This window comes from Sinorhizobium sp. CB7 (genome assembly GCF_041357635.1).
Lineage (GTDB): Bacteria > Pseudomonadota > Alphaproteobacteria > Rhizobiales > Rhizobiaceae > Rhizobium.
Genome location: NZ_JAULLL010000009.1, coordinates 171709 through 339507 on the forward strand (window position 1 = coordinate 171709; position 167799 = coordinate 339507).

Annotated in this window: 154 protein-coding genes and 2 tRNA genes (1 of these 156 only partly in view); 87 read left to right on the plus strand and 69 right to left on the minus strand. The window is 59.6% G+C overall.

Annotation, left to right across the window (positions count from 1 at the left end; all coding sequences use genetic code 11):
• Positions 1-567, minus strand: partial view of a transcriptional regulator GcvA gene (gene gcvA / locus AAE029_RS18365; protein WP_371074306.1) — the 5' portion only. The gene continues 336 nt to the left of window position 1, outside the view; the window shows 567 of its 903 coding nt (coding positions 1-567); the start codon lies at positions 565-567; the stop codon falls past the left edge of the window.
• 140 nt (positions 568-707) lie between these two features.
• Between gcvA and AAE029_RS18370 the strand changes: the two genes are divergently transcribed.
• The 3 genes from AAE029_RS18370 (at position 708) to AAE029_RS18380 (ending at position 2431) form a co-directional block, all read left to right on the plus strand.
• Positions 708-1034: a hypothetical protein gene (locus AAE029_RS18370; RefSeq protein ID WP_371074307.1), complete on the plus strand. Its 327-nt coding sequence runs from the start codon at positions 708-710 to the stop codon at positions 1032-1034.
• A gap of 148 nt (positions 1035-1182) precedes the next feature.
• Positions 1183-1638 carry a VOC family protein gene (locus tag AAE029_RS18375; RefSeq protein WP_371074308.1) on the plus strand — a complete coding sequence of 152 codons (456 nt, stop codon included), beginning with the start codon at positions 1183-1185 and terminating at the stop codon, positions 1636-1638.
• A 61-nt stretch (positions 1639-1699) separates the two neighbouring features.
• Positions 1700-2431 carry an SDR family oxidoreductase gene (locus tag AAE029_RS18380; RefSeq protein WP_371074309.1) on the plus strand — a complete coding sequence of 244 codons (732 nt, stop codon included), beginning with the start codon at positions 1700-1702 and terminating at the stop codon, positions 2429-2431.
• 128 nt (positions 2432-2559) lie between these two features.
• Here AAE029_RS18380 and AAE029_RS18385 read toward each other — a convergent pair whose 3' ends face one another.
• The gene (locus AAE029_RS18385; RefSeq protein WP_371074310.1) at positions 2560-3018 is read right to left on the minus strand and encodes a nucleoside deaminase; all 459 of its coding nucleotides are present in this window, start codon (positions 3016-3018) and stop codon (positions 2560-2562) included.
• A 68-nt stretch (positions 3019-3086) separates the two neighbouring features.
• Here AAE029_RS18385 and AAE029_RS18390 point away from each other — a divergent pair, with 68 nt between their 5' ends.
• From AAE029_RS18390 to AAE029_RS18400, 3 genes are read left to right on the plus strand one after another with little or no spacing between them, the layout of a single operon-like run.
• On the plus strand, positions 3087-4916 hold the full coding sequence (locus AAE029_RS18390; RefSeq protein ID WP_371074311.1) for a pseudouridine synthase: 1830 nt from the start codon (positions 3087-3089) through the stop codon (positions 4914-4916).
• A complete protein-coding gene (gene rsmD / locus AAE029_RS18395) occupies positions 4897-5460 on the plus strand; it encodes a 16S rRNA (guanine(966)-N(2))-methyltransferase RsmD (RefSeq protein WP_371074312.1) in 564 nt (187 codons plus the stop codon). Before AAE029_RS18390 ends, rsmD begins: the two co-directional genes overlap by 20 nt.
• A gap of 23 nt (positions 5461-5483) precedes the next feature.
• A complete protein-coding gene (locus AAE029_RS18400; protein WP_371074313.1) occupies positions 5484-6362 on the plus strand; it encodes a patatin-like phospholipase family protein in 879 nt (292 codons plus the stop codon).
• Between the two features lie 3 nt (positions 6363-6365).
• On the opposite strand, the gene AAE029_RS18405 is transcribed toward AAE029_RS18400, so the two are convergent.
• On the minus strand, positions 6366-8180 hold the full coding sequence (locus AAE029_RS18405; RefSeq protein ID WP_371074314.1) for a monovalent cation:proton antiporter-2 (CPA2) family protein: 1815 nt from the start codon (positions 8178-8180) through the stop codon (positions 6366-6368).
• A 120-nt stretch (positions 8181-8300) separates the two neighbouring features.
• Here AAE029_RS18405 and AAE029_RS18410 point away from each other — a divergent pair, with 120 nt between their 5' ends.
• The 6 genes from AAE029_RS18410 (at position 8301) to lpxK (ending at position 14197) form a co-directional block, all read left to right on the plus strand.
• Positions 8301-9647, plus strand: a complete 1347-nt coding sequence (locus tag AAE029_RS18410) for a TldD/PmbA family protein (protein ID WP_371074315.1) — start codon at positions 8301-8303, stop codon at positions 9645-9647.
• A 20-nt stretch (positions 9648-9667) separates the two neighbouring features.
• Positions 9668-10477, plus strand: coding sequence for a 3'(2'),5'-bisphosphate nucleotidase CysQ (locus AAE029_RS18415; RefSeq protein WP_371074316.1), 810 nt, complete (start codon positions 9668-9670; stop codon positions 10475-10477).
• A gap of 60 nt (positions 10478-10537) precedes the next feature.
• Complete coding sequence (locus AAE029_RS18420) at positions 10538-10789, plus strand: DUF4170 domain-containing protein (RefSeq protein ID WP_371074458.1); 252 nt, start codon at positions 10538-10540, stop codon at positions 10787-10789.
• 174 nt (positions 10790-10963) lie between these two features.
• Positions 10964-12283, plus strand: a complete 1320-nt coding sequence (gene waaA / locus AAE029_RS18425) for a lipid IV(A) 3-deoxy-D-manno-octulosonic acid transferase (RefSeq protein WP_371074317.1) — start codon at positions 10964-10966, stop codon at positions 12281-12283.
• A gap of 10 nt (positions 12284-12293) precedes the next feature.
• Complete coding sequence (locus AAE029_RS18430; RefSeq protein ID WP_371074318.1) at positions 12294-13022, plus strand: HAD family hydrolase; 729 nt, start codon at positions 12294-12296, stop codon at positions 13020-13022.
• 125 nt (positions 13023-13147) lie between these two features.
• Positions 13148-14197, plus strand: coding sequence for a tetraacyldisaccharide 4'-kinase (lpxK, locus tag AAE029_RS18435; protein WP_371074319.1), 1050 nt, complete (start codon positions 13148-13150; stop codon positions 14195-14197).
• A 6-nt stretch (positions 14198-14203) separates the two neighbouring features.
• Here the strand turns inward: lpxK and AAE029_RS18440 are convergent, their stop codons facing one another.
• Both AAE029_RS18440 and mutL read right to left on the minus strand, forming a co-directional pair.
• Entirely contained in the window at positions 14204-14440 is a 237-nt protein-coding gene (locus AAE029_RS18440) for a DUF2093 domain-containing protein (RefSeq protein WP_371074320.1), read from the minus strand.
• Positions 14441-14507: 67 nt separating this feature from the next.
• Complete coding sequence (gene mutL, locus AAE029_RS18445) at positions 14508-16325, minus strand: DNA mismatch repair endonuclease MutL (protein ID WP_371074321.1); 1818 nt, start codon at positions 16323-16325, stop codon at positions 14508-14510.
• A 222-nt stretch (positions 16326-16547) separates the two neighbouring features.
• Between mutL and AAE029_RS18450 the strand changes: the two genes are divergently transcribed.
• The 3 genes from AAE029_RS18450 (at position 16548) to AAE029_RS18460 (ending at position 22069) form a co-directional block, all read left to right on the plus strand.
• Complete coding sequence (locus AAE029_RS18450) at positions 16548-18281, plus strand: response regulator (protein ID WP_371074322.1); 1734 nt, start codon at positions 16548-16550, stop codon at positions 18279-18281.
• Between the two features lie 129 nt (positions 18282-18410).
• Positions 18411-19772: a putative bifunctional diguanylate cyclase/phosphodiesterase gene (locus AAE029_RS18455; protein ID WP_371074323.1), complete on the plus strand. Its 1362-nt coding sequence runs from the start codon at positions 18411-18413 to the stop codon at positions 19770-19772.
• Positions 19773-20023: 251 nt separating this feature from the next.
• Positions 20024-22069: an FAD-dependent oxidoreductase gene (locus tag AAE029_RS18460; protein WP_371074324.1), complete on the plus strand. Its 2046-nt coding sequence runs from the start codon at positions 20024-20026 to the stop codon at positions 22067-22069.
• Between the two features lie 119 nt (positions 22070-22188).
• On the opposite strand, the gene AAE029_RS18465 is transcribed toward AAE029_RS18460, so the two are convergent.
• From AAE029_RS18465 to AAE029_RS18490, 6 genes are all read right to left on the minus strand, one after another.
• Complete coding sequence (locus tag AAE029_RS18465) at positions 22189-22788, minus strand: PRC-barrel domain-containing protein (protein ID WP_371074325.1); 600 nt, start codon at positions 22786-22788, stop codon at positions 22189-22191.
• A 468-nt stretch (positions 22789-23256) separates the two neighbouring features.
• The gene (locus AAE029_RS18470; RefSeq protein WP_371074326.1) at positions 23257-24222 is read right to left on the minus strand and encodes a squalene cyclase; all 966 of its coding nucleotides are present in this window, start codon (positions 24220-24222) and stop codon (positions 23257-23259) included.
• Positions 24223-24230: 8 nt separating this feature from the next.
• Positions 24231-25118 carry an SMP-30/gluconolactonase/LRE family protein gene (locus AAE029_RS18475; protein ID WP_371074327.1) on the minus strand — a complete coding sequence of 296 codons (888 nt, stop codon included), beginning with the start codon at positions 25116-25118 and terminating at the stop codon, positions 24231-24233.
• Positions 25119-25122: 4 nt separating this feature from the next.
• The gene (locus tag AAE029_RS18480) at positions 25123-25755 is read right to left on the minus strand and encodes a 2-dehydro-3-deoxy-6-phosphogalactonate aldolase (RefSeq protein ID WP_371074328.1); all 633 of its coding nucleotides are present in this window, start codon (positions 25753-25755) and stop codon (positions 25123-25125) included.
• Between the two features lie 13 nt (positions 25756-25768).
• A complete protein-coding gene (locus AAE029_RS18485) occupies positions 25769-26689 on the minus strand; it encodes a 2-dehydro-3-deoxygalactonokinase (RefSeq protein ID WP_371074329.1) in 921 nt (306 codons plus the stop codon).
• Complete coding sequence (locus tag AAE029_RS18490) at positions 26689-27456, minus strand: SDR family NAD(P)-dependent oxidoreductase (protein ID WP_371074330.1); 768 nt, start codon at positions 27454-27456, stop codon at positions 26689-26691. Before AAE029_RS18490 ends, AAE029_RS18485 begins: the two co-directional genes overlap by 1 nt.
• 185 nt (positions 27457-27641) lie before the next feature.
• Here AAE029_RS18490 and AAE029_RS18495 point away from each other — a divergent pair, with 185 nt between their 5' ends.
• From AAE029_RS18495 to AAE029_RS18545, 11 genes are all read left to right on the plus strand, one after another.
• A complete protein-coding gene (locus tag AAE029_RS18495; RefSeq protein WP_371074459.1) occupies positions 27642-28379 on the plus strand; it encodes an IclR family transcriptional regulator in 738 nt (245 codons plus the stop codon).
• A gap of 343 nt (positions 28380-28722) precedes the next feature.
• Positions 28723-29466, plus strand: a complete 744-nt coding sequence (locus AAE029_RS18500; RefSeq protein WP_371074331.1) for a LuxR family transcriptional regulator — start codon at positions 28723-28725, stop codon at positions 29464-29466.
• A 703-nt stretch (positions 29467-30169) separates the two neighbouring features.
• Complete coding sequence (locus AAE029_RS18505; RefSeq protein WP_371074332.1) at positions 30170-31312, plus strand: Mrp/NBP35 family ATP-binding protein; 1143 nt, start codon at positions 30170-30172, stop codon at positions 31310-31312.
• A 444-nt stretch (positions 31313-31756) separates the two neighbouring features.
• On the plus strand, positions 31757-32734 hold the full coding sequence (locus tag AAE029_RS18510; RefSeq protein ID WP_371074460.1) for a magnesium transporter CorA family protein: 978 nt from the start codon (positions 31757-31759) through the stop codon (positions 32732-32734).
• Positions 32735-32751: 17 nt separating this feature from the next.
• Positions 32752-34653, plus strand: coding sequence for a potassium transporter Kup (locus tag AAE029_RS18515; protein WP_371074333.1), 1902 nt, complete (start codon positions 32752-32754; stop codon positions 34651-34653).
• Between the two features lie 299 nt (positions 34654-34952).
• The gene (locus tag AAE029_RS18520; protein ID WP_371074334.1) at positions 34953-36134 is read left to right on the plus strand and encodes a cell wall hydrolase; all 1182 of its coding nucleotides are present in this window, start codon (positions 34953-34955) and stop codon (positions 36132-36134) included.
• A 318-nt stretch (positions 36135-36452) separates the two neighbouring features.
• Positions 36453-36797, plus strand: a complete 345-nt coding sequence (locus tag AAE029_RS18525; protein ID WP_371074335.1) for an AtpZ/AtpI family protein — start codon at positions 36453-36455, stop codon at positions 36795-36797.
• A gap of 81 nt (positions 36798-36878) precedes the next feature.
• Positions 36879-37631 carry a F0F1 ATP synthase subunit A gene (locus AAE029_RS18530; RefSeq protein WP_371074336.1) on the plus strand — a complete coding sequence of 251 codons (753 nt, stop codon included), beginning with the start codon at positions 36879-36881 and terminating at the stop codon, positions 37629-37631.
• Between the two features lie 64 nt (positions 37632-37695).
• The gene (locus AAE029_RS18535) at positions 37696-37923 is read left to right on the plus strand and encodes a F0F1 ATP synthase subunit C (RefSeq protein ID WP_371074337.1); all 228 of its coding nucleotides are present in this window, start codon (positions 37696-37698) and stop codon (positions 37921-37923) included.
• 78 nt (positions 37924-38001) lie between these two features.
• On the plus strand, positions 38002-38643 hold the full coding sequence (locus tag AAE029_RS18540; RefSeq protein WP_371074338.1) for a F0F1 ATP synthase subunit B: 642 nt from the start codon (positions 38002-38004) through the stop codon (positions 38641-38643).
• 3 nt (positions 38644-38646) lie between these two features.
• On the plus strand, positions 38647-39138 hold the full coding sequence (locus tag AAE029_RS18545; protein WP_371074339.1) for a F0F1 ATP synthase subunit B: 492 nt from the start codon (positions 38647-38649) through the stop codon (positions 39136-39138).
• Between the two features lie 230 nt (positions 39139-39368).
• On the opposite strand, the gene AAE029_RS18550 is transcribed toward AAE029_RS18545, so the two are convergent.
• Entirely contained in the window at positions 39369-40067 is a 699-nt protein-coding gene (locus tag AAE029_RS18550; protein ID WP_371074340.1) for a ribonuclease HII, read from the minus strand.
• A 226-nt stretch (positions 40068-40293) separates the two neighbouring features.
• Positions 40294-41451 carry a PA0069 family radical SAM protein gene (locus AAE029_RS18555; protein WP_371074341.1) on the minus strand — a complete coding sequence of 386 codons (1158 nt, stop codon included), beginning with the start codon at positions 41449-41451 and terminating at the stop codon, positions 40294-40296.
• Between the two features lie 139 nt (positions 41452-41590).
• Here AAE029_RS18555 and AAE029_RS18560 point away from each other — a divergent pair, with 139 nt between their 5' ends.
• Positions 41591-42109, plus strand: coding sequence for a glycosyl transferase (locus AAE029_RS18560; RefSeq protein WP_371074342.1), 519 nt, complete (start codon positions 41591-41593; stop codon positions 42107-42109).
• A 62-nt stretch (positions 42110-42171) separates the two neighbouring features.
• Here the strand turns inward: AAE029_RS18560 and moaB are convergent, their stop codons facing one another.
• The 4 genes from moaB to AAE029_RS18580 form a co-directional block, all read right to left on the minus strand.
• Positions 42172-42726, minus strand: coding sequence for a molybdenum cofactor biosynthesis protein B (gene moaB, locus AAE029_RS18565; RefSeq protein WP_371074461.1), 555 nt, complete (start codon positions 42724-42726; stop codon positions 42172-42174).
• Positions 42726-43628 carry a 4-(cytidine 5'-diphospho)-2-C-methyl-D-erythritol kinase gene (locus tag AAE029_RS18570; RefSeq protein ID WP_371074343.1) on the minus strand — a complete coding sequence of 301 codons (903 nt, stop codon included), beginning with the start codon at positions 43626-43628 and terminating at the stop codon, positions 42726-42728. The genes moaB and AAE029_RS18570 overlap by 1 nt, the downstream gene beginning before the upstream one ends.
• Before the next feature lie 6 nt (positions 43629-43634).
• Complete coding sequence (locus AAE029_RS18575) at positions 43635-45464, minus strand: tetratricopeptide repeat protein (protein WP_371074344.1); 1830 nt, start codon at positions 45462-45464, stop codon at positions 43635-43637.
• Between the two features lie 123 nt (positions 45465-45587).
• Positions 45588-46604, minus strand: coding sequence for a polyprenyl synthetase family protein (locus AAE029_RS18580; RefSeq protein WP_371074345.1), 1017 nt, complete (start codon positions 46602-46604; stop codon positions 45588-45590).
• Positions 46605-46713: 109 nt separating this feature from the next.
• On the opposite strand from AAE029_RS18580, the gene AAE029_RS18585 reads away from it, so the two are divergent.
• Positions 46714-46941 carry a DUF2007 domain-containing protein gene (locus AAE029_RS18585; RefSeq protein ID WP_371074346.1) on the plus strand — a complete coding sequence of 76 codons (228 nt, stop codon included), beginning with the start codon at positions 46714-46716 and terminating at the stop codon, positions 46939-46941.
• 8 nt (positions 46942-46949) lie between these two features.
• Positions 46950-47774, plus strand: coding sequence for a tRNA1(Val) (adenine(37)-N6)-methyltransferase (locus tag AAE029_RS18590; protein WP_371074347.1), 825 nt, complete (start codon positions 46950-46952; stop codon positions 47772-47774).
• Here AAE029_RS18590 and AAE029_RS18595 read toward each other — a convergent pair.
• On the minus strand, positions 47740-49083 hold the full coding sequence (locus AAE029_RS18595; protein ID WP_371074348.1) for an Nramp family divalent metal transporter: 1344 nt from the start codon (positions 49081-49083) through the stop codon (positions 47740-47742). The two genes, AAE029_RS18590 and AAE029_RS18595, sit on opposite strands and share 35 nt — an antisense overlap.
• Positions 49084-49256: 173 nt before the next feature.
• Between AAE029_RS18595 and AAE029_RS18600 the strand changes: the two genes are divergently transcribed.
• From AAE029_RS18600 to AAE029_RS18645, 10 genes are all read left to right on the plus strand, one after another.
• Positions 49257-50117: a S49 family peptidase gene (locus tag AAE029_RS18600; protein WP_371074349.1), complete on the plus strand. Its 861-nt coding sequence runs from the start codon at positions 49257-49259 to the stop codon at positions 50115-50117.
• Between the two features lie 16 nt (positions 50118-50133).
• The gene (locus tag AAE029_RS18605) at positions 50134-50325 is read left to right on the plus strand and encodes a hypothetical protein (RefSeq protein WP_371074350.1); all 192 of its coding nucleotides are present in this window, start codon (positions 50134-50136) and stop codon (positions 50323-50325) included.
• A 100-nt stretch (positions 50326-50425) separates the two neighbouring features.
• Positions 50426-51388: a glycine--tRNA ligase subunit alpha gene (locus tag AAE029_RS18610; protein ID WP_371074351.1), complete on the plus strand. Its 963-nt coding sequence runs from the start codon at positions 50426-50428 to the stop codon at positions 51386-51388.
• 119 nt (positions 51389-51507) lie between these two features.
• Entirely contained in the window at positions 51508-52059 is a 552-nt protein-coding gene (locus AAE029_RS18615; RefSeq protein WP_371074352.1) for a LemA family protein, read from the plus strand.
• A gap of 300 nt (positions 52060-52359) precedes the next feature.
• Complete coding sequence (locus AAE029_RS18620) at positions 52360-53619, plus strand: 3-phosphoshikimate 1-carboxyvinyltransferase (RefSeq protein ID WP_371074353.1); 1260 nt, start codon at positions 52360-52362, stop codon at positions 53617-53619.
• A gap of 39 nt (positions 53620-53658) precedes the next feature.
• Positions 53659-55590 carry a DUF2207 domain-containing protein gene (locus tag AAE029_RS18625; protein WP_371074354.1) on the plus strand — a complete coding sequence of 644 codons (1932 nt, stop codon included), beginning with the start codon at positions 53659-53661 and terminating at the stop codon, positions 55588-55590.
• 93 nt (positions 55591-55683) lie between these two features.
• Positions 55684-56955, plus strand: coding sequence for a phosphoribosylamine--glycine ligase (gene purD / locus AAE029_RS18630; RefSeq protein WP_371074355.1), 1272 nt, complete (start codon positions 55684-55686; stop codon positions 56953-56955).
• A 209-nt stretch (positions 56956-57164) separates the two neighbouring features.
• On the plus strand, positions 57165-57653 hold the full coding sequence (locus AAE029_RS18635; protein ID WP_371074356.1) for a plant virulence effector HPE1-like domain-containing protein: 489 nt from the start codon (positions 57165-57167) through the stop codon (positions 57651-57653).
• Positions 57654-58156: 503 nt separating this feature from the next.
• Positions 58157-59971 carry a methyl-accepting chemotaxis protein gene (locus AAE029_RS18640; RefSeq protein WP_371074357.1) on the plus strand — a complete coding sequence of 605 codons (1815 nt, stop codon included), beginning with the start codon at positions 58157-58159 and terminating at the stop codon, positions 59969-59971.
• Between the two features lie 267 nt (positions 59972-60238).
• Positions 60239-62053: a methyl-accepting chemotaxis protein gene (locus AAE029_RS18645; protein WP_371074358.1), complete on the plus strand. Its 1815-nt coding sequence runs from the start codon at positions 60239-60241 to the stop codon at positions 62051-62053.
• A 79-nt stretch (positions 62054-62132) separates the two neighbouring features.
• On the opposite strand, the gene AAE029_RS18650 is transcribed toward AAE029_RS18645, so the two are convergent.
• The gene (locus tag AAE029_RS18650; RefSeq protein WP_371074359.1) at positions 62133-62624 is read right to left on the minus strand and encodes a DUF523 domain-containing protein; all 492 of its coding nucleotides are present in this window, start codon (positions 62622-62624) and stop codon (positions 62133-62135) included.
• Positions 62625-62683: 59 nt separating this feature from the next.
• A complete protein-coding gene (gene glyS / locus AAE029_RS18655; RefSeq protein WP_371074360.1) occupies positions 62684-64792 on the minus strand; it encodes a glycine--tRNA ligase subunit beta in 2109 nt (702 codons plus the stop codon).
• 231 nt (positions 64793-65023) lie between these two features.
• Here glyS and AAE029_RS18660 point away from each other — a divergent pair, with 231 nt between their 5' ends.
• The 4 genes from AAE029_RS18660 (at position 65024) to ubiA (ending at position 70826) form a co-directional block, all read left to right on the plus strand.
• Entirely contained in the window at positions 65024-67333 is a 2310-nt protein-coding gene (locus tag AAE029_RS18660) for a Tex family protein (protein ID WP_371074361.1), read from the plus strand.
• A 141-nt stretch (positions 67334-67474) separates the two neighbouring features.
• Positions 67475-68734 (plus strand): class I SAM-dependent methyltransferase, encoded by a 1260-nt coding sequence (locus AAE029_RS18665; RefSeq protein ID WP_371074362.1) that lies wholly within the window; start codon positions 67475-67477, stop codon positions 68732-68734.
• 273 nt (positions 68735-69007) lie between these two features.
• Positions 69008-69823, plus strand: a complete 816-nt coding sequence (locus AAE029_RS18670; protein ID WP_371074363.1) for a MipA/OmpV family protein — start codon at positions 69008-69010, stop codon at positions 69821-69823.
• Between the two features lie 43 nt (positions 69824-69866).
• Positions 69867-70826, plus strand: a complete 960-nt coding sequence (ubiA, locus tag AAE029_RS18675) for a 4-hydroxybenzoate octaprenyltransferase (protein WP_371074364.1) — start codon at positions 69867-69869, stop codon at positions 70824-70826.
• A gap of 59 nt (positions 70827-70885) precedes the next feature.
• On the opposite strand, the gene AAE029_RS18680 is transcribed toward ubiA, so the two are convergent.
• Positions 70886-71452 carry a DUF6101 family protein gene (locus tag AAE029_RS18680; RefSeq protein ID WP_371074365.1) on the minus strand — a complete coding sequence of 189 codons (567 nt, stop codon included), beginning with the start codon at positions 71450-71452 and terminating at the stop codon, positions 70886-70888.
• A 309-nt stretch (positions 71453-71761) separates the two neighbouring features.
• On the opposite strand from AAE029_RS18680, the gene AAE029_RS18685 reads away from it, so the two are divergent.
• Positions 71762-73981: a DUF1217 domain-containing protein gene (locus tag AAE029_RS18685; protein WP_371074366.1), complete on the plus strand. Its 2220-nt coding sequence runs from the start codon at positions 71762-71764 to the stop codon at positions 73979-73981.
• Between the two features lie 74 nt (positions 73982-74055).
• The gene (locus AAE029_RS18690) at positions 74056-74604 is read left to right on the plus strand and encodes a hypothetical protein (RefSeq protein WP_371074462.1); all 549 of its coding nucleotides are present in this window, start codon (positions 74056-74058) and stop codon (positions 74602-74604) included.
• 14 nt (positions 74605-74618) lie between these two features.
• On the opposite strand, the gene AAE029_RS18695 is transcribed toward AAE029_RS18690, so the two are convergent.
• The 4 genes from AAE029_RS18695 to AAE029_RS18710 all read right to left on the minus strand — a co-directional run bounded on the left by AAE029_RS18695 (position 74619) and on the right by AAE029_RS18710 (position 78959).
• Entirely contained in the window at positions 74619-76049 is a 1431-nt protein-coding gene (locus tag AAE029_RS18695) for an FAD-binding oxidoreductase (protein ID WP_371074367.1), read from the minus strand.
• A 38-nt stretch (positions 76050-76087) separates the two neighbouring features.
• A complete protein-coding gene (locus AAE029_RS18700; RefSeq protein WP_371074368.1) occupies positions 76088-77062 on the minus strand; it encodes an L-threonylcarbamoyladenylate synthase in 975 nt (324 codons plus the stop codon).
• A 75-nt stretch (positions 77063-77137) separates the two neighbouring features.
• The gene (locus tag AAE029_RS18705; protein WP_371074369.1) at positions 77138-77752 is read right to left on the minus strand and encodes a DUF6656 family protein; all 615 of its coding nucleotides are present in this window, start codon (positions 77750-77752) and stop codon (positions 77138-77140) included.
• Positions 77753-78011: 259 nt separating this feature from the next.
• A complete protein-coding gene (locus AAE029_RS18710) occupies positions 78012-78959 on the minus strand; it encodes a glycoside hydrolase family 25 protein (RefSeq protein WP_371074463.1) in 948 nt (315 codons plus the stop codon).
• A gap of 198 nt (positions 78960-79157) precedes the next feature.
• Between AAE029_RS18710 and AAE029_RS18715 the strand changes: the two genes are divergently transcribed.
• Positions 79158-79703, plus strand: a complete 546-nt coding sequence (locus tag AAE029_RS18715) for a BA14K family protein (RefSeq protein WP_371074370.1) — start codon at positions 79158-79160, stop codon at positions 79701-79703.
• A gap of 56 nt (positions 79704-79759) precedes the next feature.
• On the opposite strand, the gene AAE029_RS18720 is transcribed toward AAE029_RS18715, so the two are convergent.
• The gene (locus AAE029_RS18720) at positions 79760-80755 is read right to left on the minus strand and encodes a transporter (protein WP_371074371.1); all 996 of its coding nucleotides are present in this window, start codon (positions 80753-80755) and stop codon (positions 79760-79762) included.
• A 247-nt stretch (positions 80756-81002) separates the two neighbouring features.
• Here AAE029_RS18720 and AAE029_RS18725 point away from each other — a divergent pair, with 247 nt between their 5' ends.
• The 5 genes from AAE029_RS18725 to AAE029_RS18745 all read left to right on the plus strand — a co-directional run bounded on the left by AAE029_RS18725 (position 81003) and on the right by AAE029_RS18745 (position 85027).
• Positions 81003-82781 (plus strand): acyl-CoA dehydrogenase, encoded by a 1779-nt coding sequence (locus AAE029_RS18725; RefSeq protein ID WP_371074372.1) that lies wholly within the window; start codon positions 81003-81005, stop codon positions 82779-82781.
• Positions 82782-82791: 10 nt separating this feature from the next.
• On the plus strand, positions 82792-83544 hold the full coding sequence (locus AAE029_RS18730; protein WP_371074373.1) for a crotonase/enoyl-CoA hydratase family protein: 753 nt from the start codon (positions 82792-82794) through the stop codon (positions 83542-83544).
• A 144-nt stretch (positions 83545-83688) separates the two neighbouring features.
• Complete coding sequence (locus AAE029_RS18735; RefSeq protein WP_371074374.1) at positions 83689-84054, plus strand: ArsR/SmtB family transcription factor; 366 nt, start codon at positions 83689-83691, stop codon at positions 84052-84054.
• Between the two features lie 4 nt (positions 84055-84058).
• Complete coding sequence (locus tag AAE029_RS18740; RefSeq protein ID WP_371074375.1) at positions 84059-84535, plus strand: SRPBCC family protein; 477 nt, start codon at positions 84059-84061, stop codon at positions 84533-84535.
• Between the two features lie 18 nt (positions 84536-84553).
• Positions 84554-85027 (plus strand): SRPBCC family protein, encoded by a 474-nt coding sequence (locus AAE029_RS18745; protein ID WP_371074376.1) that lies wholly within the window; start codon positions 84554-84556, stop codon positions 85025-85027.
• A 15-nt stretch (positions 85028-85042) separates the two neighbouring features.
• Here the strand turns inward: AAE029_RS18745 and AAE029_RS18750 are convergent, their stop codons facing one another.
• Both AAE029_RS18750 and AAE029_RS18755 read right to left on the minus strand, forming a co-directional pair.
• Positions 85043-86293, minus strand: a complete 1251-nt coding sequence (locus AAE029_RS18750) for a class I SAM-dependent RNA methyltransferase (protein WP_371074377.1) — start codon at positions 86291-86293, stop codon at positions 85043-85045.
• The gene (locus AAE029_RS18755; RefSeq protein ID WP_371074378.1) at positions 86290-87039 is read right to left on the minus strand and encodes a TlyA family RNA methyltransferase; all 750 of its coding nucleotides are present in this window, start codon (positions 87037-87039) and stop codon (positions 86290-86292) included. The genes AAE029_RS18750 and AAE029_RS18755 overlap by 4 nt, the downstream gene beginning before the upstream one ends.
• A gap of 314 nt (positions 87040-87353) precedes the next feature.
• Here AAE029_RS18755 and AAE029_RS18760 point away from each other — a divergent pair, with 314 nt between their 5' ends.
• Positions 87354-89297: a methyl-accepting chemotaxis protein gene (locus tag AAE029_RS18760; RefSeq protein ID WP_371074379.1), complete on the plus strand. Its 1944-nt coding sequence runs from the start codon at positions 87354-87356 to the stop codon at positions 89295-89297.
• Positions 89298-89507: 210 nt separating this feature from the next.
• Here the strand turns inward: AAE029_RS18760 and dxs are convergent, their stop codons facing one another.
• From dxs to AAE029_RS18780, 4 genes are all read right to left on the minus strand, one after another.
• On the minus strand, positions 89508-91424 hold the full coding sequence (gene dxs, locus AAE029_RS18765) for a 1-deoxy-D-xylulose-5-phosphate synthase (protein ID WP_371074380.1): 1917 nt from the start codon (positions 91422-91424) through the stop codon (positions 89508-89510).
• A gap of 113 nt (positions 91425-91537) precedes the next feature.
• Positions 91538-92461 (minus strand): pirin family protein, encoded by a 924-nt coding sequence (locus tag AAE029_RS18770; RefSeq protein WP_371074381.1) that lies wholly within the window; start codon positions 92459-92461, stop codon positions 91538-91540.
• 233 nt (positions 92462-92694) lie between these two features.
• Positions 92695-92946, minus strand: coding sequence for an exodeoxyribonuclease VII small subunit (locus tag AAE029_RS18775; RefSeq protein ID WP_371074382.1), 252 nt, complete (start codon positions 92944-92946; stop codon positions 92695-92697).
• A gap of 2 nt (positions 92947-92948) precedes the next feature.
• Positions 92949-93884 carry a histone deacetylase family protein gene (locus AAE029_RS18780; RefSeq protein ID WP_371074383.1) on the minus strand — a complete coding sequence of 312 codons (936 nt, stop codon included), beginning with the start codon at positions 93882-93884 and terminating at the stop codon, positions 92949-92951.
• A gap of 164 nt (positions 93885-94048) precedes the next feature.
• On the opposite strand from AAE029_RS18780, the gene AAE029_RS18785 reads away from it, so the two are divergent.
• Positions 94049-94450 carry an acyl-CoA thioesterase gene (locus AAE029_RS18785; RefSeq protein WP_371074384.1) on the plus strand — a complete coding sequence of 134 codons (402 nt, stop codon included), beginning with the start codon at positions 94049-94051 and terminating at the stop codon, positions 94448-94450.
• A gap of 171 nt (positions 94451-94621) precedes the next feature.
• Here AAE029_RS18785 and AAE029_RS18790 read toward each other — a convergent pair whose 3' ends face one another.
• Genes AAE029_RS18790 through AAE029_RS18800 form a run of 3 tightly spaced genes read right to left on the minus strand, consistent with a single transcriptional unit; the run spans position 94622 to position 96494 of the window.
• Complete coding sequence (locus AAE029_RS18790) at positions 94622-95185, minus strand: biotin transporter BioY (protein WP_371074385.1); 564 nt, start codon at positions 95183-95185, stop codon at positions 94622-94624.
• Positions 95182-95817 (minus strand): CbiQ family ECF transporter T component, encoded by a 636-nt coding sequence (locus AAE029_RS18795; protein WP_371074464.1) that lies wholly within the window; start codon positions 95815-95817, stop codon positions 95182-95184. The genes AAE029_RS18790 and AAE029_RS18795 overlap by 4 nt, the downstream gene beginning before the upstream one ends.
• A complete protein-coding gene (locus tag AAE029_RS18800) occupies positions 95817-96494 on the minus strand; it encodes an energy-coupling factor ABC transporter ATP-binding protein (RefSeq protein WP_371074386.1) in 678 nt (225 codons plus the stop codon). The genes AAE029_RS18795 and AAE029_RS18800 overlap by 1 nt, the downstream gene beginning before the upstream one ends.
• A 222-nt stretch (positions 96495-96716) precedes the next feature.
• Here AAE029_RS18800 and AAE029_RS18805 point away from each other — a divergent pair, with 222 nt between their 5' ends.
• Entirely contained in the window at positions 96717-97922 is a 1206-nt protein-coding gene (locus AAE029_RS18805; RefSeq protein WP_371074387.1) for a winged helix-turn-helix domain-containing protein, read from the plus strand.
• A gap of 136 nt (positions 97923-98058) precedes the next feature.
• Here the strand turns inward: AAE029_RS18805 and ribB are convergent, their stop codons facing one another.
• From ribB to AAE029_RS18820, 3 genes are all read right to left on the minus strand, one after another.
• Positions 98059-99162 (minus strand): 3,4-dihydroxy-2-butanone-4-phosphate synthase, encoded by a 1104-nt coding sequence (gene ribB, locus AAE029_RS18810; protein WP_371074388.1) that lies wholly within the window; start codon positions 99160-99162, stop codon positions 98059-98061.
• 10 nt (positions 99163-99172) lie between these two features.
• A complete protein-coding gene (gene aroC, locus AAE029_RS18815; protein ID WP_371074389.1) occupies positions 99173-100270 on the minus strand; it encodes a chorismate synthase in 1098 nt (365 codons plus the stop codon).
• Between the two features lie 154 nt (positions 100271-100424).
• Positions 100425-103505 (minus strand): EAL domain-containing protein, encoded by a 3081-nt coding sequence (locus tag AAE029_RS18820; RefSeq protein WP_371074465.1) that lies wholly within the window; start codon positions 103503-103505, stop codon positions 100425-100427.
• Positions 103506-103812: 307 nt separating this feature from the next.
• Between AAE029_RS18820 and AAE029_RS18825 the strand changes: the two genes are divergently transcribed.
• Positions 103813-104073, plus strand: a complete 261-nt coding sequence (locus AAE029_RS18825) for a DUF1344 domain-containing protein (RefSeq protein WP_371074390.1) — start codon at positions 103813-103815, stop codon at positions 104071-104073.
• Between the two features lie 114 nt (positions 104074-104187).
• Here the strand turns inward: AAE029_RS18825 and AAE029_RS18830 are convergent, their stop codons facing one another.
• The 4 genes from AAE029_RS18830 to AAE029_RS18845 form a co-directional block, all read right to left on the minus strand.
• Positions 104188-104781 carry a histidine phosphatase family protein gene (locus AAE029_RS18830; RefSeq protein ID WP_371074391.1) on the minus strand — a complete coding sequence of 198 codons (594 nt, stop codon included), beginning with the start codon at positions 104779-104781 and terminating at the stop codon, positions 104188-104190.
• A gap of 24 nt (positions 104782-104805) precedes the next feature.
• The gene (fabI, locus tag AAE029_RS18835; protein WP_371074392.1) at positions 104806-105624 is read right to left on the minus strand and encodes an enoyl-ACP reductase FabI; all 819 of its coding nucleotides are present in this window, start codon (positions 105622-105624) and stop codon (positions 104806-104808) included.
• A gap of 122 nt (positions 105625-105746) precedes the next feature.
• Complete coding sequence (locus AAE029_RS18840) at positions 105747-106889, minus strand: DnaJ C-terminal domain-containing protein (RefSeq protein WP_371074393.1); 1143 nt, start codon at positions 106887-106889, stop codon at positions 105747-105749.
• Between the two features lie 379 nt (positions 106890-107268).
• A complete protein-coding gene (locus AAE029_RS18845) occupies positions 107269-107724 on the minus strand; it encodes an RT0821/Lpp0805 family surface protein (protein WP_371074394.1) in 456 nt (151 codons plus the stop codon).
• 66 nt (positions 107725-107790) lie between these two features.
• Here AAE029_RS18845 and pdxH point away from each other — a divergent pair, with 66 nt between their 5' ends.
• Positions 107791-108411 carry a pyridoxamine 5'-phosphate oxidase gene (gene pdxH / locus AAE029_RS18850; RefSeq protein ID WP_371074395.1) on the plus strand — a complete coding sequence of 207 codons (621 nt, stop codon included), beginning with the start codon at positions 107791-107793 and terminating at the stop codon, positions 108409-108411.
• Between the two features lie 47 nt (positions 108412-108458).
• Here the strand turns inward: pdxH and AAE029_RS18855 are convergent, their stop codons facing one another.
• Positions 108459-109511, minus strand: a complete 1053-nt coding sequence (locus AAE029_RS18855; RefSeq protein ID WP_371074396.1) for a polysaccharide deacetylase family protein — start codon at positions 109509-109511, stop codon at positions 108459-108461.
• 242 nt (positions 109512-109753) lie between these two features.
• Between AAE029_RS18855 and AAE029_RS18860 the strand changes: the two genes are divergently transcribed.
• Together AAE029_RS18860 and AAE029_RS18865 are read left to right on the plus strand one after the other, a co-directional pair.
• Complete coding sequence (locus AAE029_RS18860) at positions 109754-111049, plus strand: serine hydrolase (protein ID WP_371074397.1); 1296 nt, start codon at positions 109754-109756, stop codon at positions 111047-111049.
• Positions 111050-111141: 92 nt separating this feature from the next.
• Entirely contained in the window at positions 111142-111447 is a 306-nt protein-coding gene (locus AAE029_RS18865) for a pyrophosphatase (protein WP_371074398.1), read from the plus strand.
• A gap of 238 nt (positions 111448-111685) precedes the next feature.
• On the opposite strand, the gene maiA is transcribed toward AAE029_RS18865, so the two are convergent.
• The 3 genes from maiA to AAE029_RS18880 all read right to left on the minus strand — a co-directional run bounded on the left by maiA (position 111686) and on the right by AAE029_RS18880 (position 114554).
• A complete protein-coding gene (maiA, locus tag AAE029_RS18870) occupies positions 111686-112330 on the minus strand; it encodes a maleylacetoacetate isomerase (RefSeq protein ID WP_371074399.1) in 645 nt (214 codons plus the stop codon).
• Positions 112331-112449: 119 nt separating this feature from the next.
• Complete coding sequence (gene tldD, locus AAE029_RS18875) at positions 112450-113865, minus strand: metalloprotease TldD (RefSeq protein ID WP_371074400.1); 1416 nt, start codon at positions 113863-113865, stop codon at positions 112450-112452.
• 62 nt (positions 113866-113927) lie between these two features.
• Positions 113928-114554: an invasion associated locus B family protein gene (locus tag AAE029_RS18880; RefSeq protein WP_371074401.1), complete on the minus strand. Its 627-nt coding sequence runs from the start codon at positions 114552-114554 to the stop codon at positions 113928-113930.
• A gap of 339 nt (positions 114555-114893) precedes the next feature.
• Between AAE029_RS18880 and coxB the strand changes: the two genes are divergently transcribed.
• From coxB to AAE029_RS18910, 6 genes are all read left to right on the plus strand, one after another.
• On the plus strand, positions 114894-115787 hold the full coding sequence (gene coxB, locus AAE029_RS18885; RefSeq protein WP_371074402.1) for a cytochrome c oxidase subunit II: 894 nt from the start codon (positions 114894-114896) through the stop codon (positions 115785-115787).
• Positions 115788-115804: 17 nt separating this feature from the next.
• Positions 115805-117502 carry a cytochrome c oxidase subunit I gene (ctaD, locus tag AAE029_RS18890; RefSeq protein ID WP_371074403.1) on the plus strand — a complete coding sequence of 566 codons (1698 nt, stop codon included), beginning with the start codon at positions 115805-115807 and terminating at the stop codon, positions 117500-117502.
• A gap of 66 nt (positions 117503-117568) precedes the next feature.
• Positions 117569-118525: a heme o synthase gene (locus AAE029_RS18895; protein WP_371074404.1), complete on the plus strand. Its 957-nt coding sequence runs from the start codon at positions 117569-117571 to the stop codon at positions 118523-118525.
• Positions 118525-118662, plus strand: coding sequence for a hypothetical protein (locus AAE029_RS18900; protein WP_371074405.1), 138 nt, complete (start codon positions 118525-118527; stop codon positions 118660-118662). Before AAE029_RS18895 ends, AAE029_RS18900 begins: the two co-directional genes overlap by 1 nt.
• Positions 118663-118679: 17 nt before the next feature.
• Entirely contained in the window at positions 118680-119282 is a 603-nt protein-coding gene (locus tag AAE029_RS18905) for a cytochrome c oxidase assembly protein (protein WP_371074406.1), read from the plus strand.
• Positions 119283-119344: 62 nt separating this feature from the next.
• Positions 119345-120223, plus strand: a complete 879-nt coding sequence (locus AAE029_RS18910) for a cytochrome c oxidase subunit 3 (RefSeq protein WP_371074407.1) — start codon at positions 119345-119347, stop codon at positions 120221-120223.
• A gap of 118 nt (positions 120224-120341) precedes the next feature.
• Here the strand turns inward: AAE029_RS18910 and AAE029_RS18915 are convergent, their stop codons facing one another.
• Entirely contained in the window at positions 120342-120983 is a 642-nt protein-coding gene (locus AAE029_RS18915) for a chloramphenicol phosphotransferase CPT family protein (protein ID WP_371074408.1), read from the minus strand.
• A 145-nt stretch (positions 120984-121128) separates the two neighbouring features.
• Here AAE029_RS18915 and AAE029_RS18920 point away from each other — a divergent pair, with 145 nt between their 5' ends.
• The 6 genes from AAE029_RS18920 to AAE029_RS18945 all read left to right on the plus strand — a co-directional run bounded on the left by AAE029_RS18920 (position 121129) and on the right by AAE029_RS18945 (position 125447).
• The gene (locus tag AAE029_RS18920) at positions 121129-121512 is read left to right on the plus strand and encodes a DUF983 domain-containing protein (protein ID WP_371074409.1); all 384 of its coding nucleotides are present in this window, start codon (positions 121129-121131) and stop codon (positions 121510-121512) included.
• Positions 121481-122254: an SURF1 family protein gene (locus AAE029_RS18925; protein WP_371074410.1), complete on the plus strand. Its 774-nt coding sequence runs from the start codon at positions 121481-121483 to the stop codon at positions 122252-122254. The genes AAE029_RS18920 and AAE029_RS18925 overlap by 32 nt, the downstream gene beginning before the upstream one ends.
• Positions 122255-122343: 89 nt before the next feature.
• The gene (gene ispH / locus AAE029_RS18930) at positions 122344-123351 is read left to right on the plus strand and encodes a 4-hydroxy-3-methylbut-2-enyl diphosphate reductase (RefSeq protein ID WP_371074411.1); all 1008 of its coding nucleotides are present in this window, start codon (positions 122344-122346) and stop codon (positions 123349-123351) included.
• Between the two features lie 219 nt (positions 123352-123570).
• A complete protein-coding gene (locus AAE029_RS18935) occupies positions 123571-124533 on the plus strand; it encodes a homoserine kinase (protein WP_371074412.1) in 963 nt (320 codons plus the stop codon).
• A gap of 2 nt (positions 124534-124535) precedes the next feature.
• A complete protein-coding gene (gene rnhA / locus AAE029_RS18940) occupies positions 124536-124976 on the plus strand; it encodes a ribonuclease HI (protein ID WP_371074413.1) in 441 nt (146 codons plus the stop codon).
• Positions 124977-125138: 162 nt separating this feature from the next.
• Complete coding sequence (locus AAE029_RS18945; protein ID WP_371074414.1) at positions 125139-125447, plus strand: Dabb family protein; 309 nt, start codon at positions 125139-125141, stop codon at positions 125445-125447.
• Positions 125448-125493: 46 nt separating this feature from the next.
• On the opposite strand, the gene AAE029_RS18950 is transcribed toward AAE029_RS18945, so the two are convergent.
• From AAE029_RS18950 to AAE029_RS18970, 5 genes are all read right to left on the minus strand, one after another.
• Complete coding sequence (locus AAE029_RS18950) at positions 125494-126393, minus strand: metal ABC transporter substrate-binding protein (protein ID WP_371074415.1); 900 nt, start codon at positions 126391-126393, stop codon at positions 125494-125496.
• Positions 126394-126407: 14 nt separating this feature from the next.
• Positions 126408-127280, minus strand: coding sequence for a metal ABC transporter permease (locus AAE029_RS18955; protein ID WP_371074416.1), 873 nt, complete (start codon positions 127278-127280; stop codon positions 126408-126410).
• A complete protein-coding gene (locus AAE029_RS18960) occupies positions 127277-128035 on the minus strand; it encodes a metal ABC transporter ATP-binding protein (RefSeq protein ID WP_371074417.1) in 759 nt (252 codons plus the stop codon). The genes AAE029_RS18955 and AAE029_RS18960 overlap by 4 nt, the downstream gene beginning before the upstream one ends.
• A gap of 288 nt (positions 128036-128323) precedes the next feature.
• Entirely contained in the window at positions 128324-128809 is a 486-nt protein-coding gene (locus AAE029_RS18965; protein WP_371074418.1) for a peroxiredoxin, read from the minus strand.
• 66 nt (positions 128810-128875) lie between these two features.
• On the minus strand, positions 128876-129712 hold the full coding sequence (locus AAE029_RS18970) for a protein-disulfide reductase DsbD domain-containing protein (RefSeq protein WP_371074419.1): 837 nt from the start codon (positions 129710-129712) through the stop codon (positions 128876-128878).
• A 164-nt stretch (positions 129713-129876) separates the two neighbouring features.
• Here AAE029_RS18970 and AAE029_RS18975 point away from each other — a divergent pair, with 164 nt between their 5' ends.
• On the plus strand, positions 129877-130482 hold the full coding sequence (locus AAE029_RS18975) for a YqgE/AlgH family protein (protein WP_371074420.1): 606 nt from the start codon (positions 129877-129879) through the stop codon (positions 130480-130482).
• Between the two features lie 162 nt (positions 130483-130644).
• Positions 130645-131703 (plus strand): putative zinc-binding metallopeptidase, encoded by a 1059-nt coding sequence (locus tag AAE029_RS18980; protein WP_371074421.1) that lies wholly within the window; start codon positions 130645-130647, stop codon positions 131701-131703.
• A gap of 24 nt (positions 131704-131727) precedes the next feature.
• On the opposite strand, the gene AAE029_RS18985 is transcribed toward AAE029_RS18980, so the two are convergent.
• Genes AAE029_RS18985 through thrC form a run of 4 tightly spaced genes read right to left on the minus strand, consistent with a single transcriptional unit; the run spans position 131728 to position 138016 of the window.
• Complete coding sequence (locus tag AAE029_RS18985; protein WP_371074422.1) at positions 131728-134640, minus strand: EAL domain-containing protein; 2913 nt, start codon at positions 134638-134640, stop codon at positions 131728-131730.
• Positions 134637-135251 carry a GNAT family N-acetyltransferase gene (locus AAE029_RS18990; RefSeq protein ID WP_371074423.1) on the minus strand — a complete coding sequence of 205 codons (615 nt, stop codon included), beginning with the start codon at positions 135249-135251 and terminating at the stop codon, positions 134637-134639. Before AAE029_RS18990 ends, AAE029_RS18985 begins: the two co-directional genes overlap by 4 nt.
• 49 nt (positions 135252-135300) lie before the next feature.
• Entirely contained in the window at positions 135301-136599 is a 1299-nt protein-coding gene (locus AAE029_RS18995; protein WP_371074424.1) for a M16 family metallopeptidase, read from the minus strand.
• Positions 136600-136615: 16 nt separating this feature from the next.
• Positions 136616-138016 carry a threonine synthase gene (thrC, locus tag AAE029_RS19000; RefSeq protein WP_371074425.1) on the minus strand — a complete coding sequence of 467 codons (1401 nt, stop codon included), beginning with the start codon at positions 138014-138016 and terminating at the stop codon, positions 136616-136618.
• 370 nt (positions 138017-138386) lie between these two features.
• Here thrC and AAE029_RS19005 point away from each other — a divergent pair, with 370 nt between their 5' ends.
• Positions 138387-138950 carry a hypothetical protein gene (locus AAE029_RS19005; protein WP_371074466.1) on the plus strand — a complete coding sequence of 188 codons (564 nt, stop codon included), beginning with the start codon at positions 138387-138389 and terminating at the stop codon, positions 138948-138950.
• Between the two features lie 164 nt (positions 138951-139114).
• Here AAE029_RS19005 and AAE029_RS19010 read toward each other — a convergent pair whose 3' ends face one another.
• Positions 139115-139804 (minus strand): HAD-IA family hydrolase, encoded by a 690-nt coding sequence (locus AAE029_RS19010; RefSeq protein ID WP_371074426.1) that lies wholly within the window; start codon positions 139802-139804, stop codon positions 139115-139117.
• Between the two features lie 244 nt (positions 139805-140048).
• Between AAE029_RS19010 and AAE029_RS19015 the strand changes: the two genes are divergently transcribed.
• The 3 genes from AAE029_RS19015 (at position 140049) to AAE029_RS19025 (ending at position 141940) form a co-directional block, all read left to right on the plus strand.
• Positions 140049-140702 carry a GntR family transcriptional regulator gene (locus AAE029_RS19015; RefSeq protein ID WP_371074427.1) on the plus strand — a complete coding sequence of 218 codons (654 nt, stop codon included), beginning with the start codon at positions 140049-140051 and terminating at the stop codon, positions 140700-140702.
• A 225-nt stretch (positions 140703-140927) separates the two neighbouring features.
• Entirely contained in the window at positions 140928-141518 is a 591-nt protein-coding gene (locus tag AAE029_RS19020) for a biotin transporter BioY (protein ID WP_371074428.1), read from the plus strand.
• Positions 141515-141940, plus strand: a complete 426-nt coding sequence (locus AAE029_RS19025) for a DUF1284 domain-containing protein (RefSeq protein ID WP_371074429.1) — start codon at positions 141515-141517, stop codon at positions 141938-141940. Before AAE029_RS19020 ends, AAE029_RS19025 begins: the two co-directional genes overlap by 4 nt.
• A gap of 35 nt (positions 141941-141975) precedes the next feature.
• Here AAE029_RS19025 and AAE029_RS19030 read toward each other — a convergent pair whose 3' ends face one another.
• Positions 141976-142662 carry an ArsR/SmtB family transcription factor gene (locus AAE029_RS19030; protein WP_371074430.1) on the minus strand — a complete coding sequence of 229 codons (687 nt, stop codon included), beginning with the start codon at positions 142660-142662 and terminating at the stop codon, positions 141976-141978.
• Between the two features lie 69 nt (positions 142663-142731).
• Between AAE029_RS19030 and AAE029_RS19035 the strand changes: the two genes are divergently transcribed.
• The 3 genes from AAE029_RS19035 to AAE029_RS19045 all read left to right on the plus strand — a co-directional run bounded on the left by AAE029_RS19035 (position 142732) and on the right by AAE029_RS19045 (position 144835).
• Positions 142732-143061 (plus strand): NIPSNAP family protein, encoded by a 330-nt coding sequence (locus AAE029_RS19035; protein ID WP_371074431.1) that lies wholly within the window; start codon positions 142732-142734, stop codon positions 143059-143061.
• Entirely contained in the window at positions 143058-143423 is a 366-nt protein-coding gene (locus AAE029_RS19040; RefSeq protein WP_371074432.1) for an antibiotic biosynthesis monooxygenase, read from the plus strand. Before AAE029_RS19035 ends, AAE029_RS19040 begins: the two co-directional genes overlap by 4 nt.
• A 281-nt stretch (positions 143424-143704) precedes the next feature.
• Entirely contained in the window at positions 143705-144835 is a 1131-nt protein-coding gene (locus AAE029_RS19045; protein ID WP_371074433.1) for a site-specific DNA-methyltransferase, read from the plus strand.
• A 107-nt stretch (positions 144836-144942) separates the two neighbouring features.
• On the opposite strand, the gene AAE029_RS19050 is transcribed toward AAE029_RS19045, so the two are convergent.
• Together AAE029_RS19050 and mutY are read right to left on the minus strand one after the other, a co-directional pair.
• Positions 144943-145557, minus strand: a complete 615-nt coding sequence (locus tag AAE029_RS19050) for an HAD family hydrolase (RefSeq protein WP_371074434.1) — start codon at positions 145555-145557, stop codon at positions 144943-144945.
• 3 nt (positions 145558-145560) lie between these two features.
• Positions 145561-146652: an A/G-specific adenine glycosylase gene (gene mutY / locus AAE029_RS19055; protein WP_371074435.1), complete on the minus strand. Its 1092-nt coding sequence runs from the start codon at positions 146650-146652 to the stop codon at positions 145561-145563.
• Between the two features lie 97 nt (positions 146653-146749).
• On the opposite strand from mutY, the gene AAE029_RS19060 reads away from it, so the two are divergent.
• From AAE029_RS19060 to ppdK, 4 genes are all read left to right on the plus strand, one after another.
• Positions 146750-147247, plus strand: a complete 498-nt coding sequence (locus tag AAE029_RS19060) for a DUF721 domain-containing protein (protein ID WP_371074436.1) — start codon at positions 146750-146752, stop codon at positions 147245-147247.
• Positions 147248-147414: 167 nt separating this feature from the next.
• A complete protein-coding gene (locus AAE029_RS19065) occupies positions 147415-148167 on the plus strand; it encodes a DsbA family protein (RefSeq protein ID WP_371074437.1) in 753 nt (250 codons plus the stop codon).
• 78 nt (positions 148168-148245) lie between these two features.
• Positions 148246-151707, plus strand: a complete 3462-nt coding sequence (locus AAE029_RS19070) for a chromosome segregation SMC family protein (protein ID WP_371074438.1) — start codon at positions 148246-148248, stop codon at positions 151705-151707.
• 611 nt (positions 151708-152318) lie between these two features.
• Positions 152319-155000: a pyruvate, phosphate dikinase gene (ppdK, locus tag AAE029_RS19075; RefSeq protein ID WP_371074439.1), complete on the plus strand. Its 2682-nt coding sequence runs from the start codon at positions 152319-152321 to the stop codon at positions 154998-155000.
• An 89-nt stretch (positions 155001-155089) separates the two neighbouring features.
• Here ppdK and AAE029_RS19080 read toward each other — a convergent pair whose 3' ends face one another.
• Together AAE029_RS19080 and AAE029_RS19085 are read right to left on the minus strand one after the other, a co-directional pair.
• The gene (locus AAE029_RS19080; RefSeq protein WP_371074440.1) at positions 155090-155362 is read right to left on the minus strand and encodes a hypothetical protein; all 273 of its coding nucleotides are present in this window, start codon (positions 155360-155362) and stop codon (positions 155090-155092) included.
• Between the two features lie 425 nt (positions 155363-155787).
• Positions 155788-156177 carry a hypothetical protein gene (locus AAE029_RS19085; protein WP_371074441.1) on the minus strand — a complete coding sequence of 130 codons (390 nt, stop codon included), beginning with the start codon at positions 156175-156177 and terminating at the stop codon, positions 155788-155790.
• A 231-nt stretch (positions 156178-156408) separates the two neighbouring features.
• Between AAE029_RS19085 and AAE029_RS19090 the strand changes: the two genes are divergently transcribed.
• Entirely contained in the window at positions 156409-157320 is a 912-nt protein-coding gene (locus tag AAE029_RS19090) for a DUF1499 domain-containing protein (protein ID WP_371074442.1), read from the plus strand.
• A 188-nt stretch (positions 157321-157508) separates the two neighbouring features.
• On the opposite strand, the gene AAE029_RS19095 is transcribed toward AAE029_RS19090, so the two are convergent.
• Entirely contained in the window at positions 157509-158414 is a 906-nt protein-coding gene (locus tag AAE029_RS19095) for a LysR substrate-binding domain-containing protein (protein WP_371074443.1), read from the minus strand.
• 346 nt (positions 158415-158760) lie between these two features.
• Positions 158761-159678: an MBL fold metallo-hydrolase gene (locus AAE029_RS19100; RefSeq protein ID WP_371074444.1), complete on the minus strand. Its 918-nt coding sequence runs from the start codon at positions 159676-159678 to the stop codon at positions 158761-158763.
• Positions 159679-159971: 293 nt separating this feature from the next.
• Here AAE029_RS19100 and AAE029_RS19105 point away from each other — a divergent pair.
• A tRNA-Gln gene (locus AAE029_RS19105) sits at positions 159972-160046 on the plus strand.
• Positions 160047-160104: 58 nt separating this feature from the next.
• Here AAE029_RS19105 and AAE029_RS19110 read toward each other — a convergent pair.
• The 4 genes from AAE029_RS19110 to AAE029_RS19125 form a co-directional block, all read right to left on the minus strand.
• Positions 160105-161187: a TfuA-like protein gene (locus tag AAE029_RS19110; protein ID WP_371074445.1), complete on the minus strand. Its 1083-nt coding sequence runs from the start codon at positions 161185-161187 to the stop codon at positions 160105-160107.
• Positions 161171-162400, minus strand: a complete 1230-nt coding sequence (locus tag AAE029_RS19115) for a YcaO-like family protein (RefSeq protein WP_371074446.1) — start codon at positions 162398-162400, stop codon at positions 161171-161173. Before AAE029_RS19115 ends, AAE029_RS19110 begins: the two co-directional genes overlap by 17 nt.
• Entirely contained in the window at positions 162397-162687 is a 291-nt protein-coding gene (locus AAE029_RS19120; protein ID WP_371074447.1) for a hypothetical protein, read from the minus strand. The genes AAE029_RS19115 and AAE029_RS19120 overlap by 4 nt, the downstream gene beginning before the upstream one ends.
• 107 nt (positions 162688-162794) lie before the next feature.
• The gene (locus AAE029_RS19125) at positions 162795-166022 is read right to left on the minus strand and encodes an AAA family ATPase (protein ID WP_371074448.1); all 3228 of its coding nucleotides are present in this window, start codon (positions 166020-166022) and stop codon (positions 162795-162797) included.
• A 152-nt stretch (positions 166023-166174) separates the two neighbouring features.
• Here AAE029_RS19125 and AAE029_RS19130 point away from each other — a divergent pair, with 152 nt between their 5' ends.
• Positions 166175-166834: an NADPH-dependent F420 reductase gene (locus AAE029_RS19130; RefSeq protein ID WP_371074449.1), complete on the plus strand. Its 660-nt coding sequence runs from the start codon at positions 166175-166177 to the stop codon at positions 166832-166834.
• A 152-nt stretch (positions 166835-166986) separates the two neighbouring features.
• Here the strand turns inward: AAE029_RS19130 and AAE029_RS19135 are convergent, their stop codons facing one another.
• A complete protein-coding gene (locus AAE029_RS19135) occupies positions 166987-167400 on the minus strand; it encodes a hypothetical protein (protein ID WP_371074467.1) in 414 nt (137 codons plus the stop codon).
• A gap of 314 nt (positions 167401-167714) precedes the next feature.
• Here AAE029_RS19135 and AAE029_RS19140 point away from each other — a divergent pair.
• Positions 167715-167791, plus strand: a tRNA-Pro gene (locus AAE029_RS19140).
• Positions 167792-167799 lie beyond the last annotated feature (8 nt).

A 167799-nucleotide genomic window follows, 5' to 3' on the forward strand; every position in this document is an offset into this window, starting at 1 on the left:
GTGATGTTTCAGGTCGCTCGGCTCCCGCAAGGAATGCTCTCCCTGTAGCAGTTCTGGACTGCAGACCGGAAAAACCTCTTCCTCTGAAAGAAACTCCGAAACCACTCCTTTATACTGTCCGCTGCCATATCGGATCGCGATGTCGATCCCGTCCCTGACGAAGTCTGCCAGACCCCCGGAGGTGGAAACGCGTACATCAATATCACGATTGGCCCGATGAAAGCGGTGAAGCCTCGGCACCAGCCATCGGCCGGCGAATCCGTCCGAAGTGCTGACGTTGAGGACACCAGCCGACCTCGGTGCCGTGGCAACGATCGTCGCGGCGCTTATCTGGTCGAGTGCGGCGGCGATCTCTGCCGCATAGGCGGCACCCGCGGGCGTTAGACGCACGGACCGTGTCCCTCTTTCGAAGAGCTGGATACCAAGTCGTTCTTCGATATTGCGGACAGCGCGGCTAATTGCACCATGCGTCAGGTTCAGCTCGGCCGCTGCATTCGTGAAGCTCAGGTGACGAGCCGCGGCATCAAAGGCCGGAAGGGCGGTTAGGGGCGGAAGTTTTCGGGCCATATCGATTTGTGATTTTTTCTCACTAATACTGCATCATAATTCGTTTGTCGTCCAGGCGTTAATTGCATCACACTTCAGTAATAAAAGGCGTTGCCTCAAGGCATAACCGATCACGATGAAGCATCAGAAAGGATGAAGCTGTGAGCAAAATTCATACTATGTTGAACACCCGCGACCGCATGGAACCACCGCTCGGCCGCTTCCTCTTGTCCGCAATCGAGACCGTTCGTGCCGCGGTGTATGGATTTTCCGCCGATCTGACCACCAAACTCGAAGATCGCCGGGCGATGCGGCGCATCGCCCGTTTTTCTGATCATCGACTCCAGGACATCGCCTTCGAGCGCGACTGGGACGGTTCGATTGTCCCCGTCATCCCCGACCCTCGGTATGCCCGCGCGGAAGCTAATGCATGTCGCGCAAAAGTGTGCAGCGGTTTTTGCGGCAACGACATGCATGAAAAACAATGAACTAAAGCCTGTTGCGTGAATCTCTTTTCACGCGACAGGCTTTAGTTAGCTCGCGTCAGATCAACTCTGATTTTTCAATTGCGCTCAATTCCGGGCGTTATCCCAAAAACCAAATAAAAACCAAATGAAGCGAAGAGGAGGCAGCACGATGCCTAAGATTTATCCCCATCTCTGGTTCGAATCCCAGGCGGAAGAAGCCATGGAATTTTATACCGCCGTGTTCAAGGACTCCAAGTTCCTCGCGCGCACGGAACTACCTGATCCCGAGCTTTCGGTGGTCCGTTTCGAGCTGGCTGGTCAGCCCATCGTCGCCCTGAATGCTCACTCGCACGCGCCTTACAACGAGGCGTTCTCCTTCCTGGTGGAGACCGAAAGTCAGGAAGAGACCGACTATTACTGGGAGGCGCTGACGGCGAATGGCGGCAAGGAACAGCCCTGTGGGTGGTTGACCGACAGGTTCGGCGTCTATTGGCAGGTCACCCCAACCACCCTGCTTCAAATGATCGCGGACCCGGACGGGGAGAAGGCCAGCCGTGTGATGCAGGCCATGTACAAGATGAGGAAGATAATCATTGCCGATCTCGAGCGCGCATATCACGGCTGAAGGGCCGAAGCGACGCTGAACCGGCAAATTCCAAACAACCAAATGGAAGATGGAGACATCCATGGCAACGCTTGTTGGCAAGAAAATCGTCGTCGTAGGAGGCAGTTCCGGCATCGGACTTGGTGTCTCGGCGGCTGCCCTGACCAAGGGGGCCGAAGTGGTTCTCGTCGGTCGGTCGCTCGAAAAGCTGAAGTCTGCAGAACGAACGCTCGGGGCGGACCGCGAAGTGATTACTCTCAGCGCCGATATGACAAAGGAAGACGAAGTAATCCGTCTGTTTAAGGAAGTAGGAGCTTTCGATCACCTTGTCTCGACGGCCGGATCGCCCCCAACGAACTATCCTATCGGCGATACCGACATGGATGCCGTGCGCGCATTCGTCGACAACAAGCTGGTAGGCGCCGTCATGCTTGCCAAGCATGCCGTCGGCGTGCTCAGAGTCGGAGGGTCCATGACTTTCACCTCCGGAATCAACAAGGATAGGCCGCCGGTGCCTGGCGGATCGGTTGTCTCGGCGATCGCCGGCTCTTTTGGTTATCTCGCCCGCGCCCTGTCGCTGGAACTAGCCCCGACGCGCGTGAATATCGTGTCACCCGGATGGGTCGACACGCCCATGTGGGACAAACTCGTCGGGGAAGCAAAGTCTGGCTTTTTCGCGGGCATGGCGGCTCGCCTACCGGCGGGAAGGATCCCAACGCCGCTGGATGTAGCGGCCGCCTACACCTTCCTAATGGAAAGCGACTTCACGACCGGAGAGACGATGCGCATCGATGGCGGGCAGAACCTCATCTAGATGCGCCGGCAGCTCGTGAGAACGTCATTCCGCCCAATCAGGCAGAAAAGTCCGCCGAACCTGGGCGAGAAAGGGTCGGAAATGCCCGGATTTCCGGCGATCCAGGGCGACTGACAGACTCGCTAGTTCTAGGGAAGGTCCCTTTTCTGGCTGAAGAAGCTCCGCAACAGGTCTGCTGCCTCCCGCTCACCAAAGCCTGAGTAGACCTCCGGTGCGTGATGGCAGGTCGGCTGCCGGTAGAAGCGAACACCATTGTCGACCGCACCGCCCTTTGGATCTTCGGCACCGTAATAGAGCCGGCGGATGCGGGCGAAGGAAATCGCGGCAGTGCACATGGTGCACGGTTCCAAGGTCACGTAGAGATCGGCGCCGACGAGCCGTTCCCGGCCGAGCTCCTCGCAGGCAAGACGGATGGCGGCGATCTCGGCATGGGCGGTCACGTCGTTCAGCTCGCGCGTCCGGTTTCCCGCGTTCGCGACGATGGCGCCGTCGAGCACGATGACTGCACCGATCGGAACCTCTCCGCGCTCTCCCGCCTGCCGCGCCTCGGCAAGCGCAAGCGCCATAAACTGATTTGTCTTCACCATCAAAAGATTTCCACTTAACCGCAGCGGCCCGACCTGATAGGACAGGCCAAAAGGCAGGCAAACAACAAATGACATTCAAAGACAAGCCCAAACGCCCGGGTTCCAAGCCGCCGGCTCGCGACAAGGGGTCGAATTCCGGCCCCAGGCGCGAAGGCGGAAAGTCCGCAAAGGCCGCAGCCGCCGAGATCGCGGCAGCCGAGACGGAAGGCCCGCAGAAGGCCGAACGCATCTCCAAAGTGATGGCGCGCGCCGGTGTAGCATCGCGCCGCGATATCGAGCGCATGATCATGGAAGGACGCGTGAAGCTGAACGGCGTCGTCCTCGACACGCCGGTCGTCAACGTCACGCTTTCCGACAAGATCGAGGTCGACGATGTTCCGATACGCGGCATCGAGCGCACGCGGCTCTGGCTCTATCACAAGCCTGCCGGACTGGTGACCACGAATTCCGACCCCGAAGGCCGTCCGACGGTGTTCGACAATTTGCCGGAGGACCTGCCGCGGGTCGTTTCGGTTGGCCGTCTCGACATCAACACCGAAGGCCTTCTGCTGCTGACCAATGACGGCGGCCTCGCCCGCGCACTCGAGCTGCCCGCGACCGGCTGGTTGCGCCGTTACCGCGTCCGTGCCCATGGCGAGATCGATCAGGCTGCCCTCGACCGGCTGAAGGACGGTATCGCCGTCGACGGTGTGCTTTACGGCTCGATCGAGGCGACGCTCGACCGTACCCAGGGCTCCAATGTCTGGATCACCATGGCGCTGCGCGAAGGCAAGAACCGCGAAATCAAGAATGTTCTCGGCGCCCTTGGTCTCGAGGTCAACCGGCTGATCCGCGTTTCCTATGGTCCGTTTCAGCTGGGCGAACTTCCCGAGGCCCATGCGATCGAAGTGCGCGGTCGCACGCTGCGCGACCAGCTCGGCCCGCGCTTGATCGAGGATGCCAAGGCGAATTTTGATGCGCCGATCTACAACGCACCTGCGATCAAGGCAGATGAGAGCGGCGACGCCGAAACCGTGCAGAACGAAAAAGACCAGCGCCCCCGTCGCGAGAAGCCTGCGGACAAGCGCGAGCGTGCATTGAGCCGTCTCGATACGCGACGCGACGAACGCAAGGACGGTGGTCGCAGCGATAAGGACCGGCCGAAGCGCACGCCGCTCGGGCAGCGCCGCAGTGCCAACGTCTGGATGGCGCCCGGCGCTCGGCCGCTCGGTGAAAAGGCCGCGAAGAAGGCTGCCAAGAATGTCAGGACTGCGGTCCGCCGCGGCGAGGAGGATCGGCCGCAGCGCGGCGGATTCGAGCGCCAGAGTTCGGTGCGCAGCGTCCAGGTCAATCGCGTCAGCGGGGATGACGGCGAATGGATCCGTTCGAGCGAGATCAGCCGCAAACCGAAGGATGAAGACGGCGATTTCGAGCGCAAGCGATCTTTCGGTGACCGCCCGGCCCGCGGCGACAGATCTTTTGGCAACAAGCCTTTTGGTGATAAGCCCCGGGGCGAACGCAAGCCGCGACGCGAAGGCGACGAGCGTCCGCGTTCATTCGGCGAGCGGCCGCCCCGTGGTGAGCGCGCCTTCGCAGACAAGACGCGCGAGGACAGGCCGTTTGCAGGCAAGCCTCGCGGCGAGCGTCGGCCACGCGCCGAAGGGGATGAGCGTCCGCGCGCCAAATCGTTTGAGGGGGAGGGCCGCTCGGAAAGACCTCGCGGCGACAAGCCGTTCGGGGCTAAGCCGGCCGGCAAGCCCTCCGGCGAAAGATCCGCCGGAGCGAAGAAATTTGGCGCGAAGAGCTTTTCGGGCAAACCGAAAGGCGACCGTCCGGAAGGCGGCAGGCCCGCGGGCGGGCCGTCGCGCGGTGGAGCGAAAGGCAAAGGAATGACACGCGGTGCGGATCGTCGGCGGTGAATTTCGCGGGCGGCCGCTCGCCGTGCCCAAATCGAATGAGATCCGGCCGACGGCCGATCGCACGCGTGAGAGCCTGTTCAATATTCTGAGCCATGCCTATCCGGACGCCATTGAGGGCACCCGGATTATCGATCTTTTTGCAGGTACCGGCGCGGTCGGCCTGGAGGCGGTATCGCGCGGCTGCCGTCATGCACTCTTCGTGGAAAACAGCGTCGAAGGACGCGGGCTCCTGTGGGAGAATATCGATGCCCTTGGTCTCCACGGCCGCACGCGTATTCTGCGGCGGGATGCCACTGATCTCGGCAGCGTCGCCAATCTGGAACCCTTTGACATTCTTTTCGCCGATCCGCCCTATGGCAAGGGTCTCGGCGAGAAGGCTTTCGCTGCTGCCGCTGCTGGCGGATGGCTCGTGCCTGGTGCACTTGCGATCCTCGAGGAGCGGGCGGATGTTCAGGTCGAAGTGCCTGCTCCTTTCGTGTTTCGGGAGAGCAGGACCTTCGGCGACAGCAGAATGCATTTCTTTAGTTATGAACCCGGAGCGTGAAACGCCGCGACCGGAGAAGCGTCATGCTGAAAGGCCTTGATACCGCCAGCGACAATGTACCGGCGGCAAAAACGAACCAACCCTCGGTTGCCGTCGCCTTCGGCTGCGGCGGCGCGCGGGGCCTCGCGCATATTCATGTCATAGAAGCCTTGGATGAACTTGGCATCCGGCCGGTCGCAATCGCCGGCTCGTCCATAGGTGCCATCATCGGCGCAGGAATGGCGGCCGGAATGACGGGCGCGGAAATTCGCGATCATGCGCTCGCAACCGTCGGCAACAAGGGTGCCGTCGCCAATAGGCTCTGGAGCCTTAGACCTGCCACCATGCGCGATGTCATGAGCGGCATTCGGATCGGTCAATTCAATCTGGAGCGTATCCTCAAGGCGTTCATGCCATTCGAAGTTCCAGAGGAATTTGCCGGCCTTCGCATTCCATTGAAGGTGATTGCGACCGATTATTATCACCAGTCGGAAGTCGTCCTGGAAACGGGCGATCTCTACCATGCGCTCGCCGCTTCGGCTGCCATGCCGGCCGTCTTCATGCCTGTCCGAGTGGACGACAATGTCATGATCGATGGCGGCATCATCAATCCGGTGCCCTATGAGCACCTCCTGGACGCTGCCGATATCGTCATAGCTGTCGATGCTGTCGGCGGCCCGGAGGGCGATGGTGTTCACATCCCGAACCGGATGGAGAGTATCTTTGGAGCGGGTCAGTTGCTGATGCAGGCGAGCATCTCGCTGAAGCTGCGGATCAGCGCGCCGCACATCTTCCTGCGCCCGACACTCGGGCGAACGGGCGTCATGGATTTCCTGAAGGCCAAGGAGATCCTCGCCATGTCGGAAGCCGTCAAGGATGACCTGAAGTATGCGCTCGATCGTGAATTGGAACTGAGGGGCTGAACTTCAGGCGTCGGCCGCAGCCTCCGAGGAGTTTGCCGCGGAAAGTTCGTCGTCGAAGCTCTCTGCCACCCTTTTCGGCTTGATGAGCGGCTCTGGCTTGACCGGTCGAGAATAGAGCATGTCGCTACCGGCCTGCGGCCCCTCGGCTACCTGCAGCACGAGCCGCTGTTCGTCACGCTTGCGGATGTCGTCGCCGATCGCATAGGCATCGGGCTCGCTGACGCCGAGGGCCTCCAGTGTTCGGCGTCCGAACAACAGACCGGACTCAAGCGTTTCGCGCAATTCGTAATCGACGCCGCGGTTTCTGAGAGCGATGGAGTGGATACGGTCGTAGGAGCGGGCAAAGATGCGGGCGTGCGGATATTCGGCCTGCACCAGATCGATGACCTTGTCCGTCGTCTCCCGCTTCTGCGTGCAGACGGCGACGATCTTGGCGCGTTCGATGCCTGCCGAACGCAGCACGTCCTTGCGCGTGCCATCGCCGAAATAGATCCGGAAGCCGAAGGACGACGCCTGGCGGATGCGGTCCGCGGAAAATTCGATGACGGTGACGTCGCGACCGCCCGCAAGCAGGATCTGCGCGGCGATCTGCCCGAAACGGGAGAAGCCGACCATCAGCACGTCCGCCCCCGCACCCTCGAAATCCTCATCGAGCTCTTCGTGCTGTTCACCGTCGAGGAGGCGCTTGGAAAGTGCCGTGCCGATCGGCGTCAGCGCCATCGACAGCGTTACGACGGCCACCAGCAGCGAAGCGGTGCTGTTCGACATCAGCCCCGTGGCGCCCGCGGTCGTAAAGAGCACGAAGCCGAATTCGCCGCCCTGAGGCAGCAGAAACGCGATGCGGACCGACTCATTGTGCGTCGATCCCGACACGCGGCAGAGGCAATAGATGATCAAGGCCTTCACCAGCATCACGACGGGCACGGCGAGGAGGATGAACAGAACGTTGTCGAGCAGGACCTGAAGCTCCAGCGAAAGTCCGACGGCCATGAAGAAAATGGCCAGAAGCACGCCGCGGAAAGGCTCGATATCGGCTTCCAACTCGTGCCGGTAGGAGGATTCCGCCAGCATGATGCCCGAAAGGAAGGCACCCATTGCCATCGACAGCCCCGCCATCTGCATCAATGTCGCCGATCCCAGCACCACGAAGAGCGCAGCCGCGATCATCGCCTCGCGAGCACCCGTTCGTGCGATGACCTGAAAAAGCGGCGTCAGCAGGTAGCGCCCGGCGAAGATCATGGCGGCGACAGCGCCCACGGCAATCGAAAAGCCGAGCAGCGGAGAGGAGTCCTCCGCGCCGCCGTCGAGGATCGTGACGAGCGCCAGCAATGGTACGATCGCCAGATCCTGGAAAAGCAGCATCGAGAAGGCGCGTTGCCCATAGCGCGTATTGACATCGCCTTCGTCGTCGAGGATTTGCATGGCGAAGGCGGTCGAGGAAAGCGCAAGCCCGAAACCGGCCACGATTGCACCGCGCCATCCGACGACGCCCGAAAGATAGGCGATGGCGCTCAGCGCCAGGCCGGTGATTACCACCTGCGCCGTGCCCAGGCCGAAGATGTCGCGGCGCATCTGCCACAGGCGCGTCGGCTTGAGTTCGAGTCCGATTATGAAAAGAAGGAAGACGACGCCGAGCTCGGCGACACCCAGGACCTGTTCACCGTCGGTAATGCCGTGCAGGATCGGGCCGATCACCATGCCGGCGGCCAGATAACCAAGTACGGTGGAAAGCCCGAGCTTCTTGAAGATCGGTGCTGCGACGACAGCGCCTCCAAGCAGCAGGAGCGTTTCCGAGAAAAGCGTATTTGGCACTGACATGACCGATGTTCTTTCCGTGGAGGGCGGCGTCGCGGAGGGCACTTGCACAAGAATCGGCAATGCCGCCCTTGATGCTTTCGGTAGTGCACAATAAATGGAACGCGAAGGAAAGGCCAAATCATGTCCTCTGAAATCGATTCCGCGACTCTTCTTTCCCGTGCCGGCCAACTGATCGACCTTGCCCGCCAGGCGGGCGCCGATGCCGCTGATGCGGTCGTAGTGCGCTCCCGCGCCCATTCCGTGAGCGTCCGCCTTGGCAAGGTAGAAGGCACCGAATCCGCCGAAAGCGATGATTTCTCGTTACGTGTCTTCATCGGCAAGCGCGTGGCGAGCATTTCGGCCAATCCGGGCTTCGACCTGAAGGTTCTCGCTGAACGAGCCGTCGCCATGGCGAAGGTCTCGCCGGAGGACCCCTTCGCCTGCCTCGCCGACGAGGCGGATCTCGCGCGGTCCTATCCCGATCTCGAGCTCTTCGATCCGACTGAGGTTTCCACCGATGCTTTGCGCGAGGCCGCTCTCGCCGCCGAAGCTGCTGCACTTGCCGTCCCCGGTGTGACGAATTCCTCCGGTGCCGGCGCCTCGGCTGGAATGGGCGGAATGGTGCTCGTGACGTCGCATGGTTTCGAGGGCAGCTACATGGGATCGCGCTTTGGCCGTTCGGTCAGCGTCATCGCCGGCGAAGGCACCGGGATGGAGCGCGACTATGATTTCGACAGCCGCCTTTATTTCGCCGATCTCGATGCGTCGGAGGACATTGGCAGGAGCGCTGGCGAGAGAGCGGTCAAGCGATTGGACCCACGGCAGGTGGGAACCGGCAAGGACATCACCGTCATCTTCGATCCGCGCGTCGCACGCGGTTTTGTCGGCCATATCGCAGGCGCCATCAACGGCGCCTCCGTCGCCCGCAAGACCAGTTTCCTGCGCGACAAGATGGGCCAGCAGGTCCTGAAGCCCGGACTTTCCGTCACCGATGATCCACTGATTGTGCGCGGCCCTTCGTCGCGGCCGTTCGATGGCGAGGGTGTTTCCGGCAAGCGCCTGGTGATGATCGAGGACGGCGTACTCAAGCATTGGTTTCTTTCCACCTCCACCGCCCGCGAAATCGGCCTGCAGACCAATGGTCGCGGCGTGCGCGGCGGCACGTCCGTGACACCCTCGTCGACGAACCTTGCGCTCGAGCCCGGGGACGTATCGCCCGAGGATCTGATCCGCAGCGTCGGCAACGGCTTTTACGTGACCGAGTTGATCGGCCAGGGCGTCAACATGATCACCGGCGAATACAGCCGCGGCGCCACCGGCTTCTGGATCGAGAATGGCGAACTGACTTTCCCTGTTTCGGAGGTCACGATTGCCTCCAACCTCAAGGACATGTTCATGCGCGTGACGCCGGCCAACGATATCGACCGCAAATATGGTACGGCTGCTCCGACGCTGGCCATCGAAGGCATGACGCTCGCCGGACGCTGACGCGAAATGGAAATTATTCGATGAGCGATCTGGAAAGTGCCGATTGGCAGGGCGATCTTGCGTTGATTGCCGATGCCGCGCGGCAGGCGGGCCGCCTCGCTCTCGGATATTTCTGCCAGTCGCCCGAGGTATGGTGGAAGAACGAAGGCCGCTCTCCTGTCAGCGCCGCGGATTTTGCCGCCAATGAAATGCTGGAAACCTTGCTGCGTCCGGCGCGGCCGGATTATGGCTGGCTGTCGGAGGAAACCGATGACGATGCCGACCGCCTGTCACGACGTACAGTTTTCGTCATCGATCCGATCGACGGGACGCGCGCCTTTCTGGCAGGGCAGGAAACCTGGTGCGTGAGTGTTGCCGTGGTCCATGGCGGCCGACCGGTCGCAGGCGTACTCTACGCTCCGGCGCTCGACGAACTCTTTGCCGCTGCGAAGGGCAGTGCCGCGCTGAAGAACAATAGCCGGATTTCGGTGTCGACCTATTCGGAGGGGGAGATTGCCCGTTTGGCCGCTCCCGAGGATATGCTGACGGGCTTTTCGCCGGCCTTTCGCAAGACGGTCGAGCGTGTCAAGCATGTGCCATCGCTCGCCTACAGGCTTGCCATGGTGGCCGATGGAAGGCTGGAGGCGACGCTGGTCAAACACAACTCCCATGATTGGGATTTGGCAGCAGCCGATCTCATTCTCGAACGCGCCGGCGGTCGTCTCACAGGCCTCGACGGCGAGAGCGTGACTTACAATCGGCCGGAGGTCAGTCATGGAGATCTCTGTGGCGCAGGCGCTCTCCGACTGCCCCACATCCTTGACCAGTTGAGGAGTGGCCGAGGCGGTTGACCTTTGGGTCAAAATCCCTCAGATGAGAGGAGGGGGAGAAAAAAAGAAGAAAGAAAGATCATGACGGAATCCGGCGGCAAAAAGCAGCTCTTGCATCTTGTGTTCGGTGGCGAACTGACAAGTCTTGATGACGTTCAGTTTCGGGATCTGAAAGACCTCGATATCGTCGGAATATTCCCCGACTATGCGACGGCGCTGACAGCCTGGAAAGGCAAGGCGCAACAGACCGTCGATAACGCGCACATGCGCTACTTCATCGTGCATATGCATCGTCTGCTCGATCCTCAGGATAAATCCGCGATCCAAAGCTGACCCGCAACCGGTTGTATCTTGTGGGAGCGCCGGTTTCGCCGGTCGATGCCGTGCATGGATGCCGCTCTTGACGGTATTTTTGACGCATTCCGAAAATAGATAATCGGTCGTTCCGGCCGCAGGATATTGGGAAAAGATTCAGATGATGATCAGGATCGACCGGAGGCGTTTCGTATGAGCGGCCGTATGGCGCGTGTCGCGCTATCGACCTATCGCCTCGCGGGCATGATGGCGACCCCGCTTGTGGGCGCCTATCTCACCTACCGGGCGGCCAAGGGCAAAGAAGACCGTGCGCGTCGTCTTGAACGCTTCGGCTATGCCAGCGCCAACCGGCCTCAGGGTCCGCTTGTGTGGCTTCATGCGGCGAGCGTCGGCGAGACGCTCGCCGTTGCGCCATTGATCAAGGAAATTCGCCGCCGCGACATCCATGTCATCCTGACGACGGGGACCATCACGTCGGCCAAGCTCGCCAGCGACCGTCTCGGCGACGAGGCGATCCATCAATATGTGCCGATCGACCTGAAACCGGCCGTGGGGCGCTTCCTCGATTATTGGCAGCCTGATTGCGCTATCATCGCCGAATCCGAAATCTGGCCCATGACGATCATGGAGCTTGGCCGCAGGCATATTCCGCAGATCCTAGTGAATGCACGCCTTTCCGACCGGTCCTTCGCGCGTTGGCAGCGCCGCCCGACGATTGCGGAGGCGCTCTTTGAAAATCTTGCCCTCGTTATCGCTCAGTCCGATCTTGATGCGGAACGCTTCCGCGATCTCGGTGCAATTCAAGTCATCACCTCGGGCAACCTCAAGGTGGATCGGGAAGCTCCCCCTTATGATGCGTCGGTCCTGGCGCGCTACATGAAACAGATCGGCAGCCGAAAGACGTGGGCGGCGATTTCCACATTCGAGGGTGAGGAGAGTGCCGCCGCCATCGTTCATCGCACCCTCCGGGAACGCAACGGACAACTGACAATCATCGTGCCTCGCCATCCGGAACGTGCGGATGAGATCGAGGAAATGCTGGTCAAGCAGGGTTTGAAGGTGGCTCGCCGCACGCGCGACGACGTCTTGGCTCCCGATGTCGATATTTTCCTCGGAGACACGATCGGTGAAATGGGCCTTTACCTGCGCATGACCGAGATCGCCTTCGTCGGACGCTCGCTTTTTGCCGAAGGCGGCCAGAATCCCATGGAACCGGCGATGCTCGGTTGCGCAATCCTGTCGGGGGGTCGCGTACAGAATTTCCGGGAGGCCTATCAGAAGCTTGCACGCAGCGGTAGCGCCCGCATGGTGCGCGATGTCGAAATGCTTGCCAAGGGCGTGCACTATCTCCTGACCAATGACTCGGCCCGGCGGTCGATGATCGATGCCGGGATCGCAACAGTCAACGAAATGCGCGGCGCATTGACGGCAACGCTCAAAGGCCTGGAGCCCTACATCAATCCATTGACAGTCAAAGCCCGATTGCTTCCAAAAACGGTCGCACGGGGCTGAGGGAAGGGCGATGACTTTCGGGCGGCGCGGGGCTATTGCGGGCATCCTGTTCGACAAGGACGGCACGCTTCTCGACTACGACGCGAGCTGGCTGCCGGTGAACCGCGAGCTTGCGCGCATCGCGGCCGGCGGAGACTGCGCGCTCGCCGACGGTCTGCTTCTGGCGTGCGGCATGAACCCCGAAACCGGTTATATTGTTCCGGACAGCCTGCTGGCGGCCGGCAACACCCGGCAGATATCGGAAGGTCTGGTTGCCGCCGGCTCTCGCATGGATGTCGATGAGCTGACGAGCCGACTGGATACGCTTTTTGCCGATGCCGCCCAGTTCTCCGTACCGGTGACCGATCTCGCATCGTATTTTCAGCGTCTTCATGCCAAAGGCTACAAGCTCGGTGTGGCCTCCAGTGACAACGAGCGTTCCATCCGCCAAACGGCAGAACGCTTCGGCTTTGCCGAATATGTGGACTATATCGCCGGCTATGACAGCGGACTGGGGACGAAGCCGGATCCCGGCATGGTTTTCGGCTTCTGTGCGGCAACCGGCCTGACACCGTCGCAGGTGGCTGTCGTCGGCGACAACAATCACGATCTCCATATGGGCAGGAATGCCGGCGCCGGACTGAAGATCGCGGTGCTGACGGGGACGGGATCGCGTGAATCTCTGGCGGGAGCTTCGGATTATTGCCTCAATTCGATTACGGAGCTTGAAGGGGTGTTGTCGGAGTTCCATCCTGTCTGACTTGCCCTGTCCGACTTACAAGACTTGCTTTTTTCGGTGATCTGCCTTTTGTTTCAGTCCAGTCGAATATTTGAAGGCTTTGACCTGTGTCATTGAGACGGCGCGGGCGGGGGCGGGAAAGCACGATGATATCTGAAGCACCGCCTTTCTGGTGGACGAAGCCCGATTGGCGCGCGTGGGTCCTGTCGCCCATTTCCTTTCTCTATGGCCGCGTCGCCGGCCACCGCATGGCACATGCGAAGCGGACTTCCGTCCCCGTGCCGGTCATCTGTGTCGGCAACTTTACCGTCGGCGGTGCCGGCAAGACGCCGACGGCACTGACGCTGGCCCGTGCTGCGCGCGCGAAAGGGCTGAAGCCGGGTTTTCTGAGCCGGGGTTACGGCGGATCGCTGGACACGACGACCGTTGTCGACCCGACACATCATCACGCCGCCGCCGTCGGTGACGAACCCCTCCTGCTTGCCCGTGAAGCCCTGACAGTAATCTCGCGCAAGCGGGCGGAAGGCGCCAAGCGGCTCGTGGCCGAAGGCGCCAATCTCATCATCATGGATGATGGTTTCCAGAGCGCCCGGCTCGCCATCGACTACGCGCTCGTGGTCATCGACACCATGCGTGGCGTTGGCAACGGCCATCTCGTGCCTGGAGGTCCAATACGCGCGCCTCTTCGTCAGCAGCTTCGCCATGCGTCCGGTCTGCTGAAGGTGGGCCACGGCAACGCGGCCGACCGGATCGTGCGCATGGCAGCCCGCGCCGGGATTCCCTTTTTCGCCGCTTCGCTCAAGCCTCAGGGCCAGGAGGATCTGGAGGGGAAGAATGTGCTCGCCTTTGCCGGCATCGCGGATCCGGACAAGTTCTTCCGCACTGTGGATTTTCTCGGGGCGAACATCATCGCGAGGCGGCCTTTCGGCGATCACCAGCATCTGACTGACGACGAGATCGAGGAAATCCTGACGGTGGCCGATCGGCATGGACTGGAGATCGTCACGACCGCGAAGGATTTCGTGCGGCTTTCAGGCCATCATGGCCGCGCGGCTGAGCTGGCAGCACGTTGCCGAGTCATAGAGGTTGAGATGACCTTCGATGATCGTCTTGCTACCGGGCTTATCATAGAACGGGCGATCAACGCCTGCCGGGAGAGACGGCTGAAAGAAAAGTCGGCTTCTATGAAAAGCTGAACCGCTTTATTCCCGGTCCTTTTGTATCGGCAGCACGCCGGCGCGTCTGTCGGCTTCCATCGAAGAGACGACATCGGCATAGGGTTCCTGGCGGGCGACGCTCCAATAGCGCAGTTCGTCGAGCGGAATGTGCTTGCCGGTCACGGCGCAAACAACATAGGAACCGGGCGTGAGGATCTGGAAATCGCCGTCGAGAAAGCGGATTTTCGCTTCGCGGTTTCCGTGTCCTTCGAAAAGATTCATGCCTTGACGCCCCCAGCGTTTGTCATGTGTTTGCAATACTCTCGCCAGCCACTGATTACCAGCATTTTCAGCTTCGTCCGAACAGCCGCTCGATATCTGCGAGCTTCAGCTCGATATAGGTTGGCCGCCCGTGATTGCACTGTCCCGAGCCGGGGGTCACCTCCATCTGCCGCAGCAGCCCGTTCATCTCTTCCGGCTTCAATCTGCGTCCTGATCTGACCGAACCGTGACAAGCCATTGTGGCGGCGACATGTTCCAGTTTCATTGAAAGTCCGGAAGCCGTGTCCCATTCGGCGATTTCGTCGGCGAGCTGACGGATGAGGCCCTGCGCGTCCACCTCTCCGAGCATGGCGGGCGTTTCCCTGACGGCAATCGCTCCAGGTCCGAAGCGTTCGATGACAAGGCCGAATTCGGAAAGTTCGGCCGCGTGCACGACCAGCCGGTCGCAATCCTCTTCCGGCAGATCGATGATTTCCGGAATGAGGAGAACCTGCGAGGGAAGGCGTTTGGAATGAAGCGCTTTGCGCATCGCTTCGAAAACAAGGCGTTCATGCGCCGCGTGTTGGTCGACGATGACGAGCCCGTCCTCGGTCTGCGCAACAATATAGTTTTCGTGCAGTTGCGCCCGCGCCGCTCCAAGCGGAAAGCGGGACGGGATAGCCGGCGTCGACGGATCTTCCGCGATTACGCCAACATCGGCACGAGCCGTCGGGACCGCAAGACCGTCGAAGGACGCCTGCGTTCGTTCTTGAAAGGAGCTTGCAGCCTGTTCTGTGCGATACGGCCGGTAGGGCGAGGTTTCCGCTGCCCAGCCACCGGATGCCTGTTGCCTGCCGTTCGGTTGGAACCCGGGTCGGAACGACCTCAGCATGCCGCTCGCGCCGGTCGTTGCCGCCCGATCACCCTCGCGGGCGAGCGCTTCACGGATAGCGCCGACGATCAATCCCCGGACGAGCCCGGGATCCCGGAAGCGCACATCGGACTTCGCCGGATGCACATTGACGTCGACAAGGGCAGGATCGAGCGTGATCGACAGAACGGCGACGGGATAGCGGCCAGCAGGGATAGTCTCGGCATAGGCGCCGCGAATCGCGGATAGGATGAGCTTGTCCTGGACCGGACGACCATTGACGAAGGCATATTGATGGGCGGAATTGCCGCGATTGAAGGTGGGAACGCCTGCAAAACCGGTGAGGCCGACATCCTCGCGCACCGCGTCGAGCACAATGGCGTTGTCGCGAAATTCCCTGCCGAGGACCTGCGCCATACGCGCCAGGTGATCATCACCGGTGGCGGGAAATTCGAGCTCCGAACGATCGGTGCCGGAAAGCACGAAACGTACACGCGGGAAGGCGATCGCCATGCGCTTGACGACCTCAGTGATCGCCGCCGCCTCGGCCTTCTCGCTTTTCAGGAACTTCAGCCGCGCCGGCGTCGCGAAAAACAGGTCCCGGACTTCGACGATGGTGCCGGGATTGGCGGCAGCGGGACGCAGGTGCACGATCCTGCCGCCGGCAACCGCAATTTCGGCGCCCTCCGTGCTTTCCATTCTGCGGCTCGCAATTGTCAGCCGCGCCACCGATCCGATCGACGGAAGCGCTTCGCCGCGGAAGCCGAGGGTACGGATATCGTCCAGCCGGTCGGAAATCTTTGAGGTGCAATGCCGGCGCACTGCCAATTCCAGATTGGCAACGTCCATACCGGAACCATTGTCGCTGACCCTCAACAGGCCCTTGCCGCCCCCGGCTGTCGCGATCTCGATTCGTGTTGCGCCCGCGTCGAGCGCGTTCTCGATCAGTTCCTTGGCGGCACTTGCCGGCCTCTCGATCACTTCGCCGGCGGCAATCTGATTGATCAGGGTTTCGGGGAGCTGTTTTATCGCCATGGAACCATTTTCGAGGATTCGCGAGCTCAAGGGAAGGGGAGATATGGTCATGTAGCAGTTCAAAGGTTACAGCGACCTTTGTGCGTCTTGTAAGACGCGCGGCGCTGTAGCATTCCCCAAAACGGGGGATCCGCATATTAATTCCGCCTTAATACTAAACTGGCAGTTTTGCCACTGTACCATTCGCACGTCGATATCGAAAAATATGTGGGATTCTTGCAGATGACTGCGGGCTCTGAAAAGGCGGCAGATTCATGGAATGACAGCGTGCCAGCCGACGCCGATCTTCAGACGGCGCTGTTCGACGCCGTGTGCGACGGTCTGACTACCGCTTTTCTCATCTACGACAAGAATGACCTTGTCATCTATGCCAGTCGGAATCTGCTGAATTTCTTTCCCATCCCGCAACAATTTCTGAAAACGGGCACGCGCCTGCGCGATTACCTCGGCGCCGTCTTCGACACCGGTATCCGTCAGCAATCCGCCAAATCGGAAGCATCGATCACGCGCGACGACTGGATCTCCCAGAAGATCGCCTCGCACTGGCGCGAACGCTATGAAGCGGTCGAGCGCCATGGCACAGAGCGCTGGGTTCGCTTGGTGAAGCGTCGTCTGCCGGCCGGTTACGGCGTCTCCATCATTTCCGATATTTCGGAAGCGAGGAAGCGCGAGGAGCAATGGCGTGCCGACCTCGAGCGCGTGCAACTGACCGAGGATATCCTCGACAATCTGCCGTTTCCGCTCTTCGTCAAGGACCGGAATCTGAACTATGTGGCGGTGAACAAGGCCTTTTGCGACAAGTTCCAGACGAGCGCCGACGAGGTGCTCGGGCGAAAGAGCGGTGATATCTTTTCGCGCGAAATGGCAACGCGCTTCGAGGAGAGCGATCGCCATGTGCTGGAAACCGGCGAAATGTCAATTTCGCAGCAGCGCCAGATTTCCCGCGACGGCATAGAGCGCGATACGATCAGCCGAAAGCATCGCATCGGCAAGCCCGGGCGCTATTTCCTGGTGACCACGATGCAGGAGTTGCCGCAAGACAGCGGCGACGTCGAGGAATTCGGCCTCGCCTCATCGGTGACGGTGTCAAGCCGTCAGTCCTACAGGCGCGCTTATGTTCCGGTGCATGCAACGGGCAGGGTGGCGCGTGGTCCGGCCGCTATGGAGGCCTTCGTGCCGGAAAATTTTTCCGGCCGGAAAATTCTGGTAGTTACCGCTGATCCGGTCGCAGAATCGTCCGCGCTGCGGACGCTCGGAAAATACGGCTTCGAAGCCTGCGCGGTTCGCGGCGAAAGCGAACAGGAGGCCTTCCTGGAGATCGCCTCCTCCGCAGGTCTGGAGCTCGATCTCATCATCATTGACAATCAGATGGGCATGCGGTGCCTCGAACTCGGCGAGCGCCAGGGCGTGCCGACGCTGGTTCTCGACAGTTTCCAGTTCAGCAATGAGCTGACTTTCCTCATCGCTCGCCACTTCAATCGCACCAGCCGCGAGGCCATAGTCGCCGGGGCCGGCTCAGCCGGCAGCGATTGGGAGATTACGACGGGAACCGAGACGGGCGGGCTGCAGGTACTCGTGGCCGAAGACAATGATATCAATCAGATCGTCTTTTCCCAGATCCTCGAAGGTCTGGGTTATCGGTACATGATCGCATCGAGCGGTGATGAGGCGGTAAGGCTCTGGAACGAATACCGGCCCCAGGTCGTACTGATGGATATTTCCCTGCCGGGCTTCAACGGTTTCGAGGCGGCCCGTCTCATCCGCCAGATGGAAGCAGGCGGCAGCGACGCTCCGACACCAATCATCGGTGTCCTCACGCAGGCTTTCGAAAGGGATCGCAGCGAGTGCGTGAAAGCGGGGATGGATGATGTGATCATGAAACCCGTTAGCCCCGATATCCTCCAGGCCGTTTTTCAAAAGCACATGCAGAATGGCCTGACGCAGGCGCGCATCTGAGGAGAAATGAGCGTCAACTCCCCAGATTTCGGGACGTAATGCCTGCTCTCCCGCTTGTTACTGCTATCGATTTATTAAGGATTGACGCCCATTCTTTGCCAAGGTGGAGGAAATTCTTGGGCATGAGTGATGAGATCGGCGGAAATACAGATCGCACCAGTCAGTCAGAATGAATTGCAGGCGATGGCCTATACCGATCCGCTCACCGGGTTGGGCAATCGTTATCGCATGCGTGACAAGGTGCGCCTTCTGTCGGCCGAGCGCGCCAATGATCCCGCGCCCTTTACCATCGGTATCGCCAATCTCGATTCATTCAAACCCATCAACGATCTTTTCGGCTCGGCAGCCGGTGATGAGATCCTCTGTCAGGTTGCTCATCGCCTGAAGGCCTGCATACCGGATGGCGCGATTGTTACCCGTCACGATGGTGACGAGTTCGCCTTCGTGCTGCCGCTTGTCTTCGAGCGGGCGGGAGCCGAAAAGTTCGGTCAGATGATCCGCGAAGTGCTGTCGGCGCCCTATGACCTCGGTGACCGTAACGTTCGCCTCTCAGCCTCCTTTGGTTTTGCGACCTACCCCTTTGCCGGTGACGAGTTCGAGGATCTGCTGAAGAGCGCGGAAACCGCACTCTACCGTTCGAAGCGCCGCGGCCGCGGCCAGATAACCGTCTATTCCCAGGAAATCGCTCAGGAGATGAGGCGCACGACGCAACTTGAACAGGCTCTGCGCAACGCCATCATCTCGGATGCGATCGACGTCCATTTTCAGCCGATCGTCTCGCTTGCCAACAATCTTGTGGTCGGTTTCGAAGCGCTGGCGCGGTGGAACGATCCGGATCTGGGGTTCGTCTCGCCGGCCGTCTTTGTCCCGCTTGCCGAAGAACGCGGCTTTATCGACGCGCTGTCCGAAACGCTCCTGAGAAAGGCAGCCGAGGCGGCACTTTCCTGGCCCCGGGAGCTGTTCCTCTCCTTCAATCTCTCGTCCGCCCAGCTCATGGATCCCGGCACAAGCAACAGCATTCTCTCCATCCTTGGCCGCGTCGGGCTCGATCCGCACCGCCTGGAGCTGGAAATCACCGAAACGGCCGTCATGAGTTCAGCCGACACGGCCCACCGCATCCTGACCGATCTGAGGCATGCGGGCGTGCGCATCTCGCTGGATGACTTCGGCACCGGTCAGTCGAGCCTTGGCCGTCTGCGCGACTTCATTTTCGACAAGGTCAAGATCGACCGGGCCTTCGTCTCCAGGATCAATTCGGACCGTGCCTCCGAACATATCATCAAGGCTATTCTGTCCATGTGCGATGGCCTCGATCTCGAAGTGGTTGCCGAAGGCATCGAGGATTATGCCGAAGCGGTGAAGCTCAGGGCGCTGGGTTGCGGCATGGGGCAGGGCTACTACTACGGCAAGCCCGCCGACAGCATTGCCACCTTGCGCTACTTGCACGAGAATTACTATGATTTCGGTCCGAGCGACCGCGCCAGCGCCTGATTTTCGACTTCGACGCACTCCGAAAAGACGCATGACGGCCAGTTCACGCCGCCTCTGGATATCGCAATCCGTCTGATAGCGAGCGATGATGTCAACGCATGTCGCGCAAAAGTGTGCAGCGGTTTTGCGGCAACGACATGCATGAAAACAATAGTCGAAAACCCGTCGCGTGAACCTCTCTTTACACGACGGGCTTTAGTGCGACGAAACAAGCGTTGCCGAGCCTGGCGGCGATAAGAGGCGAACAGTTCATGGCCACATCCAGAGATCCCCTGCTGCAGCCCTTTCAGCTGAAGCACCTGACGCTGAAGAACCGCATCATGTCGACGGCACACGAGCCCGCCTATTCCGAGGAGGGCATGCCGACCGATCGCTATCGGCTCTACCATCTCGAAAAGGCAAAGGGCGGCATCGCGCTCACCATGACTGCGGGGTCGGCGGTGGTTTCTCCCGATTCCCCGCCCGCCTTCGGCAATCTCCACGCCTACAGGGACGAGATCGTCCCGTGGATGAAGAGGCTCGTCGACGACTGTCATGAATACGGCACTGCCGTCATGATCCAGCTTACTCATCTCGGCCGCCGCACCGGCTGGAACAGGGGCGACTGGCTGCCGATCCTGGCGCCTTCGCCCATCCGCGAGCCCGCCCATCGCGCCTTTCCCAAGGAGGCTGAGGATTGGGATATCGAACGCGTTGTCGTCGATTATGCGAGCGCTGCCGAGCGTATGCAGGCGGCCGGTCTCGACGGCATCGAGTTGGAGGCATACGGCCATCTGATGGATGGTTTCTGGTCGCCTGCCACCAACCATCGCGACGATGCATTCGGAGGCTCGCTGGAGAACCGCATGCGCTTCTCGATGCTGGTCATAGAAGCGGTCCGCAAGACTGTCGGCCCTGATTTCATCGTCGGCATCCGCATGGTGGCGGACGAGGACTGGCAGAAGGGGCTTTCTCGCGAGGAGGGAATGGAGATTGCGCGACGTCTGGCGGCTTCGGGAAAAATAGACTTCCTGAACATCATCCGCGGCCATATCGACCACGATGCGGCTTTGAACAATGTCATCCCCATCCAGGGCATGGCCTCCGCACCGCATCTCGATTTTGCTGGCGAGGTCCGGGCCGCGACCAAATTTCCGGTTTTCCATGCGGCGCGCATCGCCGACGTGGCGACCGCGCGTCACGCCATTGCGGAAGGTAAGCTCGACATGGTCGGCATGACGCGCGCTCATATCGCCGATCCGCATATCGTCAGCAAGATCATGGCGGGGGAGGAATCCCGCATCCGTCCCTGCGTCGGCGCCACCTACTGTCTGGATCGGATATATGAGGGGGGCGAGGCGCTCTGTATTCACAATGCGGCGACCGGTCGGGAGACCGAGATGCCGCACAGGATCGCGAAGGCGGAAAGATCGCTGAAAGCGGTCGTGGTCGGCGCCGGACCGGCTGGATTGGAGGCTGCCCGCGTGCTCGCTGAACGCGGCCACACGGTCGACATTCTGGAGGCAACAAGCAAGGCGGGGGGCCAGATCAATCTTCTCGTCCGCAATCCGCGACGCAAGGAGATGATCGGCGTCGTCGACTGGCGACTGGCGGAACTCGAGCGCCTTGGCGTCTCCATCCACTACGATGTCTTTGCAGGCGGCGACGACGTCCTCGCCTTCGATCCTGATCTGGTCGTGGTGGCGACAGGTGGTATTGCGCAATTGCCGGAGCTCGAAGGTGGCGAGCATCTCGTGACCTCGAGCTGGGATATCCTTGCCGGCGCCGTAAGGCCCGACGGGCCGGTTCTGCTATTTGATGACAATGGCGGCCACCAGGGCATGTCGGCAGCGGAAGTCATCGCCGACGCCGGCGTCGATCTGGAGGTCGTATCGCCGGAACGCTTCTTCGCACCGGAGATGGGCGGCATGAACCACGTCCCTTATGCGAAAGCCTTCGCAGAGAAGAATGTACGGGTCACGATCAACACGCGGCTCAAATCCGTCCGGCGCGACGGTAACAGTCTCGTTGCCGTTCTCGGTTCGGATTTTGCTGACAGCGTGACTTGCGAACGGCGTGTGGCGCAGGTCGTGGCGGAACATGGCACGACTGCCAATGCCGATCTCTATTTCGAATTGAAGCCGCTCTCACGCAATCTTGGCGCCGTCGACTATGCCGCGCTCATTGCCCGCAACGATCCCCTCCCGTCAAGGAATCCTGAGGGGCGCTTCGATCTGATCCGCATAGGCGATGCGATCGCAAGCCGCAATGTGCACGCGGCGATTTACGATGCACTCAGATACTGTTCCTTGCTCTGAGCAATTCCGGGAAAAAGTGGGAAACGGCCTTACGCTTCTGTGAAAGCTGAAGCGAGCTTGAAAAAAGAGGGCGTTCCGAAGAACGCCATCCCTCATTACTCGTATTTTGCATTGCCAAGTTACTTGTTGGTCGTCGATCCTGTTGCGGTGGAGTCCGTTGGCGTTGTGCCGGCAGCCGGAGCCCGTTCAGACGCCTGCATTTGCAGCGTCTTGAATTCCGGCGCAGCCTTCAGGGATTCCGCCGTTTCGGAGGTCGTCAGCTTGACACTGCCATCCTGAGTGTTCTGGGCAACGGTTATTTTTTCGAATGGAACGGCGACATTCTTCTCACCGATACCAAGGAAACCACCGACGCCGACTATGGCAGCAACGATGCCGCCTTCCTTCTTCATGATCAGGTCGTTGATGCTACCGATGCTCTCGTTATTGGCGTTGTAAACCCCCTGGCCGATGAAGGTATTGGCGCTGATCTGATCCGGTGCCTGCTCGGTCAGATAGGTGCCACCCCCCTCTGCCGTCTCGGTGGACGGAGCAGGGGCCGGAGCCTGTGCGTTGGTGTCAGGCGCCATTGGAGCGGCCGGCGGCGTTGCGGGCGTCGACTGCGCCGGCTCATTGTTACCGGCGGGCGGCGGAGTTGCGGTCTGTGAAAACGCTGCGGGTGCCAGAGCGGTTGCAAACAGGGCGCCTGCGGCAACAGTGGTCAGAAACATGCGTGTCATTTCGAACCTACCTTTCATTCAGATTGGCTGATGTAGCTCGGATCGACGCCTATTCTCTGCGGCATCCATCACCGTGCCGGTTCGAAAGAGAAATGAAACAGGAAAGATTTGGTTCCGCTTGAAGTAAGGGAAAAGTTTCAGCTTCTGCGGAAATTTTTCCTGAAATCCGTCACTGAAAATCACCGAATACTTGCAAGTAAATCGTGTTCCCCGATCTGCCGTTCCTCATGAGAGTCGCAAAAATCCTTGCCGGACCCAAGAGCGGGATGCCGAAAAGTGTGTGCGGTTTTCAGGCGCCATCCCGCTACTGACTTTTTGATTGAGAGACGATTCATTCAGGGTCGATTCGACCTGAAATCGTCCGGCTCTAAGTGTTTCAGCTTTTTATTGGAAGCGCAGAACCGTCCCAACTTTTTGTTTTTACACAATTCCGGACGGAGACCGCATCGCACTTTTCCTGAAACCGCTCTAGCTCTCCCACCATCTGAGCACCCGCATCGCCCGGAGGGTCACCCACCGAGAGGGCTTGCCCAGCCCTGCGTCGACCTCGAACCACACCCGCCCTGTAGGGCTCCAGTCGAGAGGCCAGGTGCCGTCCTCCAAGCGTCTGGAACGGACGTGCTCGACCGCCTCGCCTAGTCGTGGATCGGGATCGGCGCCGGTAAGCATCGCGGAGAAACGGAAATAGTCGAGCGCGCGCAAAACGTCGTAGTGCCAACGGTTGGGATGCAGGAAGGACAGAAATCGCGCGTCGGCCGGCTCCCCCGAGCTAAAACGGCGAAAGAGGTTGCGCCTTAGAAGATACTCCTCGCCCGACTTGCGCGCCTCCTGGGATTCGGGCGTGCCGCCGGTGGCTCGCTCGTACTCCAGCAATCCTTCCAGCACGTTGATCGTGCTGGCGAATGACGAGCGGACCGAGCCGTTGACCCTCTCACAATTCCAGCCGCCGTCCTCGAGGCGCTGACTGACAAGCCTGTCGACAATGGGCGAGACGTCAACTCCGAAATAGGCGCCGTCGGCAACGGTCCGGCCGTTGATGCACTCCTCGACTTCGCCCTCCCAGTAAGGCTGGCTGCCCTCATCCCAACGGGAATTGGCGCCGATTAATTCGACAGTTCGCTTGGCCCGGTCCGACGCGGGATCGAGACCAAACTCCCGGAGCTGCGTCAACGAAAAGGTCGTGGCCGTCCACGGCTGACCACGTTCCGACCACTCGCGGGGATCGAAATTGCTTGGGAGAAAGGCGCCACCTGCCCATTGCCCGTCCTCGTCCTGGTAAGAGAGGAGTCTCGCTCCCCAGCCTTCGGTCTCCACTTTGGCCCGCTCCGCCATCCACTCCGGCTCCGGGACATCGAGCAGGTCGCGCATCACCTGCCACCGGATCGATGGGTCGGAGTCGAGAAGCCATTCGATCACCGAGCCAGGGTCAGTCATGGGCAAACCTAGAGCCTGAAAGGCGGATCGAAGATACCCTTGACGGTAACGCCAAGTTCCAGCAGCGCGCCTGCCTGAGGTTGCGTTGAACGAGCCTCCTCGTCGAGACCTTCCCAGGCGGTGGTCACCACCAGCCGGTCCGCATTGGCGCCGACGAAGGCCGGGCAGGAGGGCTGCATCGCCGGCACCTTGTGGCGGGCGATGCGCAGCCCATCGGGGTTGTAGCGGTCTACGAAGCCCGCGCCCCAGCGGGCATTCCAGATGTAGCCGTCAGCGTCGCAGACGGAACCGTCGATGCCGCCCGGATCTTCGGTGCTGTCTACGAGGACGATCGGTTCTCCCGCCGGAAGTCCGGTCTGGGGATCGACCATGACCCGCATGAGCCGGTTGACGCGCGTGTCCGTGAAATAACCGGTTGTGCCATCGGGCGAAAAGCAGATGGAATTTGGAATGGTGATGCCGCTGAAAATCTTGGTGACCTTGCCGTTTGCGACGTGATAGATCGCGCCCGCCTGCAATTCCGCACGCTTACTCATGGTGCTGATCCAGAGCGAGCCGGAGGGATGCGTGCGCCCGTCGTTGGAACGGTTCTCCGGTTTGTCGTTTTCCAGTGCGGCGTAGAAGGTGAGGTTGCCGCTTGCGATGTCGCGGACGAACAGCCCTTCCTCCGTTGCCAGCAATTGTCGGTCGGCGTCCACGTGAGCCAGCACGCTGGCCATCATCGGCAGCGTATGGGTCGTGTTTCGTCCTGTGGAAAGGTCGAGCTCGTGCAACTCCTTTCCCAGAATATTGAACCACCACACAGTGTCTGTCGCGGGATCATAGCTCGGACCTTCGCCAAGAACGGACTCGGTATCGCAAAGGATCTTGCCCTCGAATTCGTAAACTTCGGTCATTCCCTCACGCTCCTATCGCTGCATCATAGGCGTAAATGGTGGCCTTGGCGCGCCCGGCAACATCCTCTGCCGACATTCCTGGCTTATAGAGGCTGCTCCCCAATCCGAAGGCAAGAATTCCGGCCTTGGTGTAGTCGGCAAAGTTCGTGTCGGAAACGCCACCCACCGCGGCCACGATCAGGTCTGGCGGCAGGATGGCGCGTATGGCGGTAATGCCGGATGGACCGAGCACGCTTGCGGGGAAGAATTTGAGTCCTGTGGCGCCGGCACGTGCGGCGGTCAAAGCTTCAGTCGGCGTAAAGACGCCGGGCATCGTTACCATGCCCTTGTCGCGGGCGCGGACGATGACATCCGGCTCGACATTGGGCGTGACCAGTAGCCTGCCGCCGGCAGAGTCCAGGCGATCGACGTCCTCGACTGTCAGCACGGTGCCTGCTCCGATCAAGCAGTCGGCCGGTGCCATTTTCGCTGCAATTTCTATGGAGCGAAAGGGATCGGGCGAGTTCAGCGGGATTTCGATCGCCGTCAGGCCACCCTCGATCAGCACGCCGACCACGGCCTCTGTCTCTTCCGGCTTGATGCCACGGAGGATGGCGATAAGGGGACGCTTCATCGGCGGAAAGGGAACACGTGTCATGGGGGCTGCTTTCTCAGTTCAGCCAGATGGCTTTTGCCGCAGCCGCAAGGCCGCGACGCACAGCGGCATCGGCGTCGATCGTGGTGAAGGGAAGGGAAAGGGCGTAAAAGGCGGATTCGTAGAGGGTCTGAAGCCGACCGGATGCGACAAGCGTGATCGCCGCATCCTTGCCGGCGGCCGAAAGTGCGCCGGCGATCTCCAGTCCGATCAGTGTTCCCGATATTCGAGCCTGGGCACCGGCAGTCGAAAGGCCGTGCAGGAGTTGGCCGGACCTCGCCGTGAACAGCAGGTTCGACGCCATGGCTGGTCGCTCGAAGGCCACGGCGACCGCTTTTTCGAACGCGGTATCATCCGCCGGCACCTCGTTCGCGCCAGTGACCGCATGGGAGAGAATTGTGTGCCGTGTAATGACTTCGAAAAGCTCGCCGGTCATGAAGGTCGAAAATCCGGTCACCATTTCGTCAAGGACCCGCACCCATTTCGAATGCGTTCCCGGCATGCAGACGATCCGTTCGCCGGCCGTATGCCGTGGATCGAGTGCGCCGAGAAGCTGCGTTTCTTCGCCGCGGATGACGTCGGGCATATCCGGGTCGCGTTGCGCAAGGCCAGGAAGAATACGGGAATCGTGTGGCTGGCTCGGCACGGAAACGGCACCCGAGAGGATTGAGGAAAGCGGGGCGGGAACGTCGATATAGCCCGCCTCGACCCAGCCCTGCCGCGCACCGGCCATGCCGCAAACGATGATGGGAAGGCTGTCGGGTGCCTGAACTGCGTCGAGATGCGACTGCAGCACCTCGGCAAAGCCCGCCTTCGCCGCCGCCGTCATGCCCTCACCGCTGCGCCGTTCGGCAAGGACGTTGCCGTCCATACCGACGAGCCAGAGCCGGAAACTGCTCGTGCCCCAATCCACGGCGACATAAGCGGGTTTTTCCATCAGAGAACGCCTCCATCGATGATCATTGATTGTGCCGTCATCGCCGCAGCGCAATCGGATGCTAGGAATAGACAGGGACCGACCAGAGCTTCTGCGTGCAGGACATGCTTCAGGCACTGACGGTCGATCATCCGGGCGATAGTTTCGTCGGTAAGCCAGAACTTCAACTGCCGCTCGGTGACGATCATCCCGGGAAGGATGCAGTTGACCCTTATATTTTCCGGTCCAAGCCGTCCCGCCAGGCTCTTGGTCAGCCCGATAATGCCCGCCTTGGCCGCCGCATAAGCCGGAAGATCCGGCATGTTCAGCATGAACGCAATTGATGACATGTTGACGATGGCGCCGCCACCGGCCGCCCGCATCGAAGGAATAACGGCCTGCGTGACAAAGAATACATGTCTCAGATTGGTCGCCTGGTTGTTGTCCCAGTATTCCGCGCTGACCTCTGCCAGATCATGCCGGTCGTCCCAGCCTGCATTGTTGACCAGCACCTGGATCGACCCCAGCTCCTCCACAATCCCGGAGACAGCTGCGCGGATGGCGTCGACATCACGCAAGTCGGCGCGCCGGAAAAGAACGGGATAAGGTGTTTCAGCTGAAAGCCTTTTGACAAGGGCACGGCTCTCCGCCTCCGCAATATCGATGAATGCGACCTTCGCTCCTTGTCGCGCAAAACCCTCGACCAAGGCAGCTCCGATTCCGGAACCACCGCCGGTTACTAGAACGACTCGGTTCTCTAGGTCTGGAAAACGTGCAGTCGTCTGCATGGTTTTCATCCCTCCCGATGAACTTCAACGCGCTGTAGGAATTCCAATATATGGAACTTAATTCGACTAAATGGAATTATCATTTTACCTTCTGGTCATTGTCAAGCCGAAAGGAGCATCCGGTGACTTTACGGGAGGACACCCGACAGGAAGAGGGCAAAGACACCGGCACGCTCGGCAAACTGATGGCCGTGCTCGAATTGGTGGCGCAGGCCGATGGCCCTATGCGCTTTACCGATATTCTGGCGAGAACGGTTCAGCCTCGCGGGACGCTACACCGGCAGCTCGGCCATCTCGTCGAAGAGGGATTGCTGGAATTGGATAGCCAGGCGCGATACATGCCCGGCCTGCGGCTCCTCGCGCTTGCGTCGCGGACATGGGCGCGCAATGAATTGCGCAGCGTTGCCGAACCGCATCTCCGCCTCCTTCATGATTCGACCGGCGAGACTGTGCATCTCGCCGTTCTGCGCGGCACTGAAATCGTCTATCTCGACAAGGTCGAAGGGCGGCAATCGGTTCGAATGTATTCGGAGATCGGCAACGCCTCGCCGCTCTACTGCACCGGCGTCGGCAAGGCCGTTCTTTCCGCTCTCGACCACCAAAACCTCAGTTCCATTCTTGAAAGCCTTGAGTTGAAGATTTTCACTGCGAATACCCACAGGTCAGTTGAAACGCTATTGGCCGATCTCCATGAAATTCGGACACGGGGATACGCCTTCGATCTCGAGGAACATGAGGCTGGAATTCGCTGCGTTGCGGCTCCGGTGTCAGCCCCTGACCTGTCCTTCATCGCCGGAATTTCCGTCACGGGGCCGGCCTATCGAGTCTCGTTCGAAAAGCTTACCGAATGGGCCGATGCGGTGCGACACGCTGCGGAAAATATGGTGCATGATATGCGTGCGCGTCTCGGGCCGCGGCGCTGAACTTTGTTATCAAACGTTTCGCAGTTTCCTAAAAATAATCAACTATTGATTTTAATTTTCATTATTCCAGGCGCTGGACCAGATTTGATGAGCATGCTTATCATGATTATGTATATTCGAAAGATGAGGGTGGTTCATCTTTGACGAGCCATTTATGGCTCGTGGCCAGGAAATGTCGGGTCTGGCTGGTCGGTGCGGTCGCGGCGAGGTTCGAACTTGGCTGTTTGCGTCGGCGCGTCAGGGTGGTCACCGGTGATAAGATGAGCGGCACTCCCTCACCTCCGTTCTTATAGACCCTGAGCGGGGCATTTCGCCCTTTGCTCGGAAATAAAGAAGTAGAGCTATGGCATTATCAGAACAGCAATTGGCGAAAGCTGATCGGGTCGGCGAATACGTCGCGGAAATATCGAGCCTCAAGACGCAGTTCGATATCTTCCGATTCATGAAGCGTCTCACAGAGGCTTTCCGCTGCCGCGCTTTCATGGTCATGAATCTGCCTCCGATCACCTCTTTTGATCTGCAGAGCAATTCGATCATCACCAGTTGGCCGGCGGAACTTCTGGCAGCCTACGACCACGAGGGACTGCTGCTGAACAGCCCCGTCCTGCGCCGCCTGAGGAATTCCACTCTGCCGTTTTTTTACGATACGTCACAGAACCATGCTGAACGTGACGATGGCAAGACGCCGATCATCATTTCTCTCTTCGATCGATTCAGGATGCCGCGCTGTACCTTTTTCCCCGCCCATGATGCGGCCGGTACACGCGGCGCTGTTTCTCTGGCGGGCGACCGTGAGCGCTTCACGTCAGAGGAGATGAAGGAACTGGCCTATGTCGCCATTCATGTTTTCGATCGATTGGCGGAAATTCGCAATATGGACGTCCGCATCACCGATTCGCTGACAGACAGGGAAATCGATTGCCTGAACTGGACGGCCGCTGGCAAGACGAGCGCCGAAATCGCCGACATTCTCAGCCTCTCCGAACATACGGTCAATCACTACCTGAACCGCGCGACAAAGAAGCTTGACACCGTAAACCGCACTCAAGCCGTCGCCAAGGCGTTGCGGATCGGGCTGATAAAATAGCCACATCAGATATGGGCATTCTGTGCGAAAAATATGCGCACGCGGCTCGGTTGCTCAAGAGTTGAGCGATGGTCTTTCGGACAGAGGGCCAAAATATCTGATGCTTGCTGTAAATGATTGAAAATAAAAAATTTTTATCGATGAATAGATTTTGGCATGCTTTCTGCATCGTAAAGGCACAGAGGTCCAGAGGGGACTTTGACAAGCGCTGGAAAAAGCGCTGCGCATAGGCCGCCATCGATACTGTGCCGTGCTTCCCCGGCAGCCGATACCGATGGCGGCCATTGCATTTTCGCCACGTTGCGAAAATCCTCGCTGTCATAGCGGGCGGTTTTCGCCATTTTACTCTGTACGTTTTTTCATCCTGCTCTAAGTCGGCGAGGTCGGTGGGTTTCGAGGAGACCGTTGCGGCGGCCAGGGTGATAAACCCGGCGGACCTGGTGGCCGCAACGGAGCCCGGTAAACAGGCTTAGCTCACCGAATACTGTTTTCGATTGGCGAAGGCGTTTTCCTCCACTATCTAAGTTTCTGATGCATGTCGCGCAAAAGAGTGTCTGGCGGTTTTGCGGCGACGACACGCATGAAAGCAATGCAGTGCAATTCCGAAAATCGGCACCGATTTCGGAAGAATTTGGCGCGTATTCGAAATGTTACTGTGGCCTTCGCTCTCGATGGGAAGCAGTAGAGGCATAATGAGGCTGACATGACCGACATTACCAAGGAACGGGTTCTGGAAACGCTGAGGACGGTGCGCGGTCCCGATCTCGAACACAATATCGTCGAACTCGGCATGGTCTCGGATGTCTTCATTTCCGATGGCAAGGTCTATTTCTCGATCACCGTCCCGGCCGAGCGCGCCAAGGAGCTGGAGCCGCTGCGTCTCGCCGCCGAGCGCGTAATCAAGGAGATGCCGGGTGTGAAGGGTGCCCTGGTCGCGCTGACCGCCGACAAGAAGACGGCGACGGGCGCCGCACCGGCGTCCCGTCCTGCGGCGCCCGCGCATACCCACGCCCATGGACCGCAGCAGCCGACGCGACCGGGCAAAATCGGCGTTCCCGGCATTACGTCGATCATAGCGGTCGCTTCCGGCAAGGGGGGTGTGGGCAAATCCACGACGGCCGTCAATCTTGCCCTGGGCCTGCTTGCGAACGGCCTGCGGGTCGGCATTCTCGATGCCGATATCTATGGTCCGTCCATGCAGCGTCTCCTGAAGATTTCAGGCCGTCCGACGCAGGTGGAGAACCGCGTTATCAATCCCATGGAGAATTACGGGCTCAAGGTCATGTCCATGGGGTTCCTGGTGGACGAGGAAACCGCGATGATTTGGCGCGGGCCGATGGTCCAGTCGGCGCTTATGCAGATGCTGCGCGAAGTCGCCTGGGGCGAACTGGATATTCTGGTCGTCGACATGCCGCCTGGGACCGGCGATGCCCAGCTTACCATGGCGCAGCAGGTGCCCCTTGCAGGAGCGGTGATTGTTTCGACCCCACAGGATCTTGCCTTGATCGACGCCCGCAAGGGTCTCAACATGTTCCGCAAGGTGGAAGTGCCTGTTCTGGGGATTGTCGAGAATATGAGCTACTTCGTCGCTCCCGATACCGGAGCGCGCTATGATATCTTCGGCCACGGCGGCGCCCGACGGGAAGCCGAACGCATTGGAATTCCGTTCCTTGGCGAAGTGCCGTTGACAATGAATATTCGCGAAACCTCCGATGCGGGAACCCCGGTCGTGGTCTCCGACCCTGACGGAATGGCTGCCGGCATCTACAAAGACATCGCCGCCAAGGTCTGGGCTCAGTTGAGCGGCACGCCGCAGCGCGCAGCCCCCGCCATCGTCTTCGAATGAAGGCTGGCCGATCCGCCAAAAAAGAGGGAAAAATGCGATGAAAAGGCGCATTGGCCGTAAGCTCTCTTGATTATTTCACCGCTTTGCGTCATATGCCCCGCCGGCGCCATGATGGTGCCGATGCAGGATGATAACGGCTACCCGCCTTACGATCGATTGGCTTGCCCGGATATTTGCAGTTGTCTTGCCGGCGGAAGAACGATGACGTCGAAGCGGCAGAGCATGAGACGCGCATATTCGCCTGTTGGCAGGATGCGGCCGGAGTTGAATGGACCTTTTTTATCTGCAATCGTCGAGGTTGCAATCTCGCAGCATCGCCGCCGGGCTGACTGAGCCCGAAGTTCGCGCTATGGTCGTCCGCAAGATGGCCGCTGCATCATGGGAAAGGCTTACCATGAAAGACGGGTTCCGGGAGACGCGCATGGAGCGGTGGAGAGCGGCCAGGTGATCACCGCCTATCGCTCGAACTGCAAATCGATGGACGTGACCGATCTTCCTCCGACCGAGGGCATTCCGGGGGACGTGATCTGGATCGATATGGTCGAGCCCACGCGGGCGGAGGAGGCCTATGTCGAAAAGCTTCTGGGCGTGGAAGTGCCGACGCGCGAAGATCTGAAGGATATCGAACCTTCGAGCCGTCTCTATATAGAAAACAACACGGTTTTCATGACGGCATCGCTGGTATGGAAAGTGGAAACGGAAAGCCCGACATTGACGGATGTCGCCTTCATCCTGTCGGCAAACCGGCTCGTGACGATCCGTTACGCGCAACCGAAATCTTTTGCTCTTTTCATCGGGGCACTCCAAAGGCTTCCCGAGGAATGGCGCAGCGGCACGGCACTGCTCGTCAAGCTGCTGGAAACCATCGCGGACCGCACCGCCGAAATTCTTGAGCAAGCCGTCGCGCGCATCGATATCCTGTCGATGCATGTCTTTGGCGACAGGGCCAGGAAAGTCCGGCGCCCTTCCAACTATCTCGAAGAAAAGCTCAAGGACATTGCGGGGCACCATCGCCTGGTCAGCAAGGTACGTGACAGTCTCGGATCGCTTTCCAGGATGTTGACCTTTCTTTATACGATCCCCGCAGTGCAGCAGGATCGGGAAGCGAAAGAGTTGTGCCGCAGCGTCTCCCGCGACATCCAGTCGCTGTCCGAGCATGCCTCGTTCATCGCGGCCAACATCACCTTTCTCCTTGATGCGTCGCTCGGTCTCATCAATATCGAGCAGAACTCCATCATCAAGATCTTCTCGATCGCTTCCGTCGTGTTCCTGCCGCCGACTCTGGTTGCATCCATCTATGGCATGAATTTCGAATTCATGCCGGAATTGCACTGGGCTCCCGGCTATCCCCTATCGCTGGGACTGATGGTCGTGTCCGCCGTCGTCCCATTTTTATTTTTCCGCTGGAAAGGCTGGCTCTGAAAGCCTGTTGGTGCTTTATGGCAGAAGAAACTTATCATCTCAGAGAGCGCGACCTGAGCCCGCGCAAGCTCTTCTATCTGGCGCTCGGCTCGATCGGCGTCGTTTACGGTGATATCGGCACAAGCCCGCTCTACGCGTTCCGCGCGGCCCTGAAGCCGGTTGCCCATGACGGCCTGACGCGGTTCGAAGTCATCAGCCTCATTTCCCTGATGATCTGGGCGCTGACCATCATCGTTACCATCAAATATGTCCTGTTCCTGCTTCGCGCGGACAACGACGGCGAAGGCGGGACGCTCTCGCTTCTCGCCCTTTTGATGAAAACGGCGAACGGTCATACGGCGATCCTGATGCTTGCGGGGCTGTTGGGTGCGGCACTGTTTCTTGGCGATGCGATGATCACGCCGGCGCTCTCCGTGCTGTCGGCAGTCGAAGGCCTCAAGCTCGTGACGCCGACACTTTCGGACTATATCGTGCCGATTTCGGTGGCGATCCTCGCATTGCTTTTCGTGGTCCAGTCCCATGGCACCGGCGCCGTCGCGCGATTCTTCGGACCGATCACCGCGCTTTGGTTCATCGTCATGGCGGCTGCGGGCATCTCGCATATTTCCGATGATTTCGGCATCCTCGCAGCCTTCAATCCCTGGTACGCGATCACGTTCCTGCTCCACGAGGGTTTCTACGGCGTTGTGGTTTTGGGCGCTGTTTTTCTGACCGTCACCGGTGCCGAAGCGCTCTATGCCGATCTCGGTCATTTCGGTCGCCGTCCCATCCAGTGGGCGTGGTTCATGCTCGTCTTTCCGGCGCTTACGCTGAACTATCTGGGACAGGGCGCTCTCGTCCTCGGCAACCCCGCGGCAATGTCCGATCCCTTTTATCTGATGTATCCGCAGTGGGCGCTGTTGCCCGTCGTCATTCTCGCAACGGCCGCGACGATCATTGCCAGCCAGGCGGTCATCACCGGCGCATTCTCGCTGGTGCGCCAGGGCATCCATCTCGGCTTCCTGCCGCGCATGGAAATCCTGTTCACCTCCGAGACCAATACGGGTCAGATATTCCTGCCGTCGGTGAATGCGGTCCTATTCTTCGGCGTGATCTTCCTCGTGCTGGGCTTTAAATCTTCGGATGCGCTCGCGACCGCCTACGGCATATCGGTGACCGGCGCCATGGTGGTCACGTCGATCATGGCTTTCGAATTCGTCCGGGTGCGTTGGAACTGGTCGCTGCCGGTGGCGCTGATTGCGCTGCTGCCGCTGCTTGCCCTCGAATTCATCTTCCTCGGCGCCAATCTTCTGAAGATTCACGACGGCGGCTATATTCCGGTCATGATTGCCACGGTCTTCACCGTCATCATGTGGACCTGGCGCCGCGGCACGGCAATTCTGATGGAAAAGACGCGGCATACCGACATCCCGCTGACGTCCTTCGTCAGTTCCATCGAACGAAAGAGCGAACATTCGCCGGCGTCCGTTCCCGGCACGGCGATCTTTCTCACCAGTGATCCGGACTCTGCACCAGCAGCTCTGCTGCACAATCTGAAGCACAATCACGTTCTGCACGACAAGAACGTCATCCTGACGATCCGCACGATCAACAAGCCGCGTGTCGGGCATGAGGATCGCTATTCGGTCGGCAAGGTTTCCGAACGCTTTACCCGCGTCGAATTGCGCTTTGGCTTCATGGAGTCGCAGAACGTCTCGCAGGCCCTGGCAGCGTTGCGCAAATCGGGTCTGAAGTTCGACATCATGTCGACCTCCTTCTATCTCGGCCGCCGCAAGCTCGTTCCGGATGCCAAATCCGGCATGCCCTATTGGCAGGACAGGCTCTATATAGCGCTCGCAAATGCCGCGACCGATCCTTCCGATTATTTCCGTCTGCCCGCGAACCGCGTGGTTGAACTCGGCTCGCATGTGGTCATCTAGAGCAATTCCAGGAAAAGTGCGAAGCGGTTTTCCGTCCGGAATTGCGTAAAAGCAAAAAATTAGAGCGGTTCTGCGTTTCCATGAAAAGCTGAAACGCTCCAGATAACCCCGAAAATCGGCATCGATTTTCAGAAAGAGTATTGCAAGGCCCGGCCGATCCGTCGGGCCCTTCATTTCAGCGCAAGGCAAATTCTTCCCGGTCAATCATGGGACGCCCTGTTAACCAAGCATCAAGGTTAATGGGACATTGTTTCCGCTCATGTTCCGAGTGTTTCCGAGCGTCCCTGTGGAGTCCGGCGTTGCGTCGTAAGAGTCGTTTCAGTAGCAAGTTCAGTCTTCTGCCTCAAAACTGGATTTCTCCCGCCGTTTTCGGCGTCTGCGGCTGGCTTGCATTTCCCTCGATCGCTGCACATGCCGACCTTGCCGCTCTGCTTGCCGGGCTGGACCGCGGCGGCGAGAGCTGGCGCATGGTGCTGACGAATTCCCCGGCCGGATCGGTTCATCAGGCCGAGCTTACCTTTGCAGATCCGATGGCCACGGGCGCGATCGCCGATGGCGGCATGGTGTTGCCCGACGGCCGCAAGGTGGCATTCCTCGACAAGGACAAGGGGCGTGATGGGGCGCTTCCCGATGAGGACCGCGTCACGCGAAGCCTGAAGAAGGGCCGTGTCGTTGCCGTCGCTCCGGTGCAGCCGCCGAAGGATTTTTCTGCCGGATCGATTCTCAGACGCACCCAATTGCTGTTCAAGCCGGTCCTCGATCTCAAGGACAAATCGGCATTCGTGAAGCCGAAGATCCAGGGCAAGGAGATCGAAATTGCGACGGTCTTCTACAAGAAGCGTCCACCGAAGCCGGACAACAGCGTCCCGGCCATATTGGCCGGTCTCGTCACGAACCAGACGGCCGATGTGCTGGCGACCGCCTATGCGCCTCCCGCGCCGGACTATGCCCGGGTATCCCCCTTCGATTCGATCTTGAACAAGGACCAGGATAATGCCGGACGGTTCATTCCGCAGATCGGCCCGCAGGACCACGCTTGGGCGGCCACGGCACTACCGGCTGAAGTCTTTTCGCCGCAGGAGCAGCAATGTCTTGCCTCTGGCATCTATTTCGAAGCGCGCGGAGAATCGGTGAAAGGGCAGGCGGCCGTCGCACAGGTCATTCTCAATCGCGTGCGAAATCCTGCCTACCCGAAGACAATCTGCGGCGTCGTCTATCAGAACGAGGACTGGCGCAATCGCTGTCAGTTCTCCTTCGCCTGCGACAATATTCGTGACCGGGTCAATTCGCAGTATCACTGGAAGATCGCGCGCGAGGTTGCCATGGCCGTGACGGCGGGCAAGATCTGGCTGCCCGAGGTGGGATCTGCGACGCACTACCACGCCGGCTATGTCCGTCCGAGCTGGGCACGGACGATGGAAAAGGTCGGCCGGATCGGCTTGCATATCTTCTATCGCACCTATGGCGGCGGCTGGAGTTAAGCCTGTTTTCGACTGGCTTCCGGCCGACCCGTCCCTCTTGAGGAGCGGTCACGCACCAAATCAGCCGCAAGATCGGTCGCAGCCGGATGGATTCTTTTCAGCTATTTTGCCCGGCCTGTCGGATTTTGCCGTAAGTCCATGATTTGTTTCAGCTAAATTATGGCTGGACATCAACGGGCTACGCCTTGACTATACTTCCCCCGAAAACTATGTTGCGCGCGACTTCAAAACGGGCCGGAAGGTGTCAAAGCCTTGACGTTCGTTGCCACAAATCCGGGGGTAGCGGGATCGCGGGCAGCGAAAGGCGAGGAAAATGCCATGACGGATGACCGAGACGAAAGTCTGGATAAGCGCCGGGAGCGACTGGGGGCAGAGCTCGCAACCAAACGCATCGAGGCGGGAGAGGACGAGGCTAAGGAAGCCCATGCCGAGGAGAGCCGTAAAGGCTATGCCCAGGCAATGAAGCTTTCCAGCGAGTTCATTTCCGCGATCGTCGTCGGTGCAATCCTGGGCTATCTTTTCGACCGTTTTGTTGGCACGGCGCCGTGGGGCTTGGTTGTCCTTCTGCTTCTTGGGTTCTGTGCCGGTGTATTGAATGTGCTTCGTTCCGCGGGGATGGTGTCGACCCCACATCCGATGGATCGCAAGGACGAGAAGAAATGAACGGGAATCCGGCGTCTTGAAGGCCGCCCTTCCCAGGTAATGACCTCCGCTGCAGGGCGGCCAAACGAAAGAGAACAAGCGGTGTCTAACGATCCGACTCATCAGTTCCTGATCCAGAAGATTGTGCCGATCGAAGTCGGCGGGATTGATTTCTCGTTCACCAACGCCTCGCTCTTCATGGTCGCCTCGGCTGCCATTGCCTCCGGCTTCCTCTATTTCGCGACCTCGAACCGCGGTCTCATTCCGGGCCGCGGCCAGTCGGTCGCCGAGATGTCCTATGAATTCATCGCCTCGATGCTGAAGGAAGGGGCGGGAAGCAAAGGCATGAAGTTCTTCCCGCTGGTCTTCTCCCTGTTCATGTTCGTCCTGACGGCGAATCTTCTCGGGATGTTTCCCTATTTCTTTACGGTGACGAGCCAGATCATCGTAACGTTCGCGCTGGCCATTCTCGTCATCGGAACCGTGCTGATCTACGGCTTCTACAAGCACGGTTTCGGCTTCCTCAATCTGTTCGTGCCGCACGGCGTTCCGGGCTTGCTTCTGCCGCTGGTGGTGGCGATCGAAATCATCTCCTTCCTGTCCCGGCCGATTTCGCTCTCCGTCCGACTTTTCGCCAACATGCTCGCCGGTCACATCACGCTAAAAGTGTTCGCGGGCTTCGTCGCCTCGCTCGGAGCGCTTGGTGCGCTCGGTGTCGGAGGCGCGGTACTTCCTCTCATCATGACGGTCGCCCTGACCGGTCTCGAGTTCCTGGTCGCTTTCCTCCAGGCATACGTCTTTGCGGTTCTGACATGCATGTACCTCAACGACGCGATCCATCCCGGTGGCCACTAGGATACCGACATTGACGCGTTCGCGTCAGTCATTTGCCGCAACAACCATTTCAAAGGAGTTCAACATGGACGCGGAAGCAGCAAAGTTCATCGGTGCAGGTCTGGCTTGCCTTGGTATGGCCGGTACGGCTCTCGGCCTCGGCAACATCTTCGGCAGCTACCTGTCCGGCGCTCTGCGCAATCCGTCTGCCGCCGACGGCCAGTTCGGCCGCCTGGTATTCGGCTTCGCCGTTACGGAAGCTCTGGGCATCTTCTCGCTGCTCATCGCTCTCCTCCTCCTCTTCGCCGTCTAATTCTGGTGGCTTGAGGGATCACGGCTTGCGGACAGCGGGCCGTGATCTTTTGCGTTTGCAATACACCTGGAGGTGAGCATGTTGTTTGTGACCCCGGCCCACGCTGAAGAAGCCCCGGCGGGAACTGCGGAAACTGGCACGAGCAGCGGTACGGACGCCCACGGCGCGCCGGCAGCCGGTGAGGTGCATACGGAAACCGGCGTGCCCGAAGGGGGACATGCGACCGGCATTTTTCCGCCTTTCGACCAGACGACGTACGCATCACAGCTTCTCTGGCTGGCAATCACCTTCGGCGTTTTCTATATCGTTATGCAGAAGGTTATCGTGCCGCGTATCGGCGGCATTCTTGAGCATCGGCATGGCCGTATCGCTCATGATCTCAATGAAGCCGGCCGTCTGAAAGCGGAAGCCGATGCCGCCGTCGAGACCTATGAGAGCGAACTCGCCGAAGCGCGCTCCAAGGCCAATGCCATCGGCGCCGTCGCGCGTGAAAAGGCCAAGGTCAAGGCCGAGGCAGACCGCGCTGCAATCGAGGCGAGCCTTGCGGAAAAGCTGAAGGCTGCCGAAAGCCGCATCGCCGAAATAAAGACAAAGGCATTCGCCGATGTCGGTGCCATCGCCGAGGAAACGGCGTCCGCCGTCGTCGAGCAGCTGATCGGCGGCAGTGCCGCCCAGACCGAAGTCGCAGCTGCCGTTGCGGCGGTCAAGCAGGAGGTTTGATCGATGGAATTTGCATTTGACGCAACTTTCTTCGCGCTCGTCGGCCTCGTACTGTTCCTGGCCCTGATCGTCTATCTCAAGGTTCCGGGCATGATGGCGAAGTCGCTCGACGACCGCGCCGACCAGATCCGCAACGAACTGGCGGAAGCCAAGCGCCTGCGCGAAGAGGCCCAGCATCTCCTGGCCGAATACGAGCGCAAGCGCAAGGAAGCCGAGGCCGAGGCCGCCCAGATCGTGGCCGTGGCCGAGCGCGAGGCGGAGATGTTGACCGCCGAAGCGAAGAAGAAGACGGAAGAGTTCGTCGCCAACCGTACGGCGCTCTCCGAGCAGAAGATCAAGCAGGCTGAAAGCGATGCGATGAAGGCGGTACGTTCCGCTGCTGTTGATATGGCAATCGCCGCCGCCGAAAGCGTGATCGCCAAGAAGGCTGACGCAAAGGTGCAGTCGGAGCTGTTTAACAAAGCCGTCGGCGAAGTGAAGACGCGGTTGAACTGAGCCTAGAGCAACTCCAGGAAAAGTGCGAAGCGGTTTTCCTGGAATTGCGTCAGAAACAAAAGCTGAAGCAAGAAATCGAAAGGTCGGGCATGTCCCGGCCTTTTTCTTTTCAAAGTGGACTCTCGATTAATGTATGTCGCGAAAAAGTGTGTAGCAGTTTTGCGGCGACGACGTGCATGAAAGCAATAGTCTAAAGCCTGTCGCGTGGATCTCTCTTCACGCGACAGGCTTCAGTCGATGAGTCCGACGTCGGGCTCGATCTCCTGGTCGTCGTCCTCGCCTCTGCGCAACGGCTTGAAGCTCATTCTGTGCAGCGAGCAGGGGCCGTGGCGGTCGATGCCGGCGCGATGGACAGCCGTGCCGTAGCCGACATGGCTGGCGAAGCCATAGGAAGGAAAAACGCTGTCGGCGCGCACCATCATCCGGTCGCGTGTCACCTTGGCGACAATGGAAGCAGCGGCGATCGAAACCGAACGGGAATCGCCCTTCACGACCGCCTTGCCGGGACAGGTGAGTCCCGGAGGTACGTCGAGGCCATCGGTCAGCACGTAACTCGCCGGAACAGCGAGACTGCAGATCGCCCGCCGCATGGCATCGAGGCTCGCCTTGCGGATATCGGTCCCGTCGATACGGCTGGAACTGGAGGAGGCGATGGCAACCGTTGCGGTCGCAAGAATTTCGATGAACAACTCTTCGCGGCGCTGCGCGGAAAGCAGCTTGGAATCGTTGAGACCCTCAGGGATGCGGTCAGGGTCGAGAATGACGGCGGCGGCCACGACAGGGCCCGCGAGCGGTCCCCGCCCGGCCTCGTCAGCGCCTGCGACAGGCCAATGCCCGGCCTTTCTTGCCGCAAGCTCGAGGCGGAAATCCGGTACGGGTGGAGCCTCTTCGAAAAGCAGAGGAGAATCGGGTGGCGTGCGACGTTTCATGCGGCAGAAACTGACACGCCAACCCGATCTCCTGCAAGCCCCCGGTTTTAGGGCGGCAGCCGGGGACTTCTCGGCGGAGGGAGGACAGGGTGGCCGTCCGCCGGATATGAATTCTTAGAGCCGGATGATTTCAGGTCGAATCGACCTGAAATCTGAATCCGCCTTAACTCAAAAATTGGAGCGGGATGTCGGCCGAAAATCGCACACACTTTTCGGCATCCCTGCTCTAAAGCAGCGACAATTGCACACCGCTGCCGTCAGGCGGCACGAAGAGATCGTCGCGAAGCTGGATGCCGCGCCTCGTCATGCCGAGCCGCTTCACGGCAAGCTCGAACCGGCGGCTGATCTGCCAAGCATAGGGCCCGGCTCCCTTCATGCGTTTGCCGAACTCGGCATCGTAATCCTTGCCGCCGCGCATGGAGCGCACCAGCGACATCACGTGGCGATAGCGGTCAGGATAGTTTTGCAGAAGCCAGTCGCGAAACAGCGGGCTTACCTCCAGCGGCAGGCGCAGGATGACATAGCTCGCCTCGCTCGCCCCGGCTGCCTTCCCCGCATCGAGGACCCGTTCGATCTCGTGATCGTTGAGCGCAGGAATTACAGGCGCCACCATGATCGCCGTCGGTATTCCCGCCTCGGCGAGCACGCGAATTGCCTCGATCCGACGTGTAGGCGTCGATGCGCGCGGTTCCATCGTGCGGGCAAGCTTGCGGTCGAGCGTCGTCACCGATATGCCGACGCGCACGAGGTTCTTGCCCGCGAGTTCCGCCAGGATATCGAGGTCTCGAATGATCATGGCCGATTTCGTCACGATCGATACTGGATGGTTCGCCTTGTTCAGTACTTCGAGGATCTGGCGCATGATCCGCCATTCCTTCTCGATCGGCTGATAAGGATCGGTATTGGTGCCGATGGCAATCACCCGCGGCTTATAGCCGGGCTTTGCCAGTTCACGTTCGAGCAACTTTGCCGAATCCGGCTTGGCAAAGAGTTTGGATTCAAAGTCGAGGCCGGCCGAAAGTCCCATGTAAGCGTGCGTCGGACGGGCGAAGCAATAGATGCAGCCGTGTTCACAGCCGCGATAAGGATTGATCGAGCGATCGAAGGAAATGTCCGGCGACGTGTTGCGGGTGATCGCAGTCCGCGGTTTTTCCACCTGCACCTCGGTCTTGAACGGGGGCAGTTCCTCAAACGTCTGCCAGCCATCGTCGAAAACCTCGCGTCGCAAGGGTTCGAAACGGCCGCTAGGATTGAGGCCGGCCCCGCGCCCGCGGCGCCGATCCACTTCGATCCTGAGGCCCGAGGCCTTGATCATCGCATCGGCAATATCTGCCGTGTTGGCAGGCGCGAATGCGGCCTGCCCTGCAAGGGACTGCTCGTTCATCGGTAAAACTCCTGGGCGGAGGCTGTTGCGGCCGCCTCAGCCTTGATTAAATTCCTATCTCGAAAATGAGAACATTGCAAGAACAAAATATGGAATCTGGTTGCTGGCAATAGTTTGTGCGCCGCATTATAAATGGGCAATGTTGACAGTTATTCTCGAATGCCAGGATCAAGAATCCGAACTGGCGCAGACATTATCGGCGCTGGTCGCAGGGGCGGTCGAAGGCCTGGTAAGCGATGTTGTCGTGCTGGATCACGGCTCGCGCGACGGTAGCTCGCGTGTGGCGGATGCGGCCGGCTGCCGCTTTTATTCCCAATGGGACATCAAGGATATCGTGCGCGCTGCACGCGGCGAATGGCTGCTGCTGGTGGAGCCGGGTGCAAGACCGCAGAAGGGTTGGATCGACGAAATCGCCGAATACGTCGCGCTGAATAAGGTGCCCGCGCGCTTTTCCGCATCACGCAATTACCGACGTCCGTTTTTTAAGCGAATCGGTCGATCCTTGCCGCCGCTGGAGCTCGGACTCCTGGTCCCGAAGAGGCTGGCCGTCGCAACCGCCAAAACCGGTATGCCGCTCCACGAATTTGCCAAGGGGCAGAAGATCAGCCAGCTATCGAGCGAATTGATCCCTTCCTGGGTCGCCCGGGCGGCGAGATAGGTTTTAAAGTGATTCCAGGAAGAGTGCAGAGCGGTTCTGCGTCTCCATAAAGCTGACCCGCTCTATCGCGAGGTACCGCCCCGTTTCAGGTGCTCATTGAGACGCGGCATGATCTCCACGAAATTGCACGGCATGTGGCGGTAGTCGAGCTGTGCCTTCAGAATGCCGTCCCAGGCATCCTTGCAGGCGCCGGGGGAACCTGGCAGCACGAAGATGAAGGTCGCGTTTGCGACGCCGCCCGTGGCACGTGACTGTATGGTCGAGGTACCGATCTTGTCGTAGGAGATACGATGGAACACTTCGGAAAAGCCGTCCATGCGCTTTTCGAAAAGCGGCTCCAGAGCCTCGGGCGTCACGTCGCGTCCGGTAAAGCCGGTGCCGCCGGTAGTGATCACGACGTCGATATCCGCATCGAGTGTCCAGGTCCTCACCTGATCGCGGATCCTTTCCGCGTCATCGGGGACAATGGCGCGCGCGACCAGCCTGTGCCCCGCTTCGGTCAGCCGTGAGACAAGCGTATCACCGGATTTGTCATTATCGGCTGTGCGCGTATCGGATACCGTGAGGACGGCGATGCCGACCGGAATGAAGGGCCGTTGCTCGTCCAAGCCTGCCATCATGCGACTCCCGTAACGGTTTTGACTGCCTTGAAATACCAGTCTGGCCGCGCCCCGTGAAGCGCGGCTGCGGCTCGGGCCGCTTCTTGCATGTCGTAAAACAGCCCGAAACAGGTGGCACCTGATCCCGACATGCGCGCCAGCAGCGCGCCTTCGGCCATAAGCATATCGGAAAGCGTGCCGATGTCTTCGATAAGCATGCGCGCCGGCGCTTCCAGATCATTCCTGAGGGTCTTGATGATCGAGATCCAGGCTGCGATGTCCCTGGGACGCTCCAGGATCGCAAGCGGTGGATTGTTCTTGCGCTCCAGCCTGCGGAAAACCTCCGGCGTCGAGATTTCGATCAGCGGATTGCCCAGCACCAGGGCGAAGGAGGGCATCGCTGGAACCGGCAGGATCTCCTCGCCGATGCCGCGTGCGATCAGAGGCCGGCTTTCCAGGCACATAGGAACGTCGGCGCCGAGCCGGACGGCAAGCGAGGCCAGCGTCTGGTGAGGCAGTTCCGCTTTCCACACCTTTAGCAATCCGCGTAGGGTGGCTGCCGCGTCCGCCGATCCCCCGCCGATGCCGGATGCGATCGGCAGGTTCTTTTCGAGATGGATATGGACCGGCGCGGCCGTCTGCCCCGCAGCGACCACCGCGTCCCGCAAGAGATCACGCGCTTTGACCACAAGGTTTCCGTCACCGACGGACAGGCGTGAGGCAAAACGTCCCGACAGACTCAATCCATCGTCGCCAGACGCTGAAAAGCCGAGACGATCGCCGTGTTCGGCGAAGGTGACCAGCATATCCAGCAGATGATAACCATCAGCCCTCCGGCCCGTCACATGCAGGGCCAGATTAATCTTTGCGAAGGCGTTTTCGGTAACGGCGAAATCGCCCGGCATGCCGGATTGTGGCATGGCTCGTCAGGATTTCCTGTCCGCAGGAGGAGGGACAACAGGCGCCGGATCCGGCTGCTTCTTGTCCGCTGCCCTGGCGTCATTGTCGACCGCGGGCAGGCCGTTGGCGATCTTGTCCTTGAGCTTCGGGATTTCCGTTTCCTCTGGATTGGCGGCAAGGGCGCGATTCCATTGATAGGCCGCTTCCAGTTTGCGTCCAACCCGCCAGTAGGCATCTCCGAGGTGATCATTGATCGTCGCGTCGCCAGCCTTGAGCTGTGCCGCCTTTTCAAGCTCGTTGACCGCGTCGTCAAAACGGTTGAGCCGATAATAGGCCCAGCCGAGCGAATCCACGATGTAACCGTCGTCCGGCCGCAGGTCGACCGCCTTGCGGATCATATCCAGCCCCTCGTCGAGATTCCGGTTCATGTCGACCCAGGAATAGCCAAGATAGTTCAGTACCTGCGGCTGGTCTGGGTTGAGCTCCAGCGCCTTTCGGAAATTCGGCTCGGCCTGATCCCATTTCTTCAGCCGTTCATAGGCAATGCCGCGCTGGAAAAAGATGGACCAGTTTCCAGCAGTCGGAAGCGGTCCGATGATCTCGACGGCCTTATCGTAATTGGTGGCCATCGCCGCGTAATCCTTGGCGTCCGAGAGCACGCTGCCGTATGCGAGATAGCTGCGGATGTCGTTGGGATCGGATGCGATGAGTTCCTGCAGATGCTTCTTCGCATCGTCCACCTTACCGCTCTGGGCAAGGGCGAGGCCGAGCTGCAGCTCGGAGATGCGGCGCATCGGCGAGTCCTTCGGAACCTGCTGATAGAAGGAGATGGCGCGGTCCGTCTGTCCCTGCCGTTCGGCGATGCCGCCGAGCAGGACGAGCGTATCGGCGCTTTCCGGCGCAAGCGCATAGGCAGTCTGCAGATAGAGTGAGACGATGTCTTCCGCGCCGTCACGATTGAGCGCGCTGCCGATGGAGAACAGCACGGCGGCTGCGCCCTGGGCGGCATTCGTCACCTGTTGCGGCGGCTTCTCGCCACGCGAGATGCTGTCGCGCAATGCATTCAGCGGCGCATAATTGTTGATGAGGTTATCGCCGACGGAAATCGCGTCGAGCGCCTTCTGCTTGTTGCCCTGCTGTGCTTCGAGGCGGGCAAGTGCCATCACGGAGCGCATGAAGGTGTCGGGCGCCGTTGCCCCGCCTTCTTTGTCCAGCACCGCGTCGTTAAGGTGCTTGCGCGCGGCATTGACGTCGCCGTTCAGAATGGCGATCGCACCAGCGTGATAGTTCTGGAAGATGCGGAACCAGTCCGGTCCCTTCATCTTCTCGACCATGGTCAGGGCGTCCTTGCCCTTGCCGGAACCGGCTCGCGCCCAGGCAAGCAGAAGGTCATTCATCATCCGGTCGAGATCATTCGGCCCGGTATAGTTCAGGAGCGTGGCAGCACTCTTGTATTCATGCCGACGGATGGCATCCATGGCGCGCACGACCGTCGTGATGCGCTCGACGGAAGGGTCGCCCTTGAGATCATTGGCATACCTCACGCCTTCCTTGATATTGCCGCTGAGCAGCAGCGAGATCATCAGGCGCTGGCGAATTTCCGCATTTCCGGGTTCGATCAGCAAGGCCTTCTTGTAGAGCGCGATCGCAGTATCGTAATCGTGATCGACATCTGCTGTGCGCGCAGCCAGGAACGCACCCGCAAAGGTGGTAACGCTATCCGGATCGAACTTTTCCGCCTTGGGGGCATCGGCCGTTGCAGTTTCCGCAGCATATGATGTGCCGAGCGCGGATAAGGTAAGAACTGCCGCCAGAGCCGCGCTTGAAAGAAGACGGATGGCAAGTGTCTGCCGCATTAGAAAACCTTTCTTCGAAGGCCGCAGGGTCTCCCCTCGGCCGCAAAAGCAGTAGTGACGACTGATTCACAACAGAATGGCTTTTTTGAAGCGGCCCTGCAAGAAATTCGGGCCGCAAGCCATTCAGTTGACGCGCTCGATGCAGAAGTCGATGACTTCCATCAGCGCCGTTTTCCATGGCGTATCGGGCAGAGGCGCCAGCGCATCGCGGGCGATCGTGCCGTAATGGACGGCTCGGGCGATCGTATCGTTCAACGTGCCATATTTAGTGATCAGCCCGAGCGCCTTTTCAAGATTCGCGTCGCTGCTGTTGCCGCCTTCTATGGCATCGCGCCAGAAGGCGCGTTCTTCGGTCGTGCCGCGGCGAAAGGCGAGAATGACGGGTAGCGTGATCTTGCCTTCCCGAAAATCGTCACCGACATTCTTGCCGAGATCGGCTGCCTTGCCGCCGTAGTCGAGTGCATCGTCGACGAGCTGGAAGGCGAGCCCGAGGTTCATTCCGTAGGATTTCAGTGCGTTGCGCCCGGATTTACTCGCATCCGCCACGATCGGCCCTACCTCCGCCGCCGCGGCAAACAGAGCCGCCGTCTTGGCGCGGATGACCGAGAGATAATCGTCCTCCGTCGTCTCCATGTTCTTGGCGACGGAAAGTTGCAGAACCTCGCCTTCGGCGATAACGCAGGCGGCGGCGGACAGCACGTCGAGGGCATCAAGCGAACCGACTTCGACCATCATGCGGAACGCCTGGCCGAGCAGAAAGTCGCCGACGAGCACGCTTGCCTGGTTGCCCCAAATCGTTCGTGCGGTGGATTTGCCGCGTCTTAGATCGCTTTCGTCCACGACATCGTCGTGCAGAAGCGTGGCCGTGTGCATGAACTCGACGCTTGTGGCGAGCTTGACATGGTTCTCGCCGCGATAGCCGAACATCGAGGCGGCGGCAAGCGTCAGCATCGGCCGCAATCTCTTGCCCCCGGAGGAAATGAGATGGTTGGCGACCTCCGGTATCATCTGGACATCGGAGCCGGCCTTAGAGAGGATGAGCTGGTTTACCCGGTCCATATCGGACTTGGTCAGGTCGACGAGCAGCTTGACGGATGCCAATTTGTTTTTGCTTTCTTCAAGCGGTATTACGACGCCCAACGCTCCGGACTCCTGTTCAATTCCTGGAAGGGACAATAGAAAGGGGCGGGGAATGCGGCAAGAGGCGATTTGTCCCGGTCGCACAAATTTGACAGGGAATTCATTGTAAATGTACGAACTTATCCGCGCCAACGACCCCGTTCTGCTGTCCTTTGCCGAGAGCTTGATGAAGGATGCTGGAATTCATTGTCTGATTGCGGACCAGGCGATGAGCGTGCTCGAAGGGTCACTTGGAATGCTGCCGCGCCGCCTTCTGGTCGAAGAGGACAGGGCGGAAGAGGCCAGGCGCATCCTGATAGATGCCGGTCTTGGGGATGAACTTCGCAAGCCGACGTGAGCGCTGCAATGCGTGAAGATACCGCCCAATCGATCGATGCTTTTCACCGCGGCCAATTTCATGTCGTCCAGCCGAAGGGGCGCGGTCACCGCTCCGGCATGGATGCGATGGTGCTTGCCGCACTGGTTGCAGATGAGCGACCGGTCAGGGTCGCCGATCTCGGCGCGGGCGCCGGCGCTGCCGGCATGGCAGTCGCGTCGCGGCTGGAGAAGTCGGAAGTCGTCCTTTTCGAGCGTTCGCATGAAATGGCGGAATTTGCCAGAAGGAGCCTGGCCCTGCCGCAGAACGCTCATTTTTCAGGGCGGGTTTCCGTTGTTGAAGCCGATGTGACGCTGACGGGAAAAATGCGAAACGAGATCGGCTTGGCGGATGACAGCTTCCACCATGTCATCATGAACCCGCCCTTCAATGATGCCGGCGACAGGCGAACCCCCGATCAGCTGAAGGCCGAGGCCCATGCGATGATTGAAGGATTGTTCGAAAGCTGGATCCGGACTGCGGGCGCGATCATGATCCCCGGTGGCCAGCTTTCATTGATTGCGCGGCCGCAGTCGATCGCAGAGATTATCGCCGCCTGCGGCAGACGTTTCGGCGGCATTGAGATCACATCGATTCACCCTCGCAATGGAGAGGATGCCGTGCGGATTCTCGTCACGGCCATCAAGGGCTCGAGGGCAAGACTGTCGCTGCGGGCGCCGCTCGTCATGCATGACGAGGGGACGCACAAGTTTTCGGCTTTCGTTGACGATCTCAACAACGGCCGTGCAGCCTATGCCCGCAGGTTAACTGGGACGACCCTTACGTCCCGGAGAAGAAGTCCGCCAGCAGCTTGATGTTGAGAACGGCGATGACGACTGCGATCACATAGGCGATTGCGCTCAGCCAGCGCGGCGACACTAGTTCGCCCATCTTCGACTTGCTCGCGGTGAAGATGACCAGCGGGAAGACCGCAAAGGAGAGCTGCAGGCTGAGCACGACCTGTGTCAGGATCAGCAGTTCGGCCGTGCCCTGATCTCCGTACCAGATCGTCACGAAGGCCGCTGGCACGATGGCAATCGCGCGGGTGATCATGCGACGCACCCAGGGCTGCAGACGGATCTTGAGAAAGCCTTCCATGACGATCTGGCCGGCGAGCGTCGCCGTCACGGTCGAATTGATGCCGCAACATAAGAGAGCAATGCCGAAGAGCGTCGGCGCGATCGCAAGGCCGAGCAGCGGCGACAGCAGCGAATGCGCCTCGCCGAGTTCCACCACGTCGGTCCGACCGTTGGCATTGAAGGCGGCAGCTGCCAGTATGAGGATGGAAGCGTTGATCAGCAGAGCAAAACAGAGAGCGACGGTGGAGTCGATCGTGGCGAATTTCAGCGCCTCTCTCTTCTCTGAAACCGTATGGCCATAGGCCCGGGTCTGCACGATGCCGGAATGAAGATAGAGATTGTGCGGCATGACCGTCGCGCCGAGAATGCCGAGCGCGATATAGAGCATTTCCGGGTTGCGCACGATCTCCGTTGTCGGGAAGAACCCTTTGATCACGGCGCCCCATTGCGGATCAGCGAGAAAGATCTGGATACCGAAGCAGAGCGCGATGACGCCGAGTAGCGTGATGATCAGCGCCTCGACCCAGCGGAAACCGAGCTTTTGCAGGTAGAGGATCAGGAAGACGTCGAGCGCCGTGATGACGACGCCGATTTCAAGCGGCAGCCCGAAAAGCAAATTGAGGCCAATGGCGGTGCCGATGACCTCGGCGATGTCGGTTGCGATGATCGCTATTTCGGCAAAGGCCCAGAGTGGTACGGAGACGATTTTAGGGAAGGCATCGCGACAGGCCTGCGCCAGATCGCGGCCTGAAGCGATCGCCAGCCGCGCACAGAGCGATTGCAGCACGATCGCCATCAGGTTCGAGAGAAGCGCGACGGTCAGCAGCGCATAACCGAATTTGGAACCGCCCGCGAGCGAGGTCGCCCAATTGCCGGGATCCATATAGCCCACCGCGACCATATAGCCGGGACCGGCGAAAGCCATGACACGGCGCCAGGTTGGCCCGCCCCTTGCCGTACTGACCGTCCGGTGGACATCAGATAGCGATACTTCTTCGCGCTCGTGTCGCCAGCCGGTGCTCGTATTCGTCTTTAGGGCGTCCATGAAATTTCCGCTCGTTTTGTTCGCCGCTAGAAGTATGTTGTCTAGAATGATAATGCAAGTCATTCGCAACAAGATTTTCGGCGACCGATGATTTGAAAACAGAGCCATTGCGTTTATCGCTGCAGAGCATACATGCAGAGACGAACGACGATGCCGAAGCCGAAGGATGAGAAATGGCCGGATTTTTGAGAAAGCTGATGCCCAGGCGATTTCGCAAGGATGAGACGGTCATCCCGGTGGTTCGGCTGCACGGCGCCATCATGAGCGGCGGCAATCAGTTCCGCCCGATGCTCAATCTGGCGAATGTGGCACAGGTCCTGGAGAAGGCCTTCGCGAGGAAGGAGACACCGGCGGTCGCCATCTCGATCAATTCTCCGGGAGGCTCGCCCGTGCAGTCACGGTTGATCTTCAATCGGATCCGCACGCTGGCAGTCGAAAAGAAAAAGAAGGTCCTGGTTTTCGTGGAGGATGTCGCGGCTTCCGGCGGCTATATGATCGCGCTTGCCGGCGACGAAATCATTGCCGATCCGACGTCCATCGTCGGTTCGATCGGCGTCGTTTCGGGCGGATTCGGCTTTCCCGAGCTTCTGAGAAAGGTCGGCGTGGAGCGCCGGGTCTATACGGCCGGCGAGAACAAGGTGATCCTCGATCCTTTCCAGCCTGAAAAGGAAAAGGACATCGAATACCTGAAGGGCCTGCAGCAGGAGATCCACAAGGTCTTCATCGAGATGGTCAAGGAGCGGCGCGCCGGAAGGCTTGCGGAAGACGACACTGTTTTCTCGGGTCTTTTCTGGAGCGGCTCGCGAGGATTGGAGCTAGGTCTCGTCGACGGTCTCGGGGACATGCGCCAGGAACTGCGTAAACGTTACGGCGAAAAGACGAAGCTCGAGCTCGTCAGCGTCTCGCGGGGGCTGCTCGGCAGGCGGGTGCCGGGAGTGTCTTCGCTTGGCTTGGAAGGTGCCGTCTCCGGCCTAGCATCGGGACTTGTCGAAGCGATGGAAGAAAAGGCATTGTGGGGCAGATACGGACTTTGATGGGAGCGCGGAACCAATGCCGCAACTCATACTTCTAATCATCGTCGTCGGCGGCGTCTGGCTGCTCTATCGGCGCTTCATTCAGGATGCCCAGCGCCTGAGCGAGAGATCCCGCCGCGCCGAGCGCGAGCGCCAGACCGGCGCGATCGGCACGCTGGTCAAGGATCCGACGACCGGGGAATATCGGGTGAAGCGCGAGGACGAGTGATCGTAATTCTCGGCCGGACGTGCTCAAGCAAAAGTCTTGACCCTTCGTTCCTCCCATGGCACCTGTCCCGTACATTTTGTACGAATTCGGATGCCATCTCATGACTGCAGCGACGATCCCGGACCATATGAACCCGAAGCGTTCCTTTCAGGCTTTGATCCTGACGCTGCACAGCTATTGGGCGGACAAGGGCTGTGCGATCCTGCAGCCCTATGACATGGAGGTCGGTGCGGGCACATTTCATCCGGCGACCACACTGCGTGCGCTTGGACCGAAGCCCTGGAAAGCCGCCTATGTGCAACCCTCCCGTCGCCCTTCCGATGGACGCTACGGCGAAAACCCGAATCGGCTGCAGCATTATTACCAGTATCAGGTCATCCTGAAGCCCAATCCCGCCAATCTGCAGGAGCTCTATCTCGGCTCGCTCGCCGCGATCGGCCTGGATCCGCTGCTGCATGATATCCGCTTTGTCGAGGACGACTGGGAAAGCCCGACGCTCGGCGCCTGGGGGCTCGGCTGGGAATGCTGGTGTGACGGGATGGAGGTCTCGCAATTCACCTATTTCCAGCAGGTCTGCGGCATCGAATGCGCGCCCGTCTCCGGTGAGCTGACCTATGGCCTCGAGCGGCTTGCGATGTACGTCCAGGGCGTCGACAGCATTTACGACATCAATTTCAACGGCCGCGAGGGCGAAGAAAAGATCAGCTACGGCGATGTCTTCCTGCAGGCCGAGCAGGAATATTCGCGGCATAATTTCGAATATGCCAATACGGAAATGCTGCACCGGCATTTCATCGATGCTGAAAAGGAGTGCCGCGCGCTCCTGGCTGCCGGCGCACCGGGCGACAGCGCCAACCAGATCCTGCATAAATGCGTCTTTCCGGCCTATGACCAGTGCATCAAGGCAAGCCACGTCTTCAATCTGCTCGACGCGCGCGGCGTGATTTCCGTGACCGAGCGCCAGAGCTATATCCTGCGCGTGCGCACGCTGGCAAAGGCCTGCGGCGAGGCCTTTCTGTTGACCGAAGCGGGTGGCGTCAACTGGACCAATGAGGCGGCCTGATTGCCAGGCTGCTTCGCTCTATCATTTGAATCGGCGCGTGATCCCTCCGAGAATCGATTTTCGGTTTTGAGGGTTGTGCGCTAGTCTCCGCGCTGTTCAAGTATTTCGGGGATTCGCGGATGTATATTCTGCTTGCCGTGATCGTTCTGATCGCGCTTTACGCCGTCTTCATCTACAACGGTTTGGTTCGCGCGCGGCAGATGGCCGAAGAGGCCTGGTCGGGCATCGATGTGCAGCTGAAGCGCCGTGCCGACCTCATCCCCAACCTCATTGAGACGGTCAAAGGTTACGCGGCGCATGAAAAGAGCACGCTCGAGGAAGTTGTCGAGTTGCGCAACAGGGCTCAGGCTGTTCCGCAGGGCGATGTCGCCGGAAGAGCGCAGGTGGAAGGATTGCTCGGCCAGGCGCTCGGCCGCGTGCTGGCGTTGGCGGAAGCCTATCCCGATCTCAAAGCAAGCGAGAATTTCGCCGAGCTTCAGACTTCGCTCGAGACTTTGGAAAGCGAAATCCAGATGGCCCGCCGCTACTATAACGGCGCCGCTCGCGATCTGAATGTCAAGGTCGAGAGCTTTCCGTCCAATCTCATGGCCGGGCAGTTCGGCTTCGGAAAGCGCGAATATTTCGAGATCACCAATGAGGCGGATCGCGCCGTTCCATCGGTCAAATTCTGACAATCTGCAGCCTAGAGCTGGATGATTTCAGGTCGAATCGACCTGAAATCTGAATCCGTCTCTCAATAAAAGAGTTAGAGCGGGATGTTGCCCGAAAACCGCACACACTTTTCGGCATCCCGCTCTAAAGCGCCATGCGTCTTTTCAGGCGCACAAAGGTCGCTGCGGCACTTTGAATTACTGCATGGTTGCTCAAATCGATTCCGATTTGAGCAACCATGCAGTAGACCTTTCCTGAAGAAGGTATATGACGCGGCACAAATCATCCCCGCCACGGCGCAGTGACGAAGAGACAGCATCATGGGTAGAGAAAAACTGACAATCATCCCGCCGGCCGGGCCTTTGACGGGCCGCGCCATGCCGCCGGGGTCGAAATCCATCACCAATCGTGCACTGCTTCTGGCGGGGCTTGCAAAGGGAGCGAGCCGGCTGACAGGCGCGTTGAAGAGCGATGATACCCGCTATATGGCAGAAGCTCTGCGCGCCATGGGCGTTACGATCCACGAACCGGATGCAACCACTTTCATCGTGGAGAGCGACGGCCGCCTGCGCTCGCCTTCCGCCCCGCTCTTTCTTGGCAATGCGGGTACCGCCACCCGATTCCTGACTGCCGCTGCCGCTCTGGTCGACGGCAAGGTGGTGGTCGATGGAGACGCGCATATGCGCAAACGACCGATCGCGCCGCTCGTCGATGCTCTTCGTTCTCTCGGCATTGATGCAAGCGCCGAAACCGGCTGCCCGCCGGTAACGGTCATTGGAACGGGCCGCTTCGAGGCTGACCGCGTTCGCATCGACGGCGGATTGTCGAGCCAGTATGTCTCGGCTCTGCTGATGATGGCCGCGGGCGGCGACAAGCCGGTCCATGTGGAGCTTCTCGGCGAACATATCGGCGCGCTGGGTTACATCGATCTGACGGTGGCCGCGATGCGTGCTTTCGGTGCGCAAGTCGAACGGATCAGCGCCACCACATGGCGCATCGAGCCGACAGGCTATCGGGCGACCGACTTCATCGTTGAACCGGACGCCTCGGCGGCAACCTATCTCTGGGCTGCGGAAGTCCTGACCGGCGGCCGCATCGACCTCGGAACGCCGGCGGAAAATTTCTCGCAGCCCGACGCGCGAGCCTATGACATGATCGCGAAATTTCCGCATCTGCCACCCGTTATCGACGGCTCGCAGATGCAGGACGCCGTGCCGACGCTCGCCGTCCTTGCCGCTTTCAACAGGACGCCGGTTCGTTTCGTCGGCATCGCCAATCTGCGCGTCAAGGAATGCGATCGCGTCAGGGCACTTTCCACCGGTCTCTCGCGGATCACGCCTGGCCTCGCAACAGAGGATGGCGACGATCTGATCGTCGCTTCCGATCCCGCGCTCGCCGGCAAGACCTTACCGGCCGAGATCGACAGCTTTGCAGATCATCGCATCGCCATGAGCTTCGCGCTCGCGGGTCTGAAGATAAAGGGCATCACCATCCTCGATCCGGATTGCGTGGCGAAAACCTTCCCCGATTATTGGCAGGTTCTCGCCTCGCTTGGCGTCGAATATCAGGAAGGCAGCTGACGCACGTCCAGGGTCTCGCCCCGGAGAGGAGTGAACGCGGTGAAACGCATTCTCGCAAGCCTATGCCTCGCGCTGCTGATGCTGACGATCGTGCGCGTGGCCTTGGCGGCGGAAGTCATTAACTCCTTTCATTCGGTGATCGATCTCGACCCTGACGGTACGATGCACGTCACCGAAACCATCAACGTCAATGCCGAGGGCAGGGATATCCGCCACGGCATTTTTCGGGATTTCCCGCTGACCTTCATCGACAGTGCCGGGCGAAAGGCGACCGTCGGGTTCGAACTGGAATCCGTGCAGCGCGATGGGGAGGACGAGGCCTGGCGCCAGGAGAATATCAGTGGCGGCGTGCGAATCTATATCGGCTCCAACGATGTGTTTCTCCGGCCCGGTGCCCGTTCCTTCCAGATCACCTATCGCACCACCAGGCAGGTCCGGTTCTTTGACGATCACGACGAACTCTATTGGAACGTCACCGGCAACGGCTGGAAGTTTCCGATCGAAGCGGTAACGGCGACCGTTACGCTCCCGGAGGGTGTGCGACAGGAAGGCTTGACCTATTTCACCGGCGCTCTGGGTGTTCAGCGCAAGGATGCGCGCGCCATGCAGGAGGATCGCGACATCTTCTTCGCGACGACACGGCCACTCGGCGAAGGGGAAGGGCTGACGATCGCTGTGAAGCTGCCAAAGGGGGCGATTGCACCGCCGAGCGCGACTGAGGAACGCTTGTGGTTTCTCCAGGATCATCTCGACATCATCATCGCAGTCACGGGCCTGCTCGTCGTCTTGGCTTATTATCTGCGCAGTTGGTTTGCCGTCGGCCGGGATCCTCGGCGAGGCGTCATGGTGCCGCGCTGGGATCCCCCGGACGGTATCTCGCCCGCATTGGTGAACTATATCGACAACAAGGGCTTTTCCGGCGGGGGCTGGACTGCTCTTTCGGCAGCAGCGCTCAATCTTGCAGTCAAAGGGTTCGTCATCCTCGAAGACCTGGAAAAGAGGATCGTCATTCGCCGCACCGGAAAGTCACCGGCCGCAAAGCTTGGAAGCGGCGAGAAAGCATTGCTCGACAGCCTCGGCCCGGACGCTCCGCTGATCATCGACAAGGCGAATGGGGCGCAGGTCCAGAAGGTCGGCAGCAGGTTCCGCAGCGCCATCGAACGCGAGCATCGCGGAAAATACTACGAAGCCAATACGCTCTATGTCATCGGCGGCGTGTTGCTGTCTCTGCTCTTCCTGGCGGCCATCGTGATTTTTGGAAGGCTGCACGAAGATGCTTTGCCGCTGATCATCGTGCCGGCGTTTCTGTCGATCTTCGGTACCATATTTGCCGCGTCGCTCGGCAGGGCCTTCCGTCAGAGGGGCAGCCTTGCGGCACGGATCGTCTCGGTGATCGTCTTTGCCTTCATCGGCTTCATTGCGGTCTCCATTCTCGCAAGCGTCGTCGCGGCGATGGCGGATACTACGGAGACAAACGGCGAGCTGCCGCTCCTCGTTGCGATCGTCGGAATATTCGCCCTCAATTTCGTCTTCTTCTTCCTCATGGGCGCACCGACACCCTTGGGCACCCGCATGATGGACGGCATCGATGGCCTGCGGCAATATCTGACACTTGCCGAGAAGGACCGCATGAACATGCAGGGCGTGCCGACGATGTCGCCGCAGCATTTCGAAACACTCTTGCCCTATGCGGTTGCACTCGGTGTCGAAAAGCCCTGGTCGCGGGCCTTCGAGACGTGGCTCGCCGCTGCTGCGGGTGGTGCTGCCGCGGCCACCTATCAGCCCGGATGGTATGTCGGCAATTACCCCGCGGGAAGCTTCTCGGACCGCATTGGCGGGTTCTCCTCATCCATGGCATCGACCATTGCTTCGACGATACCTGCGCCGCAGTCGCGCTCGTCCTCTGGCTTTTCCGCGGGCGGAGGCTTTTCCGGCGGTGGTGGTGGCGGCGGGGGCGGCGGGGGCTGGTAATATGCCTGCCGAACACGAGACAGGACGGTTTCCTGCTTGACCTTTGACGCCGCTCCCCTTAACCGCCGAAATGCGAAAAAGAAGGGGCAGGCCATGAAAGTTCTGTTGATCGGATCGGGCGGACGCGAACACGGGCTGGCGTGGAAGCTGGCGCAGTCGCCGCTGATGACGGAATTCTACGCCGCTCCCGGCAATCCGGGCATCGGCGAACATGCGACACTCGCGGCGCTCGATCCCGAAGATCACGACGCTGTTGCAGCCTTCTGTAAGGAAAAGGCGATCGAGTTCGTGGTCGTCGGACCGGAAGCGCCATTGGTGGCCGGGCTTGCGGACCGGCTTCGCGCCGAAGGCATCGCAGTCTTCGGACCATCGGCCGCTGCCGCGCAGCTCGAAGGCTCCAAGGGCTTTACCAAGGATATTTGCGCGCGCTACGGCATTCCGACAGGCGCTTATCAACGCTTCAACAACGCGCCGAAGGCAAAGGCCTATATTCGTCAGCAAGGGGCACCGATCGTCGTCAAGGCCGACGGACTTGCCGCCGGTAAGGGTGTCACCGTGGCGATGACGCTGGACGAGGCGCTTGCCGCCGTTGACGACTGCTTCGAGGGTGCGTTCGGTAGCGCCGGTGCCGAAGTGGTGATTGAAGCCTATCTCGACGGCGAGGAGGCGAGCTTCTTCTGCCTCTGCGACGGCAAACATGCGCTGCCGCTCGCCACCGCCCAGGACCACAAGCGGGTAGGCGAGGGCGACACGGGACCGAACACCGGCGGCATGGGAGCCTATTCGCCGGCACCGGTCATGACCCCGGATATGATCGAGCGCACGATGAAGGAGATCATCGAGCCGACGATCCGCGGCATGGCGGAAAGCGGCCATCCGTTCTCGGGCGTCTTCTTCGCCGGTCTGATGATCACTGAGAAGGGACCGGAGCTCATCGAATACAATGTGCGCTTCGGCGATCCGGAATGCCAGGTGCTGATGATGCGGCTGAAGAGCGATCTGCTGCCGCTCCTGCTGGCCGCCGCCAACGGTACCTTGGATCAGGTCAGCGCCGAATGGAGCGAGGATGCGGCCCTGACCATTGTTATGGCATCGAAGGGCTATCCGGGCTCCTACGCCAAAAACACGCCGATTTCGGCGCTGCCGCAGGCGAGTGAGGGGGCGAAAGTGTTCCATGCCGGAACGGCCCTCAGGGACGGCGAACTGGTGGCAATCGGCGGCCGCGTGCTGAATGTGACGGCCGTTGGTCGGACGGTGAGCGAAGCAAAGGCCCGCGCTTACGCGCTCGCGGATGAGGTAAAATGGGAGAACGGATTTTGTCGCCGCGATATCGGCTGGCGCGCTATCGCACGCGAGAAACCGTAAGGTCTGCCCGATCACGCCAATCAGCGCTGTGTGTTGAAGTGCACGCGTAACGCTCTAAAAATGCTGCATAATTTTTAACCTTAAGACGATTCCAATTTAAGAAATTGTGCAAGCGGCGCCGATCTCGCTAAATTTTTAGCCTTTCTTCTGACCGGATCGAAATAAAGCCACGCTATGGTGCTCCCATAATGAGACGGGAGTGGTTGCGCATGCGTTATATTGTTCTGACGGCAGCCTTTGCGCTGATTGCCGGATCGGCGCTGGCTTCATCGATCGAGAAGATTGAGGCACAGCCGAAAGCCGACGGCGGCAGCATCATCGCTGAGTCCTGCAAGAATTGTCCGCCCCTGCAGGAGGCAACCGTCAAGAAGGACTACGTGGTTCCCGTCCTGAAGCCCGGCACGCAGCAAACCGTCGAGATTCGCGACATTAACGGTGAGAAGAAGCTCGTGCGCACGGAGGCGTGGATGGGTGGCTCGCCGGTCACGTTCGTCTCCAAGATTTCGCCGGAAGCCATGACCGCGGAAGCGCCAGTCGAGAATCCTCCTTCGGACGGTATCGATTTGACGTCAACGACAGCGGCAGTGATTTCCGTAAGCGCCAAGCCGGTCGTGGCCTCGCTCACCGGCACACGCGCAAATGGCACGAAACAAATTATACCTCTCGACATTTCTGATTTTAAGCTTAAGCTAAATTAGTAAATCAGTTCCCTGCCCCACCCGGTCAAAGTTTCGACCGCTCGGGGTTCCACCACTTGGTGGAGAGAATGCGCCCCTGAGAGAAGCAGGGGCGCATTCTTTTTTGGCTGGCTGCTACTATGGGATTTTCCTTTAGAGCGGGATGCCGAAAAGTGTGCGCGGTTTTCGGGCGACGTCCTGCTACTGACTTTTTGATTGAGAGGCGGCTTCAGATTTCAGGTCGATTTGACCCAAAATCATCCGGCTCCAATGCCGGGATAACGCTTGCCGGTAGATAGGTATTAATCCACAACTATAAGTAATACTTGGAAAGTATTGAAAGAGAAGTTCTAATCTCCGCAGAATGGTACTCGATAATTAAGTAATCCTTTAACTATTCACAATAATTTTACTGAGGGACCGGAGGAAGCATGATGGGCTTGCGGCGCTCATGGGTTGCCATGCGCGCAAAGACGGTGATCGACCGATCCGGGTTCGAAAAATTCCTTATTTTGCGAGGCATTATGAAAAAGCTCAAAATTGCCCATCAGCTCTTCGCCCTTGTCGGCGTGCTCATGGCCGCGTTCGCTGTCGCGACCTTCTTCCAGATCAAAACGTCGGAGCAGGCCATCTACGACGAGCGGTTCGATATGCTGCGCACACAGGTCGAGTCTGCGGTTTCAGTCCTCAACGCGTTTTATGAGCGCGAAAAGTCCGGGGAAATGACACATGAGGCGGCTCAGGCGGAGGCCTTCAAGGTTCTTTCTAAGGTGAAGTTCGAGCCCTCGGGCTATCTCTTCGGCTTCGACTACAATGTCGTGATGCTCTTCCACCCGAGCCCGGTCAACATTGGCAAGAACATGAGCATGCAGGTCGACAAGACCGGCAACTATTTCAGCCAGCAATTGGTCAAGAACGGCATCGCCGGTGGTGGCCGCACATTCTACTACTGGACCAAGCCTGGCCTTCCCGACGACCAGTTATTTCTGAAGGGTGGCTACTCGCTGGCCTTCGAACCGTGGAAGATCGTCGTGGGCACAGGTGTCTATCTCGATGACCTGCAGGCAAAGATCAATGCCACGCTCTGGAAGGCTCTTTCGGCCTGTGCCATCGTCGCCCTTGCCGGTATCGCCGCTGCCTTCTTTTTCATTCGTGGCATTTCGAAACCGCTCAATGATATCCATGGCGCGCTTAAGGCCGTCGCCGATGAAAATACCGCGGTCGAAATCCCCCACGCAACGATGACCAACGAAATCGGCCTGATGGCGAAGGCGACGCAGTCGCTCCAGGAAAAGATCCGCGAGCGCCATGCCATGGCGGAGCGGCAGGCTGCCCAGCAGGTCGAGCTCGACGAGGAGCGCGAAAGCAATCTGCGCCTTCAGCGTGAGGAAGCCTCGGTTCAGACCCGTGTCGTCTCGACCATCGGCGAGGCGCTGGAACGCATTGCCGGCGGCGACCTGACGGTTCGATGCGCCGATCTCGGCGCGAAATATGCGACCCTTCGCGACAACTTCAACGATGCGCTGTCGCATCTCGAAGCCGCCATGGCGAGGGTCAGCGCCAAGGGCAACGACATCGGCGTCGCCAAGGAAGAGATCCGCCGCGCCTCCAACGAACTGTCGCAGCGCACCGAACGCCAGGCCGCAAGCCTCGAGGAGACCTCGGCCGCACTCGACGAGTTGACTGTCGCCGTGCGCCAGACGGCCGAAGGCGCCCACGAGGCGGCCAAGCGTGTCCACTCCGTGAGCACCGAAGCCTCCCGCAGCGATGCGGTCGTGACCGAAGCCATCGAAGCCATGAGCGGCATCGAGAAGTCCTCCGAAGAGATCGGCAAGATCATCGGCGTGATCGACGAGATCGCCTTCCAGACGAACCTGCTGGCGCTGAACGCCGGCGTGGAGGCGGCCCGCGCCGGTGAATCCGGCAAGGGCTTTGCAGTCGTCGCCCAGGAGGTGCGTGAACTGGCCCAGCGCTCCGCGGCAGCCGCCAAGGAGATCAAGGATCAGATCGCCCGCTCTTCCGGCCAGGTGGATCACGGCGTCCGTCTCGTCGGCGAGGCGGGAGAGGCCCTGAAGCGCATCTCGGATCAGATCAAGGCCGCCAACGACATCGTTGCCAAGATCGCCCACAGCGCCTCCGAGCAGGATACGACGCTGCGTTCGATCTCGTCCTCGATGAACCAGCTCGACTCGGCCACTCAGCAGAACGCCGCCATGGCGGAGGAAACGACGGCTTCCGCCGAGACGCTGGCAAGCGATACCGAGGAACTGCTCGGCCTCATCCGCGGCTTCCGCGTCAATGACGCCAGCCAGCCGATGCAGCGCCGCCGCGCCGCCTGAACTATCCTCTGGTAGAATTCAGATCATCAACGACCGCCGGATGAAAATCCGGCGGTTTTGCTTTGGCGGTACCCCTAAAATTTTAGGGAAATCCGTCGTCGCGAGCAATTAAATTAAAGCTTTATTATACGATGAGCGTCAATTGTAGCTCACCGGTCGCAGCATGTCATTTAGCAGCAGCAGACGCGTCGTCTTCATCTGACGCACTCGCACAGGCGGTAGAAAACCGCACCGGAATGCAGCCATCCATTCCCGTTGCGAGGTGTTATGAAAAATTTGAAGATATCGAAGCAGCTCATATTGCTGGTTATTGGCCTGATGGTGGCGTTTGCGATCGCCACTTTCCTGCAGGTCCGCTCTTCCGTCGATGCGATCTATAAGGAACGCTACGACATGCTCCAAGCGGAGGTCCAATCGGCGGTCTCTGTTCTTAAGCTTTACCAGGCAAAGGTCGACTCCGGCGAAATGAAGCTGGAAGACGCCCAGAAGCAGGCCTACGCCACCGTCAATGCGATGAAATACGACCCCGATGGTTATTTCTTCGGATATAGCTATGACGTCCAGATGATGTTCCACTACGACGCCTCAAAAGTCGGGCAGATCTCGAAGGGTCAGCCGGACAGCAAAGGAAAGCTTTTTCGCGAAGAGCTGGTTAAGGTCGGGCAGCAGGGTGGCGGTCTCGTCGAGTACTATTCCACGTCCAAACCTGGCCAGCCGGCTGGAGACTTTCGCAAGACGGCCTATGCGCAGGCTTTCGCTCCCTGGAAGGTGGTCGTCATCACCGGCGTCTACCTGGACGATCTCGATGCTCAGGTGAACGGTAAGATCCTCGCGGCACTCTCGGGCAGCATCATTCTGTTCTTCCTCGCCATCGCGGCTGCCTATTTCGTCATCCGTGGTATTTCGAAGCCGCTCAACGATATCCATGGCGCGCTCAAGGCCGTTGCCGATGAGGATACGAAGCTCGTCGTACCGCACACCAGCATGCGCAACGAAATCGGCCTGATGGCGAAGGCGACGCAGTCGCTCCAGGAAAAGATCCGCGAGCGCCATGCCATGGCGGAGCGGCAGGCTGCCCAGCAGGTCGAGCTCGACGAGGAGCGCGAAAGCAATCTGCGCCTTCAGCGTGAGGAAGCCTCGGTTCAGACCCGTGTCGTCTCGACCATCGGCGAGGCGCTGGAACGCATTGCCGGCGGCGACCTGACGGTTCGATGCGCCGATCTCGGCGCGAAATATGCGACCCTTCGCGACAACTTCAACGATGCGCTGTCGCATCTCGAAGCCGCCATGGCGAGGGTCAGCGCCAAGGGCAACGACATCGGCGTCGCCAAGGAAGAGATCCGCCGCGCCTCCAACGAACTGTCGCAGCGCACCGAACGCCAGGCCGCAAGCCTCGAGGAGACCTCGGCCGCACTCGACGAGTTGACTGTCGCCGTGCGCCAGACGGCCGAAGGCGCCCACGAGGCGGCCAAGCGTGTCCACTCCGTGAGCACCGAAGCCTCCCGCAGCGATGCGGTCGTGACCGAAGCCATCGAAGCCATGAGCGGCATCGAGAAGTCCTCCGAAGAGATCGGCAAGATCATCGGCGTGATCGACGAGATCGCCTTCCAGACGAACCTGCTGGCGCTGAACGCCGGCGTGGAGGCGGCCCGCGCCGGTGAATCCGGCAAGGGCTTTGCAGTCGTCGCCCAGGAGGTGCGTGAACTGGCCCAGCGCTCCGCGGCAGCCGCCAAGGAGATCAAGGATCAGATCGCCCGCTCTTCCGGCCAGGTGGATCACGGCGTCCGTCTCGTCGGCGAGGCGGGAGAGGCCCTGAAGCGCATCTCGGATCAGATCAAGGCCGCCAACGACATCGTTGCCAAGATCGCCCACAGCGCCTCCGAGCAGGATACGACGCTGCGTTCGATCTCGTCCTCGATGAACCAGCTCGACTCGGCCACTCAGCAGAACGCCGCCATGGCGGAGGAAACGACGGCTTCCGCCGAGACGCTGGCAAGCGATACCGAGGAACTGCTCGGCCTCATCCGCGGCTTCCGCGTCAATGACGCCAGCCAGCCGATGCAGCGCCGCCGCGCCGCCTGAACTATCCTCTGGTAGAATTCAGATCATCAACGACCGCCGGATGAAAATCCGGCGGTTTTGCTTTGGCAGGAGAAAAAGATCAATCCGAGACTGCGAGACGTTCAACCAGGCGATCGATCTCACCGTCGGAGAAGACCTCGATGCCAGCCTGTCTGAGGAGCGCCGCGGTCACGCCGTTTCCCGGCTGTTTCCGATTGGAAAAGGACCCGTCGTAGATACGGCTGGAGCCGCATGAAGGGCTGCCGTCAATCAGCAGAGCATAGCGGCAGCCGCTCTCCCGGGCGAGCGACAGAGCATTTTCGGCCGCCTGCAGGAATTGGTCGGTCACATCGCCACCGGTCAATTCCCTGACCCGCGCCCGACCGGTCAGCACGTCCTCGCCGACAGCACCGCCTTCGATTTCCGCCGGCGACCGCGGCACCGGCATCCCCGCCGACATCTCCGGACAGAGCGTCACCAGCCTGCCTTCCTCCCGCCAGCGCTCAAGGGCCGGATGATGAAGCGGCTTCGACCGGCCGTCGTAACGGACGGCATGCCCCATAAGACAGGCGCTGACGAGGATCTTGCTCATGTCGCTCAAATAGCCTTGGCGACCGGGCAAATCCAGCCTGTTTCGCTGCCTGACGCAGTCTATCCCGCGATCTTCGAAAAGTCCGCAACCGTCCCGGTCGCATCGCGGATCAGCCGCAGCAGGGCGAGGCGGTTGGCGCGAATGGCATTGTCTTCGTCATTGACCAGGACCTCGTCGAAGAAGCGATCGACCGGCGCTCGAAGCTTGGAAAGGGCTTCCATTGCCGAGCGGAAGTCCTCCCTGGCAATTGCGGCGGAGGCATCTGTGGACGCCCTGGTGATGGCCGCATAAAGTTCCCTTTCGGCGTCGAGCCGGAACAGGTTTTCCGAAACGCCGTCAGCGATCACAGTGCCCTTCTTCTCTTCCGCGGCGAGGATCTGCGTGGCGCGTTTGGTGCCGACGAGCAGGTTCTTGCCGTCCTCGGAGGTGATGAAGGCCGTCAAAGCTTCGACGCGGCGGGCGACCATCAGGAGATCGTCCGCTGCCGGTGTCAGTACTGAGTCGATCAGGTCGTAGCGGGCGCCTTGATCGCGCAGATAAACCTTGAGGCGGTCGTGGAAAAAGAGGAGGAGATCGGCATCCTTCGTCGTCTCCAGCAGCGGCAGGCGGATGCTCCGTTCCAGCAAGATCCGCACCACGCCCAGTGCCGCACGGCGCAGCGCGAAGGGATCCTTGGAGCCGGTCGGCTTTTCGTCGATCGCCCAGAAGCTGACCAGCGTATCCAACTTGTCGGCGAGCGCGACGGTGATAGCGACTTTGTCATCCGGCACACGGTCGGAAGGTCCCTGCGGCTTGTAATGATCCTCGATGGCGATGGCGACCGAACCGTTCTCGCCTTGCAGCGCCGCGTATTTCCGGCCCATCACGCCCTGCAGTTCCGGGAACTCGCCGACGGCTTCGGTGCGCAGGTCCGCCTTGGCGAGAACAGCGGCGCGGTCGACGAGTTTCGCGTCGGCGCCGGTGATCTTTGCGAGTTCCGCGGCAAGCGCACGGATGCGGGAAACGCGTGCGCCCTGGGTGCCGAGTTTGGCATGGAACGTCACGTTCAGCGTGTCAAGTTTCGCCATGCGCTGGTCGAGCGGCTTTGCGAGATCGAGGTCGAATTTCTTGGCGGAAGCTTCCAGTGTCTCGAGATCCGGAAGGTCACCTTGGTCGCGCTTCCAGAAATGCAGCGCGTCTGAAAGGCGGGCGCGCACGACCTTGCCGTTGCCGTGGACGATTTCCTTGCCGCCATCCGTCGCCTGGATGTTGGAGACCAGGATGAACTTGTTGGACAGCGTCTCGCTGCCGCGCGTCACGAAGCATTTCTGGTTTGTCTTGATCGTCAGGCGGATGATCTCGGACGGGATCGAGAGATAATCCTCTTCGAAGGACCCCATCAGCACCTGCGGCCATTCGACCAGGCCGGAGACTTCTTCCAGCAAACCCTCGTCTTCGACCAGTTCCAGCCCGCTCGCGAAGGCAATGTCGCGCGCATCGTGCAGGATGATGTTCTTGCGGCGCTCCGCATCGATAATCACCTTCGCCCGTTCAAGGCTTGCGGCATAGTCGTCGAAGCGTTTGACGACGATCGCCTCCGGCGCGTGGAAACGGTGGCCGTAGGTGATATTGGAAGCGGTGATGCCATCGGCCTCGAAGGGAATGACGACCGTTTCTTCATGCTCCGTTCCAAAGAGACAGACGATCGATTGCAGCGGGCGAACCCAGCGTATGGAGCCGGGCTTCGCCGATGCCTTGCCCCAGCGCATGGACTTTGGCCAGGGGAAATCGCGGATGATGCCGGGCATGACATCGGCGATGATCTCCTCCGCCGCTCGGCCGGGCCTGGAAATGATGGCGACATAGAAATCGCCCTTCTTCGGATCGCTTTGTACCTGAGCCTCGGTGATCGACCTCAGGCCTGCGCTGCGCAGAAAGCCTTCGATTGCCTTCTCGTTGGCGTCGGTGCGTGGTCCCTTGCGCTCTTCGGAGACATCAGCGGAGCGGGCTGTAAGGCCACGAATGTCGAGCGTCAGGCGGCGCGGCGTCCAGTATTCGCGAGCGCCTTCGTAGGAGAGGCCCGCTTCCACCAATGCATCCGTGACCAGCTTCTTGAGATCGCCCGCAGCCTTGCGCTGCATGCTGGCCGGGATCTCTTCGGAGCGAAGTTCAAGCAGAAGGTCGGGCATATCAATCTTCCTCACCCTCCGCCTGCTCGGGGAGGGGACGGCGCAAGCGCCGGTTATGGGTCAAAACGGTCGGGTTCCTGCTAGCAAACATTGCCGCATCTGCACAACCGCAAAATCGCCATGAAAGCAGACTGCTTTCCTGTGGATCGGCCGGTTGCCGTCAACTGCGGGATTGCCATGCCATTTTTGCCGGCTATGGTCCCGCAACTTTCATTGAGATCAGGGAACCCCATGGCCGCAGACATCCGCTCGCTCGCCGCAATCATCTCCGCCGAAATCAACGCCAAGCCACAGCAGGCAGTGGCCGCGATCGAGCTTCTCGACGAAGGCGCCACCGTGCCCTTCATCGCGCGCTACCGCAAGGAGGTGACGGGGGGGCTGGATGACGGACAGTTGCGCACGCTTTCCGAACGGCTGGTCTACCTGCGCGAACTGGAAGCTCGCCGCGCCTCGATCATCGAATCGGTAACCGGCCAGGGGAAGATGACCGAAGAGCTGATGGGCAAGCTTTCGGCCGCCGTGACAAAAGCGGAGCTGGAAGACCTTTATCTGCCCTATAAGCCCAAGCGCCGCACCCGCGCCGAGATCGCCCGCGAGCGCGGCCTTGGACCCTTGGCGGAGGCAATCCTCGCCGACCGCGCAAAGGAGCCGACAGTTCTCGCCGAAAGCTACGTCACCGCAGACGTGCCGGACGTGAAGGCGGCGCTCGAAGGCGCCCGCGATATCGTCGCCGAAGGCATCGCCGAGAACGCCGATCTGCTCGGCAAACTGCGCGCCCATATGCGCCAGGGCGCGCTCCTGAAGGCGAAAGTCGTCGACGGCAAGCAGGCGACGGGCGAAAAATTCTCTGACTATTTCGATCACTCGGAACGTTGGGCGACGGCGCCCGGCCATCGTGCGCTCGCCATGCTGCGCGGCTGGAACGAGGAGGTGCTGACGCTGACGATCGAGGCCGACGCCGAGATCGCTTCGCCGAACAAGCCTGTCGAGCGGATGATCGCCGCGGCTTACGAGATCGGCAGCAGCAAGCCTGGCGACCGCTGGCTGATGGACGTGGCGAGTTGGACCTGGCGCGTGAAGCTTTCGATGTCGCTTTCGCTCGACCTGATGCGCGAACTGCGCGAGCGTGCGGAAGAGGAGGCGATCCATGTTTTCGCCCGCAATCTCAAGGACCTGCTGCTGGCGGCCCCCGCCGGCTCGCGGGGGACCATGGGTCTCGATCCGGGCATCCGCACTGGCGTGAAGGTCGCCGTCGTCGACGGCACCGGCAAGTTGCTCGATACGACGACAGTCTATCCTTTCCCGCCCAAGAACGATGTGCGCGGCACGCAGGCCGAACTTGCGGCACTGATCCGCAAGCACAACGTGGAGCTGATCGCCATAGGCAACGGCACCGGCAGTCGCGAGACGGAAAAGCTGGTGGCTGACATGCTCACCGATCTGCCCGCACCAAAGCCGACCAAGGTCATCGTTTCGGAAGCGGGCGCCTCCGTCTATTCCGCTTCGGAAACCGCTGCCGCGGAATTTCCGAAGCTCGACGTATCGCTGCGCGGAGCCGTCTCCATCGCCCGCCGCCTGCAGGATCCGCTGGCGGAACTGGTCAAAATCGAGCCGAAATCGATCGGCGTCGGCCAGTACCAGCACGACGTCGACCAGCAGAAGCTTTCCCGCTCTCTCGATGCCGTTGTCGAAGACGCGGTCAATGCCGTCGGTGTCGATCTCAATACGGCGTCTGCGCCGCTTCTTGCCCGTGTTTCCGGTCTCGGTCCCTCGATCGCGGATGCCATCGTCAAGCATCGCGATGACGAGGGCCGTTTTGAAACCCGCCGCGATCTTCTGAAGGTCGCGCGCCTGGGGCAGCGCACCTTCGAGCAGTGTGCCGGCTTTCTGCGCATCCCCAATGGCAAGGAGCCGCTCGACGCCTCGGCCGTGCATCCCGAGGCCTATGGCGTTGCCAAGAAGATCGTCGCTGCCTGCGGCCGCGATCTGAAGAGCCTGATGGGTGACAGCGCAAAGCTCAAGTCGCTCGATCCGCGCAGTTTCATAGACGAGAAATTCGGCCTGCCGACGGTCCGCGATATCATCACCGAGCTGGAAAAGCCCGGCCGGGACCCGCGTCCGAGCTTCAAGACCGCGACCTTCGCCGAAGGCATCCATGAGATTTCCGATCTGAAACCTGGGATGATGCTGGAGGGCACGGTGACCAATGTCGCAGCCTTCGGCGCCTTCGTCGACATCGGCGTTCACCAGGACGGGCTCGTGCACGTCTCGCAACTGGCCGACCGCTTCGTGAAAGATCCGCACGAGGTCGTCAAGGCCGGCGACGTCGTGAAGGTCAGGGTTGTAGAGGTCGACGCCAAGCGCAAGCGAATTGGTCTTTCCATGCGCAAGGATGACGGTTCCGCCGCCTCGCCGTCGTCACGTGAGTCGCGGCCGACAGGCTCTGTTCGCACTGGAAATGGTGCTTCGCAGGGGCGGGCGCGACCAGAAACGCAGGGCAGCCTCGGAGCCGCATTGGCAGAGGCCATGAAGCGAAAATAAGGACTTAGCGACCGTCAGTGCAAGAATGTCACACTTTGGCAGAGTTCGTGCCAGAGTGCCAATTCGCATGCTTGTGGTTCCTCAAAAATGGGCGTTAAGTGCGGACGTTGTTACATTGTCCAGAAAATCTGAGAGGCGTCCATGGCGTCGGCACTCTTATCGGTTGTCAAAAAAATCGTCCGAAAAGGCTCATTGAAACTCACCATTGCCTCCGGTGAAACACATACGGTTGGCGACGGTTCGGGAGAACTTGTCGCGGTTCGCATCGCCGACCAGGAGGCTGAGGATCTGATCGCCCGCGATCCGACCCTGAAGCTCGGCGAAATGTATATGGAAGGGCGCTTCATTCTGGAGCAGGGAAACATCTATGACTTCCTTGCCCTGGTCAAACAGAATACCACCAACGAGATCTTCGATTTTCGCATGGCGGTGACGCTGATTTGCCGCATGGCCTACCAGCAGCTCAAGAGCCGGATACCGGTGAACCGCAACAAGCATAATGTCGCGCATCACTACGATCTTTCGGCCAAGCTCTTCGATCTCTTCCTGGACGAGGACTGGCAGTATTCGTGCGCTTATTTCGAGCCGCATGGCATCAGCCTTGACGAGGCGCAGCTTGCAAAGAAACGCCATATCGCCGCCAAGCTCCTGCTGGAGCCCGGGCAGCGGGTTCTGGAAATCGGCTCCGGTTGGGGCGGCATGGGCATGTATCTCGCTGAAGCGGCTGCCGGTGTGGATTTTACCGGCATCACCTTGAGCGAAGAGCAGCTCAAAGTCTCGCGCGATCGCGCCGAGAAGCGCGGTCTTGCCGACCGCGTCCGTTTCGAGCTCCAGGACTATCGCACCATGAAAGGCAGAAAGTTCGACCGCATCGTCTCGGTCGGCATGTTCGAGCATGTCGGCATCGGCAATTACGGCAACTTCTTCCGCAAGGTTTCCGAGCTTCTCGATGACAACGGCGTCATGCTGCTGCACTCGATCAGCAGGCCGAAGCCGAGCTTCATGACCAATCCTTTCATCGAGAAGTATATCTTCCCGGGAGGCTACATTCCCTCCATCGGTGAAACGCTGCCGGCGCTGGAAAAGGCGGGACTTCTGGTCAAGGATGTCGAGGTCTTGCCGATGCACTATGCCTATACGCTGCGTCACTGGCGCGAGCGTTTTGTGGCGCGCAAGGCCGAGGCGGTGGCGCTTTACGACGAGAAGTTCTTCCGCATGTGGGAATTCTACCTGGCAGGCTCGGAAATGGGCTTCCGCTGGGATGAGCTCTTCATCATGCAGATCCAGATTTCGAAAAACCAGTTCGCCGTTCCCGACAACCGCAACTACATTGCGGAACGGGAGGCGAAATTGAAGGAATTCGAGGCAAGGCGCGCGCCGCTGGAGAAAATCACCTTTTGATTTCGCCAAATCCGGCGGCCATCGATCCGCGGCGGCCGCCGGACCGGATATCTTCGCAGCCTGTCTGAATATGGCGCGGCCTTAACGGTTTGTTGGTTGTTTTCCAACATTTTGGCCCCGCATAGACTTTTCATGGAAAACCGTTAGCAGGTGGTTACAGCTCGCTTTCGCGAGTTTTCGCGGCCACGCTGTCATCGTTGAAATCCGAGTTAGTTTAAGCGCGCTGCCGCAGTCCGCGGCCGTTGTTGTATTGCGTATTCTGGAGTGCGGATCTTGTTTTATCGATCTTTTGTATCGGTTTCCCTAGGTGTTTTTCTTATGTCAGTCGGTGCGGCGTCGGCCCAGGAAGGGCAGCACTGGTGGTCCGGCGATTGGTATCTCAGTGTCGGCGCGGCGGGTTTCAGTGCACCGAAATTCGAAGGTTCGTCCCACAGCGAGTTCAAGTTCTCACCGCTGATCTCGATTGGGAAGCAGGGGAACCGGCCGCGCTTTTCTTCCCGCAACGACAATCCGTCGCTCGGATTGATGGATGCCGGCAGCGGCACCTTCCGTGCAGGTGTCGTCGGCAAGTTCCTGACAGAACGCGACAGCGGCGATGGAGACGAACTGAGGGGACTGAAGAAGGTCAAGTGGGGTGCCGAGGTAGGCGGTTTCGCCGAGGTCTATCCAACCGACTGGCTGCGTGCCCGTGCCGAAGTGCGCCAGGGGATCAGAGCCCATGACGGCCTCGTTGCCGACGTGGCGCTCGACGGTTTCACGGATATTGCGCCCGACCTGCAGCTTTCCGGAGGTCCGCGTGCGACCTTCGCGACCGGCGGTTATTTCGATGCCTATTATGGCGTATCAGCCAAGGAGTCGGCGAAAAGCGGTCTGAGCCCCTACAATCCGGGCGGCGGCATTCAGTCTTATGGCGCCGGGGCAGCCCTGACTTGGCAGGCGACGGAAAATATTTCCACCAGTGCCTTTCTCGAATACAAGCGGTTGGCAGGTCCCGCCGCCGACAGCAGCCTGGTTCGGGAACGCGGCTCGAAGAACCAGTTGCTGATCGGGGTGTCGGCGAACTACAAGTTCAACTTCACCCTGAACTGATCAGGTTCTTGACCGGCGGTATTGACGACCGCTAGATGAATCCATGGAAAAGCTCGGCGGCTATCACGGACGCGTTTCGGACGCGCCCTCTGAAAACTGGGTATATCGGATGTTGCCTCCGGCGATCTGGCCCTATGCGCAGCTTGCGCGGTGGGATCGCCCGATCGGCTGGCAGCTTTTGCTCTGGCCCTGTATCTGGTCGGCAACGCTGGCGGCGAATGCGGCCGTGACCCTGGGGCGGTTTTCCGGCGGCGTGCTGCTCTATCATCTGTTTCTCTATTTCATCGGCGCCGTTGCCATGCGCGGCGCCGGCTGCACCTATAATGATCTGGTCGACCACGAGATCGACATGGAAGTCGCCCGCACGCGCTCCCGACCGCTTCCTTCGGGACGCGTCAGCCGCCGTCAGGCAAAGATGTTCATTGTGCTGCAGGCGCTGGCCGGTCTTCTGGTGCTGCTGCAGTTCAACTGGTTCGCCGTTTTTCTCGGCGTTGCATCGCTCGCCATCGTGGCGCTCTATCCCTTTGCCAAACGCTTCACCGATTGGCCGCAATTCTTTCTCGGGCTTGCATTTTCCTGGGGTGCCCTGATGGGCTGGGCCGGCATTTTCGGAAGCCTTTCGTTGGCCGCCCTGTTTCTTTACGCGGCGTCCATCGTCTGGACGATCGGCTACGACACGATCTATGCGCATCAGGACAAGGAGGACGACGAGCTGATTGGCGTCCGCTCCACGGCACGGCTGTTCGGGGAGAAGACCCGCCAGTGGCTCGTCGGCCTCTATGGCTTGACGATCGTCTTGATGTTCGTTGGTTTCGCGCTGGCCGGGGTCGGTGCTTTCGCCTATCTCGGCCTCATCGCTGCAGGCGGCATGTTTGCTTATCAGATCGTCACGCTTGACATCAACGATCCTGAGCAATGCCTGGCCCTGTTCAAGTCGAACAACCGGGTAGGGCTGATCATCTTTGCCGGGCTCTTCCTCTCGCTTCTTTTCGCGGTTCCCTGAACCAGGAAACCCGGCTGTAAAGCCGGGTTTCGAAATGAGACGGAAGATGTGATCGCCGCTTAATTGCGGGCGATGATTTCCTTGCCTTCGATTTTCAGCATGATCCCGAGATCGCCGGTCGAACGGCGGACGAGAAAGCGCGGACGACGGTTGGCAAAATAGGAGTGCCGGCGGCGCGGCCTCATTTCGTTTGTCCGGATGTCGCCGAGATGGTCTTCCAGCGGACGTGCAACGCCATCGGCCTCGACCATCAGCATCGGGATGCGGAAAGCCTCCGACCAGCTTCGCCAGTCGGCGGCGATGTCGCTGAGGTCATGGGCGACCAGAAGCGGTATGCAGAGATCGGGGTCGTCGTGATGCAGCTCGAGCGTCACGGTTACTTCGCCGTTGCCATGGTCGATAGCGCGGGCGGCGACACCCTTGAATGCGCGTTTCGGCAAGGCGATGGAAAGCGGCAAGCCGCTGGAGGGGAGGATCTTGCGCAGCACCGCGCCACGCTCATCGATCGTTATCGTGACGTCACCGGATGAATCACGGATTGCATAACTGACCTGCTGCGGGAAACGCGTCGGATCCAGTCGCAGTGTCGCTCCTGCCCATACGGGCTTCATGACGGTCTTGGTCATTGATTTCTACCCTTGTCTTACCTGAGAGCCGGTTTTCCGGTCTTCTTCCCGAGAGACTTTTCGTCCTCTATCCGCGGACAATAGGCAGGCGCTCTTCCAGACAGCTTAAAAATCGCGGTTAAGAAAACTTTGCGTCTTCAGATGGTTAGCAAATGCAAACGCCGCAGGGTTTCCGGGAGGTGAACGATGTGTCGCCATGGTTGTATCGGAACGGCTCACACCCATGTAAGTTTCGGGTAAGGTTTGTATGGGACAATATAACGAGAGATTTCTGCTGTTCTTTAAGGCTTTACTCGAAGGGGCGTATTTATGATATCGACCTATGTCGGTTACTCGATCCTCGCGCGGGACATGCAGACAAGCCTGAACAATGTCGCCAAGCAGGCCTCGGTAAAACGGGAAACCGATTACTATAATGAAAACATCGGCAAGGTGAAAACCGTCGATGATCTGATGGATAATTACCGCCTCTACAGCTATACAATGAAGGCCTATGGTCTGGAGGACATGGCCTATGCCAAGGCCTTCATCAAGAAAGTCCTCGAGAGCGATCTTAACGATCCGAACAGTTTCGCAAGCAAGCTCTCCGATCCGCGTTACCAGGATCTCGCCGCAGCGTTCAATTTCGGCACGAAAACCGAGGATGCGCAGACCAGTGCTCAGGAAGACGAACTGATCGGTCTCTATAAGCAGTTCTATACCGATGCAGAGCAGAACGCCAAAACGGAGACGACTTACTACAGCAACAATATCGACGACGTTAAGACCGTCTACGATTTCCTCAACAATGACCGCCTGCGCGATTATGCGATGGAGGCTTACGGTATCGACACGACCTATGTGTCGAACAACTTCCTGGCATCCGTTCTAACCAGTGACGTCAGCGATCCCAACAGCTTCGTGAACGTGAACGGCAATGCCAAGTACAAGGCGCTCGCGGCTCAGTTCAGCTTCAATCCTGATGGCACCGCAAAAGCGGGTGGCGCACAGACCACAGCCCAGATGAATGCTGTCATGGAACAGTACAATCTCAACGTTCCTGCTGCTCCCAGCCCCCAAGAGGCAGCATACGTCGATCTGCACGATATTATTGTCCCGTCGTTCACCACGCAAAAGGCCGCGGAATACAACAAGGCTTACTATGAAAGCCATATCGGCTCGGTAAAGTCGGTCGACGACATCACGAAGGACCCGCGGCTTTTCGCTTACGTCAAGACGGCCTACAGCATCGATCCCACGCTGAGCGCCGGTGAATTCAAGGTGGCGTTGACAAGCGATCTGAGCGATCCGGGCAGCTATGCCAATATCAGAGGCTATCAGGACGCCGTGAAAGCATTCAACTTCAGCTCAGATGGCAAGCTGAAGCCGGGTGCCACGGTCGCCCAGACGCCAGAAGCCGTGGCACAGACCTCCACTAACTATATGGTCCGCTACGATGACAATCAGGAGGAAGTCATCGACGATGCGGCGAAGAATTTCGCCGATAGAATGTCGAACGTCAAAACGTTGGACGACTTTTTCAAGTCCAACAAGGACGACGACGTCATCCTCAATAGTGATATGGTCGAACCCTATGTCGTCGCATTGCAGGCTTACGGCATCGACGTGGGCAAATATCCGATATCCACGCTCAAGAAGGCACTATCGAGCGATCCCTATGACCCTAAGAGCTATGTCAATTCGCTCAAGGACGATCAACTGACCAAGATGGTCAAGGCCTTCAATTTCGATAGCAAGGGCAATGCGACGACACCGCTGATGGCCCTCTCTGAAACCCAGATCAACCGATATGTTTCGGACTATAAATCCCGCGCGACAATGTCGCTGACAGGCACTGCCGAGAAGAACAAGGCGGCCAAGGATGCGAAGGACGCGGCGACCTATTTCCAGCAAAATATCGGCAAGGTCAAATCCGTCTCCGATTTTCTGGATGACGACAAGCTGGTCAGCTTTGTGCTTCAGGCAAACGGCATCGATCCCAAGGACCGGCATTTCAACGATGCCTTCCTGAAGAAGATCTTTGCCTCGGATCCCAATGATCCGAAGAGCTTCGCCAACACCCAGGACAATCCGCGCTGGAAGGACATCGTCGAGGCCTTCAACTTCGACAAGGACGGCAATCTGACCCGCGACAAGATCCGTGATGGGCAAGATACCAACGTGCAGCAGAAGACCACTGAGATGTATATGCAGCAAACGTTGGAACAGGAGCAGGGGCAGACCAATGAGGGCGTCCGTCTGGCGCTCTATTTTGCCCGCAAAGCTCCCGATGTTACCTCGCTTTACGATCTTCTGGGCGATCAGGCCCTTTATCAGGTCGTGTCGACCACCTTCAGTCTGCCGAGTTCGATGTCGAGCATGGATGTGGACCAACAGGTTGCGATGCTCGGCAAGTTCATCAAGCTCGACGATCTCCAGGATCCCGACAAATTGGACAAACTCATGAAGCGCTTCACGGCGATGTATGACATGAAGAACAGCGCCGGTACTTCGGCGGCACTTACGATTCTGACCGGCGGCGGCGCGTAAAGCATATTGCCGTCAGGATGCGACCATTCGGTGCCACCGGCAGGGGCTCAGGAAAGACGATGCGACCGACTTCGATGAAAATGGCCACTGCGATCGTCGTTATTGGGCTCGCCCTGTCATCGGCTTCGGCTCTCGGCGAAACCGAGTGGATGGGCGGTGCGAGGCAGTGGTCGGTCGGCTTCGTTGGCGACATCGATAAGCCCTACTGCCGCTTGTACTGGGATAGCGAGGTCGGAAAGACGATGGAGTTCCGCCAGAGTCTGACCGACATCGTCTGGCTCGTGGCGAAGAACACGTGGGACATTCCCGAGGGGACCAAGACCGAGGTTACGATCACCGATCGTACAAATGCAAAGAAGGTTCCGGCAGAATTTTTCGACAAGAACACACTTCGGCTTTGGACCGCACCGGACGGGACGGGAACCGCCGGCATCAAGGCGATCGTCAGACATTCCTTTTCAGGGACGCCGGACTTGCAGCTTGGCTTTGCCGGCGACGAAAGCGATTGGACCCTGCCGATATCCCGGGTGGAGCAGCTCTATTCCACATATATCAAGTGCTTGAATCGCCTTCCGGGGATCGGTCAGGCTAAAGCGGATTCCGAAAACAGCAGGCCATTCTAAAACATGAGGCGGCGTCAGACAGAGACAACCTTGCCTGGATTCATGATATTCGCCGGATCGAAGGCGCGTTTGATGCGCCGCATCAGGTCGATTTCGATCCCCGGCCGGATGGAAGCGAGTTCGTCCCGTTTCAACTGACCGATGCCGTGCTCAGCGGAAATCGAGCCTCCATGGGACAATACCAGCCCGTGCACGATCGCATTCATTTCCCGCCAGCGCGCAATGAAAGCAGCCTTGTCGGCCCCGACAGGCTGCGAGATATTGTAATGGATATTGCCGTCGCCCATGTGGCCGAAGGCGCAGATGCGTGCACCGGGCATGGCGGCAAGGACAGCCTTTTCCGCCTGGTGCATGAATTCTGGAATTTGCGAAACCGGCACCGATACATCGTGCTTGATCGAGCCGCCTTCCGGCTTCTGCGCGTCCGACATGCTCTCGCGCATGTGCCAGAGCGCCTTCTGCTGCGCGATCGAGGCAGCGATCACGGCATCCTGCACCAAACCGGCTCCGACACCCTGTTCTAGGAGCGTTGTCATCATGCGCTCGGCGGTGTCAGGCGAATCCGAGGTCGAGATATCGATGAGAACGTACCAGGGATGAACGGATTCCAGCGGATCCCGCACGCCCTCGATATGGCGGACCGTGAATTCGACGCCGATGCGCGGCATCAGTTCGAAACCCGTCAGTGCCGTTCCGCACAGGCTGGATGCCTGATTGAAGAGTGAAAGCGCATCCTCAACCGAATTGAGCCCGGCAAAGGCCACCTGATGGCCGAGCGGCTGCGGAAAGAGCTTCAGGACGGCGCAGGTGATGATGCCGAGCGTTCCCTCGGCACCTATGAAGAGGTCGCGCAGGTCATAGCCGGTATTGTCCTTCTTGAGCCGCCGCAGGCCATTCCAGATTTCGCCGGTCGGCAAGACGACCTCAAGGCCGAGGCAGAGCTGGCGCATATTGCCGAAAGCGAGAACCGCTGTGCCGCCGGCATTGGTCGAGAGATTGCCGCCGATGCGGCAGGAGCCTTCCGAACCGAGCGAGAGCGGAAACAGCCGGTTGACTCTCTCCGCTGCCGCCTGGACTTCAGCCAGGATCGCGCCACCTTCGGCAACAAGCAAGTTTGCGACCGCGTCCACCTCGCGTATGCGGTTCATGCGCTCGAGCGAAACGATGATGTCTGAGCGGCCTTCGCGCGGCGTCTGGCCGCCGACAAGGCCGGTATTGCCGGTCTGGGGCACGACAGGTGTGCCGGTTTGCGTGGCGAGTTTCAGGATTGCGGAAACCTCTTCCACAGAGCCGGGCTTGAGCAGGAGCGGAGAGGAACCGTGATAGAGCCCACGGTTCTCGACGAGGTGCGGCGCAAGATCGGCGGCCTCGCGCAAGACATGTGCTTCGCCGACGATGGCGACGAAGCGGTCGAGAAGGTCGGGAGAGATATCCTTGCTGTCCATCGGGCTGCCTGTCCTTCTGCCTGTTACTGACTTGCCTGTTATTTTCTGGGAGCCGCGGCGCGCCGGAGCCGGTCGTTGATCGCCTCTCCAAGCCCTTGGTCGGGTATGCTTGAAAAGGCGATCGTGGCCGCACCACTGGCATCGGCCCTCTTCATGAAATCGAAGAGATTGGCGGCTGCTTCCGCAAGATCGCCTGCCGGACTGAGATCGAGCACGATGCGGGCCTTTTCTTCCCCGGTTACGCTGAGGCCGCCAAAGCGGATCAACGCTTCGCCCGGCTCTACGCTTGCTGCACCGAGCCGGACGGATGCGCCCGGTGCATAGTGGGAGGCAAGCATGCCCGGCGCTTCGATGGCGGCGGAAGCGCCGTTCTTTCGCAGAAGCGGTTGTCCGGCGACGCGCTCGATGTCCTCGGCCGAAAGCCCGCCGGGACGCAGCAGCCGTATGGCGCCGTCCTCGACCTTGATAATCGTTGATTCCACCCCCACCGGCGAAGCCCCCGCATCGAGAATGAGAGGGACTTTTTCCCCGAGGTCGGCCGCGACATGGTCGGCGCTGGTTGAACTGATCTTGCCGGAGGTGTTTGCGCTCGGCGCGGCGAGCGGCTTGCCGAAGGCATGGATCAGTTTGCCGGCAAAACCCTTGGGTATCCGTATCCCAACCGTGTCCATCCCGGCCGTCGCAAGTGCATGGATCGAGCTTGCAGGCTTCAGTGCCACGATGAGTGTCAACGGGCCTGGCCAGAAGGCTTCAGCGAGCCTGCGCGAGACGGGATCGAAGTCCGCGTGGCATTCAGCCATCGCCAGATCGGCCATATGGCAGATCAGCGGATTGAAGCGGGGACGCCCCTTCGCCTCATAGATGCGGGCAATGGCTGTGGGATTGGTCGCATCGGCGGCAAGACCGTAGACGGTTTCGGTTGGGAGTGCGATCGGAAAGCCGTCCGAAAGCACGGCGCAGGCTTCGATCAGCGCGCCTTCTTCGTCCTTTGTGATGTCTATGCGTCGTACCATGGCCTGACCTGTTTCAGTTCAGGCTTTAGGACGTCCAGCGCCAGGGATCAATTGCCTTCTCGAGTCAGAATGCCGTTAAAGCTGGCGGATGATGTCTCTCAGCTGCTCGTTGCGAGCCCCTAGAAGCAGGACATTGCGGATGGCGACCTGTGGGTCGTGCGTACGGAACAGCAGCCCGTTGCCCCTTATTTTCCGATCGATTGCCATTTTTCTTTCGGCTTCCGGTTCCTCTTCGGGACGGATGGCGACGGCGAAATACATGCGGTTATATTTCAGATCGATCTGCTCGAAGAAATGGTCATTGTCGCCGATGTCGGAATAAAAGTTGGCGATATAGAAGGCCCAGCTCACCTCTTCATATTTGGCAAACCGTGTCCTGGACGCCGTGACATGGCAGTAACCGAGATGCGGGCTGTTCTGCAGCGTGCGGTGAAAGATCAGCTTGGGAAAGCGGATGGCGCGGTGAAAGCCGTTGATATGCTGGTGCGTCTTCTCTCCAGCGGCCTGTAGCTTGCGGCCCGTGCGCTCGGCGACTTCGTCATAGCTGAGATAGCGACGCTCTTCGGCAAGCCAGTGCGGCTTGTAGCGGCTGATCCTGCCCGTGCGGAGAAACTCCGAATGGGCCGCGATCCCTTGCGGTTCCGGCTGGTTCACTTCCCTGCTGGCGTCGTAATAACGAAGCTTGGCCATGGGCAACTCTCTTTATGTCTCTGCCCAACGATAATCTTGCATGCTTAATCCGAACTTAACGGGCGGCGACGGAGGCAAACCGCTTCGGCCTTGTCGCTGTCGCAAACGAGACATCGGAAAGAATCCATCGGTGCCGGCGAGGATCTGTAACGGCGACCAGTACTAAGGCCTCGCCATAAGCTATTGTAGAACAGCGAAAATTCGTGACGCCGCATCCGCAGTTCAAGCATGCTGCCGCTGTCGTCGATTTCGAACCTGATCAGAAATCCTGATAGTTCAGCTCGTTGATGCCGGATTTCTCGGAGGTGACAGAGGACGTAACAATCTCCGGCGCCGGCGCCGGCGCGGGCGGCTTGGCGAATTCGATCTTGGCGAGGATCAGCGGCGGATCTGGTTCGCGTGCCGGCAGAAGCTGGCCATGCGGCCAGATCTTCTTTAGCTCGGCTCGGTTCATCGGCACGACATTGACGTCGATATCATCGAGGGTCCCCGCCACACGGTAGGGGCACTGCTTTTTTGAACAGTTCGCGCCGGAGGAAAACTGCCACATCGCGTAATTTTCCCAATTGCCCATGGGAAAGGCGGTGGCCGCAACCGGTTTGTAGCGGGCGTACCAGAGCGGCAATCGGGCAAGGACTGGATAGTCGTTGCGGTATGCGGCTATGTATTTTGCGGTGTCGTGGTTGGTGTAGAGAATAGGATATCGCCCCGTTCTGGCTCTTATATGCCCGACAAAGATCTGCGCGTCTTCGAGTGACATATATTTCTCCGGATCGAGCCCCTCGATATCGAGCACCATTAATTCGTCGGGCTGGGGTGTGGCATAGTCGAGGAAGTGATTGGCCTGATCGATCGGATTGCCGGGACGTGCCAGATGATAGGCGCCCCAAAGCAAGCCGTTTTCCCGCGCGATCATGCGGCGCGTCTGATAGAGCTCCCGGCTGACCGCGTATTTGCGCCACATGGTTTTGCAGTGCGCGACGGTATCGCCGCCATGATCGCCGGTGCAGCTAAAGCTCTCCGGCAAGCCGTCCGAGGCCTTGGAAATGAAGCCGGCAATCCGGCCGTCCTTGAGCAGGGCATTCCAGTCGATCGTGTTCAGCTCGTAGGCATCGACGACAAGCGCGTTGTCGGGATTCTTCCAGGGCTCCGTATCGGCGCCGCTCGCGCCATCCGCCAGCCCCGTCAGGGCAAGAAGACCGAGCATGACCAAGAAGACGCGCCGATATCCTGTCATAGACAGAGGTTGGTGCCGCCCCGTTAATGCAAGGTTAAAAATCGCCCTGGTAAAAATCAGGTGTTATATTCCTTCCAGAAGTCCCCTCATTCATGCTTGCGTAGGGAACAAATCGGGCGATTCTGCGTTAACGGAAGGGCTAATTTTAACCATGACTTGGAGACCTATATGAGGAAGCTCACGATCAAGTTTGCGACGGGTCTGATCTCGGCTGTCGTCCTTCTGACGAGCTTCGCTCCATCCGGTGCAATACAGATGCCGCCATCACCGCGCGCCGCTCCCGAAGCTTCGGCATTGTCAGACGTGCAGACTGTCCAATATCGCCGATACTATGGTGGTCCCGGCTTCTATGGCCCTCGCTTTTACGGACCCCGTGTTTATGGCCCGCGCTATTACGGCCCACGTGTCTATGGCGGCTACTACGGGCGAGGCTGGTATGGCGGTTATCGTGGGTACCCGTACTATCGCCGAGGATATCGCTATTATGACGGCTACTGGTTCCCGCTCGCCGCATTTGGAGCCGGTGCAGTCATCGGCGGCGCAATAGCCGCACCGCGCTACTATGAGCCTGCGCCCACCTACGTCGCACCCCGTGGCGGCATCAATTCGAGCCATGTCGCATGGTGCGAAAGCCGCTATCGGTCCTACAGGGCCTATGACAATACCTTCCAGCCGTATCACGGCCCGCGGCAGCAGTGCTATTCGCCCTATTGAGGCTAGATAAGGCAAGGCCTTGAGATTGCGCCCGGCATCATGCCGGGCGTCTTGTGTCAGAGGATATTGACGCGCTTCAGCAGCCACCACGCGAGCAGCACGGAAGCAATGATCAGGCCGACCGCATATTCCGTGCCGCCGCTTTCGCCGGCAAACGGCAGATTGGTCGTATTCATCCCGAAGAAACCGGTAACGAGCGTCGGCGGGAGCAGGAATGCAGTCATCAGCGACAGGATATAGAGGTGTCTGTTGGTCTCCGCGGAGAGCTTCGAATCGATTTCTTCGTGCAGCAGCCGCGCCCGCTCCTGCAGCGCATAGACATCGTGATCGACGGCTTCGAGCCTGGATGTCAGCCGCCCGGCGATGTCCTCGAATCCGAAGGGCATTTCGTCGTCGTCTGAGGCCGCCGCACGTCGCATGAGTGTAAGAAGGTTCCGCAGATGGCGATGCAGGCGCACAATGGTCCGACGAACCGGCGCCAGCCGCCGTCGCTCGTCACGGGGCGCGGTGTCATAGACATAGTCCTCGATGACGTTCAGCTCTTCGGTCATTTCCAGGACGATGGCGATCAGCGTCCTTTGGAATTCGGCGACCAGAAGCTCGAAAATATCCACCGGGCGATTGAACTTCGCCGGGTTTTTTTCGATGACGGCGCGGGCTCGCTCGACGCTTCTGAGTGGCTGCAGGCGCGAGGTGATGATGAAACGGTCGGAAATGGCGTAATGCAGCCAACCGACATCGCTTGTCTCATGGTCAAAGTCGCGCTGGCAATCGACCAGGGTTCCGAAGAGCATCTGGTCATCGACCGTGACTGCCGCATGGGTGTCGTGGGTCGTCAGCGCAGAGCGTGCGGCTTCGTTCAACCCGGGCAGATCTTCGAGAAATGCCGGAAGGCGCGCATCCGCAAGATTGAGGTGCAGCCAATAGAAGCCGTCTTCCAGCGAAAGCGCGGAACGCGGCGCGTCAAGCGCCAGCCGTTCGGGCTTTCCGGTACCAGGCCGGAAACAATAGGCCCAGACAAGGGCTGGTATATTTGAAGAAAGCGTGTCCATGGTTCGGATCCGCCGCCTCGTTGGAGAGATCGATCTATTTTAGAGATTCTCCATGACGGGCGTTTGTGCAAGCCTGTAGGTCAGGGGGTGAAATTCAAGCAACATGGCCATGCCCGGATTGAAATCATCCGTCAAGCTCCAGCTCCGATCGAAATTGACGTTTACGTAAAAATAAATTAGCGATGAGTGGGGTTGACGGTACGGCGCGATTGCGCCGGAATCGTGAAAAGGCGGAAGGGAGGACAGCATGTACAAGGCGCCCGTCGAGGAAATCGCGTTTACGCTCAAGCATGTCATTGGAATGCGGCAGGCGATCAAAAATGGCCTGCTCGGTGATCTCGGCGAGGATGTCGCCGATGCCATTCTTTCCGAGGCCGGCCGGTTCGCAACCGACCAGATCGCCCCTCTCGCTGAAGTTGGCGATCGTCAGGGCGCTCATCTGGCGGACGGGAGCGTAACGCTGCCGGATGGCTGGCGCGACCTCTATCGCAATTGGACGGCCGGCGGCTGGAATGGGCTGACGGCGCCGGATGAGTTCGGCGGGCAGGGACTGCCGCATATGCTCAATGTCGCCACGCTGGAAATGTGGAACGCCGGTTCGATGGCCTTCGGGCTCGCGCCGATGCTGACCATGGCGGCGGTGGAGGCGCTGCATGCCCATGGTAGCGCCGACCTCAAGAACACCTACCTCGAAAAGCTTGTCTCCGGCGAATGGTCGGGCACCATGCAGATGACGGAGCCCCATGCGGGTTCGGATGTCGGCGCGCTCAGGACGCGGGCTGAACGCCGTCCGGACGGCAGCTACCGCATCTTCGGGCAGAAGATCTTCATTACCTGGGGCGAGCACGACGCAGCGGAGAACATTATTCATTTCGTTCTCGCCCGGTTGCCGGATGCACCGCCCGGCACACGGGGCATCTCGCTCTTTCTGATCCCGAAGTTCCTTGTCAATGCCGACGGCTCCCTTGGCGCGCGCAACGATCTCTTCTGCCATTCGCTGGAGCACAAGCTGGGCATCCGCGGCGCCCCGACCTGCACGATGATCTACGGCGACGGAAAATTCGGCGATGAGAATGGGGCTGTCGCCTGGCTGATCGGCGAGGAGAACAAGGGTATGGCCTGCATGTTCACGATGATGAACAATGCCCGCCTCGCCGTCGGCATCCAGGGGGTGGCGATTTGCGAGGCTGCCACGCAGAAAGCCCTGCAATATGCGCGCGAACGCACGCAGGGCCGGGCGCCGGGCTGGGATGGTCCGGGCATGAGCCCGATCGTCGAGCATCCGGATGTCGCCCGCATGCTGCTGACGATGAAGGCTCTGACGCAGGGATCCCGCGCGATCGCCTATGCCTGCGCTCACGCCATCGATATGGCTAACCGGGCAAAGGTCGACACGCAGTATTGGCGGGATCGCGCCGCTATGCTGACGCCCATTGCCAAATCCTTCTCCACCGATGCCGGCGTCGAAGTCGCCTCGCTCGGTATCCAGGTCCATGGCGGCATGGGCTTTATCGAGGAGACCGGGGCCGCCCGTTATCTTCGCGATGCCCGTATTGCCCCGATCTACGAGGGTACGAACGGCATCCAGGCGGCCGATCTCGTCACCCGCAAGCTGCCGCTCGCCGATGGCAACCATGTCCGCGGCCTGATCGCCGAACTGGGACAGGTCGCCGAGGGGGTGCGAAATTCGAACCTCGATGGCTTTGGCGAGACGGCCGCGCGACTGGAGGCGGCGATCGCCGATCTCGAAGGTGCGACGGAATGGCTCCTGGCGCGCCAGGCGGAGGGCAGGATCGCCGAGGCGCTGTCGGGCGCGACTCCATACCAGCGATTGTTCGGGCTGGCGCTGACGGGATGCTATCTTGCCAAAGGCGGGCTTGCGGCCGCCTCGGACAATGCGGGCGAAGGCCGCATTGCGCTCTGCCGCTTCGCTGCCGAAAATCTGCTCGCCGAGAGCGCAGCGCTGAAGGACCGTGTGATCAACGGGGCCGCCAGCCTCGCCGCCGCACGCTCCGTGCTCGCATAAAGGGATTCCCATGACGGAACATATTCTGATCGAACGACCGAGCTCTTTTGCGGGTGTCCAGGTCATCCGCTTCAACCGACCGGAAAAGAAGAACGCCATCACCCGCGCCATGTATGTCCGCATGACCGAGGCGCTGGTCGCAGCCAATGACGACCCCGCTATTCGCGTTACGGCCTTTCTTGGTACCGAAGGCTGCTTCTCCGCCGGCAACGATCTGACGGACTTTCTCGACGTAGCGCTGGGCGGCAGCATGGGGACGGAAATCCCGGATTTCCTTCATGCTCTCGCAAAGGCCGAAAAGCCTGTCGTTTCAGGCGTCGATGGCCTTGCGATCGGCATCGGCGCGACCCTCAACATGCACTGTGACATGACCATTGCCTCGAATCGGAGCCTTTTCAGGACGCCTTTCGTCGATCTGGGGCTGGTGCCGGAGGCGGCGTCCAGCCTGATTGCACCGCGCATCATGGGGCGCCAGCGCGCCTTTGCCCTGCTTGCCGCCGGCGAAGGCTTCTCGGCAGATGAGGCGAAGGATGCCGGGCTGATCTGGAAGGTGACAGCGCCGGAAAAGGTTGAAGCGGAGACGCTTGCGCTTGCCGCGAAGCTCTCCGCCAAGCCGCCGGAAGCATTGAGGATCGCCCGCGATCTCATTCGCGGCGACCAGGAGGAAATCCTGTCGCGCATAGACGAGGAGATTCGGCATTTCTCAGCCCGGCTGAAGAGAGCCGAGGCGCGCGCAGCTTTGGAGGCGTTCCTGCGCCGCTGATCAGTTGGCACAAGAAATCCTGCGGTCCTTCGTGGCCGGTGCCCACGCTTGTCGTGGGCATTGTCACTTTTGCTGCACAAAAAAACTTAGGCATTTCCTTAAGTATCGATTGACAGCAATAGCCGCGCGCTTATACTTAGGTATATGCTTAACTATTCGCATGAACTCGATCTGATGTTTCAGGCACTCGCGGATCCGGCGAGGCGCAGCATGGTGGACCGGCTCTGCCGAGGACCGGCTACGGTCAGTGAATTGGCCGGACCTCTCGCCATGTCGCTGCCCTCTGTCATGCAGCATCTGCAGATGCTGGAGACGAGCGGACTCGTACGCTCCGAAAAGGTAGGGCGGGTCAGAACCTGCCGTATCGAACCTGCAGCGCTGCGTTCGGCCGAGCACTGGATCAACGAGCGGCGCACCCGCTGGGAGCGCAGCCTGGACAGGTTGGGCGAATACCTCAAAGCCAATCCGGAAATGCCGGAGGCAACCGCAGAGCCAAAAGAAGAGGAGTAAGAACATGCCGGAAGAGCGCAGCACGGTCCATTCCACCTTTTCGATCGAGCGCACCTATAATGATGTTTCGCCTGCGCGTGTTTTCGCCGCCTGGTCGGATCCGAAGGCACGTCTGCAGTGGGAAGCGATCGGGGAGGGCTTTACCTCGACATTCACGGAGAACGATTTTTGCGTCGGCGGCCGCGATGTCAGCCGCTTTCGTTTTGAGGAAGGCAGCGAATATGTCGCCGACGCCCGCTACGAGGACATCGTTCCGGATTGCCGTATCGTCTATGTCTATACGATGTCGCACAACGAAAAGCGCATCTCGTCCTCGCTGACAACGGTCAGCATGATGCCGGTGGAGAAGGGTACTCACGTCGTCCTGACTGAGCAGATCACGATCCTGGACGGCGGCGACAAGGTGGAATACCGCCAGTCCGGCATATCCGCGCAACTCGATCAGCTCGGCGAATTCCTGGCCCGGCAGATGGTCAATTGAGCAGAGAAGGAAGAGACAATGTCAGAACGTTCAGCCACTCATGCGACCTTCACCATCGAGCGCAATTATGACGCTACCCCATCGCGCGTCTTTTCGGCATGGTCGCAGCCGGATGAAAAAAAGCAATGGTGCGCCTGCCACGGCGAATGGAACACGACCCTCCACGAAATGGATTTCCGCGTCGGCGGCCGCGAGCAAATCAATACGAGCGACACGGAGGGTGTCGTTCATGCTTTCGTCGGCCAATATCACGACATCGTTCCAAACGAGCGCATCGTCTACAGCTACGGCATGCATCTCGATGAGCGCCGCATTTCCGTGTCGCTCGTGACCATTGAGTTTCGGCCAGAAGGCGGAGGCACGCGTCTTGTTTTTACGGAACAGGGTGTCTTTCTCGATGGCTACGACGAGATCGTTGGCCGTGAGCGCGGCACCGAAGCCGGGTTGGACAATCTTGCGGCTTTTCTGGCACCGCAGCGCAAGGTCTCCTGAGATCTCGGGAGTGGCTTATCTCTCGAGCGTCGCTACCACCTCGACATGCGCGGTCCAGAGGAACTGGTCGATCGGCGTCACCGCCTTGATCTTGTAGCCGCCCTCGACCAGGATGGCGAGATCGCGCGCAAGCGTCAGTGGACTGCACGAGATCGCGGCGATCGTCTTCACGGCCGAGCGCGCCAGCTCCTTGCACTGGAACTCCGCACCCGCCCGCGGCGGATCGAATACCACGGCGTCATAGGCCTTCAGTTCCTGCGCCATCAACGGCCTGCGGAAGAGGTCACGCTTTTCGACCGTGACCGGCTTCAGGCCCTGTGTCTTCCGCGCAGCCTGATCGAGCGCGGCGAGCGCCTTATCATCGCCTTCCACGGCGTGGACACGGCCGATGCGGGCCAACCGCAGCGAGAAGGTGCCGGCACCGGCAAAGAGATCGGCGATGCGTTTGGCCTTGCCGACATGGGCAAGCACAAGGTCGGCCATCGCCTCTTCCGCCGGCTTCGTCGCCTGGACGAAGGCGCCGGGTGGCGGTGAAACCTGCACGCCACCGAAATCGATCAGCGGTTTGATCGGTTCGACGAGAATTTCGCCGTTGAGCGAGACACGGGCGATCCCACGGGCGCTGAGCACCGTTTCGATAGCGCCGCGTCGCTGCCGGTCGGAGAGCCCCTTGATGCCCTCGATCGCGAGGTCGAGACCGGAAGGTGTTTCAAGCACGGCAATACGGAAGGCCTCGGAGCTGACCGCCAGTGCGGCCGCTACCGCCCTGATTGCCGGCAGCTTCGAGACGATCGTCGCTGAGGCCATGGGACATTCCGCAATCGCGACGATATGATGACTTTCGGCCTGATTGAAGCCGATCAGCATTTCCTTTTCCGTCCGCCGCGCGGCGAAGACTACGCGCTGCCTTTCGCCCGGATGAGCGGTGACGAGGGCCGCAACCTCCGGTGTGAGGCCCTTGAATTTCAGCGCGTCGATGACAAGCTGCCGCTTGAAGTCGCGATAGGACGCATCGCTCAAGTGTTGAAGCGTACAGCCGCCGCAGGTGCCGTTTACTCCATCAGGACCGAAATGCCTGCAGGGCGGCTCCTGCCGGTCGGCCGAGGGGCTGGTGATCGACATCAACGTGCCATGGTTCTTCACCCGCGCGACGGCGACCGTTTCGCCTGGCAAGGTAAAGGGCACATAGAGTGGACCGTCTGCGCCATTGGCGATGCCGTCGCCCTGGGCGCCGAGCCTGGTAATCGTGACGGTTTCGGTACTCATGGTTTTTTCCCTGCGAGAAGAAATTCCTGGTTGCCATCGCCTCCCGCGATCGGCGAGGGGATAAGGCCGAGGCTCCGCCAGCCGACATCCTCGGTGAACCAACGCTCCAGCTCCGCCGCCACGGCGGGCGCCGAAAAAGGATCCTTCAGCAGGCCGGATTTCGCGATAGCCTCACGCCCCGCCTCGAATTGCGGCTTGACGAGCAGCACGCAGGAAGCGCCGGCCTCTGCGATAGCAAGGGCGGGCGCCAGCGCCAGTTTCAGCGAAATGAACGAGACGTCCGAAACGATGAAGCTAATCTTGTTCCCGATATCGTCGGCTGTCAGGTAGCGGGCATTCAGCCCTTCGATATTGGTAACACGGTGATCGGCGGCGATGCGCGGATGCATCTGTCCGTGGCCGACGTCGATTGCGGTGACATGCGCCGCGCCGCGTTGAAGCAGAACTTCCGTGAATCCGCCTGTCGACGCGCCGACGTCAAGACAGCGCTGCCCGGAAGGATCAAGGCCAAAATGATCGAGTGCGGTGGCCAGCTTGAGGGCGGCGCGGGAGACGTACTCCTGCGCAGGATCGTCGATTTTGATCGCCGCATTGCCGGAAAAAAGCGCCCCCGGTTTCGTGACGGTTCTGCCGTCCACGGCCACCGTGCCGCGCTCGATGGCATCGCGCGCTCGCGATCGGCTCGCAAAGAGGCCGCGCGCGACGAGAAGTTGATCGAGGCGTTGCTGTTCGATGGGTTGTGACATCGCCTGTCCATGACGGGCAAAGCGGAGCCTTGCAAGCTTTTTATTGAGAAGGCAGGAGAACCGGTTCGGGTCGAACAAGCATTTCGAGCGTTCCGCGATAGTTTTTTGCGGTGCACAATTTTAAGTGATTTTAAAAGATCTCTGCTTAATTTTGGATCGATTGCGGCTGTTCCTGATTCCCGGCCGTTTTTGCCATGGCGGCGTTCTCCCCCACCAATCATGCCTATTCCCTTTGAATGTGAACATGCTGGCCGGCGGGCGTCCCGTGTGTTTCATCCCTTTCTCTGGACAACGCTCAGGAGGCGTTTGCTTTTATGTCTTTTAAGAATATGTCGTTGAACGGCAAGCTTGCCGTGACTTTTGCGGCGCTCATCCTCATATTCCTTTTTGTATCGGTTTCGGTATTCTCCAGAGCACAGGTTGCGGCACAGGCTTCGTTCGATCAGAAACGCTCCGAACAGCTTGTCAACCAGATCGACGACGCGCTGCAGGCCATGTTGGAGCAGGCGGTCAATCTCCGGGGCTTCATACTTTTCCGCAGCGACAGCACCTATGGCGATCTCTTCGCCAATCGCGAACGTATGCTGAAGGCGATCGCAGGCGCCAAGGACACGGCAGCCGCCGATCCGGAACTCGTGCAGATGATCAATGGCATGCAGAAGGCGGCCGATCTCTACTTCCACGAACTCGCCGAGCCGCAGGCCAAGGCCCGCAAGGAAACGGATATGCCGATCGCAGATGTCATCAAGATCGGCGTGAACGAAACCAAGGGACAGCTTGACGGCTTCCGCGAGGCCTCCGCCAAGATCAAGGCCGCCGCTCGCGCCAAGGCCGAAACACAATTGCAGCTTCAGGGCCAGGCATTCTCCACCTTGCAGACCATGCTTGCTGTCGGCGGTATCCTTGCTACTCTTGCCGCTGCCATCTTCGCCTGGCTCCTCAGCCGCACCATCGTTCGTCCGATCGTTGGCATGACTTCGGCCATGGATCGCCTGGCTAACGGCGAAAACGATATCGAGGTTCCGGCGCTCAACCGGCAGGACGAGGTCGGCCGCATGGCTCAGGCCGTCGTCGTGTTCAAGGAAGCCGCCATCGAGAAATTGCGCCTCACCGGTGAAACCGAGCGCATGCGCTCCGACGCCGAGCGTCAGCGCCAGCTCAACGATACGCAGAAGGCCCGCGAGGAAGGCGAGCTCCGCCAGGCGATCGAGGTTCTGGCAGCAGGTCTCGCCGCTCTTGCCGACGGCGATGTCGCGTCCCGCATCCTTGAACCTTTCGCGCCGCAGTTCGATAGTCTCCGCAACGACTTCAACAATGCCGTTGCAAAGCTGCAATCCGCCCTGCAGACCGTCGGCCACAACGCCTCGGCAATCAATGCCGGCGCTGACGAAATCCGCTCCGCCGCCGACGATCTCGCACGCCGCACCGAACAGCAAGCCGCCGCCGTCGAGGAAACGGCTGCCGCTCTGGAAGAAGTCACCACGACAGTGCGCGATTCCGCCAAGCGTGCTGAAGATGTCGGCCATCTCGTCGAACGGGCGCGCGTCGGTGCCGAAAGGTCCGGCGAGGTCGTCCGCAAGGCGGTCTCGGCCATGCAGGAGATTGAGAAGTCTTCCGGCGAGATCAGCAACATCATCAGCGTTATCGACGATATTGCCTTCCAGACAAATCTTCTGGCCCTGAATGCCGGCGTCGAGGCCGCTCGTGCCGGCGATGCGGGCAAGGGCTTTGCCGTCGTCGCGCAGGAAGTTCGCGAACTCGCCCAGCGTTCAGCCAACGCTGCCAAGGAGATCAAGGCGCTCATCAACACCTCGAGCGACCAGGTCAACACCGGCGTCTCGCTGGTCGGCGAGACCGGCAAGGCGCTTGAGGCGATCGTCAGCGAAGTCCAGGAAATCAACCGCCATATCGGCGCGATCGTCACGGCGACCCGCGAACAGTCGACCGGTCTCCAGGAGATCAACACGGCCGTCAACAATATGGACCAGGGCACGCAGCAGAATGCCGCCATGGTGGAAGAACAAACCGCCGCAAGCCATGCGCTGGCACGTGAAGCGGGAGCCCTGAACGAACTCCTACGCCAGTTCAAGGTTGGTTCCGCACCGCGCAGCGAGCCTGCCAAGCCGGCGGCGGTCACTGCCCAATCACGTCCGGCCGCTTCGCCGGCCCGCGCGCTTGGCCGTACCGTCGCCAAGGCGTTTGCCGGGAAGGCAGCCGCCGCCGCAGCACCTGCTCAGGACGATTGGGAAGAGTTCTGACCTTGGGCTCAGGGGTTTGTGCCCCTCACCCCAGCCCTCTCCCCGCTCGCGGGGAGAGGGAGTAGATCGCGAATCCGTCAGCCCCTAGTTGGGCGAAGGCGAGGCAAACTCGAAACCAGTTCCCTCTCCCCGCCTGCGGGGAGAGGGTTAGGGTGAGGGGCAATCTCAGGGGTACAAACCGGGCTAATCCCCGACAGCAGCGCGCGACCGCTATCCCGCCGCCCCGATGATCTGCCTGCCGCCGAGCGTGTTGAAGACCGTCTGGACGATGCCGCTGCGGTCAAGGCCGGCCTTGATGTTCATCGCCTCGGGTTTAGCCTGTTCCATCCAGATATCCGGCATGAAGAGCGAACGGATTTTCAGTCCGTTATCGAGCAGGCCTTCCATGGCGAGAAACTGTACAACATGGCTGCCGAAACCGCCGACGGAGCCTTCCTCGACCGTGATCAGGACCTCATGGTGGCGGGCGAGCTGGCGGATCAGATCCTGATCGAGCGGCTTGGCGAAGCGGGCATCGGCGACCGTGGTCGAAAGCCCGGCGGCATCGAGGTCTTCAGCGGCGAGCAGACAGTCTGCAAGGCGTGTCCCGAAGGAGAGCAACGCCACCTTCGCACCCTGCTTCACGACACGACCCTTGCCGATCTGCAGGATCTCGCCGCGTGCCGGCATCTCGACACCGACGCCTTCGCCACGTGGATAGCGGAAGGAGATCGGCCCTTCATCATAGGCGGCTGCCGTGCGAACCATGTGCTTGAGTTCGGCCTCGTCTGCAGCGGCCATGACGACGAAGCCCGGTAGCGTGGCAAGGAAGGTCGTATCGAACGAACCGGCATGCGTCGGTCCATCGGCTCCGACGAAGCCGGCGCGGTCGATCGGGAAGCGGACCGGCAGGCCCTGGATCGCAACATCATGCACCACCTGGTCATAGGCGCGTTGCAGGAAGGTTGAATAAAGCGCTGCGAACGGCCTGTAACCCTCGGCCGCGAGCCCGGCGGCAAAGGTGACGGCATGTTGCTCCGCAATACCGACGTCGAAACAACGTTCGGGAAAAGCCTCAGCCAGCTTGTCGAGGCCCGTACCGTTCGGCATGGCGGCCGTGATGCCGACAATCCTGTCGTCCAGTCCCGCTTCCTGCACCAGAGCTTCGGCGAAGACGCTGGTATAGCTCGGCGCGTTCGGCTTCACCTTGGCCTGGGCGCCGGTGATGACATCGAACTTGTTGACACCATGATACTTGTCCGCCGCTGCCTCGGCCGGAGGATAGCCCTTGCCTTTCTGCGTCACCACATGGATCAGTACCGGGCCATTGGCATTGTCGCGGACATTGCGCAGCACAGGCAGCAAATGATCGAAGGAGTGCCCGTCGATCGGGCCGATATGATAGAAGCCCATCTCCTCGAACATCGTCCCGCCGGTGACATAGCCCCGCGCGTGTTCGACGGCGCGGGTTATCGCCCGGTCGACGTTCTTGCCGAGATAGGCCGTCAGTTTCTTGCCGAGATCGCGGAAACCCATATAGGTTCGCCCCGAGGCAAGACGCGCGAGATAGGCGCTCATTGCCCCGGTCGGCGGCGCGATCGACATGTCGTTGTCGTTGAGGATGACGATCAGCCGGGCGTCGAGCGCGCCGGCATTGTTGAGCGCCTCATAGGCCATGCCGGCCGACATTGCGCCGTCGCCGATGACGGCGATGACACGCCGGTCAGTCTCGTTGAGCTTGGCAGCAACCGCCATGCCGAGACCGGCAGAAATCGAGGTGGAGGAATGTGCCGCGCCGAAAGGGTCATACTCGCTTTCAGCCCGCCGCGTGAAGCCCGACAGTCCGTCTTCCTGGCGCAGTGTGCGAATGCGGTCGCGCCGGCCCGTCAGGATCTTGTGCGGATAGCACTGGTGCCCGACGTCGAAAATCAGCCGGTCATCCGGCGTGTCAAAGACCTTGTGAATGGCGATCGTAAGTTCCACGACACCAAGCCCTGCACCGAGATGACCGCCCGTACGTGATACGGCATCGATCATTTCTTTCCGAACCTCACTGGCAAGTTGAGGCAGGTCGCGATCCTCCAGCTTTCGCAGGTCGGCGGGAAGCTTGACCTGATCGAGCAAGGGCGTCTCTGGGAATGGTGTCACGGGCTGGCACTCTTTCTTACGGCTTTTGGGCGAAGGGCTCGCCATTACTCCACAACAGATTGCGGCAAAAGAAGTCGATTTCAAGAACCGCAAGATGTTTCTTGTAATGCAGATTAGCCTTCAGGCAAAGGCACGAATTCTTCTTCATCGCCGGGAACGATGTCGAATCTGCCTGTCCGCCACTCCTCCTTCGCCTTTTCGATGCGCTCCTTCGAGGAGGAGACGAAGTTCCACCAGATATAGCGTCTGGAGTTGAGTGCCGCTCCTCCGAAGAGCATCAGGTGACAGCCCTGTTCACCGGCGGTGAGCGCGATTGCGTCCCCCGGCCGGAAGACCAGAAGCTGGTCGGTTTGGAAATGGTCGCCCGCAACGACCAGGGAACCCGACAGCACGTAGACCGCCCGTTCCTCGTGCTGGGCGCCGAAGGGGAAGCTCGCATTGGGCTGAAGCGCAAGATCGGCGTAGAGCGTATCGGAAAAGACCTTTACCGGCGACGTCAGACCCTCGAAGCTGCCGATCACGATGCGGCCCTTGACGCCATCGGCGTCGATCAGCGGCATATCGTCCTTTTCCGTGTGAGCAAAAGCAGGGTCGATTTCCTCCTTCTGGTCGGGCAGTGCCAGCCAGGTCTGGAGGCCGGAAATGGAAAGCGGATGTCCGCGCAGATTGTCGGGAGTGCGCTCGGAATGGACAATACCGCGCCCTGCTGTCATGAGATTGATGTCGCCGGGACGAATGACTTTTTCCGTGCCGAGGCTATCGAGATGGCGAATTTCGCCGTCGAAGAGATAGGTAACCGTGGACAGACCGATATGCGGATGCGGCTTTACGTCCAGCGCCTCGCCGGCCTTGAGAATAGCAGGTCCCATGCGGTCGAAGAAGATGAATGGGCCGACAAGGCGTCGCTGCCGCGTCGGAAGCGCCCGGCGTACGGCGAAGCCGCCGATATCGCTGCTGCGCGGAATGATCAAGTTCTCGATCGCGTCGCAGGCGAAGGCATCGCCGGGGAGTGGATCTTTGCCGGGGAAAAAGGACATGGACGGTCTCCCTTCGATCGCGGCTAATTCACCGCATTAGAGCACCGTGCATTCAAACGAATGCACAAAGGACGCTCTAACTCTTTAATTTTAGAGCATCTTTCGGCGTCCAAATTCCACTTGAACGCACGATGCTCTAGGCACAACTGAATTGCGAAAGCAGCAGAACGAGAACCGTTGCTACTTTCGGCAGAACTTAAAGCGTCAACAGGCAATCGAAGTTGATGGGGATGTCACGCTCCGTCCAGCGGCTCCACGCCTTGCGGCTTGCCGGCGCGGTCGAGGCGGATCTTTTCGATGCGGTTCTCGGCGGCCGTCAGCAGCGCCTCGCAATGCTTCTTCAGGGCCTCGCCGCGCTCGTAGATTTCGATGGATTCGTCCAGCGCCACGTCACCGCGTTCGAGGCGCGCCACGATGCTCTCCAGCTCGGCAACTGCCTTTTCGAAGGAATAGCCGGTCACATCCGGTTTGGCACTGTCAGTCATACTCAACCCTTCATCATTCTCAGAATGTGCATGCCCGCCGATTCGGCGAGCCCTTCCAGATCATAGCCGCCTTCCAGCAGGCTGACGACCCGGTTCTTCGCGCTACGGTCGGCGACCTCCAGGAGCCGCCCCGTCGCCCAGTCGAAATCCTCGCCGACCAAGTTGATCTGCGCTAGTGGATCGCGGTGATGCGCATCGAAGCCGGCCGAAATGATGATGAGATCGGGACGGAAATCGTTCAGGGCCGGCAGGACCCGTGATTTGAACGCCTCACGGAAATGGTCGCTGCCGGTATTCGGTGAAAGCGGTGCGTTGACGATGGTGTCGTGTGCGCCCCTTTCGTCCTTTGCGCCCGTACCGGGATAAAGCGGCATCTGATGGGTCGAACAGAAGAGCACGGAGCGATCATCCCAGAAGATGTCCTGCGTACCGTTGCCGTGATGAACATCCCAGTCGACGATGGCGATGCGTTCGGCGCCATACGTTCTCTGGGCATGGCGGGCGGCGACTGCAACGTTATTAAAGAAACAGAAGCCCATTGCCGTCGATTTCTCGGCATGGTGTCCAGGCGGGCGGGCTGCGACGAAGACATTGTCCGCCCTTCCTGAAAAGACATCGTCGACAGCAGCCATTGCGGCGCCTATGCCGGTCAGCGCGGCCTGCAGGCTTTTCGGGCTTGCATAGGTGTCTGCCTCGATCTGGTTGATCTCACCGTCCTCTTCCGGAATGGAGCGCATGATCGCGATGAGATGCTCTTCCGGATGCGCCAGCAGCACTGCATCCTCGTTTGCCTGCGGCGCCTGCTTTCGCTCCAACTGGTCGAAATTCGGGTGCTGGAGCGCGATTGCAAGCGAGCGCAGCCGATCCGGCCGCTCCGGATGGCCGGGCGGGGTCAGGTGTTCCAGAAAGATCGGATGCTCGTAGAGGCGTGTGGTCATGGAGCCACCCTAGCGATGAGCCGTGTCATGATCCACAGCAGATGGGACGTGGCGCGATAATTTCAACAAGTGCGGTTGTCTTGTCTTCGTCATATCTGCCGTTTACTTCGGCGAACCCAATGCATAAGCTATTGAGAAGACGGTTCTTTGGGCAGGAAATAGTGATGAGCGGGGTCGACCGTCCCGATTTGAATGAAATCCGGGTTCCGTTCCGCGATGTGGACATGAACGGCCGGATGTTTCTCGCCGCTTATATTTCGCAGGCGGAAGCCGCGCTTTCGAATTTCTGGCGGACGCATCCCGAAATCGAAAACGAGCCTTCCTACACGGCTACTAAAGTCTCCTGCGTCATTCATCGGGATCTGCGCTATGACGAACGCGCGACCTTTCACGTCAGCGTGGACAAGATCGGGGTCAAGACCGTCGGTTTCGTCGTTGCAATTGAGGCGGACGGTGAAATCGCAGCCGAGGTCGAGATCCTCTGGCAGGCCCATTCGGAGGAAAGCGGCGAACCGGTCGCCTTGCCTGAAGATACGCGCGACTGGCTCTTTCAGTACCTCGAGTGAACGCGGCCGCTCTTCAATTCCAGAGCATCTTTTCGCGTCCAAGCGATTCCACCTGAATGCACTACAGCGCCGCGCGTCTTATCAGACGCGCAAAGGTCGCTGTAGCACTTTGAATTGCTGCATGTTTTTATCCTTAAATCGGCTCCGATTTAAGAAAACATGCGGTAAGCTTCAAGCGCGCACGGGCAAGAGCGGATACCCGACCATGACTGCCCGACCGACCATCGCCGCCACGACCGCCTTGATGACGTCACCGGGGATGAAGGCCATCGATCCAATGAAGGCCGTCGCAAAACCTGTCTTCGCCACGATCGCGAGATAGACGATACCGAAGGCATAAAGAACCAGGACGCCGCCGATGAAAGCGGCGAGAAAGAAGCCTACGGTCTGGACGAGAGCGGTCTGCTCGGGGCGAACCAGGCGCTCGGCGACGAAGCCGGTCGTAAAAGCAGCAAAAAGCCAGCCGATCAGGAAGCCGGTGGTGGGCGCGGCGAAGGCCGCCAGTCCGCCGCGACCGCCGGAAAGGACAGGCAGCCCGATCGCGACCAGCAGCAGGACGATCAAGACTGCGATTGCACCGCGCCGGGCGCCGAGAACGACGCCGGCCATCATGACGCCGAGGGACTGCGCCGTGATCGGCACAGGTATGAATCCGAGCGTGATCGGAGGCAGCAGGCCGAGCGCCACGATGATGGCGGCGAAGAGGGCGGAAAGAACGAGGTCGCGCGTGCTCATTGCGTAGGCTCCGATGATGGCATTCTATTCAAATGCCGCCGAATGCCGCGCGCGTCAATCGCGGCCGCGATGTTGTCCGCATCTCTGAGTGTGAGGATGATGAGCGGCACCAGCGAGGTCGTAAGCCTGATCTTGATGCCGCGTGCCCTGTGCGCTTCGCGGATCGCCTCATATCGGTTGAGAATTTCGGGAACGAACCGCACCACGAGACCGACGGCAAGCCCGATATCGTCGGCCTTCGCCACCCCTGCCTTTTCCAGCGGACGGGCAAGTGTGCTTATTTCATCGACGAACTGAGCGATCGTTGTCGTTGCCGTCACTGCAGCGGCAAACAGCATCAATGCGGTCAGGCGCAGGAGCGCTGTGAGTGCGTCGTGAAATGGGGTGACGACGAGACTGAAGACCGCAACGACGACGATGGTAAGAAAGACCGGCCGCAGCCGTGTGAGAGCTTCGCCGACCGGAAGCCCGAGGCGGAAATAGATCGTCGCCCCGGAGATTGCCACGAGCAAGAGCAAGCTGATACGATCCGTGAAAAACAGTGCCGCGCCGAGCGCCATGAGCGCCAATAGTTTCAGACGCGGCGACAACCGATGCAGCCAACTATCCGCCTCAATGTAGAGCGTCCGGATCAACGTGCGATCTCCCGGTAGCGGACGATCGCTTCCTCCGGCGAAGCATCCGCCATCAGCCGCCCTTCATGGAACAGCAGCACGCGCTCGAAGTCGCCAATGAAATCCAGATCATGTGTGATGACGATGACGTGCTCATGCAGGCCGGCGATGATCTGTTTCACGCGGATCCGGTTTTTGAGGTCGAGCTGGTTCGTCGGTTCGTCGAGGATGAGGATCTGCGGCTCCGTCACGAGCACGGAGCAGAGCGCTGCCATCTGCAATTCCCCGCCCGAAAGCTCGTGCGCTCGCCGGTCCGCGAGATGAGCGGCATCAAAGCGGGCAAGGATGGCGGCAACAGCTTTTTCGGTTTCCGCGCGCCCGAGCCCGCGGCTCTTGAGGCCGAATGCGATGTCATCGCGCACGATAGGCAGGATGATCTGGTTCTGCGGCGACTGGAAGATGAAACCGACATCGCTCAGCACTGCCTTCTGATCTGCCGCCGTGTCGCGTCCGTTGACGATGACGCGTCCGGTTGCGGGCTTGGCAAGGCCATTGATCAGCCGCGCAAATGTCGTCTTTCCGGATCCGTTTAGGCCGATGATGCCGATGCGTCTTTCGGTAAGCGTCAGGCTGAGGGAATGAAGCGCAGTATAAGCGCCGAAAGTCACCCCAGCCTCTTCGAAGCGGATCTCCAAATCAGGCTCCCGGTTCAATCCGATAATACAGGCCGATGATGCAGGTCGCGCAAAAATGCGCAGCGGTTTGCGACAACGACATGCATGAAAACAACAGCCTGAAACCTGTCGCGTGAAGCTCTTTTCCCGCGACAGGTTTCAGGCGCTCTATAGACCGGGTGCTTCGCGATGGAAAGAGAAGGCATGGTTTGAAAACTGGGAATAAAAGCCTATCATCAATCCATGACGAATCTCCTCCGCAATGCCGACGCCCGCCGGATCTTCCTCGCCAAGCAGGGGCTCGCCAATCCGCCAAACCGCGCCTTGACCAAGGCGGGGTTGCTGCAACTCATCCATGATATCGGATTTGTCCAGATTGACAGCATCTCGACCGTCGAGCGCGCCCATCACCAGATCCTCTTTTCTCGCAACCAAACCTATCGCCGCGAGCACCTGACCGAACTTCTGGAGAAGGACGGCTCGTTGTTCGAGAACTGGACGCATGACGCTTCCATCCTGCCGAGCGCCTTCTTCGTCTACTGGAAGCACAAGTTCCGCCGCGAGGAGAAGGCAATTATCGAGCGCTGGCGCAAATGGCGAGGGGACGGTTTCGAGGATGCCTTCGATGAAACATACGAACGAGTGCTGCGCGACGGCGCCATCATGGCGCGCGAAGTCAAGGCCGAGCACCATGTCTCCGGCGGCTGGTGGAATTGGCATCCCAACAAGACGGCGCTCGAATATTTCTGGCGCACCGGTAAATTCGCCATCGCCTCCCGCTCGAATTTCCAGAAAGTCTACGATCTGGTGGAGCGCGTCCTGCCGGATCATTTTCATAGGCCGGAAGTCGACCACGAGACCTTTGTCGACTGGGCCTGTCGCAGCGCGCTGCAGCGGCTGGGGTTCGCCACTCACGGCGAGATCGCGGCCTTTTGGGATCTTCTGACGCCGCAGGAGGCCAAGACCTGGGTCGATGCCCATCGCGACGAATTATGCGAAGTGCTGGTGGAACCCGCGCTCGGCGGCAAGCCGCGCCCCTCCTGGGCCTTGGCAGATTTTCCCTCTACGCTGGACGACTATGCCGAGCCGCCGGGGCGTATCCGTGTCCTCAGTCCGTTTGATCCGGTTCTGCGCGACCGCAACCGCACGGAACGCCTCTTCGGCTTCTTCTACCGCATCGAAGTCTTCGTGCCGGAGCCGAAGCGAGAATATGGCTATTACGTCTTCCCGCTGATTGAAGGTGATCGCCTGATTGGCCGCATAGACATGAAAGCCGATCGCAAGGCAGGTAACCTCGACGTCAAGCGCCTCTGGCTGGAGCCGGGTATTCGCGCCTCTACCGGGCGGACGGAGAAGCTGGAGGCGGAGCTGGACCGCATCGCCCGGTTCACAGGGGTGGAGCAGGTAAAATTTCTTGACGGTTGGCGAGGCGAAACGGCTGCATCATAGCCCTGCTGTATGTTTTCCTTAAATCGGAACCGATTTAAGGAAAACATACAGCAATTCAAAGTGCTACAGCGTCCTTTGTGCGTCTGAAAGACGCACGGCGCTGTAGGGAGCGCGCACACGAATGCGCAGCGCAGCTTCACCAGATTTCGGTCGCCGTGATCTTGATGCCGAAGCCTTCCAGACCGACATAGTGCCGCTCGCGACTGGTCAGCAGCCTGATCGAGCTTATGCCCAGATCCTTCAGGATCTGCGCGCCGAGACCGATTTCCAACCACTCGTTTTCGCGGTTCTGCGCTTCCGCATGGGCTTCACGGCCCTGTTGGCGCGCTTTGCGGCCATTATCATAATGCCCCACGCCGACTGAGCCTTCACGCAGATAGACGATGATGCCCCGGCCTTCCTCTGCGATCTTCTTCATGTAGTGATCGACCGGTCGGCGGTTGCCGAAGACATCTTCCGCGACGTTTTCCGGATGCAGGCGCACGGGAACATCGATGCCGTCACGAACATCTCCGAAGACGACTGCGAGATGCTGCATCGGGTCCCAGGGAAGCGAATAGGTGTGGGCGCGCGCCTTGCCGAAGGGTGTTTCGATATCGAAGCTCGCGCCGAGTTCGATCAGTGTTTCCTTGCGCTGCCGATAGGCGATGAGATCGGCGACCGAGACGAGCTTGAGACCATGTTTCTCGGCGAAGTCGACGACTTGCGGACCTCGTGTCACCGTGCCGTCGTCGTTGACAAGCTCGCTGATGACGCCAATCGGCGGCAGGCCGGCGAGCTTACACAGGTCGACGGCGGCCTCCGTGTGTCCGGAGCGCATCAGCACGCCGCCCTCGCGGGCAACCAGCGGAAAGATGTGGCCGGGACGGACGAAATCGGTCGCACCGACGTTCGGGTTGGCGAGATTGCGCACTGTCAACGTGCGGTCGTCGGCAGAAATGCCGGTCGTCGTGCCGTGCTTGAAATCCACGGAAACGGTGAAGGCAGTCGTGTGGGCGGAGTCGTTTTCGGCCACCATCGCATTCAGGTTCAGGCGCTTCGCCTCTTCGCGCGGCATTGGCGTGCAGACGATGCCGGAGGTGTGGCGCACGATGAAGGCCATCTTCTCGGGCGTGCAGTGAACGGCAGCGACGATGAGATCGCCTTCGTTCTCACGATCATTGTCGTCCATGACGACGACGATTTCCCCGGCCTCGAAGGCCCGGATGGCATCAACAACGCGCTTCTGATCATAGGACATGCGAGAATCCTTATTTCAGCCGGCCGGTCTGGCCGCGATGCCTGAGGTAGTGGTCGGCAATGGCACAGGCAACCATCGCCTCGCCGATCGGCACCGCGCGGATGCCGACACAGGGGTCGTGGCGACCTTTGGTGCGGACATCGATATTGTTGCCATCGGCATCGATCGAACGACGTTCGGTGAGGATGGAGGAAGTCGGCTTGATCGCAAAACGCGCGATCACCGGCTGTCCGGTTGAAATGCCACCCAGGATGCCGCCGGCATTGTTGGAGAGAAACAGTGGCTTGCCGTCGTTACCCATCCGCATCTCGTCGGCATTCTCCTCGCCGCTTGTCTCGGCGGCACCAAAGCCGTTGCCGATCTCGACGCCTTTGACGGCATTGATCGACATCAGCAAGCTAGCGATGTCTTGATCAAGCTTGCTGTAGATAGGTGCGCCGAGTCCAGCCGGCACTCCTTCCGCGACGACCTCGACGACCGCGCCAATGGAGGAGCCGCTCTTGCGGATCCCATCGAGATACTCCTCCCAAACCGGCACGATTTTCGCATCTGGGGCGAAGAATGGGTTCTGGTTGACCTGGTCCCAGTCCCAGTTCTCCCGGTTGATCTTATGCTTGCCGATCTGGATCAGCGCTGCGCGCACGGACATGCCGGGCACGACCATGCGGGCAAGCGCACCGGCGGCCACGCGCGCGGCGGTCTCACGCGCCGAGGAGCGTCCGCCGCCGCGATAGTCGCGGATGCCATATTTGACGTCATAGGTATAGTCGGCATGACCTGGCCGATAGCGGCGGGCGATTTCGCTGTAATCCTTGGAGCGCTGATCAGTATTCTCGATCAGCATGGAGATCGGCGTGCCGGTCGTGACCATCGTCTCCCCGTCCTCGTCCGGCATCACGCCGGAGAGAACCTTCACGAGATCATCCTCCTTGCGTTGCGTCACGAAGCGCGATTGACCGGGCTTGCGCTTGTCGAGCCACACCTGGATGTCAGCCAATGTGAAGCGGATGCCGGGAGGGCAGCCGTCGACCACACAGCCGAGTGCCGGGCCATGGCTTTCGCCCCATGTGGTGACGCGGAAAAGATGACCGAATGTATTGTGCGACATGGCTTCCGACCGATCCGGCATGGACCCTTAGGTCTAGCGGCAGACCATCCATGCTACTCTTCAATTGGGCCACACTCATAGGCCAAAAAAACGCTGAGGGAAAAGTGTTTCTTCGCGAAAAATGCCGGCAATCGGAAAATGCCGCCCGGTCGGCTCAGGATGCTTTGCGCCAGACCATGCCGCGCGCCGCAGTGGTGAAGTCCTCGAAGGAAAGCGGACGCGCGAAGGCATAGCCCTGTAGCAGATCGCAGCTCAGTTCCCTCAGCATTGCGGCGTGGTCCAACGTTTCCACGCCCTCGGCGACAGTCTCGACGCCGAGCGAGCGCGCGATCTCGATGATCGAGCGGACAAGCGCGCGCTCCTGCGGCGAGGTGAGGATCGGCTTGACCAGTTGACGATCGATCTTCAGCCGCTTCGGCTTGAGCTTCAGGAGGCTGACGATCGAGGTGTGGCCGGTACCGAAATCATCGATCTCGATGTCGATGCCGAGCGCCTTGATGCGTTCGAGGTTCTGCGAGACGACATCCTCGCTCTCATCGAGGAAGATGGATTCAACCAGCTCGAACGAGAGTTCGCCGGGCGAGATGTGAAGGCCGGTCAGCGTTTCGATCAGACTTCCGTCGTGCAGCCTGCGCGAAGAGACGTTGACTGACACCTTGGGCACCGAAATGCCGCGTGCGGCCCAGAGCATCTTGTCCTTCAGCGCCGTTTCCAGCACGATCCGGTCAAGCGTTTGGACGACGTTCAGCTCGTCGGCGATGCGCAGGAACTTGTCCGGCGTCAGCACGCCCTTGATGGGATGGTTCCAGCGGACCAGCGCTTCAACGCCGGTGAGCTGCATGGTCCGGGCGTCGAACTGCGGCTGATACCAGGCGGTGAACTCGCCGTTTTCCAAGCCCGCAAGTATCTCGTCCGCCGTCCGTTTGCTGTTGACGATCTCAGCCTGGAGATTCTGGTTGAAGAATTCGAAACGGTTGCGGCCCATGCTCTTGGCACGATAAAGAGCGATGTCGGCATTGATCAGCACCTTGCGGGCGTCGACATGGATGCCGCTGGCAAGTGCGATGCCGATCGAGACTCCGCAACGACAGGAGAAACCCTGGAAGTCGATCGGTTGGCGCATCTCTTCGATGATGCGGGTGGCAAGCGCGGCCATCGCTTTCGGCTCGCTGGCATCCATCGCAACGATGACGAATTCATCGCCGCCGATCCGCGCGACGATATCGCTGCCTCGGACGTTCTTCGCCAGGATCTTCGATGCGTGGATCAACATGGCATCGCCGGCGGCGTGGCCGAGCGTGTCATTGATTTCCTTGAACCGGTCGAGATCCATGTGAAGAATGGCGTAGCGCTGGCGCTGCGAATGCCCGTCGATCGTCAGATTTTCGAGTGCCATATCGAGTTTGCGCCGATTGGCGAGCGCCGTCAGCGGATCGTGAAGCGCGTTGTGTTCGATCCGGTCCTTGGCGAGCTTCAACTCGATGTTCTTGGCGACCGCTTCATCCTTTGCCGCCTTGAGTTGCTCGGTCAGAAGCGCATCGTCGGTAACGTCGAAGGCGATGCCGACGATCTTTTGTCCGCCATCCTTCGTCTCATGCACCTTTCCGACGGAGCGAACGTAGCGCTTTGTGCCATCGGGAGTGAGAATGCGGCAGACAAAGCTCTGCGTGTCTCCCGGCTTCTGGTAGCCATCAAGTGAGGCGATTGCATTGTGCCTGTCGTCCAAATGAATCTGGTTCAGCCACTCTTCCTCAGTGATGCGCCGGTCGCTGTATGGGAGGCCGTATAGCTGGTACATCCGCTCATCCCATATCGCACCCGGCTTGCCGAGATCGGCCTCCCAGATGCCGCACTGATAGGAATCGAGTGCCAGATCGAGCTTGCGCGATAGCTCTTCGAGCTGATGTTCGCGGCTTGAGAGTTCATCGAGCGCCAGTTCCAGCTCGGCGTTCTTGATATCGCTCGTCTCTTTGGCCTGGCGAAGCGTGTTCGCCATCTCGGCATCGCTGCTGACGTCCCAGACGATGCCGATCGTCTTGCTGTCGCCGTTCGGGTCGGCATAGAAGGCGCCGACGGAACGCAGGTGGTGGATGCGCCCGTCCGGCAAGACGACCCGGTATTGGGCGCTGCAAGCAGCGCCGACGCAGTTGAAACTGAAGAAATGCAGCTCGGCGATGACCCGATCTTCCGGATGGATGACGGCAAACCATTCGTCCAGCGGATAGGAGCCGTCCCCTGTCGCCTTTCCATGCAGTGCGGCGGTGCGCGTATCCCAAAAGAAGGTGCCGCTGTCGTCGTGCAGCTCCCAAATGCCGATATTGGAGGATTCCAGCGCCAGGTTGAGCCGCTGCGAGAGTTCCAGAAGCTTGGCTTCGCGCGCTTCCAGTTCGGAAACATTGCGATTGCGCTCGCCGAGCAGCAGCACGGAAGAAAAAACCGCTATGACGATGACGCAACCCGCCGAGATGATGATCAGACGCAACATCACCTGATTGTCCGGAGCGGACTGCCAACCCGATTTCGGTACCGCAGCCAACTCCCAGCTGCCGCCGGCGAAGCTGATCTTGCGGCGGATAGGCTCATTGTCGAAGACATCATGCTCACCGAGAAAGGGCATCATTGCGATGCCTGCCGGCGAGCTCATATCGCGCAACGCGATCGAGAGATGGTCAAGATGCGGATATTTTTCCTCGTTTTCGCTGTTGCGCGCCGGTCTCAGTCCAGTCGCCTCGTAGAACATGCGTTCGTCGACGGTCGCTTCGATGGCGCCCCAGAGCCTGCGCTTATTGCCGTCCTTGACGAAAACGGGATAGAGAATGGCGAATGCACCCTTGCCCTCGCCGAAAGGCACTGGGCCGTAGAAGCGAGCCGCCTGATTGCTCGAGTTGCGCGAGACGAATTGGCGGGTGAGAAGCGGTTCACGCACATCCCTGCCGATCCGGGAATTACTGCTACGTGCCGGAAACACGGCCTGCACGATGAAATCGGGTGCAAGCGAGATGCTGAGGAGATGCGGGTTCTGTATCAGCAGCCAATTGATCTGCCGCTCGATCTCCTCACTCTGGATGGAGGGGTTGAGGGCGATGAGATTGGCGAGATCGCGGACGACCGTAACGTCCATGTTGATCCGCGCCATCATGCGAGAGCGGATGAGGCTTGCCTCGTTTTCAGTGCGGATCCGCAATTCGCGAAGATGGGAGGCAGTATTCGCCCGGTCCAGCGTGATGCCGACCATCGTAACGGCGATGGCAACCAGGATCGAGAAGAACAGCAACAAACGGGTATTCTTGAACGTTCGCCGCAATTGCTCGCCATTGTCACTCAAGAATACCAAACCGATCTCCCAAGGTGGTCTATCGGACTGTAGGTATCAGCGGTTAACTTACGATTGTGTAAAGACAATTGACGGAAGCCTTTTTTGGCTAAAACTCTGTTTATCAATTGGACGATAAATGCCATTCTTGCGGGCGAATTTTGCCATATTCGGAGAGCTATCTGTGTTCAGCGAGTTGTTGAAATCAGTGCAAAAAAGGAAAACTTCGATGCGCTTCTTCGTTGCCACGCTACTGGCCACGGCAAGTTTCCTTTCGCCGATCAGCGGCTTTGCGGAAAGCGCGGATGTCGAGGCAACGATCAAGAAAGTCGACCTGAAAAATCTCAGCCTTACACTGGACGACGGAAAGACCTATCAGGCGCCTGAGGAATTCAATTTTGACGGCCTGGAGGCGGGCGTGAAAGTGATCGTTTTCTATACGGAAGTGGACGGCAAGCGCGTTATCAACGACTTGGACATCGTCCAATGATCCTTTTGTATGCTTCCTTAGATCGGAATCGAACTAAGGATAAAACCGCCAAGCAATTCAAAGTGCTACAGCGAGTTTTGCGCGTCTTGTAAGAAATACGGCGCGCAGGGCTAATCACTCGATCCAGCCGATAACCTTCCAGTTCATGTCGATTCTCAAAATGCGGTCCTGGGGGATTTCGGCCTCGGCCGCTTCTTCTTTTGAAATATTCGCAATCTGTCGGAAAAGTGAGCGGATGACTCCGCCATGGGTGACGCAGACCGTTTGGCGGTCGACCGATCTCAACCAGGATCCCACCCGCCAGGATAGAATCTCATAGCTCTCCGCATCGTCCCCCGGGGGAATGAAATCCCATTTCGCCATGTTGCGCTCAAGCACACGCTCAAGTTGGGCTGTCTTCAGCTCCTTCAGCGTGAAGCCCTCCCACGCTCCAAAGGACACCTCGACGAGCCGCTCGTCCGTCCGGTACTCCTTGAGGGGAAGGTTCATGGCCTCGCGGATGATTTCCATCGTTTCGCGCGTGCGGGCAAGCGGACTCGCCACGAAATCGAAGGCAGCGGCTTCGGGCCCGAGTATTTCGGCCAGAAGCTCGCCGTTCTGGCTGGCCTGCAGGCGACCGGTGGCATTGAGATCGATATCCTTCTGTCCCTGAAGGCGGCGCTCCGCATTCCAGTCGGTCTGTCCGTGACGGATTACATAAATCAGCACGGATCAGCTCCGATGAATGATGAATCAGTCCTTGAGGACGGAAATATCGGGCGCGTCCACAGCCTTCATGCCAACGGTGTGATAGCCTGAGTCGACATGATGGACTTCGCCGGTGACGGCAGTGGAGAGATCGGAAAGCAGGTAAAGGGCCGAGTTGCCGACCTCATCGATCGTCACGGTGCGCTTCAGCGGCGCATTATACTCGTTCCATTTCAGAATATAACGGAAATCGCCGATGCCGGACGCAGCAAGCGTCTTGATCGGACCGGCGGAAATCGCGTTGACGCGAATACCCCGGCTGCCGAGATCGACGGCGAGATAGCGCACGCTCGCCTCAAGCGCCGCCTTGGCAACACCCATGACGTTATAATGCGGCATGACCTTTTCCGCACCGTAATAGGTCAGCGTAATCATCGAGCCGCCATCGTTCATGATACGCTCGGCGCGCTGGGCGATGGCAGTGAAGGAATAGACCGAGATATCCATGGTCCGGCCGAAATTCTCGCGGCTAGTCTCGATGTAGCGGCCGGTGAGTTCGTCCTTGTCGGAGAAGGCGATGGCGTGCACGACGAAGTCGATCCTGCCCCATTTCCGCTCAAGCGCATCCATCACGGCGTCGATCGTGCCGGGTTCGGTCACGTCGCAATGGCCCGCCATGAAGGCACCGAGCTCGGCAGCAAGCGGTTCCACACGCTTTTTCAGCGCGTCGCCCTGCCAGGTCAGTGCGATTTCGGCACCGGCTTCCGAACAGGCCTTGGCGATGCCCCATGCTATGGAACGGTTGTTTGCTACGCCGAGGATCACGCCGCGCTTGCCTGCCATGAGGCCTGCTGCTTGAGCCATTTCTTGCTCCCTTGGATATTCGATCGATTCTGCCTATGGCATAGCCCGTTAATCGGTTCAAGCATGGCTGAGATCATCAACTGTTAGGGAGCGTAACAAAGGGTGCGCTTGTCACGGAAATTTCACAAAAACAGCCCTTCGCGCATGCTGCGCATCAGATCCGTGACTTTGACATCGGGCTTTTCCCACAGCATCAGGCGCAATTCGACCACGAGATCTCCTTTATCGCCATTACCATCAGGCAATCCCTGTCGAGGAATGCGGATTGCGTGATCGGAACCGGACCAGGCGGGAACGGTCACGCGAACGGCCCCGGCAGGCCCCTCGACGGAAGTCTCCCAGCCGAGGACGGCGTTTTCGATCGTCACCGGCAGAATTGTGTGGATATCGAAGCCCTTCACCGTGAAGCGTTCGTGTGGCGCGATGTGAACCGTGATGACAACGTCGCCCCGCTGCATGCCCTGCAGCTTGAGTCCCTGGCCCTTCAGCCTTACCACATGCCCTTCCGTCATTCCGGCCGCTGCGGTGAATCGGACGTCACGGCCTTCCGGCAGCGGCACGGCAATCGAGTGTTCCTTCAGGATGTCATCGATGCTGATCGTAGCTTCGGCCAGTGTGTCAGGTGCCCTTTCCTGCGCGGGGCGTGCGCCGGTGATGCGGCGAACCAGTGAGGTGAGAATGCCAAGCGGAAGGCGCGGTGTGTAGCCTCCTTCGTTATCGGAGTCTTGTGCGGCCTCGGCCCGCTCGATCGCTGCCTCGCTTTTCTGCGAATGCTGGTCATCATGCTTGTCGGCGCCGGCGGATGCCTCGGCATGGGCAGCGCGTGCTTGCGCGCCGAAAATGCGCTCGATCACCTCTTCGGCAGATTCGGTGCTCTGCTGATGCGATTCCGATTGCTGCGAACCGGTCGCAGCTCTCGCCTTCTGAGCGTTGGCGCGCGCCAGTTCTTCCATGATTCGCTCGGCGTTGGCGCGCGCTGCCTTCGCCCGCTCCGCCGCTTCCCGGGCTGCCTGCCGCTGTTGCAGGATGGTCTGCCCCTGCTGTTTGGCCTCGGCCATCCGCAGAAGCTGATCATAGCGGCTGCGTTTGGCCGGATCCTTCAAGGTCTCGTAAGCGCGTCCGACTTCAGCAAAACGCTCGGTCGCCGTCGGGTCACTCTGATTGTGGTCGGGATGCACAGCCTTGGCCATACTGCGCCAAGCAGCCTTGATCTCATCCGCCCCTGCATCCTGTTTTACGCCAAGCACCTTATAAGGATCGCGCATGATACAAACCGCCGATTTGAGATGCGGTATGCCTGTCCGCTACCCGCACCTCCGTTACTCTCCACAAAACCTCGGGCGCGCCTTCGCTTCATCGAAACGAAGGACGTGCGCATGTGGGCTGATCCTGCGCGGAACTTGCTAATCACTTCTTACGGGAGAGGGCCGGATTGGGCTAAAATGCGGCTAAGGCGGCGCCTTTAGCCGGGCATGGTTAGTCATTTGCTACTGCATGGGTCCTTAGATCGGAACCGATTTAAGGATTAAATCATAGAGCAACTCAAAATGTTACAGCGACCTTCGTACGTCTTATAAGACGCACGGCGCCGAAAGCCGCCGTGACATTGCTTCAACGCTGGCACGAGGGATGAAGCTGATAAATTCAGCCCTCAGGCTGGAAGCTGAGAAGCTGCCAATTGCTATTGTCGACAAGGCAGGTCTTTCCAAAGAACGTAGCGATACCGACATAGGAATGACGTGTCGTGCGGAACTGGCGGCAGATATGGCCGCCTTCGTTGTTCTCGACGATGGTGTCGATTACGCCGGCGCTGCCCGTTGAGGCATTGGCCCAGGGGAGGGACTGGCCTTCGAGGCGGCCGAGATCGGCGGACGTTACGGCATTGCGGATCGTCATTTCATCCGAAAGCGTGTCCGTGCTTGGTTGTTGGGGCACAGTTCCGGTCGCAACGGAGCGATCCACTTTCGCTGAGCCCAGGAAATCCATCCCACCGCCGACGCAACTGGACAACGACAGCAGGATCACGCTGACCGCGAGAATCACGCCGCCCTTCGCAGGTACGCTCTTTGTCTGGACTTCTGACTTTGCTATGTCTTCCACCGTGTGTCCTGTCCAGTCGCAAAACAGCTGGGCAATCATCGAAAAAACCGGGGCATTTGAGATAATATGTCGGAACATGAGTTAACAAGCAGTGACTTCACCGCCCGAAACGAGCCATTCGCACTATTTGCGGAGTGGCTGAAGGAGGCGGAAAGTTCCGAAGTGAATGACCCCAATGCCGTTGCGCTCGCCACTGTCGATGAGAACGGTTTGCCGAATGTGCGCATGGTTCTCCTGAAGGGCTTCGATTACAACGGCTTTGTATTCTACACGAACTTCGAAAGTCAAAAAGGAAAAGAGATCCTCGGTCAGAAAAAAGCGGCGATGTGCTTCCACTGGAAAACGCTGCGCCGGCAGGTGCGGCTGCGTGGACCGGTAGAAATGGTATCGGATCAGGAGGCCGACGAATACTTCAAATCGCGGGCACGCGGCAGCCGCATCGGCGCCTGGGCATCGAAACAGTCGCGTCCCCTGGAGAGCCGCTTCGCCCTCGAAAAATCGGTGGCCGAATATACGGCCCGTTATGCCATCGGCGAAATTCCGCGTCCGCAGTACTGGTCCGGCTTCCGTATCCGTCCCCTCTCGATCGAGTTCTGGAAGGACCAGCAATTCCGTTTGCACGACCGCGTTGAATTCCGCCGCACCACGCCGGAAGGCGACTGGGAGAAAGTGCGGTTGTATCCCTGAGCTCGCCGGCATAACCTCGAAAATCGGAAATGACTTTTCGGAAAGGCTTATGCGGGCGTCTTCCTCATCAGACGGAATGGAATGCCGGAGGCGAGCGCCGTTACGCTGTGCCGATTCTGATAGAGGCCGTTCAATGAAATTCGGGGCAGGTAGGTCGCCTCCGCTATGTGGTCGGCAGTCAGGATCCCGGGCTGCGTGGTAACGCCGATCGCAAAGCCCAGCTCCTTGGCAAGGCGCGCCTCGCGTTTCGAGACGGTACTGACCGTGCCATAGGGATAGGCGATGGTGCGCGGACGCTTCCCGGTGATGGTTTCGACAAAGGCGGCGGAAGCTGCCATTTCCTCGGCGGCTTCATTTTCGCCGATGAGCGCCAGCGCCCGGTGGCTGAGCGTGTGCGCGCCAAGAGAGGCCAACGGATGTGCGGCAAGTCTTCTCAACTCATCGGCGGTCATGGTCAGTTGCTCCGTGATGAAGAGCGGGTCGATCGCCTGCTGCCGTGCTGCCGCATCGACGGCGGCCACGTGCTGCGCCTCGCCGGCTGTGAGGATATAGGCGGCAAAACGGTCGAAGGCGGCATGCTTCTGTGCTGGGCTCCCGAGGTCCAGCCTTTCGGGGCCGCTGCCGAAGTCGAAACTGAAGGCATCGAGCCTGTTCAGCAGCTCCGCGAGCGTCTCCCACCACATGGAGTGCGTGCGCTCCGTGAAACCGCGGGTGACGAAAACGGTAAAGGGAACGCCATGACTCTCGAAGACGGGCAGGGCGTGTTCGGCATTGTTGCGATTGCCGTCATCGAGGGTGAAAGCGGCAAAGAGAGGACGGTTCCTTCCGCGCAGGCGTTCCGGGACCGCGTCGAGCGGAATGAAGTCGTAGCCGATCTTCTTCAACTGCCGGATCGCGAGATCGAGATATTCCGGCGTGATTTCGAGATGGGCGTTTGGCGCAAAGATCCGCGGCGTTTTTGGCCGTACGTGATGAAGGGTAAAGATGGCGCCACAGCCGCATGCGTCCCGCATGATGCCCGCCGAAGCGAGGAAGGAGATGGCCGCCAGCCCGCTGGAAATGGCAGCGCGCTTGCCGCGGGTTCGCCACAGCGCTGTCATGCTTTGCCTCATGGATGCTTCGTCTGTTGATGCCATGGCCGAAGTTATCGGATCGCCCGTTAAACCTTACTGAACGTCAGAACCCGCTACTTCTTTTAACCTTCTGTTTACCCTTGCGGACAAAATTGGAAATAAGTCAGCGCCGTTGCCCTAAAGTCGCAACAAACGGAAGGCTTTCGTCACAAAACGGGACATCCGGTCCCGCGCGCAGTTTCATCGCCTGTTTCAGCATGGGGATTTATATGACCAGACTATTGCCCGCATTCCTGATGGTCGTCGCATTTCTCTGTGTCCCCATCGCCGCCAATGCCGGTAGCGCCTATCTCATTATGGATGCGAAAACAGGCAAGGTGCTCTCGTCAGAGAATGCGGACACGTTGAACCATCCAGCGTCGCTGACGAAAATGATGACGCTCTACCTGACGTTCGAGGCGCTGCATCGCGGCAATCTTGATTGGGACAGCAAGGTCCGCTTTTCGAAAAGCGCCTCTTCAAAGCCGCCGACAAAGCTCTCGGTCAAGCCCGGCTCGTCGATCACCGTGCGCGAGGCCGTGCTCGGCATGATCGTCAAATCTGCAAACGACGCCGCTGCGGCCATGGGTGAGAAACTTGGCGGATCGGAAGCTGAATTCGCGCGGATGATGACGGCAAAGGCACGCCAGCTCGGCATGAGCCGCACTGTTTTCGCCAATGCCTCCGGCCTTCCGAACAGCCGCCAAGTGACGACCGCTCGCGACATGTCGACCCTGGCGGTCGCACTGATGAATGATTTCCCCAAGGAATATCAGTTGTTTGACACGGCAAGCTTCAAGTTCCGCGGTCGCACGATCCGCGGCCACAACAATCTGATGTACCGTTACAAGGGCATGGACGGCATCAAGACCGGCTACACCAACGCCTCGGGTTTCAACATCGTGAGCGCCGTCCGTCAGGGCAACCGTCGCGTCATCGGCGTCGTGTTGGGAGGCAAGACGGCGCGCAGCCGCGACAACAGGATGGCCGCACTCCTCGATCGCTATCTCAAGCAGGCATCCTCCTCCGGAGGCGGTGACCTCGTCGCGACTATCAATGCACGAAGGGCGGTCGAAACAGCTTCCGCGGCTGCGGCAACAGACGTACCGGTTCCGAGCCTCGCTCCGCGCGCCGCCTATGCGGAAAGCCCGGCTTCGACGCCTGCGGCCGATGCCGTTGCGACGGTGATAACCGGATCGACGGGAGCGGTCGTGCCGCTTGAGCGGCCGGCGGCGATGGACGAAATCCAGAATGCCGGCAAGCCCGGCAGCCAAGGAAAATGGCAGGTACAGATTTCCGCCGCCTCAAGCGCGGAAGCAGCGATGGCTCTGCTCAACCAGGCGCAGTCCGATGCGGGCGGACCACTGCTCAATGCTTCGCCCTATACGGAAGCTGTTGGTCGGGGCGATTCGACGCTCTATCGCGCCCGCTTCATCGGCTTCGAAAGCAGGGACGACGCCATTACCGCCTGCGATGCACTCAAGAAGCATTCCTACGATTGCATGCTGTTGCAGAACCAGGGATAAGACAGGCAACTCGCGATAATTGATAGGGGCGCGGCTGGACATCGGCCGCGAATCTCGCCTATGTTCCCATCGAACAGATAGGGAACAACGCCATGCGCATCCTGATGAGCCAGTTCGAGCAGGCATCCGCAGCCTATGCCACTGCAAACGACATCGAGCGTGACGCGGACTGGTTCGTGCTGAAGATGCAGGAAGAACTGGGCGAGTTGACCCAGGTCTGGAACAGGATCAGCGGCAGGGCGCGAAAAAAGGGCATGACGGCCGAGGAGATGGTGCAGGCACTTGCGGATGAAACAGCCGATATGCTCGGCCATGTCCTGCTTTTTGCCCGCCACAACAATCTGGACCTTGCGGCGGCGATCGAGCGAAAGTGGCGATTCCGGCCGGATTGGGTATGAATCCTGTTTGCCGCACATTCGCTAATGCAGAAAGATGATTCAAGATTAAAGAGTTAGAGTGCCCTCTTTACGTTAGAGGTACGGCCCAGCACGGGTCCGCGCGTGCCTTTCCGAAAATGAATTCGAGGTGAGCGCTACAGCAATTCCTGCAAAAGTGCGAAGCGGTTTTCCGTTCAAATTACGTAAAAAACAAATGGTTAGAACGTTCCGCTCCTCTTCCATCAAAAGCTGAACCGCTCTATGCCCGGCTTTCCAAATCCGGAAAGTCCGGTTGAGCCTCCGGCCTCGCGAGGCGGAAGGCCTCAAGCGCGGTGCAGCGCTCTTCAACCGAAAGAAGCAGTGGATAGTTCGACAGATCGCAGCCGAGGCGACGGCCATTGCTCATTTGCGGAACAAGATGCAGCTCGGCCCAACCCGGATTATCGCCGAAGCAAAATGGTGAATGGAACCCGCGTCTTGCCAATGTTTCCTCGAGCGCCTTGAACCCAAGCGTCAGCCAATGGATCACCCATCGGCCGATGGCTGCGTCATCGGCGTTCATGTCGGTTCTGAGAAACTGGCGCACTCGCTGGACCGTAATGGAGTGCATTTCCGAGGCGATGTGTGCGGCAAAGGCTCTTGCTTGGGCACGAAGTGTAGGATCGTGCGGCAAAAGGCTCGGTTCGGGATAGGTTTCCTCGATATAGTCAAGAATGGCTGCGGACTGGGCAACGATCTGCCCTCCGAGGTCGAGAGCCGGCAAGAGCCCCTGCGGGTTGAGGCGCTTGAGCTCGCCCGGCTCAAGTGAGCCCGAAGGAACATAGGTATAGGAAATCCCCTTGAGATTGAGCGCAATGCGGACACGCTCTCCTGCCGAGTTTTGCCAACGCGAGATAAGGCGCATTGCAGATCCTTTGCTGCTGCATGGTTCCGGTTCAAGGATAAAACCATGCAGCAATTCAAAGTGCTACAGCGACCTTTTTGCGTTTTATGTGACGCACGGCCCTGTCGGCGACCGCTATCTCATGCTTTCGTGCCGCCGACAGTTAGCTGATCCATTCTCAGATGTGGCTGGCCGACGCCGACCGGTACCCATTGGCCGCCTTTGCCGCAATTGCCGATGCCGGTATCGAGCTTCATATCGTTGCCGACCATCGAAACGCGCTTCATCGCATCCGGACCATTCCCGATCAGCATAGCGCCCTTGATCGGCACTCCGATCTTGCCGTTCTCGATCATATAGGCTTCGGTACAGCCAAAGACGAACTTTCCGGAGGTGATATCCACCTGTCCGCCACCGAAGGAGACGGCGTAGATGCCTTTCTTGACCGAGGCGATGATCTCTTCCGGCGTCTTGTCGCCGCCGAGCATATAGGTATTGGTCATACGCGGCATCGGAACATGCGCATAGCCCTGCCGCCGGCCGTTACCGGTCGGCGCCATGCCCATCAGCCGGGCATTCTGCCGGTCCTGCATATAGCCTACGAGCTTGCCGTTTTCGATCAGCACGTTGTAGGCGGAAGGCGTTCCTTCGTCGTCGATGGTGATCGAACCGCGGCGGTTGTCGATCGTGCCGTCGTCGACGACGGTAACTCCCGGAGCGGCGACCATCTGACCCATCAGCCCGGCGAAGGCGGATGTCTTCTTGCGGTTGAAATCGCCTTCGAGCCCGTGGCCGACCGCCTCGTGCAGCATTACGCCCGGCCAGCCCGAACCGAGCACGACATCCATCGTGCCTGCGGGCGCGTCGATCGCTTCCAGATTGACGAGCGCTTGGCGAAGCGCCTCGTCAGCACCACGTTGCCAACTGTCCTGCATGATGAAATCGCCAAAGCCGATGCGTCCACCGGTTCCGAAGGAGCCCGATTCCTGCCGATCGCCTTCGCCGACCACCACGGCGATGTTAATGCGCGTCATCGGCCGGATGTCGCGAACACGATGGCCGTCGGCGCGCAGGATATCCACCACCTGCCAGTTCGCCGCCACGGAGGCCGTGACTTGGCGAACTTTGTCATCCTTGCTTCGCAGATAGGCATCGATGTCCTGAAGCAGCTTCACCTTCTCCTCAAAACTCGGTGAGCCGATCGGATTGTCGTCGCCGTAGAGCCTCTTGTTGGTTCTCTGGGGAGCGGCGGCATAATTGCCTGAATAGCCGCCCGTCACGGCACCGACGGCGTCGGCCGCCCGACGCAAGGCAGCAATCGACAGCTCACCGGCATGCGCATAGCCGACGGCTTCGCCGGCAACCGCACGCAATCCGAAACCCTGCTCCGTGTTGAAGCTTCCGCCCTTGAGACGGCCATTGTCGAACATCAGGGATTCGGCCTGAACATGCTCTATGAAGAGCTCCCCATCGTCGGCGCCGGAAAGCGCTTCGGCCACAAGGGCGCGCATCCGCGTCTCATCGGCGTCGAAAAGGGTCAGAAGGTCGGTGGTCATGATAGTGTGCTCCGTTCCAGACGGATGTAGGTCCGTCCGGTCGTCAGAGCAAGCCCTGCCTTTTACGGCAGGGCGTCATAACCGTCCGCGAAACCCTTGAGGTCGACGGGGATGCCAATACCTTCCTCCGGTGTCTGGAACACGATGAAGGTCGCCTGGGTGCCGCTGCGCAGTGTTTTCAGGAGTTCATCCTCAAGCACAACTTCAGCATAGCAACCGTCGGAAAAACAACGGACAAAATAGGCCCGGCCGATGTCCTTGCCGTCCACGTTCAGGCCGAGGCCGTTTGGCAGAAGCACGCCGAGGGGAGCAAGCACGCGCAGAATTTTGGACTTGCGGTCGGCCGTCTTCAGTACGACCACCGAAAGGCCAACCTCGGGACGGTCTTCTGCGATGACATTCTGCATCAGCGCGCATTGCTCGGTTGAAGCGCCCGGTGGCTTGTCGCAGATCACAGACCAGGCGCCGTGGTTTGATTTCACGGTGCCCGGCTGCTGCGGCTGCGTGGATCCCTGGGGACCGGCCGGCGCCTGGGGAGCGGGTGCTTGCTGAGTTGGTGTCTGGGGAGCCGGCGTCTGCGGTGTGGGTCTGGGTTGCGGCGTGGGCTGCTGGGCACACACGGGGGCGGCCAGGGCAGACATGACGCCTGCAGCCAGAAGATACGACCGTGCAAGGGAACGAAAACCCATGAGAACCTCTAGAATTCGAATCAGTGCTGCTATTGTTGAAGCCCGCGCGGAAAAATGAAAAGCCCCGACGGGAATTCCAACCCGAGTACGGCGGAAATAGGACTTGCGGCGAAGTTTGTCGAAAGGAACGGATCGAACGGAAGCCGCTATTTTCCTATGATGATGAAAAGCTTGAAATGTTTCCCGCTGAATTTGAGATTGTATTTGTGCAAAAATGCCGCACAGACAATCGCGCTCGCCTGTTGCGGCGGACACCAAACTGTGGTTTGAAGCGCTGAGGATAGTAGGGATTCTGCGCTTTGGTTTTGATCTGGATCAAGCGCCCGAGGGAGACACATCGTGATTAACAAGGCTTTTGCAGCTCTGACCGCGCTGGTCTGTCTGCTTTTTGCTTCCGGCAGTTTTGCCGATCAGCCGCTGCCGTGGCAGGCGACATTGCAGCCAGCCGCCACGCCGATCATGCGGGAAATCCGCTGGTTCGAGCAATATACGCTCTGGTTCATCGTTCCGATCACGCTTTTCGTGCTCCTTCTCCTCGTCATCGTCGCGGTCAAGTTCCGGGCAAGCGCCAATCCGGTGCCGTCGAGGACGAGCCACAACACCTTGATCGAGGTCGCCTGGACCGTTGGTCCCGTTCTCGTTCTGCTGATGCTTGCAATTCCCTCCTTCAATCTTTTGACTGCGCAGCTCACGCTTCCCGAAAATCCGGATGTCACTGTCAAGGCAACGGCGACGCAGTGGCAATGGAATTATGAATACGAGGGCTCGGGCGAAACGCCGGTCGCCTTCGACTCCTATCTGCTCAAGGACCAGGATCGCGCCGCCGCCGGAAAGGAAGACCGGTCGGTCTATCCGCGCCTCCTGGCTGTCGACAATGAAATGATCCTTCCAGTCAACAAGACGGTGCGGGTTCTCGTGACCGCCGCCCCGACCGACGTCATTCATGCTTTTGCAATGCCGTCATTCGGCATCAAGATCGATGCCGTTCCGGGTCGTCTGAATGAGACCTGGTTCAAGGCTGAGCGCGAAGGGCTCTTCTACGGCCAGTGTTCCGAGCTCTGCGGCAAGGATCATGCCTTCATGCCGATCGCGATCCGTGTCGTCTCCGAGGACAAGTATAAGCAGTGGCTTGCCGCCGCCGCCACGGATCTTCCCGGGGCATACAAGACTCTCATGGCTGCTACCGATCGTCCCGCCAAGGACGTCGATGTCGCTGAAAACGTCGCACAGTAAGCAAGGGGATCGGGACAATGGCTGGACCTTCCGCTCACGATCATTCGCATGATCTTCAGGCCCATGACGCACATGCGCATGACGCCCACCACCACGATCACAAGCCGAGCTTCGTCAATCGTTGGTTCTTCTCGACCAACCACAAGGACATCGGCACGCTTTACCTGATCTTCGCGATCATTGCCGGCATCATCGGCGGCGCGCTCTCCGTCGCCATGCGCATGGAGCTGCAGGAGCCCGGCATCCAGATCTTCCATGGCCTGGCCTCGATGGTCTACGGCTATGAGGGCGATGCTGCGATCGACGGCGCGAAGCATATGTTCAACGTCTTCACCACCGCTCACGCGCTCATCATGATCTTCTTCATGGTCATGCCGGCCATGATCGGCGGTTTTGCCAACTGGATGGTTCCGATCATGATCGGCGCTCCGGACATGGCTTTCCCGCGTCTGAACAACATTTCCTTCTGGCTGCTCGTTCCGGCCATCCTTCTGCTCTTGCTTTCGCTGTTCGTCGAAGGCCCCGCCGGCGCTTACGGCGCAGGCGGCGGCTGGACGCTCTATCCGCCGCTGTCGACGGTCGGTCATCCAGGCGCCTCGGTCGATCTTGCGATCTTCTCGCTGCATATTGCGGGCGCTTCGTCGATCCTCGGCGCGATCAACTTCATCACGACGATCCTGAACATGCGCGCCCCCGGCATGACGCTGCACAAGATGCCGCTCTTCGCCTGGGCCGTTCTGATCACCGCCTTCCTGCTGCTGCTGTCGCTGCCGGTTCTGGCGGGCGGCATCACCATGCTTCTGACAGACCGTAACTTCGGCACGTCCTTCTTCGCGCCGGAAGGCGGCGGTGACCCGATCCTTTACCAGCACCTCTTCTGGTTCTTCGGTCACCCGGAAGTCTACATCCTGATCCTGCCCGGTTTCGGCATCATCAGCCACATCGTCGCGACCTTTTCGAGAAAGCCGGTTTTCGGCTATCTCGGCATGGCCTACGCCATGGTCGCGATCGGCGCGGTCGGTTTCGTCGTCTGGGCGCATCACATGTACACGGTCGGCCTGTCGCTCGACGCGCAGCGCTACTTCGTCTTCGCCACGATGGTCATCGCCGTCCCGACGGGCGTGAAGATCTTCTCCTGGATTGCGACGATGTGGGGCGGTTCGATCAGTTTCCGCACGCCGATGATCTGGGCGATCGGCTTCATCTTCCTGTTCACCGTCGGCGGCGTCACGGGCGTTCAGCTCGCCAATGCCGGTCTCGACCGCTCGCTGCACGACACCTATTACGTTGTGGCGCACTTCCACTACGTTCTGTCGCTTGGCGCCGTCTTTGCGATCTTCGCCGCCTGGTACTACTGGTTCCCGAAGATGACCGGCTACATGTACAACGAGTTCATTGGCAAGCTGCACTTCTGGGTCATGTTCATCGGCGTCAACCTGGTGTTTTTCCCGCAGCATTTCCTCGGGCTTGCCGGCATGCCGCGCCGTTACATCGACTATCCGGATGCCTTTGCCGGCTGGAATTTCGTATCCTCGGTCGGCTCCTATATCTCCGGCGTTGGCGTGCTGATCTTCCTCTTCGGCGTCTTCGAGGCCTTCGCCAGGAAGCGTATTGCCGGCGCCAATCCATGGGGTGAGGGTGCGACTACTCTCGAATGGCAGCTTCCTTCGCCGCCGCCTTACCATCAGTGGGAACAGCTCCCACGCATTCGGTAAGACACTGAAATCTCCGGATGCCGCAGGAAGTGCGGCATCCGGCCATAAGAAGTACAGGACGGGCCAATGACGGTTATGGACAATCACGAGATACTAGCGGACGATGGCGATATGCGCCTGTCGGAAGCGAGTGCACGTGATTATTTCGAGCTCTTGAAGCCGCGCGTCATGTCGCTCGTCGTTTTTACCGCCTTTGCCGGTCTGATACTGGCGCCGGGGCACATCAATCCCGTTCTCGGCCTCATCGCCATTCTCTGTATTGCCGTCGGCGCGGGTGCGTCGGGCGCACTGAACATGTGGTATGACGCGGACATCGACGCCATCATGAGCCGCACGGCCCGCCGGCCGATCCCTGCCGGCCGCATCGCGCCTTCGGAAGCGCTGGCCTTCGGTCTCGTACTCTCCTGTTTCTCGGTCACGATCCTCGGCCTTGCCGTAAACTGGGTCGCAGCCTCTATCCTCGCTTTCACTATCTTCTTCTATGTCGTGATCTACACGATGTGGCTGAAGCGCTCGACACCGCAGAATATCGTGATAGGCGGTGCTGCCGGCGCCTTCCCGCCGATGATCGGCTGGGCCTGCGTGACCGGGACGGTGACGATCGAAAGCGTTGTTCTCTTTCTGATCATTTTCCTATGGACGCCGGCGCACTTCTGGGCCCTCGCGCTCTTCAAGATGCGCGACTATGAGGCCGTCGGCGTTCCCATGCTGCCGAACGTCTCCGGCGAGCGGGTGACGAAACATCAGATCGTGGCCTATGCTGCGTTGACGGCGATCAGTGCCGTGGTCCCGTCGGTTCTCGGTTTCGCCAGCATCGCCTATGGTTTTGTTGCCGCGGCGCTTGGGGTCGTCTTGATCTACTGTTCCATCGCCGTCTGGCGCATGCCGGATGGCGACGCGAAGATGGTTCCGGCGAAGAAGCTTTTCGGCTTTTCGATCGTCTATCTCTTCGCCGTCTTCTCCGCCCTGATGCTCGATCGGCTCGCTGCCGCGCTGGTTTATCTCGTTGGGGGTGTTGCCTGATGGAACTCGTGAAGCTGACGGAAGCCCAAAAGAAATCGCGGCGCAACCGCAATGTCGCGCTCGGTCTCGCCCTGGCCGGGCTCGTCGTTCTGTTCTATGCCATCACGCTGGTTAAGTTCGGTGTCGGACAGGGGTGAGGCAGGAGGTGTCGGGGGTGGAGAACGTAGCGAAGCAGAAAGCCGGCCGAAACAATGGCTTGGTCGTCCTCATGTGCCTGAGCTTTGCCGTCGGCATGGGCGCGATGAGCTATGCGGCCGTCCCGCTTTATCGGATGTTCTGCCAATTGACGGGCTATAACGGCACGACCCAGCGGGTCGAGCAGGCATCGAGTGTCATTCTCGACCGCACGATGCGCGTAACCTTTGACGCCAATGTTGCGCCCGGATTGCCCTGGGAATTCAAGCCGGTTGAGCGCGAAGTCAATCCGCGGATCGGCGAGACGATCGAGGTTCGTTTTGTCGCGCAAAACAATTCCGACAAGCCGACGCGCGGCCAGGCGATCTTTAACGTGACGCCAGGTGAGGCGGGCGCCTATTTCAACAAGGTGCAGTGCTTCTGCTTCAATGAGACGGTTCTAAAGCCCGGCGAGAAGCTGGATATGCCGGTAGTATTCTACATCGATCCGGACATCACCAAGGCCGTCGAATCGAAGAATATCCACACAATAACGCTATCCTACACGTTCTATCCGCATGAGGGAACGAAGCCTGTGGCTTCGAATGGGAATGCAACGTCGGGACTTGAAAAGAAACTTTGATCGAGATCTGTTCCGGCTGCGCCGGCAGCGGAATGAAGGAAGACATTCGGGGATTTGTTGACATGGCCGATGCTCATCAGAAGAATCACGACTACCACATCATCGACCCAAGCCCGTGGCCAATACTGGCTTCCCTTGGCGCATTCATCATCACCTTTGGTGGTGTCGGCTTCATGCGTTATCTCAATGGCGGCTCGCTAAAGCTGCTCGGTCTTGAATGGGCGCATCCTTGGCTCTTCTTCGTTGGCCTCGCAATAATCTTCTATGTCATGTACGGCTGGTGGGCCGATACGATCAAGGAGGCGCACGAGGGTGCCCATACCCGCGTGGTGTCGTTGCATCTTCGCTACGGCATGATCATGTTCATCGCCTCCGAGGTGATGTTCTTCGTTGCCTGGTTCTGGGCCTATTTCGACGCCAGCCTGTTCCCCAACGAAGCGATCCAGGCGTCACGTCTTGCCTTCACCGGTGGCCAATGGCCGCCGAAGGGTATCGAGGTTCTCGATCCCTGGCACCTGCCGATCTACAACACTGTCATCCTGCTGCTTTCCGGCACGACCGTCACCTGGGCGCACCATGCGCTGCTGCATGGCGACCGCAGGGGACTGGTGCAGGGCCTGACGATTACCGTTTTGCTGGGTGTGCTCTTCTCGAGCGTGCAGGCCTATGAGTATGCGCACGCTCCTTTCGAGTTCCGGAACTCGATCTACGGCGCGACCTTCTTCATGGCGACCGGCTTCCATGGCTTCCACGTGCTGATCGGAACGATCTTCCTGCTCGTCTGCCTGATCCGCGCGATCCGCGGTGATTTCACGCCAAAGCAGCATTTCGGCTTCGAAGCCGCGGCCTGGTACTGGCACTTCGTCGACGTCGTCTGGCTGTTCCTCTTCTTCTGCATCTACGTCTGGGGTGGTTGGGGCGCTCCCGTCGCCGCCGGCTGACAGCTGGAGACAGAAAATCAAAAACGGGCGCCAATGGCGCCCGTTTTTGCTTTAACGGGTTCGTCGATTCAAAGTAAGAATACGCGTCCGATTGGACGCGCGCAGCGCCGAGCGGCCTCTACCGTTGACCTGCGATCCTCTCGAAGGCCGAGGGTTGCGGTATCCCCCGCTCCAGCCGATCGTGAATAACCTCGACACATTCGAGTGGCGTCAGAACGGAAGTATCGATCTCCAGGTCGTAGATGCCTGGTTTGTGAACCTCATCCTGCCAGCGCAGAACCGGCTCGGGAAGGGGAACATCGACAGTTGCCTTTGCGTAGAGCCCCTCGCGTCCCGCTTGCTCGATCTCGCGACGCTGCATGATGACATCGATCGGGCAGCGCACGCCAACGAAAAGCACCGGCAGTCCGGCAAGCCGTCTGGCACAGTCGGCGAGAATGCCGAGCGGCTGCGAATAGGAGTCGTGATGGCCGAGATCGGCAACGACATTTAGGCCGAAATTGGCGTGTATCGCGATCGATTCATAGAGTGACGCATAGAAGTATAATACCAAGTCCTCCAGATCGGGCCGCTCCCCGCCCGGACGAAGACCAATGCCGGGAAGATAGCGCTCCGGCGTCATCGCATTGTAGGTGTCGACGCCGATATTCATCCATGGGCCCTCGAACTTCTCCTGGATGATCTTGGCGATAGTGGATTTGCCGGATCGAGGCGCCCCATTGAGAATAATGACCTGTCCGGCATAGCTTTTGTCGTTCATCAGTTTTCTTCTTTTGTTGGCGCGAATCGCTGGGACGAAATCGCACAGGTTTTGGGGTTTCCCTTCGTCCTGCGAATAATTTATGGGAGAGTTAAGGCAGGATTGAAAAAGCGCAAAAAGCATCGACTGTATGCAAAGGAACGTAATGAGCGAAGGCAGCGCACAATTTCCGCCGGTTGATCCGGTAAAAACGGGACTGAAGGGTTGTTGCCCGCGTTGCGGCCAGGGCCGCCTGTTCGACGGCATGCTGTCGGTCAGGCAGCGTTGCGCCAATTGCGGCCTCGATTACTCCTTCGCTGACTCGGGCGATGGGCCGGCTGTCTTCGTCATCCTCATCGTGGGCTTTGTCGTCATCGGCATGGTTCTCTGGCTGGAGGTGAATTATTCGCCGCCGATCTGGGTGCACATCCTTCTCTTCGCACCGCTGACGATCGTCCTTTCGCTTCTGACCCTGCGCTGGTGCAAAGGTATCCTGATCGCGCTTCAATATCGCAACAATGCCCGTGAAGGACGTCTTGAAAGTGATTGACGCACAGGAGCCGGCCTCACGGCGCGGTCGGTTCATCGTCACCGCAGTAGCTGTGGTGGTGGCACTCGCTATTCTCCTCTCGCTCGGAACCTGGCAGGTAGAGCGCCTATACTGGAAAGAGGGACTGCTCGCCGATATTGCCGAGCGGCGTGCGGCGGCTGCAGTGCCGCTTGCCGACATCGAAGCCATCGCCGCAAGCGGTGGTGACATCGAATATCGCACCGTTACGGCGTCCGGCCGTTACATCAACAATAAGGAGCGGCACTTCTTTGCCACCTATCACGGCAGGACCGGCTATTACATCTATACGCCGCTCCAGCTCAATGATGGACGCTATCTCTTCGTCAACCGCGGCTTCGTTCCCTATGAGAACAAAGAGCCTGAAATGCGCAAGCAGGGACAACTGACCGGCCAACAGACGGTTAGCGGCCTGGCCCGGGCAAAGCTTGCGGCAAAGCCGTCCTTCCTCGTGCCGGACAACGATCTGGCTAAGAACATCTTCTATTGGAAAGATCTGGACGTCATGGCAATGAGCGTCGGTCTCGACCAGGCGAAGGTTATACCGTTCTTCGTCGATGCCGATGCCAAGCCAAACCCCAAGGGCATGCCGATTGGTGGCGTTACCGAGGTCGATCTGCCCAATAATCATCTGCAATACGCCTTGACCTGGTACGGGTTGGCGGCCGTGCTTGTCGTTATCGTGACGATATCGGTTCTGCGTGCGCGTCGGGCAGAGAAATAGATTTGCTTCAATTCGTCCCCATATTCGGCTAGAGGAACCGGCAGTGCATTACGCTGTCCTCCTCGGCAATTCTGCAAATCGGAAAAGAGATGAACATAGCGGTATCCAAGCCACCACTGACAATCAGGCTCTGCGGGCCGCGCGGCTTCTGCGCCGGCGTAGACCGCGCCATCCAGATCGTCGTGCTTGCCTTGAAGGCCTATGGTGCCCCCGTCTATGTGCGCCACGAGATCGTTCATAATCGCTATGTCGTCGAGGGACTGGAAGCCAAGGGCGCCGTCTTCGTTGAGGAGCTCGACGAAATCCCGGCCGAGCACCGCGCTCAGCCGGTGGTCTTTTCCGCTCACGGCGTGCCGAAATCCGTGCCGCAGGACGCCACCGCACGCAACCTCTTTTATCTCGACGCTACCTGTCCGCTGGTCTCGAAGGTCCACAAACAGGCCATGCGCCACAATCGTCTCGGCCGTCATGTCATCCTGATCGGCCATGCCGGTCATCCGGAAGTGATCGGAACAATGGGGCAATTGCCGGAAGGTTCGGTTTCGCTGATCGAGACGGTGGAGGACGTGGACGCCTACGAGCCCGTTGATCCGGAAAATCTTGGCTATGTCACGCAAACGACGCTTTCGGTGGACGATACCGCTGGCGTCATCGCTCGCCTTCAGGAGCGGTTTCCCGGGCTGGCGGCCCCGGCAGCCGATTCCATCTGCTATGCGACGACAAACCGTCAGGAGGTTGTGAAGGACGCGGCTCCCGGCTGCGACCTTTTCATCATCGTCGGTGCACCGAATTCATCGAATTCGAAACGTCTGGTCGAAGTCGCCTTGAGGTCGGGGGCGAAAAAGTCGCTCCTCGTGCAGCGGGCTTCGGAGCTCGACTGGGACGCGATCGGCAACATTTCGACGCTTGGCCTCTCTGCGGGTGCCTCTGCTCCGGAAGTCATCGTCAACGAGATCATCGAGGCTTTTCGCGCCCGTTTCGATGCACGCGTGGAACTGGCGGAGACCGTTCGCGAGACGGAAAATTTCCTCGTCAACCGCGAGCTGCGCAGCATCGAGCTCACGGCGGCCGACATGGCATTCGTCAACGGGGAGTAACACATCGCCGATGCGTCAAGGCATGATCCTGAAAAGTGCGTAGCGGTTTTCAGATAAGATCATGCTTGGGCTGGACATAACGCATGATCCCGAAAAGTGTGAAACGGTTTTCGGACAAGATCATGCGTGGACTGAACTTAGAGAATGATCCCGAAAAGTGCGAAACGGTTTTCAGGATGGGATCACGCGTCAATCAAAGGTTTGGAACGGGACCGATACGTGGCAGTTTATACCGATATTACCGAAGATGATTTGAGATGGTTTCTGACGGAATATGATGTGGGGACACTGCTTTCCTACAAGGGCATCGCCGAAGGCGTCGAAAACTCGAATTTCCTGCTGCACACATCGAAGAATCCGCTGATCCTGACACTCTATGAGAAGCGTGTCGAAAAGGGGGATCTGCCGTTTTTCCTGGGCCTGATGCAGCATCTCGCCTCGCGTGGATTGTCCTGCCCGCTGCCGCTGCCGCGTCGTGACGGCTCGCTGCTCGGGACACTTTCCGGTCGGCCGGCGGCGCTGATCTCCTTCCTTGAAGGCATGTGGCTGAGGAAGCCTGAGGCCAAGCATTGCCGTGAGGTCGGCAAGGCGCTGGCCCAGATGCACGTTGCGGCCGAAGGTTTCAAGATCAAGCGGCCGAACGCGCTTTCGCTGGAAGGCTGGCAGGGGCTTTGGGATAAGTCCGAGGCTCGCGCCGACGAGGTCGAGAAGGGGCTCCAGGACGAAATCCGCAACGAACTGAAATTTCTCTCGGCCAACTGGCCGAAGGAGTTGCCGGATGGCGTCATCCATGCCGATCTTTTCCCGGACAATGTCTTCTTCCTGGGCGACCAGCTTTCCGGTCTCATCGACTTTTACTTCGCCTGCAACGATCTGCTTGCCTATGACGTCTCTGTCTGCCTGAACGCCTGGTGCTTCGAGAAGGACGGCGCTTACAACATTACCAAGGGCATGGCCTTGCTCGAAGGCTATCAGAGCGTTCGCCCGCTCAGCGGAGCCGAAATTGCGGCGCTGCCCGTTCTTTCCCGCGGCTCAGCCCTGCGCTTCTTCCTCACGCGACTCTACGACTGGCTGACGACGCCGGACGGCGCGATGGTTACGAAGAAGGATCCGCTTGAGTATCTGCGCAAACTGCGTTTTCACCGGTTGGTTTCGTCCGCTGCCGAATATGGACTTGCCTAGCCATGAAGCATGTCGAGATTTTCACGGACGGCGCCTGCTCCGGCAATCCCGGACCCGGTGGCTGGGGTGCAATTCTGCGCTACGGCGATGTGGAGAAGGAAATGTTCGGCGGCGAGGCGCTGACCACCAACAACCGGATGGAGCTGATGGCCGCGATCTCAGCTCTAGGGGCCCTGAAGGAGCCCTGTGAGGTGGATCTTTATACCGACAGCAATTACGTGAAGGACGGCATTTCAAAATGGATCTTCGGCTGGAAGAAAAACGGCTGGAAAACGGCGGACAAAAAACCGGTCAAGAACGCCGAACTCTGGCAGGCGCTTGAGGAGGCGCGCAACAAGCATAAGGTTACATTGCATTGGATCAAGGGGCATGCCGGCCATCCGGAGAACGAACGCGCCGACGAGCTCGCCCGTAAGGGCATGGAGCCGTTCAAGAAGCGGTAAGGCACATTCCCTCACGGGCCACAACGACCTTTGTGCGTCTGGAATGACGCACGGCACTGCAGAACCCTGTTGCAAATCAGATGCAAGCTATGCAGCGAGTGCACTTGCTCTCGGCTGCTTTCCCTCTATTCTGCGGCAAAACACGAGAGGGAGATCTTGCGAATGATTCTGCATTGCGTCTTTCTGCGGTTCAAGGCCGCTGTGACCCAGGCGGAAAAGCAGTCCGTCTTCGAGGCTGTCGCCGCGTTGAAGCAGGTCATTTCCGGCATTCTCGATGTGAAATTCGGACCGAACATTTCGCCTGAAGGACTGCATGGCGGCTTCGTCGACGGTTTTGCAGTCACTTTCGAAAGTCCTGATGCAAGGGATGCCTATCTTGTCAATCCTGCGCATGTGGCCGTCGGCGAGCGCCTTGTGTCGCTGACGGATGGAGGGCTTGCCGGGCTTCTCGTCTTCGATCTGAAGATCTGACCTTCGCAAGGGCCGCCCGATCGCGGCCCTTCCTTCGATGGAAGGTTCAGCTCGATTTCGTCATGGCCGAAGAGAGCTGATCGACATTGTAGCGGAACATCTTCTCGTAGGTCGGCGCCGGTCCTTCCGTATCGGAGAGCGACTCGACATAGAGCTCGCCGCCCGGTTCAGCGCCGGTTGCCTCCGCGACTTGCTTGACCAGGCGCGGGTCGTTGGAATTTTCGAAGAAATAGGTTTTCACATGCTCCGACTTGATCTGCTCGATCAGTTTGGAAACGTCGGCGGCTGAAGCTTCCGCTTCCGTCGATACGCCGATAGGCGAGAGGAACGTGATACCGTATTCACGGCCGAAATAGCCAAAGGCGTCGTGGCTGGTCAGGATCTTGCGGCGATCATCCGCGACTGCGTCAAATTTTGAATGTGCATAGGTATCGAGCTCGGTCAAGGTCCTGGTGTAGCGCTCGGCATTGGCCTTGAATGCGGCAGTATCGGCGGGATCGGCAGCCGAAAGCGCTTTCTCGATATTGGCGACCCAGATCTTGACATTGACCGGGCTATTCCAGACGTGCGGATCGGTGACCGTTTCACCGTCTTCTTCCATCGTCCGGGTATTGACGCCCTCGGAAACGACAACCGGCTTGCCTTTGTAGCCGGATGCGCTGATCAGCCGGTCCATCCAGCCTTCCAGACCTTCGCCGCTGACGAAGGCGACCCTTGCGGCGTTGAGGTTCTTGGCATCTGCCGGCGACGGCTCGAATTCATGGGGGTCGCCATTCGGACCGACGAGGCTCGTCACCTTCACATGATCGCCGCCGACCTGCTTGACGACATCGGCGAGCACGGTGAAGGAGGCGACGACATCAAGCGTTTCGGCGGAGGCAGGAACGGACGAGAAGGCGAGCAGTGCGGGCAGGGCTGCCGATAGCAGAAGTCTCGGATGGTACATGGAAGTCTCCGTGTTTAGCCCGCAAGATGCGGGCGGGGAAAGAAACGCCAGGCGATGCCGGACGGTGCGATGAAAATGGAGAGGCAATAGATCAGGGCGGCTGTCATGATGATCGTCGGCCCGGAGGCGAATTCGAGATGGTAGGAGGCGATGAGGCCGACATAGCCGGAGATGGCGGCGCTACCGGCTGCAATTGCGATCATCGCCGGCAGATTGCGCGACCACAGATGTGATATTGCGGCTGGCATCATCATCAGGCCGACTGCCATCAGCGTTCCGAGCGCCTGGAAACTGGCGACAAGATTGAGCACCACCAGGAGCAGGAACAGGAAATGATAGATCGGGCCGCGCCCGCCGACGGCGCGCAGGAATCCAGGATCGAAGCATTCAGTCACCAGCGGCCGATAGATGATCGCAAGCACGGCAAGCGTCACGGAGGTGATTGCTCCGATCTGGAATAGTGCGGACGCGTCGATCGCCAGGATGGTGCCGAACAGGACGTGCAGCAGGTCGATATTGGAGCCGTGCAGCGAGACGATCAGGACTCCGAGCGCCAGAGAGGTGAGATAGAAGCTGGCAAAACTGGCATCCTCCTGCAGGACCGTCGTGCGACTGACGACACCGGAAAGAAGCGCCACGGAAAGCCCGGCCACCATTCCGCCAAGCCCCATCGCCGTCAGCGACAGCGAACCGGTGACGAGATAGCCGACGGCCGCACCCGGCAGCACCGCATGGCTCATGGCATCACCCATGAGGCTCATCCGCCGCAACATCAGGAAAACGCCGATGGGGCCGGAACCAAGCCCCAGGCAGAGGCAGGCGACCAGCGCCCGGCGCATGAACCCGTAATCGACGACAGGAGCGAGAAAGATGTCATAGGCGGTCATGCCGCAGGAACCTTCTTCTCTGGCAGGCAAACGGCCGCATCCTCATCCCATGTCTCGGCCATGGCGCGCGCCTGCCGCAGATTGGCGGACGACAGGACGTCCGCTGTCCGGCCCCAGCCGATGAGTTCGCGTGCGAGCAGCAGCGTGTGCGGGAAGTGCGCCCGTACCTGGTCAAAGTCGTGCAGCACGGCGATCACGGTGCGGCCGTCGTCGTGCCAGCGCGCTATGATGCCGAAGAGATCGCTTACGGTTCGGGCATCGATCGCCGTGAACGGTTCGTCGAGGAGGATGACACATGCATCCTGCAGCAACAGCCGGGCAAACAGCACGCGCTGGAACTGGCCCGCCGACAACGAGCCGATGTGTCGCCGCTCGAAACCTTCGAGGCCGACGAGTGCCAGCACCTCATGCACCCTCTGACGATCCTTGCGGGAGACGCTGCCAAAGGCTCCGATATTTTTCCATGCGCCAAGCGTAACGCAGTCGGCAACCGAGATCGGAAAACGGCGGTTGATCTCGGCGGCCTGCGGCAAATAGCCGAAATCCGCACGTGCCAGATTATGTCTGGCAATGCAGCCGCTGGCCGGCTGCAACTCGTCCATGAGCGCCTTCAATAGAGTCGATTTCCCCGCACCGTTTGGTCCGGCGATGGCGGTCAGGCTGCCGGGAAGGAAAGCTCCGGATATGTTGTGGATGGCCGGGCGCCGGTCATAGGAGACGGTCAAATCGGTCAAGCGGATGAGCGGGATGGTCATGGCAGCAGCACAGCCCAGGAGATGGCCACCCACAACAAACCAATGAGGATCGCTGAGAGAAGAAGTCGGGCAGGAGCGGATTGCCCCATCAGAGAGAAAGCAGAGGAATCGCGACCGGGTGGCATAGCGTATCTTTCGATCTATTAATGTAATAACGTAACAAAAATGTTATAAAGTAACAATTACGGCAAAAAGGTGGCGAACGTTACCGCCGAAGCAGACAATGAAAAAGGCGGCGAGGGTGACCCCGCCGCCTGCGTGACGCTTTTTCGAAGGTCGGGATTGACGTCAGAGCTGCTCGATCATCGCGGCCGCGCCGGAAACCGTTGCCTGACCGGGCGTTTCCTCTACGTTCAGCGACCGCACGACACCGTCCTCGACCAGCATCGAATAGCGCTTGGAGCGCAGCCCGAGACCGCCGGCGGAAAGGTCGACCTCAAGCCCGACGGCCTTGGTGAAAGCGCCGTCCCAGTCGGCGAGGAAGTGAATTTTGCCGATACCGCCGGAAGACTGCGCCCATGCGCCCATGACGTGCCAGTCGTTGACGGCAAGCACCGCAATATCATCGACACCTTTGGCGAGGATCGCATCGCGGTTTTCGAGATAACCTGGCAGATGGTTCAGCGAGCAGGTCGGCGTAAAGGCGCCGGGAACGGCAAAGAGCACGACACGCTTGCCCTTGAAAAGCTGATCCGTGCTGATTTCGACCGGGCCGTCGGCAGTCTTTTCTTTGAAGGTGGCAGCAGGCAGTTTATCGCCGATTGCGATGGTCATGGGCTTCTCCTCATGGCGCTGGATGGGCGGCAGAACCGCCGCTTTAAGCTCGACTATAGAATGGGCCTAGTCAAAGGCAAGGGTCGTTTCCATGGCGCGCTTGCCGTCGATGACGACAAGGCCCCATGTCTTTCCGTGGATGTCATAGTTTTTCGGCAGCTTGCCGATTGCAATGTTCGTTTCGAACAGCTTGCCGTCACGCCTGCCGTTTTCCTGTTTGAAGAAGACATGTCCGCTCGGGCCGGTCACGATGACCTCGGGCAGGGCGGATCCACTTTCCGGCACCGTCAGCTGTAGGGACAACTGCTTGCCGTCGGAAGATAACTGGTGTCCCCGCACGGCAAAGTCGATAGACGGTGATTCCGGTAACGCGGCGGCGGATTGCAGGATGGTTTCTTCCTCGGGGAGGCTCTGTGAGACCGGAGCAAGCGTCAGGGAAAACTCCGCCTGGAAAGGAATGCAGATATCCTTGCAGATGCCGATAAAGGCTGTCGCCTCGATCTTTGCCGGTTTGCTGGGCTCCGTCGCAATGAAAGTGAGCGGCAGCGCCACCGGCGCGTCATAGCCAATGTCCTCAACCTTGCCATCCGAAAGAATTTTGGGCACCGGATAGTCAACGCGCTCGAGCCTGATGTCGCTTCCCGTCACGGTGACTTGCGGCGGGATGCCGCTGTTTCCCGGTTCACGCCAATAGGTGATCCAACCGGGCTTAGGCTCGATCTGCAGCGCCGCCTTGATTCTGCCGGTCGCGTCGGGGTTCAGCGCCACGAGGCGCATGCGTCCGCCTTCGCCCGAAACCCACGGCGTCATGCCGGCGTTTGCTGGCCAAAGCGATCCGAAGAGGCCGCCGAGCAAGGCGGCGCAGAGTAAAAGCGGGCGCGCGGTGCGAAAAATTATCATCATGGAACAATGATTTACCCAATAGGGCGAGCGTAGGCCAGAACGCTTGATAGATAAATGATCATTTCCAGTTGATTGATTTGTGACATTGCCCCATCTTTCTCTTGTCGGGGCGTGATCTTTCCTTGCGGGAACGATCCGCCGTGCACCGGCAGTCAGGAGGAACGATGTCCTTATCGACTCTGAAGAACAGGCGTGAACGTGGCTTCCTTGACGGCCAGTTTCTGATCGCCATGCCATGCATCGCCGACAGCAATTTTGCACGCACCGTCATCTATGTCTGCGCGCATTCCGGCGCTGGCGCCATGGGTTTCGTAATCAACCGGCCGCAGGAACTCACCTTTACCGATGTTCTGTTGCATCTGGAGATGATCAAGCGGGACGATGCCATCCTGTTGCCGAAGTATGCCCGCGATTTCCCCATACAGACCGGCGGCCCGGTCGAGAGCGGGCGCGGCTTCGTGCTGCATTCGGATGACTATGTCAGTGACTCCAGCATTCCCGTCAGCGACGACATCTGCCTGACCGCCACGCTCGATATCGTGCGCGCGATCTCGCAGGGCGGCGGACCGAAGCGGGCAACTATGCTGCTCGGCTATGTCGGCTGGTCGGCTGGACAGCTTGAAAGCGAGATCGCCAACAATGGCTGGCTCAATTGCCCCGCCAACGAGGAGCTGATCTTCGATCGGAGTCTCGAAGGCAAGTATGATCGGGTGCTGGCCTCGATGGGTGTTACGCCCTCAATGCTGTCGCCGGACGCTGGCCACGCGTGAGGCTGAGGACGCTGTCGGCGGAACCGACAGGTGTTGTGTGAGTTTTGGAAGGCCCACTGCTTCCTGCAGCGGGCCTTTTTCACATCAACCAGTTAGAGCGGGATTTTCGGCCGAAAACCGCACACACTTTTCGGTATTTCGCTCTCGTTGAAAGGGCATCGGATGAGGCTCTTTGCTTGCGACCATTGCGACCAGACGATCCATTTCGATAACCGGCAATGCGTCCGATGCGGCCATCGGCTCGGCTTCCTGCCGGAACTCATCGCCATGCGCGCTCTTGTGCCCGAAGGCGGCAATGGCTGGCGGCTCGTTGCCGAAGCGGGCGGCGACGTTCGTTTCTGCGCCAATGCAGGGCTCGACATCTGCAACTGGCTCGTCGCCGCGGAAGATCCGGATGACTTCTGCATCGCCTGTCGCCATAACCGCCTGGTTCCGAACACGGCGACGGAAGAGGGCGTCAATCGCTGGCGCCGCATCAGCCAGGCACAGCGGCATCTCTTCTATTCTCTGTTGCGGTGGAATCTTCCACATCCGACCCGTAAGGAAGATCCCGAGGGAGGACTCGTTTTTGATTTCTTGGAAGATGAAGTGACAAGCGACGGCAACCTGGTCCCGGCGATGACCGGTCATGAGGAGGGTCTGATCGCCATTCGCGCGGCCGAGGCGGACGACGTCACACGAGAGCAGGCCCGAGCCTCCATGAACGAACCCTACCGCACCCTGCTCGGTCACTTCAGGCATGAGAGTGGTCATTTCATCTGGAACAAGCTCGTGCGTGATCGCAACCAGTTCGAGCCGTTCCGCGCCGTCTTCGGTGACGAGCGGCAAGATTATGGAGCGGCACTTCAATGCCACTACGATAACGGTCCCCCGCTTAACTGGCAGGAAAGCTTCATCAGCTCCTATGCTAGCGCGCATCCCTGGGAAGACTTCGCCGAATGCTTTGCCCACTATCTCCATATCGTCGACGCGTTAGAGACGGCGCGCTCCTTTGGCATGACCATTGATCCGCGTGGGCATGAGGAGATGGCGGCCGGGGTGGATTTCAATCCCTATAGGGCCAGAAGCGCGAATCAACTCGTCAGCGCGTGGATTCCGCTGAGCGTCGCGATCAACTCCATTCAGCGCAGCATGGGACAGTCCGATTCCTATCCCTTTATCCTGTCGCCGCCGGTGATCGCCAAGCTGGAATACCTGCATGGCCTGATAGCATCCGCATGACCCTGCTTGAGTTGTAGCGCACTGTTATGCGCGCTTGGTCAACGGAAAGCGTTCCTTCAGCAACCGCAGGACCGAATCCGATCCCATCGGTGGGCCGAAGATGAAGCTCTGACCGTAGCTGCAGCCCATCTTTGCAAGTTCGACGGCGTCCTCGTCGGTCTCGATTCCCTCCGCGACGACCTTCATGTCCAGCTCCCGTGCCATCGAGATCACGGAACGCAGCACGGTCGCTTTCTTGTCGCTGGTGTCGCGAACCAGTGCCTTGTCCAGCTTGATCGTATCGAAGGGGAAGCGTGTCAGATAGGCGAGCGACGAATAGCCGGTACCGAAATCGTCAAGTGCCAGGCCCAGCCCCGCCTCCTTCAGCTTGCCGAGCACAAGACGCGCTTGCTCCGGATTCTCCATAACCATGGATTCCGTGAGTTCAAGCTTGAGATGGCTTGGATCGCAATGGGTCTTGGCAAGCAGCGAGCGGACATCGTCATAGAGCTCGTTATTGAGAAGCTGCACGCTCGACAGGTTGATCGACACGAAGATCGGCAGTTCGCCCGTCTGGTTCTGCCAGGACATGAGATCGCTGGTTGCCTGTTCGAGCGCGAACATGCCTAGCGGGCCGATGATGTCGGAAGCCTCCGCGATCGGAATGAATTCCGAAGGCGGAATATTGCCACGCTTGGGATGCTCCCAGCGCATCAGTGCCTCGAAGCCGGCAATCTCGACATCCTCCAGCCTTGCGATCGGCTGATAGACGAGCGACAGCTCTCTGCGTTCGAGCGCCCGGCGCAGATCGGATTCGAGCTGCAGCCGATCGGTGCCGAAATTGCGGAAGGCCGGCTGGAAGGGTTCGACCCGGTTGCCGCCGGCGCGTTTTGCCCGATACATGGCGAGCTCCGCATCGCCGAGCAGGCTGGAAGCGCTTTCCTGCTGGTCCACCCAGGAGGCAAGGCCGATCGATGCCGTCAGGATGATCTCGCGATTGGCGAAAGTGAGCGGTACCATGATCGCCTTGCTGACGGCATCGGCAAAGTCGGCGACCTTTGCCGGATCGCGCTCGGAAACGAGAATGAGGCCGAACTGGTCGCCGGAAAGCCGCGCCAGCGTATCCTGGGGCTTGAGCAGGCGCCGCAGGCGCCGCGTCAGCGCAATCAGGATATTGTCGCCTGCTGCCACGCCGAGGGAATCGTTGACTAGCTTGTAGCGGTCGATATCGATCACCATCACGGTTGGGCGGACGATGTCGCCGCTGGGGGCGAGCGCGAGAACCGCCTGCAGGCGATCGAGGAAGACCTGCCGGTTGGGAAGGCCGGTGAGATTGTCGTTCAGAGCATCGTGCAGGAGTCTTTCGACTGAATTCTTCTGCTCGGTGACATCGACGATCGTACCGACGCAGCGGATGATCTCGCCGTTGGATCCCAGCACCGGCCGCGCGCGGATCGAAAGCCAGTGAAAGTGTCCGTCCTCGGCGCGAACGCGGAACTCGTGGCTCAGGCGACCGCGCCGGTGCTCGAGCAGGACGTCGAGTGTGGCGCGGAAGCGGTCGCGGTCATCAGGATGCAGCCGCGGCAGCCAGTTGCGGGCCGCGCCATGCATCGTGCCGGGTGAAAGACCGAGCTTCAGCGAGATATCGGGTATGGTGACGACGCGGTCGCGCGCCACGTCCCAATCCCAGACGGTGTCGCCCGAGCCCGTCAACGCCAGCGATTGCCGTTCGAGATCGGAAAAAAGACCCTGCTGGAAGGCGCCTCCGGCAAAAGCGTGCTGCATCACCGTAAAGCCGATGAGGAGCACGATCAGGACGAGACCGCCGCCGAGCGCCGGCTGTATGATATCGTTGTCGAGCTTGCCGGTCACCGTCAGCCAGGCGCCGAACAGCCAGACGAGGATCAATGCCCAGGCGGGCACCAGCAGGATTGCCCGGTCATAGCGGTTGAAGCCGAGATAGATGATAAGCAGGATGCCGGCCGTAGCTGTCAGCGCGAAGGACAGCCGGGCGATGCCCGAAGCGATCGACGGATCATAGATCGCCACGCCGAAGAGCAGCGTCAGTCCTAGGACCCAGGCGAGCGTGACATAGCCCAGATGCGCATGCCATCGGTTGAGATTGAGATAGGTGAACAGAAATATGACTAGACTCGATGCCAGCGCCACCTCGGCGCAGGCACGCCATATTCGCTGGTCGCTCGATGTAATGCTGATCAGTTTTTCGAGAAAGCCGAAATCGACGCAGATGTAGCCGAGCACGGCCCAGGCGAGTGCGGCTGTCGCCGGGAGCATGGATGTGCCCTTGACGACGAAGAGAATGGTCAGGAACACGGCAAGCAGGCCGGCGATGCCGAGTACGATGCCGCGATAGAGCGTGAACGCGTTGACGGTGTCCTTGTAGGCGTTCGGCTCCCAAAGATAGATCTGCGGCAGCTCCGGCGAGGAAAGTTCGGCGACGAAGGTGATGACGGAACCGGGATTGAGCGTGATGCGGAAGATATCGGCCTCGTCACTTGGTTGCCGATCGAGCGCGAAACCTTCGCTCGGCGTGATCGCGATGATGCGCTGCGAGCCAAGGTCCGGCCAGAAGAGCTTGGAATTCACGAGGCGAAAATGCGGTGCGACGATGACGCGCTCGAGCTGTTCTTCCGAAACATTGGCGAGCGCGAAGACGGCCCAGTCGCCCTGATGGTTCTCGGAGCTGGAGCGTACTTCGATGCGGCGGCGGATGCCATCGGCGCCGGCCGCCGTCGAGACCTGGAAGGCTTCCCCCTGATTGGCATAGATTTCAGTCGTGGCCGTCAGGTCGAGGGCGGTATCGTCGCGGGAAATCTTCACCGGCTCTGCCGCCTGGGCGCTGCCGGCCATCAAGGCGATGACGGATATGAAAACGGCTGCCATCACCGCGATCAAACGGCTCGCCGGCGACAGAGGCAGCATACGGTCTTTGGTCATCTGCTGTCGGTTTTCCTGCTCGTGTCAGCGTCCGTGACCAAGCGGGAAAACATCACATGATCGCGCCACTGGCCGTTGATTTTCAAATATCCGCGCAAATAGCCTTCCTTCTGAAACCCGGCTTTTTCAAGCAGGCGCATACTCCGTTCATTATCCGGAATACAGGCTGCTTCAATACGGTGCAACTCAAGTCCGGAAAAGATGTACGGTATAACCAATTGAAGTGCGGCGAACATATGACCCTTGCCGGCATGACGCTCGCCCATCCAGTAGCCGATCATGCAGCTTTGCGCCGCACCGCGGCGGATATAGCCGATGGTAAGCCCACCGAGCAGGGTGGAATTTTCCTTAAGAAACAGGAAAAGAGGGACGGCCTGTCCGGAAGCGTATTCCTGCTTGGCTCGAATCACGCGGGCGCGAAATGAGCCCTCCGTCAATTCGTCACGGCGCCATGTCGGCTCCCAAGGTTCCAGGAAAAGGCGGCTTTCAGCACGCAGCCTGTGCCATTGATTGAAGTCCGAATACCGGGGCAGCCGAAGCAGGTAGGTCGCGTTTTCTATCTCTATGGTGTCCGGCTGCCGTGACAGGAACCGAAAAACCGATTTTGGCATCCATTACCCCCGGGAGGTCCGGCCCGCCAGGTCCGGACTGATTGCTGCGTCAGCGGCTCGCCTGTATGGGGTTTGCCGCCGGCATTGACAGGGATGCAATGATATCTTCCATGGGCGCCAATTGTTCAAGCGGCCCGATGGCCGACAGTGTAGGCACCGTATCGAAGAACAGACGGCTGGAAAGATCGGTCAGTCGTTCGATCGTAATGCTTTCCAGCCGTTCCATCATCTCCTGGTTGGAGATGGGACGGCCGTAGAGCATCATCTGCCTGGCGATCTGGCCGGCGCGGGCGGCAGGGCTTTCCTGTCCCATCAGAAGCTGCGCTCGGATCTGCGCACGTGCGCGCTCGATTTCCTGCTGTCCGATATCCCCGGCGGTCTTGTGCAACTCGTTGATGATGACGGGGACGAGTTCCGGAAGGTTCTCGCCACCCGTTGCGGCATGGATCCCGAAAATGCCGGTATCGGAAAAGCCCCAATGGAAGGCATAGACCGAATAACAGAGGCCGCGAAACTCGCGGACCTCCTGGAATAGGCGCGAGGACATGCCGCCACCGAGGATATTGGCGAGGATCTGCGAACAGTAGAAGTCGCGTGCGTGATAGGCGCGGCCCTCGAAGCCCAGCAGGATCTGTGCGTCCATGAGATCACGAGGCTCGCGGATATTGCCGCCGATATAGCGCGCCGGCTCGACGACCAAGGGAGTAGCCGGAGTGGTCGGCAGCCCTGCAAAGCGTTCTTCCACCTGGCGGACGAAGCTCTCGTGCTCAACGGCACCGGCTGCCACGATGAACATCCGATCGGTCGTGTAGTTGCGGCCAAGGTAACTGCGGATCTCGTCCGAGCTGAAGCTCAGCACGGTTTCCGGCGTGCCGAGGATCGGCCGGCCGAGTGTTTGGCCGCGATAGGCGACCTCGGAAAACTTGTCGAAGACGACATCGTCCGGCGTATCGTTGGCGGCGTTGATCTCCTGCAGGATAACCTGCTTCTCGCGCTGAAGCTCGTCTTCGTCGAAGGCTGACTCCGTCAGAATATCGGCGAGAATATCGACCGCCAGAGGCACATGGTCCTTGAGCACGCGGGCATAATAGGACGTCGTCTCGGTGGATGTGGCGGCATTGACCTCACCGCCGACATTCTCGATTTCCTCGGCGATCTCGCGAGCGCTACGCCGTCGCGTGCCCTTGAATGCCATGTGTTCGAGCAGATGGGCGATGCCGTGCTCTGCCTCAGTCTCGTTACGCGAACCCGATTTGATCCAGACCCCAAGTGCAACGCTTTCGAGATGCGGCATCGACTGGGTCACCACTGTCAGCCCGGATTTTAGCCGGGTGCACTCAACTGTCATCGCTCGTCTTTCTGCGCTATCGTCCCGCCGCCCGGGCATGTTTGCCGATAAAGGTTTCAACGGCTTTAAGTTCCGGTTCCAGGATATCGAAACGCTCCTCCCTGTCCATCAGGTCAGCAAGCCACGCCGGAAGCGCCGGGTCAATACCGCATGCGGATTTTACCGCAGCGGGGAATTTTGCCGGATGGGCTGTCGCGAGGGTCACCATGGGGCTTGCGGGCTTCTCGTACTTCTCCGCCACGAAGACGCCGGTCGCGGTGTGCGGATCAATCAGATAGCCGGTATCGGCAAGCGTCTTCTTGATAGTTGCGGCCACCTGCTTCTCAGTGGCGCGGCCGGCGCGGAAATCACGCTTGATGGTTTTCAGCGCTCCGTCCGAAATTTCGAAGCCATTGGATTGCTTGAGACTTTCCATGGCAGCTCGCACCTTCGAGGCATCGCGATCATAGGCTTCGAACAGCAGCCGTTCGAAGTTCGAGGAGATCTGGATATCCATCGACGGCGAGGTGGTCGCCTTGACGGCGCGCATATCGTAGCGCCCGGTTTTCAGCGTCCGGGCGAGGATGTCGTTGTCGTTGGTCGCGATCACCAGCCTGTCGATCGGAAGGCCCATGCGCTTGGCGGCATAGCCCGCAAAAATATCGCCGAAATTGCCGGTCGGCACGGTGAAGGAGATCTTTCGATCCGGTCCGCCGAGCGCGACGGCAGTCGTGAAGTAGTAGACGATCTGGGCCATGATACGGGCCCAGTTGATGGAATTGACGCCCGAGAGATTGACGCCGTCACGGAAAGTCGCGTCGTTGAACATGGCCTTCACCAGGTTTTGGCAGTCGTCGAAATTGCCCTTGATCGCCAACGCATGGACGTTCTTGGCCTTCGATGTCGTCATCTGCCGCTGCTGCACCGGCGAGACCTTGCCATGCGGGAAGAGGATGAAGACGTCAGTGCGCTCTCGTCCCGCGAAGGCATCGATTGCCGCCCCGCCGGTATCGCCGGAGGTGGCTCCGACGATCGTCGCCCGCCGATCTCTCTGCGCCAGTGCATAGTCCATCATGCGAGCGAGGAGCTGCATGGCGACGTCTTTGAAGGCAAGCGTCGTACCGTGGAAGAGCTCCATGACGAAGCTGTTCGGACCGGTCTGCACAAGCGGTGCGACCGCGGGATGCCGGAAGGTGCCATAGGCTTCAGTGATCATTTCGCGAAAGGTTTCCGCTGGGATCTCGCCGCCGGTGAAGGGAAGGAGCACCGCGAAGGCAACCTCTTCATAGCTCTTGCCGCGCAGCGCGCGGATCTCCTTCTTTTTGAATTTCGGCCATTCCCGCGGCACATAGAGCCCGCCGTCGCGCGCAAGCCCTGCCAGCAGCGCGTCGCAAAAGCCAAGGGAGGGAGCTCCCCCACGGGTTGAGATATAGTCCACTGTATTATCCTTGATTTCGATAGGCCAAAAGAAGGGGACGGGTGTGAAGCATGCGGAATTCTATGTCGTGGCTGTAGGCGGCATGTGTCTTTCTGCGCCAAAACAGCATTGTCTGTTTCGCAGAAGCGGGAGTCTTGCCGGAAGCGGAATTGGCGCCGCCGGCCCTCCACGAGGCCGAATTGAAAATTGAACCAAAACGATGCTTGCCCAATCGATTTTTCTCTGCGTCGCTGATATAGACCATCGCCAACTGTCATGAAAGGGCCTAACGCAAGCAGCAAATAGGCCGCTAAGCGCATCAAATGCGGAGGGTGTAATCGTCGTGTCTGGCAAGGTTTCGCGTCATCTTCTTTTTGTGTCTCTTCTTGCGATGCTTGCCGGCTGTAATTCTCTCGGCTTCGGTGGAAACAAGGCGACGGACCCGGTCAACGTCCAGTCCCCCACGGCGTCCACAAGCGCCACACCGGCGAGCTCGACCGGGACGCAAGGGGCCTCGGTCGTTCAGGGCTCCTGCCCGCGGGTCTATATGCGCGATACAACTGCATCCTACCGCAGCTATGCCAAGGGCGCCAAGAGTGGCGATCCGCAACAGGTCGTCTTCCAGGCTTCGTTCGCGGACGTCACCCGACAGTGCACCCTGAGCGACACCAATCTCAGTATCACCGTCGTCGCGCAGGGCCGCCTTGTCGCGGGTCCAGCCGGCGGACCAGGCAGGGTGAACTTGCCGATCCGCATCAGCGTCGTGGACGGCGACAACACGCTTTATTCCGAAGTCACGAATTTCGAAGCTGAGATTCCGGCGGGTGCTGCGACAGCGCAATTCCTGTTCCGCAAGGACGGCATCACCATCCCGGGCGGCGCGGGCGGCCTCGCACGCATCAACCTTGGCTTCGACGAAGGTCCGGCAAAAAAGACCGCGAACAAGAAGAGTTGAGCGGGAAATGACGCCTGCGGCATGTCGCGCAAAAGTGCGCAGCGGTTTTGCGGCAACGAAAACCGGGATCTCTTTTCAGGCGACTGGTTTTGGGCGTGATCCCTCAATGATCATCGACGTCAGGCTGCTTCTATCGAAGGGATATGGTGGCTAACGCTGCTCTGTCAGAGAGCGCCGGCCCATTCCGAAAGAGCGGCCACAACGCCGGGCAGATCGGTCATCCGTGAAATCACCGTCTCTGCGCCGGCGTCGGTCAGCTTGTCCGCATGCGCCGGATAGGTGTGAGAGGCGCCGGTGAAGCCGATGACGCGCATGCCTGCGGCGCGGGCGGCGTGGACGCCGTGGACGGAATCCTCGACCACCACAGTCTTGTCGGGCGAAACGCCCATCTGCTCCGCGCCGTGCAGGAAGATGTCCGGCTTCGGCTTCGAGCGGTCCGGTCCGAGATCCTTGGCTGAAAAAATGTTCGGTGCGAAAAACGGCTTCAGTCCGACTTTGGTCAGCATCATGTCGAGGCGTTCGGAACTGGAATTCGAACAGACGCAGCGACGAAGCGGCAGACGTGCGACTGCGAAGTCGACGCCGGGGAGAGCTTTGACCTCACGGGCAAGGCGCATGTCGAGGATTTGCTCCGACTTGTCGATGAGCGAGGCGGAAAGCGGAATGTTGGCTTCCCGCTCGACCTGAAACAGGATGTTGCGCCAGGTCAGCCCCGCGAAGCGCTCGCCCATTTCCTCCACACTGATAGGGTAGCCTGCCTCTGTCAAAAGCCTGGATTCGACATCCGCTGCGATGATTTCGGAATCGACCAGAACGCCGTCGCAGTCGAAGATGATGAGATCGAAGCCGTTCATTGAGCCCGTGCCCTTGGGAAAAGATCGTGGGGCTTTACACGATGATCCGAAAAAGCTCAACCGACGACCCGACAGAGCAGTATTGCGGGAGCGGCATGCCGAAAAGTGCGCAGACCTGAAATCATCCGACTTTAGCGGAAAGGGTTATCGTCAGTCGGAGGTTATCCGCATCTTTCTGTCGGCCGAAACGCAGGCTGGACTTTGCGCGCTCGACAAGGTCGATTGCTCATTCTAATGAACAGCTATGAGCAGGGATACCGACGACACCATTGCCAGCCGTATAAGCCGGGTGCTTGCCGAGCGCATCATCCGCGGTGAGCTTGCGCCCGGCAGTCGTCTGAGGCAGGACCATATCGCCGACGAGTTCGAAACGAGCCACGTGCCGGTACGCGAGGCCTTCCGTCGGCTTGAAGCGCAGGGACTGGCGATCAGCGAACCGCGCCGCGGTGTGCGTGTTGCCTCCTTCGACCTGAAGGAAGTCCGCGAAGTGGCGGAAATGCGCGCTGCGCTGGAGGTGTTGGCATTGAAGCATGCCGCTCCGCATCTCACACCAGCGATCCTCGATGCCGCCGAGCAGGCAACGCGCGAGGGCGACATGGCTGCTGACGTTCATGCATGGGAAGCAGCCAATCGCCGTTTTCATCGTCTCATTCTCGCCCCTTGCGGCATGAACCGACTTCTTGCCTCGATCGACGATCTTCATGCCGCGAGTGCACGTTTCCTTTTTTCCGCGTGGCAGTCGGGTTGGGAGAAGCGTACCGACCATGACCATCGTGCGATCCTATCGGCCCTGCGGCAGGGACGTACCGATGAGGCAGCCGCCGTTCTGCAGAAGCACGTGCAATGGATCGGACGGGCACCACGTGCCGCTCACGATGCCTTCGCTATCGTCGGATAATAGCTTCATAGAATTATAGATAATTTCGCGGGTCACCGACTTTTCCGGTCGGCGGAGTGCCGGTTTTGTTTCCAATTTTAGCAAGATTTCCAGCCTATTGCGCGTGTGCGGCGCTCGCCGAATGATGTCTTCCGCAAATTCTCAGTCGGGCCTTGCGGGAATGAAAAATCTGCATCATAAAATATATGGAATTACAAATTATCTATAATTTTAAAAGGAGGCCGCATGTCTCTGTCTGAACATCAGCAACCCATTGTTTTTGATCCCCTTCGCCTCGGCAAACGGTCACTCGTGGTCAAGGCGGTCTTCGTTCTGGTCGGAACGCTGCTTCTTGCGCTGGCATCCCGGATTTCCGTGCCGATGGTGCCGGTTCCGATTACCATGCAGACCTTCGCAGTGACCATGATTGGCGCGCTATACGGCTGGCGGCTCGCAGGCCTTACCATTCTCGCCTGGCTCGGTCAGGCTATGCTGGGCTTTCCCGTTCTGGCAAACGGCTCGGGAGGTATTGCTCCCTTCGCCGGACCGACTGCCGGCTACCTCGTTTCATTCCCGATCATCGGTGCCTTGACCGGCTGGCTCGCTGCGCGCGGCTGGACCGGAGACCGGATCATCCTCAGCTTCACGGCGCATCTGACGGCCAATTTGCTTTGCCTGGTTATGGGCGGCGTCTGGCTCGTCTATCTGATCGGCGCGGAAAAAGCGTGGCTGCTTGGCGTTGCTCCGTTCATCATTGGAGCGGTTCTGAAATCGGCGCTCGCCGCCGCGGTGCTGAAGGGCATTCGCATCTATGACGGCAGGGTTCGGTTGACTTGACTGTCCAGCTTCGTGCGCATCATCTGCTTTGCATGCTGACTTTTGTCGGCGAGGGCTACAACCCGGCCTTCACCGCCAACTATCGCGGCATTGCCGAGCGTCTTTCAGCCGGAGAGGATATTGAGATCGTCGCCGGCCCGGACGACATCTGCGCGCCGCTGATGCGAGGTGAGGCGCCGCATTGCCTCGGTGCCAGTGTCGCGAAGCGCGATGCGGCGGCCATTCAGGCCCTTGCCCTTCTCCTGGGCAGGGCAATGGAGCCCGGGGCGATTCTCGTCCCGAATGCCGAATTATTGCAGACGCTGCGTCAGAATTTTGCGGCCGGCACGATTCGTGGCGCTTGCTCCGGCTGTGCTTGGGAGACGTTTTGCGACCGCATCGCCCGTGACGGGTTCGACGGAACTCTGATCGGTCTGAATTAGAACGCGGCGCGTCCGAAGGAACGCGCAAGGACGCGCTATGGTTCAAGCGGGAAGAGGGTCAGGAACTGCCGTTCGCCCTCCGGCGTGAAGAAGATGGAGCGGCTGCCTTCCTGCCGCCGCGCCCAGCCCCTGTCAAAGAAGTTTGATAGCAGCGCCTTGCCCAGGCTCCCTGCCAGATGGGCGCGGCGCTCGCTCCAGTCGAGGCAGGAACGGCAGAGCGGGCGGCGGGAGGATTTGAGCCCGGTCACGTCGATGCCAATGGATTTGAGATCGCTCTCGCCCTTTTCCGTCAGCGCGAGACCATCGCCGATCGCATTAATCGAGCCGGCTGCTATGAGGCTGTCGAGCATTCTCACGCCATAGTCGCCGGCGAGATGATCGTAACAGATCCGCGCCTTGCGCAGAGCCGGCTCCTTCGGTCCCGGCTGGTGGCGCAGATGGCCGCGGCTGGCGGCAAAGCCCATCATGCCCTCGATAAGCCTGCCGACCGCCTCGTCAGCGAGCGTGAAATAGCGGTGGCGTCCCTGCTTGCGCTGCGCCAGCAGGCCACCGGCCTCAAGCTTTGCGAGATGCGCGCTCGCCGTCTGCACGGTGATCCCGCCTGCCGCGGCAAGCTCCGTTGCCGTCAGCGCACGGCCTCCCGACAGCGCCGTCAGCATGTTGGCGCGCGCCGGGTCGCCGATGAGCGCGCCGATCTGCGCGATATCCGGTCCTTCTTTCATACTTCGATGTTAACCGAAGCATCGACGTCACGCAATATGCGATAACGGCTTCAAAGAAAGGAGCTGACCATGATCACCTGTTTCATCCGCTATGAGATCGACCCGTTCAAGAAGGAGGCGTTTTCCGAATATGCCCGCAACTGGGGGCAGGCGATCCCGCGCTGCGGTGCCGATCTCATCGGCTATTTCGGGCCGCATGAGGGATCCGCGACGACCGCCTACGGGGTCTACAATATTGAAAATCTTGCGGCTTATGAGGCTTATCGCGCCAGGCTTACTACCGATCCGCTCGGAAAGGAGAACTACGAGTTCGCCAGCCGCGAGCGGTTCATCCTCAGGGAAGATCGTATTTTCCTGAAATGCATCTCGGCGCCCCACGGAAAGCTGGTGCTGCCATGATCGCCGTCATCTTCGAAGTCATCCCTTACCTGGGCGAGCGCCATCGATATCTCGACCTTGCCGGCGACCTTCGTCCGGAACTGGAAAAGATCGATGGCTTCATTTCGATCGAACGCTTCGAGAGCCTCTCGATGCGTGGCAAGCTGCTGTCGCTCTCCTTCTGGCGCGACGAGGAAGCCGTCAGAGAATGGCGCAACCTGGAAGCTCATCGTGCCGCGCAAAAGGCCGGCCGTGGCGGCATCTTCGCCGATTATCGGCTGCGGATTGCCCATGTCGTTCGCGATTACGGCATGTTCGATCGCACCGAGGCGCCGGCAGATAGCCGTAAAATACATGATGGCGCAACGACTTCCGCAGCATGACCACCTAGAGATCCCGCGTTCAAGTCGAAGCACTTGAACGCGGAAAGATGCTCTAGAATTAGAGAATTAGAGCGTCCTTTGTGCGTTCGTCAGAACGCACGGCGCTCTCGGCGGATCTCGCATCCGGCGAGATCCGCCTTAAGCATTTTTGCCTCATCCGGTACTGCAGATTTATTTTCCCGAAATCGTTCACCGCTTCAGCCTTTGGTAACCAACTTGGGTAACCATAACGGCCAGTTAAGCGTTAAGCGTAATGCGTAAGCGTAAGAGCGAGTATCATTATGGCGTCAGTATTCCCGCTTGCCGATCTCAAGAACGCGGAAGAACCGGGTTCCTGGGTCGACACGATCATCAAGGGCGATTGCGTAGCAGCGCTGGAAGCCCTTCCCACCCACTCCGTCGACGTCATCTTCGCCGATCCGCCCTATAATCTTCAGCTCGGCGGGACGCTGCATCGTCCAGACCAGTCGCTCGTCGATGCCGTCGATGACGAATGGGACCAGTTTGCCTCTTTCGAGGCCTATGATGCCTTCACGCGCGCCTGGTTGCTCGCCTGCCGCCGCGTGCTGAAGCCGACGGGCACGATCTGGGTCATCGGCTCCTATCACAATATCTTCCGTGTCGGCGCCACGCTGCAGGATCTGAATTTCTGGATCCTGAACGACATCATCTGGCGCAAGACCAATCCGATGCCCAATTTCAAGGGACGCCGTTTTCAGAACGCGCATGAAACGATGATCTGGGCAAGCCCGAACGCCAAGGCCAAAGGATATACCTTCAATTACGATGCCATGAAGGCTGCCAACGATGACGTGCAGATGCGTTCCGACTGGCTCTTTCCGATCTGCGCCGGCGCCGAGCGCCTGAAGGGCGAGGACGGCAAGAAAGTGCATCCGACACAAAAGCCGGAAGCGCTGCTCGCCCGCGTCATCCTGGCTTCAAGCAAGCCCGGCGATATCGTGCTGGATCCTTTCTTCGGCTCCGGCACCACCGGCGCCGTGGCCAAGCGCCTCGGGCGTCATTTCGTCGGCATCGAGCGCGAGCAGGACTATATCGATGCCGCGCGCGCCCGTATCGCAAGCGTCGAACCGCTCGGCAAGACGGAACTGACGGTCATGACCGGCAAGAAGGCGGAGGTCCGCGTTGCCTTCAACGTTCTGGTCGAGAGCGGTTTGATAAGGCCCGGTCAGGTGCTGACCGATCACAGGCGCCGCTATAGTGCGATCGTCCGTGCTGACGGCACGGTCGCCTCCGGCGGCGAGGCCGGCTCCATTCATCGCCTTGGCGCGAAAGTGCAGGGGCTCGACGCATGCAACGGATGGACGTTCTGGCATTTCGACGATGGGCGGTCCCTGCGCCCGATCGATGAACTGCGGTCCGTCATCCGCAATGACCTGGCAAAGACCGAATAGCGTCGTTCTTCATCGAGCTCTTACAGCTACCTTCTTCCGGTTTTTGTACCTCCAGTTACGGAAGAAGGCGATGACGCCCGGGGTGGATAGCCCTGGGCGTCTTGTCTTCAGGCCCTTATGCCGTAGGCGGCCAGGTCGCTGCGCAGTCTGTCGGCGCCGACGAAATGAACGGCGTTCCAACCGGCTGCCTTCGCGCCTTCGACATTCGGCAGCGAGTCGTCGATGAAGATTGTCGAGACCGGATCGAGGCCGAACGTTTTCGCATGGGTCTCGTAGATTGCAACATCCGGCTTGATGAGCCCTATATCGCCGGAGACCGTCACGCCGCGCGGCTTGGCAAGGAAGGGGAAGCGCAGCTGAGCCTCACGGAAGGTGTCGGAGGCGAAGTTCGTCAGCATGGTGACGTCGCGTCCCTCCGCAATCAGGCCTTCCATGATGGCGACGCTGTCCTCATAGGCATGCGGTACCATCTCGTGCCAATACTTGCGGAAGGCGCGGATCTGATCTTCACGTCCGGGGTGGACCTCGATCAGCAATGCTTCGGCATCCGCCCACTTGCGGCCGCGATCCTGCTCGATGTTCCAGTCGTGGGTGCAGACATTGGCGAAGAACCATGTCCTTTCAGCCTCGTCCGGAATTATACGGCTGTAGGGAATACTCGGATCGTAATGAAGAAGGACTTTGCCGATATCGAAAACGATATGGTTTATTGCAGTCGTCATGAATCATTCCTTGGTTTTGCTGAATGCCAGCGGGATAGCCTGTGTGATTGCCTTTTTCATGACAGTCGGCAATGCCTGAGAGTGAAGATTTGTAACCGGCTCCCACCATCCGTCATCGATTTGAATTTGCGTGCCGATCGCCACCCGGAAGATCGAAAGGCGGAGTTCGAAATGGGTAAAGACATGGGTGACCGATCCGCATGGCTGCCAGCCGGCGGCAAAGGGCGCGGCATCGGCATCCGTTTCGCCGTCCTGGCGCGCTGTCCATCGCGTCGTTGGAATTTCCGTCATGCCGCCAAGAAGGCCGGCCTCGACCCGCCGACGCAGGAGAATATCACCCTCGGACGTGACGGCAACGAAAGCGGCACCGAGACGGACCGGCTTGTCTTTTTTGGCCGCCTTCACCGGAAAATATTCCGGGTCGTGCAGGCGCAGCGCCTCGCACGAACCCCTGAAGGGACAGAGTGAGCAGGCGGGTCGCTTCGGCGTGCAGATCGTCGCGCCGAGATCCATCATCGCCTGCGCGAAATCGCCCGGCCGGTCAGCGGGGGTTAAAAGCGCCACCTTCTGCCTCATGAGCGGTTTGCCGGCCGGCAGCGGCGTTTCGATCGCATAGAGCCTGGAAATCACCCGCTCGACATTGCCGTCCATTACGGCTGCCGGCCGGTTGAAGGCAATGGCGGCGACCGCTGCGGCGGTATAGTCGCCGATACCGGGCAACGTTTTCAGCCCTTCCTCAGTGTCCGGAAATTTCCCGCCGTGATCCCGAGCGACAGCCTCCGCGCATTTCTTTAGGTTTCTTGCACGGGCGTAGTAGCCGAGGCCCGCCCAGGCAGCCATGACGTCCTCGTTTGCCGCCGCCGCAAGGTCGGTCACCTTTGGCCAGCGTTTGAGGAAATTGGCGAAGTAGGGCTTCACCGCCTGGACGGTCGTCTGCTGCAGCATCACCTCCGAAAGCCATACATGATAAGGATCGGCCTTAAGCCCACGCGCCGCCATCGGCGGAGACACGCGCCAAGGCAGGTCGCGATGATGCCGGTCGTACCAGGAAAGGAGATGCGCGGCCTCAGGCGCTTCGGAAGTCTTTTTTGTCATGGTTTGCCGCAGGGAGGAGATTTGCTCTATACTTGGCGAAGCTGCGCCGCGTGATCAAGCCCGAAGCGCGAAACGCAGATATCCGGACGACGATTGCATGAGTTATCCCCCAAAAGGCGTCAAGCAGATCTCAGAGGTGGCCAACGGCCTCATCGACCCGGTGCTGGCGCGCCGTGCGGGAATCAATACCGCGCTTCTCGGCTCCTGGGATGAAATCGCCGGCGAGGATTTCGCCGAGTGTACGCGCCCGGAAAAGATCGCCTGGGCAAAGCGCGGTGGCGCAGGCGAGGATGGCGGCTACCAGCCAGGCGTCCTCACCATTGCCTGCGAAGGCGCTCGCGCACTGTTCCTCACCCATGCGCAGGGCGAGCTCATTCAACGGATCAACGGCTTTTTCGGCTTTCCGGCCGTACATCAGATCCGCATCGTGCAGAAGCCCGTATCGCCGCTGACCAGGCGCTCCCGGGCTCCGCTCCCGTTGAAAGGGGAGGCTGCCCGCAAGCTTGAAAGCATGATGGATGGCATAAAGGACGACAAGTTGCGGCAAGCAATTCAGAGGCTTGGGACAGCTGTTTTGGGAAAACGCGGGCGATAGATTGAAGGGTATTCGAAGGCAGCTTCATTTTCGGAGTCAATTTTGCCCTGTAGTCTTCGCCCGGTCACAATTCTTTGAAGAAAGTTCGACAAGCGTGCCTTGTTAGCGGCAACGAGCCGTTATATCGCATGAGCAAATCGAGCCACTTCTCTTGATATGGGGTTTTTATGTCGATATCCGAAATCCAACTCACCAAACGTCGTCTGCTCAGCGGCATTGCTCTTGCGGCGGCCTCGGTGGCGCTTGCGGCCTGCAATGACAGCAAGGACGCGGCGGATGCTTCGTCTTCAGGCAAGACGATGCAGGACGGCACGAATGTCGATACGATCAAGACCGCGGCCACTTCGAGCGCGGAAATTCCCCAGCCTGACGGCAATGTCGATATGGCGGAGGTGCTGAAGCCAGGCCCGCTGCCGGAAATGGCGCTTGGCAAGGAAGATGCACCGGTGACGATCGTCGAATACATGTCGATGACCTGCCCGCATTGCGCCCATTTCCACAACACCACCTTCGATCAAATCAAGGCGAAGTACATCGATACCGGCAAGGTCCGCTTCATTATCCGCGAGTTTCCGTTCGATCCGCGTGCCGCTGCCGCATTCATGTTGGCGCGTTGCGCTCCGCCTGAGCAATATTTCCCCATGGTCGCCATGCTTTTCAAGCAGCAGCAGACCTGGGCGGCAGCCGAAGATGGTCGCAATGCACTGCTGCAGATGTCGAGACTCGCCGGATTTACTGAGGATAGCTTCACGAAGTGCTTGACGAACCAGAAACTTCTGGATGATGTGAACGCCACCCGGGAAAGGGGGGCGAAGGATTTCGGCATCAACGCAACGCCGACCTTCCTCATCAACGGGAAGCGCTATTCTGGAGACATGTCGTTTGACACTATGTCGGCGCTCATCGACAGCTTGCTCTGATCCGTGCCGTTTCGACATAACGGGCGACGGCGAGAGCCGTGCGCCCGTTTTTTCTTTTGAGCAACGTGGGATCGTCCCATGAAGTTCAACAAGTTGCGCCTCGTCGGCTTCAAGTCCTTCGTCGAGCCGACGGAATTCATCATCGAACGGGGATTGACCGGTGTCGTCGGGCCGAATGGCTGCGGCAAGTCCAATCTCGTCGAGGCGCTGCGCTGGGTGATGGGCGAGAATTCCTATAAGAACATGCGCGCCTCCGGCATGGACGATGTCATCTTCTCCGGCTCGGGCAACCGTCCGGCGCGCAACACCGCTGAGGTTGCGCTCTATCTTGATAATGCCGACCGCACGGCGCCCGCCTCCTTCAACGACAGCGACGAGATCCAGGTCACGCGCCGCATCGAGCGCGAACAGGGTTCGCTCTATCGCATCAACGGCAAGGAAAGCCGGGCCAAGGACGTGCAGCTTCTCTTCGCCGATGCCTCCACCGGCGCCCGTTCGCCCTCCATGGTCGGGCAGGGCCGTATCGGCGAGCTAATCCAGGCAAAGCCCCAGGCTCGCCGTCAGCTTCTAGAAGAGGCGGCCGGGATCTCCGGTCTCCACTCCCGTCGTCATGAGGCGGAGTTGCGGTTGCGTGCGGCCGAAAGCAATCTCGAGCGTCTGGACGACGTGACCTCGCAGCTCGAAAGCCAGATCGAGAGCCTGAAGCGTCAGGCGCGACAGGCCAATCGCTTCAAGCTCCTGTCCGCCGATATTCGCGCCCGCGAGGCAATGCTCCTGCATATCCGCTGGGTACAGGCCAAGGAAGCCGAAGCAGAAGCCGATAGCGCGCTCAACCAGGCGACGGTCGCGGTGGCCGAGAAGGCGCAGATCCAGATGGAGGCCGCGAAGGCGCAGGGGATTGCCAGCCTGAAGCTGCCGGAATTGCGCGAGGCGGAAGCAAAGGCAGCCGCCGCCCTGCAGCGGCTACAGATCGCCCGGACGCAGCTGGAAGAGGATGCCGGCCGTATCCTGCGCCGTCGTGACGAGTTGACCCGACGTCTCGCGCAGCTTTCGGAAGACATCCGCCGCGAGGAACGCATGCTGGCCGATAATGCCACCATCCTTGCGAAGCTGGACGCCGAAGAGGCCGAAATCACCGATATTCTTGCCGATTCCGGCCGACTTGCGGCGGAAACACGCGAAGCTTTCGAGGAAGCCGCCGCCAGACTTTCGGACAGCGAACGCATCTTCGCTGCCTTGACGGCTGAGCGCGCCGAAGCCGCGGCCGGCCGCAACCAGCTCGAACGTGCCATCCGCGATCTTGCCGACCGCAAGATGCGGCTGGAGCGGCAGATGGATGAGGCCAATCGGGAACTGACGGCGGTCGATGAGAAGATTGCGACACTACCGGATCCGGAGGAGAAGCGCGCCATCGTGGAGGCGGCTGAAATCGCCGTTTCCGATGCCGAGGCCGCTGTGCAGCATGTGGAGGAGGCGCTCGCGAAAGCTCGGGAAACCGAGACACTGTCTCGTGCGCCGGTGGACCAGGCCCGGTCCCGGCTGAACGCCCTGGAAACGGAATCGCGTACGATCTCGAAGATGCTCGCGGCGGCTGCGGCTTCAGGAGCTTTTCCGCCGGTCGCCGAAGAACTGCGGGTCGACCGCGGCTTCGAAACGGCCTTGGGCGCCGCTCTCGGTGACGATCTTGAGTCGCCACTCGATACTGAGTCTCCCGTCCATTGGTCGCTGAACGGCGATGGGGCTGGCGATCACCCTCTGCCGGATGGCGTCGTGGCGCTGTTTGACCATGTCGGTGCGCCGGAAGCGCTTGCCAGGTGCCTGAAGCAGATCGGCGTGGTCAGCGCCGAAGACGGGCCGCGCCTGATGCGGCAACTGAAGCCCGGTCAGCGGTTGGTGACCACGAGCGGAGCGGTCTTCCGCTGGGACGGCCATGTCACGGGCGCCGATGCGCCAAGTGCTGCCGCGTTGCGGTTGGCGCAGAAGAACAGGCTGGCGGAACTGGAAGCTGAAGTCGGGCTTGCCCGCGATGTTCTCGTGGAAGCGGAAGAGAGGCTTGCGGAAGCGGCCGAGCGTATCCGCGAGGAAGAGCGGCGGCTTGCCGAAATGCGCGATAGGAGCCGCCTTTTAGCGAGAAATCTTGCCGAAGTGCGCGAAGCGCTCGTCGCTGCCGAGCGAGCTTCCGGCGATTTGATCCGGCGTCGCGATGTCATTGCTGAAACCGCTAGCCAGATTCAGGCCCAGGTCGAGGATCTGATCATTCAGGACGAGAACGCGCGCATCGAGCTGGAGGAAGCGCCGGACCTTACCGAGATCGATCTGAAGCTTCGCGATCAGCAGGCTGAGGTCGCAACCGATCGCGGAACGCTCGCCGAAGTGCGGGCCCGCCACGAAGGCTTGAACCGGGAAAACGAGGCCCGTCAACGCCGCATCGTCGCGATCGGTCAGGAGCGTGCGAGCTGGCGTGACCGTGCGGCGAGCGCCGAGGATCATATCCAGACGCTTCGGGACCGCGAGGAGGAAGCGCGCGAGGAAGCTGCCGAGCTGGAACTGGCGCCGGACGAATTCGACGACAAGCGTCGCGCACTGCTAACGGAATTGCAGAAGGCGGAAGAGGCGCGCCGGATTGCCGGCGACCGTCTCGCCGAAGCCGAGATCGTTCAGCGCGAGGCGGATAGGCAGGCAGCCACAGCGCTTTCCGCGCTGGCCGAAAGCCGCGAACGACGCGGTCGTGCGGAAGAAAGGCTGGTATCGGCGCGCGAAAAGCGGTTGGAAAGCGAAGCCCGCATTCGTGAAGTGCTGCATTGTGCCCCGCATGAGGCATTCCGGCTTACCGGCCTTGGTGCCGCACAGTCCGTTCCGGATCCGCTCGAAGTCGAGCGCGAACTGGAGCGTCTGAGGATGGAACGAGAGAGGCTTGGCGCGGTCAATCTGCGGGCCGAGGAAGAGCAGCAGGAGCTGAGTGCCAAGCTGGAGGCGCTGGTCAAGGAACGCGATGATGTCATCGATGCCATCCGCAAGCTGCGTGGTGCCATCCAGAGCCTCAACCGCGAAGGCCGTGAGCGCCTCATCGCCGCCTTTGATGTGGTCAACGCCCAGTTCCAACGCCTGTTCACGCATCTCTTCGGGGGCGGCACGGCAGAGTTGCAGCTTATCGAATCCGACGATCCGCTGGAGGCCGGACTGGAAATCCTTGCCCGCCCGCCAGGCAAGAAGCCGCAAACCATGACGCTTCTGTCGGGGGGCGAGCAGGCGCTGACCGCCATGGCGCTGATCTTTGCCGTCTTCCTCACCAATCCGGCGCCGATCTGCGTGCTCGATGAAGTGGACGCGCCGCTCGATGATCACAATGTCGAGCGTTATTGCAATCTGATGGACGAGATGGCGGCTTCCACCGAGACCCGCTTCGTCGTCATTACCCACAATCCGATCACCATGGCGCGCATGGATCGCCTTTTCGGTGTCACCATGGCCGAGCAGGGCGTTTCCCAGCTTGTTTCCGTGGACCTGCAGACAGCAGAGCGTTTGCGCGAGACCGCCTGATGACTCGGTTTTGCGGCAACGACAGGCACGAAAACAATGGTCTGAATCCTTCCGTCTAAAGTCCGGTTATCCCTTTGCACCCAATAAAGGTTTCCCATTTTTTCCCCGGCCCCCCATTTGGGTGATGCTCTTCCTGTTTCGTTGTACTAATCTGCAATTATGCAATGGCCGCTGCTGGGGAGCATTGTCGGCCATTGTAGCGTGTGTTGGGTCATTGAATGCCGCGAACCGGACCAGCGCAAAGGGCGGAAAGCTGGAAGTTAGGCGGCATCCATCACCCCGCGTTCGGTTTTCCTGGCCGGACGTAAAGGCTTTGCGGGACAAGTTGCCGTCCCGCAAAGCCTTTTTTATTTTGGACCAATCTCCCCTGGCTGGAGCGGGATGCCGAAAAGTGCGGTTTTCGGGCGACACCCCGCTCCACTTTTTGAGTTAGAGGCGGATTCAGATTTCAGGTCGATTCGACCTGAAATCATCCGACCTCTAAGCGTGATCACACGAACAATGACGGTGCTTCACCACTGTTTATTGTGCATTGCAACATTTTGCCGTATTTGTCGATTTTCATTTCCACGCCAATGAATTAGATTGACCCGACAGCGCGTGGGGGGAAGATGAGCAAGTTGGTCTACATGTTCGGTAACGGCCAGGCAGAGGGCGGCGCGCGCGATGTTGGTCTTCTTGGCGGCAAGGGCGCAAATCTCGCCGAGATGTGCAGCCTGGGGTTGCCGGTTCCGCCTGGCCTCACAATCACCACCGAAGCCTGCACATGGTATTACAATCACGGCCGCAGCGTGTCGGACGATCTCAAGGCGCAGGTCATGCGCGGACTTCAGGCGGTGGAGACCATTACCGGTCGCCGTTTCGGGGACATGCACAGACCGCTATTGCTTTCGGTGCGCTCCGGTGCGCGCGTTTCGATGCCCGGCATGATGGACACCGTCCTCAACCTCGGTCTCAACGATCATACCGTCCAGGCGCTGGGTCATGATGCGGGCGACGCTCGTTTTGCCTGGGATAGCTACCGTCGCTTCATCCAGATGTATGCCGATGTCGTCATGGGTCTCGACAATGACGTGTTCGAGGAAATCCTCGAGGACGAGAAGCTGCGCCTCGGCCACGAATATGACACTGATCTGACCGCCGTTGAATGGCAGCATGTCATCACGCTCTATAAGACCGTCATCGAAGATGAGTTCGGCGAACCCTTTCCGCAGGATCCTGAAGTTCAGCTCTGGGGCGCGGTCGGCGCCGTTTTTGCGAGCTGGATGAACCCGCGCGCCGTAACCTATCGCCATCTCCACAGCGTACCGGAAGGCTGGGGGACTGCGGTCAATGTGCAGGCCATGGTTTTCGGCAATCTCGGCAATTCGTCTGCGACCGGTGTCGCCTTCAGTCGCAATCCATCGACCGGCGAGAAGGAAATCTACGGCGAATTTCTTGTCAATGCGCAGGGCGAGGATGTCGTGGCCGGCATCCGCACGCCTCAGAGCATTACCGAAGGGGGGCGTATCGCCTCCGGTTCGGATCGGCCTTCGATGGAAAAGTTGATGCCGGAAGCCTTCGCCGAATTTTGCGGCATCTGCCGCAAACTGGAAGCGCATTATCGGGACATGCAGGACATCGAGTTCACCATCGAGCGCGGCAAGCTCTGGATGCTCCAGACGCGATCCGGCAAGCGCACGACCAAGGCCGCGATGAAGATCGCCGTCGATATGGTGGACGAAGGGTTGATCGGCGAGGAAGAGGCCGTGCTGCGTATCGACCCGGCAACGCTCGACCAGCTTCTGCATCCGACCATCGACCCGCGCGTCGATCGTAATGTCATCGGCTCCGGCCTCCCTGCTTCGCCGGGGGCGGCAACGGGCGAAATCGTCTTTACGGCGGAAGAGGCGGTCGAAGCCGAGGAGGAAGGGCGCAAGGTCATTCTGGTGCGCATCGAGACCAGCCCCGAGGATATACACGGCATGCACGCCGCGGAGGGCATTCTGACCACGCGTGGCGGCATGACCAGCCATGCGGCGGTGGTCGCCCGCGGCATGGGCATTCCCTGCGTGGTCGGCGCCGGCACCATGCGCATCGACATGCGCAACGAAAAACTGATCGGCGTTGGCGTGACGCTCAAGAAGGGCGACATCGTTACGATCGACGGGGCTGCCGGCCAGGTGCTGAAGGGGGAGGTGCCGATGATCCAGCCGGAATTGTCCGGCGATTTCGGCCGCATCATGGCCTGGGCCGACCGCGCGCGCCGCATGACGGTGCGCACGAACGCCGATACGCCGACCGATGCCCGCGCCGCCCGTTCCTTCGGCGCCGAAGGCATAGGCCTTTGCCGCACCGAGCACATGTTCTTCGAAGGCGACCGAATCCAGGTCATGCGCGAAATGATCCTTGCCGAGGATGAAATGGGGCGCAGGGCGGCACTCGCGAAACTGTTGCCGATGCAGCGTTCCGATTTCACCAGTCTCTTTGGCATCATGCATGGCCTGCCCGTGACAATCCGCCTGCTTGATCCGCCCTTGCACGAATTCCTGCCGAAGACGGACGAGGAGGTGGCCGAAGTCGCAGCCGCCATGGGCATGGAAGCATCAAGCCTGCGTCAGCGGGTGGATGCGCTGCATGAGTTTAATCCCATGCTTGGCCATCGCGGCTGCCGCCTGGCGATCTCCTATCCGGAGATCGCGGAAATGCAGGCCCGCGCCATCTTTGAAGCCGCGGTCGCGGCTGCGAGGGAGACGGGTGCTGCCGTCGTGCCGGAGATCATGGTGCCGCTCGTCGGCCTGCGCTCCGAACTCGATTACGTCAAGGCGCGCATCGATGACATCGCCAGGGCAGTGATGGCCGAAGCCGGCATGAAGATCGAATACCTGGTCGGCACCATGATAGAGCTGCCACGCGCTGCTCTGAGGGCCCATCTCATTGCCGAGGCGGCCGAGTTCTTCTCCTTCGGCACCAACGACCTGACGCAGACGACCTTCGGCATGTCGCGCGACGATGCCGCGGCCTATATTCCGACCTATTTGCGCAAGGGGATCATGGAGCATGATCCCTTTGTCTCTCTCGATTTTGACGGCGTGGGTGAATTGATCCGTATCGCCGCGGAGCGCGGTCGGCAGACGCGCAACGACATGAAGCTCGGTATTTGCGGCGAGCATGGCGGCGATCCCGCTTCGATCCGCTTCTGCGAGACGATCGGCCTCGATTACGTCTCCTGTTCACCTTTCCGCGTGCCGATCGCGCGCCTGGCGGCGGCGCAGGCGGCGATCGACGCTAGGGCAATTCCAGGAAACGTGTGAAGCGGTTTTCCGTTCGGAATTGCGAGAAAACAAAAGCTTAGAGCGGTTCTGCGATTCCGTGAAAAGCGGAACCGCTCTAAGGATCAGCGTCAGTGGCGATGGGAGTAGCGCGGCCGGACGTAAATAACCGGTGTGTTCCAGTAGAGGTTCGACATCGACTGGTAACGGAAGGCGCGCGCCTCCGCCCGTCGATCGAGGTCGATATTCTGCAGGCACTCTGCGAACCCTTCGGTGCCGCGTCTGAAACCGTAGCTGAGGCACTTGGATTCGTCCACCGCCCGCTGCTGTTCCGGCGTCAGCGATTGGCAACCCGCCAGAAGGACGGCGATGGAGAAGGGCAGAAGCAGTCGTGAAATGCGCATGGGAATTCTTCTTCGCGAACTGACGAACAGATACGGCTATGCATGTCGCGCAAAAGTGTGCAGCGGTTTTGCGGCAACGACATGCATGAGTACAATAACCTACTGCATGGTTCCTTAAATCGGAACCGATTTAAGGATAAAACCATGCAGCAATTCAAAGCGTTACAGCGACCTTTGTGCGTCTTATAAGACGCACGGCGCTGTAAAGCCTGCTGCGTGAATTTTTTCATGCAACAGGCTTTTAGAAAAGCTAATTATCGGAATTCGTCAATGATTCCCGTTGTTGCGTGATAGGCACGTTGCAGATCGGATCGACGCTAGGGCAATTCCAGGAAAAGTGCGAAGCGGTTTTCCGTCCGGAATTGCGTAAAACAAAAGGTTAGAGCGGTTCTGCGCTTCCATGAAAAGCTGAAACGCTGCAGAACTTACATCTGCTCGAGCACGCCCACGAAGGCATTGGCGAAGCGAACGAGATGTTCCGTCTCTTCGTTCGGGACCTGCACGCGGATGTCATTGCTTTCTTCATCGAGGAGCGCAAAAACGATCCGTGTTGCTTCCTCTCCATCCGGAATGCGGATGACGGCGAGCCTGCTGCAATTTTCGATGAGGCCGGTCGCTGGCAGATCGAACAGGAGTTCGCCGTCTGCGGATTTGGCCGCCTTCTGCACTGCCTCGCGGAATCCCGCCTCTCCCTCGTCATAGCCGTCGAGCGAAAGCTGCATCTCCAGAAGTTCGAGCGGCAGCATCGGATCGGCCGCCTTCGACGGACTTCTACGAGCGGAAGAGGGCTCGATGGTTGTTTCCGGTGAAAGCATTGCTTTTCTCCTGACACCCTTTCGTATCGAACAAAACGGCGACAGCATGACCTTTTTATGGAATTTAAGCAATTGCTTATGCGAAAGAATCGTTATGATTTCGGTATCGTTCTCCGTGGATTGCGTGCTGTGCCCGCGAGACAACTGTTTCAATTTGGGTGAATCTTGAACTAAACAAGATTGTCGGGCGATTTGGGAAGCCCGACTCGTGATCCTCCTGTGAGCCCGCGAATGACCATCCGCTTCGATCGTCCCGTTTCCCGTGCGGCCCGCCTTTCGCGCCGGGTTGGCGCCTTTTCGTTCGTGCTCTGCCTGGCCGTGCTGCTGGCGCACCGTTTCGGGCCGCTGGAAACGCCGTATCTGGTATTGCTCCTGCTGGTTTCTGCTGGGTTTGCCGCGCTTGCTTCGGTGCTGGCCGTATTGGGCCTCAACCGTCTCTGGATGGTGGGAGCGATCGGCGGCATCGACGCCTTCAAGGCGCTCGTCTATGCGACCCTTCCATTGGCGATCTTTGCCTTCGGCGCCGCTCGCTATGTCGTCCGGCCAACGATTTACGATGTCTCGACCGATCTGGTCGATGCCCCGTCATGGCTCGTTCCGCCGCATGCCGACCAGATATGGTTGACCCGTGACCCAAACATTGGGCCTGAGAGCCGCGAGGCGCAAGCGGCCGCCTATCCCGGATTGACCGGCAGGCGATATGATGGTGCCATCGACCGTGTGCTGGAAGCGGTCAAGAAGGTCGCGGCGGAGAACCGCATTACGATCGTCAAGACCGAAGGCGCCGACGAACGTGGCCGGGATCTCGAGGACGTGCCGGTAAAACCCCAGCCGAACGAAGGCGCAGTGCGCGATGCGCCGCCGGATATCGTGCCAATCCCCGAGCCCAGGCCCTATCAGGACGCAGTGGCAGACATGATCCGCGGCAGCACCGACGCAACTCTGCAGGGCCAGACGCGCACGCTGATCCTCGGATTGGAGTTCGATATCATCATTCGCCTGCGCGAAGAGGCGGAGACCACGCTGGTCGATGTTCGCGCCGCCTCACGCTACGGCCCGCATGACCTCGGTTTCAGCGCGGAAATCGCTGAGAACTATCTGAAGGCATTGGACGCCGAACTTCTCGGCATTGCGGGTGGGTGAGGAGCGGTCCGACGAAGTCGGAGCAATCGATCCAGTGAATCGATTGCAGCGACGAACGCCCTGAGCCCAAGCGAAGGGCCGGCTGTCCCATCCTCGGTGAACTCTCCGTTGCCTTGTCTTTCCCCGTCGATCCAGTGGATCGATTGCAGCGACCCCCTGATCCATAGCGAAGGCAGGCATCTCGAAGCCTATCCGCGGTCTCTGTCGCTTTTCACCAAACACCCCTCCACCCACCGCGCAAACTTCCCCGCCGGTTCGCTCAGATGCCGAAAATCGCGACTGACAAGCCAATAGGCACCATGCTGAATGGCCGTTTCAAATGGCTGTATCAAGCGCCCGTTCCTTATGTCCTGCTCCGCCAGCAGCGCATCAACCATTGCGACCCCATGGCCGCGAAGTGCCGCCTGCAGCACCAGCGAACCATCGGCGAAAATCGGTCCTCGATCGAAGCCGCCGCCGCTGACACCAGCTGCCGTGAACCACCGGTTCCAGAGGCTGCGGTTCTCCTCGTGCAACAGCACGTACTGAAGCAGGTCTTCCGGACGATGAAACGCCGAGCCTTTCGCCAGAAGTTCCGGAGAGATCACCGTCACCATCTTCGTGTCAACGAGGTGTCGCGCCTCCGTGCGCGGCCATGAGGTCCGCGTTGCGCTGTGCCGGATCGCCAGTTCCGCCTCCTGCGACCGGAATTCGATCAGCCGCGCGTTAGAATCGACGGCAACATCTATATCCGGATAGAGGCTTCGGAATTCGGAAAGATGTGGGACGAGCCAGCCGCCGGCAAAGGAGGGCTCGGCGCTGACGCTCACGAGCAGTGCTGCCTCCTCGCGGCTGATCTCGGTCAGGACCGTGTCGATCCTGTCGAAGGATTGCGTCAGCGCCTGAAGCAGCTGTGCTCCCGTCTCCGTCAGACGGACGCGGCGATGATGGCGGGCAAAAAGCGCTTTCCCAAGCTGCTGTTCCAGATCGCGGATCTGACGGCTGATTGCTGCCTGCGACACGAAAAGCTCTTCCGCTGCCAGCGTGAAGCTTTCCAGCCGCCCCGCCGCCTCCAAACTTCTGAGTGCCGTCAGCGGCAGCCTCCCGCGCTTCATGTATAACCTCAAGTTATTCGAAGTCGACGATAAGCTCGTTTGAACGGACTGCGCAAGTCGGCTGAAATGGGCAAGAGCGGGATGCCGAAAAGTGTGCGCGGTTTTCGGGCGACATCCCGCTCTCACTTTTTGATTTAGAGGCGGATTCGGATTCCAGGTCGATTCGACCTGGAATCATCCGGCTCTAGACAATGGAGCAGCCATCATGAGCGCCGTCATTGAGATTCTTGTCGACGTGATCAGGCTTCTGACGTTTCAGAGCGGGCGGAGGCTGCAAGGCCATGGAGGAGGTGGGAGACGGGGAGCCTGCGCCGAGATCGGCAGACGTCGCCGTTGCGAGTGCTGATCAGGCGCCGCCTGCTGGGAAGTAATGTCCCATGAGCCGCGGCGGGCCGTCGGTCAGTACTTCTCCTCTTTCCACCAGGTCCTCCAGATGCGCCAAAACGGAGAGCGCGGCCGCGCCATGAAGCCGGAGGTCGGTGTCGCGATAGATGACCTTGACCATGTCCGGGATCGACCGGTCTCCGGCTCTGATGCGTTGGAGGATCGCCCGTTCGCGCATGCGACGGTGTGTCCTGAGCGCGCGCATGAAGGAGGAGGGATCCTTCACCGGCCCGCCATGGCCGGGAAAGAAAATGCGGTCGTCGCGCGCGAGCAGTCGTTCGAGCGACGCCATGTAATCGGCCATCGAACCATCGGGCGGCGCCACGATCGTGGTCGACCAGGCCATGACATGATCGGCCGAAAAGACGATGCCTTTGTCGTCGAGCGCGAAGACCACGTGATTGGCTGTGTGGCCGGGGGTGAGAATTGCCGTCAATCGCCAACCGTCTCCCGAGACGCTTTCACCATCGGCAAGCACGATATCGGGTTGGAAATCGCTGTCGGAACTCTCGGCAAAGGGATTGATCTCGCCGTCATGAAGCGGCCGGGCGGCGCGATGTGGACCTTCGGCGACGATCATGGCGCCGGTCGCCTCCTTCAGCCGCCCGGCAAGCGGAGAATGGTCGCGATGCGTATGCGAGACGAAGATATGCGTCACCTCGCGGCCAGCGAGTGCGGCCATCAACGCCTGGAAATGCGCCTCGTTCTCCGGTCCGGGATCGATGACCGCAACGGAGGACTTTCCGACGATATAGCTGTTCGTGCCATGAAAGGTGAAGGGACTGGGATTGTAGACTGTAATCCGCTCGATGCCATCGGCGAGCGCGATGGCACGGCCATAGGCAGGCTCGAAGGTCAGGTCGAATTCGGGATTTTCCATGCCGTTTCCGGATATTTTCGAGTGTCTACCAATGAAAACGGGCGCGCAATGATGCGCCTTTGCTTGAAGACCTATCACGATAGCGCCTGTGCATCACTCGAAAACAGTCTCGATTTTCTGAATGCCCGCGCGCCGCGTCAAATTTTCCGGAGTGCTTGGCGCTCGATGGGGCATTCGGCGCCAAAGAAAGCGCACAGAAATCTCGTCTTTCGCAGAACTTAAGGATTGTTACACGGAGCGACCTTTGCTAATCAGGCGTCGCTTTGGCAAAGCGGTTCCCGCTTTTGCTCTGGTGGGGCGTAGCCAAGCGGTAAGGCAGCGGTTTTTGGTACCGCCATCCCCTGGTTCGAATCCAGGCGCCCCAGCCAAGCTTGTTAGCTCTATACCAGACACACAGGTTACTCCACGACGACCGGCGTCCAAGCGCTATCTTATTTTAAGCCTGGAGTGAACTATCCTATGAAGCAACTCTTCTGCTGCCTCATAGGATCGGTCCATTCGAGCCAGCTCCTCCAATATGCGGGACAGAGCATCAAGATCCAGGTCCCTGGACTTCATCCAGCTGCCGATATCCCCGCCCGGTACGTGCTCGAGGAAGGCATTGACGGTCTCACCAAGGGAACGAACGGGAACGGGACCTCGAGTGGCTCTGTCTATCGCCAGTGCGGCCGCGCATACAGCCGCGGATTCAGATAACCCGGCGGTCCTGTTGGAACACAACTCTATCAGCCTATAGGCAGTGCGGCTCCCGAGCGGCAGCCCCGCCGCGGTGCATTGTACAAGTTGAGCAAACGCATCGGTGAAGGCGAATCCGCGACTCGAATGTCCGGGTTCACGGGGCGGCCGCTGCAGATCGCTGGTCGCTTGGGCGAGGCAAGCCATTGCATCGATGCGCTTTTGATCCACTCTTCCACTCGGCAACCAGCTTGCCAATCTTTCTGCGCCGGCGCGATCCGCCTGGTGATCCAGGTCGCCAAGCAGCCGCCCGAAACTACGCTCGGGATAGAAGATTGCTTTCGCTCGGTTGATCAGGGAAGCGGCAAGATCTTTTTCGATTACTCCCGCATCAAGAGCGGACGACAACGTCGATCGAATATTCACAAGCGGCTCCGAAAGCGGCTGGTAGTGAACTTCTGCCGGTCCGTGGACCAAGGCGACCTCATCGTCGCACTCGAGTTCGCCGGATTGGAAGGATTCGAAGGTCTTTCCTACACCGATCATACCAAACTCACTGAGCTCCGCGGCTCTGAGGGCTCCGATCGATGCTGCCCCGTACACTGGAATGCCTTCGTAAAGAGCCCACAAGATTTCCTTATGATGCACTGCGGGCACATGCTCGAAATAGCCGTCGATCAGGACGATGGCTTTCGGGCCGTCAACCGCAGCCGCGATGACATCTCCTTGGGAGGCAGGGGGGCGATAGTCGAGCTCGACACCGGGATAGGATGGACGATGACGTCCGAGCGATGGGCCCACGAAGACCGCTACCTTGTCAGTTTCGTTCGCCATTGCCATCTCGATAATCGGCCAGCCGTCTGGCACGCGTCCCAGCCATATAGCCAGGCGCATCGCACGAACCTTCGAGCCCAGGGGCGACGACACGCACCACGGCAGCAGGTATGCCATCATGCGACAGGTCAACGATGAGAGGTTCATCGATGCCGGCAAGCCTCATTCTATCCAGGAAGTCGTCGAGCGTATCGTCTATGCTGGCGAAACTCGATGCGCTGGGAATTTCAGTGAACGTCTTACCTGGACTGACGGTTTGTTCGTCGAGTGGTGCTTGTGGGGGCCCGCGTACAAACATGTCTCGCGTAAGGTCATCCCGCGTACCAGAGATCATCGTCAATCTGCTTTGGACTGCCTCGAGCACCGCTTTTCCCAGCGCAATCCCGCTTGACGGATGACATGCGCTGCCGGCGGCTGGCCCCACGCTCCGGAATGTGGTCGAGTCGGACCATATCTCGCAAAAGAAGGCGGGTACGCCGAGATCACTAGTCATGTCCCAAACAGCGGTTCTTGTGCCGGAGCGAATGAGTGTGCTCAGGATGTCAGAACACCACGGATCATCAACCGATTCTAAATCGACGGCCGTTTCCTGAATTCCCGTGCCTCTGGATCGCCAAAGGGTGAGTGCATCCCTTTCGATCAGTTCCGTGATCGCATGGACCGTTGCTTCCTTTTTCGTATTCCCGGACGCCAGTCCGCCCGAACCCATCAGCAGGCATTCAAGATTTGCCGGCAGCGGCAGAGCATAGTCCAGGTGAATTATCTCATAAGGAACCCATACGTTCTCGCCGGTGGTCATTCCCGTTGCAGAAGCCCAAAGGGTGCGGCGGGTTCTGGATGGCGGCGCTTCGACAATTCTGGGCAGGATATCCAGGTCGACCACGCGTCCTTCGTCGTGCAGTTCATTGAAGGATGCAAATCTCAAAGCTATTTTGGGGTTCTCGGCACAGTGACGCTCGAGTGCCTCCATGACAGCGGAAGCTTTCGCCTCGCTCAGCGTTGCCCCTTTGCCGTGACAGGTTGCAAGCGACCGAGCATTCGGTCTGTAGGCAACCATGACAGGCAATCCGATGGAATCGAGACCAGTGATATCCGCGATGCGCGAAACTCCGATATCACGCAGGAAAGGGGCCATTCTGGCCAGAGTCTCGGCCGGGTCCATTTCGCGAATGAAACGAGACCAAGACTCACTCTTTAGGGCATCCAGTTTCACCGAACGTGAAACTGCGTAGACTTCTTCAGGCCCTCTATATTCACAAGCCAGCAGGTGCCAAGAGGCTTTGGCTTGTCTGGCGGCAATTTCTGAGGAACGGCTGCGAGCAATACGCCACATTGCAGAAGCTCGCGAACAACCTGCCAGTCGTCGCCGGACTGGAATTTTGCCGCGTCAATGCGGTAGACGTCCTGGTCCCAGACGTCACGGGGGATATGCAGAATAGTTCCATCGTCGCTGGCGATAATAAGATCGTGACGAAAGTCGTCGCTGTTATCTTGAGACATGGCTTCCCTCCCGTTGCAAATTTCTAAGATAGCACCTCGATCCCGATCTTCAAATAAAGCATCCTGTTGTGCGGCTACCCAAATGAAGCGAGTCTATCAACCGAAAGTTATAGAAGGTTCCGCTTTCTGCATGCGGCAATCAATTGCAGAAGAAGAGACGGGTAGTCTTCACTTGAACTCGCCGCGAGACTTTCGGTCCCCGCGCGCACGACTTCCGGCAGCTCCTGCTGCGTGACGCTCAAGAGACGATTGCATAGCAATTTCACCCGATCGTAATTTTGACGGTCAGTCGCCAACAACACCAACAACGCCGTCCACTCGAATGGGTAGGCGATCTTGGACTTGTCGAACTCCCGGACGGCTCCTTCCGCTTCCGAGCGGGCTTCCTCCAGTCGACCGCTCCTCCAGTGACCCCATGCGAGGTTTGCGCTGGTCAGTCCGACATATTCTGACATCGCCTCGACCTTGGCTGTTTCTGCTGCTTCCGTGGCCATCTCAATGGCAGCCTCGACCTTGCCCTGCAGCCGGTACGCCAGGCTCAAATACACGCGACAACGAAGTTCAATGGCCTTGTGGCCGGACCTTTGAGCGGCTTGCATCCCGCTGAGTAGCGCGCGCTCCGCGTTCCACAATTTGCCACCGTGGAGACAGGTAAATCCAAGGATGAACTGAGAAGATGAAATCGTAGCCAGGTTATTGGTCCGCTTGGCAGCCTTCACGTAGTTCTGCGCGTGCGTGATGGTCGCCGAGGAGGAATTATAGCGTTGAAGTCTTAGATCTCTGAGCACGCACTGGTTGTAGAATTCTGCCAGTTGCTCAGCAGAGCAGCTATTTATATGAGGAAGGATCTGGTCCAGCAGAATGCTCATTGCGTCGCCGTTGCCGCTCCAGTAATTGGCGTTGCATTTTGAGAGCTGAATTTCGATCCATTCGCTGAGCGCGTCCTTCGTCGATGTATCCTGGAGCTTCTGAAGGACCTGCTCAGCTTCCTCAAGGACCTGCAACGACCTGCCTCGGTCCTGTTGAAGCGCGCCACCCAGCTTGCGAAGCAGCCTGGCCCTTTGGAGGGGCTCATTGGGAGCGAGATCCATGGCCTCTCGCAAGGCCGCTTCCGCTTCGTCAATATTGTGCGAAAGGAACTGCACCTCGCTCAATTGTTCAAGCAGGGCTGTCTTCAGCTCGGCCGCGGAGGGATCCGATTCGTCTACCGCCAAGCGCAGATGGTGCAGCGATTTCTGAAAGTAAGCGATTGCCTCCCTATTTGCGAAATTAGCCTTGGCGAGGGCAGCCGCGCGCGAATAGTACTCAAACGCCTTGAGGTCGTTCCCTCCCAAAGCCCAGTGGTGCGCGAGGACGTGAGGCGAGCCATCTGCCGAATGGGTCTCCTCCAGGGCTCCGGCAATCTGGCAATGCACGGCTTTTTTCGTCTTCGACAGCATGCTTTCATAAATTGCGTCGCGCATCAGAGAATGCTTGAAAATGAAATGGCCCGGCCGCCCCGGATCGGCCTTCACGACCTGAGCGCCGATCAAATGACGCAGTGCGTTCTCCACCTCGGACCTTCGATACCCGAGCGCGATCTCCAACACGCGAGAAGAAAATTCGCGACCGATCGCCGCCGCTGCCTGCGGTATCTCCATCTTTATTGACAGGCGGTCTATCCTCGCCATGAGCGAGTCATGCAAGGTCATCGGGATGGATGTCTCGTTAAGGTCGCGTTCCTGCCTTGCTTGAGGCAATTGATGTTCGTCCAGCACTGATTTCGCGAGTTCTTCGACATAGAGAGGAACGCCGTCGGAACGGTCTGCGATTGCGGTCCGGACAGGCCGTGGCAGTTCTGCACCGCCTGCTATCGCTTCCATCAATTGGTTCACTTCGCCATGTGAAAGGCGCGGTACGTCGACAATCTCATCGAAGCGCATGCCGGATAGTTGTGACGTAGCTTCGCTGCGACAGGTAAACACCGCAAGCGCGTTCCGCCTTGCCGGATCATCAACGAACCGCTGGAAAAATTCTATCGTGCTTGGGTCCGCCCAGTGAAGATCTTCCACGACGATCAAGAGCGTGCGAATTGTGGAGATGGTATCCAGCACTGACTGGATGACACTGAACATCCTTTCTTTTCGCCCCCGTGCCGTCAGTCCGGCCAGATGCCCGTTGGGATCGCCGGAGAGGAGTGCAATGAGAACCTGGGCGGCGTCGCGTCGTTCTTGGCTCGCGTCTGCAATCAAAGCCTGGAACGAAGCCGACGAGCCAACACCTCCCGGTGGAATGATAAAGCGTCGAAGTTGATCAAGGACCGGAAATAGTGGCTCGTGGCTGTGGAAGGGTGAGCACTGAAACTCCAATAGTACGGAATCTTGGCCCGGTTCAGTAAGTGTCAGGACTTCGGAGACCAAGCGCGACTTGCCGATACCAGGGTCCCCTTGGACCAGAACAGAGCGCAGCTCGCCACTTCGTGCTTCGTTCCACAGCCTCGTCAAAGCATCCAGTTGTCCGGTTCGACCAAAAATCGGCGTGTCCCAACTGGCAAAGTGCTTTACAGGGTCGTGCAGCCTTAAGCCATCGACCCGCCAAAGCCTTACCGATGCTGCAATCCCCTTCATCGACCGAAAGCCAAGATCACTGTAGTCGAATTCCTCGCCAGCCAGTGCACGAGTCTCGCTCGTAACGACGATGGTGTCGGCTTCCGCTTCCGATTGCAGCCGAGCTGCGAGGTTTGGTGTCCGGCCCACGATTTGGTCCTTGAGCCTGAGATTGTCGCCTTCAATGTCGCCAACAACCACAGGGCCGGTGGCAATTCCGATGCGACTGGATAGCCCTATTTCCCTGACCGCCTTGGTGAGCTCAAGCGCCGCGCGAACGGCACTCTCCGAGTTGTTTTCTCGTGCGCTGGGCCAGCCAAAGTAGGCAAGTACCCCGTCTCCCATAAACTGACCGATCTTGCCGCCATATCTCTCTACGACCCGGACAGCCGTCGATTGGTAGTTGGCAACGATGTCGCGCAACTCTTCGGCGTCCAGCCGTTCCGACATATGTGTAGAGCCCACGAGGTCGCAGAAGAGCACCGCGAGATTCCGTCGCTCCGCTCTTCCAGTCCAGCTCCGGGAGGCTCCGACGCGCGACTTAGACGGAGCTTCAGACGACGCTGCACCCAACTGCTTGGCTGCAGCGATTAATCGCCGTCGATCACCGACGGCTTTGATGCCGATCTCGCGAAGATCACTGCTGGTCAGATCGCCAAGCACGCCGAAATCAATGTTGTGTTCCTCAAACAGGTCTGCGTACTCGAGCAAGCCGATCTGCTTGAGCCATTGTCGGAGGGTAAGCGGCATGGGCATCTCCAACCGGGAATACTGCAGCCTGAGGCCTTGGCATACATAGCCAGCTTAGTACGGAATCGGTTACGCCCGTAACAGAATCTGCTTGACCGCCCATGGCTTACCGAACAAACTTGAGCTTCACGCGCTTTTGCTGCGAGGCTCTCATGTCCGCTTCAACCTTGACTCTCCTGATCGTCGGAACGGGGAACGTCGGATGCGCCTTGGCGAAACGGTTTGCACGAACCCCTCATCATGTCTTGCTGGGATCTCGAAACCAGAAAACAGGTGAGCTTGCGGCGCCGTTGGGCGTTCGGGGTGGGGAGGCGACATCCTTCGTGGCCGGAGCGGATGTGATTTTCCTCGCTGTTCCATTTGTCAATTTGGCTGAGACGTTGAGCGGCCTGGGAGACATAGACGGCAAGATCATTGTCGATTGCACCAACCCGCTTACTTCCGACTACATGCAACTCACAATCGGCCATTCCGATTCTGCGGGAGAAACATGCCAGAGGCTTGCGCCACGCTCAAAGGTCGTGAAAGCTTTCAATGCCATTTTTGCAGATGTAGTGTCAGCCAATCCGTCGTACGGAGGCATTATTCCCCAAGTCTTTTTGGCAGGAGATGATGCTGAGTCCAAACAGCTGGTAGCGGGATTGGTTCGCGAAATCGGATATGACGCCGTGGACACCGGCAGTATGGAAAGCGCTCGCTATCTGGAGCCGCTGGCAGAGCTGATTATCCATCTGGCCTATGCTCAGGGCCAAGGGACTTTGGTCACACCCGTAATCCTGGCCGTAGACGCAGCTACGCCCGCCACACATTGAGTTTTATACGGGGCGCATCGGTTTCAGCCGAGGCGTTTGCTTCAGTCGCATCCAGTGGCTCAAGCCATGTATTCGTCAAATGAGAGACCAGTCGCCAGAAAACAGGCGGCCTTTCGACCGCCCGCGATACCAGAGAATCTGATTGAATCGTCTTATGCCGGCTGCTCAGGAGCGAGGAATTCCGTGCAATAAGACGGTCCATTGACGCCTGGCATGTCGGCGACGGTGCGGATGCCTTGAATGACGTAGTCGTCAGAGGTTGTAACCTCTACCTGGCAGCGCAGATAGGCAGTGCGCGCCGGCGAGATCTGTCTTCCGCGCTTGCCGTCAGCCCCTTCGGCGTATTTCGCCGGAATGCGCACCGTCTTGTAGCCCCCGCGCCAGGTATAAACGGTATTGCTCCCATCCGGGCGATCGCTGATCGGCGCGCCGTATGCGGCAAAGAAACCGCCGGCCGACTTGCCGACCCAACGGGCTTCGATCGGATTTTTTGTGGCGGTGGGGATCGTGGTGCATCCGGCAAGGGCCATGGCAAGCCCTGCCGCAGTGATCATGCGGAAATTCATCATATCGTCCCTGAGCTTCAATCGCGCTTTCGACCCGGCGGAAGCCCGTCGCTCGGCGACCTTCCGCGTGTCCCGTCGAGCGCTTTAGCGCGGAACCCGACAAAAGAAAATTGCTGTCCAGTGGCTTGCGCAGAATTTCTGAAAGTGTTGCTTTTACTGCACTTGCGGCACTTTGGCGCGTGCCGGAGGACCTGCGACATGTTGCTCCGTCATCCAACTCGACATTGTAATTTTTTCGTCACGAAGCAGGCGCCTTTTTCAATTTTGGTGCTTGTGCAACCAGTTGGGCTGGTCTATAGAGGCGCCGCTGGTCACGGAGTGTAGCGCAGTCTGGTAGCGCACCACGTTCGGGACGTGGGGGTCGAGTGTTCGAATCACTCCACTCCGACCAGAAAAGTC

What these genes read in the sequence shown, in the direction of transcription:
- AAE029_RS18375 (WP_371074308.1), top strand. Translation starts at nt 1,183, where the DNA reads ATGCCTAAGATTTATCCCCATCTCTGGTTCGAATCCCAGGCGGAAGAA.
- AAE029_RS18380 (WP_371074309.1), top strand. Translation starts at nt 1,700, where the DNA reads ATGGCAACGCTTGTTGGCAAGAAAATCGTCGTCGTAGGAGGCAGTTCC.
- AAE029_RS18385 (WP_371074310.1), bottom strand. Translation starts at nt 3,018, where the DNA reads ATGGTGAAGACAAATCAGTTTATGGCGCTTGCGCTTGCCGAGGCGCGG.
- AAE029_RS18390 (WP_371074311.1), top strand. Translation starts at nt 3,087, where the DNA reads ATGACATTCAAAGACAAGCCCAAACGCCCGGGTTCCAAGCCGCCGGCT.
- AAE029_RS18400 (WP_371074313.1), top strand. Translation starts at nt 5,484, where the DNA reads ATGCTGAAAGGCCTTGATACCGCCAGCGACAATGTACCGGCGGCAAAA.
- AAE029_RS18405 (WP_371074314.1), bottom strand. Translation starts at nt 8,180, where the DNA reads ATGTCAGTGCCAAATACGCTTTTCTCGGAAACGCTCCTGCTGCTTGGA.
- AAE029_RS18410 (WP_371074315.1), top strand. Translation starts at nt 8,301, where the DNA reads ATGTCCTCTGAAATCGATTCCGCGACTCTTCTTTCCCGTGCCGGCCAA.
- AAE029_RS18415 (WP_371074316.1), top strand. Translation starts at nt 9,668, where the DNA reads ATGAGCGATCTGGAAAGTGCCGATTGGCAGGGCGATCTTGCGTTGATT.
- AAE029_RS18420 (WP_371074458.1), top strand. Translation starts at nt 10,538, where the DNA reads ATGACGGAATCCGGCGGCAAAAAGCAGCTCTTGCATCTTGTGTTCGGT.
- waaA (WP_371074317.1), top strand. Translation starts at nt 10,964, where the DNA reads ATGAGCGGCCGTATGGCGCGTGTCGCGCTATCGACCTATCGCCTCGCG.
- AAE029_RS18430 (WP_371074318.1), top strand. Translation starts at nt 12,294, where the DNA reads ATGACTTTCGGGCGGCGCGGGGCTATTGCGGGCATCCTGTTCGACAAG.
- lpxK (WP_371074319.1), top strand. Translation starts at nt 13,148, where the DNA reads ATGATATCTGAAGCACCGCCTTTCTGGTGGACGAAGCCCGATTGGCGC.
- AAE029_RS18440 (WP_371074320.1), bottom strand. Translation starts at nt 14,440, where the DNA reads ATGAATCTTTTCGAAGGACACGGAAACCGCGAAGCGAAAATCCGCTTT.
- mutL (WP_371074321.1), bottom strand. Translation starts at nt 16,325, where the DNA reads ATGGCGATAAAACAGCTCCCCGAAACCCTGATCAATCAGATTGCCGCC.
- AAE029_RS18450 (WP_371074322.1), top strand. Translation starts at nt 16,548, where the DNA reads ATGACTGCGGGCTCTGAAAAGGCGGCAGATTCATGGAATGACAGCGTG.
- AAE029_RS18455 (WP_371074323.1), top strand. Translation starts at nt 18,411, where the DNA reads ATGAGATCGGCGGAAATACAGATCGCACCAGTCAGTCAGAATGAATTG.
- AAE029_RS18460 (WP_371074324.1), top strand. Translation starts at nt 20,024, where the DNA reads ATGGCCACATCCAGAGATCCCCTGCTGCAGCCCTTTCAGCTGAAGCAC.
- AAE029_RS18465 (WP_371074325.1), bottom strand. Translation starts at nt 22,788, where the DNA reads ATGACACGCATGTTTCTGACCACTGTTGCCGCAGGCGCCCTGTTTGCA.
- AAE029_RS18470 (WP_371074326.1), bottom strand. Translation starts at nt 24,222, where the DNA reads ATGACTGACCCTGGCTCGGTGATCGAATGGCTTCTCGACTCCGACCCA.
- AAE029_RS18475 (WP_371074327.1), bottom strand. Translation starts at nt 25,118, where the DNA reads ATGACCGAAGTTTACGAATTCGAGGGCAAGATCCTTTGCGATACCGAG.
- AAE029_RS18480 (WP_371074328.1), bottom strand. Translation starts at nt 25,755, where the DNA reads ATGACACGTGTTCCCTTTCCGCCGATGAAGCGTCCCCTTATCGCCATC.
- AAE029_RS18485 (WP_371074329.1), bottom strand. Translation starts at nt 26,689, where the DNA reads ATGGAAAAACCCGCTTATGTCGCCGTGGATTGGGGCACGAGCAGTTTC.
- AAE029_RS18490 (WP_371074330.1), bottom strand. Translation starts at nt 27,456, where the DNA reads ATGCAGACGACTGCACGTTTTCCAGACCTAGAGAACCGAGTCGTTCTA.
- AAE029_RS18495 (WP_371074459.1), top strand. Translation starts at nt 27,642, where the DNA reads ATGGCCGTGCTCGAATTGGTGGCGCAGGCCGATGGCCCTATGCGCTTT.
- AAE029_RS18500 (WP_371074331.1), top strand. Translation starts at nt 28,723, where the DNA reads ATGGCATTATCAGAACAGCAATTGGCGAAAGCTGATCGGGTCGGCGAA.
- AAE029_RS18505 (WP_371074332.1), top strand. Translation starts at nt 30,170, where the DNA reads ATGACCGACATTACCAAGGAACGGGTTCTGGAAACGCTGAGGACGGTG.
- AAE029_RS18515 (WP_371074333.1), top strand. Translation starts at nt 32,752, where the DNA reads ATGGCAGAAGAAACTTATCATCTCAGAGAGCGCGACCTGAGCCCGCGC.
- AAE029_RS18525 (WP_371074335.1), top strand. Translation starts at nt 36,453, where the DNA reads ATGACGGATGACCGAGACGAAAGTCTGGATAAGCGCCGGGAGCGACTG.
- AAE029_RS18535 (WP_371074337.1), top strand. Translation starts at nt 37,696, where the DNA reads ATGGACGCGGAAGCAGCAAAGTTCATCGGTGCAGGTCTGGCTTGCCTT.
- AAE029_RS18540 (WP_371074338.1), top strand. Translation starts at nt 38,002, where the DNA reads ATGTTGTTTGTGACCCCGGCCCACGCTGAAGAAGCCCCGGCGGGAACT.
- AAE029_RS18545 (WP_371074339.1), top strand. Translation starts at nt 38,647, where the DNA reads ATGGAATTTGCATTTGACGCAACTTTCTTCGCGCTCGTCGGCCTCGTA.
- AAE029_RS18550 (WP_371074340.1), bottom strand. Translation starts at nt 40,067, where the DNA reads ATGAAACGTCGCACGCCACCCGATTCTCCTCTGCTTTTCGAAGAGGCT.
- AAE029_RS18555 (WP_371074341.1), bottom strand. Translation starts at nt 41,451, where the DNA reads ATGAACGAGCAGTCCCTTGCAGGGCAGGCCGCATTCGCGCCTGCCAAC.
- AAE029_RS18560 (WP_371074342.1), top strand. Translation starts at nt 41,591, where the DNA reads ATGTTGACAGTTATTCTCGAATGCCAGGATCAAGAATCCGAACTGGCG.
- moaB (WP_371074461.1), bottom strand. Translation starts at nt 42,726, where the DNA reads ATGGCAGGCTTGGACGAGCAACGGCCCTTCATTCCGGTCGGCATCGCC.
- AAE029_RS18570 (WP_371074343.1), bottom strand. Translation starts at nt 43,628, where the DNA reads ATGCCACAATCCGGCATGCCGGGCGATTTCGCCGTTACCGAAAACGCC.
- AAE029_RS18575 (WP_371074344.1), bottom strand. Translation starts at nt 45,464, where the DNA reads ATGCGGCAGACACTTGCCATCCGTCTTCTTTCAAGCGCGGCTCTGGCG.
- AAE029_RS18585 (WP_371074346.1), top strand. Translation starts at nt 46,714, where the DNA reads ATGTACGAACTTATCCGCGCCAACGACCCCGTTCTGCTGTCCTTTGCC.
- AAE029_RS18590 (WP_371074347.1), top strand. Translation starts at nt 46,950, where the DNA reads ATGCGTGAAGATACCGCCCAATCGATCGATGCTTTTCACCGCGGCCAA.
- AAE029_RS18595 (WP_371074348.1), bottom strand. Translation starts at nt 49,083, where the DNA reads ATGGACGCCCTAAAGACGAATACGAGCACCGGCTGGCGACACGAGCGC.
- AAE029_RS18600 (WP_371074349.1), top strand. Translation starts at nt 49,257, where the DNA reads ATGGCCGGATTTTTGAGAAAGCTGATGCCCAGGCGATTTCGCAAGGAT.
- AAE029_RS18605 (WP_371074350.1), top strand. Translation starts at nt 50,134, where the DNA reads ATGCCGCAACTCATACTTCTAATCATCGTCGTCGGCGGCGTCTGGCTG.
- AAE029_RS18610 (WP_371074351.1), top strand. Translation starts at nt 50,426, where the DNA reads ATGACTGCAGCGACGATCCCGGACCATATGAACCCGAAGCGTTCCTTT.
- AAE029_RS18615 (WP_371074352.1), top strand. Translation starts at nt 51,508, where the DNA reads ATGTATATTCTGCTTGCCGTGATCGTTCTGATCGCGCTTTACGCCGTC.
- AAE029_RS18620 (WP_371074353.1), top strand. Translation starts at nt 52,360, where the DNA reads ATGGGTAGAGAAAAACTGACAATCATCCCGCCGGCCGGGCCTTTGACG.
- purD (WP_371074355.1), top strand. Translation starts at nt 55,684, where the DNA reads ATGAAAGTTCTGTTGATCGGATCGGGCGGACGCGAACACGGGCTGGCG.
- AAE029_RS18635 (WP_371074356.1), top strand. Translation starts at nt 57,165, where the DNA reads ATGCGTTATATTGTTCTGACGGCAGCCTTTGCGCTGATTGCCGGATCG.
- AAE029_RS18640 (WP_371074357.1), top strand. Translation starts at nt 58,157, where the DNA reads ATGAAAAAGCTCAAAATTGCCCATCAGCTCTTCGCCCTTGTCGGCGTG.
- AAE029_RS18645 (WP_371074358.1), top strand. Translation starts at nt 60,239, where the DNA reads ATGAAAAATTTGAAGATATCGAAGCAGCTCATATTGCTGGTTATTGGC.
- AAE029_RS18650 (WP_371074359.1), bottom strand. Translation starts at nt 62,624, where the DNA reads ATGAGCAAGATCCTCGTCAGCGCCTGTCTTATGGGGCATGCCGTCCGT.
- glyS (WP_371074360.1), bottom strand. Translation starts at nt 64,792, where the DNA reads ATGCCCGACCTTCTGCTTGAACTTCGCTCCGAAGAGATCCCGGCCAGC.
- AAE029_RS18660 (WP_371074361.1), top strand. Translation starts at nt 65,024, where the DNA reads ATGGCCGCAGACATCCGCTCGCTCGCCGCAATCATCTCCGCCGAAATC.
- AAE029_RS18665 (WP_371074362.1), top strand. Translation starts at nt 67,475, where the DNA reads ATGGCGTCGGCACTCTTATCGGTTGTCAAAAAAATCGTCCGAAAAGGC.
- ubiA (WP_371074364.1), top strand. Translation starts at nt 69,867, where the DNA reads ATGGAAAAGCTCGGCGGCTATCACGGACGCGTTTCGGACGCGCCCTCT.
- AAE029_RS18680 (WP_371074365.1), bottom strand. Translation starts at nt 71,452, where the DNA reads ATGACCAAGACCGTCATGAAGCCCGTATGGGCAGGAGCGACACTGCGA.
- AAE029_RS18685 (WP_371074366.1), top strand. Translation starts at nt 71,762, where the DNA reads ATGATATCGACCTATGTCGGTTACTCGATCCTCGCGCGGGACATGCAG.
- AAE029_RS18690 (WP_371074462.1), top strand. Translation starts at nt 74,056, where the DNA reads ATGAAAATGGCCACTGCGATCGTCGTTATTGGGCTCGCCCTGTCATCG.
- AAE029_RS18695 (WP_371074367.1), bottom strand. Translation starts at nt 76,049, where the DNA reads ATGGACAGCAAGGATATCTCTCCCGACCTTCTCGACCGCTTCGTCGCC.
- AAE029_RS18700 (WP_371074368.1), bottom strand. Translation starts at nt 77,062, where the DNA reads ATGGTACGACGCATAGACATCACAAAGGACGAAGAAGGCGCGCTGATC.
- AAE029_RS18705 (WP_371074369.1), bottom strand. Translation starts at nt 77,752, where the DNA reads ATGGCCAAGCTTCGTTATTACGACGCCAGCAGGGAAGTGAACCAGCCG.
- AAE029_RS18710 (WP_371074463.1), bottom strand. Translation starts at nt 78,959, where the DNA reads ATGCTCGGTCTTCTTGCCCTGACGGGGCTGGCGGATGGCGCGAGCGGC.
- AAE029_RS18715 (WP_371074370.1), top strand. Translation starts at nt 79,158, where the DNA reads ATGAGGAAGCTCACGATCAAGTTTGCGACGGGTCTGATCTCGGCTGTC.
- AAE029_RS18720 (WP_371074371.1), bottom strand. Translation starts at nt 80,755, where the DNA reads ATGGACACGCTTTCTTCAAATATACCAGCCCTTGTCTGGGCCTATTGT.
- AAE029_RS18725 (WP_371074372.1), top strand. Translation starts at nt 81,003, where the DNA reads ATGTACAAGGCGCCCGTCGAGGAAATCGCGTTTACGCTCAAGCATGTC.
- AAE029_RS18730 (WP_371074373.1), top strand. Translation starts at nt 82,792, where the DNA reads ATGACGGAACATATTCTGATCGAACGACCGAGCTCTTTTGCGGGTGTC.
- AAE029_RS18735 (WP_371074374.1), top strand. Translation starts at nt 83,689, where the DNA reads ATGCTTAACTATTCGCATGAACTCGATCTGATGTTTCAGGCACTCGCG.
- AAE029_RS18740 (WP_371074375.1), top strand. Translation starts at nt 84,059, where the DNA reads ATGCCGGAAGAGCGCAGCACGGTCCATTCCACCTTTTCGATCGAGCGC.
- AAE029_RS18745 (WP_371074376.1), top strand. Translation starts at nt 84,554, where the DNA reads ATGTCAGAACGTTCAGCCACTCATGCGACCTTCACCATCGAGCGCAAT.
- AAE029_RS18750 (WP_371074377.1), bottom strand. Translation starts at nt 86,293, where the DNA reads ATGAGTACCGAAACCGTCACGATTACCAGGCTCGGCGCCCAGGGCGAC.
- AAE029_RS18755 (WP_371074378.1), bottom strand. Translation starts at nt 87,039, where the DNA reads ATGTCACAACCCATCGAACAGCAACGCCTCGATCAACTTCTCGTCGCG.
- AAE029_RS18760 (WP_371074379.1), top strand. Translation starts at nt 87,354, where the DNA reads ATGTCTTTTAAGAATATGTCGTTGAACGGCAAGCTTGCCGTGACTTTT.
- AAE029_RS18770 (WP_371074381.1), bottom strand. Translation starts at nt 92,461, where the DNA reads ATGTCCTTTTTCCCCGGCAAAGATCCACTCCCCGGCGATGCCTTCGCC.
- AAE029_RS18775 (WP_371074382.1), bottom strand. Translation starts at nt 92,946, where the DNA reads ATGACTGACAGTGCCAAACCGGATGTGACCGGCTATTCCTTCGAAAAG.
- AAE029_RS18780 (WP_371074383.1), bottom strand. Translation starts at nt 93,884, where the DNA reads ATGACCACACGCCTCTACGAGCATCCGATCTTTCTGGAACACCTGACC.
- AAE029_RS18785 (WP_371074384.1), top strand. Translation starts at nt 94,049, where the DNA reads ATGAGCGGGGTCGACCGTCCCGATTTGAATGAAATCCGGGTTCCGTTC.
- AAE029_RS18790 (WP_371074385.1), bottom strand. Translation starts at nt 95,185, where the DNA reads ATGAGCACGCGCGACCTCGTTCTTTCCGCCCTCTTCGCCGCCATCATC.
- AAE029_RS18805 (WP_371074387.1), top strand. Translation starts at nt 96,717, where the DNA reads ATGACGAATCTCCTCCGCAATGCCGACGCCCGCCGGATCTTCCTCGCC.
- ribB (WP_371074388.1), bottom strand. Translation starts at nt 99,162, where the DNA reads ATGTCCTATGATCAGAAGCGCGTTGTTGATGCCATCCGGGCCTTCGAG.
- aroC (WP_371074389.1), bottom strand. Translation starts at nt 100,270, where the DNA reads ATGTCGCACAATACATTCGGTCATCTTTTCCGCGTCACCACATGGGGC.
- AAE029_RS18820 (WP_371074465.1), bottom strand. Translation starts at nt 103,505, where the DNA reads ATGGTCGGCATCACGCTGGACCGGGCGAATACTGCCTCCCATCTTCGC.
- AAE029_RS18825 (WP_371074390.1), top strand. Translation starts at nt 103,813, where the DNA reads ATGCGCTTCTTCGTTGCCACGCTACTGGCCACGGCAAGTTTCCTTTCG.
- fabI (WP_371074392.1), bottom strand. Translation starts at nt 105,624, where the DNA reads ATGGCTCAAGCAGCAGGCCTCATGGCAGGCAAGCGCGGCGTGATCCTC.
- AAE029_RS18840 (WP_371074393.1), bottom strand. Translation starts at nt 106,889, where the DNA reads ATGCGCGATCCTTATAAGGTGCTTGGCGTAAAACAGGATGCAGGGGCG.
- pdxH (WP_371074395.1), top strand. Translation starts at nt 107,791, where the DNA reads ATGTCGGAACATGAGTTAACAAGCAGTGACTTCACCGCCCGAAACGAG.
- AAE029_RS18855 (WP_371074396.1), bottom strand. Translation starts at nt 109,511, where the DNA reads ATGACAGCGCTGTGGCGAACCCGCGGCAAGCGCGCTGCCATTTCCAGC.
- AAE029_RS18860 (WP_371074397.1), top strand. Translation starts at nt 109,754, where the DNA reads ATGACCAGACTATTGCCCGCATTCCTGATGGTCGTCGCATTTCTCTGT.
- AAE029_RS18865 (WP_371074398.1), top strand. Translation starts at nt 111,142, where the DNA reads ATGCGCATCCTGATGAGCCAGTTCGAGCAGGCATCCGCAGCCTATGCC.
- maiA (WP_371074399.1), bottom strand. Translation starts at nt 112,330, where the DNA reads ATGCGCCTTATCTCGCGTTGGCAAAACTCGGCAGGAGAGCGTGTCCGC.
- tldD (WP_371074400.1), bottom strand. Translation starts at nt 113,865, where the DNA reads ATGACCACCGACCTTCTGACCCTTTTCGACGCCGATGAGACGCGGATG.
- AAE029_RS18880 (WP_371074401.1), bottom strand. Translation starts at nt 114,554, where the DNA reads ATGGGTTTTCGTTCCCTTGCACGGTCGTATCTTCTGGCTGCAGGCGTC.
- ctaD (WP_371074403.1), top strand. Translation starts at nt 115,805, where the DNA reads ATGGCTGGACCTTCCGCTCACGATCATTCGCATGATCTTCAGGCCCAT.
- AAE029_RS18895 (WP_371074404.1), top strand. Translation starts at nt 117,569, where the DNA reads ATGACGGTTATGGACAATCACGAGATACTAGCGGACGATGGCGATATG.
- AAE029_RS18900 (WP_371074405.1), top strand. Translation starts at nt 118,525, where the DNA reads ATGGAACTCGTGAAGCTGACGGAAGCCCAAAAGAAATCGCGGCGCAAC.
- AAE029_RS18910 (WP_371074407.1), top strand. Translation starts at nt 119,345, where the DNA reads ATGGCCGATGCTCATCAGAAGAATCACGACTACCACATCATCGACCCA.
- AAE029_RS18915 (WP_371074408.1), bottom strand. Translation starts at nt 120,983, where the DNA reads ATGAACGACAAAAGCTATGCCGGACAGGTCATTATTCTCAATGGGGCG.
- AAE029_RS18920 (WP_371074409.1), top strand. Translation starts at nt 121,129, where the DNA reads ATGAGCGAAGGCAGCGCACAATTTCCGCCGGTTGATCCGGTAAAAACG.
- AAE029_RS18925 (WP_371074410.1), top strand. Translation starts at nt 121,481, where the DNA reads ATGCCCGTGAAGGACGTCTTGAAAGTGATTGACGCACAGGAGCCGGCC.
- ispH (WP_371074411.1), top strand. Translation starts at nt 122,344, where the DNA reads ATGAACATAGCGGTATCCAAGCCACCACTGACAATCAGGCTCTGCGGG.
- rnhA (WP_371074413.1), top strand. Translation starts at nt 124,536, where the DNA reads ATGAAGCATGTCGAGATTTTCACGGACGGCGCCTGCTCCGGCAATCCC.
- AAE029_RS18945 (WP_371074414.1), top strand. Translation starts at nt 125,139, where the DNA reads ATGATTCTGCATTGCGTCTTTCTGCGGTTCAAGGCCGCTGTGACCCAG.
- AAE029_RS18950 (WP_371074415.1), bottom strand. Translation starts at nt 126,393, where the DNA reads ATGTACCATCCGAGACTTCTGCTATCGGCAGCCCTGCCCGCACTGCTC.
- AAE029_RS18955 (WP_371074416.1), bottom strand. Translation starts at nt 127,280, where the DNA reads ATGACCGCCTATGACATCTTTCTCGCTCCTGTCGTCGATTACGGGTTC.
- AAE029_RS18960 (WP_371074417.1), bottom strand. Translation starts at nt 128,035, where the DNA reads ATGACCATCCCGCTCATCCGCTTGACCGATTTGACCGTCTCCTATGAC.
- AAE029_RS18965 (WP_371074418.1), bottom strand. Translation starts at nt 128,809, where the DNA reads ATGACCATCGCAATCGGCGATAAACTGCCTGCTGCCACCTTCAAAGAA.
- AAE029_RS18970 (WP_371074419.1), bottom strand. Translation starts at nt 129,712, where the DNA reads ATGATGATAATTTTTCGCACCGCGCGCCCGCTTTTACTCTGCGCCGCC.
- AAE029_RS18975 (WP_371074420.1), top strand. Translation starts at nt 129,877, where the DNA reads ATGTCCTTATCGACTCTGAAGAACAGGCGTGAACGTGGCTTCCTTGAC.
- AAE029_RS18980 (WP_371074421.1), top strand. Translation starts at nt 130,645, where the DNA reads ATGAGGCTCTTTGCTTGCGACCATTGCGACCAGACGATCCATTTCGAT.
- AAE029_RS18985 (WP_371074422.1), bottom strand. Translation starts at nt 134,640, where the DNA reads ATGACCAAAGACCGTATGCTGCCTCTGTCGCCGGCGAGCCGTTTGATC.
- AAE029_RS18990 (WP_371074423.1), bottom strand. Translation starts at nt 135,251, where the DNA reads ATGCCAAAATCGGTTTTTCGGTTCCTGTCACGGCAGCCGGACACCATA.
- AAE029_RS18995 (WP_371074424.1), bottom strand. Translation starts at nt 136,599, where the DNA reads ATGACAGTTGAGTGCACCCGGCTAAAATCCGGGCTGACAGTGGTGACC.
- AAE029_RS19005 (WP_371074466.1), top strand. Translation starts at nt 138,387, where the DNA reads ATGCTTGCCGGCTGTAATTCTCTCGGCTTCGGTGGAAACAAGGCGACG.
- AAE029_RS19010 (WP_371074426.1), bottom strand. Translation starts at nt 139,804, where the DNA reads ATGAACGGCTTCGATCTCATCATCTTCGACTGCGACGGCGTTCTGGTC.
- AAE029_RS19015 (WP_371074427.1), top strand. Translation starts at nt 140,049, where the DNA reads ATGAGCAGGGATACCGACGACACCATTGCCAGCCGTATAAGCCGGGTG.
- AAE029_RS19020 (WP_371074428.1), top strand. Translation starts at nt 140,928, where the DNA reads ATGTCTCTGTCTGAACATCAGCAACCCATTGTTTTTGATCCCCTTCGC.
- AAE029_RS19030 (WP_371074430.1), bottom strand. Translation starts at nt 142,662, where the DNA reads ATGAAAGAAGGACCGGATATCGCGCAGATCGGCGCGCTCATCGGCGAC.
- AAE029_RS19035 (WP_371074431.1), top strand. Translation starts at nt 142,732, where the DNA reads ATGATCACCTGTTTCATCCGCTATGAGATCGACCCGTTCAAGAAGGAG.
- AAE029_RS19040 (WP_371074432.1), top strand. Translation starts at nt 143,058, where the DNA reads ATGATCGCCGTCATCTTCGAAGTCATCCCTTACCTGGGCGAGCGCCAT.
- AAE029_RS19045 (WP_371074433.1), top strand. Translation starts at nt 143,705, where the DNA reads ATGGCGTCAGTATTCCCGCTTGCCGATCTCAAGAACGCGGAAGAACCG.
- AAE029_RS19050 (WP_371074434.1), bottom strand. Translation starts at nt 145,557, where the DNA reads ATGACGACTGCAATAAACCATATCGTTTTCGATATCGGCAAAGTCCTT.
- mutY (WP_371074435.1), bottom strand. Translation starts at nt 146,652, where the DNA reads ATGACAAAAAAGACTTCCGAAGCGCCTGAGGCCGCGCATCTCCTTTCC.
- AAE029_RS19060 (WP_371074436.1), top strand. Translation starts at nt 146,750, where the DNA reads ATGAGTTATCCCCCAAAAGGCGTCAAGCAGATCTCAGAGGTGGCCAAC.
- AAE029_RS19065 (WP_371074437.1), top strand. Translation starts at nt 147,415, where the DNA reads ATGTCGATATCCGAAATCCAACTCACCAAACGTCGTCTGCTCAGCGGC.
- AAE029_RS19070 (WP_371074438.1), top strand. Translation starts at nt 148,246, where the DNA reads ATGAAGTTCAACAAGTTGCGCCTCGTCGGCTTCAAGTCCTTCGTCGAG.
- ppdK (WP_371074439.1), top strand. Translation starts at nt 152,319, where the DNA reads ATGAGCAAGTTGGTCTACATGTTCGGTAACGGCCAGGCAGAGGGCGGC.
- AAE029_RS19080 (WP_371074440.1), bottom strand. Translation starts at nt 155,362, where the DNA reads ATGCGCATTTCACGACTGCTTCTGCCCTTCTCCATCGCCGTCCTTCTG.
- AAE029_RS19085 (WP_371074441.1), bottom strand. Translation starts at nt 156,177, where the DNA reads ATGCTTTCACCGGAAACAACCATCGAGCCCTCTTCCGCTCGTAGAAGT.
- AAE029_RS19090 (WP_371074442.1), top strand. Translation starts at nt 156,409, where the DNA reads ATGACCATCCGCTTCGATCGTCCCGTTTCCCGTGCGGCCCGCCTTTCG.
- AAE029_RS19095 (WP_371074443.1), bottom strand. Translation starts at nt 158,414, where the DNA reads ATGAAGCGCGGGAGGCTGCCGCTGACGGCACTCAGAAGTTTGGAGGCG.
- AAE029_RS19100 (WP_371074444.1), bottom strand. Translation starts at nt 159,678, where the DNA reads ATGGAAAATCCCGAATTCGACCTGACCTTCGAGCCTGCCTATGGCCGT.
- AAE029_RS19110 (WP_371074445.1), bottom strand. Translation starts at nt 161,187, where the DNA reads ATGGCGAACGAAACTGACAAGGTAGCGGTCTTCGTGGGCCCATCGCTC.
- AAE029_RS19120 (WP_371074447.1), bottom strand. Translation starts at nt 162,687, where the DNA reads ATGTCTCAAGATAACAGCGACGACTTTCGTCACGATCTTATTATCGCC.
- AAE029_RS19125 (WP_371074448.1), bottom strand. Translation starts at nt 166,022, where the DNA reads ATGCCGCTTACCCTCCGACAATGGCTCAAGCAGATCGGCTTGCTCGAG.
- AAE029_RS19130 (WP_371074449.1), top strand. Translation starts at nt 166,175, where the DNA reads ATGTCCGCTTCAACCTTGACTCTCCTGATCGTCGGAACGGGGAACGTC.
- AAE029_RS19135 (WP_371074467.1), bottom strand. Translation starts at nt 167,400, where the DNA reads ATGAATTTCCGCATGATCACTGCGGCAGGGCTTGCCATGGCCCTTGCC.